Source organism: Paenibacillus barcinonensis (assembly GCF_003217495.1).
Taxonomy (GTDB): Bacteria; Bacillota; Bacilli; order Paenibacillales; family Paenibacillaceae; genus Paenibacillus; species Paenibacillus barcinonensis.
In genome coordinates, this window is record NZ_QJSW01000003.1 from 57,672 (window position 1) to 288,357 (window position 230,686).

The following is a 230,686-nucleotide window of genomic DNA, read 5'->3' on the forward strand; positions in this document are numbered from 1 at the left end:
TCGCTTCGGTAGTAATCATGCTGGCACTGGTCTATGTGTTCGGCATTCTGCTTAACTCCCACAGTGCAGCGATCAGCCAGAACTGGGTGAACGCCAAGGGTACATGGGGACTTCCCTTCTTCGCTTTTATCATGGTGTTCCTGGGCAATTATGCGGCGATCTTCCTGAGTGCAGGTGATTATTCCCGCGAGCTCAGAAGTGGCATCAGTGACAAAAAACGCAGCATGCTCTACTTCTTGCCTATCGTTATCGCGTACGGCTTTGTTCTGACCATTGGAGCGATGATGGCTGCGGCAACGGGATTATCCAATCCTGTCAAAGCTTTCGCTGTTATTGTAGACAATCCGTACATCACCGTGTTCGTATCCGCCTTCATCGTCATTGGCGCAGTTGCCGTCAATATGGTGGCTAACATCGTGCCACCCGCCTATGTCATCTCACTGGTTACCAAGCTGAAATACAAAGCAGCGGTCATCATCACTGGACTGCTCGCACTCTGTTCCTTCCCATGGGTACTCGTACAAGATTCCTCGGCTCAAGGCCTGAACACATTCATTCTGATCTACTCCGCCTTCCTCGGCCCGATTGTCGCGATCATGCTGGTCGAATACTACATTTTGCGCAAACAAAAGGTAGATACAGCGGAGTTGTACATGGATAACGGTATCTTCAAAGGGTATAACCCCAGCGCTCTGTTAGCCATGGTGATTGGAGCCGGCTCCGCCTTCCTGCTCGTAGATATTGGCTGGATCATCGGATTTATGACGGCAGGCATCGCCTATCTGCTGCTAAGCAAGTTTGCTTTTAAAGGCTCATCCTTCAAAAAAGGAACCATCTACGAGTAAACAGACCTGTATCAGCACAGCAAGACATACAATTCATCAACGATGGAAGAAGGAGAGAGGTATATGGAACGTTATGATCTCATCATACGCGGCGGCAGTGTGGTACTGCCGGAAGGTGTGACAAAGGTAGATATTGGGGTGAGGGATGGCAAAATTGCGGCGATAGCTACCGTACTGGAGGGTGAAACCGAACAGGAATGGGATGCTACAGAGCATCATGTGCTTCCGGGCATGATTGATGTACACGTGCATTTCAGCGAACCCGGACGCGAACATTGGGAAGGCTTCACAACCGGATCGGCAATGATGGCCGCTGGCGGATGTACCACCTTTTTTGATATGCCGCTCAACGGAATTCCCTCTACGGTCACAGAGGAAGCCTTACTGGACAAAGCACGCATTGGCAATGAAAAATCATTCGTCGATTTCGGTCTTTGGGGCGGACTCGTGCCCGGTAACGAAGACGATCTTCAGCCACTCGCAGCATCCGGCGTTATCGGATTCAAGGCTTTCCTGTCGACCACAGGCAACAAGGAGTTCGAAGCGGTAGATGATATGACATTGCTGACGGGCATGAAAAGGATTGCGGCACTTGGCAAAATCCTGGCCCTACATTCAGAAAGCGCGGCGATCACGAACTGGCTGAAAGCTGAAAAAGAAGCGGCTGGACTCGTCAGCGCCGACGACTATCTGGAGACACGGCCCATCCTCGCAGAGGTTGAAGCCGTTGAGCGTGCACTCTACTATTCCGAAATTACAGGCTGTGCCCTGCATTTTGTACACATCAGCTCCGCAGCAGCGGTGGCAAGGATCGAAGCTGCCAAGGCACGCGGCATGAACGTGACGGTTGAAACTTGCTCGCATTACCTGCTGTTCAACCATGACAGTCTGCGCGAAAAAGGCACCATCGCCAAATGTGCACCCCCATTGCGGGAAGCAGATGAACAGCAAGGGCTGATCTCACTCCTGCTCGAAGGCCAATTCGATATGCTGTCTTCAGACCATTCCCCTTGCCCGTATGAGATGAAAGATCCCAAAGATTATAATCTTTTTCAAGCATGGGGCGGCATAAGCGGCGGACAGTTCACATTGCTCTCCGCTCTCGAACTCGCACTCACATACAACGTTCCACTCGAAAAGGTTGCTGCCTGGACAGCTTCGAATCCGGCAGAACGCTTTGGTCTTGCAGACCGTAAAGGCAAGATTGCTATTGGCATGGATGCAGACCTTGCCATCGTACAACTGCATCAGCCCTTTACCGTGACGGAAGAGAACTATTATGCCAAGCATAAGCAGAGCCTCTATATGGGTCATACCTTCCCATCTAGCGTGGCAGGCACGATTGTCCGCGGACATGTCGTTGTTCAGGAGGGGAACGTACTCACTGCTGCTCCTGAAGGAAGCTGGCAGAAGCCGTAAGATTGCATGCAGCATACCAAAAGAAGCATGTCCGAGAATACCTCTCTCGAACATGCTTCTTGTTTTATCTTTTATTTTCAACTTTAGCCGCGGTTTTCAATCCACTGCTCCGTTGCTCCAAGCACCTTTTCACTCCGTGCAATAGCCTCTGCCACCTGACCTGAAGCCGTGCCACCGTAAACATTACGTGCATTGACTACAGCTTCCGGTTGCAGCACAGCATAGATGCGATCATCAAACAGCGGTGAGAACTGCTTGAATTCATCGATCGTCAGATCGAGCAAATATTTGCCGTTCTGGATGCAATACAATACCGTTTTTCCAATAACCTCATGTGCCTGACGGAAAGGTAGACCTTCGCCTACGAGGAAGTCCGCGATATCCGTTGCGTTGGAGAAGTCCTGATTCACCGCTTGACGCATGCGGTCCTTGTTCACTTTCATCGTAGCGATCATTGGAGCGAACAGTTGCAATGCGCCTTCCAACGTTGCTACCGTATCAAACATGCCTTCTTTATCTTCCTGCATATCTTTGTTGTAAGCCAGCGGAAGAGATTTCAGCACGGTCAGCAATCCAATCAGATTGCCGTATACCCGTCCTGTTTTACCACGAACAAGCTCAGGCACATCCGGATTTTTCTTCTGCGGCATAATGCTGCTGCCTGTGCAGAACGCATCATCAAGTTCAACAAAACCAAACTCTGTACTGCTCCACAGCACCAGCTCTTCACTCAAACGGGATAAGTGAGTCATGATCAGCGAAGCGGCTGCCAGAAACTCCACGATGAAGTCACGGTCACTTACCGCATCCAGACTGTTCTCGTACACACCGTCAAAGCCAAGCTGCTCTGCCACAAAGTGACGATCAATCGGGAACGTTGTACCCGCAAGCGCACCTGCACCCAGCGGCAGCACGTTAATGCGTTTGTAGCTGTCCATCAGACGCTCAGCGTCACGTTGGAACATGGATACATAGGCCATCAAGTGATGTGCAAACAAAATCGGCTGTGCCCGTTGCAAATGGGTATATCCAGGCACAATCGTATCCAGATTGTCCTTGGCTTGTCCGATCAGCGCTTCCTGCAATGCATGCAGCATACCAACAAAACCAACGACACGCTCACGCAGATATAAGTGCATATCCGTTGCGACCTGATCGTTCCGGCTACGACCCGTATGCAGTTTCCCGCCGACAGGACCAATCGTTTCAATCAGGTTTTTCTCGATGTTCATGTGAATATCTTCATCCGATACCGAAAACTCGACTTCACCTGCACGGATTTTATGCAAAACAGTGATCAGGCCCTCCTTGATCGTTTCCACATCTTCCGCTGGCAAAATACCGCATTTACCCAGCATGGTCACATGGGCAAGACTGCCCTGAATGTCTTCCTCTGCCAACGCTTTGTCAAAGTTAATTGATGCCGTGTATTCCTCGACCAGATGATTGGTTTGCTTTGTGAAACGTCCTCCCCACAGCTTGCTCACAGTGAGTATCCCCTTTCGTTCATGGACAAAGCCGCCCCTGCCCGAATGTGCAAGAACGGCCCGCCTTGTCAGTAATTATGATATAGCGTGACACACACGCCGTTAATTATTTTTTATTTTGCTCCACACCGGAATGTACTTTCAAGCGAAGTGCGTTCAGACGGATAAAGCCTGTTGCATCACCTTGATCATACGCCTCCGATGGATCAGCCTCCATAGTTGCAATGTCCGGGTTGTACAGGCTGACAGGACTTTTCACACCTGCGCCGATCACATTGCCTTTGTACAGCTTCACACGAACCGTACCCGTTACGTTTTTCTGACTTTCGGTTACCAAGGCTTGCAGCGCCAGACGTTCCGGTGCGAACCAGAAGCCGTTATATACGAGTGTGCTGTAACGTGTGATCAAGCTGTCGCGCAGATTCATCACTTCACGATCCATCGTGATGGATTCCATTTTGCGATGTGCTGTGAACAGGATCGTTCCACCTGGTGTTTCGTATACGCCGCGGCTCTTCATGCCGACAAAACGGTTCTCCACCATATCTACACGACCGATGCCGTGTTTGCCACCCAGTTCATTCAGCTGCTCCATCACTTGCAGCGGGCTCAAACGTTCACCGTTCAGAGCAACACAGTTGCCTTGTTCAAACTCCAGCTCGAGATATTCAGGTTGATCCGGTGCATCCTCAGGTGCACTACTCAGCAGGAACATGTCTTTGTTCTCATCCGCGCTCGGATCGAACCAAGGATCTTCCAGCACACCGCTCTCATAGCTGATATGCAGCAGGTTGCGGTCTGTAGAGTAAGGCTTCGCCGCAGACGCGGTAACCGGGATGCCAAGCTTTTCAGCATAAGCAATCATCTCGGCACGTCCAGGGAACTGATTGCGGAACTCTTCCAGACGCCAAGGCGCAATCACTTGAATGTCTGGTGTAAGCGCAGCTGCGTTCAATTCAAAACGAACCTGGTCATTCCCTTTCCCCGTAGCACCGTGAGCAATAGCTGTTGCGCCTTCTGCACGAGCGATATCCACCATACGTTTAGCAATCAGCGGACGCGCGATACTTGTACCGAGCAGGTATTGGCCTTCGTAGAGGGCACCTGCCTGGAACATCGGGTAGATGAAATCCTTTGCGAATTCGTCGCGCAGATCGTCGATATATACTTTGGAAGCGCCCGTAGCGAGTGCTTTTTCCTCCAGGCCATCCAGTTCATCCTTCTGACCGATATCCGCTGTAAAAGCGATGATCTCTGCATCGTAGGTTTCTTTCAGCCATTTCAAAATTACGGATGTGTCCAGCCCGCCGGAGTAGGCGAGTACAATTTTTTCCTTAGCCATGTGATATGGTCCTCCCCAAGATCAATTACGATAATTCAAACCATTTTATTAATTTTTATCTATCATCGCCAAATTGGCGTGTAAAATCAACCCAATTATCGCAAACTGCGATTATTCGCTCATCAATGCAGCCATCAGTGCCTTCTGTGCATGCAGGCGGTTCTCGGCTTGATCAAAGATCAAGGAGTTCGGGCCATCAATCACACCTGCGCTCACTTCTTCGCCGCGGTGTGCCGGCAGGCAGTGCAGGAACATGTAGTCCGGCTTGGCACCCTTCATCAATTCCTCATCAACCTGATAAGCAGCAAATGCCTGCTCCCGAATCTTCTGCTCTTCTTCAAAGCCCATGCTCGCCCATACATCGGTATATACGATATCGGCATCCTTCACGGCATCCTGCGCACTGTATGTGACAAGCACTTCCGATCCGCTCTCCTGTGCGATTGCACGCGCCTGCTCAACCACAGCGCTATCGGGCTCATACCCTTTCGGTGTAGCTACTGCAACATGCATGCCCATTTTCGCTGCACCCAGCATCAAGGAGTGTGCCATGTTGTTGCCATCACCGACGTAGGCCATTTTCAGACCCTCCAGCTTGCCTTTATGCTCCAGCACCGTTTGGAAATCTGCCAGCACTTGGCATGGATGCGCCGCATCACTCAAGCCGTTAATGACAGGAACATCTGCGTGCTCCGCCAGCTCAATCACATTATGATGTCCAAATGTACGGATCATAATGCCGTCAAGGTAACGGGACAGCACTTTCGCTGTATCATGTGTCGTTTCACCACGTCCCAGCTGAATGTCGTTTTTGCTCAAGAACAGTGCGTGTCCGCCCAACTGGAACATCCCAACTTCAAAGGACACACGGGTACGTGTAGATGATTTTTCAAAAATAAGTCCAATCGTTTTGCCTTTCAGCGGTTGAAACGGAACGCCGCTTTTTTGCTTGCCCTTGATCTCAATGGCAAGATCAAGCAGGTAACGAATTTCCTCAGCCGTATAGTCCGTGAATTCAATGAAATCCCGGCCTCTCAAGTCAATCTTCTGAACCTTTTCCGTTTGCTGTACTGCCATCTCTTGTATTCCTCCTCATTTCCGGTTCCCTGCACCCGCACGGGCAGAAGTTTCGTTTCCATTCTTACCACCATGACTTCCGCTGCCTGATCGCCACGCGGCTACAGGGATTCTTTCACTTTAATCTGCGCCGGGGGCCATAATGGCCCCGGTTCAGTCATTCATTTTTAATAAAATCAGGCTTTCGCCGCAACATGCTCTTCGATCAATGCCGCCACCAGTGATACCGCTTCGTTAATCTCTTCTTTACTTACATAGAGGTTAGGAAGCAAACGAATCACATTCGGACCTGCGGAAACAAACAAAATGCCGCGTTTCTGTCCTGCCAGCACAATATCTCCGATTGGCTCGACGCACTCAATACCTACCAGCAGCCCCATACCACGCACTTCTTTCACAAACGAGTTACCCGCCAGACGATTGCGTAAAGACGTCATCAGATAGTCTCCCATCTCGGCTGCACGCTCTGGCAGACGATCTTCCAGCATCGTCTCAATCGTGGCAATAACGACAGAGGAAGCCAGTGGTGTACCGCCAAAGGTCGTTGCATGACTGCCTGGTGTAAATGCATCCCGCAGGAATCCTTTACCCAGCATAGCGCCAACAGGGAATCCACTACCAATGCCCTTGGCTACAGTGAACACATCCGGTTCAACACCGTAATGCTCGTGAGCAAACAGCTTGCCTGTACGCCCCATGCCTGTTTGCACTTCGTCCACGATCATCAGCAAGCCATGCTCATCACACAATTGGCGCACATGCTTCACAAATTCCGGCTCTACCGGATACACACCGCCCTCGGCCTGAACCATCTCCAGCATAATCGCCGCAGTCTTCGGTCCAATCGCCGCTTCGAGCGCAGCAATATCATGCAAAGGCACGGTAACAAATCCGGCTGGAAGCGGCAAAAATCCTTCTTTTACCTTATCCTGTCCAGTCGCAGTCAACGTTGCCAGTGTCCGTCCGTGGAAGGATTGGGCAAAGGTAATGACCTCATACCGATCCAAGCCCTTTACCTTCTGTTGATAACGACGAGCCACCTTGATCGCTGCTTCGTTCGCTTCAGCACCGCTGTTGCAGAAAAAGACGGCGTCCGCACAGGTGTTGGCAGTTAGCAAAGCTGCTGCCTTTTCCTGACCCGGAATCTGGAACAGGTTGGATACATGCCACAGCTCATCAATCTGAGCTTTCAGCTTCGCGCCTACTTTCTCTGGTGCATGACCCAGGCTCGTTACAGCGAGTCCACACATGAAGTCGAGATAGCGGTTCCCCTGATCATCCCATAACCAGCTGCCTTTACCTTTGACCAAGCTGATCGGATACCGTGCATACGTTTGAAAAAGTGAGCTTTCCGTCTGTGCCGCTGCACCTGTTGCTGCCGCTCCTGCGACGGCTGTGCCAGAACCTGGCTGTTCGTTGCCTTTTGCCATGACCAAATCACTCCTTGTCGATGAGTACACGTATAAGGTGAGTCAAAAACATAACACGGACCACTCCGGTTGCAGAAGCATCTTCAAGCTCTTATCGCACCAACCACTCCGATGACAGAATAACCTTCCAATCGCTGTTATCCCCAGATTTTTTGATTCCCTTTTGTTTGAGGGGAAAATCCGGTGATAAGCGTATGCTTCCGATGTAGCTTTCTTGCAGAAAGCTTTCAGGCGACCGCTTCGCTTTTCCAGGTTTATTTCTGTCCTCTTCGTTGTGTTCTATCGCTTTCAGAGCTTTACTCAACTCTTCGTTAATTGTGTTATGAACCAGACTCACAAAAGTCGTGTACAAATTCTTTTTTATATAATTAAAAACCTAAAATCTGAATTTCGTGTTTTGTCCTACTGCATTCGAATAATTCGGGTACCGATCGTCTCTCCGCCAAGCACTCGGCTCAGAATCTGCGGCTCGCTGCCGTCCACGATGATTACCTCGCGCACATCGCCATGGATGCAAGCAATGGCTGCGCGTACCTTCGGGATCATGCCCCCGTAGATTTCGCCTGTCTGGATCATATCCTCGATCTCCTGTACGGATACAGATGGCAGCACCTTTTTCTCGCCGCCAACGGTCTTCATAATGCCTGGTACGTCCGTTACGACGATCATTCGGCTTACGCCAAGATGTGAAGCTACAGCCCCTGCCGCAGTATCTGCGTTAATGTTGTAGCGCTGACCGTTGGCGTCTACACCTACAGGTGCGATAACAGGCATGTAACCCATATTTACAATACCTTGAATAATCTCTGCTTTGACACTGGTCACATCGCCTACCCAGCCGATCTCAGCGTGGTTTGTTACTGGCTTCGCCTGAATCAGACCACCGTCTACCCCGGACACGCCCAAAGCCTGACCGCCCACACGCTGAATCAGACGTACGATCTGTTTGTTAATGCTGCCTGCCAGCACCATCTCTACGACATCCAGCACAGGCTCGGTCGTCTTGCGCAAACCGTTAACAAATTCCGTTTCGATCCCCAGCTTCGCCAGATTATCAGAGATGGCGGGTCCACCACCGTGAACGATCACCGGGCCATTTCCTTGAGACTGCAGGTCACGAAGATCTGCAAAAAAGGATTCAGGCAGTGCAGCCAGTGTGCTGCCTCCACATTTCATAACAAACATCTGCTTCTCCGTACCCGTCTCCGCTGCAATACCGCCATTCGGCAATGTAGAATTCAAGAGGCAAGGCTCCTTTCGTCGAACGATGATATAAGGCTTAACACTTAAAACAATTCATTGTAGACGACATGGGCCGTTCCAGATTCGGATCGTTCCTTCGATCGCCGTTGCCTCCAGTTTTTTTAGGATTCCCTTCTCCAAAGGGAAAACCCGGAGACAAATGCGAACGCTCCGCTTCTACAGAATCCGATTCCGCCTCTTCCACTACAGTCGTCTATTGTTATTTTTTAAAGTTCAATTCTTATAGATCATTTTTTACATCTATGATGGTACGCAGCTTTCCAAAGATCAAGCTGCAAAAAGATCAAAAGATTCTGGTCTATGTGATTTCATTTGAAGGAAGTTTCAAATCATAGTAAATGGAACTAAAAAAGCTGAATTGAAAGCAGATTAATTGAGTAACTTTAAATGAATCACTTCGTCCCATTGAGACGACCTTAATAGAACCACAGCAAAAGATTCATATCATTAGAATAAATCATGGATGAAGATCAAATATACAAATCAATGGCCCAAGCGTCTATTTACGTGCGGTATGCCGCGTTAATGCGTACATAGTCGTACGTCAGGTCGCATCCCCAAGCAACTGCGTGTCCTTGACCGTGATGCAGGTCCACTACAATGCGCACCGTATCGGTCTGCAAGTAGGCCAGCGCCGCTTCTTCGTCAAATACTACCGGACGTGACTGTGCAAGCACAGAGATATCTCCCAGACGAATATCCACGGTGTCCGGGTTCACCGGCTGGCCTGCACGGCCCACAGCGGCAATAATCCGGCCCCAGTTGGCGTCAGCACCAAACATCGCTGATTTCACGAGGCTTGAGCCGATGACCGTCTTGGCAATCGCTTGAGCAGACTCATCGCTAACCGCACCCGTCACTTCCACTTCAACCAGCTTGGTTGCCCCTTCACCGTCCCGCGCAATGGCTTTAGCAAGCACTTGGCACACATATGTGAAGCCGGCAGCAAATGCATCCCAATCCGGGTGCTCCATGGTCAATTCTTCATTGCCTGCATAACCGCTGGACATCGCTACCAGCATGTCATTGGTGCTCGTATCTCCGTCTACGGTAATCATGTTGAATGTATGGTTGGTCGCCTGGCGCAGCAGGCGCTGCAACGCTTCTGCGCCGATGACCGCGTCTGAGGTCATAAACGCCAGCATGGTGGCCATATTCGGATGAATCATCCCCGAGCCTTTGGCCGCTCCTGCAATCGTTACCGTCTTGCCGCCGACAACGACGGAGACGCAAGCTTCCTTTTTCACCAAATCCGTAGTCAGAATCGCCTGTGAAAATTGTTCAGCCTCGTTCGCTTCCTTGCCCATCTGCTCCGGCAGCGCCTTGATGCCTGAATGCACCGCATCCATCTTCAGCAACTCACCAATGACACCTGTGGAAGCCACAGCTACATCCTCTTCTGCTACACCCAGCTCACGAGCCGCTGCCGCACGCATCGCATAAGCATCGTCCTCACCCTGCTTGCCTGTGCACGCATTCGCGTTGCCGCTGTTCACAACCACGGCCTGCAACCGCCCGTTGCTCAAGCTTTCCCGCGTGACTTTGAGCGGTGCTGCTTGAAACACATTGGTTGTGTATACCGCCGCAGCTGTCGCAGGAATATCACAGCGGATAGCTCCAATGTCATTGCGTGACGTTTTTTTCAATCCACAGTGCAATCCACCCACCGTAAATCCGGCTGGTGTTACAATTGTTCCATTCTCAACGATGGTAAAAGCCTGTTGCTCCACGTTTGTTCCCATATCATATCCCCCGTATGCGTTCAGCCACATGCTGATCAACCGCCTGCTTCAACTGAAACCGTCCGACCTCTACCCATTACTGTATGACCGCCAGATGAGACACCGCTTCTTCGCACTTCCCCCTGCGGTGTTCATCAGTCACATGTTGTTAAGGGTACACTGGTGTCATGTTCAGCCCGAGGTTTTCCTCCCATCCCATCATCAGGTTCATATTTTGAATCGCTTGCCCGGATGCACCCTTCACCAGGTTGTCGATGACCGAAATAATGGTCAAGCGCCCTGTACGCGGGTCCACCGAAAATCCGATATCACAATAGTTAGATCCATATACCTCTTTGGTTGAAGGCCAGATGCCCGGTTCACGCACACGGACGAAAGGTCTGTTTTCATAATATTTACGGTATAAATCAACAATCTCCCGGTCGCTGTGCTCCCCTGTTAGCTTCGCATACATCGTGCTCATGATCCCGCGGGTCATCGGCACAAGATGTGTTGTGAATGTTACGGTTACCGGGCTTCCGGTAATGTTGCCAAGAATCTGCTCGATCTCAGGGATGTGCTGATGTTTATTCAGTTTGTACGCTTTGAAATTCTCATTCATCTCGGCATAATGACTGGTCAGGCTCGTTCCACGCCCTGCACCGGATACACCTGATTTAGCGTCAATGATGATCGTCGATGGATCAATCCAGCCTGCCTCCACCGCAGGAATCAGACCCAGCAGCGTTGCTGTCGGATAACAGCCCGGGTTGGATATAAAATCCTTGCCCTTCACTTCATCCCCATACACCTCAGCCATACCGTATACTGCCCGTTCCAGCAAATCAGCCGATGGCGCAGGATGTTTGTACCAATGCTCGTAGACCGATCCATCCTTCAAGCGGAAATCACCGGACAGGTCGATAACCTTCAGCCCGGCTTCCAGCAAGCTTGGTACGAGCTTCGCGCTTACGCCGGATGGGGTCGCGGTGAACACCAGATCTGCACGGGTTGCAATCTCCGCCGGATCAACGCCGTCCAGCGGCCTGCGAATCACTTCCGTTAAATGTGGAAATCCATCTGCGATGGACTCCCCACTGCTGGATGAAGAGATTACCGATGTAATTTCAACCTGCGGGTGATTCTGGAAAAAACGAATCAGCTCCACCCCGCCGTAGCCGGTGGAACCGACGATTGCCACTCTTAATTTGTTATTCACTCTCGCTCCCCCAATCCTCATGTATGCGCTACTTGTGCCATGCTCATGCTTCACACAGCATTTCCGTCGCTTCTATGCATATTTGTGTATTATTATACGACTCTAGTTATATAAATACAACACTCTATCATCAATTTAACACGGATTTCCAAGAAATCCGAACGATATCTTTTTTACTGTAGGGACGAACCTGATTTCTTCTGTTAAAATACATAATAGCAGGAAACATTACATAGGAGTCTTGTTCAAATGCACACCTTGTTATGCAAGGTTATATGGTATGGAACAGACCCTGAGAAGTCATTAATAGACACGGAGGACTAAAGTGCATATTGAATCCATCTTACTTGTTATACTCCTCGGCCTGAATATTATTTTTGCAGCAGCTGTTATATTCTTCGAGCGCAAAGATGCCAGTTCATCTTGGGCGTGGCTGCTTGTATTGAACTTCATCCCGGTACTGGGCTTCATCCTATATCTGCTAACGGGACAGAATCTGACGAGATACCGGCTTTTTCAATGGAAAGAACGCAAGAAGCTGGGTCTGGAGGAACGCATAGCGTCCCAACTGGAGCAATTGCAGGATAACCGGACGCCGTTCCATAACAAGGCCACCGAGAGCAGCCAGGACATGATCTACATGAACCTCAAGCAAAACGGTGCATTGCTCACCGAAGATAATGAGGTGGAGATTCTGACCGACGGTCACCTCAAATTCCAACGGCTTCTGGATGATATTGAGGCAGCACAGGACCATGTGCATGTGCAGTATTACATCTACCGCGGGGATAGCCTTGGCAAACGCATTCGGGATGCTCTGATCCGCAAGGCACGCGAAGGCGTGAAGGTACGTCTGCTCTATGACGCACTGGGTTCACGGCGGGTCACGAGTCGCTTCTTTAAAGAGCTGCGCGAAGCGGGCGGGCTGGTGGAGGTCTTTTTCCCATCCAAATTCAGTCTGATCAACCTGCGGATGAACTACCGCAACCACCGCAAAATTGTCATCATTGATGGTAATCTCGGGTATACAGGCGGGTTCAACGTCGGCGATGAGTATCTCGGCCTGAATTCGAAATTTGGCTACTGGCGCGACACCCATCTTCGGATACGAGGCAATGCGGTGCATGCGCTGCAAACCCGTTTCCTGCTGGACTGGAACGAAGCCTCCAAGCAGCATGACACACCTTATATCCCTGCCCATTTTCCTCAAATAGAAGGCTCAGGCAAGACCGCGATGCAGATTGTTTCCAGTGGACCGGACGCCGAAACGGAGCATATCAAAAACAGTTATCTGAAAATGATCAATAATGCCAAACATTCGATTATTATTCAAACGCCATATTTCATTCCGGATGCCAGCGTCTTTGAAGCGCTTCGCCTTGCATGTTTATCCGGCATTGATGTACGTATTATGATTCCGAACAAACCGGATCACGCCTTCGTATATTGGGCCACGCTGTCTTACATTGGAGAGCTGTTAAAAGTAGGGGCCAAAGCGTTCATCTATGATAATGGTTTTATCCACGCCAAAATACTGATCATCGACAGTCTGGTCGCTTCCGTCGGAACCGCCAATATAGACTATCGCAGCTTCCGCTTAAACTTCGAGGTTAATGCCTTCGTGTATGATGAAACGATCGCTACCGCGCTTGTGCAAACCTTCGAGCATGATCTGAAAGTATCCCGTGAGTTCACGCCTGAGGAGTATCAGAAGCGTAGTCTGCTCATTCGTTTTAAAGAGGCTGTATCGCGTCTGTTGTCACCTCTTCTGTAAACGTGACAGAGGGATTTGCTCCCCAACATATGAAGAGAAATCAAAAAGCAGATTCCCCCGCCCCGTTATCCGGGGAAAGAGGATCTGCTTTTTTTGTTGTATCATGTTCTACATCCGCTCAGATTTCAAATATGCTCACCGCGCTTGAATCCTTCCCCAAGCACTTCTTGTGCATGGCTGATAATGACAAAAGCGTCCGGGTCTACGGATCGGATCAACGCTTTCAGTCGTGGTACTTCACTTTGCCCAACGACCACCATCAGCACAGTTCGCTGATCATCCGTATATCCACCCTTCGCCTCCAGCTTGGTCAGACCGCGATCCAGATCAGCCAGAATAACCTTTGTAATTGCTTCAGTCTGGTTCGAGATAATGTACGCCACCTTGGAATACCCCAGCCCCATCTCGATCGTATCAATCACTTTACCAGTAACATACAACCCGATCAACGCGTACAATGACTGCTCTAGCGACAGTACAAACGCTGCCATAATAATGACGGTCGCATCCATGATTACGACGCATACGGAGTAACTGAGTCCACTGTACTTCTGCACGATTCGTGCCAGAATGCTCATGCCTCCCGTTGAACCTCTCCCCCGGTACACAATGCCGATGCCCAGCCCCACGCCGATGCCCCCGTATAATGAAGCAAGCAGCGGATTAGTGGTTGGTATCGCCCAGTGACTCGTCAGATACACAAAAAGTGGAAGGACGATGCTTCCGAGGATTGAACGAACTCCGTACTGCTTGCCGATAAGTAGAAAACCCGCAATGAGTAGCGGTATATTAATGGCCCATTGGGTATACGCCGGTTCCCATCCGAACCACTCATGCCCCAGAATGGATAACCCGGATACTCCACCGGAAGCGATCTGATTGGGAAGCAAAAATAAATTGAAGGCCACCGCAATCAAAAACGAGCCTACAATAATGAACAAGGTATCCATGACGTTCCGCCACGGCCCGTTCAGGGGAATGGAGGTAGCTAACCTCTTTTTACGTTGAGGGTATGATTGTTGTTGCTCTTGCATGATGTCGTGCTCTCCTTTTATATAATTGATCAAAAAAAAGCTCCTGTATACACCAGCATGCGCATGAGCACACGGGTCCATACAGGAACTTTGATTAATCGGCTTCTACTTTAATTTGGCTACGCAAATAACCGTCGATGAATGCATCGAGGTCGCCGTCCATAACTGCTCCAGTATTTCCTGTCTCTACGCTTGTACGGTGATCCTTTACCATACTATAGGGATGGAATACATAGGAGCGAATCTGGCTTCCCCATGAAATATCCGACTGATCCCCTCGGATTTCATCCAGTTGTTTTTGCTGCTCTTCAATTTTGCGCTCATACAATTTCGAACGGAGCATCGTCATCGCACGCTCGCGGTTTTTGATCTGTGAACGTTCGTTCTGACAGGTGACAACCACTCCCGTCGGGATATGTGTAATCCGTACGGCTGAGTCCGTGGTATTAATGTGTTGTCCACCTGCACCGCTCGCGCGATAGGTATCAATCTTGAGGTCCTCGGTGCGAATATCAATCTCGATGGTATCATCAATCTCCGGCACCACATCACAGGATACGAAGGAGGTATGTCTGCGACCTGATGAGTCAAAAGGAGAAATCCGTACCAGACGGTGAACTCCCTTCTCTGCCTTCAGATAACCATAGGCGTTATATCCCTTGATGGACAAGGTCACGCTTTTGATGCCTGCCTCGTCGCCTGGAAGGTAATCCAGCACCTCAACCTTGAAGCCGCGTTTCTCGGACCAACGCGTGTACATCCGCAGCAGCATCTGTCCCCAGTCCTGCGACTCGGTACCGCCTGCGCCCGGATGAAGCTCCAGAATCGCATTCATTTTGTCATATGGCTGATTCAGAAGGAGCTGCAGCTCGAACTCTTCTACCTTGCTTACAATGGCGGCCACGCTGTTGCCAATCTCGGCAGCCAGCTCCTCATCGCCTTCTTCATCTGCCAGTTCAGCCATCATCAACGCATCATCATAATCCTGTTGCAGCTTAATGTAATGGTCTACCGATCCTTTTACCGCATTCATCTCGGCGATGAGAGCTTGCGCCTTCTCATTGTCATCCCAAAAATCGGGAGCGGACATTTTCTCTTCGAAGTTCTCAATCATCTCTTGCTTGAGATCTAAGTCAAAGAGACCCCCTAAGGTTTGTTAATTTCTTGCCTATTTCACGCAGGTCCTGCTTCACGCTTGGATCAATCATGTGCAATTCCTCTTTTCATTAAGATAAGCTCCCCGCATGCCGGGAGCTTCAATAATCAGGATTAAACTTCAGATGCATTATACCGCAAGCCTTGCACATACTGTTGCCAGCAGGCGCGTCAGACTTCACTCAGCGTCATATGACTATTCATATGCACCAGTTATCGGATATGCATCCTCCACTTTATCCTATTGAACCCCCGGCTGCAAGGAGCCGTATAAGTCAAACGATATACATTGGACTAGATGATCTTACTTGTTGTACCTCGATGAAAAAAATGAGACAAGATACTACTCTTGACCGTGGCAATGCTTGAACTTTTTGCCGCTGCCGCAAGGGCAAGGGTCATTACGACCAATCTGGTCGGATACTCTCACTGGACGTTTCTCCGCAGGTTCACCGCTTGTCGAGATCTGGCTCTCGTCCACAACCGCTTGACGCTCCTGGTTGCTTTCGATCTGTGCTTTCATCACGTACGTTGCCACTTCCTCCTGAATGGAAGAGATCATCTCGTGGAACATCTCGAACCCTTCGAACTGGTACTCACGAAGCGGGTCTGTACCGCCGTATGCACGAAGGTGGATACCTTGACGCAATTGATCCATTGCATCAATGTGGTCCATCCACTTGCTGTCTACTGCGCGAAGCACGACCACCTTCTCGAACTCACGAACCATTTCTTCACCAATACGCTCTTCGCGAGCATTGTATTTGTTCTGTACTTTCTCGAACAGATACTCGATGATTTCTTCGGCTTCTTTACCCCACAGCTCATCTTTGGTAATGGAGCCATCATCCAAAAGCTTGCTGTTCATATAATCCGCAACTTCCTGCAGCTCCCAGTTCTCAGGAATTTCGTCACTGCAATGTGCTCCAACGATGCGTTCAATGGATGGCTTGATCATATCCATAACGATCTGTTTAATATTTTCGGACTCCAGCACCTCACGACGCTGTTTGTAGATAATCTCACGCTGCTGGTTCATAACATCGTCATATTGAAGGACTACTTTACGTACGTCAAAGTTGTTGCCCTCAACACGCTTCTGTGCTGATTCTACAGCACGCGTGATCATACGGCTTTCGATTGGCTGATCTTCTTCAAAACCAAGACGCTCCATCATGTTCAGCACGTTGTCTGCACCAAAGCGTTTCATCAATTCATCGCCCAAAGACAGATAGAACTGTGTAGAGCCCGGGTCACCTTGACGTCCCGCACGACCGCGGAGCTGGTTGTCGATCCGGCGTGATTCGTGACGCTCTGTACCAATGATATGAAGGCCGCCAACTTCAGCAACACCTTCACCCAAAATAATATCTGTACCCCGTCCAGCCATGTTCGTTGCAATAGTTACTGCACCCGCTTGACCTGCACCGGAGATAATTTCAGCTTCTTCTGCATGAAACTTCGCGTTCAAGACCTGGTGTCTGATACCGCGACGCTTCAGCATGTCTGACAGACGCTCCGAGTTCTCGATGGATACTGTACCCACCAGCACCGGCTGGTTTTTGCTGTGACGCTCCACGATTTCTTCTACAACCGCTTTGAACTTGCCATCAATGCTTTTATACACCACATCCGCCATATCATTCCGTTTGTTCGGACGGTTGGTCGGGATCTGCAGCACTTCAAGGCCGTAGATTTTCTTGAACTCTTCTTCCTCTGTCTTCGCTGTACCTGTCATACCCGCAAGCTTGCGGTACATCCGGAAGTAGTTCTGGAACGTAATCGTTGCCAGCGTCATGCTCTCGTTCTGAACCTCGATGCCCTCTTTCGCTTCAATCGCCTGGTGCAAGCCATCGCTGTAACGACGACCAGCCATCAGACGTCCTGTGAACTCATCGACGATCATGACTTCTTCATCCGTAACAACATAATCCACGTCACGGCGCATAATCACATTTGCTTTCAAACCCTGCACAATGTGGTGGTTCAGCGTCACGTTCGCATGATCATACAAGTTCTCGATGCCAAAGGCCTTCTCCGCTTTCGCTACGCCACCCTCTGTCAGCGCTACGGATTTCACCTTGATATCGACTGTAAAGTCCTCTTCCGGCACCAGACGCTTCACGAAACGATCCGCTGCATAATACAGGTCGGTCGATTTCTGAGCTTGTCCGGAAATAATCAGTGGTGTACGTGCCTCATCGACAAGAATGGAGTCCACTTCGTCAATGATACAGAAGAACAATGGACGCTGTACCATTTGCTCTTTGTACAGAACCATATTGTCACGCAGGTAGTCAAAACCGAATTCGTTGTTCGTACCGTACGTAATATCACAGGCATATGCATGCTGCTTCAGCGCATGATCCATGCCGCTCAGGTTAACCCCAACCGTCATGCCGAGGAATTCATAGATTTGCCCCATCTCCTGGCTATCCCTTTGAGCCAAATAGTCATTAACTGTGACTACGTGTACACCTTTGGACATCAATGCATTCAAATATACTGGCAGTGTTCCTACCAGCGTTTTACCTTCACCCGTCTTCATCTCGGAAATACGGCCTTCATGCAGTGCAATCCCGCCTAGCATCTGTACATCATAGTGACGTTTGCCAAGCACGCGGCGTGACGCCTCACGTACGGTTGCAAATGCTTCAGGAAGCAGCTCATCCGTGGTTTCTCCCTTTTCAATACGGGCACGGAACTCCTCCGTTTTTCCTTTCAACTGCTCATCAGACAAAGCCTGAAATTGCGGTTCCAGTTTATTGATTACATCGACCGTCTTCATTAGACGTTTCACATCACGCTCGTTCATGTCTCCGAAGATCTTTTTGACAAGTCCTAACATGGTATACCCCTTTCGTGCAAAACAGAATAGACCCCCTGCTGCCGCCATGCGGCACCATCCATGGATTATTCATCCATTGTCCCCGGGGGTGACAAACAAGATAAAAATATAGATGAATCAACCCCAGGCTTGCATCGTTTCTCACGAAGCTGATTCGGTACTCACTTGAGCCTGGTTCTATTATATAATTGCCAACGCTCAAGCTTATTGAATCATGTTCATGGTGCTGTGCCTGTCATTGATTATGATTAGCGATCATTCGTTGACAATTCTTCATCAGGACAATGATTCTCTTTGCATAAATTGTAACAGTTTGTAAGGGTCGCCGCAACACGCCACATCGGACTTCTTCGAACTTTGCTCCCCCGATCAAGAGAGTTTAAGTGCAAAAAATCATAGTCGTTAGCAGAAGTGCTAAGATGACTCATTTATTTCCCGAGATAGCTCAAGGCTCAAGCGACGATTAATGGGAAATATGGAAGTTAACGGAAGATATTTCAAGCTGTCCATCTTCTACTCTATTAGACGCGGCAGCCCCCCTAATAGTTTCATCATTTTATTTCCAAACGATGTCCATTCTATTAAAGCTGCTACGCACAAAAGAGCCCCATCCCTTAAAGGATGGAAGCTCTTGTTAGGTTCATTTTCAGGAAGCATAGCTCCTGCTTATATTCAATACAGGGTTGTTGCTGTTCGATTAAAGCGATGTCCTCAGCCTGACTTAACCTTGCTCAATCAAGCCGTACTTGCCATCGTTCCGTTTGTAAACCACGCTTACTTCCTCATTCTCGATGTTGGAGAATACGAAAAAGTTATGACCTACCATGTTCATTTGCAGGATCGCTTCTTCCACGTCCATCGGTTTCAGCATAAAGCGTTTCGTACGTACAACTTCCAGATCATCATCCGCATCCGTGTCGAGCTCGGCTGTTGCTACTGTGCCTGACGGATCTTCCACGAAGAGTGTCTTCAGGCTGCCTTCCTGACGGAATTTACGGTTAATTTTCGTTTTATGTTTGCGAATCTGACGTTCCAGCTTGTCCACAACGGCATCAATGGATGCATACATATCATCGCTTCCATCCTCCGCACGGAGCACAAAGCCCTTCAAAGGAATCGTCACCTCAACTCTATGCAAGCCTCTTGTCGTGCTCAGTGTCACAGCACCATCAGAGGTAAGGGGTGCATCGAAATACTTCTCGAGTCTACTCAACTTTTTGTCGACATAATCTTTCAAAGCCTCAGTAACCTCGATTTGTTGACCTCGAATACTCAAATTCATAGGGCACTCCTCCTTTATCTTTGCACCTTCATTATACCACGAATGTAAGCGTCATGTAAAAACTCCCGGTGACCGAATAATGACATCTCCTCCAGCCACCTCAGGCAATGTCTGTTTAACGCCATATTTCGTGATATTTCGCCATTTTCGGCCAAAATCTTTTATTGTCCCCAGGCTGCATATCCGGCGCTTGATGATGTATTTAACCGTTTTGGAGGTAGTCTAATCGGTTATGTAAAATGAGCTCTCTAGCGTGGTAGTAACAGCCGCAGAAATTCATTCCTTAGCGTAGACATTGGATCACCTTCGAGTGTGCATTTGAAAGAAATTCGTGACGCTCTACCAAGAGCTAAACTAAACAAAAAAAGACCCCGGATCACCGGAGTCTGATGCTAGCGATAATTCAATTTGGTAACCATCTAACCATATATGTAGGTCGGATTATCCGGATGATTATAATTTGATTACGTTAGCGGCTTGAGGTCCACGAGCGCCTTCGACGATGTCGAATTCTACGGATTGACCTTCTTCCAAAGTTTTGAAGCCTTCGGATTGAATTGCGGAGAAGTGTACGAATACGTCGCCGCCATCTTCAGTCTCAATGAAACCGTAACCTTTTTCTGCGTTGAACCATTTTACTTTACCTTGCATGCACTAACATTCCCTTCGTCATCAAATGAAGTGAAGCCCTGGCCAAGACCCTAGCCCACAATTCAGATGATATCACCTAATCTTATCCATTGTCAATTGGTAAAGAAAATGTTTTATTGGTATTTTTTGTAGATTAATTGAGAATTTTGAGGAATAGGCGATTAATTTGTAGAAGAATATGTATAAATCTTATTTTGCAGTAATGATAGAATATAACCCCTCTATGTCAGCCTGGACTATTTCATCAAGGCAAACACAGCGGGGTTATAACTTCGCCCTTATTTTCTTTTGTCCATCAAAAAGCTGTCAGGAGTGTAGCCTGCTTCATATGCATTTCGCTGCACCTTCGCCTGTCCACGCTTGTGTAACCAATCTTGGGCTTCCAGGCGAAGTGTGTTCATCCGTGCAAGAATCTCGGAATCTTGCTCTACCAAACGCTGAATAACTTCCTTCTCTCGCTCACTGGCCTGAGTATCAGAAAAGTGCTGTAATAATTGATCCACGACCACCTGTCGCTCCTCGATAAAAGCTTCAAGCTGTTCAAAATCCAGATTATACAGACTAGACAAAGTATTTTTAGTCAAATTTCCCAATTGGTTAATACATGTTGCTCTATCCATGAGCATTAGCAGATTACTCTCCTTGACTAGCTACAATTTTGGAAGCCTGTATCCAAGTCTCACGCAATTCTGACAAATAACCCACCGCTTCTTCAGCCTTCGATTCATCTCGCTGAATGTTCGCTTCAATGAGCAAATAATTAGTATACTCATACAAGGAAAATAAATTTTTAGAAACATCATAAGACTGATCCAATGTGCTCATCAATTCACTTATGATGGTCTGGGCCTTGCCCAGATTCAAATTAGTTTTCTCAATATCTTGCTGCTGTATTCCAGCAATAGCCGTCTTGATAAAACGAATAGCCCCGTCATACAACATAATAACTAACTGTGCCGGATTCGAAGTCTGGACAGAGGATTGACGATATTTATCATATGGAGAAGTGATCAAAAGTCTCACCCTTTATTCTATAAAATTAATTTCCTAATTTGGCTAGTAAGCTGGCTGACTGTGACTGCATCTGTGACATCGCTTTTTCCATAGCAGCAAACTGCTTATAGTAGCGATCTTCGGTGCTTGCAATATTACGTTGCATTAAAGCAATACGGCTGTTGTATTGTTTTAATTGTCTCCCCATCGGATTTTCTTCACTGAAAGTGCTTGTGACATCCGTTGTAAACCGGTTTGTACCTGAACGATCAGATATTCTTTGAATGGCAACAGAAGCTTTATCTGCCAGTTTATCGAAAATCCCGTCATTGGGTGCACTATCAGCGCCTTGAAAAAGGTCAATAACCGCCTGAGGATTCGAGCTTAGTGCAGTTTTTAATTTGGCCTCATCCTTAATAACCAGTTTTCCGTTCTCTGAGTAAAGACCAGTCGTTATTCCAATAGAATTAAGAGGGCCTAATTTTTCTGAGATTATAGATCTCATGTCAGAGAGCAAAGATTTGATGATGTCATTGTTCTTCAGCAACCCGCTTTTGGCTTTGTCGGTCCAGGTTAGAATTTCCGACTCTTTCATTTCCTTTTTCTGTTCGTCCGTAAGTGGCTTGAAGTCAGCATATTTGGTTTCACGGATTGTGCTATTTAAGGATTTAATTAGATTATTATAGTCATCTATGAACCCTTTAATGGATTCTAATGCCTTATCCGGATCTGTTTGATTCTTTATGATGACTGGGTTGTCCACATCAGTCTCTTCCTGAAGCGTCAGTTGTACACCATTAATTGTAAATGTGTTTGTTCTAATGTTCTCCAAACTTTGACCATTCACCTTAACTTTCGCGTCCAAACCATCTTTTACTTGCTTCAGGGCATTTGCATCCTCTTTGAAAGGAACCGCACCTTTGAAAAGTGAAAGGAACTCATAGGAATTCCCACCCATCTTGATCTCATTACCTGAATTAGCGGTAATTGTTAATTTACCTTTATCATCAAATGCAGCCACAACTCCAGCTTGGGTACTACTATTGATTTTACTAACAACACTGGATATCGTTTCTGTTTCATTAAAAACAAAGCTCGCTCCATTAATCATGAAGCTATAGCCTTTCATGGGTGCATCAGGCTCAGGATCTTTCCCATCTTTTAATTTCTGAAGATCGGCGAGTGTCTGATTACCTGTAACATTCTCCCCAGCACCATTCGTTTCGATCACTGTCTTTTTGGAAAAGAGCGCGATCAAGGAGTTCTTGCCTGATGGCGTCTCTACCTTGATATCTCCAGCAGCTCCACCTGAACGCGATGCTAGTGACAATTTACCTGTCGCCTCATCATAACTCGCAAAAACATCTGCTTGTGAATTTGAATTAACAGTCGATATGAACGAAGAAATCGTTGTTCTTCCGTTAAAGAGTGAATTACCATCCTTGTCCTTAAAGCTCACTCCGTTAATCGTGATGTCAAAACCCTTTTTCAAGTAAGCTTCAAGATCCGATTCATTCATTGCTGACAGCTCAACCCCATCAAGATTAGCAAGAAATGTGTTTCTGCTTATCCCTTGACCTAAACCGCTCGTTTCAAGCGTTTTTGCACTTGCCAACTTTTCCACTGAAACTTTCATTTCTGCGGTAGTTGCACTAGCACTTGCCACTGCTTTCACAGCTGTCGTATTACCTGAAACGACAGAATTATTGGCGTTCAGTGCAGAGGAGTTACCGTATTTCGTAGTGAGCTTATTAATACGGAAATCATACAATTTACTGCTTAAATCACGATAACTCTCCCGCTGCCATTGCAAAACCTGTTTGTCCTGGTTCAATCGATCCAGTCTGAGATTTTTGGTGGCCATCATGCTCTTGACCATACTATCAATGTCCATGCCTGAAAAGCCATTTACACGTGTAACCATTCTGCACCTCCAGATCTATATTATATCTTCTCATCAACTAAAATCCCGGCAAGCTCCATCATCTTAGCAACTAAATCTAGCGTTTTCTCTGGAGGAATTTCCCGGATCAGTTCACCCGTATCTTTATTAAGTACTTTGACCATAATTTCATGTGTTTTTTCGTGAATACTAATATCCAATGTTGTCTGCGGGCCCTGGAGCGATTTTACGGCGTTTTCAATAGTCCTGATTAACTGCTCTTGACCAACGGACAAGGGAGTCCCCTGCTTCTCCAATTGGCTTAAGCTCAAGCCTTGATTCATGCCTGAATTCAAGTCTGCTCGTTGTGCTTCAGTTCCTGAAGATAAATCTCCCTGTTGACTAACTGATGATGACGTTTTAGCGGATAATGAGAACTGTACATTCATCTTCACCACTACCTCCGGCTGCATATTTACTTTTTATATCGGTTTTTCTCAACGTTCTGATTAGAGCAATATGAAAAATATGTATAAAAAGACCTCGGATTGTCCAAGGTCTTAACATTTTAGTTTTAATTTTTAATCATGATCGACATATAAGCCATGGATTTAAAATTATTGCTTTCGAGTAGGTCAAGTACGTTATTCAAATAATTCGAGTTATGCTCAACGGTCTTAGCAAAAGATTGTACAAGTTTCACTACAAGCTCTGTAGTTAAACCTTTATGAAAACCTGACATTCCGATCAAATGTAATTTAATCATAGAGAAGTGTACTACCATCATCACATAATCGTCGAATACTTGACTTCTGCCAAATGGGAACAGATTTTTGAACACATAATTTACAAGGTAATTTTCGAGAATGTACTCATGTTCCTTCATAAAAGGTGCAAAAAATTCCTCACTCGCAGCTGTATAACGTTCAGCAATTTCTTCCTCCGAAGTGTCCTCTGTGTACATAATCCCGTTCAGGGTTTCTATAACACATTCCATGTATCTGCCATTTTTTATTCCATGTCCAAAACGGTAGTCCATAAGTTCTTTAGATAGCTTCAGTTGCACAATGTTGTTAACCGGTATATCCATTAACGAATTTTTGGTATCAGGGTCTTCCAGCATACTTGAATATAAGGTAATCGTATCCTCTATTGCATCATAATTCTCTTCATTAACTTGAGACTGAATTTTCTGATAGAACAAACCTAGAACGATCAGTCTCTCAGCTAATGTATACGTGCGATTTTGTAAAACCTGAATCGTAAATATTCTTAAATTCCAGAAATATGGAATTAATTTGTTTTTCCCGTTTGGATTATCCGTAATGATTTGCTTATTAACCCACACCTTATTGTCCAGTGCTTCTTCAACTTCATTGAATTGGATTCCCTCCGGCTTCAGTAATGTAAGTCGCGCTGCCTCAGGACAGGATAAGGTTGTTGATTTCTCAAGCACTCCATCAATACTATTGATGCTTCTTGGATAACTGCTGCATACGTTAGACAAATAGTCTTCTCCTAAACCAAGCTGAATTTTGCATAAGTTTTCTTCAGAAAGAAAACCACATCTCCCCTGTTCGTCCATATTGATTTTGGCGTACCGATGAACAGTCGGCTCTGAACGATGTCTGGATACATTTTTATCAAATAAAGGCTTCAATTCAATATTACGAGATTTAGCATACTTTTTATAAGTCTGCTGATCAATATCCACTCTCCAGCCAATGCAACATGAATCTTCACAAGCAGATCCGATACAAGCAAAATCCTGCATATATTCCGGCACCAGAATCGTTCTATTTTTAACGGTCATGTAGTCTCTCCTTATACACCTTTTGTAAATAAAAATAGATACCCTCACATGGAAGATATCTATTTTAACTTGCAAATCATTAAATTTCCGAAGGAATCGGATAACCAATTCCTCCAGAAAGAGATTAAACTTAACGAAGCAATTGCAGAACGCCTTGTGGCTGTTGGTTCGCTTGAGCCAACATCGCTTGAGCTGCTTGTGCCAAGATATTGTTTTTCGTTTGGGACATCATTTCTTTCGCCATGTCTACGTCACGGATACGGGATTCCGCTGCAGTCAGGTTCTCGGAAGAAGTTCCCAAGTTGTTGATTGTGTGCTCCAGACGGTTCTGAACAGCACCCAGTTTGGAACGCTCACTGGAAACAGAAGCAATCGCTTTGTCTACAACAGTAATCGCGTTAGCAGCATTGGTTGAGCTTGTCAAGTCAAGTGCTTTTTCTGCGTTAGTGTTGTTCGTTCCATCTGTAACGTTGTTCGCTGAAGAGAAGCCTGCGCCTGATCCAACGATACCCAGTGCAGCAGCACGCATATCATTTACACCCAAAGTCAGGGATTGATGCTCATTCGCACCGATTTGGAAAGATGCAGATTTATCAGCGAATACATCACCTACTGTATCCGTAACGGATTTGTCAGCCATTTTAAGGTCGAAGGTACCTGTTAACGGGCCTGTAGCACCAGCATCGATAGCCATTGTAAACGATACGCCGTTAGCATTGTAGTTGAGAGTATTCCCTTTCACCAGGGAGAAGTCTGTGCTTGTCAAAACAGATGTGCCATCTGCTTTCAAGAAGCTAACTTTAGCTTTAGAATTTGTGTCATCCCACTCAATTTTAACTTTTGACGCGTCAGCCAACAATTGGTTGCTATTCCCATCAACTACAAGATTCGAAAGCGTTGAAGCCACACCCGTAGTATTGGTGAAACCTTGCATGCCGGAATCAGTACTGATTGCTCCACCACTTACCAAAGTAGTTCCGTCTGCAGTTGCCGTTACTCCAGCTGCTTTATCCAAGTCAATATTAACAGCATCGCCAGCTTTCCATGCAGTGGCCTGCTCTTGAGTGAAGGAGAAGGATACACCGTGGTTGTTATAGCTGTATGTTTTAGTTGTAGCATCATATGCAACATCATCTGCATTAACTGCGATCGTTTTGTCAGAAGCGTCTGTAGCTCCTGTAATATCTACAGTAAATTTACCATCTGTACCTTTAGTAATGGTAAGTTCTTGATTGAGAACGTTTTGTTTGAGGTTAGCCCAGGCAAATCCGTTATCTGCAGTACCTGTGAATTTCACATCAAATTTAGCTTGTGGGGATCCAGTCCATGATACAGGGTTGTCACCTACAACTACTGTTTGGCCTTTAGCCAAGCTTACAGTTGTAGTTGTGCTAGTTCCTGGAGTAACCAAAGATTTCTCAGACAAATCACCGTTCAACAATTTCTTAGTATTGAACTCAGTAGTGTTACCGATACGGTTGATCTCGGAAGTCAGTTGGTTCATTTCTTTTTGAAGCTCGGAACGGTCTTGAGTTGTGTTTGTATCGTTGGAAGATTGAACTGCCAGCTCACGCATACGTTGCAGGATGGAGTGAGTTTCGTTCAAAGCACCCTCAGCTGTTTGGATCAAAGAGATACCATCTTGAGCGTTACGAGTAGCTTGGTCCAAACCACGGATTTGTCCGCGCATTTTTTCGGAAATTGCCAAACCAGCAGCATCGTCACCAGCACGGTTGATGCGAAGACCGGAAGACAATTTTTCGATGTTTTTGTTAGTGTTAGCAGTGTTAGTGCTCAGTTGGCGGTGAGTGTTCAACGCCGCAATATTGTGGTTGATAATCATTGAGTGTTTCCTCCCTGAAATAAGTTAGTTCCACATCCTTGTGGTAAACGCCGCGACATTAAGGTCGGCCGCCCTGCCGAAGCAGCGTCTAAATTATATATCGACAGGAGGTCTGCAACTGTTTATAGCAAACTGGAATATTTTTAATCTTTTTTCGGTACAGAATTACGAAGCCGTTCCATAAATGCTTCCACATTGGCGGCAAGCGGTGCAGCAGAATCCCGGTTAGCTTCTTGAATAGATGCGTAGATTTCCTGACGATAGATATCAATATGTTTAGGTGCAGTAATGCCGATTCGCACGGTATCTCCCTCTACTGCCAATACTGTAATCTCAATCTGATCCTGGATGATGATGGACTCGCCTTTTTTCCGTGAAAGTACTAACATCTCATACACCACCCTTTGCAGATTCCAACTGTTCTTCTGGCCAGATCAGACAACGTGTTTTATAACCCGATTGATGAAGCACCACTTGTTTCCCCGTTCTTTTCTCTGGGTTCAATACTACAGGTGCCAGTAAATTCATGGTTGATTGGCTGACTTGCTCCTGAATGGTGACCATAGAATACACTTGTACTTGATCTGTAATCTCTAACTCCTCCCGATCTGCTTCCGGCAGTTCAAAGCTGTAATCCGGTGCAAACAAGAAGGGATTAACCAGTAAAAAAGAAAGCTCAGGCTCTTGAAACGATTGCAAGTAAACAAAAGGGGTATCTTCCCAAGGGATCAATGCAAATTGATGCTCATCCTCAAATCCTGGAAGTCCCTTAGGAAAGTGGAATATATCCTCTTCCTGAACTTCAATCTCTCCCCACATGCTTGTCTGAATCATATTCATATTAACAAAGCCTCCCACACGAAGATTTTACGTAAAAAAAGAGCTGTAGATGTCTGCTTTAAGACTGTCTACAGCTCTACTTATATATTAGTCTACATTCCTATATCAATAGCAGGCGGTGTATACTGAATCGATGCATACTGCTTCACATAAATGTCCAGCTTACCCCTTTGATACTCGATCTCAGGCCGATTAATGGTGACATTCATTTCAGAAACAGCTGGTGTATACTCCAGTTCCGGAGCACGAACATTGAAACGTATATCTACGTTATCTATGGATGCCGGCCCTCTCATCTCGGGAAAAGAGGTTCCCTGCCAATCTTCCCCAATAATATTAGCGATGGTATTGCCCGACTTGTGAATCTCGGCCAGTTGATTGCCCTGCTGCACACGGTTCGCAATATTTTGCAAAAAAATCTGCTGCATGCCCGAGTATATTCGAGCATTCATATCAATCATATTTCCGCCGTTGTATGCTGCAAACGCTCTGGATTGATCTACATTCAGCTCTGGAGCATGGCTTTGAACCTTCAACTGGGCAGGTCGTGTATGAAGCTGCACATCAGCCTTGGGCTGACGTAATGAAAACTGACCGGGGTCAGCGTCAATACTAAGTATAGAAGGTGTAGTTCTAATCTGAACAACAGGAAGAGTATTCATACTGCTCCCCCTTTTATCTCAAGAAGTCCACTAGAGAAGGTGATATAATCTTGGAACCCGCTGACAGGGAAGCATTATATATGTTTTCCTGAATTTTGGATTTCATGATGAGCTCAGCATAGTCTGCATCCTCAACCTTGGCCTGAAGATCTGTCAAATTCACACCCAAATCATCCAGACGCCCCATCATGAGATCAATACGATTCGTTTTAGCCCCAATTTCAGAACGGATCGCAAGCATCTTGTCCATTCTGCTATCAATGGTGCCTAATTGTTTGGAAAGCTCTTTTTGATCACCGTCTTTTAATGCATCAATAATGTTATTTAAAACCACGAACAGATTATCCTCTTCCGTTTCGCTGCCAAACACCTCGTTACCCGTTACATTGATCGGCAGCTGCACACTTTCACCCACAATGAAATTAATCTTTCCTGTATCCGTGAGCACCGAAGCCGCATCCGTGGTATCTGAAGCTCCGTCCGCATCTTTGGTGAACTGATATGGTTTAATATCATATGTTTCACCATTGAAAATGTATTTACCGTTAAGCTTGCTGTTCGCTACGTCAATAAGCTGCTCCTTTAACTGCATTACTTCTTCCTTGACGCTATCAAGAGCGGACTGAGGGTTCGTACCAGTAGAGGCTTGAACCGTCAGCTCACGCAGTCGCTGTACGATACTACCAGCCTGGTCCATAACGGTATCATTGAAATCCAGCCACGATGTCGCACTATCCACATTCTTCTGATACTGTTCATTGGAAGATAACTCAGCACGATACCGAAGAGAATAGGTAATGCCTACAGGATCATCTGAAGGTTTGTTAATTTTACGGCCTGTTGCCATCTGTGTCTGGGTATTATTCATCTGTTGTGCGTTGCGATTCAAGTTCAGCAGCAGCTGCGAGCTTAGCATATTATTTGTTATCCTCATTGCCTGAAGTCCCCCCTTCCGTTTCCTTATCTGCCTACTGTACCCGTAGAGTTAATCAGCTTATCGAGCAGTTCATCATATGTCGTCATAAAACGGGCAGAAGCACTGTACGCGTGTTGAAATTTAATCATATTAGCCATTTCCTCATCCAAGGACACCCCGCTTACAGATTGACGCCGAGTCTCAACCTGTTGAGTAAGGAATTCCGTATTGGCTGTCTGGCGAGCAGCCTCCTGTGACTGGACACCAAGTTGTCCAACAATGGCACTGAACTGGGCACCAATTGTTGCATTTCGCAGACCATCAGCTGTCTTCATAGGCGTGTCTTTGAGGTTGGCGATAAGAATAGCTAACGTGTTATTCCCCTTTACCAGACTCTCCGTACCAGAGGTATCTGTCGTCGTACGTATAGAGGTAGCAATTTTATTCGGATCTGCCTGAATCTCGGCATTTAATGAAATATTGCCAGATGTAATAGTCGTTCCCCCACCCGCTGCAGTAAAGAACGGAACACCTGGGGCAGTACCGCCACTTAAACTGTATCCAAGTTGATGCAGGCCATTGAGACCTTTAACTGTAACCTTTAGGTCAGAAGTTAGCGTCCGCGATGTTCCCGTGTAGGTAACGCCCTCCAACACTGTGTTATCTGGCAAAACGGACCCTGCTGGAATGGTAAGCGAAATTTCACCGTTTGCAAGAGTATCTGCAAGGGTATCCATTTGCTTTTGGTAATCTGACACTAAAGAGTCTCTTGATTTAATCATGCCATGAACTTCACCATTAGTAAGTGTACCTGCGGTAAAAGCATTATTTAGGAATGCAGCATCCACGGTCTCTGCTGGACCTGCACCCGCAACAAGTATCTCCCCACCCATCTGAATCTCGTAACCTTGCGGAGAATCCAGCACGCTAATATTTATTATTTTGGATAATTTGTCAGCCATCAAATCACGTTGGTCGCGCAAGTCATTGGCGTTATCTCCAAGGGATTCAACCTTTACAATTGCACTGTTTAGATTGGCAATGTTACCGAGGTAACCTTGAATCTCATTTGCCTTCACATCAATGTTATTATTCAAGTCTTTATTCAGATTATCCAGCTGACGACTGATCTGGTTCATCGCGTCGGTGAGTGCAAGCGTTGTTTCTTTAACGATCCTGCGTGCTGTTACGTCCTCAGGATTTTTGCTCAGATCAGACCAGGACTTATAAAAGTTATCCATAACGGTCCGAAAACCAGTATCAGACGGCTCGTTCACAATCGCTTCAAGCTTCTCTAGTGTGTCCCGCTGAATGGACCAGCTTCCGAAGTTGGTATTTTCATTGCGATACTGGTCATCCAGAAATTTCTCACGTACACGTGTAATGGAGTCGAATTCTACCCCCGTACCGAGTTGTCCCGGTGTTGTACTGTGCAAGAATGCAAACGGCTCCATAGGAATAGATGCCTGCATGTTTACCTTTTGTCTGGAGTACCCTTCTGTATTCGCATTAGCTACATTGTGGCCTGTTGTGCTAAGAGCGGTCGTCTGCGTAAACAAACTTCGTTTAGCCGTTTCAATAGAATGAAATGTAGATGTCACCTGGTTTCCCCCTAATTTAATCAGGCACGAGTGTCGAACAGACCGATTCGCCCTGGATTGCCGTGCTTATCAGCAGGATGCTGATAAGTTGCATCCTGTTCTGGCCTCGAAGCAAAAATGTCCATTGATAAATCAATAAACATGAGCGATTGCTCAATCAGCTTTTGATTTAATTGATTAATTTCTTTCAGCTCCTGTAATGTTCCCGCCAGCCTTTTCTGAACTTCAAACAATCGCTGCTTGTCAGCCGGATCAAAGATCAGCTTGGAAATCTCGGTAATATTCAGGTTCAGCATAGACTTGATGCCACGCTCCTGAAGCAGTTCATGGACAGCATGTTGTCGTTCCGTCTCAAGTGGCTCCTGCTGCTTCATAAACTTGGATTCCTTATTCATGATAGCAATAAGCTGGTCTACATCATTTTTAACGATGACCTCTCGTTTGACCTGACTGAGCGCCAGCATATCACGGTGACTTTGCTCCATCTGCTGCAAAACTGCAAGTAATCTGTCCAGTGCTGCCATTACATAATCACCTATTCCTTATCAAAAGACTTGAAATACGGCAGCAGCTTGTCGGCAAGCTTACTGCTGTCTACCTGATACGTTCCTGAACCAACCTGCTCCTTCAGCTCCTGAAGCCGCTGCAATCGTCCCGCATCCTGCGTACGTCCTTGTTCTTCAAGCATCTTCATCGCCTCCGGAGAAATGGATACTTCGTCCTTGCGGCGGCTTTTCTTGGTTTCAGCCTGCGGATTGGATTCAACATTCCTCTGATATGAATTGATGGCTCCAATTCGACTTGGTTCATTGATTTTCATTCGAAGTGCACTTCCTTTCAGTTAAAATGTGACGATTTACGTTTTTCTTTCTTTATCTTTATGTGTTTAAAACGAGTAGGATAATAAAAAAAACCGATAATCTTTAATAAGTTTATCGGTACGTTCCAAAACATTTGTTATAGCATTATTCGGATTTAAGACCACGTTCCTATTAGTCCCGTAGTTTGTCGACAGCATTGTAGGTTCGTCCGCCTACTTGGTTGTTCTCCTTCTGACCTACTTCACGAGCAGCACTAGCCAGATCTTTCGTTAATCGTGTACGACAGGAATCACACATATGACCTTCACGAATCAACATTCCGCATACTTCACAAGGATACATCATATTTGGCGCGTTTTCGATGGAAATACGTCCCTCTCGAATAAACTTGGTGATCGTTTTGATCGAGACTTCCGTCGCATCCGATAATTCCTGTATATTAGCGCCTTTATTCTCGCGCAGATAGTCTACACAAGTCTGATACTCCACTTCCATTTCCTTAATACAGTTTGAGCATACATCTCGAAAATTAAGTGCATATAATCTGCCACAGCGAGGACAATTTCCTAAATTCATCGCCAAAACTCCCCTCTCAATCTCGCTTTCCCGACTAGCTAATACCTATAGATTACCTTATTTTCTCATATGAAGTCCATATATTATTTACAAATATTAAATGTGGTGCATTGCGTATATACGCAAGATATTCTATAGCTAAACTCTGCTATGGAACATAAATATTTACCTTGAGAAAAATATTATTCGCGTTTAACTGTATTTTAGAGAAAAACGGAGTGAACAGAAAAAATCTAACAAGGCAAAGTGAACACTACAAATCATGATCTTGCTAATGTAAGCGTGTAAATACGCAAAGGAATACCAACATGACCTGCAGCCGCTAAAATGACCTGCCCGCAAGCATCCAAGGTACTGCCGGTTGTATAGATGTCGTCAATTAGAAGTAACTGTACTGGCATCGGGCTTTGAGAACCCGCATGGCCTTTAGCATGATAAATATCTTTCAAGAGGTTAAGCCCGTCAGGATGAATAGAGAAAGCATGTTTCATCGTCTCGAATCGCTCGGCGCGAGACTTGAAGCTTTGTTTCCCGGTGTTGATCTGGCGCTGCAACAGATCAACACCGGGTATCCGAGCGGCTGCGGCAAGCCCTGCTGCCAGCCGCTCCGCCTGATTGAAGCCGCGCTCGGCCAGGCGCTCCTCGCTCACGGGAACATAGGTGAGCGCGTCAGGTCGCCAGAGCGGCTTTGGGGTTTCTTTTCCACATATACGGGTCAGCTCTTCACTCATCGCTTGAAAGGCTTGAAGCAGAAGTGCCGTGAGCAGCGGGGCGTAGCGCTCGTGTCCTCTGAATTTGTACATGCTAATCCATTCTCGCATCAGGTCATTGTACTGGACGGCACTGCGATTGCAGACGAAGGAGCGGTGCTGCATATGCGGACGCACACAGTCCGGGCACCCCACTCCCCGACCACAACGCTGGCAGCGAATCTGCCGAACCCATGGAATCTGCTGCACACAGCGTGTACATATTCCCGGATAACGTGCGGACAAGACCGCTCGCGTGCCACAGGTCAGGCAGGAGGAGCCGGGCGGGCCGAGCAGATGGTGAAGATGTCTGGTTAGATGCTGCGCACGCTCGAAGAAATGGGAGATGTAGTTCAGCATGAAGCAGGGCTCCTTTCTATACAATGTAACATCCTAAATATGTAATGACTGTGGTAGTACGATGATTCATTACAGCTTGAGGAAGAGGCTGCTCATTTTAATGAAAAGATTCATGTTGGCGAAAACACGATTTATTTTGTATGAACGATGATCCTGTAGAGAGCCTTCTCAAGTACAGCGGAGAGTACGATGAGTCATGATTCATTATGTTGAGGCAGGTGGGTGCAGGTAGCCTTTGCGGCGGGCGATGGCATTCATTTTACGAATCTGGGATACCGCTCTGACTTGGGAACGAGTCCGGCGCGAAGCGGCAAATATGACACGACCTGCCGGATCATCCAGCGAACGCCCGGCCCGCCCAGCCATCTGCACTAATGAAGCTTCATCAAAGAGTCCGTTGTCTGCATCCAAAATAAACACATCGCTGCGCGGGATCGTCACTCCCCGCTCCAGAATGGTAGTGGTCACAAGCAGTCGAATGGAGCGTTCGCGAAACGAAATGACCTTGGAGGCTCGCTCCTCGTCCTGCGATGAAGTGCCTTCAATCGGGATATTTGGAAAGGTTCGGCGCAGCAGCTGTACAAAGGCTTCGATCTGCGCGATCCGTGTTACAAAAACAAACACCTGTGCATCGCGCTCTAGCGAAGAGCGAATGCTGCGCACCATGGGAGCGGGCAGCTGTTTACGCTTGATGCACTGGGCTACGGTTACCATGCGCAGCAGCTTGGGTACGGGCAACGGATGCCGATGGAAACGGACAGGTACTTTGGCATGCGCGAGCTTGCCTAGAGCGGCTTCTCGTTGGAGCCGGGCTGGCGGTGTAGCCGATAAATATACGAAATGTCCATCCGGCTTGCAGGAAGAAGCGGCAGCGTGAGCCAGCATGGGATCGTTATGATACGGAAAGGCATCCAGCTCGTCGATGATAACCAGATCGAAGCCGCGATAAAAGCGCATGAGCTGGTGAGTGGTCGCCAGGGTGAGCTGCGCGTCTTTCCAGCGCTCTGTGCTTCTGCCATAGAGCGTAGCAAGCGAGGTGTACGGGAAGGCTTTCGCCAGACGCGGAGCCAGCTCCAGTACAACATCTCTGCGAGGTGTAGCGACCAGCGCTTTTCCCCCGTGATCCAGTGTGCGCTGGAGCAACGGGAATATCATCTCGGTCTTGCCGGCCCCGGTCACGGCCCAGAGCAAGAACCGCCCCGGCCCATCCCCTGCGGGGGGCCGGGCCAAAAACGCAAGCGCCGCGGCTGCTGCTGCGCTCTGCGCTGCGCTTAGCCCCCACCGGGCGAGTCCGCCGCCGGTGGGGGCCAGGGCCGTGCCCCGCGGTGCTTCGCCGCGTGCGGGCACGGCCCCTTGCGCTGCACTGCGTAGCAGCAGCGCACAGGCACGGCTGCGCCCCATTGCGAGGCATGCCTCGCAGTAGGCGCACGCCGCCAGGCCGCAGGCAGCGCAGGGCACGCGCTGCCTGGCTTCGCTGCCACAGCGGTGGCAGCGGGGCGCGCTTCGCGCGCGGCCAAGCCACGCGAGCCGGCGGCGCGTGGCAGGCCCTTGGAGGGCGGCTGTCAGCTGCAGCCGCCCATGCAAGCGCGCGAGCTGCGCAGCCGCGCGCCAGCCCCCAGGCGGCATGGCGGGCTCCGCCGCCAGCAGCGCCTCGGCCTCGGCCGCCAGCAATTGGCGGCCGCTCATGCGCTCAGCCAGCAGAGCTGCGCACTGCTCGAGCTGAGCCCAATGCTCGGCGGGATAGGCCTTGGGCATGCCGCCCACGGTAACTGCCTGTGCTGGAGCACTTCTTCCTGAAGCTCCAGCAACAGGTCTCCTTTCACCAGGTTCCCTTTCACCAGCACTCCATCTGCTTGCTCCACCATCACTCAATCTGAGCAATTCACTCCCTTCCTCTCCCCAATCTCGCGCTCCCATGGCCACAGCTTCTCTCGCCTTCATCTCACCTGAGCCCAGCCCATACGTATACAGTCTGGCATTCAAGTAACCTTGCCACGCTGTCACATCCCATTGATTCATCCCGCGCACAGGCACAAATTGCTCTACAAGCCACGCGGCCTGACTTAATGGAAGCTGCAAGCTTAGCACCAGCCACTGATGAACCTGCCGACCATTCACCCCCTCCAGCCACCACACCACATCCACCTGAATATCAAGAGATATAATCATGCTCCACTGCTCATCTGTGCGGCACACATACAACGCCACCTTCATTGCGCAACTCCTCCCTCGTTCTATCTGAAGATGCATCCAGAAATGCAAAAAAGCACATACCACCGGCGGCTTCGCCGGAGCATGTGCTTCATGTCCCTGTCGTTTCACAAATATGATTATACCCTAAGTAAAGGTGATGCCCATTCACTTCAAAAGTGAATAAGGCGACCTCACTTCCCAACTCCAAAACTTATGAAACTAAAATTATCTTAAATTCAATTATATGGATATCTCACACAGCAGTCAATGCAACCCATGCATCCAGTATGTTATCCCACCGCTTGGAATTTTCCTTTGAAATTAGCGCAACTTTTTCCAGTTTTCTCAGTCTATACTTTTAAGTTAAGACTTCTGACTTCAAAATGCTTCTTCTAACCTAATCCAAAGCAAAAAAATCCAGTCTTTAACCATAGATTGCAATAAAACCCATATTCATTTTAAAGGCAGACTTGGCTACAATTACAAAAAAAAGACTACAGCATAGCGCTGTAATCTTTATGCATATGAATTGCATATCAACATCTGCATCATATCATTGTCATGCTTGCCTGAATTCGGCTTCATCACTGGATTTGCGCAGATCAATGAGACGATAACCGCCATGCGCCTGCTTGCTGCGTTCAAGCTCTGCTGGCACAGTCGGCAGATAAGACAGCTCCAGACCCTGCTTTTGCACCATCTTCTCAATAATCGTCATCGTCTCTGCATCCTGATGATCAGCGACCACTGTTAATGTGAAGCTCTTTCCACGATATAATAATTCCCGGCAAAGTGCTCGAATAATGCCCTCAATCCGTCCTGCCTGATTGGAAGGAATAAGCAGAATCTGCTCGAAGCCTTCGGACTCCGGGCGGGAAATATGGCGCTGGTGCATAACATGAACGGCCATTGCCGCCAGGAAGTATATAAGCAGAATCATAGTCAAATGAGCAACCATGGCAACTGCACCTCCTCGGAAGGTCATGCTCACCCATGGCGAACATCCCTGTATACAGCAGTATATGCTGCGTATTCCGAAGGGTTACAACGAATGCCTGGTCAGCGCTCAGACTTGAACCGATGTTCAGCATACCCAGTCACTTTGTTCATTTGCAGTGATAAAGTCCATCAACCCGCAAACCAATCCAGCTGCTGGAAAGGGTGCGAGTGGATACAGGTTAACGAACAGAGTCCTAGAGCGTAACCCAGCCATATTTAATGGAGTTGATAACTGCCTGTGTACGGTCGTCCACTTCCATTTTCTGCAGAATGCTGCTGACATGGTTTTTGACCGTTTTTTCACTGATAAACAGGAATTCGCCAATCATCTTGTTGCTCTTACCTTCAGCCATCAGACGCAGCACTTCGGCCTCACGGCGTGTAAGTGGATTGTTGTCACCCGCCACAAATTTAACGCCAGCTTCCTTCGCTGTTCCTTCACTCATTGCACCCGTTTCATTCAGATACGTCATGCGGCGAAGCTGCATAATCAGTTTGCCTGTTACTTTAGGGTGGATAAATGCATGTCCTTCATGCACGGAACGAATCGCATTGATCAGCGACTCTGCCTCCATGTCCTTCAGCAAGTACCCGTTCGCCCCTTTACGGAGGGTCTCGAATACATAGCTTTCATCATCATGGATGGACAGAATAATAACCTTCACATCCGGGAACAGCTCTCGAAGCTTCTCGGTAGCCTCTACCCCGTTCTCTACAGGCATGTTGATATCCATCAGAACGATATCCGGTTTTTCCTGATTACAGAATTCGAGCACCTGAATGCCATCCCCACATTCACCGATGACCTCAATGTCGTCCTCCATATTTAAAATGCGTTTCAAGCCCTCACGGAACAGCTGATGATCATCAGCCAAAAGAACTTTAATCGTTGTCTTTCCAGTATCACGGTTTTCCATCCTGCTACTCCTTTCCCTTATCCACGTTAGTCGGGATATGAATGACTATTTTGGTTCCCTGGTTCTCTGCAGATTCAATCTCTATTCTTCCTTCTAACAGTTCAACCCGTTCTCTCATCCCGATCAGACCGAAGTGGTTGTGGTCCTTGCTTTTCTTCGCAAGAAGCTCCGGTTTGAACCCAAGCCCATTGTCCTGTACGACAATTTTGACGAGCTGAGCCTGGTATGTAATTTCTACGACAACATACGTGGGATAAGCATGCTTGGCAGCATTAGACAGACCTTCCTGCACAAGGCGGTAGATCGCTGCCTCCATTGCAGAAGAGAGACGATGCTCCTTGCCTCTTGTTTCAAAAAGCGACCGGATTTTTGTTTTTACTTCAAAATCCTGCACATACTTCCGAAGCGTCGGGATCAATCCCAGATCATCCAGTGCCATAGGACGCAGATTGAAAATAACTTTTCTCATTTCTTCAAGACTTGAACGAACCTGGCCTTTCAAATCTACTATTTCGGCCTGGACCATCTTAAAATCCTGCTTAATGAGCATTCTTTCTACAATTTCCGTCCTAAGCACTAGATTGGCAAGCATCTGCGCAGGCCCGTCATGAATTTCGCGAGCAATACGCTTCCGCTCCTCCTCCTGGGCCAGAATAATTTTCAAACCTATCATTTGTCGATTCTTGGCAGATTCGATGATACGGGTCACTTGACCTAACTCGCCTGACAAGTATTCTAGCACAACGCCCATCTGCGAACCAATCGTTTCGGCACGCTCCACAGAAGCCTCCACATTTTTGGCACGCTTCTGCAGATCATCCCTGCGGGCCTTTAGATACATTTCCTTCTCACGATAAATCATCAGATCCAGCTGCAACTGTGTCGCTTTCTCATATGCCTGCTTGATATCATGCTCCGAATAACGGACGAAGTCGCGGCTTACCTCCGTCAGCCGGATACGGGAACGGCGGTAATTCAGCTCCAATTGATCTACTTTCTCGATCGTTTCCGCCGTCTCCTTCAGCACCGTCTTCAACTCCTCGTTGAGCGTCTTCAGCTCTTCACGAGTGGAGTCCAAGATTTCAAACATTTGATATTTGCTGTTTTCCATGACTTGTATGGCGTTTTTTATGACGCGGTCTATGGCATCGGCTTGTAAATCCACGTTTGTTCGACTCCATTTCTATCGTTTCCGGTATATATCATACCATATCACGATGAGATGGTAACGGTCTTCGTGTTCTGTTCCCATTTTACAGTCAGCCCAAGCTGCTCCGAAACGAGTCTGAGAGGGACTAAAGTCCTACCCCCACTTACATAAGGTGCAACCGTTGCGCTCTGTCTTTTGCCATTCAGAACAAATTCCTTCTGACCTACCACCAGATCGATCACCTTGCTGCCGCGAATCACGGTAATTCGCTGATTTTTGCTGTCCCAGCTCGCCTGTCCGCCGAAGGCATCCAGTACGTGTTTGATGGGCACATATGTTGTTCCATTTTTAATGACGGGTGCTGCATCAATCGCTTTTGTCGTACCGTTCACCTTCATCGACTTCTGTCCAAGCACGAGAGAAGCTGTTCCCGTAGGCAATCCAGCCTCGCTTGACTTGGATGGCATCGTGAAGGCGATATTGTCAAATGCCACCGTTCCTGTCATCGCACGCTCATCCTGACCCTCTTCCACGTTAACGACGTATACACGCTTCAGCTTCGCCGGATAAGCGATGTTCAGGCCGTTCAGGTCCACATTCAGCTTTTTCCATCCATTCCAATCAATCGCTCTGGCCAGATCGGCATATACCGTCTTGCCCTTGGCATCCGTAAACTCGGCCCGCAGCCAGTTCAGACTCTTGTCACCCATAACATCCATAGACATGGAGGTTGCAGAAGCAGAAACATCACGACCTGCTGAACCATTCAGCTGGGCGTAAGCATACATTTTCCCCGTTCCACCGGTCATGTCGTAGCTGAGCTGCAGCACCTTGGAGCCAGCCTTTTCATCCGTTCCTGCAACGAGTGTAGCTGAACCTGTTACCCCTGCCGCATTCGTTGTAAAATTAATCGGATAATTCACATTTTCAAAATTTTCCCAGATCGTTTCGCTATCTGCCGCCGAGAGCACAACGACCGTGCTGAACCCGTCATAACGACCGATGGCATAACCAACCTGTGCCCCGTCATTCACTGACGATATCGTCAACTGATCTCCTGCCACCTTGCCTTTAAAGCCTACGAATTCCCAAGTCAGAGAGTCTGCCGGTACAGCTACACTTTGCCCACTCTTCGTTGTCGCGGTCACTGGAATCGAAACTGTTGTGCCCGCCTTGAGCGAACCAAGACCTGATCCTGCCGTCAGAGAAGCAAGCTCACTGCCTCCCAGCACCGTAACCTTGAGTGAAGAGGAAACGCCACTGCTTGTTGCCGTCAACGTAGCTGTGCCCGGCTTCACACCTTTGACCGTCCCGTTGCTTACACTTACGATACTGTTATTGCTTGATTTCCAGGTCAACGGAATATTGCCTGTGGCAATCGGGTTGTAATACGTGTCATACCCTTTCGCAGTATACTTGCCTTCCTGCCCCGCAAGCAATGTCTGACTGCCACTTACCGCAAAGCCCTTCAGCTTGCCTTCCGGTGCTGTTGAGAATACACCGAGTGTGTTCACCACTTGGCGCTGCTCTGTACCGTACTCGGTATTAAACGTCAGACTGGCCGACTGTTCCCCGAGCGGGCGTGTCACCATCGTGGTCGAACCGCCGCCATCCAGATTCATGCCTTTCCACACCCCGATGCTTGTCATAAACGACTGGAGCTCGGTCAGTGACATGCCGCTGCTGTTGCTGTTTTTCTCCGCTGCAATGATGTACACATAACGTCCGTCCTGAGAATAACCTACCGCTGTTCTCGCACGAACCCCGCCAATACCGGATGCAACAATATCCCGCGAGAATGGTGTCGCCTGGCCGCCGTTGACAAGAATCGTATGACCACCGATCATCATCTCCAGACTGCTTGGATCAACAGACTGTCCTGTCGTTTTGGCGACCAGCTTATAGTCTGCATTCAGTGTCTGACCAACAGACAGATGACTCATAACCCAGGTTGCCGCAGTTCCATGTGCCCGTAGAATGTAGCCATCCTGCGGTACAGTCATATTTAATGCTTTTTTATCCGAAATCTGTGTAACGACACCGTTCTGCACAAGCACCTCCGTCGGCGTGGTGGATGGATCGTTCGGACGTTTGGTTGACGTCCAGGCAGGTGTATAGATATACATGGAGTTGGCATGACTGTATGGACCTGAACCCGTCTCAACCGTATAGTCCTCCTTATTTATCCCACGCAGAGCGAAGGTTGAACCATCCTGTGCCTGAATTGTGCCATCAAATGAATATTCGTCGATCATCGGCTTGCCATCTTTGGTTACGGTGAGGGCATACATGCCCTTCAGCTCCGAAGGCGTGGACACCAATACCCCGTCAGAGACTTGTCCGCCAATCGGTGCGAGCTCCCCGGATACGTTGAAATAATCCCCGTTCACCGCAGCTACTGCACCGTTCTCCTTGGCCATACCGCCCGTGCTTTGTTTGCTATTTAATTTGTTGCCCTTACCTGTCATTACGTCCAGCTTCACGTACGGATTCTGCAAATCCACCTGTACGACATCTGCAAGTACATTTACCTTCGAGCCTGAACGTGTCGTTGTATAACTGTATTTCATCAGCTTCGCACCCGAAGTCAGAATCTCTTCACTCAGCTTGCTAGTATTTGTGGATGCCGCCGCTGCTACAGACTGCCAGGATGTACCCGACCACATCTGTCCACCTGCACTCATCACTGGTGCAATCCAGATGACTCCCGCCAATGTTACGATGGCCCACTTCTTTACTCTGCTATGCTTTACGTCTTCCAGCTGTTTCCCATGTTTCCCCAGCATGTTCGAAACGTCTCTCCCATCTTGTATATCAATCTTAGATATCACATCTATGCTGCCAGGCAGCAATCCATAGAGCGACCCCTAGTATACTCTTCTATTAATAGACTGTTTTTTGTGGAAAAAGTTACGCCGAAAGCCAACAATCAGGCATAAATTGGCTATTGTTTAATGCATAAGACTCCTATTCTCTGTGTAATCTGCAATCTCCGAGAAAAAGACGCTTCAAGAAATATGCATTCTCGAAGCGCCTCCATATGATAACTAAAGTATAAAGCTATATAACTGACTCTATTGCCTCACAGGTAACCGAGTTTATCCAGAACTCTTTTCAGCATAACCGCTGCCTGTGCCCGAGTTGCATTGCCTTGAGGTACAAACGTATTCGTTGTCATGCCTTGAATAATGCCCGCTTGAACCGCTTTGGCAACAGAATCTTTGGATTGAACTTTTTTGTTATCCTTGAACTTGGACAAGGTCGTAGCCGCAGAGGATTGCAGTGATACGGTTTGACCACCGTAGTTCATAGCACGCACCATCATGATCGCCATCTGTTCGCGGGTAATTGCACTTTCCGGCTTGAATGTACCATCTGTGTTCCCCGTAACGATTCCGGCCTCTGCTGCTGCACCGATATAAGCACTCGTCAGATCTCCACCACGGATATCCCGGAAACGCCGAGCTGCGTTCTGATCGCCCTTCAAGCCTAGTCCCTTAGCAATCAATTCGGCAAATTCTGCTCGAGTGATCTTCTGGTCAGGGCCATAGAAAGAACCATTGGAGGTTCCGATAATCCATTTAGAGGACAGCTCTTTGATAACTGCACCTGCCCAGTGATTCGTTGTATCCTGATAACTTACGGGATGAATGACTGGCACCACTGTCTGATTTCCGTTTAAGTACCCTTTAATAACTACCCCATTAGCAGCTGCTACAAAAGTATGGGGAACGTTAGCCAAAAGTAATGTAACCGGATCAATATATGTCAGACCCGAGGTAAGAATATCTGTTTTAGCAGACAACTGGATAGAAAGCTGACTCTTGATATCTTGCTCAACCCGCTGATTGTTATTAGCATTGAATGCCGACAGGTACACATTTGTATTGTTTCCCAGCTTCTGTGCTCCGGCAGCAATCAACATTCCATCCAAGGTTCCTGATAAAGATACAGGTACAGTCTCTATTTGCACATACAAATATGACGATCCGAGATTAGTCGCCGTACCCAAAGCCTGAATCATGGAGGATACATCCAGATTAGTCATAGGAACGGTCCACAATCGATCCCCGTATTTAATCCCGATTGAACCCGTTCGATGGCTTGATAAAATCTGAGTCAGTGCACTAAGTGGAAATCCAACATAGGCTGATGACTCGTCTCCGTCCACTTCAAAGACAACAGGCGGAGTCGTCTTTCCTGCAGCTTTTGCGTATTCGAACGCCTGTAACAGCTTTGTTGAATCGACATTAAACTGCCTTGTGGACAGATTATTTCGACTCATCGTTAATGCATTTGAAGCAGTGTCACTGCTCATAACAAGCAGCGCTTGACCATAACGGGATGAATCTTGCTCTGTTAGCCAGGAAGGACGGCTATTATTGGGATTGCTCGTGTTTGAACTGCTGCTTTGCTGTAAAGCGAGCGGTCCAAAAGCTTCAATTGTATTATTCAGCCCATCACGCAAGGGTACCGCTCCTGGGGCGTAACTGACTGAACCTGTTTGTCCTGAAGTTGCCGCGCTGGACAGGTTCAAGGTCACAATTGAACCCGCTATTGAAACGTTAAGCACATTGATGGTTGTCCCACCGAGTTGTACATTAAATTGAGAGGGGCTTATAGCCGATTGGGCCTGAAGCACATCACGAAAATTGATGAAAACTTTATCCCCCTGAAGAGTAGCTGACAAAATTTTACCATTCCCGAAGGTATAGGTCACAGGAGCAAGATTTACATAGCCTGCCGGGTTACCATTCAAATCGGTTAAACGCAGCGTACCGGGCACATACGAGAAGGTCACATTCTGTGTACTTGCCACACTGCTGGCGAGAGTCAAAGTGATCAGATCATCTTCTATCTCGAAGTCGTTTACAAAAACGGCTTTCCCGTCCACCAGGACAGAGTACTGGCTTTTAAGAGGTTTATTGGTCCGGCTAAGTGGCTCATTATATCGTATCCACATCTTGTTCCCACTAATTTCGGCATTCTTGAATTCAGGAGGCTTGGTGTCAATACTGTTACGTACATAGAAATCAGTAAACCCTGCCAAGGCTTGACCGCGGCTGTCTTTTACAGGCCATGCACCAGGAGCATAAGACACGCGTACCACTTGGCCATTATCAACAGAACGACTTAAATTCAGCGTAACCAGTGAACTGTTACTCGTTGACATGCTGTTAATGGCTATAGATACTCCATCTGCTGTTACACTAAATTGTTTTACTGCATCGCTCGAACTGATGTACACTGTCTCGGGATAATAAAGACTTATTGTACTGTAGTAAGCCGTTCCTTCCCGAGGTTTGGACATAATGGAATCCAGACTATTCTCGACATCTCTTGATCCGAATGAAGCCGCAGCGTTCAAGGACAAATCCTGTATTTTACGAGTACCTGTACCAGCGGTATACGCTACACGTACTACCTGTCCTACGGCAACTCCTGTATCAATAACGACATATACACTGTCTCCAGATATATAAGCTGTGCTTACATTACGGTTCTCTCCATTCACAGTTACAGTGAAGCTTGATGCGAACAAATCATAACTGGAGAGTAATTCATCATACGTGAGACGAATAATTGTATTGCTGTACATTTTGGCTGTTTTAAGCACAGGCGGTGTCGTATCAACGGTTAATGTTCTGAACGACCACGATGAGCCTCCGTTTAAACCCATGAATGGATTGCCGGTCTGATCTCGGAAAACATTTGCAGGGATATCCACAGTATATACGGTGTTGCTGGTCAAGCTTGCTTGCGGAATAATGCGTAATTGCCGAGCATTGGACGTACTGATTAAGGTAGTAGAAGGCACGATACTGCCATTAGCATTTTTGACTACCGCAGACCCTGCGATGTTACGATCAAGATCTTTATTAAAGGTAAGTAAGAATTCACCAGAAAGGGATACTCCTGTTGTCCCATTGGCAGGAGATACACTCGACACTGTCAGAGCCGTAGGATCAGATATCACATTGAATCCCCAGTTCCCTCTTTGAATAGCTGCCGTATCATTGTCGAGATCATCACGCAAAAATCCCTCAGGAACTGCCACGTACACCGTACTGTTATTAGCCCAATTGTTAACGGGATCGATGGTTACGGTAGTTCTGCTTGCATTAAAGCTAATCCGAGAGGAAGAGGCATCAATCTCTTCAGTAAGTGTGCTTCCACGATAAATTTGGAGTTTACCTGCCCCTGTTTTCATTGCCCGGTCATATGTAAGCTGAATATTGGAAGATGCCGATACGTTCGTAGCAGCATTGACAGGATTCTGTGCTGTTACTTGTGCCGTTCCTATTCCAGCTGTTCGAAAAGTCCACTCTTTATTTAGGCCTTCTACCGGCTGACCATCATCGCTTACAAAAGATTGTCCACCCACAGTCACATAAAATGATCCGCCAGGAAGTGTAAGAGGAAATTGAATTTGCACACGTTTTCCCAAACCGGCATCCGTGATTTCATTATCTGGAATGACTGTCACAGCCGGGTCTGTCACCTTAATCTGGGTTACTACTGAGTCATCCTGAACTCGAAGCACCCTAATCAATTCTGTACTTGTCGAAATTTTTCTCACGGGTTTAATGAAGTCTATCGTTAGGGGCTTTGTTCCATCTGCCTGTTGTGCATTAACAACAGGTGATGTTACATTAATGCCCTTCCCTACCAGATCATCTGCGGCATAAGCGGTATTACCGCTTGTCCAGCCGAATGGCAAGCTCTGTGTTACTAACATGACGACCAATAGTGCGATCCATCCCTTACGGGCCCATTTGTTCACAAACACCCATCCTTTCCCCTCAGTCCTTATTCCTTATGTCTGATATTCAGACCTCTATATGTATGTCGGTCAGATTGGGAATTTATTTTAACAAATTGGAAATTACAGGGTTTTTATTTTTGGGAAATCAACAACAAAAAACCTCTGATTCCAGAAGGAACCAAAGGTTTTATATCACCACTACTTTACCCTATCTCGTATTACAGGCCTGCTTGTGATTTCAGCAATTCTGCTTTGTCCACTTGTTCCCAAGGTACATCGAGATCTGTACGGCCAAAGTGACCGTAAGCAGCCGTTTGTCTGTAGATTGGACGACGCAGATCCAGCATACGAATGATGCCAGCCGGACGAAGGTCGAAGTTGTTGCGTACCAGCTCCACCAGCTTCTCTTCGCTGACTTTGCCTGTTCCATAAGTATCTACGTTGATGGATACCGGATTCGCTACGCCAATCGCATAAGCAAGCTGGATTTCCACTTTGTCTGCCAGACCCGCAGCAACGAGGTTCTTCGCTACATAACGAGCCGCATAAGCCGCAGAACGATCTACCTTAGTCGGATCCTTACCCGAGAACGCACCGCCGCCATGACGTGCATAACCACCATATGTATCTACGATGATTTTCCGTCCAGTGAGGCCTGCATCCCCTTGAGGTCCACCAATCACGAAACGCCCGGTCGGGTTAATGAAATATTTGGTTTGCTCATCCAGCAGCTCAGCTGGCACAACAGGCAGAATGACGTGCTCTTTGATGTCCTTCTGAATCTGCTCCAAGGTTGTCTCTTCCGCATGCTGCGTGGACACTACGATTGTATCGACACGAACCGGCTTGTCACCGTCGTATTCAATCGTCACTTGTGTTTTACCATCTGGACGCAGGTAATCCAGTGTTCCGTTCTTGCGCACTTCCGCCAGACGACGAGCGATACGGTGAGACAAAGCGATTGGCAGCGGCATAAGCTCAGGTGTCTCGTTGGTTGCAAAACCAAACATCAGACCTTGGTCACCTGCACCAATGTTCTCTGTTTCACGAGCCATTTGCTCTGGATCACGATGCTCCAGGGCGGCATTGACACCTTGTGCAATATCAGCGGACTGCTCGTTCAATGATGTCAGTACCGCACATGTATTATAATCAAAACCGTATTTGGCACGCGTGTACCCGATTTCCTTCACCGTATTCCGCACGATGGCAGGAATGTCCACATACTCAGAGGCAGAGCTGATCTCGCCAATAACAAGCACGAGGCCTGTTGCCACCGATACCTCGCATGCTACGCGAGCGTTTGGATCATTCGCAAGAAATGCGTCCAATACAGCGTCCGAGATCTGATCGCAGATTTTATCCGGATGTCCTTCAGTTACAGACTCCGATGTAAATAGATGTCGGCCTTTAATAGACATGAAGTTTCAACCTCCCATAACCATAGTATGGCGATTGCCCGAACAAAACATAACGGCGATTCGTTCACTATACTCCCGAAGGCGCTTTACAGTATAATAAGGATACTGATCCGCATTCACGAAGACAAGGATTTTTCAGGTAATTGCCTCAACAAAAAATCAACCTTTCCCTAGTGGAAAAGGTTGCATACCTCAACTGCCATCTTATCGTATTTGTCAAGTGGTGTCAATTGAGGACATGTAACGTATGAGTGCTACAGATGCTGCTGTTCTGCCTGACGAATCAGGCGTTTCGTAATCTCTCCACCGATCGAACCATTCTCCCTGGAAGTGAGATGTCCCCACCCTTTGTACTGCCCGTAGGAATGATCACTTATCTCGCCAAGCTCCCCGCCAAACTCCGTATCTGCACCTGCCAGACTACCGCGTCCGCCATAGCCCACATTCAGACCAAACTCCGCCGCAATTTCATACTTCATCTGATCGAGCATTTGACGACTTTCCGGTACAACCTTCTTATTACTTCTAGCCATCGTTCCTGCACCTCCAGCTGTGATTTGTCTACATATATAGAGTGAACAAGAACATATCCGGCTAGCCGTATTAATGTTTGTTAGAACTGGGTAATCTGAGCAATCCCGTACCATGATGATGAATAAAACCGGATCTTGCTACACAACCTATTTCAACGTATATCCACCGCGTACCATCACCGTCAGGCTGTATTTGTTACCGTCCAGCACCGTAATGCCCCGTCCATCCTTTGGAAAAGAAAGCAGGTGATTGGTCGGCGCTGCCTGACCATTCGTCAGGTCCACCCCGTCCGTCAGATCGGCTACGCCATTTATACCCTCACTGACGATCACAGCTTTACCGCTGCGTACAATGAACTCCGCGCCTGATTTACCGAGCAGCTGCTGACCCGGCTTCACGGTTACAATTTCAATGGAATCTGTTGCACCCGATACCAGCGGAGGAAGCCCCGGATCGGTGCTGGAGCCGCCCGTGCTTCCTGTTCCTGCTGATCCACTATTGCCCGTAGAGGTGCCCGGTTTCGTTCCGGCGTTACCCCCAAGTGCCTTCTGAATCTGCTGATCGACGTAACTCTTCGTCACGACCGGATCATCTGCCGTCCCCGGCTGGCTTGTACCTGCGCCAGTGGCTGTATCGTTATATACCGCCCCAATCCATACACCTGCACCAATTGCCAGTGCGGCCAGAGATACTTTCATATAAGACTTCATCTGTAATATGTTCCTCCTCTGGTAATCTATTAACTTTAACTATAGAGAAAAAAGAGCGGTGGGACAAGCAAAACCTCGCTCCCCTGCAATGGGGAAGCGAGGTGTGCTGTGTTTATTTTATGAATCAATGCAAGACATATGCAGCCTTGAAGAGAGTATGACCCTGTCTTACATACTCGGCTCTTCCTTAGGAAGCTTCGTCAGGTCATATCCATAGACTTGCTCTGCCAGACGTAGACGCTGCCCTTGGAACTGATCATCTACGCTCAAGCGATACGAACCGCCACGTAGCTTCTCAAAGAAGCTGTCCTCAACACTCCATGTCAACGTTTGGTTCTTGCCTACCTTGACGTCTGTACCCAAAGTCAATTCTTTCTCATACGATTTACCAGCCTGATCCGTCAAGGTGAGGATCAGCTTATGCTCGTTCTCGCCCATCTCAATCTCTTCGCTGCGCGACAGACTGTAGTTCATCTCAATCTGTACAGATGTGCTACCCGCCAGATAAGCACGTACGCTGTTCGCTGTCAGGCTATATGGATAGAGATCAATGTTGCTAAGATTACCTTGTACATTAATGGATACTGGCGGTACCTCAAAGGCCATCGCATTCACATAAGCCGTTGCATCACCTTCACCAGTGACAAACTTACCATCCGCTACCCCTTCACCCACAACCAGCTTCAGGTCAGAGAACGTAACGGATTTCGGCAGCTTCGCCCAGAACGTCACAATGGACTTCTGTCCAGGTCCAGGCAGACGCTCGGATTGCTTCGCCGTAGCACGATAATACTGCCCATCTGCCGTTTTATAATAAGCAACCAGCTTGCCAAGGCCACTCTGACGCAGAGATTTATTGGTCATCTCAAACTCCGTGTACACGATATCCGATGAAGCCCCTGGATAGCGAATGGTGCGACGTGCACCCATCTCTGTCTCTTTATCTCCTGTACCAGATGTGTACGTTTTGCCTTTGGAGATGAAGGACACCGGCTGGATCAGGCCCGAGGTACTCAGGGTAATCCATTCATTTGTTTCCTCTTCACTGACCTTTTCGTTCAGGCTGAGCTCCAAACGGGACATCCGCAGGTCGGAAGGAATCTTCGTTAACAGATATGCTTCCGTTGTCATACCAGCACCCAGAAGTTTTCCCGTTTGCGTGTAGATTAACTTTTTATCTCCGTCAATTCTTGCCGAGTCAATCGTAAACATCGCCTCAAGCTCAGGTAGCTGCACCGTTTTGCTTGACGCATTTCGAATGGTGACTTTGGCCGCAATGATGTCCGTATCAAGCCAAGGTAAACGCTGCAGGCTGCCAATGGACACACCAAACGTACCTTTGTTGTTTTTGATAACCGTTTCTGTAGTCAGTCCATCTCCACCCGATACCGCCTCAGGCATCGTGTATACACCTACAGGATAAGAGAATACCAATCCGTTCGCCGGCGTTGCCGTTGTCGAATCTGTGCTGTCGGCCTTGTCCTTAGGGCTCATGAGGTACAGCTTCATCTTGCTGGTATCTCCATCACCTTGGAACGTGCCACTTAGCTTCACCGTTTTGATGTCGCCCGGGTTAAGCTTCAGGTTGTCCAGAGCTTTCGTATCAATCGGATTAATTGTTCCATCCTCTGTACGTACCTCGAAGGAATACGTTGGCACCTTGATTGCTTTCTTGCCTTCATTTTTGAACACCATCTGCATCGTTAACGTATATTCCCCATCCTCGATACGAGCTCGGGATGAGCTTAACAAAGTGGACAACGGCTGTCCATCAATGGATATAATGTTCGGCTGGTTCGCCGCTACGTTCACATTGCTTTTACTCGCTTCAGGCAGCTGCATAGCCGCTACAGGAAGTACACTTTTCTCTTCCCCCTGCTCTTCAACCAGCAGCAGCTCGGACTTCTGCAGCTTCACCGAGGTCGGTAGAGAAGCCATGAGACCTAGAGACTTGTTCGCTTGCGCTTGGATACTCACCGGTGAACTATCCTTGTCCGGGGTCAATGGATAGTTCGCCCCACCTGGCGTGCGCAGAATCCATTTGATATTCGGATTCTCCAACAATTTATAGCTAATATTGTTTAAATTCACACCAATTTTCACATACTGATTCTTATCTTCACCTGGGAATACTTTGATGCCCGAGACCTTAACCTTCACGGCAGAATCACTCAACCGCACGGTCTTGGGTTTACCCACAGGTGTAGTAATGCTATAGGAGGCTGGCACGTTAAACTTGCCCAGCGTACGTTCATAGTTGGCTTGACTGAAATCCCATTTTACAATCAGGAAGTTCAGGTCACTCAGCTTCACTTCACGACCCACTTTCATCACATAAGTAAGATCAACCGTTGAACCAGGCGAGATCGACTTCTTCTCCTGATCCTTCGCAATCAGCTTAGGTGAGAACAGGGTGCCACCATTCGTTTTGACTTTGCTCCAATAATCAATCATCATCAATGGTTTACTATCATTGTTCTGATACGTCAGCGTATAGGTCACGACATTACCATCGTCCTGAGCCAGGATGTTCACATCCGTCAATCTTACGGTACTGCGTGCAGTCACCTTCACAGGCGATAAATTGCCTAGTGTATGTACAACCGGTTTCGGGGCTGTTGTTTTCTTCGTTGCATTACTATTGCTACTGGCAGCCGATGACTTTGTTGTTGCTGTATTGGCAGCCATCGCCATACCCGTCGTTGAACTGATCAACATCGCACTCGCGAGCAAGCTCACGACCATTTTCTTCTGATCCACTTCCAAACCTCCCATAAGTTGCTTGTTGCTATACAGTATAAACGTTTGGGGAGTGGAGAAAGTTACGATGTTGTCGTAAAAAGAAAAAAGCAAGCTAGGACATCCTAGCTTGCTTCAAAACTAATTATTAGTTTTTAATTACTGCTACAGTACCAGCATCAGCAGGAACAGTTACAGTAAACGTTTGAGTTTCTGTAGCTGTACCTTTAGTGATAGTTGCAGTAATAACAACTGATGCATCTAGATTTCCAGTTGCTGGTCTTGTTGCAGTGTAAGTATTACCACTTACATCAGTTCCAGACCAAGCAATTGCAGTTCCGTTAGTACCTGTTGTTGGAAGAGTGATTGTTGCAGCAGCAGTAGGGTTATTCACTGACAAGCTAAGAGCTGCTTTAGCAGCTGCTACATCAGCAGTGTTTGTAGTAGGACCAGCATTTACAGGTCCACTTTCTCCGTTGAATGCAGCAACAGAGTTAGGTTTTGTAGCTTTATCAGTGATGATGTTATTGTCAAGAACAGATACTAGGTATCTTGTTGCTTGGTTGCGATCAGCTGCATCAAGCAAATTGATAACATATGCATCTTCAGTTGCGTTAAGAGTAACTGTGAATTCTGATCCAGCTTTCAGTGGGTGTCTGTCGCTGTCACGGACTACTGTGAAAGCACCTGCAGCAAGATCATTATTCAAAGCTTGAACTTTCTCAGAGAATTTAACAGTAATTGTTCCATTAGTAACCTCGAGTTTATCACCAGCAGGAACTACTACAACTGGTTTTACAGAGTCTTTGATTGCTACAGATGGAAGGTCACCAGATCCAGGGTTACCTGCATTAGTAATCAAGCTCGCATAGTTAACTTTCAATGTTACGTTACTTGCATCTGTGTTAATATCAGAAGCAAATTTCACAGTAACAGTTGATTTTCCATCAACTTCAACACTTGATACCGCTGGTGCATTAGTTGCAGTAGAAGTGTTTTCGAAAGCAGCAATGGAAGTATAGTTATTAATACCTGCGTTGAACTTAACTTTAACAGTTCTTCTGTCAACCAGTTCAGCTTCATTAGCAACAAGAGCAGTTGAAGTATCCGTCAATGTAATAATGTTAGTTGCTGGAGATCCAGGTGTTGTAAAGTCATTCAGCACAGTACCATTAGCGCTTTTCAGTGCCAACAATGTCAAGTTAGAAATTGCTGTTTCACCTTGAGCAGCTGTTGTTCCAAATACAACTGTTTTTCCATTCAGACTTTCTGCAAATTTAATAGATACTGCAGAAGCATCTTGAATAGGAGTGATTTCAGCGATCGCAGGAGTCAAAGCTTGATTGTTTCCATCTACAGTAACCAGGTAGTTGGAATAGTTAGTCAAACTTGCAACATCCATTGCCTTATCGAATTTAACTACTACACGTTTTTCTTTACTGTTAACTGTTTCTGACTCTTTTACAGGAGCAGCTTTATCAACAAGGTTTACTTTGCTAGTGTAGTCAACCATTGTGTTTTGCAACTTAGTGTCGTCTTTAACATTTTGAATTGTCAGTGTGTTATCGCCAACAGAAAGTTTTGTGTACAATTTCACACGAACAACTTTTTTGTCAGTACCGTCAAGTTTAGCCTCTTGAACAGAGATAGTTTTGCCATCTTTGTCTTTTACAGTGTAGTTAGCGCTGTTTTGTGCACTAGACTCAAGGACTGTTTTAGAGAAAGTGATTTTAATTGTTTGAGCATCGTCAGTAGTTACAGAAGCAACTTCAGGACGTACTTGGTCAATTACAGGAGTCACAACAACAGATGTGTTAGCTGCGATTTGGTTGCCGGAGTAGTCTTTCACACCTTCAACGAAGATCGATACAGAACCTGTTGGAAGGGATTTGTTAACCCCGAAAGTGAACTGCCATTTGTTATCAGCCAATTGTTTTTTGCTTTCAGCAGTGATTTTGCTGTCACCGGATTTCCAGTAAACTTTAGCAGCATCAATTGTGTCAACATCTACATCTTCAGAGAAAGTAACTGTTACACTTTCCAGAGTTGCAGTTGCTTCAGTGATTGTAGGAGCAGTAGTATCTTCTACCACTTTGATATCGTGAGTGGAAGCCAAAGATACAAAGTCAGCGTAGTCTTTAACGCCGCTTACTGTAAGTTTGTGATCGCCAACAGCCAATGCAGTTGTGCTGTATGGAGTCAATACAACTGTTTTGAAGTTGTTGCTTACAGTTACTTTACCGAAGTATTCTTTGCCATCCAAAGTGAAGTTAGTTTGGCTTACACCTTTAACTGGCTCGCTGAATACTACTTTCACAGATTTAGTTCCCAGAGATTGTACAGAAGTAACTTCTGGAAGAACGTTATCTACTGCTGTGAATTCAACATTAGTTGCGCTAACTGTAGCTGTTCCAGCTTTAACGTTGGAAACAGATACCGCGTCAGTACGATTGTTAGTCAACACGCTGTCTTTCAAGAGCAATGTTGCAGAAGTTTGATCATCGGAAAGTGTTACACTGTCGATCACTTTACCCGATTTCAGAGTGTAGTTAGTTACGTTCTCTGCAGAATCTTTATCAACTTTACCATCAAATTTAACGACTACTTCTTTGAGGTTAGTTGCAGTTGCGCTTTGTACTTTAGTAGCTGTAGTTACTACATAAGTAACTTTCTCAGTGAAAGCTTTGTCTTTGTAAGTGAATTTCACTTCAGTTTCTTTGTTAGCTTCAAGAGCTTTATCCAAAGTCACTTTTACAGTTTGGCCGTCGCTGATTGTGAAAGTAACAACTTTACCAGCTTCGCTCACTTCGTATTTAGTTACTTTCAAGCTTTGAGCTTGATCGATGGAGTAAGCTGCACCAACCAGCAATTCGCGGGAAGCGTTAGCGCTGAAGTTAGCTTTAGCGTCTACCAGACCAGCGTTGATTGCTGCTTGAACGTAACCTTTAGCCCATGCTGGAGCACTGTTGTCAGTTTCAGCTGGAACTTCCAGGTCAAGAGCACGAGTCAGGATTGTAGCCATTTCTGCTACAGTTACTTTGCCATTGAAGTCAAAGATTCCTTTCTCTTTGTTTTTACCTTCCATGATACCTGCAGCAGTTACTGCTTCGATGTAAGGTACAGCCCAGTTTTTAGCTGTGTAGTTTTTGTCTTTGTAAGACAGTTGGCCAGTGATTTCTTTCAGGCCGAGCAATTTAGTGATAACTTTAGCGAACTCAGCGCGAGTCATCTCTTTGTTCAGACCAGCTGTACCATCTGGATAACCAGTGAAGATACCTTTTGCTTTCAATGCATCAAATTGTTGTTGCGGTGTTACTGCTGTATCACCGAATGCTACAGAAGCAAACATTGAGAATGCCATTGCTGTAGACAATGCTACGGATAAAATTTTCTTCATAACCTTTTTTTCTCCTCCTTGGGTGTTCATAACATTGGAATTTTCTTTAATAGGGTCGCTCGTGTTCCTCATTCTATTGTCGCACCCCCTTTCCAGAGTCATGAGCAAGTTAATATAAATGATGTCTGTGAGCATATCACAGAAACTTGTTACCTAGAATAATAATGAAATCACACGTAAATAGAGTAGTTTCCTAATCCTACCTTACGTATTATACAATGGGTCCCTCGTGCCGTAAAGCAATTTTTTCTAATAAATAGACAAGATTCTTCACGAGGTCAATCTTGGCAAGTTCCCCAATGTTTTTGACTCTACATCTTAAACGCAGTAGATTTCAAAAAGTTGCGCATTCCGCAAAAAAAGTTTTGAACTTCTTTATGTATTGGTGCAGTGCGGGTTTGTATCATGTTCAAAACCAGTCGTACCGCCACTTTCTTGAACCTCCACCTAAAAGCAACAGGAGTAGGAATTGTGTGGAACGTTTATTTATACCCGCTATTTTCTTCAGTGAAGCGACAAATTTCACAATTTTCCAAATAAAAAAAGAGAGCCTCATTGGCCCTCCTTCTGTTATAACATTCTCTAGATTATCGAATTTTCATCGCAAGCTCAATAATCTGCGCACGCATATTTGGATCACTGTTCAATCTCAGATACATATCATCAATCGCCAGTCTGTTCTCCCGATACGTCTTCTCATGCTTCATGGTTGTATGAGACCATTCAATCAGATCATTTTCTGCCAGAACCAGATTATTATAGGCATCATGGAAGCCAGTCGTCTGAACAAGCCCTTCCATAACCTCCTGAGTGATCTCCTGTGTCTTACGTGTATCTTCCAGTTTCTTCTCCAGAATGACTGCTTGCTTCTCGAACTGTGTCTTTGCCTTCATGTAGCCCAGCTGGGACTTCGAATAAATCGGTTTCATAAGCTAACTTCACCCTCTAGATCATTGTGTATTTGTTGCTATTGTATCTTAATCTCTAGCAAATTACAAAAATAGTTATTGGTAAAAATCCGTTTTCTTCTATTATAAAAGGGATCTGGACCAAATTATAAAACAGGCATAAAAGACCCCTCCCTCTAGTCCAAGGGACAGGTCTTTTATGACGTTCACACAGCTTAACTTAAATTTTTAGGGAATAACTTGGTACTCTTCTTGAGCAGTTCTACAGCAATTTTAGCTGCTTCTGCCCGGGTCATATTGCCTTTAGGATTGAATTGGAACTGCTGTTTGGTTGAGCCCGGTACGGTAACTGGACTGCCTTCCATAATCTTCGCTTTCGTAACGGCAAGCACCGCAGGACGTGCGTAATACTCGATTGATCCTGAATCAAGGAACGATTTTCCGAGTGTTGCTGCAAGCTTGCTGTCGTTCGTAGCTAATTTGGAGTTCATAGCACGAGCAATCATCACAGATGCTTGTTCTCTGGTAATTGGCATTTCAGGTTGGAAATAACCATCACTCAGCCCTTGTACAATACCTGCACGTGCCGCAGTCTCGATCGCCTCATAGGTCCAGCGGTCTGACTTCGTGTTGGTAGAGACGTCCTGGAAGGTTTGCTGATTAGCATAATTCAAAGGTATATCCAGCCCTTTAACAAGCAAAGTCGCAAATTCACCACGAGTGGTCTGGTCATCAGCACCAAATGAACTTGCTCTGAGCGGATTCATAATACCTTTGGAATACAGAGCATTGAGCAGATTACGTGCCCATGGATGATTTGTAATATCTGGATAACTTCTGCTTAGCTTCATGACTTTGTAGTAACCAAACTCATCAAACGGAACTGTGATAGTATGGCTTTTCGTATCCACGATCCCGCCAATAGGTACCCACTTACCTACATTTGTTTTATCCGAGTATCTGAATACCGTGATGGTTGAACCCACATCGTCAACGATGGAAGGATCATACGTGATAGTCAGACTTCCCCGTAGGGAAGGCGTCAGCACTCGCTCTGCTGCATACTGAGTGAAATTCCCTTCCAAGCTATACGGAGACAATCCGTTAGTCCCAGCACTATAACCACTTTCACCCTTATCCCCCAATTCACCGATACCACCATGAATCCAGTAAATTTCGGAGATCGGTGTGAAGTTGTTTGTGTTCAGTGTAGAACTGAACAAGCCCGAGAGCTCAGGGGATACTGTAATAAAGCTCTGTGCGTTTTCACTACCTTCATCTGGGGAACCAATCCAGTTACCATAATCATTTTTGCGCTCTACGATCCCTTTATCCGGATCAGCTATACCGAAAAGTATTTTGTTATCTGGATAGAACTTCGTCATATTTCTTACTGTTGTAGATTGAAGAACCGTTCCTTTTGGCATGGATAGCTGCACTTTCTTGTTAAACACAGTATACTTATTTGCTACTTTCGGGGCCATATACTGTGTATCGGTTGTGATCGTAGATGTATAAAAAACATTCACAGTATCATTGATTGTTCCACCTGGACGAGTGATCTGAATTTTGATCGCGTTATTTTTATCAGGTTTGAGACCAACGTAATCCAATACAAAACGACTGTTCGAATCCGTTCGTTTTACCGCAGGCTGCTTATCAATTACAACTTGAGTGGCGCCTTCAGCTTCAATATCAAACCTTACAAAGTTTTTATTAACCACAATTTTGTCTCCAACCGTTGGCTGCGGAGCAAGGATACGATAGGAAGAAGGCTCGCGTACAATTTCAAGTCTTTGCGTTGTTCTTGCACCCGTTCTGTTGATCAGCTCGAGCGTATATACGTGTGTTCCCGGAGCATCGAACTTCTGATTCTGGATTCGAATGAAAAATTGATTTTCATTACCTACAAAATCATACGTCGGCAGGCCATCATTACCCGGCTTGTTCGTTTCTAGCACTCGATCTGTTGCTTGGGTATGGGTGAAAACCAGCTTGGAGCCGAAGTATACGTTGGCAATTTGTGCACCGCCGCCATTTACAACCAGATCATAAGACTCTTCGCTTGTTACATACTTGTCTTCTTTGAATGCAAATTCAGGTGTTACTGCAAAAATCTTTTTCAGTTCATCTTGGGTATAGCTGGTTAGGGCTTTATCGACAAAAGGTTGTCTTGAATCCTTAGGAACCAAAGTAGGCATAAACGTCTTGATTGTTGACTGATTTGTGTCAATTACGTTAATTCTTAGTGTCGTAGTTATCGTTGTTAGCTGTTTATTCGCATCCTCATCAACAGCACGAATGACGATGGTATTCTCACCGTAAACGATAGGACCTTCTTTTAATACTTTCAATTTAATTGAAAAATCTCCAGTGTCATTAGGGAATCCAGTTGTAACTTCTACATAGTCAGTGTCCTTTTTAAGAACCTTACCGTTGACTACAAGCTCTGGCGTAAAGTTGGTTCCCAGTGTCTTGAAACCAATAAATTTACCTGTAACCACCATCGTTTGCTCTTTACTCTTGGAATCAAAGCTATAGGTTTGTCCGTCTTGTAAATTTTCTACATAGATGGAGCTCACAGATGAATACGATATTTTAGCTACTTTTGGCAAATCGGTTGGTTTACCATAATAAAATCTGACTTGCTGTTCTCCGCTCACAAACCCGGTAATTTTGTAGATTTGCTGATTGGCTGTTAACGCCATATTACTTGTAGTTGGAACTGCATCGATTTTTAATTTGGTTACTCCCGTAGGCAGATATTCACCAATAAGAGTCGCACTGTTAATTGGCTTACTTGATTCTACCAAGATAAAAAAGGTGTCGCTTTTCACTCGGGAACCATCAAGCTTCGTTTTGGATTCTACCGGTCCAGAAGCATAGTCAGGAAGATAGTACATGTTCAGAATATCTTGAGATCCTGGGGAATAGATGTATCCACCCACAAAACCTGTACTGAAGTTACCGTAGGTTAAGTTAACCTTCACCTCTTGATTTTTCTTCACATCGGTTCCACCATCAACCATTTCCATATTAAACGCTGTATCCACTTCAAAATCCACCAGACGATACTCCAGACTGAGTCCATCTGCTCCAGCAATTGTAATTGAGTCCGTTACTCGAAATACAATCGGCGTGGTTTGATTCAGATTACTGTTGGATATCACGATCGAGCCATTGGTTGGGCTAAAATCAGAATTACTTGCCGAATATGGCAGTAGAACCTGACCTTTTATTTTCCCTTGAGTCTGTCCTGTTTCAGTAAAATTGGGATTAGCTTCATTCAGAATAGATTGTGTTTCTGTACCAACGGTGACATCAAGCTTTGTAAAAGGCTGATTTTTGTCAAAATAATAAACGGAGCGCTCCGTCTCTATTGAATTAGATGCGCTTGAGATTTTAAATTTAAGTGTATTCATTCCTGCTGTCAGCTTCAGCTGAGGCAAGAAAAACGAGCCATCCTGAAGCATAGAGGAGTCGAAAGAATCGCCCCCATTTACGGTAACTGTAACTTGAGTTGCATTCTGTACCTTACCTTGAATGGAAACTCTCTCCGTATTAACGACCGTTTCAGAACCAGCGTTCAGATCATATGTTGCATTTCCAGTACCACCGGAAACAACTGTCGATATTTTAAAATTCTCAATATACGGAGCCTGGTCATATAGAATATAAAATGTATCCGAGCGTTCTACAGAACCCTGCACACCTAAAAAGGTAATTTTATTAAAACCCGGAAACAATGTAAGATTATTTGCGTTAAATTTGTTATTACCACTGCTGTCCGCTGTCACTGCAGTAGTGATTGACTTGGTTGCATCAGGTACCCATTTGCTTACCCCGCCATCCATAGTCGAATTTAACTGCTCCACTTTTACTTTCATTGTATCTTTGGATACAAAGGAGTAGGAGCCTGAAATACTAATCGTTGATGTCGTTGTTGTATAGGCATTACTTCTTGAAAGGAATGCTTTCCCCGTCACTTTATCGATCAAAGATAAAACGGAAGTTTCTCTCAGTGCCTTAATATCGGGTGTGAAATAAGTTGAATAGGCATTAGATCCCGTCGTGTCACCGTCCGCAGCCGAAGCAACGGCCCCACCGAATAGACCCTGTGGGAACAATGAGAGCACCATGGTGACCAACATGATCCAGACCAACGGCCGTTTCTTTTGTTGCATTACGTATCATCTCTCCTCTTTTTAAGTCAGTTACCGTTATTTATCGGCAAAAAGGTTCCAATTATTTAGTAAAAATCTCAAAAAAAACAAAAAAGCCCTATCCACATGGGATAAGACTTGGGGCTGAAATGATATTCAACAATAGCAGTAATCCTTATAAATCTATTTAAGATTTGGAACGAGTCTGCGGGTTCAGCTTGACACGCATACGCATCAGGAAGTTGATGACCGGTTTTCTCGTTTTGCTCACAAGACCAATGACCTCTGCACCCACTTGCAGGAAAAACATCATGATACAGATGACAACGAAGGTCACCCAGTTGGCTTCAAACATTGCTGCAGAGGACTGGATTATGGCCAGTACACCGAAGAAAGCAGCAATACCGTAAATAATCAACACCGTCTGACGGTGGCTGAATCCAAGCTCACGCAGGCAGTGATGCAAATGACCTTTGTCCGGTGAGAAGATCGGCTTCCGCTGTACCGCACGGCGAATAATCGCAAAGAGTGTATCCGACAGCGGCACGCCGATAATGATCAGCGGTGTAATGAAGGACACCACGGCAATCTGTTTGAAGCCGAGCATGGACAGCATAGCCAAGGAGAAACCAAGGAATAACGAGCCCGTATCCCCCATGAATATTTTCGCCGGATGGAAGTTAAAGAACAGGAAGCCGATAATGCTGCCCAGCAGCACCAGACACATCAGCGCAATCATCGTATTGCCCATCAGGAAAGACATCACTGCGATCGTACCAATGGCAATACCGGACACGCCAGCAGCCAGACCATCCAGTCCGTCAATCAGGTTAATGGCGTTGGTTACCCCAACAATCCAGAGGATTGTCAGCGGGATGGACACCCACGTTTCAAGTGAGGAATACGCATCCTGAAACGGAATGTTCACGAAGTCTACGCGAATGTTAAAACCGAAAACGACAACCGAAGCGGCCACAATCTGACCGAGCAGCTTCACTTTGGCAGACAATTCAAAACGGTCATCGAGTGCACCAATCAGTACAATAATGGTACCCCCAATCAGAAATGCACTGACAAAGCTCATATCCCTGGTGGTAAACCAGGAGGATACAAATGGAAGCAACGCTGCAACCGTAATGATAAAAGCCAGATAAATCCCGAGACCGCCCAGACGCGGCATAATCCGGGTATGCACCTTACGTGCGTTTGGCGTATCCATAGCGCCAATGCGGACTGCGAACTTTTTAACAAGCGGTGTCAGAGCTAATGCAAGTCCCATTGACACAAGAAATCCAATGATAAAGATCGCTACCATTTGAACATTCGACCCCCAATTATAATACCGTACAAAAATTATAAATCCCCTGTTCTCTTTTTCTTTCTATATATAAAAAAATGTTGTTTGTCACTGTTGATGAAAATCCGATATTGCACTTTTAACGGAGAGGGCAGAAATAACCTGTAGAAGCGCAGCGTTCGCATTTATCACCGAATTTCATCCTTGAGCAAGGATAAACAGAAATTTGGGCATAAGGGCGATCAGAAGGTTATTCTGACATCGGAGTGGTTATGTGCAACAAATCCGGTTTTGATGGAGTGGCACACGTGTGCCGGAATGAATTATACGCTGATCACCTGTGAAAAGCTATCTTCAATTTCTAGCAAAAACACGCATTTATCTCGTAATTACCTGTTTTTAACGGGCTTTTGTCACGTTTTCTTTGTCCCGCATCACTTTGATAACGAATTTCGGGAGCGCAAGCATACGTCCAGCACGGCTAGGCTCACGAAGCAAACGATAAAACCATTCCAGTCTCAGCTTCTGGAACAGCTTGGGTGCGCGTTTCATCTTGCCAGAGATGATATCAAAGCTGCCGCCAACCCCCATGGTAACGGGAACCTGCAGTTCATGCTTGTATTTGTGAATCCAGGGTTCTTGTGTATCAGCACCCCGAGCGACAAACAACAGATCCGGTGCCGCCTCTCGAATAGAAGCGACAACCTGCTCATCCTCAGAAGCACCAAAGAAACCGTCGCGATAACCCACAATACGAATAGCCGGATACTGCTGTTGTAACCGATCTGCGGTAGCTTGAATCACTTCAGGTGTGGAGCCAAGCAAGTACACGCCCCACCGATAGTTTTCTCCAACTCGAAGCAATTCATGTAACAGATCAAATCCTGGAACGCGCTCTGCTACTGGATCACCACAATAATTGGCTGCCCATACAACGCCGGTTCCGTCGGGAACAATCATATCGGCATCCTGCATGACCTGCATCATCGCCGGTTTCTCCAGTGCAGCCATAACCATAATCGGATTAGCTGTAATGATCTGATGCGGCTGTCTGGACAGCACGGCTTGTTCAAGCGCATCGACCGTTTCTGTCATCGTTAACTTGGAAAAAGGAATACCATAGATCGAAACGGTAGGAATAGATCCCGTTTGACTCATTGTTATCTCATCCTTTGCGGCCTAAATAGGTAATTATTTGCTTCGCAGGCTCTCTGGCCTCCTGCTTCAACGCCGTAATGCGCTCCTCATGCTGCTTCAGCCACTGTGAACGCTGATCCAGCAATCCAGCTACCTGCTCGGCAAGCTTGTCGCCATCCAATGAGCCGGTATCGCCCGCAGGTTCACTTTCCAGTCGAAGCAGGAATTGATCAATTTTGGGATCATACGAAATACCAACTGGTGGAACGTACTGGGAGGCTGCATAGATCAAACTGTGCAATCTCATACCGATCATCAGATCACATCGGCTTACTTCCTCCAGCATCAATTGAGGATCGGTGAGGTCCTCTGTGATACTGATCTCACTGCCTTTACGGGTTATATCACCGAGCATTTCCATAATAAAACGAGAGGCCTGTACATCGTCAGGAAGATGAAATGGCATGAAGCGCAGATGCACCGCCTTCTTCGCAGCCAGCTTCTTCAATCCGGCAGCAATAGCCGTCAGCTCCTTGCGATCCGCTTCCCAGAATCGAACAGACACGCCGATGACTGGAAGCTTGACATGCTTCACCTCGGAAGATCCTGAAGAAATAGCGTCCTGCTCCAACGTAGCATCAACGGCAGTAGCTACATCAGAAGCATCGTGGGTAGTTACAGTGCTGGTAGCACCAGCATCCTCAGCAGCAACATTGCGGTTTGCATCAGCAGCAGTACCTGTGGCAACAGCAGAAGGCACAGTGCCTTCGCTCAATACCGCTGTCTTCTCCGGCAACGGCAGTCCCATCACCGGATCAGGTACAACGTGAATCTGATTCCACTTCAGTCCCAGTCTGCGCAAATAATCCGCAGATTGCTCGTCCCGAACCGATACATACGTACAGGACTTGAATACCGATTTGATCATCGGGTTAAATATTTTACGATTCACCGGGCCAATGCCCTGAGCGTAGATAAATGTAGGCTTTTTCAACCACTGAGCCAGCTTGATCACACCCAGATAATAAGGGATGGACTTCAATCCCGTTGCATCCTGCAGCAGACTGCCGCCGCCGCTGATGAGTCCATCACTCTCCTTGAGCGCTTCACGAACCTCCTTCAGCTTCATCCTGTGCACAGCGCGAACGCCATACATGGAGCTTGTCCATGCGGGATCAATTGAGAGCACAATCGGTTCAATGGTCACATTGGAGCGCTGACTCTCTTCCTCCAATGCGGTCAGGATAGACTTCAGCACAGCCTCGTCTCCGCTATTGCGAAATCCGTAGTATCCTGAAATGACTAACTTTTTAGAAGTGGGGACCATTTTTTCCAACATCCTTCCGCAACTTGCCACACACCCACAGCGATGATACCAATGATCAAGCCAAGTCCGAGTCCCATCACACCACGAATCAGTGACAGAACAGCCGGTGTATGAATATGCGCAAATGTATCGACCATGGACAGCTGACCCATCGTAGCGATAATCAGCGCAAAGATGACTTTACGGTATTTCAAAGCGGCGAACACGCCAACGATAAACAGCGGGTGTCCCAGCACAAATTCTTTGAATCTCGGCCGCACTCCAAAGGTATCCTCCAGCGTTGTACGTAAGAACATCTCAAACGGCGTAACCGAGCCGGAGTTGCCTGTACGGCTCAAATAATAAAATCCAACAACAGCAGCAACCAAAGCTAGTCCAACCATCAGAACGTTAATTGGCATACGCAGCATATCCTTGATTTGTTTCACAGAGATAGAACCGGAGCCACGGTAGAACACAATGTAGAGCGCTACAAGCCCGATCGGGGCAAAATGCAGCAGGCTCACACCACGGAACTGGTTAATCACCAGACTGTACGTGATGTTATTCAACAACGCAATCACAAAAGGTACAGCTACAAATGAAAGAATTGAAGTTCTTACATACAACACAATAGTCTGTTTCAAACGGCGACCCGCAGGGGCATCCGGGTAACGAAGCTGCTGCGCATTAACGGTGCGAACTGCCAGCACCATCGCAATGGTTGGTGCGGATATAGCGGCCAGCAAGGCAATGGCCTGCTCTAACAGCATTGGCTTCAGCAGGAAGAGACCTGCGCTGCCCACCAATCCAAGCAGGAATGCAGCAATCGTGATTACAGGTACAAAATAAGAAATCATAAGTGATATCAAGGCGATTGCTCCAATGAGCGCAATCAGCTTCGCATAACGCTGAATGGACGAATCCTTCACCGTAAATGCTTCCGCTTGCCCAAGCTCAAAGCCGTGTTTGCCCATACGTTCAATCGCATGTCCCGGCTCACCGAGACTGTGGATCAGATTGTCAATCGGGTCCGTAATCGCCGCTTTGGACGTATTCCGGCTTGGCGAAGCGTTCATATAAATCATACGAATGTTACGGTCCTTCGTTGCCAGAACGAAACGGTCAGCAATCGTATCCACCGTCAGATTCGCATCTGCATCACTTAACGAGTACAGACGGGTTACGTTGTAATCAATTTTGTAAGCCAGCGTCTGGAATCCAGCCTGCGGCTTCTTGAGATTTTCAATGGCAGCCAGACCGATGTGATGTTTGTTCAGCAACTGAGCAAACTGTTCCAGGCTTTTCATCTCTGCATTATCATTGTACCCTTTGACTGCATCCCCATCAAACAGGATACGTGTCACACCATTCTCCTCGAAGAAGGTCAGCAAACGCTCCATTGATTGCTGGTTGTAAGGTACTGTGTCAGAGATACGAGGTAAAATATGAAATCCTTTATCACGCAGCATTTTCACTGCAACCGGATCGGGCTGCATGGGTTGCATGTTGGCATTCTCTGGTGGTGTCTGCAATATTAAGCCGCTGCGACCTTCATATTCCCAAGGTTCAACAGGAATCTGACGCTCAGCGAACGTTTGTTCAATGATAGGGGTGTAGGTCTTTGCGTTCTCTTCCGACGTGAACAACACGTATGTATAGTTCGCATTGGAAGGGATAATGCTTTTCGTCATATTCGCAATGTCTTGACCGGAGTACACCATTAAGCGACGTGTTTTCTTGAGCTCATCCAGCGTGCTCTCAAATACCGCCATTGTTGTCACGCCAGCCTCTTTCAGCCGCGCTGTTTGTTGATCAATAAAATCCTGGGGATGAGCCTGGTAAGCGGAAATATCCAGCAGTCCCCGATAGTTGAAGACCAGCTCCACTTTATTGGCCGAAGATTCTGTCTGCACCCGATCACGGATGACAGGAATGGAAGCTACCAAACCGATAATAACGATAAGCCACAACCACTTCCGGGAAGCATTATTCCATAAAAGCCATTTTTGACGCACTACATGTACCTCCTCAGTTGTTGGAACCGTAAACTTGTTCTTGCCCGCCCCCGAAGGGGGTTAGTCTCAGCATGTGTTAACATGCTCTCTTATATGCCAGCACACTTGCACTTTTATTTCAAAGAAAAGCCCCTCCGCCAACCAACCTTACGGTGCGGAGAGGCCTTCTCATCTTGTTATTGCAATACGCTTGATTTTATTGTGCGTCTACACGAGACATCACGGCTGATGCCAAACGCTCTACGCGACCCTCTGCATCGCTCAGGCTCTCGCCACGGACAGCAAAGTAGACTTTGATCTTGGGTTCTGTACCAGAAGGACGCAGGCAGAACCATGAACCGTCTGCCAAAATAAATTTCAGCACGTTCTCCTTCGGCAGCCCGTCCAGACCCAGGGAATAATCCAGCACATCCTGCACGGCGATGCCGGCAACCTCCTGTGGCGGATTACTGCGCCAGTCGGTCATTTTCGCCTGAATCTGCGCTACGCCGTCTTTGCCCTTGAGTGTGCGGGACTCCAGCTTCTCCAGGAAGTAGCCGAACTGGCTGTACAGCTCCTGCAGCACATCATAGAGTGTTTTGCCTTGGCTCTTGTAATAAGCAGCCGCTTCAGCAATCAGCATCGAGGCAAGCACTGCATCCTTATCACGGGCATAATTGCCGGAAAGGTAGCCATAACTCTCTTCATATCCGAAGAGGAAGGTATGACTTCCGGTTGCTTCGAACTGGTTCATTTTTTCACCAATATATTTGAAGCCAGTCAGGGTGTTCATCACTTCTGCACCGTAATGCTGAGCAATCACTGCACCCATCTCACTTGTTACGATCGTTTTGATTACAGCACCGTTACTAGGCAGCGTACCTGTCTCCTGAAGACGGCTCAGCAGATAATGTACCATAATGGCACCAGATTGGTTGCCGGACAAGACGAAATATTTGCCATCCTTGTCTTTCACAACCGCGCCCATGCGGTCCGCATCCGGGTCTGTACCAATCAGAATGTCTGCTCCAACGGATTCACCCAGCTTCATCGCCAGCGTGAACGCCTCGCGCTCTTCCGGGTTCGGAGATTTTACTGTGGAGAATTCGGCATCCGGCTGCTCCTGCTCGGCAACGATATACAGCTGCTCGAATCCGATCTGCTCCAGTACGCGGCGAACCGGAAGGTTGCCTGTGCCGTGCAGCGGGGTATATACGATTTTGAAGTCACGACCGATGCCGGATTGAATCAGCTCACGGCTCAGACTGCGGCTTGCTACGGTGTCTACAAAAGCTTGATCTTCTGCTTCACCAAGCCAGATCAACAGACCTTGTGCTTCGGCTTCTTCACGCGTCAGCTTTTTCACATCAGCCAGAGAAGGCACCTCTTGAATATATTGAATAACCTTCTCTGCCTCATGCGGAACCAGCTGACCGCCTTCGTGGTTGTACACTTTGTATCCATTATACTCCGGCGGGTTATGGCTCGCCGTTACAACGATTCCCCCGGTGGCATGCAGATGGCGCACACTGAAGGATAGCTGCGGTGTCGAGCGCAGGGATGGATACAGCTTGGCTACGATGCCATTAGCCGCCAGTACAAGCGCCGCATCCAGCGAGAATTCAGGTGAGAAGTGACGGGAATCGTGAGCGATGACCACCGAAGGCTTGCCTTCCTTGTCCCCATGCTGCTCCAGCAAATATCGGGCAAAGCCTTGTGTTGCACGGCCGACCGTATATTTGTTCATCCGGTTGCTGCCGGCACCAATCACACCACGCAATCCACCTGTACCAAACTCCAGATTTCTGTAGAAACGCTCCTCCAGCTCTTTGGGTTGATCCTTCAGATCACGAAGCTCCTGCTTCGTTGCTTCATCAATAGAAGCATCCTCCAACCATTGCTGCAACGTCTCGGCTGCTGCTGCGCTTAACTGTTCCATATCCAATAAGCCCCTTCCGTCTATATAAAATTCTGTGACCAGCGTAGCTGCGCTGCATAGTCATAAGTTGAACTAAAGAAATTCACACGTACACTCGGACGACAAAGCAACCTGTATAGTCGCCGTTTATGTGAAAATACATTGCACAGCCTATAGGTATCCTCTATGCCTATGTAATCAGCTAGGGTCTGACAGTGCAAACATAATCTCGCCTTCAGCAACGACCTTGTCGTTGATGCGAGCTGTTGCTTGTCCTTTGCCAATAGAGCCCTTCAGACGTGTGATCTCCACCTCGAGGATCAATGTATCTCCAGGCACAACTTGTCCCCGGAAACGGAAGTTATCCAGTCCCGCCAAAAAGCCGATTTTGCCTTTGTTTGCTTCGAGATTAAGCATCGCTGCTGCACCAACCTGAGCCAAAGCTTCCGTAATCAGTACACCTGGCATTACCGGGTATTCCGGGAAATGACCTACGAAGAACGGTTCATTAATCGTTACATTTTTCAAACCAACAGCACGCTTGCCATCCTCCATCTCCAGAATGCGATCCACCAGCAGGAACGGTGGGCGATGCGGGATAATGGACTGAATTTGTTTGATATCTAGCACAATATAATCTCCTCTCGGGGTGTTTATACGAGGGCTCTCCATCATAAAGTTTTCAGGTACTCACTGAGGTCGTTCCGGTAACAGATCGTTCGATGATCGCCATTGTCCCTGAATTTTCCTGATCCCATCTTCAATGGGTAAAATTCCGGGACAAACGCGAACGCTTCGCTTCGTTTGAACGTTTCGTTTCCCTTCACTTACTGTAGTGCGTAAACCATTAACCTAGCATGATCAAGTCGAGCCTCATATAAATGGTTTTCATTTGCATTTGCATTTTCGTTTTCATTGTATGAAATGCGGTTTAAGGGTTAACACTAGTTATATCCTTCATGACTGCAGTAGTGAAGGTTGAGATAAGGGGTCTCTCTTCGCGATGACAGCAAGTCTATCGCAGGGGAGGCCTCTTCTGACGTTACACATCCTCCATCACTAAGCCGTTCTCAACACCAATCATTATACTGTTTTCAACACCAAAAAGAAAACTCCTGCCTGTGCAGGAGTTTTCGCTGAACTCGTTATCTTATGGAGCAAATACCAGATCATAGACATGCTTCCATGTACTCCATTGCCATATGGAACCGATATCCTGTTTGCCCAGCACCACATATCCAGCGACCATTCCGCCAGCGAGGGCAAGAACAAGCAGAATCGGAATAAGGAACCATCTCGCGATGCGCCACCAGCTCTTCTTTTTCTTCTTGACTTCCTTCTGTTCCGGCTTGCTGTTCTGCTGCTGTGTTTCTGTCATCCCATTCACCTTTATGCTCTCATATTATTGGCAAGACCCGCCATGGAATCACTGGACGTCAGCGCCCGTGCCGCTAGTTGATATGTCCGCTGTCCTTGCATGAGCAGTGCCATCTCCTGTGTCATATCTACATTGGACTGCTCAAGGAAACCTGTGCGAATCGACGCCTGAGGCTCACGTGTTGCCGCATTAGCCCCAAACACATCGTTCTCGGTTAATCCTGCGTCCAATCCAAACAGATTATCTGACAGCTGTACTAGCCCATCAGGACGCTCTACATCCACCATTTGCAGTTGTCCAGCAATGACAGCATTCGCTGCATTAGGCTGGCGCACCAGAAAATTGCCTTTCTCATCAAAAGCAACTGTGCTATTTCTGGAAGCCGTAATCGGCTGTCCTTGACGATTGAGTGCAAAATAACCTTGGTCATTCACGAGCACCATCTGGTCCTGGGCGTTAGGACGCATATCCGGCACAAAATGAAACGCACCCTGACGTGTCCACATCTTCTGACCGTTAGCCTCTACAGCAAACAGCGCATCACCTTCAATAGCCAGGTCTGTCGGATTCCCTGTCTCCTTCATGCTCCCCTGGGACATATCTCTGGTGAGATTGACCAGCCGGGCACCAAAGCCCAAGTTATATCCCATTGGCGTCGAGCGTCCATCCTGCTTGTACTTGTCATCCTGCTGCTGCACACGAGTCAGCACATCCTCAAAGCTTGCCTGCTTGCTCTTATAGCCTGCCGTATTCACATTAGCAATATTATCGGAAATGACATCCAGCCGCTGCTGAATCGCGGTCATGGACACCTTGGCACTAATCATGGAATTGTTCATGCGATAGTCTAACCTCCCCTGTGTGCTTCGCAAAGGGCATACAGCCCATCGCTATACAGTTATATCAATCTGCTGCCAAGCGTTTATACACGGCCAACTTCATTAACGGCTTTATCCAAACTACGGTCGTAGAACTGAACAACCTTCTGGTTCGCTTCATAGGCACGGAACGCAGCGTTCATGTCCACAGTCGCCTGAGAAGCATCCACATTGGAGCCTTCCAGATATCCCTGATGAATCTGCACATTATCGGTAGCAGCCATCGCACGTGCAGTTGCACCCGCATCCTCATTCAGGCTAAAGTTACCGTCTCCCTGACGCACCAGCTGGTTCGGCTGGTCAATAATGTTGATGCCGAGCGTAACCCCTGTTGGTACACCCGTATCAGCATTCACAAGGCGGCCCTGCTCATCCACTTTAAATTTCTCTACAGCGCCTGTCAATACAATGGGTTGACCGTTGCTATCCAGCACTTGAGCGCCAGTGGAACTAAGCAATTGACCTGTTCCGTTCACATCCAGATGACCATCACGTGTATAACGTGTGTCGCCGTTCGCATCTCGAACTGTAAAATACGCCTGGGGCTGATAGATTACGGTTCCGTCTGCCCGTACAAATTTGCCGGAAGCATCAAACTGCACAGGCTGTCTTGTCTGCGGATCATTTACACTCAGATTCGAGGAGATTGCAAAATCACTTTTGCGCTTCGTTTCCATGAGAGCACCCTGAACATTCATCGACAAGCTTTCTTCAGCAAATACACCCGAGTTCAGCTTGCCCAGCCGCTTAGTAGGCAGGTTGGCACCCCCGCCGGTTAACGTAATGAGCATTTCCGGGAAAGCACGGTTTACACTGTTCACCTGTTTATATCCCGTTGTGTTCATATTGACGATATTTTGTGTCGCTGTGTCATGGCGGCGCTGCTCTGTAATCATCCCCGAAGCAGCAGTGTACAGACCTCTTAACATGAATGAACCCCTCTCCTCAAACGGTTGTCCTGCAACGCAGACCGCTGTTTGTCCGTTCTGTTCACCCGAAGGTAAACCTGTTGCTATATATATCGGCAGACTAGAACTTTTTCTTAACGACCTGATCCAAATTATTCAGCATAATGCCTGTGCCTTTAACCACACAGTGCATGGGGTCCTCTGCAACCCATACCGGTACATGCAATTCATTCGATAACAGCTCGTCCAGTCCGTTCAGCAATGCGCCTCCACCCGTCAGAACAACCCCACGGTCAATGATATCCGCAGACAGCTCAGGCGGTGTGCGCTCCAGTACCGATTTGGCGGCAGCGATAATAGATTGCACGGAATCCCATAGCGCTTCCTGTATTTCATTTGCCGACACAGTTACGGTCACAGGCAGACCTGTTACCATATCCCGACCGCGAATGTCCATCTCGGCCTTGTGTGCAGCCGCATTCACGGTACCAATCGCGATTTTGATATCCTCTGCTGTGCGTTCCCCGATCATGAGCTTGTATTTTGCTTTGATAAACTTGGTAATGGCTTCGTCGAACTTGTCCCCTGCAACTTTAATAGAAGAGGCGGTGACTACGTCGCCCATAGACAGGACTGCAACGTCAGTCGTTCCGCCGCCGATATCCACGACCATATTACCACTCGGCTGAAAAATATCCATGCCCGCACCGATGGCTGCCGCTTTCGGCTCTTCTTCCAGAAATACTTCTTTGGCACCGCTGCGCTCGGCCGCTTCACGGATGGCCTTCTGTTCTACGGAAGTAATATTCGTAGGTGCACAGATCAAAATGCGCGGGTGGCTGTACCAGCTTCTTGCCCCTACACGATTAATGAAATGTCTCAGCATCGCTTCCGTAATCTCAAAGTCCGCAATAACGCCGTCGCGCAGCGGTCTGATGGCAACAATGTTACCCGGCGTACGCCCTACCATACGACGCGCCTCTTCCCCGACAGCAAGGACCCGCTTCGTATCGCTTTCAATGGTCACGACAGAAGGTTCATTGAGAACAACTCCGCTTCCTTTCACGTGAATAAGCACGTTCGCCGTGCCAAGATCAATACCGATATCCTTGCTAAACATAAAAGAGCCCCCAAAGTGATATTATTTGGTCAGCGTATCCTGTGAAAAAGAGTGTCTTATCACGTCACCGCTCGTTCGACAAAGTGCAACATATATATGTAAAAATCGGGCTGATAAGATGTCATAATTCGATCCTGTACCAGCTTTTAACATATCATACTTCAGGGGAGGGATTCAATCCATGCTGTGAGCTTTTTGGCCTAGTTCTTGAAGAATATGCTTATGATTTAGCGGAAGCCAGCACCTCACGTTTTTTACCACTCGTTTTTTTGTACTTGATTTTGGTCGCCTCACCGCCCCGCAAATGACGGATCGACTTGTGGTACTCGAGAATGTGTTTGACCTGGTCAGCAAGATCAGGGTTAATTTCCGGTAACCGCTCCGTCAGATCCTTATGCACAGTACTCTTTGATACGCCGAACTCTTTGGCAATGGTACGGACCGTATTTCTCGTCTCAACAATGCATCGACCAATTTTGATGGTCCGTTCCTTGATGTAATCGTGCACGCTCCCGCCTCCCTACTGTGTGGATAGTTTGGTACATTATATGAGGAGCATGCCTATATATTCGCGGTTTAAAGGTGTGACAAGCTTCGAAGGTCCCATTATTTTCTGAAAAACATAAAAAAAGCAGAGGTTATACACCCCTGCTCATACGGTTGCTGCGGTAAAAATCATTTATTTTTCCGGAAGATATCCTTGCGGGTTCACAGGCTGACCATCTTCATACACTTCAAAGTGAAGGTGGTTCCCCAGGTTTTTGCCAAGCTCACTCACACCAGCAGATGCAATCGCATCCCCTTGCTTCACTTCATCATCCTGTTTTACTTTGACGTCCGCAAGGCTCTGATATACCGTCTTCAGGTTATCGCCGTGAGTAATTTCCACCACTTGACCTGTGAGCGGGTTCTGCTCAACACGTGTAACTTTGCCGCTGAGTGCTGCTTTGACTTCAAATGTCTTGTTATCCCCACGAGCCAGATCCACGCCTGTGTTTGGAATAAATGTATCATTGTACTGCACCATTGCCGCCTCATGTTCCTCGCTGGAAGCTTCGTTATCGTAGAAAGGCTTCACAACTGAAATTTCAGAAGGGGATGATACGGGCCATACGAAATTTTCCGACTTTGCAACCACTTCCACACTTTCCTCGCCACCTGTTGTCGTTCCCCCGTTAATCGCTGCGCCTGTTTCTACTGATTCTTTAGCAGAGTCCGGGTTGAGCGCCTTGTCGCCTGTTCCCTGATAGACCCACACTAGAGTTAGTATAATGCCTGCTGCTGCGATGTAAACTGCCGGGAAAACCCAACGTTTGGACATTGCTTTTCTCCATGAAGAGGGCTGTGCTGCCGGTACTCCTTGCGTTGTTTTAGGAGTTTCTTCCTGGACTGTTTTTTTGTTGTTTTGTTCATTCATCTTGATCACCTCAGTAACAAGTGTTACCGGGTACAACTCTTTTATACACGCGCGACTCTAAAAATTTTCATGCCGCTTTCAAAGAGTGCTATATATGTTATGCTCTCACTTTACACATAATATAGCCGAATCTCGAAATAACCGAATCTCGAACGTTACGGAATGGGAGGGAGGTAGAGAAACATCATACTTACTCCCCCTGCTTTGAGGCTAGCATCTTGGATGCCTGTCCAAAAGAGATTCCTGTGTAATAGTGCTTCAGTATTTCAGTAGCGGTGTGTCCCTCTTGTGCCATGCCATTCGCACCCCACTGACTCATCCCCACCCCATGACCGTATCCATACGTCGTGATCTGTACCTCGTCACCCTCTACCTGCCAGCTGAACTGGCTGGATCTCAAGCCGAGCAGCTTGCGGACCTCCGGGCCGCTGAACGTTTCACCTGCGATCTGCATCTCTTTAATTCGATGACCCTGCGTAGTAGAGACTACCTTCATCCATGAACCACTCTGCTGTACACTTGCTGGAATACTATCCAGATTCAATTTTTGCAAAATTTCACTGCGCTTCATCGTAACCGTTTCTTTGAAGCCTGGTGCCAGCTGTTTATCCCACGGACTATCCACACTTTTCAAATACGGCACCACGCTGCCCCACACGTCCTCTGCATTCTCTGTATAACCATTGCTGGTGGAAAAGAAAGAGGCAGTAATCGCCCGGCCATCATAGGTCATAACAGCATCGCGGCTTTCGCGAACCGCCCGCTGCAGCTTCTCCCACTCCTTCACTTTGCCCAGCCTGGTCCACTCTGCCTTCACTTGATCTGGTGGAATGAATACCTGATGACTTATCGTATCCGTAACATCTGCCGCACCAGAGGGCACGCCACTTGTATCGTTCGCAGCCAGCCTTCTTACGATAAAGGTGCGGGCCGCAATGGCTTGAGCCTTTAGTGCTTCCAGCTTGAATTCTGCTGGCATCTCCGCTGCAACAACCCCGGTCACATAGTCCTCCAGTGGCAGTTTCATCGTTGTATTTGCAGCTGACAAGTATACACGCACATTCGGTTCGGTATAGGCTGCAGACACGGCTGGCGCAGGAACCTGAGTACGTCCGCCTGCGGAGCTTACACCCGATGAAGAGGGCACAGAGTTAACCTGTCCGCCCGTTCGTGGCCAGACCAGAATGACGGGGATTGCTAACGCCAGCACGAGCAGTACAGATACTGCTGCTGCAGGCTGCCAGCGTCCGGGGTTACGTCCCCAGCGCTTGCGACCAAAAGCGCGCATACGGCGCTTTTTCACCTTCTGGAACGCATCAAATTCAATGACAGGCGTGTGCACCTGCTGTTCAGCACGCTGCTTCATTCCTGTCGCAGGAGTATGCCCCGTTGAGAGAGGTACGCCCCCGGAACGATTCGTCTTCACCATCTGGACCGTTGAGCTTCTTTCCTTCACTGGAGCGCAAGATATAGCTAAAGGTGGAACGGGCTTGTCTTTCTCCACATTCAAAGCAGGGCTCTCCTCCAAATCCTGCATCCCCGATCGCGGGACAACAGGTATCTTCACCTGTACACGAGCTTCTTTCATCTAAGCTAACCCTCCGTTATGCATCACCGGATTGTGCCCGGTTTTTCTTTTGTCTAATCCATAGTTTAAGGTATGAGTTTGCTTGATCTGATAGAACCAGGTTTGAGAGAAACGAGAGCTTTGTGGAAGGATTCAACTAACCTTGCCCATAATATACCAACACCCTCTAATCACTACTGTAGCGCCTTTCCCACAGCACCTCCTCACCGAAAGACACTTCGCAAATACCCTCTCAGTTTGTTCAGAATCCGTACAGAATTGTCAGTTATACTATATAAGTTAGGACCAGCTATTAATAGAATCAGGTCCTTAGCGGACGAGCTTTTCTTATATTACATCGGAAAATAAAAGCACAAAAAAGCTAAGCACAGAGGCTTAGCTTATAACGATTCCAGTATTCATCTTCACACGTATCCGCAATCCACATTGCTGTGGCCATACGAGTAATACTTGTTAGCCTGATGATCGTTTGCAGACCAGACCCTTAACTATCGTTAACAGATCAGGTAAACAGACTGTTTACACCCAAGTCGGCTGTACTTTGAACATTGTTGCTTCTTCAACCTTCTCGCTAGGTGCTTTGGATGCATCCAGCTTAGGCTCTTCCACTGAAATGCGGTAAATATCTGCACCCAAACCATTCAGCTTCTCTGCCAGATGTACGTAACCACGGTCGATGTGATGCACACCGCCAACCTCGGTCGTACCTTCAGCTACCAAGCCAGCAATGATCAGAGCAGCTCCTGCACGCAAGTCTGTAGCTGTCACCTTGGCACCCTTCAGCTTGGCATTGCCCGTAATGATGGACGAACGTCCCTCAACTTTGATCTCCGCATTCATCAACTGGAACTCGTCAACGTGCATGAAGCGGTTCTCAAACACCGTCTCCGTTACTACGCTGGTTCCCTCGGATGCGAGCAGCAAAGCCATCATCTGCGATTGCATATCTGTCGGGAAACCTGGGTATGGTAATGTTTTGACGTCTACCGCCTTGAGAGGACGGTCCGCAATAACACGTACACCGTTCTCGTCCGGCTGTACCGTTACACCCATCTCTTCCAGCTTGGCAATAACAGAACCCAGATGATCGGAGATTGCACCTTCAACATAAACGTCTCCACCGGAAATTGCAGCTGCGGCCATATATGTGCCTGCTTCAATGCGATCCGGGATGACCGTATGTTTGACACCAGACAGCTTTTCCACACCTTCAATGCGGATCACACCTGTGCCTGCGCCGCGAACTTTCGCTCCCATTCCGTTAAGGAAGTTAGCCAGATCAACGATCTCAGGTTCCTTGGCAGCATTCTCCAGCACTGTTACACCTTCAGCCAAAGTTGCAGCCATCATAATATTTTGAGTGGCACCTACGGAAGCCACATCCAGATAAATTTTTGCACCGCGCAGCCGCCCTTGGCTACGTGCTTCGATATAACCCTGGCCCAAGCTGATCTCGGCTCCCATGGCTTCAAACCCTTTGAGGTGCTGATCAATCGGTCTTGTACCGATCGCACATCCTCCAGGCAATGAGATTCTTGTTTGACCCAAACGCGTCAACAAAGGCCCCATGACCAGAAAAGACGCCCGCATCTTACTAACCCATTCATACGGGGCTTCACAAGAAGTCAGATTCTCCGCATTCACAGTAATCACTTCGTCCCGGTATGTAACTCCCGCTCCCAGCGATTCCAACACTTTGTTAATCGTCATCACATCGTCTAGAGGAGGTGCGTCAATAATAACGCTTTGTCCTTCTTCCCCTAAGAGAGAGGCAGCGATGATCGGAAGAACAGAATTTTTAGCGCCGCTAACTTTGACACTTCCGGTCAATCTTTTGCCACCGCGGACGATAAATTTGCTCATCATGGTTCCCTCCGCGCTTTTATTCCCTTTTCCTCATTCCGGAATACGTAAGCCCCACTGTGTTAGAAAGGACTGTTGCTGTGTGTGGAATTTCGACATATTCTGGCATGGTTGCTCAGATGTCTGTTCAGAAAAGAATTGGTTTGTATAATTCATGATCAATGATACCTTGCATAGTGCTCTGTTCATGCTGCTCCATAGCTTGTAAAACATCATACAGCCCTGCAAAGCATCAAAACAGACCAAATGGGATGATTTTTAGCCGGTTGTTACCGGGTATCCCCTTTATAACTTGCATAATTAAAGAAAAATTGTGAATTCCCTAACTTCCATCATAACATTGTTGAATTAAACGATACAAGCATTTTTACATAAAACATTGAAAATCCATCCAAATAATTGTTCACATTTCTTTCTTATTTTCTGGATCGCCAACTCATACTCTAATTGTTAACACAATTAATCGATGTTATTCGACATTGAGCCGCTTGAAGAACCTAACAGATGATTAACCAACCATCTCAACATTAAAACAAATTTTTGAGCATTTGTGTCCATGACAAGTAGTCAATGACAAAGCCAGCCACGGCATGCCCCAAAATAATGGCGAGCAGCAAATGCAGTAGTCTTCCCTGAGCACCTCTTGGTTGTCTGATGACCAAATCCAATTTCAGATTCTGCAACGCCCACCAGGAAATCGCTATACATAAAAGAGAGACTAACATTGAGATCAAGCTGTTCGTGCTCAAAGTCTGGTTCACCTGGTTCGCCAGATCATTAACCATACCTTCTTACCTCCACCTCGATTGTTGCAGCGATTCAGCATATCATATGCCCAACACCCATAACATGTTAGTAGATGGAGTGTTCGGAGCACGAATGCCGTTTCAGCTGTCAGTTTTACTCCTGGATTGCAGGATCATCTGCTGACTCTAAGGAATATAGGCTGTTTCACTATCTTTTGTCAATTACATTGATTTCCACTTCAAAAATATTTTAATTTTAATTGATGAGGATTGGGTAACTAAACCGACATAAAAGAACGTTATATCCATTTCGATTCTGTCATTTCCTCGGAAATAATTCAACTTATTCTCGTAAAAATGGTTCTATTAGCGGCATATGCCTATACTCCTTTAGTCCTACATGTTATTCATCCCAAAAGAGAACGGTGAATGCTGCGAAATGAAACTTTTCATACTATATAAAGAGACACACCTCTAACCTTCATATTCAGGAATCGCTACAAAAAGTAAAAGAACCCGGCAGACTGTGTCGCCGGGCTCCATAAATCACATTATTTGCCGTATACATTGATCCGGTTAACCGCTTTTTGCAAAGCAATCTCTGCACGGCGGTGATCAAAGTGGTCCTGATTGCTTTGGCTGGCAAGCCGGCGTTCTGCCCGCTCTTTAGCCGCACGCGCACGATCCACATCAATGCTTTCCGGGAATTCGGCACTCTCTGCAAGTACAACAACCTTATCTTTGCGGACTTCGATAAAGCCGCCGCCGATGGCAACCTGCTTGTTATCTTTTCCGTTTTTGATAATGATCGGTGCAATTTTCAATGGGGTTACCATCGGAATATGTCCTGGCAAAATACCAAGTTCCCCGTCAACCCCGGTAGCGATAATGCTATCCACCTGCTGTGAATAGACAAGACGCTCAGGCGTTACAATCTCCAACAAAAAGGTGCTCAATTCCATCCCTCCTGAAACTATCCGAAGGATAGCTCGCTTCATAAGGACAATCCTGGACTCAGATTATACCAGTGTTTTTGCTTTCTCCACTGCCTCTTCAATGGTGCCCACGAAGAGGAATGCTGCTTCCGGCAGATCGTCATGCTTGCCTTCGAGAATCTCTTTAAAGCTGCGCACCGTTTCTTTAACCGGAACGTATTTACCCGGAATACCGTTAAATGCTTCAGCAACGTGGAAAGGCTGGGACAAGAAACGTTGAATTTTACGCGCACGATAAACGAGCGCTCTATCTTCTTCACTGAGCTCGTCCATACCCAAGATCGCGATGATATCTTGAAGCTCGTTATAACGAGCCAAGATACGTTTAACGCCTTGAGCAACGTTGTAGTGTTCCTCACCTACAACTTCAGGAGCAAGGATACGGGAGCTGGATGCGAGTGGATCTACCGCTGGGTAGATACCCATCTCGGAGATTTTACGCTCCAGGTTCGTTGTTGCATCCAAGTGAGCAAATGTCGTTGCAGGAGCCGGGTCAGTATAGTCATCCGCAGGTACGTAGATCGCCTGAATGGATGTAACCGATCCTTTTTTGGTAGAAGTGATACGCTCTTGCAATTGACCCATCTCTGTAGCCAGCGTAGGCTGGTAACCTACCGCAGAAGGCATACGTCCAAGCAAGGCGGATACTTCTGAACCCGCTTGAGTGAAACGGAAGATGTTATCAATAAAGAGCAACACGTCACGGCCTTCTTCATCACGGAAATATTCCGCCATAGTCAGACCCGTGAGGGCTACACGAAGACGTGCGCCTGGTGGCTCATTCATTTGTCCGAAGACCATTGCTGTTTTGTTGATAACGCCGGAATCACTCATCTCGTGATACAAGTCGTTACCTTCACGTGTACGCTCACCAACACCGGCAAATACGGAGATACCGCCGTGCTCTTGCGCAATGTTGTTGATCAGTTCTTGAATGGTTACCGTTTTACCTACACCGGCACCACCGAACAGACCAATTTTCCCCCCCTTGGCATAAGGAGCCAGCAAGTCGATAACCTTGATCCCTGTTTCAAGCATTTCTGCTTGAGTGGTCAATTCATCGAATGAAGGAGCAGAGCGGTGAATCGGGTTTTTCACTTCGGTTTTCACTTCACCATTCGTATCAATCGCTTCACCCAGCACGTTAAATACACGGCCCAGTGTAGCTTCACCTACAGGTACAGAGATCGGAGCACCTGTATCCACTGCTTCCAGACCACGTACGAGACCGTCCGTGGAAGACATCGCGATACAGCGAACACGATTGTCACCCAGATGTTTGGAAGCTTCAAGCGTAAGGTCGATTGAAACGCCGCTCTCATTCTGCGTTTTAATCGTAATGGCATTGAGGATTTCCGGCAGACCGCCGCGATCAAACTCGACGTCAACAACCGGACCCATGATGCTCACAACGCGTCCTTTGTTCATCTTAACGTTCCCCTCCTACAAGCCTGCTACTTTTTGCATGAAATGAGTTATCTCATTATGTGCATTGCAAGCTTTCATATATAAACACGTACATTCATAACCGTTCATAGCCAGTTTTCACCGCGTAAAACGTCCGTTCCGTTAACCTTGTGCATTAGCTCCCGCTACGATCTCCGTAATCTCCTGCGTGATCGCCGCTTGACGTGCTCGGTTATACGTCAATGACAGATCATTAATAAGCTTGGACGCATTTTTGGTCGCATTGCCCATGGCTGTCATTTTCGCACCGAGTTCACTCGCCTTGCCATCCAGAAGAGCTCCGTAGATCAGGGTTTCTGCATAACGAGGCAACAGTACCTCAAGCACGGCTTCAGGAGACGGCTCATACTCGTAGCTGGCAGTCAAACCTTCAGAAGCAGATACCTCTGGTGTTTCCATTGGAAGAAGACGCTCCACCGTAGGAATCTGAGTCAACGCATTCACAAAGCGGTTATAGCAAATGAATACTTCATCAAACTCAGCAAGCTCATAACCGTGTACAGCTTCGTGTGCAATGGACTTGATATCTGCAAATTCAGGTGAATCGGATAGGTCAGTTGTGTTGGACACCATATCCATCTCACGTCTTCTGAAGTAGTCACGACCTTTACGGCCAATGACGTACAGAGCGTAATCATTTTTGGAGTTATGCTTTTCCTTCAGTGTCTGATTCACCAAACGCAGGATGTTCGCATTGTATCCACCCGCCAGACCACGATCCGATGTAATTACAAGATAAGCTGTCTTCTTAACGGGACGGCTTTCCAGCATCGGATGTTTAATGCCCTTTGTGCTTGTAGCAATGCTCGCTACAACCTCTTTCAGTTTTTCTGAATAAGGTCGTGCTGCTTCAGCCTTTTCCTGTGCTTTACGCAGCTTGGCTGCCGCAACCATTTCCATTGCTTTGGTGATCTGCTTTGTACTTTGCACACTTTTAATTTGCCGCTTGATTTCGCGCATGCCTTTTGCCATGATTTCACCACCTTAAAGTTTTGACAACGTCAAAACTACTTCGTAAGCATATACCGAACTTTGGCAAAGCCAAAGTTACTTCGTAAGCTTCTGTAGACTTCAATTGAAATCGCACATGCAGACATGCGGAATCGTATGCCAACTCCGCAGCCGCATTGATCTATTAATGTGAGGCAGCGAAACTTTTTCTGAACTGCTCAATCGCAGCTTTCAATGCGGTTTCGTTGTCCCCAGTCAAGTCTTTGTTATCCACGATGGATTGAAGAATTTCCGGTTTGGAACTTACCATGAACGCGAGGAATTCACGCTCAAAACGAGTTACATCACCTGTTGGAATCTCATCCAAGTATCCTTTAACTGCAGTGTACAAGCTGACAACCTGTTGTTCTACAGGCAACGGCTGGTTAACACCTTGTTTCAGGATTTCCATCATGCGGGCACCACGATTCAGGCGAGCCTGAGTGGATTTATCCAGGTCAGAACCAAATTGGGAGAACGCCTGCAACTCACGATATTGAGCGAGGTCCAAACGCAGGGAACCTGCAACCTTTTTCATCGCTTTGATCTGTGCAGAACCGCCGACACGAGATACCGAGATACCTACGTTAATCGCTGGACGTTGTCCGGCGTTAAAGAGATCGGACTCCAAGAAGATTTGACCATCTGTGATAGAGATTACGTTTGTTGGAATGTATGCAGATACGTCCGAAGCCTGTGTTTCAATGAATGGCAGAGCGGTTAAAGAACCACCACCAAGTTCATCGTTCAGCTTCGCAGCGCGCTCCAGCAAACGGGAGTGCAGATAGAATACGTCACCCGGATATGCCTCACGGCCCGGAGGACGGCGAAGCAGCAAGGACAATTCACGATATGCTGCCGCTTGTTTAGTCAAGTCATCATATACTACGAGCACGTGCTCGCCTTTGTACATGAAGTACTCACCCATGGAGCAACCGGAGTATGGTGCAATGTAAAGCAGCGGTGACGGATCGGAAGCCGATGCCGTTACGACGATCGTATATTCCATCGCCCCTCTGCGACGCAGCGTTTCTACGACTTGTGCTACGGTAGATTGCTTCTGACCGATGGCTACGTAGATACATTTCATTCCACTGCCTTTTTGGTTCAGGATCGCATCAATTGCGATGGAGGTTTTACCTGTTTGACGGTCACCGATGATCAACTCACGTTGACCACGACCGATTGGAACCATTGCATCAATCGCTTTGATCCCTGTTTGCATCGGCTCATGAACCGATTTACGATCCATAACGCCAGGTGCTTTACCTTCAACCGGACGGAATTCCGTTGTAGCGAGTGGCCCTTTGCCATCCACTGGAATACCGAGCGGGTTCACAACGCGACCAATCAATGCTTCGCCAACTGGCACTTGCATGATTTGACCTGTACGTTTCACTTGGTCGCCTTCACGGATATCCGAGTAAGGTCCCAGGATAACGACACCGACATTGCTCTCTTCAACGTTCATGGCAAGACCCATTACACCGCTTGGGAACTCAACCAACTCGTTGGACATGACATTCTCGAGTCCGTATACACGGGCAATCCCGTCACCAACCTCGATAACTGTACCAACTTCGACTACATCAATATCGGTCTTGTATTGTTCGATCTGGCTCTTAATTAATGTACTGATTTCTTCTGGCTTGATACTCAAGTGTCCTCACCCCAATCTACTGTACTCGTCTGTTAAAAGACTGCTCAAGACGCTCCAGCTTGCCAGCCAAGCTGCCGTCATAGATCGTATCGCCAATGGCGACTTTCAATCCGCCCAGCAGAGCAGGATCGACAATGTTCTCGATACGAATCTTTTTATTCACACGGCTGCCGAATTCACGCGCCACCGCTTCTTTTTCTTCTTCGTTCAATGCATATGTCGAGTATACGTGAGCATCGGCAATTCCCAGGGAATCTCCTTCAATCTTCACATAATCACTCAACAACTCTTCCAGCAACTCCACACGGCCACGCTCAATGAGGAGCTGAACCGTGCGCAGAACAGGCTCCGACACTTTGCCGTCAAGACTTGTATGAATCACTGTTCGTTTGGCTTCATCCGAGATATTAGGAGATACGATAAATTTGATAATATCGGCATCACCGGTCAATCCACGAACAACGGCATGAAGTTCCTGTTCAACTTCAAGCACTCGCTGTTGCTCAAGCGCAACCTCAAACAGTGCTTTGGCGTAACGTTTGGCAACAATCGTATCGCGGCTCATTGTCTGCCCCCTACCTCATTGAGGTATTGGTTCACAAGCTCTTCCTGTGCAGGACCGTTCTCAACTTCTTTTTTGATCAGTTTCGAAGCGATCTGTACCGAAGCAGAACCAAGCTCACTGCGCAACGCTGCAACTGCCTTGTTCTTCTCGCTTTGAATCTCTCTAACCGCATCGTCTTTCAAGCGATTCGCCTCAGATTTAGCATCCGCCAAAATCGTTTCAGCTTGTTTGTTACCTGTTTGTTTGGACAGCTCAATGATATCATGGGCTTCCTTACGCGCCTGCTCAAGAGCCTGCTTCTGCTCCTCAACATACGCCATAGCCTGTTCACGAGTTTGCGCAGCCTCATTCATCTGCGTCATTACGAGTTCACGACGTTTCTCCATAATAGAGAAAAGCGGGCCAAATGCATAACGGCTAAGCAGCCAGTATAAAATGACAAAAGCGATAATCGCCAGAACTGTATTTTCCCATACGAAATTCAATCTGTTCACTCCTTCCTGGAGATATCCTCAGGCTGCACTTCCGAGTATAACGGACGCTACCTAAAAAGAAGGCGCGGAGGGCTGTGGCCTTCCCCGCCAAACCTGCAATAATATTAAGCCGCGCCGTAGAACATGAACGCGAGTACCACACCGATGATCGGCAATACCTCGATCAAACCTACCCCGATAAACATTGTTGTTTGAAGAGTGGATTTCGCTTCTGGTTGACGAGCGATCCCTTCTACTGTTTTGCTGATTACCAAACCGTTACCAATACCTGCACCAAGTGCGCCCAATCCTGCAACAATTGCTGCTGCCAATAATGCCATTGCTCCCATTTGTATATCCTCCTTAGAATAATCGTAAAATTTTATAGTTCAGTCCTGCAGAGCTAGTCCGTCTGGACTTGAATCTTAATGTTCCTCGTGTGACTCAACCGTTTGTGAAATGTATACCATCATCAATACGGTAAATACAAAGGCCTGAATCGCACCGATAAAGATACTGAACCCTTGCCAAGCTGTCAGCAATGGAATCGCCGCAATGGCACCAATCCATTTGAACGCCGTCAACTTCATGATCGTGGAGATCAACACTTCACCTGCGAAGATGTTTGCAAACAAACGCATACCGTGTGTAAGCAATTTGGATGCCGTCTCGACGATATTAATCGGGAAGAACAACCAATGTGGCTGGAAGTAGTGTTTAAGATACGCTTTGGTATTCTTGAACAATCCCAGTCCGTGAGCAATCAAAAAGGCAATGATTGCAAGTCCCATTGTGACAGATAGATCTGCCGTTGGAGATTTCCACCATGCGATTTCAATGTGAGGGTGAGCTTCCGGGTTCTTCTCGTGTGCTTTGTTGAAAGCTTCAACTACAGTAACGAGCGGCTGCCCAGCTATCTTAGCTTGATCGGCTTCTGTAATGCCAGTAACGACACCAAAAGGAAGCCCCAGCATGTTACCAACAAAAATGAACATAATCATCGTGGTTGCTAGAGTAAGGAAGTGCTGACCCTTCTTCATGTCCATCGTACTTGAGATCAGGTTGCGTACAAATTCGATAGCCCATTCCAAAAAGTTCTGCAGCTTACCCGGGTTCTCCACGGACAAGTTTCTTGTTGCCAGCTTACAGATCACAAAGACAATTAAACTAGTCACCACCAGCATAAGTAATACTGATAAATCCAGTCTGAATCCACCCAAATCAATTATGGGAGCTTCATGCATATTTTTCTCACCCCTTTCTCGCGCGCGATACAGTGTCAGATCTTAAATTTCTGTGTTACGGGATAAAATAATCCCTATAAAAAGGAGGGAAAATTGCGCAAGAAACAGTCCGCCTACAACCGCATATGTATTGAGGTACTGCGGAAATTGCATCGCCAGAAAAACACCGAGCACTGCGAGCGCTGCTCTTGTCAAAAAACCCAGATTTACCCTTTTCAAATTACCTCCGACCGCATCATCTGCCATAATTCTCACCTTACGTCCCAGATACGAGGCATTAATCCAGCTAATTACAGCACCTAATGCAACGCCAACCCCGATGGTCTGTATAGCGGGAAACAACGCAGCAATCAGAAAACAGATCATGAGGATGGTCAAAATACTCACGGACATCCATCTGCGATATCTGGCTAGTTCACTCATCACTTTCCCCCATGAATTTTTTAGCAATAAAGTAAATGCTTACCCCACCTGCTGCGAGAAAAAAGAGAACGCTTACGGCGATCCATATTCCGCTTCCGCCAATGGTCTTGTCCAACCACGAGCCAGCGTAATATCCGGCAACAGCGAGCAAAGCAATCTCGATTCCAAAAGCTGTAACGAGTCCCATTGCTTTCCATACCTTATCATCATGGTTACGGGATGAATTTGGTTTGTTCGAATCGGCCATTTTTCACGCCACCCTTGCAATCCCAGTTAATTTTACTGAATGATGAGAGCCTTTGTCAATTGATTGATTTTAGCGTTTTAAAGGGGGAAACGACGGGGGTATGAGCATTCAAAGCCCATAAACCCGCGTAAACCGTACAGTTTAACTGTATGCTATCCCCTCCATAAATCAAACAGAAAATGTGAATTATTTTTTGAACGTTCTGTGAAATGATTCTGGACGCTCACTATTTACGCCGAAATGGTGCAAAATCGCATTGACAATTCTTTCCGATGCATGTCCATCACCGTATGGGTTGGCAGCCTGGCTCATGCTTGCATACAACGTTTCGTCTGTAAGCAGAGCTTTGGTCCGTTCATAAACACGCTCCTCGTCCGTCCCTACCAATTCCAGCGTGCCGGCTTCAATGCCTTCAGGGCGCTCTGTTGTATCACGCAATACAAGAACAGGCACACCAAACGAAGGCGCTTCTTCCTGCAGACCGCCCGAATCGGTCAGGATCAAGTGAGTGTGCGGGTAAAAGTTATGCAAATCCACTACGTCTAGTGGATCAATTAACTGTATACGGGGATGATTCCCCAAAATCGCGTGAGCCGGCTCCTTCACAGCAGGACTAGGATGCACCGGGTACACGATGGCAATATCCTCGAATTCGTCAGCAATACGTTTGACGGCTTGGAAAATGTTGCGGTGAGGCTCGCCTTGAGATTCACGGCGATGAGCAGTCATCAACACAAGGCGTTTGCCTTGTGCCCAATCTAGTACCGGGTGCTTGTAATCCTCCCGTACTGTATATTGAAACACATCTGTTACGGTGTTGCCTGTGACGTAGGTACTAGACTCCGGTTTATTTTCCTTGGCAAGGTTGGAGGCAGACCAGTCCGTTGGTGCAAAATGCAAATCAGCCAGAACCCCCGTCAGTTGGCGGTTCATCTCCTCGGGATACGGTGACAGCTTGTTCCACGTCCGCAGTCCGGCTTCCACATGTCCTACCTGTATCTGTTGCAGGAACGCTGCATAGCTGGCTACAAATGTCGTAAGTGTATCTCCGTGTACGAGTACAATATCCGGCTTCGCTTCACGCAGAACCGGCTCCAGGCCGCCAAGAACGCGAATGGTAATCTCGTTCAGAGTTTGACGATCCTTCATAACATCCAGATCATAATCGGGATGAATGTCGAAAACTTCAAGAACCTGATCCAGCATCTGACGATGCTGCGCAGTTACGCAAACAATCGACTCGATCGACTCGGGATGCTTCTGCAATTCGAGAATCAGCGGAGCCATCTTGATGGCTTCCGGGCGCACCCCGAAAATGGTCATGACTTTAATTTTTTTGGACATTCAAGCAAGGCCCCTTTTCTCATTAGCATGTAATATGCTTATTTCGTTCCGTACAAACGGTCTCCTGCATCGCCCAATCCTGGCACGATATATCCATGGTCATCCAAACGGTCATCCAGAGCTGCCACATAGATATCTACATCCGGGTGAGCATCCTGTACCGCCTTCACACCTTCCGGTGCTGCTACGAGATTCATCATCTTGATCTGGGTGCAGCCGCGTTTTTTGAGCACATCAATAGCTGCAATTGCCGATCCGCCTGTAGCAAGCATCGGGTCAATCACAATCAGCTGACGCTCGGTCACGTCTGTAGGCAGCTTGGTGTAATACTCAACCGGCTGCAGAGTTTCCGGGTCACGGAACAAACCAACATGTCCTACTTTTGCCGCTGGCAGAAGCTTCACAACGCCATCCAGCATACCCAGTCCTGCACGCAGAATAGGCACCAGTCCAAGCATACGGCCAGAGATGACTTTACCTTGTGTTGCCGCTACAGGTGTCTGCACGTCAATGGATTCCAGCTCCACGTCTCTTGTAATCTCGTACGCCATCAGTGTAGCAACTTCATCAACCAGTTCACGAAAATCTTTCGTATTCGTACGCATGTCGCGTATAAACGTCAGTTTGTGTTGAATCAGGGGGTGATCACATATTACTAATTTTCCCATTACATTGTCCCTCCGGTAAGTTCTTCATGTGTTAAGCATTTCCAAATATACCTTGCCGTCATTCACAGGCCCGATAAATCCTGTATATTATATCATCACCCACACCGAATTACACCATCAAAGGGCACCTAATCATTACAGAATAGCAAATCCTACAAAAACAGGACCGGAAAATGATCCATCCGGTCCTGTTTGCTCGTGCGGTTGTGTCACTTGAGAGGTTGAAATGCATGTGAACACTATGGATGCTCCGCAAACCGAATGACCTTCCGATCGCTGTTATCCCCGGAATTCTCTGATCCACTAATTAAATGGTGAAATTCCGGTGATAAAGGCGAGCGCTTCGCTTCTTCAGGTTCTTTCGATTTGCTCCGTCTGCGTGTTGACATATTAAACATCTCAAATACAAACAGCACGAGCAATGTTTTTTAGTAATACTAGTATTTAAGGTCAGTGTACAGCGGGTATTGGTCAGTCAGAGCGGTTACTTCTGCGCGTGCCTGATCAAGCGTTGCTGTGTCTTTTGGATTTTTGAGCGTTTTGGCAATGATTTTACCGATGGATACCATCGCCTTCTCATCCATACCGCGGGATGTTGCCGCAGGTGTACCGATACGGATACCGCTGGTGATGAACGGACTTGTCGGGTCAAACGGAATCGCATTTTTGTTCACGGTAATGCCGATGGAATCAAGCACATGCTCAGCTTCCTTACCAGTGATGTTCACGCTGCGTGTATCAATCAGCATCAAGTGGTTATCTGTACCGCCGGATACGATGTTCAATCCTTCAGCGATCAATGTTTCAGCCAGCACTTGTGCGTTTTTCACAACGTTCTGTGCATAGGTTTTGAAGGAAGGCTGCAGCGCTTCTCCGAATGCTACGGCTTTCGAAGCGATCACGTGCATCAACGGTCCACCTTGGGAACCAGGGAATACCGCTTTGTCAATCGCGGCTGCCCAGGATTTGCGGCACAAAATCATACCGCCACGTGGTCCGCGCAGCGTTTTGTGTGTTGTTGTTGTTACAAAGTGTGCATGCGGCACCGGGTTAGGATGCAATCCAGCTGCAACCAGTCCTGCGATATGCGCCATATCTACCATGAACAGTGCGCCAACATCATTGGCGATGGAAGCCAGCTTTTCAAAATCAATGGTACGTGGATATGCACTTGCACCCGCTACGATCAGACGAGGGCGGTGCTTGAAGGCTGCTTTGCGAACTTCATCATAATCAATGAGGAATGTATCTTCCTGTACGCCGTAAGCAACGAAGTTGTACAGCAAACCGGAAGCATTAACCGGACTACCATGCGTCAAGTGGCCGCCATGTGCCAGGTTCATACCCAGTACAGTATCGCCAGGCTTCAATGCCGCCAAATATACAGCCATGTTTGCTTGTGCACCGGAGTGTGGCTGCACGTTCGCATGCTCTGCACCAAACAGCTCTTTCGCACGATCACGCGCGATATCTTCAACAACATCCACATGCTCGCAGCCGCCATAGTAGCGTTTGCCCGGATATCCTTCAGCATATTTGTTTGTCAGAACGGAGCCCATTGCTTCAATTACCGCTTCACTTACGATGTTCTCGGATGCAATCAGCTCGATGTTGTTCTGTTGACGCTTCAATTCAAGATTCATCGCTTCCAATACTGCAGGGTCATTCTTGCGCAATTGTTCCATGTTTAAATTCCTCCTAAATTATAATGAAGTTATAAAGCGAAGTCATGTTTACACGTAAACGGAGAGTGCAACACCAATCTGGAGAAGCGTAGCGTTCACGTTTATCACCGGGGATTTCCCCTTTATAAAAGGGATTCAAAGAAATCTGGGGATAACAGTGATTGTAAGATGGTGATGCAATCGAAGTCTGGAGTGTAACCGAATAATTTCGCTTTATACGTTAGTCACAAAAGGTTGAGTCGGGCTGCTCTTCCATTCGGTATACTGCACGCTCTCCGCCAACCAGCTTCGGACGTGTAAGTGCTGTTGTAACACGCGCCTCACCGATGTATCGAAGCGTTGTACGGTAAGGCACGGCAACATGCCGTAGATGCATGCCAATCATCGTTTCCCCGATATCCAGTCCCGCATGAGCCTGAATATGTTCAGCAAGGCACGGTTCAGACAGTGAACGATAGGCCGTAGAAGCCATGGACCCTCCAGCCTTAGGCACAGGCACAGCGCCGACCTCCGTCAGTCCAAGCCGATTTAGCAAAGCACGCTCCATAACCAGTGCCCGGTTCAGGTGCTCGCAGCACTGGAATACGGTGTCGAAACCAAACTCCTTCTGCACTTCGCGAATGCCTGCAAGCAGTTGCTGCGCGACATCCACTGCACCGCTTGTGCCAATCCGCTTGCCCGCTACCTCACTCGTGCTTGTGCCAATCACGACAATGTGACCTGAGCCAAGCTTCCCGGCAAGTGCCAGTTCACGCAGGACCGATGCGGTTTGTTGCTGCAATACGGGTTGTTCTGAATCCAATTCAATCGTCATCCCATCGCCTCCCGATAAAATCATGCCCGCGGCCTTGCGGTCGTTGACGCCATTGTTGCATGGCATTTCAGGTACTATTATAGCGAAAAATCAGATGAAAGACGAAAAAAAGAGCAGTCTGCGGGTAACGCAGAATTGCTCTTTTGCCCAGGCGACCGGCCGTTTGTTTCGGTGCTCCATTGTGGTTGTGCCCACTTCGTCGCCAGTTACACCGAATCCCTGTTTTCCCCTTCATCATAAATCAACGCCACTCTAAAATCAACGATTAAATTTACATTGCATGTTCTGTTTCTCTATCTTGTCTCTGTCTGCCTGATTTATTCAAGCTTATCCAGCAGCCTTGATAACGCTGTACGAATCTCCGCCGCCGTAATATTGTAATCGTCCCGACTGCCGCCAAACGGGTCCGAGATGTCAAAGCTCGGGATACGCTGCCGGATCTCGATTGCACGCTCCCGCTCGGATGCCAGAATCTCCTGACCCAATGCTCGCTTCATCTCCAATGTAGCAAACAGGCTGTCCAATTCCTCCAGATCATGAAGCACCTGCTGGTCATTCTCCACATACTCTTTCAGCGTGTAGGTTTTCTGAATAGAGTCTGGAAACACCTGCATGACATGCTGCTTATGGCTCCGGGTTAATGTCAGCACAAGGTCTGCCCACTTAATCAGCTCTGCACTGAGCTGAGTAGATTGTGACGGCCCCTCTGCCTGGTGGTCTTTCAATACCGCCTCGGCATGACGAGAGATCGGCATGCCTGTGGATGCGGCCACACCTGCGGAACGAACATTCACCTGAATGCCTCGCTCGGCCGCAAGTTTACGTAAAAGCCCTTCTGCCATGGGGCTGCGGCACGTGTTTCCTGTACATACGAACAAAATATGTTTCATTGTGATAGCCTCCCCATATGATCCAGATGTGATATGCCTATCTTATCGTTCAAGCGTTTTATTTTTAAAATATAAACAAAAGTCCAAAGGCAAGCAAGATTGCCCCGCCTACAGCCTCACCATAATCGCCCAGATTCTGACTTACCCGGCGTCCCAGCAGCAGACCCATAATCGACATCAGGCCACCGCAGAAGCCAAAGGCCAGAATGGTCAGGACGAGATCACTGCTGAACATGCCTAGCGAGACACCGACGGAGAAGGAATCGACGCTAACACTGAGCGAAAATAAAATAATGCCCAGCATGGAGCGATGATCCACCAGCTTGGTCTCTCCTTCTCGAAACGCATTCAGAATCATGTGACCGCCCAGCAGCACCAGCAGTCCTCCTGCCGCATAGTTCGTAATATCACCCAGCAAGGAGCTGACATACTTGCCCATGTACATGCCAGCGAGTGGCATAATGACATGAAACAGCGCCGTGACGGTGCTGATCTTCAGCACATCCCGCAGCCGTATGCCCTTCATGCCAATTCCGATGCCCAGCGAGAACGCATCCAGTCCAAGCGCAACCGCCATAATCAGAATGGTCACCAACTGCCCCACATGAGCAGAAACATCCCACATTCTCATTCCCCCAAGTCGCGTAAAGGTTCTTGTACACGATATGCGGACAAGGGCCTAAACATGACCTTGGCAGAGAAAACTGAAGCGATGGAGTGCATTGCAGCATTCACAGTGAGATGAAATATACATGTTATTTGCTTAATGCAGAAGTAAAGACCTAGGACATGAAAAGGCAAGACATCTGTGCCCGCGAAAAAAAGTAACCCGACGTTCCTGAGCCTGTGGGCAGGAACGCTTGGGCAGAGGCGGCTCAATCAACCTGAATGAGTTGATTGCCCGCCGCCTTGAGCAGCCGATTCATGACGGCTGCTCCCAGTCCCTCACGTGAGCAGGCCTCCGCCACAATGTATGTGGCGCCCTGCTCATCGCAGCTGCGCAGCGCGGCGTACAGCCTGCGCGCAGCCTCCTGCAGCTCGCTGGCACTGCCCAGCGAGAACACGGCATCGGCGCGGTACTGCTCCGCGTGCTCGGCGAATGCCAGCACCGCGGTGCGCTCTCCGCGCTGCGCCGCCTCTGCGAGGGCGGCGCGGGTCCAGGCCGCCACCGCTGCGGGCGGCCCCTCTACCACGCACAGCGCCCCTGCGGGTGCGTAGTGCGTGTACTTCATGCCCGGCGAGCGTGGCGCCGGGCTGGTGCTGTCGCCAGCGGACCCCTCGGCGTGAAGCGCCGGGTCCGTGGCGACACGGGCGGCCACGGCGGACAGCTGTTCCGCCGTGATGCCGCCAGGGCGCAGGATGGTGACGGTACCGTCGTCACCGGCCTGCACCACCGTGGACTCGACGCCCACCCCGGTGGGGCCGCCGTCCACGATGCCGCCGATGCGGCCATCCAGATCCTCCCGCACATGTGCGGCGAGGGTCGGGCTGGGCCGCCCGGAACGGTTGGCGCTTGGCGCGGCCACAGGGCACGCCGCCGCTGCGATGAGTGGCAGAGCCACGGGGTGGTCCGGCATGCGCACCGCCACCGTGTCCAAGCCGGCGGTCACCCTTGGGGATACCGCCCCCGGCCTAACCGGCAGCACCAGCGTTAGCGGACCCGGCCAGAAGGCCGCCATCAGCGCTTCCGCTGTCTCGTTCACTTCGGTGACCAGTTCATGCAGCTGGTCACGGTGTGCGATATGCACGATCAGCGGATTGTCGGACGGCCGTCCTTTGGCGGCAAATACCGCCTCGACCGCTTCCGTGCTGCGCGCATCTGCGCCGAGACCGTAGACCGTCTCGGTCGGGAAGGCCACCGTCTTGCCTTGACGAAGGCAGGCCGCGGCTGCCTGCAAGTCCGCGAGTGCCGTCTCCCGAGCGGCGCTACCCTTTTTTACACCCGAAACCAGGGATTGCTCTTGCTCTTGTCCTTGTCCTGCACCTTCTCCTGCGTCTGCCTCGCTCTGCACATGCAACAGCGCGCTGACATCCCAATAGGCTGTACGTTGTTCACCCTCATTCGGGATGGCCGCCGCTTGGCTGCCCTTGTCCACGAACGAAGGACATTGTAATGCATTATTGTCATGCTTTCGGTTCATCTATATCATCATCCCTAAACGTCAAGTAGGTTCATTATCAGTACATATCATTATATCATATCTCCGGCAGTTCAGGTTTGGCCTGGTCATGATGTGTCTCTCCCCGGCAGAGATGAATCGAAAAAAGAAGCCCCTGCACACTGCAGCAAAGCTTCTCCCTTTTACAAACGAACACCCTACCTCTGTTCTCACAATTTAGTATATAAAACTCCTTGTTAGGAGAATAAACCTGTCACCCAATCCCACAATTTTACGGCCATATCCCACAGGAAAAATCTCGCTTCTGGCGTCTCCCCCTGCACAGTTGCCTTCACCTCTACCGAATCCGCCGCGGCCGCTGAGACTGTAGTTGGCTTCGCCAGCGCATCTCCTGTGCTTGCATCAATAAAGCACAGCGGTGGAAACAGTACACACCACCAGTTCTGTCCCTTGCCTTCGCCCAGCGTAATCCGCACTGCTTCATAGTCACCCGCAGGGTACACCGTCCCCCCATAAAGCTTCGTTGGAAAAGGAACCGTTCCCAGCTCCACCTGATAATCATAGGTCAGGCCGCGTGAATGTAACTCTTCCCCCACCCGATTCTCGATCTCGGACAGATGCTCACGGATCACATGACGTGCCTGCTCCAGGCTTTGCGGGTCCTCCAGCTCTCCAACCCATTCTCCCATCTGCGCAACAACAGCATCCCGAATCTCACGTTTCACAAGCTGATCTCCTGCTGCATCCGAGTTAGCCAGAATCCGCAAACGGATCGACTGCTCTGGAATCGCCGCGGCGGCCACAGCCGCATCTGTTTTCTGACCTTCCCACATCATAATGATCATCATTAGACAAACAATAATAAGTCCCATTTGCTTCACAATTGGTCTGCTCATCCCGTTCTCCCCCTTGGCTCGGCATTCCGTCACACTGCAACTCTCTCATGTCTATCAGTATGCCCGGTAGAGAAGGAAGTAAACCTGCTACACGCACAAATCTATTACAATTTCATAGACTCTAGACTGCGATGCGCTGCACCTCAACACGTAATTCACGAGACAACAAGGAGGCTGATACAAGTCGTTTACCGACCTGCCAGCCTCCTTACGATCCAATCCAAGCTATGTGTGACACAACCAAAAGACGTTTATGCTTCGATTAGGATACATCATGACTCTTCTGTTTGCCCCATGTTACGAGACTCCATATTCGCTGCAGCAGCGAGGGCCCTTGCTCTTCCGACAACAGTTCATCCTCGTCCTCGTCCCCATACAGCTTAATACTCATGACCAGTCCGATGCAGGCCATATTAATCAGCAAAGATGTCCCCCCATAACTGATAAAGGGCAGGGTAATGCCGGTCAGCGGCATCAGGCCAAGGAATGCTCCCACATTCTCAAACACCTGATAGAGCAGCATGCCGATAATGCCCACAATGATAATGGGCCCCGCACGCTCCTTGCAAGCTAGCGCAATTAGCACCATCCGATGGATGAGAATAAAGTACAGCAGTATCAGCAACGATGCACCAACAAAACCGAATTCCTCTGCAATCACCACAAAGATGGAATCCGAATAGGTATACGGCACACGCCCGCTTTGAACAGAGGTGCCCTCCAGAAAGCCTTTGCCCGTAATCCCGCCTGATCCGATTGCAAGTCCTGCATTTTTCGTATGCCACATCGCTTTGGCTGTTGCCTTTTCGGGAACAAGCCACGGATCAATCCGCTCGGCCCAGTGCTCTCTTTTTATTTTTTCCAGATAGGTAAATAATTCCTCGTGGTAGAACGTATACGATTTGATAAAACCGATCAGAAACACGCCCACAATCGTCACCCCGATGATCGCATGCTTCAGCTTGATATTTCCGATCCACAGCACAGCCACCAGGATAACTACATATCCGAGCGCATTCCCCAAATCATTCTGCGCCATAACGAGTGCAAACGGAATAAACGTCCAGCACCCGATCGGCACAACATCTCTCCAAAATCCCAATTGCCCGCGCTTTCGCTTCACAATGAGGTGAGCAAGAAACAGAATCAGAATCATTTTGAACAATTCGGCAGGCTGAAACGATATGCTCTCGCTAATCTTCAGCCAGCCATTTGCATTATTGACCTTGCTCCCCAGCACATTTGCCAGAATGAGAAAAAGGATGCCAATACCGTACAGAAGAAACGCATATTTCACGTATATCTTATAATTGACTAGTCCAATGCCGATGACCGCGATAAATCCGGCGATATAGAAATAGATTGTTTTCATATGATGATTATCCAGCTTGGGATCGAAACGTGTTCCGCTGTATATTGCCAATACACTCATAATCATCAGTAACAACAGTACAAAAAGAATGACACCATCCAGCTTTTTTACCGTTTTCCACATGATGCTTGAATATCCCCCTAATCTCACATATCCTTTTTCCAATAAAGCTCATTATTACCATTGTAACGAATTGAAAGCATGAATGGAAATCCGGGTGGATAGCGAGAGAGTTGGATTACACAAAAAAAACCTTGGAGACTCTCTTTCCAGCAAAGGTCGGAAGGAGCAATCCCAAGGTTTCTATAAATGATCGTATTTCCTATTCCTATTCCGTCTGCTCTTGCTGAGCCGATTTGCGTTTGAACAGCTTCATCACCAGTTCCGTGATGCTTGGCTGCTCTGCCGATCCCAGAATATCCTCGTTCTCCTCCGTGTGCACCTTGATACTCATTGCAATGCCCATACTGATCATATTAATCATGATCGAGGTTCCGCCTGAACTGATAAACGGTAGCGTAATCCCCGTCAGCGGCATCAGACCGATGAATGGACCGATGTTAACAAAGATCTGATACAGCAGCATCGCAATGACCCCGACAATAAGATAAGGTCCCGCGCGATCCTTACACTCCAGTGCAATCAGAACCATCCTGTGAATCAGAATGAAGTACAGCAACAGCAGCACCGAGGCGCCGATAAAACCAAACTCTTCTCCAATCTGTACAAAGATCGAGTCAGCATAAGCGAGCGGTACACGGTTGGATTGGATCGTTGTGCCCTCCATGTAGCCTTTACCTGTAATACCGCCGGAGCCAATCGCAAGCTTGGCATTATAGGTCTGCCACAATACGTCTCTCGACGTCTGATCAGGCACCAGCCATGGGTCAAAACGATCCGCCCAGTGCGAGCGACCAATGTCCTTCAGGAATTTGACAATATCATCATGATAATGAATATACGCCTGTATCCCGCCAACCAGAGCCACCACAGCAATAACAAAGCCGATAAAGGCATGCATAAACTTGATGTTGCCAATCCACAGCAGCCCGATAAGAATAACAATATAACTCAAGGCGTTACCGAGGTCATTTTGAAGCAGCACCAGCAGCAAAGGCGGCAGAACGCATAAGGAGACGGGAATCACATCACGTCCAAAATATAGCGGCCGATTTTTCTTCTGCGCCAGCAAGGCGGATAAAAAAACGATAAGGCACAGCTTGAATAGCTCGGCAGGCTGCAAGCTTACACCCATGATGGATAACCAGCCTTTAGCGCCATAATATTCTTTACCAAAAAACATGACAAAGATCAGCAGCAGCAAGCCCACGCCGTAAATATACAAATAGTTTTTCAAAATGAAATTGTAGTTAATCATGGAAAGCGTGAAAAATACGATGAAGCCTAAAATATAATAAAGAACCGCACTCTCTGTAAGTCCTCCCAGCTTGGGACGGCCAAACGTCGTGCTATGAATGGACAAAATACTGATCACCATCAGGACCACAAGTATAAAAACGATGGAGTAGTCAATCTTTTTGAATTTGTGCAGCATGTAATTATGTTCCCCCAAGCATTCAGAAATCTTCGGCATACCCCATTGTAGAGGATTTCACGGCAAAAAGAAAACTTACGTCGCCTTACATTTTTGTCACCTGTTCCGAAGGTCGAATGCCAAGGACATGCCGCTCAATTCCGGCAAGGTCGGGAACGATGATAATTTCCGGCCACTCCCCCGCCGATTCCAGCAGCGCCGCCACATCCCGAGCCTGGCCCATGCCCAGCTCAAAACCGATGACCTGCGGCGGTGCAGGCAGCAGCTTCAGCTGCTCCAGCATGATGCGGTACGGGGCCAGCCCGTCCGGACCGCCATCCAGAGCGAGGCGCGGCTCATGATCGCGCACCTCCTGCTGCAGCCCGGCGATATCGCCCGCCGGGATGTAGGGCGGGTTGGACACCAGGATGTCCAACCGCTCCCCGGCGAACGGGGCCAGCAGATCGCCTTCACGGAAGTCGATCTGTACCCCGTTCGCGGCCGCGTTGCGCGCGGCCACCTGCAGGGCATCCGCCGAGAGGTCCCCGGCGGCCACCTGCCACTGCGGGCGAAGCGAAGCCATCGTTACCGCGATGGCGCCGCTGCCCGTGCCAATATCGACGGCGCGCACAGCACCGCCGTCAAACACACGGTCGGCTTCGCGCAGCACAGCCTCGACCAGCAGCTCGGTCTCCGGCCGCGGAATCAGCACGGCCGGTGTGACCTCGAACGGCAGCCCGTAAAATTCCTGGCTGCCGATAATGTACTGCGCCGGCTCACCCGCAGCCTTGCGCGTTACAGCGTCTTCCCAGCGGCTGCGCTGCTCGCCGGGGAACGGCTCCGGCTGCATCATGTAGTACCGGGCGCCATAGACGCCCAGTACATGCTCCAGCAGCAGCCGGGCATTGTTCTGCGGCTCGTACACGCCGCACTTCTCCAAAAAAGAGGAAGCCTCGACAAAGGCTTCCCGGCAGCTCTGCTCCGGCGTCATCACAAACTGTACGCGCGTCACAGATTATTCTCCTCTTTCCATCATTTCCGTCTGCTGTGCAATCGTCAGTGCAGACAGAATCTCTTCAATCTCCCCGTTCATTACCTGATCCAGCTTGTGCATCGTCAAACCAATGCGGTGGTCGGTAACACGGCTTTGCGGGAAGTTGTACGTACGAATCCGCTCACTGCGATCCCCTGTGCCCACTTTGCTTTTTCGCTCTACCGAGATTTTCGCTTCTTCTTCCATACGTTTCATATCAAAGATACGTGTACGCAACACTTGCAGCGCTTTTTCCTTGTTGGAGTTCTGCGATTTCCCATCCTGACATGTCGCTACGATACCTGTTGGCACGTGAGTTACCCGCACCGCCGATTTCGTTGTATTAACCGATTGTCCGCCTGCTCCGCTGGAGCAGAACGTATCTACACGAATGTCCTTATCATGAATCTCGATATCAAAATCTTCCGCTTCCGGCATCACTGCAACCGTTGAAGTTGACGTGTGAATCCGTCCGCCGGATTCTGTCGTCGGAATACGCTGCACACGGTGTGCACCGCTCTCGTATTTCATTTTGCTGTACGCGCCGCGGCCGTTGATCATGAACACAACCTCTTTGAAGCCGCCGAGGTCGTTCGTATTCACGTCCATCAGTTCGACTTTCCAGCCTTGTGCATCCGCATAACGTGTGTACATGCGGTACAAATCAGCCGCAAACAATGCCGCCTCATCCCCGCCAGCTGCACCGCGAATCTCCACAATGACGTTTTTGTCGTCATTCGGGTCCTTCGGCAGCATAAGCACACGAATCAGTTCATCCAGCTCTTTCTGGCGAGTGGACAGTTCGTCAATCTCCATTTTGACCATCTCGCGCATTTCGTCATCCAGCTTCTCATTTTGCATTTCCTTCGCCGCTTCCAGATCCTCGCTCACCTGTTTGTACTCATTGTACGCATCATAAGTCGGCTGAAGATCGGATTGCTCCTTGGAATACTCACGCAGCTTTTTGTTATCACTCGCTACATCCGGGTCACACAACAGCTCGCTCAGCTTGTCATAACGATCGGCTAACGCCTGCAATTTATCCAACATGTATAGTCACCTCACGTTTTATTTTGTCCATGCACATGTGCATTTCAATATCGGTTGCACGTGTACCACTTGTGTACATTCTTTGGGTATTACATAATCTATAGTTCAAAATCCCACAATCCACAGGGCTCTGATCGAATCCTCTGACCGCAGCATGACATTCCAGTTTCGTGTAATATGATCGACGTATAACCTCGCTACAACGTCATCAAATCCTTTACTTTTAAAGTGATATAAATAAATCGTCTACCTCCCGGAGCTCCCCATCCCATCTTAATGATTAGAACGAACAGTTTACCATGGGTATACGACTCTTAATTATAGCATATTCTTATGCTCCTGAACAGCAAGAGTTCACAAAGCAAACATTAAATTTTCACGCATACAAGCACAGGATCACATCGAGCCCATCGGGACGTATTCTCCATGCTTGCCAGCTCCTGTGAAGGTACTTCTTTCTTTTATTATAGCCATCACGGGTAAACAATCCAGTGGAAACGCAATCATAGGAGCATAAATCTACACCGATGCTGCTGAATAAAATCCCAAACAAAAACAGCACCATTCTCTGTACAAGAGAGCAGTGCTGTTCTTTATTTCAACCTATTTTAACCCAGTAAATAACAAGCTGGACTTTAGATTAAACGTTAAAACGGAAGTGCATGACGTCGCCGTCATTCACCACGTACTCTTTACCTTCCAGACGCAGCTGGCCACGCTCTTTGGCACCGTTCATGGAACCCGCTGCAAGCAGATCGTCGTAGGAAACGACCTCTGCACGGATGAAGCCGCGCTCGAAGTCCGTATGAATGACACCCGCTGCGCCAGGCGCTTTGGTGCCTTTACGGATGGTCCATGCACGAACCTCTTGCACACCCGCTGTAAAGTACGTGTACAGGCCGAGCAGCTTGTAAGCCGCTTTGATGAGCAGGTTCAGACCGGATTCCTGAATACCCAGCTCTTCGAGGAACATTTGTTTATCCTCGCCTTCCAGCTCGGAGATTTCTTCCTCCACCTTCGCACTGATTGGCACCACTTCTGCATTTTCGGCAGCAGCGAATTCTCTAACTTTTTGCACATATGCATTGTTCGCTACATCACCGATTTCGTCCTCAGCCACGTTGGCAGCATACAGAACCGGCTTCAGCGTAAGCAAGTGCAGATCACGTACGATCAGACGCTCTTCATCGGACAGCTCCATGCTGCGTGCAGGCATATCTTCATAAAGCACCGCTTTGACCTTCTCCAATACTTCCACTTCCTGAGCAGCCGTTTTGTTGCCGCCCTTCATGTTTTTCTTGGAGCGTTCAATTTTCTTCTCCACACTCTCGATATCCGCCAGAATCAGCTCCAGGTTAATCGTCTGGATGTCGCTGATCGGATCAATTTTGCCATCTACGTGTGTAATGTTCTCGTCTACGAAGCAACGTACTACGTGTACAATCGCATCCACCTCACGGATGTGGGCAAGGAACTTGTTCCCCAGACCTTCACCCTTGGATGCCCCGCGCACCAGACCTGCGATATCTACGAATTCAAATGCAGTAGGAACCGTTTTTTTCGGTTCAACCAGTTCGGTCAATTTGTCCAAACGCTCGTCCGGTACTTCAACGATCCCCACGTTCGGGTCAATCGTACAAAACGGATAGTTCGCGGACTCGGCACCTGCTTGTGTAATTGCATTAAACAATGTAGATTTGCCAACGTTCGGCAGACCTACGATACCAGCTTTCAAAGCCATGTATATGACAACTCCTCATTCATTACTTGTTCGGTATGGATAATCCTAACCATTATATATGACAAACCCCGAGGCATCAAGGAACTTCGCTGATTCATCACCATATCCATCGCCAGCCATCCATTCTGCAATTCTCTAATTTCCACATCTATATGTGCCTGCTGATTGGTCATATGTTTCATGTCACTCACTCGACCTGGGTGAATGATCCGTTTGCATTACAGGATTATCCCTGGTCTTTGTCTTTGTTCTTAATCTCCTTGTACATCGTCAAGTCTGTCACTTCATAGCCCATTTTGCGATACAGACTGCTTGCCCGCTCATTATGTCCAAACACATGCAGGCCAATGCGGTCCACGTCAAGACTCTGTGCGGTCTTTTCAAGCACCTCCATCGTCTCTGTGCCATATCCTTTGCCACGATGTGCTTCTTCTACAACGATATCCAACAGAAATGCTTCTTTTCCGCGGCGGTTTTCCGTAACATTAAACCAGATATATCCGACAATGCCATCCACTGAATGCACCAGATTGTACACATAAGCCCCTGGCGTGTCTAACCCCTCTGGCAAGTAACGCTTATACGATTCCTCTGCCCGCTCTAGCGCCTCCTCCGGCGCCCATGTACCCGCTTCTATCTTTTCTTCTGCAAAATCTGCGATTGAACGACTGCGAAAGCTCGCAAATTGCTCCGCGTTCATTGGCAACAATTCCATGCTGTATTCCTCCTCATCTGGATGTGATCGCTCAGCTGTGATTTATGTATATTTTTACATCCAATTGATCTTAGTCTATTATACCTCATTGTACTGTACGCTGATGGTGTAAGTTAGGCATTTCTCTTTTTTCCATGTCTACTTATGTTAAAATATAAGGGCGAGCGACCGGCCAAAGCTTCTCGCCCATAGGTCGATGGGTTATTCCATCGGCTTTACCCTTTTCACAGCATTGTACCGATTAATCAGCTCGTCCAGCACCATGGACTGATGAATTACCTGAGGGTGCAGAAGGTCGCCATACTCCGTTTTTAATTGATGGAGTCTCTCCCTCGCTTCCTCAATTCGCAGTTTGAGTTCGTCACGATCCATAACACCCCTCCCTGCTGTACCATTTTAGAACATCCTGCTAATTAGCAGAAATTCAAATAAACCCCAACAGTGTGTAACAAAAAAAACACCCCTTACCCGAAAAGGCTCTGATCAATCTATCACGCTTGTCTGTTCAAAGAGCATTTCGAAAGCTGAGGATGTATTCGGGCGAAAACTGTTTTTCGTCAGGTACAATATCATTGTGTCTATTATTACATATTGACAATGCCTGTGTTTCTTTTCAATTTTTACGATTTAACATTTGCGCTATACAATCTTTGAATCTTCTCGATAAGCTGTTCTGCGCTTGGCTTAGCGCCCCGTCCGGTTGCATAGTGCTGCAAATCATCAAATAGCCCCAAGCAATCCAGAAGACCATCCTTATTCATATTTTCAATTGCAAATTCCATGCCTTTGCGAATATACCCTACACCTCTGTCATAATCATTATTCTTCAAATAGTATGTACCTAGTCCTGCCAGCAGCATACCGTATTGGTCATTCGTATACTGTTTGTTCATTTTTCCAAATCGGCTGCTTTGCTCCTCGTACACCCGATAGGACTGATACTCATCAAGAACAGAATCAATATTGATATTATGCCGATTCGCTGCGGTTACAATCCCGCATAGTGCAGGGAACACTTCTTTTTTTCGATCAGAGATATACTTTAAATAGTCTTTAGTGCATCGAATTGGTAAGGTTCGTCAAGCCGTTGAACAAAGAGCTCGAATTGTATGGCTAATGTCAGATTGTTGCTCTGATCATTAGAAAGCCCGATAGAAAACAAGCGGTACTGGCTTAAAGCCAGACGCTCCGAATGCTGTAATTTCTCACTCTCAGCAACACTGCGGTATAAAGGTATGCACGCCTCCTGCTTCCCCTCGCTATATAACTGTTCAGCCAGCTCAAACAGCATGGGAACATACGAGAGATGATCAACCACATATCTGACCGCAGTCTCCATATAAGAGACATGACCCAATTCCGCGCAACGATATAAAAAGGGCCTTAGTCTTCGCCAATCCAGATTGAAATCGACTAAATATTCGTGTATGTATAGTTCATATAAGTGGCCTTCAGGTAAGCCCATCCAGCAGTAATCCGATCCAACTGGTTCAAGCCTATCGGACGAAGTCCTTTCAAGGTGCCGCTTAGTGTCCCGGAATTAACACCTGAAATCTCTGAAAAACGATGAATGGTCATCCGATTATTTTTCAAATATCGTTCTAAATGGTCACAAATTGTGGCTTTTGAATTCAAAGGGACACCGCCTTCCCATGAAATTAAGCTCGATCAATGAAATCATACAATATTTATGTAATTATCATCATTTTTTACTTGTGGATTGTCTACTATATCAGTGGATACAATAACGTGGGAAAACACCCAAACACATCGGATTAGATCATAGATGAGTCTAGGTGTTTTTAGTTTTCCACCTTATTTTGTGATCATTGCATTCCACAATATGAATTTTCACGCACTCCATACAGAGTGCGACCAACCATGTATAACTGTTCTGATATGTACTTGTTTATTTCAATCCACGCACTCCATACAGAGTGCGACTTTCCCGGTGTAAGGCCAATTGAATGAGAGAGGTAGATTTCAATCCACGCACTCCATACAGAGTGCGACTATCCAACCCAATCAAAGCATCAATAGCTTTAAATTTCAATCCACGCACTCCATACAGAGTGCGACATCATATCCAGAAGGGATGTGAACAGACCATGAGGATTTCAATCCACGCACTCCATACAGAGTGCGACCACCAGCACCAACTGCAATCCGATCCAGACAGCAAATTTCAATCCACGCACTCCATACAGAGTGCGACTCCTTCACAGGGGCCGTGGTACACGTATTTGCAAATTTCAATCCACGCACTCCATACAGAGTGCGACTGGGTTATTTGCAAGTTGTTTACGATAAAACGATTCATTTCAATCCACGCACTCCATACAGAGTGCGACTTATTATATTGAAGCATTGCGTCCGCAACTTGTATTTCAATCCACGCACTCCATACAGAGTGCGACGGCCTTTGAGATCGTAGCGATCTGCACTGATAGTAAATTTCAATCCACGCACTCCATACAGAGTGCGACTTCATGTTTAACCTCTAAATAAATCACATAACAGGTATTTCAATCCACGCACTCCATACAGAGTGCGACCGTTTCCCATTGACGGCAGCCTTGACCAGACATCTATTTCAATCCACGCACTCCATACAGAGTGCGACGTATATCTGGGACATCACAGCTGAGTATCTTCAGAATTTCAATCCACGCACTCCATACAGAGTGCGACGTGATCCCATGTTCAGAAACTTTGTAGCAAGTCAGATTTCAATCCACGCACTCCATACAGAGTGCGACTGCAAGTCCGTGTATGAAGTGATCTTTGGATCAGGATTTCAATCCACGCACTCCATACAGAGTGCGACAGCGAAAAACAGCGTTATAACGTTGAATTAGTATAACTAATTACGTAATTCCAATTTTATATACGATGAATTCAACAATTACAACAGAAAATAGATATAAACAAACGAAATTCGTTGCCAAAAGGGAATTCCCCATGCAATTTCAGGTGCGAATCTCCCAGGGAAATCATGTGAGCTTGGGGTTCGCACCACATCATCCCTCTTACACACTTCAGCACATGTACGTAGACTCCTCATCAATCGCTAACGATCTCCAGTGACGCTATTTAGCCTATTTCGGGCATTCTGAGATTGTAACGATCCCCAGGAACCTTATTTGCTTGAAAAGCTGGGATTTACGCCAAATTTCAGAGGTTTTCACCCGAATAACGCTTCTGGTGATCGTTAGATTTGGAAACACTGTGCAAAGGGCGAAATAAGGTTTTGTGAGATCGTTAGCGTGCTCAATGACCTGCTTCCCACTCCCTCAACATTATCGCCGCTCCACCAGACGTTCTGTCTGCTTCACATCTGCAATGCTGCCTGCACCGATGCCAAACATAACCGTGCGTAGCTCGAACTCGACCTGCTCCAGCCGCTCGGATAACGCTTCGTCGGAGGTAACGGCCGATTCGAGCAGCGAGCGGCCAAAGCCTGCGAGGTCAGCACCCAGCGCGAGCGCTTTGGCGGCATCCACGCCCGTGTACAGTCCACCGCTGCCGATCAGCGCCCCGTCTGGATTCAGTGCGCGCACGTCCTGAATGCACTCTGCTGTCGGAATGCCCCAGTCGGCAAAGGCTTCCGCCGCTGCCCGGCGTACCGGGTTGTTATTGCGATACTTCTCTACCTGTACCCAGCTTGTACCGCCTGCGCCAGCCACATCAATGAACGATATCCCCGCTTCGTACAGCCGCTGCGCCGTCATGCCATCAATGCCAAAACCAACTTCCTTTACGCCGACAGGCACCTCCAGTTCAAGACACAAGCTCTCGATCCGCTGGTACAGACCGCTGAAGTTTGTATTGCCCTCCGGCTGGAATACCTCCTGCAGCGTGTTCAGATGCAGGACAAGCAGATCCGCGCCAGCGATATCCACGGCACGCTGGAAATCAGCTGTGCTGAAGCCATAGTTCAGCTGAACCGCGCCCAGGTTCGCGATCACCGGGATGTCCGGTGCCCAGCGTCGGACATCAAATGTGCTCGCGAGCTCGGGCTGCTCTACTGCAGCCCGGATCGAGCCTACCCCGAGCGCCCAGCCTCTGGCGTTCGCTACCCGCGCCAGGCGCTCATTGATGGCGCCTGTCGTTTGACTTCCACCCGTCATCGAACTGATGAGCAGGGGTGTGCGCATTTTTTTGCCAAGGAACGCAGTGTCCAGACACACCTCTTCAAAATCCAGCTCAGGCAGCGGATGATGCCGGAATGCATACTTTTCCAGCCCGCTCGTTATGCCTTCTCCTGCCACATTCTGCTCCAGACAGAGGCGTACGTGCTCCAGCTTCCGTTCTCCCGTTGCTACTTCGGGCAGCAGCCGTTTGCCGGCTCGCTCTTGTTCATTCATGATGAGACCTCCTATGTGAGAATGATGGACATGGGCAGGAATGAAAGCATTTCATTCATGTATCCGGTTTCGCGCTTCCTGCTCTCTGCCTCCTTACCTGCTCCGTATCTCTCGTTTCTATGTAAACAACTCTATCCAGTATACCGTTCCTGTTCACTCAATGAAAGAATGCTCCACGACCCCATGAGTTAATAATAATAATCTATTGGAATACCGGAGCATCCTTTTCTCCTTACTTTACTCTACCTGCCCATCTCCGCTACGAGCTGTTCACCCACAAGCTGACCAGACAATGTAACAATCGGGGTTCCGCCGCCAGGGTGGGTTGTGCCGCCCACGTACCAGAGTCCCTGAACATCGCTGCTCTGATTGCCTGGACGCATGAAGGTCTGCTTCATCGAATTGGACGAAATGCCATAGATCGAGCCTTGATGAGCTAATGTATCCTGTGCGATCTGCTGCGGAGTATATCGAATTAACACATCTGACTGTTTCAGTCCACCAATGCCGCGTGCTTCCAGCTGTTCCAGCACAAAGTCGCCGTAGCACGCCTGCTGCTGCTCCCAGTTCCATGCGTTCGAGAGATACGGAGCGTTAACCAGAATGAACAGATTGCTGGCTCCGACAGGGGCCATGCCGGATTCAGAATATCCAGAGTAACAGAGGTATATCGTTGGATCGGCCGGCATCATGCGATCACCAAAAATATGCTCGAACTCAGGCTCGTACTGCTCCGGGAAAAAGACGGTATGATGCAGCAGCTGGCCGTACTGTCTGCGCACTCCAGCCAGGGTGACGAAACCAGAGATGGACGGTTCATATTTTGCGATTCGGTCATCACTCATGCGTTTCCGATGCTCCTGTGCCAGCAGCAGGCGATTTACACTGAGCACATCGCCGTTAGCCACAACCCGATCAGCCTCCATCAAGCCCCGATCGGTATCCACGCCGACCACCTTGCCATGGCGAACCACGATCTGGTGCACTTCTACCCCCGTCAGAATGTGTACACCCTTCTCTCGCGCAAGTCGGGTCATGCCCTCAATAAGCTGATACGTTCCGCCTTTTACCCCGTAGATGCCCACTTCCGCTTCTACATGACCCATCATCGCGAAGATGGAGGGGCACAAATAAGGTGAAGACCCTACATACGTGGCGTATCGCCCGAACATAGCAAGGGTATGGGGGTGGCTGAAATACCTGCGCAGCAGTGCATCCAGCTTGACGGCGGGGCGCACCCGGAGCAGACTGCGCAGCATTTGCAGATTGTATTTGTCGGACGGCTTCAACAACAGCTTGCCCAGAAAATGGCGATTCGCCTCCGCATACAATGACGCAGATTCATCCATAAACGCATCATAACGCATGGCATCCTGCTGGCTGTATGCAGCAATCTGCTCCTTCATCCAGCCACGATTTTTCGATAGATCCACCGTCGTACCATCTGCAAACACATTCCGTGTTCGCGGCTCCAGCTCATACAGCTGCACGTAATCCTCCATCTGCACGCCAGCCTGATCAAACACCGAGCGAAATGCATCCGGCATCGTAATCGTGCTTGGCCCCCGGTCAAAATGATATCCATCCTGCACGACCTGCTGCAGCTTGCCACCCACATGACTCTGCCGCTCCAGAATGGTTACACGCAGGCCAGCAGAAGCAAGGCGGATCGCACAAGACAGCCCCCCGAAGCCCGACCCAATAATAATAACGTCCTGTTTTGTTCTCGGGCTTGATGCTTCCGTCAGATGTACATGATGCAGGTTTGTTTCTTCTCTCCGTGGTAATGCTGCTTTTACTGTTGCTTTTCCTGTTGCTTTTCCTGTTGCTGTTCCTGTTGCTGTTCCTGTTGCTGTTCCTTTACCGTCCACATTCCCTTGTTCCATGCGCATCAGCTATACCGCCTTCCTTTCCACACGTACCCTTTACCAGATCGGCCCGCTTGCCAGGAGGCCATACCGATGGCAATCACACAAGCCATGCTGATCGGCTGCAGCAACGAAAGCCACCACGGCTGACCACCGACGTGATCAGATACTCGTTTTACAGCTATGCCAAGCAGCGTTCCCGTGAATCCATACAGAATGGACGTTGCATTGCCCGTAAGCAGCCCGACAACCAGCCCCAAAGGCGGCACAATATACATAACAGAGTACATCAGCATTGTTCCAAGCAGCAGCACATCTCTCCGTCCCATGCCTTCGTACATGTTTTTCTTATACCCGTTCCATACCTCTTCACCATTCTGATACATACGTGTGCTTGTCACATCATGTACATCCGCAAGCATCACGGGATGACCGGCACGCTTGACCGCTTTGGCAAGACTCATATCATCCACCAGATGCCCTTGAATTGCAGCATGACCGCCGGATGCTTCATAACTTGTGCGATGAATAAGTAAAAAAGCCCCCGTAGCGGCAACAAACATCGGATTGGCTGACCTGCGTATCATGAAAATAGGTAAATGACTGATGATCGTAAACATCATCATCGGCACGACCAGCTTTTCCATCCAGGTTTTGACCACCTGATAGGGAAACCCCGTAACCAGTCCACCGCCCTGCGCACTCCCGGCAGCCACAGTCTGCCGAATCGCATCCGGCATCACGCGAACATCGGCATCGACAAACATAAACCATTCCCCTCGCGCCTCCTGAACCAGACGATGACAGGCATGTGATTTGCCCATCCACCCTGCCGGAAGATCGGTGCCGTACAGCAACCGCACGCGCGGATCACGGTCAGCAATTGCCTGAACCAGTGCAGCCGTCTCATCCTCGGAGCGGTCGTCCAGCACCAATACTTCCATGCGAAATCCCTTCGTATGACTGGCAAGCACACTTTCTAGACATTCTTCAATATGTAAGCGTTCATTCCTTGCAGGAATCAGAACTGAAACAAGCGTATCGGGCGGTGTTATGCTGCTCTTTCGGAAAGAGTATATTTTCGGCAGACAGGCGGCATTCCATAGGGCAAATAACATCTGCACAAGCAGCCCGCCCATCAGACACATCCACAGAATTTCAGCTGCACTCAGATCTTGATTCATGCTATCGGTTCACCCGCTTTCGTGCCTCATCATATTTTTCACTGGTAGAGCGCATGCCGCGAATCAAGGGATACGCATCTGGCAGACTTCCTTGCCCAAGTCCGATCAGAGCCGACCTGTGATCATCCAGCTGCTGCTCCAGCACATGCCCCAGCCGCTCTGCAATCTCTTCACTCTTCCATGCTTTCCAATCCTCAGCTACAGGCGAGCCTGCCTGCATAGAGATTTCCGGCAGATCATGCTGAACCATGCCGTGACATAATGTGACCGGTACGGCAACGGCCTGCGGGAAACGCCGAAGCACCAGCCCAATGCCTGGACGAAACCGAATCGGACGGGCCTCCTGATGCAGAATTTCACCTTGCGGGAAAATCCAGACCCTTTTGCCAGCAGCGAGCAGTTCTCCTGTGTATTGCAGTGAGGTTCGAACACCAGAAGCACTTTCCTTATTGATCGAGTACGCCCCCAGTTTGCGAAAAAAAGCATACTGCCGAAGCTGCCGCTCCTCCATCATCACATAATGATCACCGCGTGAGGTTTGCTTCGCCGCATGATACAGCAGCAGTCCATCCCACCACGAGCTGTGGTTCATGAAATAAACAACAGGCTGATTCGGAGCCATGGGCATCAGATTGCCATAGCTATCAGCCACCTGCGGATCGAGCGAGCCAGACAGTGTGAACGAACGAAACCGTCTGCGCAGCAGATAATAATGATTGTACAGGGAGAATACCTGGTCAAACGCTTTGGATTTTACGGCGCGGATCATACAACCAGCTCCCCTCGGCAAGCAGCACACCTGCAATCGCGATAATAAAGCTGCCGGTAATGCCTTCCTTCAGCGCCAGCAGGCCGAACAGAAGAATAAACAGCTGGTACAGCCATTTGGCACGCAGGAGCGAACGACGATCCTTAGGCATCACAGGCAAAAAGAGCGATAAAAATGCACCCATGATGAACCAGCTAACATAATTCGTCCATGGAACACCATAGAACCCGCCTGGAGCCTGCCATTCCCAGAATCCCCTTGCATGAGCAACCGGGTCAAGCACCAGATCAAGCACAATTGCCCAAAATCCCGTTTTGAGTGCACGCACCAGCTTGCCGCCCCAGGTCGACCCACCCCCGCTGATCAGCGCTGAATTGCCAACGACCGCAATCCATGCAAACCCGAGCGTCACCGGAACACTGAACAGATGAATGCCAAAGAAGCTGGAGTACGCGTACTCGCCAAAAGGCCAATGGGTATGTACACCGATCCACTCCACCCCCATGCCGCCCAGCCAGATAATGAAGGAAGCGATCCAGAGGTCGGGGCGCAGCCATTTGACTGACTGGTCGGACAAAGCAGATCGGTTGGATGGCTGATATATAAGATCAAGCACGTAAAGTGCATAAAATACAAGGAATAGACCGTTTGAAAAGGATAACACCTCGGGAACACCAATCGTCAGCATGAGGATCGCTCCGATGGCATACCACACCCAGTATACCCACTGGACCATCAGGATACCGCCATTCGGGAGGCTTGAAATGCCAGCATTGGGTAACGCTTCACAATCGCACCTAACATCTCCAGTTTCAATTCATCGCTGACATAGGCACGTTTCGTATATACATCATAGTCGTTACGCTCCACAGCATGCAGAATCGTTGAATAAAACGCCGCCGCAAGCTCAATCGAAAATGCACTTTCTGCCGGATACGTGTCCAGACGATCCATGCCGATACGGAACCAATTCAGCGCCGCAGCCTTCATGTCCTGGATAATGGCAACAAATCGTTCATCCACAACACCGTTCACCCAATCCTGCTCGGAGTACCCGTGTTTCTCCATGATCTCCAGAGGGACATAACGGCGCAGTCTTGCCCGGTCCTCTCCCACGTCACGAATAATGTTGACGATCTGCATGCCTTTCCCGAGTGCAATCCCGTTTATCGCCACTTCTGCACCGTTATCATCACGCAGCACAGGCAGCAGCATCTCTCCTACCGTACCCGCCACCAGATAACAGTAATGCTCCAGCTCCTCCATCGTGTGGTAATGTGTCTTTCTCAAGTCACTTAACTGACCTTCCATCTGACGGAAAAAAGGGCCTTTGTCCAGATGCGGGAAGCTGCTGAACAGCCATCTCAGTGCAGGCCAGATAAAATGTCCTTCTGCTTCTTCCAGACGCTCAAACAGATCCTGAATTTCATGTATCGTATAGGTGGATTGCTCGGGTTCATCCACACTGTCGTCAATCATGCGGCAAAAGGCATAGATAACATATACCGCCTCGCGGCGCGGACTTGGCAGCCCTTTGAAGGCCTGATAAAAAGACGATGAGCCCTTCTGCATCAACTCTTCACATCTGCTCAAAATTGCTTCATTCATGTTCCCATCTCCTTCATGAGTTGATTCACAGCCATTCGCGCACCTTGCATCACAATCGGCACGCCGCCACCTGGATGCACCGATGCTCCGGCAGCGTATAATCCCTTAATCTTGGGAAACGGCTTGGGCTGCGGTCGATATACGCCGGACTGAAACAGGACAGGTGCTATGCCGAAGCTCCCACCGCCATACAGACCGTCACGCGCTGCGTCGGCAGGCGTCCGTAGCTTTTTCCATCGCAACGCCGCACGTAAACCAGGGAATCCCCGCTGCTCCGCTTCCTCCAGTACACGTTCTGCCAATGCTTCGCTCTCCTCTTCCCAGTTCACGCCTTCAGCGTCCGGCACAGGGATGAGAAAATACAATACACTCTGCCCCGAAGGTGCAGCTGTGTCATCGACCGCAGCCGGGTTGAATACGTAAAACGAAGGCCTCGCCGGAATGCGGCGCTTCTGGAATACTTCCTTGAGGCTTCCATCCAGACTCGGAGGCAGGAAGAACTGGTGTGTCACGGCATCATCCCATCTTTTGTCTACCCCGGCATAGATCAGTACACAGCCGGAAGAGGGGCGATACGGCTTCCGTCTGACCGTTACCTCAGGTGTCTGCTTCAATAAACCGTTCAAGTGGGGGAAATCGCCATTATAGACTACAGCATCCACATTTTCTGCGCCTTCTGCTGTTTCTATACCTGTACACACCCCATTGCGAATCGTCAGCCCGGTAACTTCCGTCTGCAGCTTGATCTTGCCGCCGCGGGCAAGCAGCTCCTGCTCCAGAATTTCGGGCAAAGCCGCGTAACCGCCTCGAACCATCCAGATGCCATATTCATGCTCCGCATAAGGAAGCAGGGAGTAAATACCAGGAGTGCCAAAGGGTGATCCGCCAATATACAGGCTTTGCAGCGAATACGCATCGAGCAATTCTTCATGTTCAAAATAATCCCCTACCGCCTTGCGCACACTTTTGTGTGCTCGCAATCTGCCCATGAGGGCCATGAGCGAGGGCGTGAAGAAATCCCTTTTACGCGGAAACATCTGCTCCAGAAATGCTGCACGACCTGCGGGAAACAGGGTGTCCATATCCTTCATAAATCGTGTGAATCCACGGCCCTCGCCGGGGAACAGTCGTTCAATCTCTGCCGTCTGCTCGTGGCGATCTGTCATCTTGGTCATGACACGTCCGCTGTCATAGTGCACCCGATATAACGGGTCACATCGCAGAAGCTCAACCTTGGAGCGCTCCACGCCCGCCTCTTCGAGAATGCCCAGCAGCATCTCCGGCAGCAGAACAATGGTTGGTCCCTGGTCAATTCGATAATCGCCTTCCTGTTCAAAAGCAATTCGTCCACCCACGCGGGAACCCCGCTCATACACCGTAACATCCCATCCCTGACGATTCAGCAGCAGTGCGGAGGTAAGGCCGCCAATCCCTGCGCCTATAACCGCAGCCCGCTTCATGAGTGCCCTCCGGCTTCTGCCGCACGCACATAGGATGAGGGCTTGGTCCGTCTGCGGGCATCCTCTTCCTGAATGAGTCTGACACTGATGCGTGCCGATTCAAAGATCGTTGGCAAACCACTACCCGGATGGGTTCCCCCGCCTACCAACCAGACTCGCTCCAATTCCTCGAATTGATTATGCGGCCTGAGGTACATCATCTGACCCAGATTGTGCGCCATATTGAAGGTCGCCCCGCGGTATACATCCAGCTCGTTTTGCCAATCCAGCGGTGTAAACAGCATGCATTCTTCAATGCGCCCACGGATATCAGCCAGCTCTGGAATAGCTTCCAGCCGCTTGATCATCGCCTCCTGCACACTCGCCCGTTCCGCTTCCCAATTGATGTCTCCGGTAAGATTTGGTGTCGGCATCAGCACATAAAGTGCAGATTTTCCTGCCGGTGCGAGTGTCGGATCAAGCCTCGATGGGTTATGAACATATAGAGACGGGTCGGCAGACAGCATTTTGTGCTTCGTAATCTCGTCTACATTGACCCGGTAATCCTCTGGAAAATAAATCGAGTGATGTGGCAGATCAATCTCGCCATCTACACCCATATAGAGCATTGCTGTAGAGCAGGAATATTTTTTGCGTTTCATTTTCTCAGGTGTGTACTTCTTCAGTACGCCAGGTTCGAACAAATGGTTCACAGCATGGGCAAAATCTGCATTGAGCACGACATGGTCAGCCTCAATCCGTTCCCCATTCTCCAGCAGCACACCTTCTGCACGTCCATTGCGAACAATGACCTGCTTCACAGGGGTACCGGTGTGGATACGTCCGCCATATTCTTCAACGACATCGGCCATCGCCTGAAAAATACGATTCAAACCACCGATCGGATGAAACAGACCATAATGATGCTCGATAAACGACAGCATCGTAAACGTGCCCGGACAATCCCATGCGGACATGCCCAGATATTTGGACTGGAATGTAAAAGCCCAGCGCAGGCGTTCATCCGTAAAATAACGGGATAAAATGCCGTAAACCGTGTTATTAATATCAAGCTTGGGCAGTGCCGTGATTGCATCCTTGCGTAAATAGTCAGTCAGCTTGCCAAACGGACGCTGGAGCAATGGCATGACTTTGGCTAGCTTCACTTCCTCATCCTGCATGTAACGAAGGTAGTTCTCTTCATTACCAGGGAACAGCTCCTTGATCTGCGCTGCTGTCTCTTCCCGATTGCGTGAAGGGGTGAATACCTTGTCTCCAAAGTTCAACGCGTACAGCGGGGTCAGTTCTTTCATATCCACATAATCCGACAGCTTGCGCCCGACCATATCAAACATCTCTTCAATTAACTGAGGCATCATCAAAAAAGTAGCCCCGCGGTCGAACTTGTATTCACCTAGCTCCAGGCGGGCAGAACGTCCACCAATGGTTGGCTGTTTCTCATATACATCGACCTCATATCCCTGACCGGACAGTAACATGGCTGCTGCAAGTCCGCCCGGACCTGCGCCAATGATGGCTGCACGTTTACGTTGTTGATTCGGTATCATGCCACTCACCTTTCTATGTGGGAACCTCTCTAGTTCTCAAGCCCCTAACCTATTATTAAACCGCGGAGAAACACTTTAATCGGATAAACTCAAAAACATTATACAAATGTAGTACAAATATTATACGACAAGTAAAACATAAAATGACCCACGGGTCAAATTAATTGTTTTTTTCGCAAAATCCACAAAAAAAACATCCCTTGATCATTAGATCAAAGGATGTCCGCTATACATGAATCTATTCCGTTCGTCTTTGTTTTATGTAGAAAAAAACGTCCCTGTCCACGCACTACCCCTTACCCGCCGGTCGATGTGAAATACTCACGTTCAATCCATGACTGCCACTCTGCCGAATCAGTGGGCATAATCCATTCCGGGTGGCGGGCGTGCTCCGCTCGTTCAAACCCTTTACCGCCCAGCACAAATCGAACATGCGGAAATTCATCTCGAATTCGGTCAATCAGCCGATCACAGGTGTCTACAAATACAGGGTTGGTAATGGACAGACAGACCAGCTTGATCTTCTGCTCCTTAATAATCGGGAGTAAACCCTCTTCGGGTGTGTTGGCACCGAGATACAGGACTTCAGCCCCGTTTTTGCGCATGAACAACGAAAAGAGCAGTAAACCGACCTGATGATGCTCCCCTTCCGGACAAAGGGCCAGAACTTTGGGCAGATGCGGATAGATCGGGAACAGATGGAAAAACTGATAAAACCGCTGGGAAATCAGTTGAGTCATGAAGTGCTCCTGCGCTATCGTTGCCCGTCCCTCCTCCCATGCGTCTCCAACCCGAATCAGGATTGGAACGAGCACATGATAGAACATGCTGTCATATCCGTACATCGTGAATCCGAAATCAATCAAACCGTTGGCGCGCTCGCCCTGAAAATGATAGAGAGACTCGTAAATCTGATCGGTCATCTGTGCATAAGCATCTTCCGCAACAGGTACTGGAGGTAACATGGGCATAGGAATCTCCGCTTTGGATCTGCTTTCTTTTTGTTCCTTTAACATGCGTACTGCCTCGGAGATGCTGGTCTGATGCTGATCAATCTGCTCCTTCAGCCAACGCAAATCAGCAACATGGTCTTCCGTGTACATGCGGTAACCCGACTCTGTCCGCTCAGGGGTGACTGCATTATACCGATTTTCCCAAGCCCGAAGCGTGACCGCCTGAATGCCAAGCATGGCAGCGACTTGTTTGATGGAATACACATGATTACCTACTTTCTCTCCGTAAACGTTCTACAAAAATAATACATTCATTATACACAACGGTCATACACCTGTCGATTAACGTGCCTCAATTCATCCTGCTGTGCTTCTGGCGAGCATTCGTCACTTCTCTTGCGTCAACATCGTCAGCCCTGTGGTAATATACGTCATCCAGCAAGCACAGAAGGGAGGCATCCACCATTGGTTTCATCACGCCGCCGCATCTCGAATCAGCAAGCTTCACAACGCAGATTCCCTTACATACGAACAGCAATTGTGCTGCTTATCCTCTGGCTTATTGCCGTGATGATCTATCAGACCACCAAGCCGTTGCCGCCAGGTATTTCATACGCAAGTCAGGAGTACCGGGTACAGAACGTGCAGTTCCTGCACGATCTCACCTATCCTTCCTCCGACGGACAGATGGAACATGAGCAGCAGATTTTCCAGCGCATGCTCCAGATCGTGAAGGATGCCGAACAGTTTGTCATCGTAGATATGTTTCTGTTCAACAACTATCAGCATAAGGGGCAGCAATTCCCACCAGTCAGTCAACAATTCACCAATGCACTGCTTGCCCAAAAAACACAGCATCCCGACATGGACATCTGGTTCATTACCGATGAAGTCAATACAAACTATAACTCAGCCCCTAATCCGCTGCTGGAGCAGATGAAACAGGCAGGTATTCATGTAGTGATCACCAATGTGGATCCTTTGCGTGATTCTACACCGGTGTATTCAGCGGTCTGGCGTACCTTCTTCCAATGGTTTGGGCAGTCCGGGAACGGGAAGGGCTGGATTCCGAATCTGATGGCGACAGATGGCCCCGATGTTACGCTACGCTCCTATCTGAAATTGCTGAATGTAAAGGCCAATCACCGCAAAGTCGTTGCCAGCGAGAAAACAGCCATTGTCTCCTCAGGCAACATTCATGATGCCAGCGCTTATCATTCCAACATCGGCTTCGAGGTGAATGGCCCGATTATCGGAGACATCCTTCAAGCGGAGCAAGCCGTTGTTGATCTGTCTGGCGGGGGGCAACTTCCTGTATATGACGCTTCTGCGCAGACCTCTTCCTCTTCAGAGGGTACACAGGATAGTGAAGGACCGATTCGCCTGCGATATGTGACCGAAGGTAAAGTAAATGACACGCTGCTCTATGAGATTAGCCAGACCGGGAAAGGCGATACGTTATGGATGGGCATGTTCTACCTTGCTTCGCCTAGAGTACTGGAGGCATTGCTGGATGCCTCGAACCGAGGAGCGGACATCCGGCTTGTGCTTGACCCGAATGAAAATGCCTTTGGACAGGAAAAGATCGGCATTCCCAATCGCCCTGTTGCCGCCGAATTACATGATAAATCGAATGGCAGCATCCAGATTCGCTGGTATAACACCACCAAGGAGCAATACCACACCAAAATGATCTATGTCGCCAAAGCGGCCGGAAACCATATCGTGCTTGGCGGATCAACCAACCTCACCCCCCGGAATCTGAATGACTATAATCTGGAAAATAACATTTGGATCTCCGCGCCGTCAGACAATGCGTTCACGATAGACGTTGCGAATTATTTCAAGCGTATATGGGCGAACGAGGACGCAACCTTTACGTTAAATCTGGAGGAATTTCAGCAGAACACCACTTTTTTGAAGGGTATCCTTTATAAGCTTCAGCTCATTTTAGGCTTTACTACATTTTGATCTGTGCATTGGTACTTGTTGAATGAAAAATTATCTACCTATATACATCTTCAAACCCATCACCTGAATACATCCATCTGCATTCTCCATTTGCGGCGGGTGTATTTTCTATTGACACAGGATGTAATGTGTGAAAAGATATTACCTAACGACCGTTAGGAAGGTGAATACAATGACTGCTCAATCCATTCGGGATGCAGCCCTTTTTCATTTTGCCAGAGACGGCTATGAAGGAGCTTCATTAAGAGCGATAGCTGATGAGGTTGGAATCAAGAAACCGTCGATATATGCGCATTTCAGCGGCAAAGAGGACTTGTTTATGCATACGCTGGATCACGCTTTTCAGGAGGTACGAAGGCATATTCTGGAGTTCTTCCGTGAGCATGCTCACTTGCCAATGGAGCAGCGCCTGCGGAAGCTGCCGGATTGGTTCGAGCAGGAGTATCAGGATCACGCCTCTGCTCGTCTGATGCTACGCAACTGTTATTATCCACCACCCGACCTATATACGCCTGTGATGGATCTGGTATATCCGTTTCTCGACGGCATGGAGCGTGCATTATCTCGTCTGCTGCAACGAGCGATTCGCCAAGGAGAGCACCCGTCTGTTCCCGCAGAGCAGGTAGCCATTGCTTATATGACATTTCTCGATGGCATTACCGTTGAGATTATTTATGGAAGCTCCCGCCGATACAAGCGACGGCTGAATGCTGCGTGGCCTGTCTTTTGGCATGGCGTACGCAGCTTGAATGAACAGGCACGATCTATTGTGCCGGAAGGAGATTTGACATCATGAACCGCAACTGGTTGTACGTTTTTATCGGAGGAATCATCGAGATCGTCTGGGTCAGCGGGCTGAAGCACGCTTCAAGTACATGGGAATGGGTATTGACGGCAATTGCCATTGTCATCAGCTTTGCATTAATCATTGCCGCCTCCAAGAGACTGCCTGTTGGTACGGTCTATGCCGTGTTTACGGGGATTGGTACCGCCGGTACCGTGTTGACAGAGATGCTGTTGTTCGGTGAACCGTTCCGTCTCGCTAAAGTATTGCTTATTGGACTGCTGCTCTGCGGCGTCATCGGATTAAAGCTGGTGACAGACCAGCAGGAAAGCAAGGAACCACATGTTAAAGGAGGTGCAGCATAATGGCTTGGCTTGCCATTGCTGGTGCAGGAATCTGTGAAATTTTTGGCGTCATCGGTATTAACGGGGCTTCTTCTCGTAAGGGGTGGCCGTACATCGTACTGATGCTCGTATCATTTGTATTCAGCTTCTCGCTGTTATCTTACGCCATGACTGCTATTCCAATGGGCACGGCCTACGCGGTATGGACCGGAATCGGTACGGTAGGAAGCACGGTGACGGGCATGCTGCTGTTCGGTGAACGAAGAGAAGCAAAGCGGCTGCTGTTCATCGCCATGATTTTGGTGGCGGCTGTCGGGTTGAAGCTGATTACGTAACTGAATCTATGAATATAACATTCCATCTTTTCATCACACCAGAAATTATGATATTGCAGATCATCCCTTTAAACATATAGAACAATAAGACAACAATAACCTTCTGTATAATCTCCAAAGCCTAAAAGTACAAGATACAGCTCATTCAAAGTCTGTAGAATGTACTTTTTTTCTGGCATTTTCATGCCCGCTTTACGAGCGAGAGATTATGAATATTAATTCTCACTCCCCACATCTGTCTCGACCTTTCCCCATATCACACAGAAATTTGTAATCTGATATTCACATCGTTTATACTTATCTTGACCAAGAAGTCAATTCAAGAACTCAAGAGTTCCGAATGAGGTGAATGTATCCTTAATGAACCCAATTCATGAGATGAATGAGAAGAGAAAGCTGATCATCACCACAGCGCTCAAGCTGTTTTCTGCCAAGGGCAGCGCCGCCACCTCCATGCAGGAAATTGCCGAGTTGTGCGGGATGTCCAAAGGCAGCTTGTATCTGATGTTCAAATCCAAGGAGGAGCTGGAGGCCAGCACGCTAGAGTATTGCATGTACGTTCTGATGGATGAGATGTCTCAAATCGAGCACGAGACCAGTCTGACCTCCCGAGAGCGGATTCATAAACAAATCGAGGCGTTGCTGGCACATGTCGCTGAGTTGAAGGAATTTTTGCGTGTGCAGATGCGCAGCATGATGCTGGACGATGAGCAGCAGCGCAAAGAGAAGTGTACTCCGCATCAAAGAGATATCCAGATTCGTACACTGCATTGGTTCAGGAGCAAGCTGGAGGGCTTGTACGGCCCCGAGATTGAGCCTTATACCATTGATCTCATCATGCTGACGCATGGCCTTTTCCTGTCTTATGTGAAAATCTGGTTTACCGAGATGCCTTCACTGACAGCGAACAAAATGGCAGCCAATCTCCTGCAAATGATGGATTACGCAGCCCAAGGCTATCTTCAGCATCATCCAGTACCGTTAATTCCGCTTGAGCAGTGGCCAGCCTGGGTCGCAGAAGCTCAGGAGGACTCCGCTATACTGCGCCATCCCGTCCATATTTTGAAGCAAATGCAGGACATCGCATCGCAGGAGCTTCAACCGGGACAATCAAGGAATGATGTCCTTGAGACTATTGCCATACTAAGACAAGAGATTATGGAGTTTTCCCCAAGACGAGCTATCGTTCTAGGTATGATGCGCAATCTGGAAGGGATCATTCCGCTTGAGCCTATGCACTCCGAGCTTCAGCACATTATGGACACCATGTATAACCGGTTTATCCAGGCTGACTCGTCAAACACATAAACAGGAGACACAGAGAGGAGAAGAAACCAACGTATGAAAGGGATTATTAACTTTTCACTGAACAACAAGTTTGCGATCTGGATTCTGACCATCATTATCTCGTTCGCAGGTCTGTACAGCGGCGTTACGATGAAACAGGAGACTATCCCGAACATCAATGTACCGTTTCTGAATGTTACAGCCATTGATCCAGGTGCAGCCCCTGAGGGTATTGTAGAAAATGTCACCAAGCCGCTCGAACAGAAGCTGCGCAACGTCGAAGGTGTGAAAACAGTCACCTCCACCTCGATGGAGAATGCAGCGTCCATTACGCTTGAATTTGATTATGGGACCGATCTGACCAACGCAACCGCAACGGTTCGCGAAGCACTGAACGAGGTGCAATTGCCGGACAGCGTGCAGAAACCGACCATCACGAAATTCAGCATTAACTCGTTCCCGGTTGTATCGCTGAGCCTGTCCGACAAAGACGGCGGTGATCTGGAAGAACTGACACGCCTCGTAGAATCCGATATCAAACCTGCACTCGAAGATATTGACGGTGTAGCTCAGGTTCAGGTATCAGGTCAATACGTCAAAGAAGTGCAATTGAAGTTTGATCAGGCCAAAATGGCTGAACTCGGACTAAGCGAAGATACGGTGAACGGGATCGTTAAAGGTTCGTCGATTCGCGTGCCTCTTGGCCTCTTCGAACTGGATAAATCCCAGAAGGCTGTCGTTGTTGACGGCAATATCATCGGCCTTGATGATCTGAAAAACCTGGCTATTCCGGTTGTTCCAAGCGGGGCAGGAGCTTCCGCAGCCCAAGGTGCTGGAGCCGGGCAAGGCGCTGGAGCCGGGCAACGCACTGCCGCTCCGCAAGCTTATGAAGGAATCGGAGCTAAGGCAGGTCAAGCAATCGATCCATCAGCTCAAGCCGGCCAAGCAGGCGGCGGAAGCGCTGCGGCGGCTAATCCTTCCGGTGCGGCTGGTGCCGCCAGCCCAGCCGGTATCCCGACGATTAAGCTGAGCGACATTGCCAAGATTGAGGTCATCGGTCAAGCCGAGTCCATCTCACGTACAAACGGCAAGGAATCCATCGGGATTTCGGTGGTAAAATCCAATGATGCGAATACCGTGGATGTCGTTAAAGCAGTGAAAAGCAAAGCCGAAGAACTGCAAAAGCAGTTTAAAAACGCCGAGCTGACGATCCTGCTGGATCAGGGCAAGCCGATTCAGGATTCCGTAAATACGATGCTGGGCAAAGCGGCCTTCGGTGCTTTGTTCGCAGTCCTGATTATTTTGCTCTTCCTGCGTAACATTCGTTCAACCATTATCTCCATTATTTCGATTCCGCTCTCCTTGCTCATGGCATTGACAGCACTCAATCTGATGGACATTACATTAAATATGATGACCCTGGGTGCGATGACTGTTGCGATTGGGCGGGTTGTCGACGACTCGATTGTAGTTATCGAGAACATCTATCGCAGGATGACTCTCAAAAACGAGAAACTTAAAGGCCGTGAACTGGTACGTGAAGCCACTCGTGAGATGTTTATCCCGATCCTCTCCTCCACTATTGTGACGATTGCGGTATTCTTGCCGTTAGCACTCGTTAGCGGAATGGTCGGAGAGCTGTTTACACCGTTTGCCTTAACGATGGTATTCGCCCTGCTCGCATCTCTGCTGGTTGCCATTACCATCGTTCCAATGCTGGCGCACAGCCTGTTCCGCAAAGGCATCAAGGGTAATCAAAATCATGAAGAGAAACCAGGCAAGCTCGCTGAAGGTTATAAACGCCTGCTTAACTGGACACTCTCACATAAATTGATTACGGTCAGCATTGCTGTTGTGCTGTTAGTCGGCAGTCTGTTCCTGTATCCATTCATCGGTGCAAGCTTCCTGCCGGAGCAGAAGGATAAATTCGTAACGATCACGTATAGCCCGGAAACAGGCTCGCTTCGTGAGGATGTTGAGAAGGAAGCGCTCGTTGCCGAGAAATGGCTGCTGAAACAGCCAGGTCTGGAGAAAATGCAATACTCCATCGGCGGCAGCAGCCCTCTCGCGAGCATGGGCGGAGGCGGAGGAAACTCTGCGCTGTTCTATATTCAATACAAAAAAGACACCAAAGACTTCACCGATGTAAAAAAACAGCTGGTTGAAGGTCTGCAAAAGGAAGTTACCAAGGGTACATGGAATGAGCTCAACATGTCCGGCGGATTAGGCGGCAGCAGTCTGAGCCTGTCGATCTACGGCGACAGTGTGGAGCAGTTGAAACCGGTAGCCGAGAAAATTCTGAAGCTGGTTCAGGCAGACAAGGAATCTTTTGAAAAAGCAGATACCACGATCTCCAACACGTACGGTCAATACACGCTGGTTGCCGATCAGGAGAAGCTGAGCAAGCTTGGTCTTACAGCAGGTCAACTTGCCATGACATTAAGTCCGGTGCGCGAACGTCCAGTGCTCACTGAAGTAGACATGGATAACAAAACGTATAAAGTCTACGTCGAAACCGACAACAAAACGTTCAGCAGCATTAAGGATATTGAGAACCAGACAGTTACATCACCTTTGGGCATCCAGGTTCCGATCAAGGATGTAGCCAAAGTCGAAGAAGGTACTTCACCGAACTCCATCATGCGCATTGATGGTAAAGTGGTTGTGCAGGTCAAAGCCAACATTCTTGCATCCGATGTAGCCAAAGCCTCGCAGAATCTGCAAGCAAGCATCGACAAGCTTGACCTGCCAGATGGCGTTGAAGTGAAGTTTGGCGGTACGACAGAGCAGATTAACGATACATTCAAGCAGCTTGGTCTGGCGATGCTGGCAGCCATTGCGATTGTATACTTTGTGCTTGTCGTGACATTTGGCGGTGGACTTGCACCATTCGCGATTCTGTTCTCGCTTCCGTTTACAGTAATTGGTATCATGGTTGGTCTGTTCGTCTCCGGTGGAACGCTCGACGTATCCGCAATGATGGGGGCACTGATGCTGATTGGTATCGTGGTTACCAACGCCATCGTGTTGATCGACCGTGTTATTCACAAAGAAAAAGAAGGACTCTCTACGCGTGAAGCATTGCTGGAAGCAGGAGCTACACGTCTGCGTCCGATCCTGATGACGGCGCTCGCAACCATCGGTGCCCTGCTGCCACTTGTTACAGGTCTCGAAGAGAGCGCGGGCATTATTTCAAAAGGACTCGGCATCACCGTTATCGGCGGGCTGATCAGTTCCACACTGCTCACCCTTGTCATTGTGCCGATTGTGTATGAGTTCCTGATGAAATTCAAAAAGAAAAAAATTGTAGATTAAAGGATGATTGTAAGCCTCTAATCACAGCACAGCAAAGCTTCAAACGTGTTGAAAAGCAAGCCCTTGACAGGCAATGGAATTATGGCTGATTCCGTTGCCCGATCAAGGGCTTTTTTTGATATCCGTGTAAGAATAACTTTCATATATCAACTTCATTTAAGTGTTATCACAAAAATATGAATGGTTTTTGTTATTCAAACCAAAGAACGTAAGCTTTAAGCTCATCCGGTGCAAAAGCACGTATACTTATCCTTACAACAGCCTGAATCAAGCATATGATTGCATGGCATCAAACGGATGATCATTGGCGGAGGGCGGTGAAAAGGTGGAGGAACCTACGCTTCATATCCAAATCAGAGATATGCTGAAACGTCCTGTGTTTCGCAAGGCCGAATATGTGGCCAGTGATTGTGCTCTGGAGCGTTATGTACGCTGGGTACATATTATGGAGGTACCGGAGATCGGAGACTTGCTCAGTGGAGGAGAATTGATTCTTACAACAGGCATTGGCTGGTCCGAAGGCAATCAGCGCGGCTTGTCCTTTCTGCATCAATTGATTGCCTGCGGCGCCGCAGGCTTATGTATTGAACTGGGAGAGCACACCCGCCCTCAGCTGGAAGGATTAAAGCAGATCGCTGCGGAGGCTGATTTTCCGCTCATCTGGTTCCATGATCAAGTTCGTTATATTGATATTACACAGGATCTTCATTTCGCCCTGATCCGCAGTCATCAACGTAGGGTCGCTGAGCTCGACCAACTTACCACCTCCTTTCATCAGCTATTATTGAATGGAGATGGGGTACAGCCATTATTACGGCTCCTGTCTCGAAATACGGGATATGCCGTGGCATTATATCCGCTGGAAGGGGAGGCAGCCGCAGTACCTTATGTTCCCTCAGAGCAGTTGGAGATACGAAGACAGCAATGGTTCAAACAACGTGTTTATACGGAAAACAATATTCAGCATAATGGAGAAAGCGTAGCGAGAACGATTACAGTACAATCCGGGGTCAGCGACACCCTGCATCCGCATAATAAAATGAGTGTCATCAGCATGCCTGTTCAGGCATTAGAGTATACCTTCGCTGATCTGGTCCTTTTCCCTCCTCAACCCAAAGACATGGACCTTAAGCACCCTGTACAGACCCATACATCTGAAGCTTATGTTATTCAAGCTCTGGAGCGCTGTGCAGCAGCCATAGCTCAAGACTGGATGCGTATGAAATATATGGAGGAAAAGCGGCGTTACAAGGAGGATATGTGGGTCATCGACTGGTTAAACGGAATCCACTCCACCAAGGACATTCAGGAATATCTTGCGGCTGCCGATCCACGATTCTGCAAAGGCCAGGCTGTCGTTATTCTATTTGATAGTCATCCGGCACACAACGACAGTCTCAGACTGCAAAAGATTTTGATTCAGCGTAATATTGTAGCCCGCTCCATATTTGCCCGAGAAGGCTTCGCTCTCTACAGCACCGTACTTAACCTTCAAATTATCCTGATTGTCATTGATCCGCAGTCAGCAACACTACGCAAGCATAAATTGTGGCACTGCATACAGCAATTAAGACAGCATGAGCAGGAGCAAACTCATCAACTCTTCTCCAGTCTCTTGGGCATCGGTCAGAGTTGTTCCGATTTATCTCGTCTGCGGGAGAGTCTGGAATCAGCCAAGGAGACCTTGCGAATTCAGAAGGATATCGGTGCAATGCAGCAGCCCTTCTACAGCAATCTTCACTGCTATCGGATTATCTCAAGTATGAAGCACAGTGGCAATTTAAATGATTTTATTACCGAATATTTAGGGCCTCTTATCCGATACGACTCAGAAAAGGGCGGTCAACTGCTCCTTACACTGAAGCAATACCTGACCCTTTGCTGCTCCAAACAAGAGACTGCCAGTGCACTGTTTATCGTCAGACAGACGTTATACCACCGTCTGGACAAAATTGAAGCCCTTTTGGGAACAGACTATCTCCTGCCGGAGAAGCGCGTTGCCATGGAGCTTGCCCTTTACGCTTACGAATATATGCACGGACCTCTTTTGTGAGAAACCCCGGCTTGTCGCCAGAAAGGGGCGTGTGACAGAGCCTGCTGCAAGACAGGCTCACGTAGCGAGCAGTACATGTCCTGAACTACGCTCCCCGTTGCGCCCGAAGCTGACGAATCAATATATGACTAAACCACTTGCGGCCTGAGGCTGTACCCACATACTGCTCCACATGTTCCCCCCGAAGGTCAGGGTGCTCCCATGTAACATGAGCACCCTCCAGATGTTCCCGAACCGAATAGATCCGATACCCCTGTGCGACCAATCGCTCAATTGTATGCTTTTCTTCCTCAAACGCTTCGCGCTCCGACATCAGCTTCTCCCCCCATTCAACGCTGCCATAGCAGAACGTTTCTTTCTTGACGGGAGCGGTTCCCCCGCATCATATTTGCTGCGCTTCACATACTGCCCTGCCCCGGATGCCCCGACAAACTGCCGGTTCCGTATCACATACTCTCCCCGGCACAGCACGGTTACCGGGCAGCCCTGCACCTGCAAGCCTTCAAACGCGTTATAATCCACGTTCATATGATGGGTTTCTGCCGAAATGACTCTTGCTATAGATGGATCAAAAATGACGATATCCGCATCCGTGCCTACCGCCAGCGTTCCTTTTTGCGGAAATAATCCAAACAATTTGCTTGCCTTGGTCGAGCACAGATCCACCCACTGATTCAGCGTAATTCGACCTTTGGCTACTCCCTCCGAGTATAGAATACTGAGCCGATCCTCGATGATAGGCCCTCCGTTGGGAATTTTGCTGAAATCCTGCCTGCCGAGGTCCTTCTGCCCTGTAAAATTAAACGAGCAGTGGTCCGAGCCGATCGTTTGCAGCTGCCCACTTTTCAAAGCATTCCACAGCGCCTCCTGATGCCCCTTCTCCCTTAATGGAGGAGACCAGACATACTTCGCCCCCTCAAAATCGGGCTGCTCCATGATGGATTGCTCCAGCATCAAATACTGTGGACACGTCTCTCCCCAGATTTGATAACCGAGCTCACGCATTCGTGCAATCTGCTCAACCGCCTCCGCACAGGTGACGTGCACCACGTACAGTTGCGAATCCGCCAGTGCAGCCAGGCGGGCGGCACGCCCGGTCGCTTCTCCCTCCAGCATGGAGGGACGCGTCAGCGCATGGTAAATCGGGGCGGTTCGCCCTTCAGCGAGTGCCTGCTTCACAAGCAGGTCAATGACATCTCCATTCTCGGCATGCACCATAACCAGTGCTCCATACTCTTTCGCTTTTTGCAGTGTCTGAAAGAGAATTCCGTCATCTGCCTGGAACTGGTTTTTGTACGCCATAAATACCTTGAAGGACGACACACCCTCCTCTTCAATGATCTGCGGGAGTTCCGCCAGCACCCGATCATTCATCTCACCAATCATCAGGTGGAACCCGTAGTCGATGACCGCCTTGCCTCCAGCCTTGTTATGCCATTCCTGCAGGGATTCGGTTAAGGAACGGCCCTTCTGGGTCAGACAAAAATCAATAATGGTTGTCGTTCCCCCAAACGCAGCCGCTTGTGTTCCTGTTGCAAAATCATCCGCTGTGACTGTTCCGCCAAATGGCATATCAAGATGCGTATGCGGATCAATACCGCCAGGTATGACGTAACAGCCCGATGCATCAATGACTTCTGTCTGGTCATCCGGCGTTAAGCCTATGCCAATCTGTGCAATTTTTCCCGCTACAATTAAAAGGTCTGCCTCAAACGTATCCGCTGCCGTTACTAATGTTCCATTACGAATCAGTGCACGCATACTCATGAAATCGCCTCCTTGGTGGATTGATTACGGACAGACTGTAGCACTGCAATCGCCGATTGACGTTCATTCCATGTAACGGGTGCCTGATCCGATGCCAGTTCAACCATCTCGATTGCCCCGTCCACCGGACAGACAATGGAGCACAGATTACAGCCCACACAGTCCTCTTCCACCACCTCCAGATAAGCACCTGACGGGTCGGTTAACATGTCAATACACTGATGTGATGTGTCCTCACAAGCAATATGGCACTTATTACAGTTGATACAGATATCACGATTGATGCGGGCAACCACCTTGTAGTTCAGATCGAGATTGCCCCAATCCGAATATTTGGGCACGGTCTGCCCTACCAGTTCTGCAACACTGCGAAGTCCCTTTGCATCCAGATAATCGTTCAGGCCGTCGATCATATCCTCCACAATGCGGAAGCCATGATGCATGGCCGCCGTACATACCTGTACCCCTGTTGCACCCATTAGCAAAAATTCTGCGGTATCCCGCCAGTCGGATATGCCGCCAATGCCGGATATCGGTACTCCAACCTCGAGATGACGGGCACACTCTGCTACCATATTCAGTGCAATTGGCTTCACTGCGGGTCCGCAGTAACCGCCATGCGCACCCTTGCCACCTACATGCGGCACGGTGTTCCATGAATCCAGATCAACACCTGCAAGGGAGTTGATCGTGTTAATAAGGGAGATTGCATCTGCACCACCACGCACAGCCGCCCTGGCTGTTGCCGTAATATCGGTAATATTCGGCGTAAGCTTTACGATGACCGGTGTGGTAGCTACTTCTTTGACCCACATCGTTTGCAGCTCGACAAGATCAGGCTGCTGACCTGAGGCAGCCCCCATACCTCGCTCAGCCATACCATGTGGGCAGCCGAAGTTCAGCTCCAGGCCGTCAACCCCGACAGCCTCCACCTTTTTGACAATCTCATGCCACTTCTCTCTCCTCGGTTCGACCATCAGAGACGCCACGACGGCGCGGTCCGGGAAACGTTTCTTCGTCTCGGCAATCTCACGCAGATTCACTTCCAGCGGACGGTCAGAGATCAGCTCAATGTTGTTAAAGCCCGCAACACGCTGCCCGCCAAAGTGAACTGCCGCAAAGCGAGAGGAGGTGTTGATAATAGGCTCGCCAAGTGTCTTCCATACTGCACCGCCCCAGCCCGCCTCGAACGCACGCTGAACCTGATACCCGGTATTAGTCGGTGGTGCAGAGGCAAGCCAGAATGGATTAGGCGACTGAATCCCCGCCAGATTTATTGATAAGTCCGCCATATCAATCCCTCCTTGGATAAGAGCTTAGTGAGTTGGGTTATTTTAGGTGAATTAAGTGAGTTAAGTGAGTGAGTTAGGTAGTTTTGTTGCTTCTTGTGATTGAAATAGACACCGTGGGTCTAGAGGATGCATTACGTTTGCTATTACACACCATTCCAAAGCAACGCTGCTACAACATCACATGCTCTTGCACCTGTACATTCACCTTGACCTGAACAAGTCCACATACAACGATCTATACTTGCGTTGGCGTGTGCCAGCACACGTACTACGCACTCTCCACCGTGCGACCCGGCAGTGACTTCATTATTGCAGCAGCGGCCAGCTTACCCTGTTGTGCAGCCGAAACCACCATAGCCTCTCCTTGGCCCTGACCAAAAATAACATCCCCTGCCGCATACACTTGGGGATGCGAGGTTCGGTACGTATGCGCCTCAACCTCCACAACCCCTCCATGGTGCTTCAGTTCGAATGCTTCGATCAGTGGCAACAACCGATTCTGTCCAATGGCCCGAATGACGGTGTCACATTCAACGATGAAGGTTGAGCCCTCCACAGCCACAGGCATTGCACGTCCACCACCAGGCGGTGTTACAAGCTCCATTCTCACACATTCAACGGCACGAACCCGACCGTTTTCGTCACCCAGAATACGCTGTGGCATCGTAAACCAACGAAACTCCACACCCTCCTGCTTGGCAAACGTATACTCAAACGCATAGGCCGTCATCTGCTGCACTCCCCGCCGATATAACATCTGCACCCGCTCTGCCCCCAGTCGTACAGAACAGGTCGCTGCATCCACCGCCGTATTGCCTGCTCCAATCACAGCCACGTTCAAGCCATGGAGCGCTGGCGGGACACCCTGCTTGGTCGATTCCACAAGCTCAATCGCGTCATACACACCTTCCAGCGTCTCCCCTTCAATCCCCAGCATCGGCACCGCACCCATGCCACAAGCGAGAAGTACAGCCTCGTGCCGTTCCAGAAGCTCTGGCGCCGCCATGTCGATACCAATGCGAACACCATATCGAATCTGCACCCCCAGCGCTTCCACCTGTTCCACTTCCCACAGCGGGATCTGCTCCGGTAAACGGAAGGATACGATGCCATAGGTATTCAGCCCGCCGCCCTTTGCTTTGGCTTCATAGATGGTCACCTCATAACCAGCTCTTCCCAGTTCACGCGCTGCCGAGAGCCCCGCAGGTCCTGCACCGACAACAGCAACACTTCTACCGTTCGCAGGAGCTGCATTGAAAAGAGGCTCATGGCTCTCCCTTGCCCAATCCGTGGCATAACGCTGCAAGTCGCCAATGCGAATCGGCTTCGACGATTCGTTTAAGACACAAGCTCCTTCACACAGCTCCTCCGTGGGACAAACACGGGCACAGCTCGCCCCTATCGGATTGGCATCCATGATCGTGCGAGCCGATCCTTTGAGATGCCCGGTTGCAATTTTTTTAATAAAAGAAGGAATGTTAATATCGGTGGGGCACGCCTTAATACATGGAGCATCGTAACAATATAAACAGCGGTTGGATTCCTCCATTGCTTCCTTGCCAGTCATTGCCGGCTTCATCTCAATAAATCGAGACTCCCATCCGTAATCGGACCCTGATGCTCCAGAACGCTTCATCAATGTACACACCTCCTGCAGATTAACGACGATCCAACGATCCACTGTACACGACCGACACACGCCAAGCTTATACCCCCTACTGCAACATCCTCCTATCCGATAACACCATTGCTTCCAGCTTGACTACTCACACCCGGATTCACTTTCAGGCAGCTGCACTACAAGCTCAACAAATGCTCATACGTCTCAGGTCTGCGATCCCGGTAAAACTGCCACACATTACGCACCTCACGAATCAGCTCCGTATCCATCTCGCCAATCACCACTTCGTCCTGATCCCTGCTGCCTATAGCGACCATCCGTCCCCTCGGGTCCACCAGATACGACTGCCCATAAAATTCACCCATATTCCATGGCCCTTCCACGCCTACACGATTAATTGCCGCTACGTAATAACCATTGGCTACCGCATGGGCCGGTTGTTCCAGCTTCCATAAATACTCCGAGGTGCCTGCGACTGTGGCGGATGGATTAAATACAATTTCGGCCCCTGCCAACCCGAGCAGACGTGCCCCTTCCGGAAAATGACGATCATAACAGATATACACCCCTACTTTGGCGTAGGCCGTATGGAATACCGGATAACCGAGATTACCGGGTTTGAAATAATACTTTTCCCAGAAGCCGTTTGTACCCTCTCCTGCCTCCACATGTGGAATGTGATGCTTGCGGTATTTGCCCAGATACGTGCCGTCCGCATCAATGACTGCCGCCGTATTATAATAGGAAGCAATTCCCTCCACCTCATACACAGGCAAAATAAGCACTACAGCAAGCTCCCTCGCCAGCTCCTGAAACCGTCTGGTCGTCGGACCTTCCGGCACCTGCTCGGCAGATGCGTACCATTTGGATGTTTGTTCCGTGCAAAAGTAGGGTCCATAAAAAACTTCTTGCAAGCCGATGATCTGTGCCCCTTGCATGGCTGCCTCACGTACAAGCCTGATGTGTTTCTGAATCGCCGCCTCCTTATGCACTTCAACAGGGGCTGCCCCCTCAACGTCATGGGAAGCTTGAATCAAACCGATACGGATTACACTCATAACGTCATCACACCTCCTCTGGTTATACAAACGAAGCTCTGTCATCTCGATAGCCGATTCTAGTCTGGATACCGATTCGAACTCATACCGCTGATGCACATGCTGCGAATCGTCCGATAGAGCACCTCCGTGCCCAGCGCAATATCCTCGGGGGACGAAAATTCACTTGGATGATGACTGATGCCATCCTTGCTTCGGACGAAAATCATGCCATAATCACACACATAAGACAGTGCCAATGCATCATGGAACGGGCCGCTCATCAGCTCTGGCAGGGGTAGATCAATCTCGTCTGCGGCAGAGCGAATGACAGACATGATCGACGCCGCACAATATCGAGGTTCGCTGTTGGTATCCTCGGTGACGGTATAAGTCAGACCATAACGAGAGCTGATCTCGTCCAGCAAAGTCATTAGCTGCCCTTGCAGCCGATTGCGACGCTTCATATCCATATCCCGTAAATCCAACGTAAAGCTTACTTCCTCAGGGATAATATTCCTCGAATCTGGGAACACCCTCAAACTTCCTACCGTACCAACCGTAGGCGCCTCCGGTTCCTCACGCACCATATCATCAAAAGCAGCGATTACTTTAGCACTGCCTGCAAGGGCATCATGACGCATCACCATCGGAACTGAACCCGCATGCCCGGCCATACCCTTCATCGTTACCGTGAGCCAGAGCGGCCCGGAGATCCCCGTCACAAGACCCACAGGAGCATTCATAGCTTCCAGCACAGGTCCCTGCTCAATATGCAGCTCCAGATAATGCCCGATAGAGCCAGGCGAATATACAGAAATATCAAAATCAGCTGGCGAACAGCCGCAGGCTTCCAGCGCCTCACGACGAGTAACCCCGCTCTTGTCCTGACGTTCGAGCTCCCCTTCCTCCAACTGATTTGTAATGCCGCGTGAACCAAACAATCCCTTGTTGAACCGTGACCCCTCCTCATCGCAAAAGGCAATGACTTCAATGGGCATTAACGGTTGTATACCTTGCTCAATCAAAGATTGCACGGCCTCCAGTGCACCTAATACACCAATAGCTCCATCATAACGTCCACCATACGGCTGCGAGTCGATATGTGAACCGATCATCAGGATCGGCAAGTCAGAATGCCTTCCCTCCAGACGACCAATTAAATTGCCAAAAGCATCAATTCGAGTCGAAAGACCTGCCCCTTCCATCCAGGCTTTGACCTGCTTCACGCCCTCCATGTCCTCCGGCGTAAGAGCAAGCCTGCATACACCCGTATCTGCAATCCGGCCAATCTGCGCAAGCTCCTCAATATGCTGCATCAGCCTCAGCTGATTAATAAACGGGTCGGTTGTTGTCTGCATCCTGCTTCCCTCCTTGCATCACCTTGTGCGCTTCATATTGCCATCCTCATCTCACTTGATGCGGTCTAATTCTGATAATCATGCAGACTGCCAAGGGCATTATATAAGCTGGTTGCGATGAGATCGAGTTCCTCCTCTGTGGTCACAAACGGTGGCGACAGTGTCAAAATATTAGCGAAGCCTGGCACCGTATCTCCATTCTTGCCAACCAATATGCCAGCCTGTTTACAATGAGCCAGCACCTTCATGACGCTCTCGGCTTTCGCTGGCGAACCGTCCGGCTCAATCATCTCGATACCGCAGGCGAATCCGAAGAGACGGATATCCCCCACGGACGGAAGTTGAAGCAGTGGCTCAAGCTTCTCGCCCAGTATGCGGCCCAGCACCGCTGCCCGGCTAACCAGCTGCTCCTGTTCCAGAATTTCAAGGTTTGCCAGCGCCACTCGGCAAGATACCGGGTTACCGCCAAACGTGTTTACATGCCGAAAGTGACTGTCATCGCCCGATTCCCGGAACAAGTCGTATAAGTCCGCTCTTACTGCTGTAGCGGAGAGCGGTGCATAAGCACTCGTCATGCCCTTGGCCATCGTAACGATATCTGGCTGCACCCCATAATTCTGATGGCCGAATCTCTGCCCCGAACGTCCAAAGCCGCAGATCACCTCATCCACAATGAACAGCACGCCATACCTCTGGCAGATATCCTGCACGATACGCATGTAATCCGGGGGTGGAACAATCATGCCACCGCCAGTAATAACCGGCTCCATAATAACGGCGGCTACCGTCTCCGGCCCTTCCCAGCGGATCACCTCTTCATAGATGGCTGCACATTCCAGTCCGCAGCTATCCTTGCTTTTGCCAAACGGACATCGGTAGCAGTATGGCGGAGGAACATGGGAAAAGCCTACGCCCAGCGGCTCGTATTTGATCTTGCGGGCAGCCTGCCCTGTCGCGCCAAGCGCTCCCATGGAATTCCCGTGATACGCCCGGTGACGGGAGATGAATTTGTGGCGAGTAGGCTGACCATTCTGATGGTGAAACTGACGGGCTATTTTGAAAGCTACCTCATTCGCATCCGAGCCGGAGTTCGAGAAGAAAATCCGATACGGCCCTTCGAGCCAGTCATTCAGCTTCTCTGCCAGCAAAATTGCAGGTTCATGACTCTGTGTCATCGGAATATAAGCGAGAGTTTTCATCTGTTCATAAGCGCTTTTGGCAATTTCCTCACGTCCATGCCCCACATTGACACACCATAGTCCCGACATTGCATCGAGATAACGTGCCCCCTCCTGATCGGTAATCCAGCTCCCCTCTCCGCTAACAGCAATCATTGGATGATCGTTATGCGGCGAGATGTGGTGCCACACGTACTTGCGATCCTTCTCCAGCCACTCCTCTCTCGTACCGCTCACGGGCTGGGACTGCTGATTTACAGAACTCATCGCTTTACTCCTCTCTGATCTGGCACAAGTATGCAGCGGCGTTTAATCGTACCAGCCATTTTTGATGTGCTTACTTCACAGCTTCTTCATACACACTCTTCTCCAATGCCTCATTCAGATTGGCTGCCTTTTTGATCAATCCATATTTCAGAGCGATATCCGCTGTTCGTGCAAATGACTCCTGCACAAAGCTCCCCACCTGCTTCTCGGTAAAGCCCTCCGGGCGAATCAGCTTTGCAATCTCTGCCAGCATCGTCACCTGGTGTTCACGGGTTGTGCTTCCCTCTGTCACATGACTCATGACGATGTCTACAGTCTCATCCTGATGATCAATGGCATAATTCCAGCCTTTCAGGATCGCACGGGTCACTTTGACCGCCATCTCATGATTGCTGTCCACCCAGTCCTTCTTGGCAATCAACGTATCCTCCAGCATACCAACTCCGGCGTCCTCAATATTGAAGACATCCAGATCAGATTCCTTCATACCGCTTTCGAGCACCACATGATATTCGTTATAGATCGTGGCCGTTGCCACATCCACCTGATCATTGAAAAACTGATCCATTGTAAAGCCCTGTTTGACAAGATTGATATCTTTTTTCGGATCAAGCCCATTCTTCTCCATAAAGGCAAGCACCTGAAATTGCTGACTACCGAACCAAGTGCTCACCTTCTTGCCTTTCATCTGCGCCGGGCTTGTAATCCCCGTGGACTTCTTCGCGATCAGCCGGTAACTGCTCTTCTGTGAGATCTGGGCAAGTGAAACGAGAGGCAGACCGTTATCACGGCTGACCAGCAGACTATCCACTCCTGTAATGCCCACATCGGCTGCTCCGTTGACCACCTGCTGCTCAATGACAACATCGGGCCCCCCTGGAATAATCTCCGCATCAATGCCTTCCTCTGCAAAGAAGCCCTTTTCCTTCGCGGCATAGATTCCGGCAAACTGCGCCTGAGGCACCCATTTGAGCTGAATTTTCACTTTGGTTAATGACGGATTAGCTGCCTCGCTCTCACCCGAGCTTGCAGCAGCGGGCTGCGATGGCTCGGATGAAGCCGAGCATGCCGAGAGCATCAAAATACAGAAGAGCAGCATCCATAAACCTGGCTTCAACGTTGTGTTCATATACAGAACGACCCCCTGCTTATATATGGATTTTGACGGCGCTACTGCGAAAGATGAAGTAAATGTCCTGTGATAGTACAGGCATCCTATACACTCTGTTCTCTTCCTGTTTCTATCGCTGCTCAACCAACTGTACGCGTTTGATTCCAGGGCAGCAGCTTTTTCTCCGTGAACACAACCAACTCATAGAGTACGATGCCGAGCAATGCTGCGATGACGATACAAGCCCAGGCCAGGGGCATGTTAGCCAGTCGAATCTGATCCGAAAGCAAATAACCCAATCCCTGTGAAGCGATAAAAAACTCGCCGACAATAGCCCCGATAATACTGGTTGACATGTTAATTTTCAGTCCCGCGAAAAGAGAGGGCAGTGCATGTGGCAGTCTGAGCTTCCAAAGGAATTGCTTCTGGCTCGCCGCCAGGCTATGCAGCAGTTCATCATATTGCGGCTGGATCGAGGTGAGTCCTTTGAACAGGCTGACCGCCATCGCAGCCATGGTAATGACCGATACAACGGCGATCCGGGACCAGATCCCGTCTCCGAACCAGTTGTTCATGATCGGGGCCAAAGCCACAATCGGAATAGCATTGAGCGCAGACAATACAGTGACAGCTGCCTTGCCGCTGTTCGGGAAAAATGAAGCTCCTGTGGCGGCCAGCGCTCCTAGCAGCGAGCCGATAAGAAAACCGCCCAGCATCTCGGTTCCGCTGTAGATGGCGTAGCGAAGAAGCATCTCTGCATTGTCGCGGATGGACAAGACAATCGCAGAGGGGACAGGAAGCTGATAAGCTTCCAGTGACAACAGGACGTGAAAGAAGTTCAACTGCCACAAGGTCAAACATGCGGCTCCTGCCAGCCAGGGCAGCAACGTACGGAAGAGGGCGCTTAGCTTGATGCCATCTCCTTCCGTATCCTTCCGGGAACCGTCGATCGGAATAACCGCATTTGCAGCTTGAACCGACTTTATTCTCGCGGGAGGCATCATACCCGCTGCGGCTTCAGCAGCTACTCCGGCGCCGGATGCTGTTCCCTCCTCACCTTTTCGTGGAAGTACAGAGCCTTCACTCATGCTGACCCGCCTCCTGTTGACCTGAATTCAGGCTGCCATGGTGTAAGCCAGCGTTCAATCAGGCTGATAAAAAGATAAGAGATCATGCCAATCCCCATGCTAAGCATGATGGTAGCCCAGAACATACCAACTTGTGCATGACCATAGTACAGTGAACTGACCATCAGTACGCCGAGGCCATCCGGCGCGCCCATCAACTCCACTACGATCGAGGAGGTCACTGCGAGCGGTGCTGCAATTTTCAAGCCGGAGAACAGCCCTGGCAGCGCCGACGGGATCAAACATTTGGTGTAATGTGCAGTCCGTGAGGCACCACTCGCCCGCATGAGCTCCAGATGTTCACGGGAGGCACCCTTTAAACCTTTTAACGTATGGATAATGATCGGGAAAAAGGTAACGTAAGCCGCCATCAGAATACGCGCCCAGGCAGCATTATGGATAATGCCATACACGATCGGCGCCAGTCCGATGACGGGGACCATCTGCGAAGATACAACATAAGGGGACAGGGTGCGCTCTAACCAGCCAGCGGCACTCATGAGCAGGGCCAGCAGCAGACCCAGCAGCGCCCCTCCGGCGAAGCCAAGAGCCGCATTCCCGAAGGTTACTGCGCCCTGTTCCGCCAGCGTGCCTGAATAACGGATGGATGCATCCATGACTTGATGAAGATACGGCAAGCGGGCAGCAGCCTGCTGAGGAGACATGAATAAATGTAATGCCCAGGCTATGCCTTCCCAAAGGATCAAAAGAGACATAATCCAGATCAGCACCCAGACACGATAGCCTGGTTTACCCAAACGCAGGAACATTGGATGCATCACGCTCCTCATGAAAACAGTTGCGAATCGTGGTTATCATCTGATAAAAGGCTTCCGTCTCTCTCAACTCGCTCTGTCGTTCGGCAGGCAGGTGCACATTATGAATGGAATGCACTTGGCCCGGATGGGCGGAGAGAACAATGATGCGATCGGATAAAAAGATCGCTTCGGGGATGCTATGGGTAACGAAGAGGAAGGTCTTGCCGGTAGAGCGTTTGATCTGCAGCAGCTCCAGCTGCAGCTTTTCCTTGGTGAACTCATCAAGGGCAGAGAAGGGTTCATCCATCAACAGAAGCGGCGGATCAAGGGCAAGCGCACGTGCAATGGACACGCGCTGCTGCATTCCTCCACTAAGCTGCCATGGGTAATGATCCGCGAACCGGGTCAGCCCGACCAGCTCCAGCAGTTCATCGCTAATGCGGCGGCACTCCTTCCGCGGGGTGCCCAGCAGTTCCAGGGGCAGTTCTACATTACGGCGAATGGTACGCCAATCGAAGAGGGCCGGTGTTTGAAAAACGATACCGAACTGCCTTTGCATTCGGGCTCGCCTCGGCTCTTGTTCTGCAACCCGAACACTGCCCGTTGTCGGCTGAAGCAGATCGGCCACTAAACGCAGCAGCGTTGATTTGCCGCAGCCTGAAGGCCCCAATAAAGAGACAAATTCGTTGGAGGCCACATGGAACGTCACACTGGATAGAGCGGTCACTTGCTGACTACCGCTGCCGAATACGACAGAGACATGATCCACATCAATAAGCTTGTTTGCGGAGGGAATGACAGCCTGATGGATCGGTGCTGGAGATTGAGAGGTCATAGGCATTCTCCTTTGCGGTATGAGAAGTATAGATATCATGAGCAGGTGGCAGATTAACCTACACGAAAGTAACAGGCTTTAGCTTGTTAGATACTACTATATCGTGTTGGGTGAAAAATACATTATACAAACTGTTTGGAAAATAGGCTGATCCATGTGACATACTGTAAAACGAAAGTGGTAGCGAGCAATTTTTCTATACATATACTGTAATGTGATGTAACAGATAACTTCCATATATCAAGCATCCCCCCGTACATCCTCCTCTGTAATCTGCGTATATTCATTTGTATTAATTGATCAAATATTCGGAAAATTTGACATACCCTCTCGTAATCACATGTGATTTCATGTATAACGTTGGATATAGACAGAGAATAGATCGCAGGCAAGCATCAGTACTACTTTAATACCAAGTCTCAAATCAGCTTGAAATCATTGAAAACAAAGCTGTTCAAAAGCTTTCAAATCCAGATATCGGGGTGGTCATGATGTTTGATTGGCTGGGATGGAAAAAAGGATTGCCGCTGTGGTGGTCTTATCGGTTGAATGCACACCGTACACATGATGTGGAGCAGATTTTTGAAGGGATTGCCGAAACCAGAAGACAGGTAATGATGGATTGGGCGAATGATCAGTGGAACCATCTGGAACGCTTGCTGCATCAGATCGAGTCGATCAGTCCCCGAGACGTGAAGCCTGGAACGCCACAGGCAGAGAAGCTGAGAACGTTGTTTAAGGCAAGCTATGCCCGATCACAGGATAGCACTGAATTGTTTATGCTGGACGAGCAGCATCAAGTCATATTTTCTACATATCAGAAACATATCGGACAACGTTACACTACACATGAAAACACCTCTTTTGAACGTGGATTAAACTATGTATTAACAGGTACACCCGGCCAAAAATGCTTGTATGGCCCTTATGCTGACCCGCTTACGCTGGAGATTGGGGCACGCTCATCTACGTTCCATGATGCCATTACCCTGATGTTTATTGCGCCTATCGTGCATCAAGGTAAATATGTGGGCGCTTTATGCAGCCGTATTCCCGGTGATGTGCTCGGTGATCTCATCCAGCGTGAATCGGGACATATCTATCCAGACTCGGGTGACAACTATGTGTTTATGGCCGAATCCGTACTAAGGCCTGAGTTGCAACCAGGAACTGCGTTGTCACGAAGCCGCTTCGAGGATCGAACGTTTACCCATGGAGAGAATCTAAAGGACGGCGTAACAACTGACTGGGGCATCGTCTCAGTGCAGGCGCATACAGAGCTTGAACTGATGTTCACTGATCCCTCCACAGGACAATTACATCCCGGTGTATCGAAAACGATTCAGAATGGCTCCAATCTGTTTGTAGCCTATCCCGGTTATTCGGATTATCGCCACATTGCCGTCATAGGTAAAGGCATTACCTTTCAGCTCCCTCACTGCCCGGATCGCTGGGGTATGATGTGCGAGGGAGATCTGGAGGAAGTGTATCGCATACGCAGTATCGGATGGCGCCAATCGAAACAACAAGGCATCTATATTCTGCTCTCGGCCATACTTGCAGCTGCCTTAATTTTTGCTCTGACAGGCAGTGGATGGAGTGCCGCTGCAATCGCCATCTTTAATGTTGTCTTTGGATCTTTAGGTGCGATGCAGCTGCATCGCAAACAATACAACCGCGTGCACGCAGACCTGCGGCGCCTAAGTCAATTCATTCGCATCAATGCGGAAGGCAAGGGGGATCTGACCCAGCGTCTGGATACGAATTCTTTTGCCCAGGACGAATCTGGCGAGCTGGCCAAATGGATTAATAACATGATTGATTCGCTTGAAAGCATCATGCTCAAAGTCCAGCGGGCTACAGAGGATGTCATGGATAATCAGCATCTCATGCGCGCTTCCACAGAGACAACGCAGGTGACTACAGACCGTGTCAATCTCAAGCTCGGTTCCATGATTCAAGCCATCCGTACCCAATTGCAGGATCTGGATCAAGCGAAGCAAGCCGCAGACCATATGCGTTTGACGCTGCAGCAGCTGGAGATGTCGGCGAACGAACAGATCGGCGTAGCCAGACAGGAGGTGGATCGCATCGGTGACAAAATGGTGCAAATCTCCGGCGCAGTATCCGATACAAACCAGACAATTCTGTCCTTCCTCGGCACCATGAAGGAGATCTATCGCGCTTTGGCGGTCATTGATGAAATATCTGCTCAGACGAATCTGCTTGCACTCAATGCAACAATTGAGGCCGCACGCGTCGGAGAGCATGGCCGCGGCTTCTCTGTCGTCGCTGAAGAGATTCGTAAGCTTGCTGACGTATCCCGCTCCTCTACGGAGGATATTCATCACATTCTGGATCGGATCTCGGTAGCGGCTAGCGCAGCTTCCAAGCAAATTACCGAGGGGGATCAAGTGCTTGCGGAAGGCACCAGTCTCGTTCAGGCAGCCTCCGAGCTTCTACAGAAAGCGACAGCTGAAGAAGCAGAACGTACACAAGTGGTGGATCAGGTCGTCTTTCTGATGGAGAATATTGCTGCGATCAGTCACCAGAATCGGGCTACCTCCGCCGAGGTTGAAGCCGAGATGATGGCTTTGATTCGGGATATGATGAAAGTGCAGCAGTCCTCCCACGATGTGGAGGCGATCACCCTCTTCCTGCAGCAAGTTGTGGGACAGTTCCAGCTGAACCAAACTGCCTGAATTGCTATCAGCGGACGTCATCATTGACGTGGATTGGAGAAATAGCTAAAATTTGATGCAACTGTTGCTTTCGTAATTGTCGTATCATTTATTATAGAAGATATCCAATCTGAACCGTTGAAAGGGTGGTCTGCATGGAACTGCTTCAGGATTCATTTGGCCGAATACATGACTACATCCGTATTTCCGTTACGGACCGCTGCAATCTGCGTTGCGTTTACTGCATGCCCGCGGAAGGCATGGAGTTTGCTCCACATGATGAAATTATGAGTTATGAAGAGATTGCGGAAGTGCTTAAAGTGCTCGCCCCCATGGGCATGCGCAAGGTTCGGCTTACTGGCGGGGAGCCGCTGGTACGGAAAGACCTGCACAAACTGGTGGGCATGATCTCTGCAATCGACGGCATTGAAGACATCGCTCTTACCACCAATGCGCTGCTGCTGGACAAACAGGCACAAGCGTTGAAGGATGCTGGCTTGAACCGTATCAATATCAGTCTCGACTCGCTGCATGCCGACCGCTTCTCCATGATTACACGTGGTGGAGATGTGAACAGGGTGCTGAAAGGGATTGAAGCGGCCACGGCTGTCGGACTTGCGCCGATCAAGCTGAATGTGGTGCTTATGAAGGGCATTAATGATGACGAGATCAAGGATTTCATCGCCATGACGATGGATCAGCCGTTGCATGTGCGATTTATTGAATACATGCCGATTGGGCAAGCTTCCGATTCCTGGCGCAAATCGTATCTGCCGCTGGAGGCCGTAACCGATGTGTGTGCAGAAGCCGGCTGGACGGTGGAGAACACCGAGGGTCCTGCCGGGAACGGCCCATCTCGAAACATGAAAATCAAGGGCTCCCAAGGTACGTTTGGCCTGATCCACCCGGTAAGTGATCATTTCTGTGACAATTGCAACCGGCTGCGCCTTACTGCAGATGGACATATCAAAGCCTGCCTGTATTGGTCAGACGAGTATAACGTTCGCCGTTATGTGAATGACCCGGACGCAATGGCCGCTCTGTTTCTGAAAGCACTCGGGACCAAACCGAAGAATCATGAAATGGCACTGGCACTGGAGAAAAAAATGCAGTCACATACCCCGACCGTACGGCGCATGTCGCAAATCGGTGGATGACAGGGAGAATTGTACGCGGTATTGGAACGGAAAAAATATTATCTGGCGTTACGGTGAGTTAGCAGACGAGAATATCATGTTCCCGTCTGTTTTTTTATACTGTTGTTTTAAAATGTATTAAAAATCAAATACAGTTCGCTTTTCACGGCTTCAAAAGTTGCAAAAATATTATAGACATATGCTCTTACGAGGTCTAAAATTTGCCTGTACATCTGACGATGTATAGTATACCCACATATGATATCTATCTAAACTATAGGAGCTGACCTTATTGAACATAGTAGAAGCACTCGTTGCAGCAAGTCCTTATTTTAAAATCATGTTAAAGGAACACGACATCATGATTGCCGTAACCGATACCGAGAAAATCTGGTATTACTCTCCCAGCAACAGTCTTGATCTTGGCCTCAAAGCTGGAGATCCCATCTCCCCTGAAGATCCTACACTACGTCGTGCACTAATGAAGGGTGAGACTTCAGCTAATCGCATTGACGCCAGTCTATATGGAACGGCCATCATTACGGCTGCAACTCCGCTTTACGACGATGAAAGAAACATTGCAGGGGTGCTTGCTATAGGTTTTTCACTTCACAACGAAGAAAAGCTGGAATACTTCACTAAGCTAATTACGGACATCAGCGGCAGACTGACAGATAGGGTACAGACTGTAGCTGCGCAGGCAGAGCAATTAACCGCATCCTCCACACAAATTCTCGACAATACCCGTCTGGCTGTGAAAAACTCTGGTGAGGTTAACAAAGTCGCCGTATTTATTCGCGAGATCTCAGAACAAACCAATCTGCTCGGTCTCAACGCAGCGATTGAAGCTGCAAGAGCTGGTGAGGCAGGTGCAGGATTCGGTGTCGTTGCATCCGAGGTACGTAAGCTTTCTACCGGAACCAAAGAAGCCACAGTTAACATTGAACGCTCTCTCAAGGATGTGCAGACTTCCATTCAGCAGATGGAGCAGGAGATTACATCCATTGCCCAGTCCAGCAATCAGCAGGCTGAAGTGGTGACCGAATTCAGTGAAATCATTGATAATCTGAACAGCGTGAGCCGCGATCTCAAATTGTTCATCGAATCCATGCTGCTGAGAGTAGAATAAAATAATACGTCAAACTTCCCGTGAATAGATCCGGGGAGTCTTTTTTAGTTACGAAGCATTCCCCCTCTCCCTCCACCCCGTCGGTCCGTCTATGAAGCAAAGAGCTTCCAGCACATCATCACCGCGATTCCAACCATAATCAGTGCGGATAAACGACTCAGTGCATGCCGAACCCGTCCAGTGTGATCCTTGCTTCGAACCAGCCTGCCCGCTCCTGCCAGTCCCAGAAACCACACCCAGGATACAACTGCTGTAGTTAGCGCAAAACTGACACGCTCCACCCCTCTATACTGAAGTGAACTGGTGCCAATCACTGCTACTGTATCCAGCAACGCATGAGGGTTGAGCAGGGAAACCGAAGCAGCAAATGTAATTTGACGTAATGCAGACATGGCCTTCGGGGCCTCCTCCTTGGAAGCAGATGACCTCCACAGTCCCCAAGCCATAAAGAGTAAAAACAGACTGCCTGCCCCGTATAAAGCATTGGTCAGCAGGGGCCATTGTACTAAAATGAGGGACAAGCCCCCCACAGCTGCTCCAATCAGCACTGTATCACTAATGCTTGCTGTAACGACAGCTGGCATTGCATGCAGGTATTTCTTTTGACTCAACCCCTGATTAAAAATAAATACATTCTGGACACCCAGCGGCAGAATCAGGCCAAAGGCCAGCACCACGGCATGAATCATGACTCCCATTCTTCCTCATCCCCCTTATCTGTGTCTTCAGAGTAAATGAGGCTTAAGCGCGTGTAACCAGCCACTTGGATGGTAAAGTACCCAACCAAATGATATAGTGAACGATACATAAGATATCGGAGGTGAAGCTTCCTGATGGGACGCAACCCTATTGATCAATCTTCCGGCATCCGTTGGAAGCCAAATCCCGCCCTTGATCTGCCTATGTATCGTCAGATTGAAGCCTATATTCGTCAGAAGATCACCACAGGTGAATGGTCTGCCGGTTACCGCCTCCCCTCTCAGCGAGCACTGGCAGCAGCGATGGGAGTGAATCGAAGCACACTGGTGACCGCTCTGGACAACCTTGCTGCGTCAGGTATGATTGAAGGCCGCCACGGAGGCGGAACCTATGTCACCGGTTCGAGCTGGCACAGCCTGGCTCATGCATCACTGCCCAATTGGAGCGAAGCTGCACAGGAGGGCTCGTATTATCCGAATCTGCCCGAGATTCAGCAGATCAATCAGGCCGAATTCCGCCCAGGCATTATTCGGCTGGGTACAGGCGAGCTTGCACCTGAGCTGATGCCCAATGCAGCGTTCAACGACATCCTTCAGACCTTGTCCTGCCGTACTCGGACCCTTAATTATATTGAACCTCAGGGCAGTCTGGAGCTTCGCAAGGCCCTGTCCCTGCACTTGCAAACCAGTGGCATTCAGGCTTCCCCAGATTCCATCCTGATTGTATCCGGCTCCCTGCAGGCACTGCATCTGATCTCGGTGGGGCTCCTGCCGCGTGGTTCGGCTGTGCTGCTGGAGAAGCCCTCGTATCTCTATTCCATTCATGCCTTTCAATCCGCCGGTTTGAAACTGAACGGTATTCCCCTGGATGAAGAGGGACTTGATCTCGGGCATCTGGATCGTGCCATCCAGATCGCGAAAAGGGTAAGCAGTGAGAACGGCGACGAATCTTTGCCACTGTTGTACACGATCCCGAGCTTCCATAACCCTACAGGTGGTGTAATGAGCAGAGAACGCCGGGAACAATTGCTGTCGCTCGCCCGTAGCTCCGGCATCTCCATTCTGGAGGATGCTGCTTATCAAGAGCTGTGGCTGGAACAGCCTCCCCCGCCCTCACTCAAAGCACACGACCTGGAGGGCCGGGTGCTGCATATGGGCACGCTCTCCAAAGCAGTCAGCCCGGGTCTTCGTCTTGGCTGGCTTGTTGGTCCTGTGCCCGTCATTCGGCGGCTTGCCGATATCAAGATGCAGACGGATTACGGCACCAGTTCACTTGCCCAGGAGGCAGCTGCAGCATGGTTTGCTGACGGTCATCACGCAAGCCACATGACATGGCTTCGACCTGAACTACGGAAACGCAAAGCGTTCATGCTCGCCTTATTGCAGCAGCACTTCCATGATATTGCCGAATGGACATCACCGGAAGGCGGCTTCTACATCTGGCTGCGTTTCTCCGTTGAACCGTTGTCCATGCGCCGCTTATTCCATGCCTGTCTGGATGAAGATGTGCTGATTCACCCCGGTTACCTGTATGATCGGCTGGATACAAAGCATATCCGACTCTCTTACGCCTATGCTTCCTTCGATGAGATGGAACGCGGATTAATCTGCCTTGCGCACGCGGCTCGTAAACTGCTGTGAACTTCAATACTAATTCGTCTATAATATGTCTTCTTCGTGTAAATAGTTAAGTTGACACATTCCCACCCTTAATGGTAGCGTTTACATTAGTTTCAGTTCAGATCTATCTATGTACGGCTTCATATGCTAACGCCATCATCGTCTCCTTATTAGGAAGTCCACGTTAAACTGATTATAATGAAGTGCATTAGTGCCGATGGCACAAGGCGAGTATTTTTCAACCTTTTACGAGGTGAATGTCATGGATATCCGTTCACAGCGTCGAGAGATGCCGCACCATAGACTGGCACACTGGCACCTTGACACATTAGCTCCCAATCATTGATTGCAAGATCAGCTTGTATAGTGAGCGAAGCCAAGAGGCTGCTTACGGGTGGACGATGCCTGATGAGACACTCGAGAACAATCATGAACGAGTGTCTCTCCACGCTGAGGACAAGCCACCTGAATCCTGCAAACGAAGACGTATATGATGCCATTGCTCCAGGGTGTTCATATTGCTCAGTTGCAGAGCAGACTGCTGAACACCGGCTTGCTGCAGTTCATCGGTTCCAACATACTGGCAGCCGATCTCTTCCAGCCAGCGGGTAACACGCAGTTGGTCATGAATCACATGCTGCTCCAGTTCAGGGAGTATCCTTCTGTGATATGCCCCGGCAAGCGGATGAATACGGCCCTCTACACGCGGAATAATAGCATTGCTGGCTGGATATTGGGCTGCAAGCCTCTTCATACCGTTGAAAAAAGAGGTTTGCAGGAGCGGCATATCACAGGCACTGACCAGATTCCACGCTGTTTTGGAAGCAGTTAACGCGGCATGAAGTCCCGCAAGAGGACCTTTCCCAGAATAATGATCCTGTACAAATTCCAAACCCTCATGGTCCATGGCACTATCCGCGGCTCGGTACATGGCTTCGTTGGGACCGGATGCCACGACGATGCGGGAAACAGCTGGTCTGATCACCTCTACAATATGTGTCAGCACAGTGGAACCGTTCAGCTCTAGCAGTGCTTTATGGCTACCCATTCGGCTGGATTGACCTCCTGCCAATATCATGCCTGTCCACTGTTCCTTTTCATGAATCATAGTTAACGGGAACACCTCTTTCCTGCAGGACTAAGGACTATGACTCTGACAATGCGTCAAGCTATGAATAGCATATGAGTCATACCCGACATTTAAGTTATCGCTTTGATCATCATTTTCCATTACAAGCCACACATGAATCTGTTACACCTGCACATAGGCCGAGTTGAGCTTCGTTTCGGTGAATCATCCGATAATGTCTATATTCTATAACGTTGAATCCCCTTTCAACAAATGATACATTGAACAATATGATTCGATTCGGAAAGGAATGGCTCAATTGGACAGATCTGCACCCGTGAGAGGCGCGTCCTCACTGGCCTCACTTAAACTATATAATTTTTTCATCTATGGAGCCATTTCGATCTTCGCCGGATTCCTTCAACTGTATCTTCAAGAGATTGGCATGACCAAGCTGGAGATTGGCAGCCTGATGGCGATTGGTCCCTTTGTCTCTCTGTTTGCCAACCCGTTCTGGGGCTTCTGGAGTGATAAATCACGTAATATTCGAATCGTGCTGATGATTATGATGGCAGGCACCTTTGTGCTCGCACAAGGGGTATTTTATGCGCCTACATATACGTGGATCTACGTGGCTATGATCTTGTTTTATTTTTTTCAAAGTCCATTGTTCGCTCAGACCAACAGTCTGATTCTTGGTTATATTGACGGCACGGGACAGAAATTCGGTACCTTCCGGCTCTGGGGCTCACTAGGCTGGGCACTGACCGCAGTCGCTGCCGGACCGGTGATTGATCGTTATGGCGTAGGCAGTGTTTCTATTATTTTTGCTTGCATGATTACTATTGCGTTTATGTTCTCGGTATTTCTGCCAAGGCAGCCTATCGCCTCTGATACACCGATTGTTACGTTAAGACGGTTTGGTAAGGTGATGTTTAATCCGTATTTTATGACCTTTATCGGTCTTGGTGTACTCGTCTCGGTACCTAATGCCATGAACAGCACCTTTATGTCGCTTTATATTGTAGAGATGGGCGGCGACAAGCAGATGGTCGGCTGGGCAATCTTCACATCCTCCATCCTGGAAGTAGGTGTGTTCCTGCTAATGGATCGACTGCTGAAACGCAAAATGAGCATGCTGCTAGGCTCTCTTATTCTGATCAGCCTGTTATTTGCACTGCGCTGGCAGCTTATGGCCCTGGCCTCAAGTCCGATGGAGGTTGTTTTTATTCAGCTCATGCACTCGGTCACCTTTGGCGGTTATTTCTATGTGGGCACACAGCTGACCATGCTATTTATTCCACGGCCCTATCGCTCCTCCGGGCAGGCGGTGTACACGATGGCTTGGGGTGGACTTTCCGGCGTTATTGCGGGCTTCTTCGGTGGCTGGCTGTTCCAGAGCTTCGGGGCTGAGGTGATGTATAGCATTGGTGTATTCTTCTCACTCATCGGCGCATTTGGCTTTGGCCTCATGTGGCTGTGGAACCGTCATAATGGATATCAACCTACGGTGCTGACGGAAATGGGCAATATGGATGAGGACAGATGATGGTTATGGAGATGGGTATGGAGATGGGTATGTTAATAGGAATAGGAATGGGAGTGGCTTAGGAGTAGGGATAGGCGGGCATTGGTAGCGGGGGAGCAGGAATTTCGCCAGTTCCGGTGCAACGAATCTCGACCAGTTCCCATTCTACGGCTAACGATCACCAGAAACCTTATTGGGGCCATTTCCAGACGTTTCACATTCTAACGATCCCCAGGAAGCTTATTTACCCTCAAACCGAGGAAAAATGCATACAAACACCACATTTGCAGGAAATAAGGTCTGTACGGATCGTTAGAATTCAGAAGGACCGAAAAACGGGCAAATAGCGTTTCCTGTGATCGTTAGATTTTTTAACTATAGGCTGAGGGTGGCAGGTTAGTCGTGAGCAAGGGTACGTGGGGTCGAGATAGCTACAGAGTCATCGTAGTGGCTGGTGCATTGGCTGGTGGTGGTAAGTGAGCCAGAGTCTCAAGGGGTGAATGGGGAGGTCTGGGAGGGATGCTTGGAACGTTGGTGTTTACTTACTATTGCTACGGCGGTCGACGCGGTAGGATTTCAGTAAATACGTTGGTTAATCTAAAAAAGTTACTCTAAAAGCTACCTTGACACAACAAAAAGGGCGTCCCGTCATGAACATGACCAGGAACGCCCTTTCTTCATACTTGCGTAGCATGTTTATGCAATGCCCATCCTGCCCGTCTTAGCTCTAACACATGTGGATCGGCCGACCCACGTCATGCAGCGAAGAACTGCACCGCGCACAGAAGCCTGAGAAACAGTGCAAAAAGACTACGCCGAGGTACATGAACATTACCGTAAGGTGCATCGTTCATGTCCTCAATCAGTCAACGATTACCGTTCACTTGTACCACGTTTTAAGCAAGCCCCACACTCTCTGCCTTATGCCTTTGGCAATTGGAATGAGCTTTTCAGCGATACGACGCGGTTAAATACCGGGCGTCCTGGCTCAGAGTGTTTCGGATCCACACTGAAGTAACCGTGACGGAAAAACTGGAACTTGTCCTGTGGTTTCGCTTCTTTCATCTCCTGCTCCACGAAGCCATGAACGATCTCCAGCGAGTTCGGGTTCAGCTGATCCAGGAACGTTTTCTCCGGCTGCTCGACAGTCTCTGCTCCAGCGCCAGTCACATCTGCCTCCATCTCAGCCCCTGCCACGGCGGCTTCCACTTCTACCTCAGCCTCCGGTGCGTCTGCCGAAATCAGCGGCTCGTACAAACGGAATTCAGCGGGTACAGCTTGAGTTGCTTCTACCCAGTGAATCGTGCCTTTCACTTTACGTCCCGTAAAGCCGCTGCCACTCTTCGTTTCGACATCATAGGTGCAATGAATCTCAACGACATTACCGTCTGCATCCTTGATCACATCATTACATTTAATGAAGTAGGCATGCTTCAGGCGAACTTCGTTGCCAGGGAACAAACGGAAGTATTTGTTCGGCGGATTCTCCATAAAGTCGTCTTGCTCGATATAAATCTCGCGGGAGAACGGAATTTGGCGGTTGCCCATCTCTGGATTTTCCACATTATTCTCAGCTTCCAGCCACTCGACTTGTCCCTCTGGATAGTTGGTGATCACTACTTTGAGCGGGTGCAGCACAGCCATCGTACGTGGAGCCTTCAGCTTCAGATCCTCACGAACAAAGTGCTCCAGCGTTTGCAGATCAATTACACCATAGTTTTTGGAGATGCCTGTTTCGTATACAAAATCACGAATGGCTTCCGGTGTGTACCCCCGGCGGCGCAGACCCGAGATCGTCGGCATACGTGGATCATCCCAGCCATCGACATGACCTTCGTCCACAAGCAGCTTCAGCTTGCGTTTGCTCGTGACCATCTGGGACAAGTTCAGGCGGCCAAACTCGTATTGACGCGGCTGACTTTCCATCTCACACTCTGCAATAACCCAATCATAGAATGGGCGTTGATCCTCAAACTCCAGGGAACAGAGGGAGTGAGTTACACCTTCAATCGCATCTTCGAGCGGGTGTGCAAAAGCGTACATCGGATAGATGCACCATTTGTCGCCCGTGTTATGGTGGTGTGCATGAGAGATACGGTAAATGACCGGATCACGCAGGTTGATGTTAGGCGAAGCCATATCAATCTTGGCACGCAGCACTCTCTCTCCGTTCTGGAACTCGCCTGCACGCATGCGTGTGAACAGGTCGAGATTCTCCTCCACGGAACGCTCGCGGAACGGGCTGTTTTTGCCCGGCTCGGTTAGCGTTCCACGCATTTGACGGATTTCGTCGGCGCTTTGATCGTCGACGTAGGCTTTACCTTTTTCAATAAGCAAAACCGCACGGTTGTACATCTCATCGAAATAATCCGAGGCAAAACGTTTCTCGTTCCACTCGTATCCGAGCCATTTCACGTCTTCCTGGATGGAATTCACGTACTCTACGTCTTCCTTCACCGGGTTCGTATCATCAAAGCGCAGATTCGTCTTGCCGCCAAACTCGCCGCCCAGCGTAAAGTTGATCCAGATCGCCTTCGCATGACCAATATGCAGATAACCGTTCGGTTCAGGAGGAAAACGGGTAATAACTTCCTGGACTTTGCCCGACCGGAGGTCTTCGGTAATGATATTTTTAATAAAGTTAGGTGGGGTTGTGAAGCGATTGTCCACAGGTATCAAACCTTTCATGAATGGATTGGAGCTTGCCAACATTACAAGCAATTCCGGGTAAAATTCCTTATGTACGAAGCCATTTACTGAAAACATCTGCTTTCATGGAAAGTTTCGTACGCGTTTCATTTAAATATACCTTTAACGGGGAAGGAGTTCAATAAATAACCGCACCAAAATCAGGATCAGACGCACACGCCGCCCGCTTCAAGTTAGGCCTAATACCATTTTGACGAGTTCGCACGAATCATGTAGCATGTTAGTAAAACTAATTTTAAGGGAGGGTTTCCCAAATGAACGCGCTAAAACTGACCAAAGAACAGCAGGCGGAAGCCATTCGTACGATCCAGTCGTATTTTGAAGAAGAACGCGGTGAAGAGTTGGGCGCTCTGGCGGCATCGGGTGTGCTCGATCTGTTTATGACACAGCTTGCTCCCTACATATATAATCAGGCACTCAGTGACGCACGCACCACGGTTAACCAGCGCATGGCCTCCATGGAAGAGGATCTGTTCGCATTGGAGCGCAAACTCCCCCGCCCTCCCCGCTAATCTACCTATTATATAAAGAAAGAAGGTTGCAATCATGTTTACCTATTCATTGGATGAATATACGGAGCTTCGCCCACTTTTGATGGAGCACACCAAACCGCTGTTTGAACTGACGGATCGTTCCCGGGATCAACTCAGACATTGGCTGCCGTGGGTGGATCAGGTGACCGAGATTGAACATACATCGAAATTCATTACAGGCGCGTTAAAGCAAGCGGCCGAGAATGGCGGCTTCACTGCAGGCATCTGGTTAAAAGGCGATCTTGCAGGCATTATCGGTTTTCACGAGATTAACTGGGCGAGCCGCTCGGTAAGCATCGGGTATTGGCTTGGTAAAGGTTTTGAAGGACAAGGCCTGATGACCAGCGCCTGCCGTGTCCTGGTGGATTACGCGCTCGTAACACTGGACCTGAACCGGGTCGAGATTCGCTGCGCGACCAACAACAAACGCAGCCGCGCCATCCCGGAACGACTGGGCTTTGTGCTTGAAGGGGTCATTCGTCAGGCAGAGAAGCTGCCCAAGGAATATGTGAACCATGCGGTGTACGGCATGCTGCAGCATGAATGGGAACTTTTGCGATAAACCAAGCCTTACATAATGGACAGCCACAGCAGGATATGCGAGCCGAACTCATGATATCAAAATAAATGATGACTCTCCCTGCTTCCACATAGCCCCTCGCCTGTGACAGTGACATTCACCCTGCCACAGATGAGGGGTTATTGTGGTTATGAATCCATATTTTACTTCAACCTAAGGTTGTCTTAATCTAAATTTCATGCTTCGCACCTAAGATAGCGTTGTGGTGCTGTAACCACACACTAAACCAAGGAAGAAGGATGATCACGGATGAAGAGAAGCACAACATCAAAGGCAATAAAAGTCACCAGCGCTTTAGCTCTCACGATTGCACTTAGCGGCGCCTTGCTGGCCACCGCGGCGGTTCATGCAGACCCTGCGGCGAAAGCATCCGATGCACTCCAGAACAAACGCACTGCCCCGATTGGTTCCCATATATTAATACCGCCCGGCGAAGCTGAAATAGGGCTTGGACCTGGGTTCGGTCCTCACGCCAAAGGAGTTCTGTCCGTGCTTGGCATCACAAAGGATGAGTTAAAAGAAGCCATCCAAGCAGATCACTCCCTTGCCGAGATCGCAGCCACAAAGAATGTGGAGGTACAGACGCTTATAGATCAACTTGTTGCTACGGAGAAAAAGGAACTGCAGCAGCAGCTCTCGGACTCCAAAATCACGCAAGCTCAATATAATGAGCGGCTTGCAGCTCTAACGGAGCGTGTAACCAAGCTTGTAAAAGAAAAGCCATCGGAAATACGCGCTCATAGACCTGAACCTGGTCTTCTGCCTGAACTTGGCTTACCTGGCGGGGTTGGACTTGGACCCGAACTAGACCGAAACGTGGACAAGCTTGCGTCTTTGCTGGGCGTGACAGCCAATGAATTAACCTCATCCCTGAAAAATGGTAAATCCCTCGCAGAGATTGCGACCGCCCAGAATGTAAAGGTACAGACGGTCATTCAGCAGCTTGTGAACGATAGAAAGACCGACCTGCAGCAAGAGCTGAAGGACGGCAAAATCACACAGGCTCAGTATGATGAGCGGGTAGCTGACCTAACCGGGCGGATTACAGATCTGGTGAACGGCACTCGGCCATCGGTTGGACCAGAGCATCGCCATGGCTCACGCTTGAAAGATAAATCCGGCTCCTCAGCTATCTCTTCACCAAAGGGCGATGTAGAAGACAAGACAACTTCTGAGGCTGATCAAAGTCCTGCGTAATCTGATCGGGTCTACTCTGTTATCAAACTTAATCTAATCTATCTGATCAAGCTCCATGTAACTTAATCCCCATGCCCATGCCAAGTCCCTCCTTTTCGCGCTGATTACAGCGGTACAAGGAGGGACTTTATTGCGGTTCCGACAGAAACGTTACAGAAAAACGCTACTGCTCGCATCCATAGTTAACCGTACGTGAATCCATGAAGAGTTTCTTAAAGCGCACGCACCATACCGCCATCCACAACCAGCGAAGCCCCCGTAATATACGTATTGGCCCCGGATAACAGGAAGACGACCGCTTTGGCAAATTCCTCCGGCTCACCGTAACGTGCAAGCGGAATCTCTTTGCGGAATTGCTCCGCAATTTCGTCTTCACTGACCCCGTTCTGCTCTGCGCGCGCCGTATCCAGCTCACGAATGCGATCTGTCGCGATGCGCCCAGGAGCTACGGTATTGATCAGAATGCCATACGGTGCAAGCTCCTGAGAAAGTGTTTTGGCAAGGCCAAACACACCCGTACGGAACGTATTCGATAAAATCAGACCGGGAATCGGCTGCTTGACCGAAGTGGAGGCAATGTTGACGATATGCCCTCCGTTTGTTTTCATGTGCGGAAGCACCCCCCGAATCAGCCGGACATAACTAAGCATGTTCAGTTCAAACGCACGCTCCCAGTCCTCGTCCGTCAGCGATTCAAATGAGCCGGAAGGCGGGCCGCCTGAATTGTTCACGAGAATGTCAATCTGTCCAAACTGCTCTGCTGTTGTCTGAATCAATGCTGCAATGTCCTCCTTGCGGGTGACATCGGTTGCGACGTATTCCACACGTCCACCGCCACCAAGCGCCAGCAGCTCTTCCTTCACTGCCGCGAGCTTGTCCTCGCTCCGGCTAGCCAGCATCACATCGGCACCTTCCAATGCCAGCTGTGACGCAACCGCTTTGCCCAGGCCGCGACTGGAGGCCAGCACCAGTGCTTTTTTACCGCGAAGTCCCATATCCATCGTTGTTCCTCCTTAGTTAACTTCTAAATTACCCACACAATCGTCTATGTCTCCAGAAAATAAGCCATCAAAATATCGTCTACATCCCTGCCGCCGATCCGAAATTCGGATACAAGCCTGCCCTCGGTTATAAATCCACATTGCTCATAGAAGGCCACCGCTCCAGGGTTGCTGGACAACACGCGCAGCCTGAGCTTCTGAATGCCCTGCTCCATCGCATACTGCTTCATAGCTCTCATTAGAGCTGTCGCCACGCCGGAGCGGCGATATTCGGGGTGAACTGCAATATGAATCTCATATACGTGGCGGTTCACAGGCATGCCTGTCGGAGGATGAAAGCCTACATATCCGCATACCCGATCCTCCTGCACCGCAATCAATTGACTGCCCGGCGGGCAATATTGCAAATACTGTTGTCTGGATCGCCATTGCATCGGAGCAGGCGAGTTGCACGCATCCCAGACCAGCATATCCAGCTCCATCAGCTGGTTTGCATCCTTCATCTCGGAAGCGCGAATCTTGTACGTATGACTGGTAAGCATGCCAATTCAACCTTTCGTATACCTTCATTCTGTATATATTGTAGCATAGCCGCTGTGTGGACTTAAATTCCGCTTCCATATGAACAAACCGTGAAAAACACTTCACCTTGCCGTAGCGTCATCGTTTATACTGATTCCATTACAATCACTGAACATATCGTCTCATAAGATAGGAAGGTGTAACGGATTGAATATCAAAGAAGCCGCATCCCGGTTGAGAATATCGGCAAGAGCCATTCGTTTTTATGAGGAAAAAGAATTGATTCGTCCTGCCAAGCAGCACGGCAATGGATACCGCATATATTCGGAACATGATATCTGGCGCTTGCAGACGATTGCTGCGCTGCGCGAGATTGGCATGTCCTTACAGGATATTCATCATGCCCTTGCCGAGATTGATCAGGGCAATCAGCAAGGGCTGGAGGAATACCTGGAGCTGCAACAAGCGGTAATGTACGCCCAGTGGGTCGAGTTGAAACGGATGATGGATACTACCCAGCGTATGATCGAGCTGAACCGTCAGGACGGGCCACTGGATGTCAGTCATCTGCATGATCTGGCAGGTAGTGCACGCCGCCTGCGGGAAGCACGGCAGAACTGGCATGATCGCTGGAATTATGATCAGCAGGCAGCAATTCACGATCTGCGTGTTCAATCGGATTGGACCACAGCCGACAAACCGTTCAGCCTGTACCATAATTATGATGAAGCCTTAGAGCAGACCGTGCAGTGGATCTCTCCTGTACATGGGGAAGCTGGCTTGGACATCGGGACTGGAACAGGCAATCTGGCCGGCAGATTGCTGAATCAGGGTGCCGTCATGACCGGGAGCGATCAGTCACGGGAAATGCTGCGAACATGCCGCAGAAAATATCCGCAGATGCATGTGAAGCTTGGTAATTTTCTGGCGCTTCCTTTCGCCGATCAGTCCTTTGACTTTGTCGTATCCAGCTTTGCCTTTCATCATCTGGGCCCGGATCAGCAGCGGCTGGCATTGGAGGAAATCCAGCGGGTGCTCAAGGCTACCAGCACGGGAAGGATTTGCCTTACCGACCTGATGTTTACCGACGCTACGCACCGCGACACTCACCGAAGGCATGCTGTCGCATCTGGAGATGCAGAACGGCAGCAGGCTATGCGTGAGCGCCATTTTCCATTGCTGGATGAACTGTGTGGCTCGCTGAACAACCTGGGCTACGAGACCAGACACATGCGGCATAATGAGCTTCTTCACACGGTGCTGGCGGTTCCAATGGGATAGACATTCTTCAGCAACCTCTGGTATGACTCGTGTTCAATACAAAAGGGCCAACCCTTGAAGAAGGTTGGCCCGGATTGCCGGAAAACAGCAAATGGCTAGCTTACATATAGATATCTACAACCGTGCGCTCCGCCGCGCCGCGTGCCTGCTTGAACACTTCCAGCGGGATGCGAACCCCGCCTTGACGATAACGGTTCGCTGTACGCTCACCTTCGACGTCTTTGCCATTCACCGCTACACGGCTGACAGCACCTTCGCTCAGGTGGTAGATGAATGTCACCGGCTCGCCTGCATATTCGAATTCAAACTGCATGCCATCCAGCTCAGCTGGCAATACCGGGTCAATCACCAGATTACCGCCCTCCTGACGAATCCCCAGTGCATTCGAGATCAGCTGGTTCATGTAGATTCCAGGGCCGCTGGAGTAGATTCTCCATCCGCCTTTCACCTGAACTGTACCTTTACGGAGCTGGTCAAAATGCTCTTGCGCCTCATAACGTGTATTGAACTTGCCGTCCGAGCTGCTGAAATACGCATTCGCTTGACGAATCTCTGCGTTAGGCACAACCTCACCGATGCCCACCGGGTTGATCATTGCCAGACCATTCCACACCTGATCCGTCTTGCCAAGCTTCGCCATCGCTTCCACGTAACGAATATGGGCGTGCACGTACTGCAAACCGATCTCACGACCGAAGTTCGATGCTTGCTCTGCACGCTTGAAGTGTGTGCTCACGCCACCTGCATACTGTGCAGGACGGTTCATCAGACGTACGCCATCCGGGCAGAGGAACTGCTCACGAATGAGTGCGTAATGCGCTTCTGCCTGCTCTGCATTCAGCAGCTCACCGATCATGCTGCGTGTCATTGGCAACAAGCGGTATTGAATGCCTGTCTCCGTGTCCGTTGGATGCAGCATCAGCTTCGCTTGGTCCGCCTCTTCCATATATACGAAGCCTGGAATCACATCTGTACCCAGCATGTAGCGGTTAAAGTCCTCACGAATGCCCTCTGCCAGTGCTGCAAGCTCCTGTGCAAAAGCTTCATCTTTAGCTTTCAATGCCTGTGACAATACGTTCACGGACTGATACGTCAAGGCGACCGTCCAGCTGCTCACCATATATTGCTTGAGCTGTGCATTGGCTGGCTGGAGTGTATCATCCCAGTCTCCGTCTCCGTAGGAGGACAGGAACGTATCGTGCAGGAAATGTGCACGGATGTATTCGATCTCTTTTTTCGCGTGCTCCAGTACCGTTGCTGTCTCTTCTGTGAATCCAAAGCTGTGTTTAACTGTATAAGGCACTTTCTCTTCCAGAATCGCATAGTCGCGAGTAGCCGTCAGGTAGTCTGCCAGCACTTTCAGCGGCCATACGATGATATCCCCATGGCTCTCTTCCTGTTGAATGGCAAAATATTTATCGAACATGAACCATTGCGGCCAGTTGCCATCATCCTCATATTGGTGCGTATAGACCATTTTGATAATATCGCGGACCTGCTCATATTTCTGCGTTGCCATGAAATACTCCACCGGACCTTGGCACACATCACGTGTACCCCATGCTGCGCCGCCGTATTGCTCCAGACCGTGAGGTACAGAGTAATGCACCAGCATATTGTGTGTGTACCACCAGGCAAGCGCGTTGACCTTGAACAGATCCTCCGCATCCTGACTCTCACCACGGGACAAACGGAACCCGTTCATGACACCTGCAAAGAACTCACGATACGCCTGCACTTCTTCTTCAAAAGAAAGACTCCGGGCCGCTGCGTCAGCACCTTCAGCCGCCTGATTCTCCAGCACACCCTGAACCTTCAGCGTCCATTCCGCACTCTCTTCCAGGCTCAGTGTGACGAGCGAAGCAGATCCGCTACGAACACCGCTGGCAAGCAACGTTTCATCTCCGGCTTGAGCAACAGCACCCTCCACCGTCATGCGGTACTCCAGCTCTGGATACGTGCCAGCACTCATCGCTTGCGGATCAGCTTTGAAGATCAGCGTGCCGTCATCCTGCGTCATGTGCAGCGGATATTCGTATTCATTCACGTTCATCGTGATCTGGTTGGTCACCAGATAACGATAGGCCTTTCCACTTGCAGAGCGCACGTTCATGCGCACTTCAGTAGCATGTGTTGTTGTGTAGTTTGTCACGATGAGCGTATCGGACTCCATTTTGTATATCCAGCGGGCATAGTTAAAACCAATCTCGAACAGAGATGGCATCGTCAGCAGACGATATCGTCCATCCACTTCCACGTAGATGCGCTGTCCGGCCGTCTTCGGTACGTTCAGGGCATTGCGGGCATTACTGATCATTTTATTTAAATTGGTATTGCCAATAACAAGCTGTGCGTTGAACATCCCATACATATACGATGTCGTCGTAATAACATGCGCTCCCAGCTTTACGTTACCGCCACTCATCAGAATGTGTCCATGCGGGCGCTCTACCAGCAGCTCTTTGGCTTTTAGTACGATATGCTCGTAAGAACCCGTGAAGAAGGACAACAGTTGATCCCCGCTGCGTTCTTCCTGATGGCGCTCAGGGAATAACTCGTTAATCTCGTCCTGTGTCAGATCAAGGGCTGCCAGTGGCTCACCCAAGAAGGAAGAGAGCTTCACCTGCTCCAGCACTTCGCCCGTTTCCGCGTTCAGAGCCTGTACTTCATTCCATGCCGCCGCAACTTCATCTCCAAACTCCAGTGCCGTAATGCCCGTTGCATGGTTAGGCTTCGCCAGTCCGTAGAATACAACCTGTGCTTCACCGTTCAGCTCCACAAGCTCGGATTGCAGCGCCGTATACGCAAACTCATACTGGTACGTCTCATTCGCGAGCGAAGGATAGCTCAAGCTCTCCGGCTGATTCGTTTCTTTGTAAGACAGTCCGAAGAACTGGAATCCGTCCGTGGAATAACCAACCGCTTTGGTCAGGGAACCTTGCTGCATGTATGGGAACACGCCACCCTGCGGCTGGTTTTGACGTGAGCATACCACGTAACCTTTGGCCTCATCCTCAAACACCGTATGGTCAATATATTGCGACATATATGCTTCATTGCTGCGTACTGCACCCTGATCAGCCAGGCCTACATCTTGTCCGTACACCACATCAACACGCTGCTGTTGCCCTGTAATCTTCACATCCCAGAACCAGATTCCTTGAGAGGCCAGCGTAAATACAACCTGATAGTTGATCGCTTCTGCTGCATGTTTCGGTTGAACACTGCCTTTCCAGATCAGCTGACGATCCCCGTGAGATTGGCTTGTTGACACCCGGCTGTTGGAGTGTACGCCGAGCAGTGGATAAGAAGTAATCTGCCCACTCTCCTCATGTACACGCAGATACAGATTATTCAAAGACCCGTCAATCGGATTGCCAAGCAGCTGATTTAGCATCGTTGTGCCGGAAGTCGCTTGGTACAAGTCCCCACTGTTTAAAAAAGTAAACGTTACTTCTCCGGCAGTCAGCCGAATCGTTTCATTCATGATTGTTGCCATCTTTCTATCACTCCTTAAATTAGTTTACCGCCCAATATCGAAACGTTTCGATATTATTGAAAAAGAATAGGGCTCCCTTGAACCGGTCTTTACAGCCCCGTCCTAACGATAACCCTCATTCTGTAACTCATCACGTTCACTTCTTGATCGCGCTTAACCCGTTATGTATCCACAAAGGACTCTGAGGCCAAAGCGCCTCCCACCAAGTGAACGCTATTTTGCTTGCCCGGCTTATAAAGGACGAACCGATTCACGTTCCACAAGATCAATCGTTAACGTATAGGATGGATTCACACGTTCTCCATTCAGCATCTGGAACAACAGATGCCCGGCCAGCGAACCCGCTTCATGCTTCGGCTGACGAATCGTGGTCAGCTGTGGACGAACATACTCGGACAGCTGGATATCATCGAAGCCGATCACCGAAATATCCTGGGGTACTGAAATGCCACTGTCTGCAAAAGCCTTTAACCCGCCGATCGCCATCTCGTCATTCCCGTAAAATACCGCAGACGGAAGCTCGCCCTGCATGATCATCGTTTTGGTAGCGCTGAAGCCGCCCTCGCGAACGAAGTTGCCGTTCAGCCGCCACTTGGACTTTTCCTCCAGCCCCGCTTCCCGCATTGCCCTGAGATAACCTTGATAACGCAGCGCATTATCGTAAGAGTTGGCTGGCCCGCTAATATAAGCGATGCTCTCATGACCGCCTCTGATCAGGCGACGAGTGGCAAGATATCCTCCCTGCTCACCATCCACCAGCACGCTCACCAGATGGTCACCGGACAGCTGACGATCCATAACGATGATCGGGAAGCGTGTTCCGGCAGATTCCATCAGAATGTCATCGTGAATGTTATGAGCGAGCACAATGGCACCATCCACTCTTTTTTCGCGCAAGAAACGTACCGCTGTTGAATCCCGTCCACCCATGGAGCTGCATGCAATCAGATCGTATCCGTTTGTCAGCGCTACATCCTGTACACTGCGGATCAGCTCCGAGTAATACGGCCCGGACAGGTCCGTGAGGATGAGCGCGATCGTATTTGTCCGACTCCGCTTCAGGTCCATGGCAAAGCCATTTTTACGGTAATTCAGTTCCCGTGCTGCCTCTAACACCTTCGCTTTGGTCTTCGCACTTACCTTGCTGTCCCCATTCAGTGCGTAAGAGGCAGTCGAGAGTGCTACACCCGCCAGCTTAGCCACATCCTTGATCGTTGCCATTCCTCGTTCGCCCCTTCTTGCTTGACTCGTCTGCTTCTCATTATATCTACATCAGGCAGCATGTTTGGAATAAAGCCAATACCATGCAGTCCTGTTCACTGCCTTAGTCATTCCCTTATCCCGCTTAATCGAAACGTTTCGAGGTGTTTCCAAAAAAATAATTCAAGCTTGCCCTGCCCGTCCCCCTGCGTGTAAACAGGAGAAGCGGTAGTCGCAATAAGCTTAATCATTAACATGTTCTGCTACGCTTCTAAACGAGAACACAGTCTATATGCTATACAAGATAGATTGAAACGTTTCGACATCCTCATTATAGTCGCTGGTGATAGCGATTTCAACCATTTTATCTTATTTTCGCAGAAATAAACGTGATATTCAATACGTTCGCATATTACTTTCTGAATAGCATATACACACTACCGCCAAGATACAAGCATTTCATCCACTATGTATAAGCGTATACAGGTACCGCTTCATTGAAATAAGCCCGTCCAAACAAACCTCTGGATGGACGTAGCCACTAATACAGCAGCCTGCTTCTACACAGCGTCCGTACCATACTCCCGAATTTCGCGGTTGCGATTCAATGCGGCGTGCAGCACAAAGGCAAGCAGTGCAATGACCGCCATGGCTGTCGCGAGCCAAGCCACTGCAATCAGCCCCTGTTGATCATACATCACGCCCATCATGTATGGCCCGATAACCCGGCCAATGGAGCCGATCCCGCCCGACACTCCGATATAAAAAGGGGCCGCTCTTCCGGCATGCTCCGAGATAAAAGCTGGCGTTGCCGGCGAGATCAGCATCTCACCGAAGGTAGCCAGTACCATGGCGAGCACCATGCCCGGATAGTTGTACATGGCAATCATGACGACGTATGCCAAGCCATAAAATACAGCACTGGCCGTCATTTGTGCGTTAGAGGTACGAGCCATGGTGCGTTTCACCCAACTGGTCAATGGCTGACCTACAAAGATTAACACACCATTAAGTGTCCAGAGCAGGCCGTACATTCGTTTTTCCATACCTTCTGCAATGATATAAGGCGACACCCCTGTATTCCAGATGGAGTTGCCAAACAATAGAAACAGCACACCCAGACTCATAAACAGATACAGTCGGGTATTGCTCAGCAGTGCCCAGATGCCTGGACCCGCAGGTAGCGTTGTCAACCGTTTCGTCAAATGCACTTCGCCCTGCTCCGGCTCAATCCGGGATAGATAAAACCAGAAAAATACGGCAAAGCCTGCCGAGGTAACGCCGTTCAGTACAAAGCTCAGGTGATATGAAAAGTCCGCAAGGAACCCGCTAAGCGCCGTTCCAATCGCTACACCGATGTTGTTCGCAACATAAATAATGTTAAACAGCTCACCGCGCCGCTCTGCAAACCGAAAGCCAATAAATGCTTGAATCGCTGGCATTGATAAGGAGCTGAACAGCCCGATCCAGCCCATCGCACAGATAAAGATAACCCAGTACGCACTGATCCAGGGCAGGGCAAACAATCCCGCAGCATTTAATACCAGTGATCCTATAATCAACTTTTTCACACCTACACGATGGTACAATGAACCACCCAGCAGTTGCCCCACAATGCCTCCCAAGGATTGGATCAAAATGACAAAGCCTGCGTTTGCCATCGTTCGTCCGAGCTCGTCAAAGACATACATCGTGGTCAGCGGCCACATCAGGGCACTGCCTGTCGCATTCACCAGACTTGCGAGCAAAAACACCTTCACTTCTTGTGGATAGTTATCCAGCCATCTCATCATTTTCGTTCAAACTCCTTATGTCCACTAGCTGCTTGCCTGTGTCCGCACAAAAGGCTCCCGCTTATGTGGCAAGACCAGCCACAGCGGGAGCCTGTAAGTTACAACATATAATATGAATCTATATTACATCAAACAAATCAGCCTGCAAGCACACTCATTGCCGCTTCACTTCAACAGTGGCCGAGAAGAAGGTGGCCCCATTGCCCATATCCGATAACCGATTGGATGTCAGTGAGTTCGAGCGCTGCTTCTTACCCTCGCCGTCCCACCACAAACCTTGGCTGATGACCGTACCCGGAAGCATCGCATCCGTCACTTTGGCCGTTAATTCGATGCGTCCTCGTTCGTTCCATACGACAACAGAATCGCCATCCTGCACCTCACGGCGCGCTGCATCCTCTGGATGCATCTGCAATAATGGCCTCTTCTCCATCCGCTGATGTTTCGCTGAATTACCAAAGCTGGAGTTCAGAAAATTATGGTTTGGTGGTGAGATAAACATCAGTGGATACGCATCAGCGGGTCCCGCCGGATTCTCGCCATCATAGCCTTCAACCAGGTTACAGTAGGTTGGCAGCGCTGGCAGTCCCTTTTGTTCCATCTGCTCTGAATATAATTCAATTTTGCCGGATGGTGTTGGCAGGTGCTCCAGGAAGGAGGCGTGTGTCGACATATCAAGCTTCACAAAACGCTGCTGCTTCAAACGCTCCAACGTAACCCCGTTCATATACGGGTTCCCCGTATCCTGCAATGCATTCTCAATCATCTGCTCCGGCGTTTCGCCAAAAATGTCCGTGTCATATCCCATGGCTTGTCCGAGCAGCGAGAACAGCTCTACATTGCTTTTGCCCTCTCCGATTGGAGCAATGACCGGCTCCTGCAGCTGCACATACTGATGCCAGTATGAGGTGTACAGATCGGTCGCTTCAAAGGATGAGGTCGCTGGCAGCACAATATCGGCATATTTCGCCGTATCGGTCATGAACAGATCATGAACGACGGTAAACAAATCCTCTCGTGCAAAACCTCGCTCCACCCGCTCGGTATCCGGTGCAACCACCAGCGGATTGCTGCAATACACCATAAGTGCCCGGATTGGCTGCTCTGCCTCCAGCAGTGCTTCCCCAATCCGATTCATGTTCACCACTCGCGGCTCGCTATGCTTCCGCAAGTCCGGGCGCTCCAGCGCATCGCTATTCGTGCTCGCATAGCTGTTGGTGCGCACTGCACCGCCGCCACGCTTCAGCCACTGCCCTGTTATTGCGGGCAGGCAGGCAATGCTGCGCACGTTCATGCCGCCATTATCGTGGTGCTGCAGGCCATTGCCAATATGGATATATGCGGCCTGAGCACCGCCATACAGCTCAGCAAGCTCCACGATGGTTTCCACGGGTACTCCTGTTATACGTGACACACGCTCCGGGGTGTAACTGCGCACATGCTCGCGCAGCGCTTCGTGTCCCACGGTGTATTTTTGCATAAACGCTTCATCCGTCAGTCCGCGCTCAAACAACACATGCATCAAGCCCAAGGCCAGCGCGCTGTCTGTACCCGGATAGAGTGGAATAAACCAGTCCGCCCATTGCGCTGTCCGGTTGCGATGTACGTCGATGACCACAATTCTGGCTCCGTTCTTGCGTGCCTTCTCTGCAAGTACAACCTGATGCATGTTCGTACTGACGATATTCCCGCCCCAGACGACAATCAGATCGGCATGCTCCGTATCCTCAGGCAGCGTGCCACGATTGGCGCCCATCGTATATTTCCAGCCAGTATTGCCGGCAGCATTACAGATCGTCTGCTCCAGCACACTTGCACCCAGCGCATTGAAAAAACGCCGATCCATGCCATCCACCCCGAGTATGCCCATATTGCCGTAGAAGCTGTAGGGTAGAATGCTCTCAGGGCCATAGGTTGCAGACAGGTCCTTGAACCTTGTTGTAATTTCCTGAATGGCCTCGTGCCAGCTGATCCGCTCGAACTTGCCTTCGCCTTTGGCGCCGATACGTTTCATCGGATATTGAAGACGCTCGGGATGATATACCCGCTCCGTCATATTTCGAACTTTATTACAGATTGCACCCTTTGTGATCGGATGGTCCGGGTTCCCGGTGACCTTTACAATTTTACCGTTCTCTTTATGTAACAGCAGACCACATGTGTCTGGACAATCGAGCGGGCATACCGCTGGAAACACACCATTCTCCTGATCGATCATCTTCTGGCTCCCCTCTTTCAACAGCTATCCCTATATCATATCCCCTTCGCAACCAGAGCGTAAAGAGAACAGGAGCAATTCGCCAAATCTTCATGATTTCAGAGCCTTTCCTGCTCTTATGTGAACTCCAAAAAAAGTTTTTACCCGTATGATTCATTCTCAAAATCCGGGGGTAAATTAAAAACAAGGCATTAGGCTAGTGTTTCCCCACTTCCTCCTCATGCCATATCATGGACCACTCCCGAAATTCGCCATGGACAGGTTTCGTTCCCCCGAACCTTGTCATGGCGAATTTATTTTGCGTTTATTTTTCGATACAAAAAAAGATGACCCCTTCTCATGGTGAACGAACAGGACCAATGGTCATGCTGTCTGTGAGAAGAATCATCTTTGTTATACCTGCAAGTCCGTTTACCTACCTGGATGTTTGCTTGCCTGCTTTATTCTTTTCTGCCCTGCCCGTTCGTCAAGCTTGCTTGCTCCAAATACCTCTTGCATCAGGTTCCGCTGTGCTGACCGCAGCCGGAGCTGCCATCTCTGGTTTCACTGCCGGCTCTGACTTGCGGAGATATACCATCCAGTACGCAGCCGCTACGAACAATGCTCCGCCTGTCAGATTACCCAGCCACACCGGGATGAAATTCATAACATATTGCCCCCAGGTGTAATGACCCTCGAAGATTGCTGCCGGGATCAGGAACATATTGGCTACAACGTGCTGAAAGCCAATAGCAACAAAGGCCATCGTCGGAAACCAGATACCCAGAATTTTACCGCTCATCGTATCCGCAGCATAGGACAGCCATACAGCCAACGCCACCAGCCAGTTACAGCCAATACCTGATATAAAAGCCTGGAAGAAGCTATCGTGCAGCTTGTGCCCTGCCATATCTACCACCTTGGTAAGATACACGCCGTCTGCCGTAAGGCCCAGCACATGACCAAAGAAAAATGCAACAAACAGTGCACCGAGCAGATTGCCAAGTGTCACCAGCAGCAGGTTCTTCAGCATGCTTCCGGGTGTAATCTTACGAGTAATGGCCGCAAGCGGCACAGCCATCATGTTACCCGTCAGCAGCTCTCCGCCACCGATCAACACCAGAATCAGACCCACCGGGAACACAGATGCTCCGATAAATGTGGCAATGCTGCCCCATTCCGCTGGCGCAGATGCGATAACACGAATATCCAGCAGAAATCCGAGCGCAATGAATGCCCCTGCCAGGAAACCAAGAATTAGCACCGAGGACACCGGATTCTGTGCTTTTTTCATCCCGGTCTGTGCCGTATATTGTGCAACCTCAAGAGGTGTTTTGGCTGCCATATGTCATCTCTCCTTTATTTTCTATCCGTCTCAAAATGCAATTTTCTATCTATGTATTTATTGTATATCGGCTGCACATAAAACTTTGTGCAAATAATCACAATATTTCATCGTTCATGACTCAGGAACAAAGAAAAGGCTGACGATGTAGTCGCCAGCCCTGCTTCTTATTACTCAATCCATATCACTCGGTTAACAGATTTAGGTGGTCCGCTACCGTACGTTCTACTTCATTGGCTTTATTCGCTTGATTGTACCGGCTTGTTACCTTGCTGCCCTAAACCAGCGCTGGTGCTTTAACCTCTACCGGTGGCAAAGCCTGCAAACCTGCGGTATTCAGGAAGTTCCATGGTTTGTTGTAGTGCGGCTGGAAGAAGAAGTCGATAAACGCCAGCTCATCCACCGTCATGTTGTTCTGAATGCAAACCGAGATCGTATTGATCGACTGTGTCAGGTCTACCTGAGACATAATCTGAGCGCCGACGATACGACGAGTCGCTTGCTCATAGACTACTTTGAGCAGCAGCTTCTCTGCCGTTGGCATAAACTCTGGGCGGTAACTGTCCTCCAGCACTACCGATTCCACAATCAAGCCTTCATCGGCAGCAGATGCCTCGGTCATGCCTGTTCCTGCAATGTTTTGCTCATATATTTTAATGCCGGATGTGCCTTGTGTTCCCATATATGGTGTCGTTGGACGAACCAGATTACGTGCGACAAGTGTGCCCATCCGAACCGCATTGGTTGCCAGTGGGATGTAGGAAGCTTTGCCTGTCGGATTGTAATGAATTGCACAGCTGTCTCCTGCGGCGAATACGTCCTTCTGGCTAGTCTGCATATATTTGTCCACAATAATTGCTCCGTTCGGCAGCATATCTACCTGACCTTTGAGCAGCTCCGTGTTTGGACGGAATCCGATGCAGAGGATGACAAGATCCGTCTCGAATTCCCCCTTGGAAGTGATGACTTTGGTGACTTTACCATTCTCACCAGTAAACTTCTGCACCGTTTGACCCAAAGCAAGTTTGATGCCTTTTTCAGTCAAGGTGTGCTCGATCGCATCCGTAAATTCCGGGTCCAAATATTTGTTTAGAATACGATCTACACTGTCGATCAGTGTTACTTCCTTGCCGTTCATCTGAAACGCTTCAACCAGCTCAACACCAATATATCCTGCACCCACCACGGTTACCCGTTTCGCGTCCTTTGCTTTTTCGATGATCGTGTTGGAATGATTGTAGTTTTTGCAGAGCAGGATATTATCCATATCAATGCCTTCCAGCTTCGGAACGACAGGCCATGAACCTGTAGTCACAATCAGTTTATCAAAAGCATCCTCTAATTCTTCCCCGGTTTGCAGATTTTTAGCCCGCAACGTGTGTGCTTCTGCATCAACTGCCGTAACCTCATGCAGCATTTTCGTCACAACACCGAGGTCGGCCAATTGGTTTGGCGAAGAATAGAAGAGGCCATCCGGGTCTTTGACCACTCCACCAACGTAGAGCGCAATGCCACAAGACAGGAAAGAAATGTTGTCATTGCGCTCATATACGGTAATGGTTGCATCCGGGTAAAGCTTGGCGGTATTAACGATGGCTGCTGTTCCTGCGTGTGTACATCCGATCACGGCGATTTTCATGAGTAGTTCCTCCTTGGAGTATATAAAATAATGAAAGATTCAACGTCATTGTCATTACTGCTTAATAAATTGTGAAAGATTTCACTACCAAGTCGATGGTTTATGTGATTTATTTCACTTTGTACGCTTATTATAATGTGATCTTTTTCACATTGCAAGAGATTTCGTCAAAATATTTTTGCAGCTCATTCAAAAACTATGCTTTACGCCCTCGATCCCCTTTTTCTAGTAAGCTCATTTTCCCCGAATTACATTTCACTTATGCCCTCCAATATGTTCAATTTATCGCCCATTCCCCGGCCTGTTGCAAAAAAATAAAATCATTTTTAGTTACAGGGTTGATTTCTCAATTGGTAAGCGCTTACAATATATTAAATCCTTATACTGGATTTTGTATTATATCTTTTCCATATAAGTTTGATTATTATTAACTAATTGTTCAGGAGGCGTTCATATGAAGAGACGTGTATTGCCCGTTCCATTACGAATCGTTCCCGTCGCCCTTACCTTTGCCATGATTACCACCGGATTTACTGCTCCATTCGCGGCTGCATCCGAGGCTGCTGCCTCTAATTCCACTTCTGCTTCTGGCTCTGCATCGACTCCAGGTAACACTTATACGCAACCCGTAACGATCAAAACCGAGGTATTACCCAGCACGAAGCCCATGTCCTCCAGTGTCGACGTATCCACATTGCTCCAGAAATTTAGAGATTTCAGCCATTTTGCTACAGGTGAACTTGCCAAGGATACAGCCTTTGCCCTGAATATTGTATCCTGGCAGATGCCTCACGGCGGCTTCTATAAGGATATGGAGAAACAGTATGCGGCACCTTGGGATGGTGTTACTGCACGCTCAGGCTGGAAGGACCCGAATGGTGTAGAGCTTGGAACGTTTGATAACGATGCGACCACATCCGAAATTCGTTTCCTGACCGATATGTATGTCAAAACAGGCAATCCCGTTTTTAAGGAAAGTGTCCGTAAAGCCATAGATTTTATTCTGGTCTCGCAGTACCCTTCAGGCGGTTGGCCACAGGTCTACCCTAAACGCAGTAACTACTCCGATGCAGTCACTTACAATGACAATGCGATGGTACAGACAATGATTCTGCTGGATGATATCACCCAGCGCAAGCACGGGTTCGATAACGATATTCTGACTAGTGCAGAACGCAACAAGCTGAAGACCGCGCTGGATCATGGTATTGCCTACACGCTCAAAGCTCAAATTATCAATAACGGCATTCCCACCGTCTGGTGTGCGCAGCATGATCCTGTAACCTACGAGCCGCTACCCGGCAGAGCCTATGAGCTAGCCTCCAAGTCGGGATCAGAATCGGTGGCGATTACAGCCTTTCTCATGTCCCTGCCCCAGACACCCGAGATTGAGCGAGCTGCCAAAGGCGCTTTGAAATGGTTTGATACGGTTCGTGAAAATGGTACCAAATACAACCGGCAGGGACCTGTTTACTTCGAGCCAAATGCCAGCAGTGTCATCTGGTACCGATTCTATAACGTAGATGAAGATGTTCCTTTTTACGCAGACCGGGACGGCAAAAAATATATGAACATTCTCGACATCAGCGAGGAGCGCAGACACGGCTACTCCTGGGCAGGCAGTTATGCTCGCAACCTCCTGAAGCTGGCCTCTGACCAGGGATATTACAAACTGAGCCAGCCACTCCCCAAATAATTACGGCCCTATGCTCCATCCTGCATAATCATCAGCAAGCATTTCATTAAAAAACAGAAAAAGCCTGTCCTTCTCATTGCAGGAGGACAGGCTTCTTATGATGTGTAACCTCACATGTCACACGTTACAGCGTTGGTATTATGCCAGCAGCTGCTCAATAGCAGCACTCATGGACTCTGGCGATTCCTTAGGTTCGATGCGACCAACAACTTCACCCTCGCGGTTCACAAGGAACTTGGTGAAATTCCATTGGATATCACTCGTTTCACCCGCACCAGGCTGCTGCTCCTTCAAATATTGAAACAACGGATGGGCAGCTTCTCCATTCACGTCTACTTTGGCAAAGACCGGGAAATTCACTCCATAATTGATCTGGCAAAAGGATTCCGCTTCCTCGCTTGTACCCGGCTCCTGTCCACCAAACTGGTTGCAAGGGAAACCAAGCACCACCAGACCTTGATCGCGATAACGGTCATAGAGCTTCTGCAAATCACCGTATTGTGGGGTCAAGCCACATTTACTGGCTGTGTTCGCAATCACGAGCACCTTGCCTTGATACATATCCAGCGAAACTTCCTGATTCGCGGTGGTTACTGCTTTGTATGAATATACGGACATTGCTGATTCCTCCTATGACATGATTGGATTTTGTACCTTGAAAAGCGCTGAACTATAACCAACCCTAGGGTCAATAAGCCTGTAAAGATACAGCCCGCACCTGTCTTTCATTATAGCCCTGTTCCGATGTATACATCAAATTTACCGGGAAGCCAGAATCGCCTCGTACCGTGTCTGCCGCTCCGCTTTGCTGAGCTTGGGACAGGTGTAGCAATAATCCTGACCGCCATACACCTTGTAATGCAGACAACAGGTTGATTTCATTAGTGTCTTTTCCCCAGGCTGATACGGGCTATCCATCTCGACCGGCTTGAATTTCAGCAGGTTCTTGCGTATCCCCAGAATGTCTGGCGGCATCGTAATTACATGCTCATATCCCTGAACAATGGCTTCACGCTCATGATCCGTAATGTCCATCTGGATAGCCTGCATTTTGAACCATCTTAGAATGGATGCAAGCTGCGCCCACATCTGCCCGGTATTTGCCCCGCCAGCCAGTGCCACTCCTTCTATTAAAGGTCTGAGCTGCTCTCCATAATACGCGGTGAGCATAGCCTGCCTGGCCGCAGAAGCTGCTTCCCTGGAATCATGTGCACTCTCATTCGGAGGTGCAGGATGAGCTTGCTCGGTACGATCCATGAGTTGAAAAAGAAATCCGGGGTATCCGTCCTTCACCACCAGATACAGCCGGATATTGTCCAGAGAAAGGTCTAATACCTTATCACACATCGCGTTCATATAATGAATGCCCAACAGCAATCCGCGAACGCAATGCATGAAGTACACTGCTGCGGTCTGCAAGCTGTCCGCACGTAAATACTCGTTATAGGCTGTCAGCATGTGTCTCGCCTGCTCCGATTCCCGCAACGACGCAAGTGGAGCCTCGTAAACGACATCTTGAGCATCACTCATCGTAAAGCGTGCATATTGCTCTAGCCAGATGTAGTTGATATCGCCCATAATGGCTCTGAAACCTCCCGTGAATGCGAACGAGCCGCGTGCAAACAACGCACAGCGGCTTCATTCTTATAGTAGAGGACACACAAACAAGGTCCATTCAATTCATTAACTGCCTGTTGCCTGAACACGATGCTGCTCTGCACGACCTGCATGCACCATAGCACTGTTGATCACCTTTTCAGGAGTTACAGGTTTCTGACGTTCACCAGCAAGCGCATATGGCAAGCAGAGTGGTACATTCGAACGCGGGTCCATAACGATGTCTGCTTCAATATTAAACACTTCACGCAGTACATCCGAAGTCATCACTTCAACAGGAGAGCCTTGTGCAACAGCTGCACCTTTCTTGATGCCAATCATATGCTGTGCATAGCGGGATGCATGGTTCAAATCATGGACAACCATGACAATAGTACGATTAGCGGTTGCATTCAGATGCTCCAGCAATTGCAATACTTCCAGTTGGTGGGCCATGTCGAGGAACGTCGTCGGCTCGTCCAGGAACAGAATATCTGTTTCCTGTGCAAGAGCCATAGCGATCCATGCACGCTGACGCTGTCCACCCGACAGCTGATCAATCGGACGATCATGGAATTCAGTCATGCCCGTCACTTCGATCGCCCATTCAATCATGCGTTTGTCCTCCGCACGCATGGAACCGAATCCTTTTTGATAAGGGAAACGACCATAAGAAACAAGCTCGGTAACGGTCAGACCTTCTGGTGCTGTAGGATTCTGAGGCAGAATCGCAAGCTGCTTGGCAACCTCACGTGTGGATTGCTTATGAATGGACTTGCCATCGAGTAACACGCTGCCTGCCTTCGGAGACATAATACGTGCCATCGTCTTCAGAATGGTTGATTTCCCCGAGCCATTGGCTCCAACAAGTGCGGTAATTTTACCTTGGGGAATCTGGATGTTCAGATTCTCAACGATCAGTCTTTCCTCATAAGCGATATCCAGCTTGGACGTCTCCAGACGAAACATGCGATCATCCCTCTCTCATTAATCCCGGTTATGTATTCCGGCTATAGTCACGACAACGAAATAGTCAATATATATTGATGTGATATGCTGCATTTTCCGACGCTTCAATCATTTCCATCTCTATATAAATTGAAAAAAGATTTACACAATCCACTCCGATGACAGAACAACCTTCCAATCGCTGTTATCCCCAAGTTTTTTTCGATCCTTTTTCCAAAAGGGGAAAATGCGGTGATAAGCGTATGCTTCCGATGTAGCTTTCTTGCAGAAAGCTTTCAGGCGACCGCTTCGCTTTTTCAGGTTTTTTCTGTCCTCTCCGTTCGAGTGTAAATAAAAGTTCAACTTATACACGAAAACGATAAATTAACTATACTAAAGATACTGATAATCATTATCACTTGTCAACAGAAAATACTCAATCTTTTGATAAAACAAGGCTTTTTCTGTCCGAATATGGTGTTCGGCAAGGTGACATGCCACTTATTATATGAGAGTATTTCTCAATGATTCCGTGGTTTTTTCCCTTCGTACAGCTTTCACTCATTTGAATCCGTCATTTTATGTCTATATTGTGAACGAGCTGGATCATGCTGATGGATTTCCCGCACGCTTGGTTTCCATAAAAAAGATGACCCTGAAACCAACGTTTCAGGATCACCTCTATGTCCGAGTTCAGCTCGGCTCCTGCATCAGGTCGATAACGATCTCCGAGCCCTCTGCTCCCTGTTGAATGCTCACGACATGCTCCGGCAGTATATTTTTCGGCAGTGCCAGCTGCATGCCATAACGATACAACCGATCTGCTTCTGCCGCAGTCAGTGGCTTGGAGCTGCCTCTGTTGCCTGCAGCATTCTTGCCCCCAGATGGAACCTGATCACCGGATTTCCCCTGCTTGCCTGCTTCTGCATCAGCGCTTCCTTCGCCCTTCCCCTGATCCGTCCCCGTTTTACCAGATGCAGAGGATTCGGTCTGTTGCTTTGAAGCATCGCTTGACTGCTGCGCTCCATCGGTTTCACCTGTCACCGAATCATCAGTACCTGAACCGCTACTGGCATCTGCTGCACCCGCAGCACCTTCTCTCGTGCCTGACTTGGATTCACTGCTGTTGCCTGCTGAGCTGTCCGGGGAAGAAGCAGGAGCAGTCGTTGTATTCGACTTGCCCTCCGTGTTCAAGCTTCGCCACTGCTCCGTAACATCAAGCTCCTTCATGCTTTGATCATCCATAAGCAGCTGCAATTTGCCTTTTTCAAAAGGAATCCCACCTGTCTCGCTGCGAAAACGAATGACTAATTCAGCCTGTGATGCCTTGCCCTCCTGTTTATTGGAAGGAACAATGTACGCTATATAATCTGGTAGCTGCTCCTCAGGATGAGCCGGCACCACAGGTTCCTGCTCAGCAGGGGGCTGCGCCTGAGGCTCAGCCTTGTTGCTCATCAAGGCATACGTTCCACCTGCAATGCCTACAATCAGGATGAGCAGAAGCAGTCCTAGCCAGCGCTTTTTCTTCCGTCCAGTCAGCATGCGCATGAGCGGAGAGGAAAGCTCTGCTTTTGCCCGATCATAGATTGGCTTCATGGCTTTTCCTGCCTTGGCATAATACGGCCTGAACGCTGACTTGGAACGGAACGCTTCCCGGTCATGGGATTTGAAGTAATTGATGATTGCATCTGCATACCCTTTATGTGCATTGGAAGCCCGGACAAACATCCGCTGCGAACCTGACCATTCGAAGAAAGCATACAGCACTTCGGCTTGACCTGTATGACTACGTACAAATTGAATCAGACCTGAATAATCCAGCCGATTGCTGCCGCTCCCCCCGCGGTAGAACGCCAGCGCCAATGCCTCATACGCTGCTGGTCCCGCATGGCTTTGAAGCTCTGCCGCGAGCCAGCGACGTGTCCAGCGTTGAAGCTCATCACGCTCGGCGAGAGAGAGGGATTCGATGGCTTCTTCGGCATTGTCATCCCCGCTGAGCCAGGCTCTGGCGACCAGCATCATATTGGTTCTTGCCGACACGTCAGCACCTTGACGTGCAGCCCAATCTCGCACCTCATCTCCATGCTGCAGAATATCAATCTGAAGCAACTGGTCCCGATTCACGCGTTCCAGATCTAGGTCCTGAATCATATAGAGGTTAATTACATAAGCCAGCTTGTCCGCCAGCTTGGTTAACGCCTCCTGATATACGGCCTGTTGTCTTCCAGAAGAGACTTCCATTGACCTGTCCGAAGAATGAGCAGCTTGCTGTCCTGTACCGGACGTCACCTCCGATTGCCCGATATATCCTGTAATCTCCGGCTCCAGCGCACCCTTCCCGGTAATGCGGTCCAGTACACTGACCCGCTGAAGGGCTTTATTCGCAGATTCAACCGGATCCGGCGCGGAGCAGAGTCTTTCTCGCAGCTCTGCACAGGAACGCTCAAGCAACAAGGCCGATTGCAATAGGGACGGATGCGCTGTAACCCAACGCTGAACCAGCTCAATGATGCCAGCGGCGGTCTCCGTTTGCTTGAGCTGATGATCCAGATACGGTTCGAACAGCAGCTTGGTTAAAGAAGCATTGTTCAGAACCTTTCCAAAGAAGGCTCGGTGCAGCTGTACATCACGATCCAGAATCGCATACAGCTCCTGTACCGCACGCATCCGTTTCTGCGCACGTGCATTGTTTGCCGCGTAGATAAAATAATCTACAATCCGGGTCTTCACCACCGGTGCAGCAACCCGGAAATACTCCCCAAAGCGGGAAGCAACCGCTTCCTCGGGGACATTTTCCCGCCGTACACTGTCCAGCTCCCGGCTGAGCAAGGTCAGAAACAGCTCGTTCAGACGTGCGCGCTGCTGCTGCGCACCTTCCGGCTTCAGATACGTGAGCAAGCCGCTTAGAACCTCACTTTTGTTATTCAAGTACAGATCTTCCACACCTTGTTCCAGACTGTAGAATACCGACAGCTCCCCGTAAGCTTCAATGGACAGATCTCGTCCGGGCTCCATGCCTGCGAGCATCTCATCAGCGAATTCATAATATGCGGCCGCCCTTGCCTGATCCTGCACTAGAAACCAAGCGAATTCGGCATATGGCAGCTTCGCGACTGAAGCGTCCGCATGCGTGACACGTCCAGAGACGAGATCAAAGGTGAAATCCTTCTCTGTGTTCCGATCCTTGGGCCGCAGTGTACCACGCTCCACAAACTGAACATGAATGCCCTTCTTGGCCTGCGGCTCCTTGGCAAAGGTCATAAAGCCCAGCTGCCTGCGGAACGCATAGGGCAAAGCTCTATACAGCAGACGAAGCAGCGCCTTGGCCCCTGCCGTCACTTCCTCTGCGGCTACATCAAGCGCGATGTATACCTTGCGGCGTGCAGCGACAGACTGCATCACCGCGTAAAGCATGCGCTTGAACAACGTCTCATCAATCTTCAAGGCGCCAAGAATCTGGTTTGGTGTTGCGCTCAGCCCGAATTTCCCTTCGCTACCCCCCGTCGGCATCGCATCTTCTGCTGTTACAGGCAGCTTGCTTAGCGCTGGCAGCTCTGTTCCCTGCTCGATATCATATGAGGTGGCAAACAGGGTATCCAGCCAATCCACACGCTTCATCTGTTCCTCCATGCTTGCGGGAGATAAAACATAGTTATGAGCGAAGAAGGCGCTGCGCAGCCCGGTAAAATCCGTAGCCTGGTACACATTTTGCCCCAGAATCGTCTCGCCGCTCTCCAGATGAAGCAGGTGCATGGAAGCCGGAAACTTGCTCTCGTCCTTCTCCCCCCGACCTGTCAGCTCCGCAGGAGCATCATAGACGCAGTAGGGATGAAGCACTTTTTTGATAAACGCAGGGTCCAGTCCCGGCGAAGCCGCTACTGTATCGAACCCCTCTGTTGTACGGAACACCCCGCGCCGCTCTCTTGTGTACATCTGTTGTTCAATGGGCGGAGTCATGGAAGAACGCATCATCCCACTCTCCCCTCAATGTATTTCAGCTTGTATAGGAGCCATAGAAAAGGCTCGTCCACGCGGATCGGGCTGACCACACCCTGAATTTTCATATCCACCGGATTGCTACCGAGTGCAGATACGGCGAAATAAGCGGTGTCCTTGAAATACACATCCATCGTGCCCTTGAATGGGCGGTCCACCTTCTCGATAAAACGGCGAATCTCCCCGTCAATATTTTCGAACTCGGTCAGGTCAAACCACTCGCGGTGCACCATGTTGCGGAACACATTGCTGTTCGATTTGATGTAATCCCCTTCCTCATCCTTGAGGGAATGCAGCATGTCACTTTTGGTGAGCACAACAGCGGTTGGAATGTTTGTTTTGGCCTTGTCCTGATAAGCGATAAAGTCACCGAAAAGGGTCAGCACCACATCGCGGGGCTCATCATATTTGGGCGTCCATTCTCCCGGCTCGTTGCCGAGATTAATACGAATTTTGTCCCGAATGGACCGAATCTGAAGCGGGTCCACCATAAACAGAATGCCTGCCGAGTTTTTGATATGCTGTCCATGCAGGCCCAGATAATCCTGCTCTACCATACCTTCTCCCGCCACGTCAAAAAAAACCAGCGTCAGCGGCGCTTTATCCTCGTCCTTGAACACAAACTGGAAAATAAACGGCTCCTGCAGCTTCTCCTTCTGTGTGGAATCCAGCAGGTCGCCCCGCTCAAACAGCGGCTCTTCGTAATCGGCGCGGAAACGGCGGCTGATCTCGGCATTCAGCGGCATACACGCAGCATCAAAATGATCTGCTGTATAGTGCTGGAGCGTATGAATTAATGATGTCATATACACCGATTTGCCGACCTGTGATGCACCGATAATGGAAATGATGTTGCTAGGGGCCTTGCCTGCCGTTACAGGCAGCTCATTATGACAATGCGGGCACAACCGGCGGCGTGTTAACACACCGTAACGATCGTTAAGTCCCATCACGATGTTATCCGAATAGATCCGATGCTCCTCAGGCACGTCAAAAGGCGACAGTACAGCTTCCATATCAAACACCGTATCCAGCCCAAAACGCTCCCGGTATCGGTTAAGCTTGGCATCTTCCCCAAGGGCGTAGTCCTCGTCATCATCCCGATGATGTGCCGCACGGAACACCACCTCTTCGGGTGAGAACTTGCTGAAGCAGTAAGGACATACGATGTCGTAGAACAACGGGCGCTCCTCCGGCTGCTGTCTCTTCAAAAACCGGCTAAAAAAACTCATAGCCACTCCCCTCCCCATATCTGTGTAATACGATCGTCAAGTCCATTCAATCGGATATCAGCCTATAGGCAGCTCCGTATTTAGGGCCGTCCGTGAAGAATAACCTTACATAGTCGTCCTTGGCAACTTCAACGGAAGGCATCTCGTTTCTCCCTGGCGCAAAATCACTTACAAACGGATATACCGTACCATCCTCTCTGCTCAGCGGGACCCCTCCCTGCTTGCGAACATAACAGAGCGCTTCCTTCGGCACAGGTACTTCGGCTGTTACGGTAATGAATACTGTCTTGCGTTTCTGAAAAAAACCGCTCTTATAACGAATGGCAAAGCGGATATCCGCCTTGCCTGCACTTGCAATCCCTTGATTCTCCTCATCCTGCTGACGAATCAGCACAGGTCCGTGCTCCTGCATCAGGCACGCATACACGGTATACTGAATTGCGCCAAAGCCGGTGATTCGATCCGTATACCCGTTGTTGGCCTTATATTCCTCTCTCGTATACAGCTTCAGCTTGCCTTGTGTGTGTGTGGATAATGCGTGATCGCCGCTATGAGACCCTTCACTGATGGGATCTTCGCTCTCTCGTTCATCGTTGATACGGTTGAGCTCCACCCGTTCTATATATACCGCCTCAAGTTGTTCCGGCCAGAGCCAGCGAAGCGTGCAGCGTCCTTCGTCCACCGCAAGCGTCAGCTTTCGAATCCGGGGAGCGGAAGGATCAGCATCTGCATTCATAAACCGCATGTTCCAATGACCTCCCCGATGTTAAAATCCTTTGCTGCGTGTGTCTCTTGCACGCTGACCGAACCCTTCTACAGCAGATGTGCCGCTTCCGGCATCCCGGCGTCCCCGGCTTTTGCGTGGTGTATTCTCTCTAATCGGAACAATCCAGGAGAACAGGGTAAGCACCCCTGACAGAATCAGCATTGCCCCCAAACGTACAAAGGCGTCCCCCACGTTGGAGCCGTCCAGCCCCCACTCCAGCAAAAGTCCGGCTAGCAGTCCCGATACCGCACCGCCCACACCAAAGCTGAGTGCAAGATGACGGTTATCAAACACAAGCCCTAACGACACACCTAGAGCCACACCGATCAACAGTAGGGCGGCAACACGGAAGATCGCCAGATATACGCTGTGTTCCATTGCACCGGTACGTTCGGTCACCAGCGTACGCTCATCAATCGTATCGTAGATCTGCTGGAATGCGACATTCAGGCCGCCTGCATCCGGCACATCGTAATACATGCCACCTGTCTGCTGCGCGATGCTTTTGAGCAGGTCCGTACCCGAAGGATCTACGAGACTTAACCCAACGGTATGAATGGCAACCTGCTCCTGCACATACTGCGGCAAAATATGGGATAAATCAGCATCACTGAATCCGTCAGATAACAGAATAACGACCGTTCCCCGTTTCGGGTCCTGTTTCCCCTTGATCAATTCCATGCCTTCTGTGAGCACCGTGTCAAAATTGGTTCCGCCCGATGTAGTTACAATACTGTCGATCTTGCTGTTCACTTCATTTTTGGCGGCTTCGCTATCAATTGCAATAAATGGCTGCAGCAATTGTGGCTGATCATGGAACGTAATGACCGCTACCTGTTTGTCGCTTTCCATCTGATTGATTAAACTCTTCGCCGCTGCAAACCGTCCGTTATTCGGGTCTGTGTCGGTCATGCTGCCAGAGTTGTCGATCATCAGAATAATATCCTTGACCTGCTTCGCCCCGCCCGGATTGATCTGATACAGCAGCTGCAGGCCCAGTCCGGCAACCAGCAGCAGCGCGAGCGTTGCAGGTACAAGCAGCTTCCAGGACAAGCCCAGATACCTGAGCTTCCACGAAGCGCCGTTCAGACGCGGCGAGATCATCTCTGCCAGCAGGCAGAACAGTCCCACACTAAGCGCCACTACGCCAAAATATAATCCCATCAGCAGCAGGCGCGGCATCTCACCGAGCCACTGACGCAGCATAATTTCTCCTGCCGCAAAACCTACTGCTCCGCCGATGAGGCTGAACAGGACCAGGAGAAGATTGATTTTTCGCTGCATGTCTGCATGCATCCTTTCTTGGAACCTGCCAGAAGCAGGTTAACTTGGTTAACTCTTATCGAAGCGGAGACAATTTCTCCAGAAGCTCAGCAGGGTGAAGCTCATAGCCATTTTCGGTATACGAGTCGTAATACACCTTGCCGTTGCGGTAGACCATCAGATCCTCAAGGTGGAACCCGCCCATCAGATTCAGCTTCTCTACACCGCTGCTGCGCTCCTCATATACAACACCCAGCTTGTAGATTCGTGAGGTTTCCTCGGCATGTGCCGCGTAATCCATGAATGCACTGTGATGATCGCCAAAGAAATATTTCTCTTCATACCGGTGCTCCTGCGTATAATCGAACACTCTGATGCGAACCACAGCCTGCTCCTCCAATGTGCGGTACAATCTGCGGAACAGATCATCCCGGGTCAGTACGTCCCGATCCCGGTACGTAATCGTCACATTGGCTCGCTGCAGCAGCTCCTCCTCAAATGGCAGCCGCAGCGGCTCCGCAGAGAGCAGCAGTGCACGGCAAACGTGCATAAGACGCTGCAGCAGGCGGTCACTGCCGATGGCGGCAAGCTGGTTCATATCTCCCATGTATCTTTCCTCAAACCACACATCCTGTCCCCGTCTGGACTCCAGGTCGGCAATCAGTTCTTCCGTCACTTTACCGTAATACTCCATTACATTCTGGCCAATATATTCATCGGCCGCAGCAATACTCTCTTCCGCTGCGAAGCGAAGTGTACGCTCCAACGCTTCAAGCGAAACCGTAACCTCGCGGCTGAAGCGATGCAGCTCCTCCATCTCCGAATCGTAGCTGCGAAGCAGCTGCAGCTCATGCTCCAGCTGTAGCAAGTCCACCTTAGGTACGTATACACGTTCCAATAGACAATCAATCAGATTGCGTACGCTCTGTTTATCACGGAAGAGCGCTCGCTTGATCGGTTGATCCTCTACCCGCTCCTGCTGCCGCTGCTCCAGTAGCACACGTGCCGATTCGAGCTGCATTGACTTGTCCCGAATCAAAGCCAATAACGCCTCGCGCACACTGCCTGGCTCACCGCTGCTCCATGCAGCCCATTGAAAATAACCCGCTTCAGGGCGCTCCATATGAGACTGCTCAGCCTGACGACGCAGCGACCCGCCGGTGCTACGCTCGCGAACCCGTTCCTGCACCGGACGAATGACGTTATCACGGAAATAGGCCTCCGCTCCCTCTCCGAACAGCGCTCGCTCCGCTTCCCGCAAGGAGAGCGGCTTGAGCTCTGCAAAGCTGCGATTATGCGTCATAATCCCGCTCATGCCGCTAACCAGATCATCCCCTGGCAGCAGACCTTCCACTTTCCGTTCTACTGAAGCCGCATCCAGCCCGAAAAAGGCCAGCTTCTCCTTCATGCTCCAGTCCGGCTCCTGCTGCATTCGGACGAGCAGATAGCGGTACAGATGATATAACACGGTGAGTGCAATCGGTTTGTTCGGCCGTCTAATCTCGGCAAAGCCTGCGCTCGCATATCCGTGCTGATCGGAGGTGGTGCGAATATTATTTTTAAACGATGTATTATTATAGGTATTGGCACCTGTGCTGCCGATCGCTGCCCGAGCTTCATGCCCCTCATCCTGCTTGCGATTCTTCAGCAGACAGATGCGGCAGATGATCTCGGCATTTTCGGTCCAGCCGCCGGGAACACCTGTGCCGCGTTCGTTTTTGTCAGACAGCACATACACAAGATCATACAGAGGCGCCGCTGGATGTGTAACCGGAATCGAAATCCCGTCCTCCGTCACCAGCAGGCTGCCGCTGAACGTATAATCCAGCGACTGCATGTAATCCAGCTCACGCAGGAAGGCAAGTCCTGCTGCGCTCGCATATCCGAAGGAATCCACCTGCTCCATCTCGCTAACCAGCACGTGCAGATCGGTCAGCACCGATTTGAAGGACTGCGCCAGAATCGTTTCGGTCAGCTTGGTGATCTCCGGCAGCAGTACATTCAGCGGATCATCTGCCCGGGTGATGACCGTCACATAGATCCGGTCGAAGGATGAATACAGACGTCCGTATTCAGCAATACGATTGCTTACCCGCCGCATCGTGCGATTCAGTCCAAAGAGTGCCTCCGCTGACTCATGAAAGCTGCGGTGTACGTCCTTGCGCAGCGTCTTGGAAGGTCGCTGTGCCTGATAGGACGAAAGCGGCAGGTGATGATATGTCACCTGATGATCATCCGTTGCAGTAGAACGTCCACCCGCTATTTCTTCATATGAATCCTGCATATCCTGAAATGACGGTGCTCGCCCCGCTTGGCGAGACTGCTCCCCTTCGCCTTTTCCCTGCTCTGTGCCGATGTGCACATAAACTACGCCATCCTCGTTATCCCACTTCAAGCGGTTAATCTGCCTCACGGCAGACACCGCAGGTGCGACCAGATCACCGATAAACAGGAACAGGGCGGGGTAATGGATGCTGCTTCGTCCATCCCCCAGACTGCCCTGGCGTTCCTGCTCAGCGGCATATCGGACCGCATACTGCTGAAGCTCTCTCTTCAAGCTCGTCACTATGTGAGTGCCAGCATCTATCTTATACGCGGAAGACCTGTGATTCACTGCTCCCGTATTGGATTGATCATTCATACGATCAGCCACCTTATTTCAGCCTTCTGCGAATATCATTCAGCTTCGACGACATCGTTCTGTAGAACTGGTAGATGTCTTCTCCGTTCGCGAGTTCTACCCGCTCATACTCCAGACGATCACGTGATTCCATATACAGCGCAGCCAGATCATCCAGCTTGCTCAGGAGCGGTGTAATATCCTCGGAAGCAGTCAGCTCGTTATCCCGGCGGGAGGCTTTGCGCTGCAGCGTGCTGCGATCCTTCTCGGACAACGCACGGAAGCTGCCAAACACTTCATATTCCGCATAGTTGCGGCTTTTCATCAGGTTAGCAAACGGCTCCCATGCGTCCTCCTCCGCATCACGGTCATAGACGTAGAGCGCACCCTTTTTAACAATCGTATCTGTATACAAGGCTTCGATGAAGCGGTCATACCACTGCTCTTCGTCCTGGTATTGAGCCAGAATGCCTTCAAGCTCGGCCACTTTGGCAGTGATCGCGTTCATCTTCGCCAGCTCCTCACGTACCCGCAAGATGAGCTGCGGAGAGCGTACCAGGTTTTCTTTGGCCATATCCTCATTAATGCTTCCGAAAATATCCTTCATATTCACACGCGGCAAGCCTTCGGATTGCAGGCGTTTCAGTTCAATGACGGCCCGTTTCACTTCACCAAGGTTCGGCGTGGTGGATGTGAGACGCATGTCGTAGGCGGCCAGCTTGGCAGACAGGTCAAACGGCTCTGTCGTTACAATTGCATACCGGTTGCTCGTATTTTCATCCACGGATTTGGCGATGACGATGTGATATCCGAGCGCCTGCTCAAATTCACTGCGAACCCTTGCGTTATACTGCTTCACGCGAGCATTCTCGTACACATCTCCCCAGGATTTTTCCGGGATCGGAGACGGCAGATACGTCCAGTTGTTTTTCTCCGTCTGCACCAGATGGCGCCCAATACCCTCTTTGTCCAAAATGGTACGTTCATAGCTCTCCTCATAAACCTTGAGCGGTGTATATACAAAGAGCGGCACCCCGTTGCGGGTGTTCAGCCAGAAAATCCGGTTTCGCACTTCGCTTTCCTTTACAGTAAAGTGGGATTTACCCACTGCGTTATTCTGGTAGTTGCGGATACCTTTCAGTATGCCCGGTGCCTGTGCCGGCACAGATACGAATCCCCACGAAGGGAAGTGCAGACTGCCCGTGCTGTTGCTCAGATTAAACACCGGCACAGCCTCATCATCCAGCTTGCCTGCGATGAAGCGCTCCACAAATTTTTCGACAGATTCATCTTTCCCGTATTTGATCACCAGGAAGTCCTCCATCGAGCGAGTAATGAGGTCACCAAACTTCTCACTCAGGAAATCAGAGATCGAGCTGACGATATCAATCTCGTTTTCCTTCACCCACTGGCTAGAATTCTCCAGCAGCTCACGCGAGAAGTCGCGAATCAGATCATCCGTATCCCGCTTATCCAGCAGCCCGTCAACCAAATTCACGATATCCGGCACACTTACCACGTTCCAGTAATATGTCTTGTTGCCTTTATGATCTGTCTGCTCTTCGCCGCGTGTTAACAGATCACCGTTCTTGGCAAAGATAGAGCTGAGTGCATTCAGCGTCTCGGTAAATACGTTATAAATGCGGCTGTTCTCCTGATTCAGCAGTTCATACAGGTCTTCATAGAATTCAATCATCTGATCGTTGCGTTCCACATCGGCATGCAGCCAGTATTCATGAATTTTCGCTTCGATATAAGCATTCTTTTTCTTCTCTTTGGAGACAAAAGCACTCTTCGCATCGCCGAGCTTCTCTTCGGATTGCTCCTGAGCCGCTTCAATATCGCGTGGAATGCGGAAGGCATTCTCGCGCAGCGCTTCAATATATGACTGAATCATCTTCAGTACACAGAATCCTTTTTCGGTATAAATCAAACGAGAGACATAGAACGGCCCCTGTTCAGGATGCAAAAACATACGTCGAATCTGCTCTGTAAACTGACCCGCAATCTCGCCAGGCAGCTGTTTCTTCGCCTTGATATATTCCTCACGGGCACGAGCCAGAAAGTTCTGCTCCAGCTCTGTATCCATGTTCACAACCTGGGATTTCACCACGTTGCCATAGGACAGACGTTCACTGTTCTGGTAACCCGGCAGCGGCTCAGGTACGCGGGATTCGAAGGCTTTGACCACACTTTCAAGATCAATACCGAGCTTGCGGGCAAACTTCTCCGTATCCTCCTGATTCGGCGCTTTGGAGAACATGGTGCTCATTTTGTCGAACATCCGGTAGGCCAGATACGTTGTCATCTCTTCAATCGGCAGCACGGCGGAGGATGCACCGATAATGTTGTAATCATAGTTGGCCGGGTACACCTTGTTCATCTGCGCGATGTTCGTGCGAATGTTGCTGATATAGTCATGAATCGCAAATTCCTCGCCAGACTGCTTCTCTTCGCTGGAGATAAAGTTGGTAATATTCTCGGCGGTAACGTTCATGCAGTAGTCGTAGGCATTCTCCAGCAGCTTGCCCTCTGTATTCGTTGCCGAGATCAGGTGACACAGGTTAAATGGCGGCAGCGGTGAGTTTACGGTTAAAATATTGCCGTACTTCTGTGTAAACCGCTCACTGCGGCTGTCCACGTTCATCCAGTAATCCAGCTCCTTGAGCGCCGCATATCCGTTCTTGCGAATGTACTCGCGTGTGTGCTCGCTCAGGCTTTTGTTGGACAGGTTCACGTCTGGTGTAAACAGATAACCGAGTGTATTAACGCGGTCAATGCCGGCGGAGCCATGATCCCGCTCAATGATACCGCGCACGATATAGGAAATATCGAGGAAGCAGCCACTGCCTGTACCACCGGATAGACCAGTAAGCAGGAATACCATCAGTTTTTTGTTCGTGCCAACAGATAAGGTCTTGATTTTTTTGTCAATTGCCTGCACCACTTGATTGATCTTCGTGAACAGCAGCAGACGTCCTGCCTGACGTACTCCTGCGGCACCGTTCATGCCATCCGTAATGCTCAGTTCAGGGGACAGCCAGTCCGTAATATAAGGCTCCAGCACACTGCGATTCTGCAAAAGCCCGCCAATCTCGGCATTGGACAGCAATACAAATTCATTGATCGGATCAAGGCCGATGCCTCTATATTTCTTCGCGCGATCCTGTTCGTTCGTCTCAAACGCCAGAAATTCAACGTTATCCGGCTTCTCCATCTTTTTCTTGGACACCGGGTCCTGTGGCAGCTTGAAACGGCGATTAATCTGGTATTTCAGACGCAGCAGCGCGTCAATGCCCGTTCCCCCCAAACCGATAATCAGAATCGGGTTATCAATCGTATCCACTCTGATTTTCTCACTGACAATACCTCCGCCCAGTGATACATCCAGCTGTTGAATATGTTCTCTAACAATCGGTTTCATTCCATATCCTCCCTTATTTAAACCAGTTGGGCTACAAACTCATTACACTTGCCACTCCGATGACAGAGTAACCTTCCGATCGCTGTTATCCCCAGATTTTTTAATCCCCTTTTCTGAAGGAAAAAATCCAAGGAATAGCGTATGCTTCCGTAGCAGCTTTCTTTCAGAAAGCTTTCAGGAGAACGCTCCGCTTCTTCAGGTTTTCTCTGTCCTCTCGACGTTCACGTGTGAACAATTAGCCCAACTTATACTGGTATTCCTTTAAAGCAAATCATCCATTTAAACCAAATAATTTATTTACACCAAATAACTTATTTAAACCAATATACCGAACAATCAATTTACACCAAATACTCGATCAAAATCGTTTTATCCGCCTGTTGCAGCGGGATGCTCAGTCGATCACCGTTCTTCAGTTCAACCCCTGAGCTTGCATCCACCGCACGACCGGATTTCTCCAGCGTACCTCCTGCGGTATTACGAATAATTAATCTGTCCCCATTGCCTGGTGTGAAAATATATTTCTCGGTTTCCTTCAGTTCAGGATCAAGCTGCAGCAATTGATGCAGGTGGAACTTGCCCCGGAAGGATGCCAGCTTTTTATATTGAGGATAGGACTTGTCCCCCGTGTTCTCATCCCGAATCTCGACGATGATCTGACCGACAAAGCCGCGGTTTTTGCGTTTCAGCCAGCCCATCAGGAACCAGCCTCCTACCGCCACCACGATCAACGCAATGACGCCGAGAATAACAGGCATCCAAGGGAACGGCTTGTCATTGGCAGCCGCTGGCGTTGTCGGTTGTGCCTGACCTCCGCCTGCTCCCCCTGCGTTAACGAGGATCGGTGCGCTTTCGCGGTAGAAGCTGTCCTCCTCCGCACGAATAATCAATTCATAGTTGTGATTGTCCGGCACTTCAAAGGTGCCAGTGAAGCCTGAGCCGGTGTTCTTGAGCGGCTGCTGCTCGGTCTTGCCTGTGTCCTTGTCCTGGACAACAAGTGTGGCTTTCATATCCGCATACAGGTCTTTATCCTGTAGCGGCTGACCGCCATTTTCGAGCTTTGCAGCCAGATCAATCTTGTCCCCTTTCGTATAGGACTTGGTCTTAATCGGGTCCGCAACGAGCTGAAGATCGTAGTTAAACAGCAGGTTGATATCAATGCTGTCTTTCGGAGCCCCTTTTACCCGAAGCTTCCAGTCGCCCTCCTGAGGTTTCAGCAGCTTCACAAGGGAATAGCTTTTGGACGTGGACAGCTTGGCTTCTTTGGAATTCAGATTGATGCTCTTGCCGGAAGGGTCCGTTAACTGCACCTGTACCGGCTTCGAGGACATGATGGAAATATTCGCTTCCAGCACGCTGTCGTTCGGTACGTTCACGGTAACTTCCTGATAACTGCCGTTTCCGGTTACAGAAGGCAGCTTCACAACATTCAGCTTGGCGTGATCGGCAAAGATTTCACTTAAAATTTGCGGCAGATCATCTGGTGTATCGGTAATAAATGACTTTCCGCCCGTTTGCTTAGCAAGGTCAGCAAGTGCGTTTTTGTTCAGCTTGCCGTCCGCGTTTAGCCCGATGGTATAAACTGGAATGCCTTTCGCTTGTGCATCCTTGACGGCTTTGGCCAGATCGGCATCGGACTGGGCCTGTGTGCGTCCTTTACTTTTGTTAAAATCGTTGTTGCCATCCGCCAGCAACACAATCATCGGCGAGTGAGACGGATCAGCGCCATGGTTCAAAATGTTCATGGCCTCCGCAACCCCTACCGAAATATCGGTGTATGGCCCCCGGCCGAGCTGGTCGATGAAGTCCTTCAGATTGCTTTTGTCGGCATCCGATTGAATCTCCAGCATCGCCTTCTCCCGCTCCACCTGATCGGTGTAAGCAACGATCCCTACTTTATCGCCAACGGCTGGCAGCATATCTATAAACATTTTCATCGCTTCGTTGCTGATCTTGTCGCGATCACTTGTATTCATTGAGTTGCTGACATCGGCAACGAGCACCGCGTCAATTCCGTTTGTCTGCGTCTGAGCTGCTTCCGCTTGGGGAAGCAGGGATGAAGGCAGCAGCAGGGTTAGTAATACCAGCAGAACCAGGGTTCCGCTAAGCCAGCGTATTTTGCGTGTGCGCAGCATGAGATGTACTCCTTCACGTTTGAGATTAAAATGGGAATAGTTTATTATAGGCGTCAAGCCTTAAAGAAATCTTAACAGTCTGCTAATAAAATCTGAAAAGCACCCCTATTCTGAGTTACAATTTTGTAATGTTTGACAAAAATCGACGAATCTAGGTCTTTTGCTGGAACGATTTTACCAACTATGGAAATATGATATAGTTATTGCCGCCAAACTGCAACATAAAGCGCTTGATTCTCAAGCCTTGGAAAGGGACGGATTATGGTTACATACGTATGCCTCGCCATATTGTTTCTTTTTGTCGTTATCAAGGGGATCTCATTCCAGCTGCATCGCCGAAAGCCGGTTTCCCGTGAAGATACGGACCGAACCCTGTACAACATCCTGAATGGCGGGCGTGATGGAGCATGAGCACAAAAAAAGTAGTATCCATACGACCCTTTAACCGAACGACATATGCCTTCGAAAAGTTGCACGTATGCAAGCGCTGCGGACAGTATACTTGCCTTTGGGAAGATCACTGCACCTCCTGCGGGCGCAGAACGCTTGTTACTTTGCGAGAGAAGGCAACTTCCCGGGTAAAACGACGCATGGTGCGTGATGTTTTGCTGGTTATGCTGCTTGGCGCTGTTGCCACTTATTTCGGTGAAACGCTGGACCAGTCCATGCTCGCTGCTACGGTGACGCTATTGCTGCTCGGTGGCCTGATTTTCATGCAGCAACGTGCCTTCCCGATCGAGAAGCTGCGTGAGATGAAACGTATGCTGCAGCTGGACGAAGAGGGCGTACGGCAGGGCATCAACCGCAACTGGGCACTAGTTGCCGAAGCCCGCAAAGCGGACGAGGTGCTCGCCTACGAGATGCTGCGCGAGATTGGCTCGCTGGTCAACAATGACCGGATTCGGCTACAGCAGGTGGCGCTGCTGCAATCCTTTGTTCTGCGCAGCGACATGGATCTACAGCTCAGGACACTCCTGCTCCAAAGCTTCGAGCGACTGCTTGCCGAATATATCGGTGAAGTTGCACGGCTGAAGCCGGAGCTGATTCGTGAAGACGTGATTCGTTATATCGCGACGTATGAGGTTCATATTTTACAGCTACATAACGGTATTCAGATCTTGACGGCCGTTGCCGCCGCTGCCGTGCGCAAAAGCAAATATATCGAGTTATTTCCCAGCCTGATTACCCGCTATGCCCGCTTTATGCCTAAAGATCGGTTCATGCGGCTCTATCATACCATCGAGCGTTATCCAGCCAAAGCGCGTGGAGGTCTCGCCGAGTCCGTAGGCCGAGTGTATAACGAGAAGTACCGGGATCACTATGCAGATGCTCATGGGTAACGATACAACAGATAGCAGCTAGCAGTTAAAGTTTATCGTTGCCTCAAAGGCCCAACAGAAAGAACTGCGCATTGGCATATCCCAAGTGCGGATGCAGGTTCAGGTTCATGTGAATGGGAATATGGATGTTCACTTACACACCTGTGGACGCAGAGACCGGGATAATCTCGGGTTCGGGTTCGGAGATGTGAGTGTGACCGCCTATGATGCTACAGCTTGATACGTGAAACAATGCCAATTGGCTCCCTAAATATAGACGAACTGTACGTTGTGCTCCCCTGCATCCTTGCCAGACAACAGCAAGATATCATGCCATCCTTAATCATATAAGTTTTAAGCAGAAAACACCCCGTCCTTAGGTCTAGGATGAGGTGTTTTGTCATTTCGTTTCACACTGCGCCACTGCGCCAATTCTAACGATCACAGAAAACCTTACTTACATCAAATCAGCGCTCCGAAATTTCTAACGATCCTCAGGAGCCTTATTTCTCAAAAACACACTCAATATCCGCTTCATTTACGAAATATCCGTCAAATAACGTCTCTCAGGATCGTTAAAATTCCTTAACCCTTAAAAAAGCCTAAATAAGGTTTGTGGTGATCGTTAGCGCTCGGGATGGGAATAAAGCTGTAGCTCCATGATGATATGTAGGTGTGTGCGCCGATGGCGCGATGAATTCATGGTGTCGGATGTGCGGTGTTCGGTGCAAGGCGATGGATTATGCTGCTGGATGTGCGGTGTTCGGTGCAAGGCGATGGATTATGCTGCTGGATGTGCGGTGTTCGGTGTGGGGGACATGGATTATGCTGCTGGATATGCGGTGTTCGGTGCGGGGACATGGATTATGCTGCTGGATGTGCGGTGTTCGGTGTGGGGGCCATGGATCATGTTACTGGATGTGCGGTGTTCGGTGTGGGGGACATGGATTATGCTGCTGGATGTGCGGTCTTCGGTGCGGGGCCGTGGATCATGCTGCTGGATGTGCGGTCTTCGGTGCGGGGCCGTGGATCATGTTACTGGATGTGCGGTGTTCGGTGGGGGGACATGGATTATGCTGCTGGATGTGCGGTGTTCGGTGCGGGGCCGTGGATCATGTTGCTGGATATGCAGTGTTCGGTGTGGGGGACATGAATTATGCTGCTGGATGTGCGGGGCCGTGGATTCTTGATGAGTAATGTAACCCATGTTGCGCAGTAGCTGTGGGATGAAAAGTGAATCGGAGCGATATTTACTTGTGTAGATAAGTACGTATGTGTTTATGTAAAAAAGGGTCGCGACGGCTTTGCCTGCGACCCTTGATTCGAGCGTTCGGTAACTATCGTACACGAACACTCTCGGTATGTGCCATGCGGCATCCGCTGATGCGGCGGCATGGCTAAGCTTGCTGGCGCAATGGGCGGCTACTGCCGCTGCTTGCGCCCAAGAAGTTACCGCCCGCGACGAGAATCGCGGCGGTCGCCCCTGCCCGGACCGCGTCCCGCGGAGTCCGGGCGGCCAGAGCCAGCGCCGCCACGCCCTGCGGTGCGCTTGTCTGCGCTGCGGCCAGCCCAGCCGCCGCTGCTACGCTCTTCGCCGCGGCTTGCACCACCGCGGCCACCTTGGCCCGTGCCGCGACTGCTGTCGCTGCTGCGCGCCGAACCGCGGCTCGTGCTGCGCTCATCGCCGCTACGGCCGCCACTGCGCCCACCGCTGCGGCCTCCTGCGCCGCCGCGGGAACCACGACCGCCACCGTCTCGGCGGTCGTTCCGGCCTGAGCCGCGACGAGCACTGCCTGTCCCGGCTGAGCGACCACCGCGCTCCTCATCGCCCTCGCTATGAATGGAGCGGCGCGTAGCTCCCGTAGAAGCAACTGGACCCTCACTTGTCCACTGGATGCGGTTCAGCTTCTGATTCGTGCCCTCCTCTATACGAGCAAGCTCAGGTCTGTCATGCTGAGTGGCAAAGGTCACCGCAAGACCTGTTCCTCCTGCACGGCCCGTACGGCCGATTCGGTGAATATAACTTTCCGCGTCATGCGGCATGTCATAGTTAAATACGTGGGTAACCCCCTCCACGTCTAGTCCCCGCGCTGCTACATCCGTTGCTACAAGCACCTGAAGCTTCGCATCACGGAACGCCTTCATGACATTTTCTCGCTTCGCCTGCGACAAGTCACCATGAAGCTCATCGCTGTCATAGCCTGCTGCACGCAGATCCTCATTCAGCTTCGAAGCCCGGCGTTTCGTCCGGCAGAAAATAATCGCCAGATACGGGCGATACGTGTCAATCATGCCACGAAGTGCATCAAACTTGCCGCGGTCTGTACATTCCAGCACCTGCTGGCGAATCTGATGGATCGGAATCACTGACTTGGAGGAAACCTTCACGTCCTCCGGGTCTTTCATATAGTTTTTCGCCAGCACGCGAATGCCCTTAGGCATCGTTGCCGAGAACAGCATCGTCTGACGTTTGTGTGGCAATTCACGAAGAATCGTCTCCACATCGTCCAGAAAGCCCATGTGAAGCATCTGATCCGCTTCGTCCAGCACCAGTTTTTTAACATTATCCAGCTTCAACGTACCACGGCGCAGGTGATCCAGAAGACGGCCCGGTGTTCCTACAACGATCTGAGTTCCGTTTTGCAGCTTGCGCAGCTGCTTCTCCACATCCTGTCCACCATATACGGCAAGCACGTGAATCTTGTCATCGTTCGCAGTCAGCTTCTTCGCTTCTTCCGTAATCTGCAGAGCCAGCTCACGCGTTGGAGCAATAATCAGCGCCTGCGGAGAGCGGTCGGATACGTTAATTTTCTGAATGATCGGCAGCAAAAAAGCCAGTGTTTTCCCTGTGCCCGTCTGTGCCTCGGCAATGATATCACGTCCACCCAGCAGTACCGGAATCGAACGTTCCTGTACCGGAGTCGGCACGGCAATGCCCTGATGCTTCAATACCTCGCACCATTCGGGGCGAATGCCTAGTTGTTCAAAATTTGTCAATCGTTACACCTCTGTATGTTCATTTAGATAAGTCCATTTCATAGATAACCTCAGTGACCTGAGACATGATGCGCACAAGGCATCTCCGTATTTATTTGAATTCATCTATTCCCGCGGCTAATTTCCGAGTATAAGCCTGCACTTGTTCTCCTATACCGGGTACTGCAGACGCTATTCACATCTGTATCTGTTTCGGAAGGTACACTCACGTTCCAGCCAAGACTTGTCATAAAGCTGCTGAAGTACATCTTCTACCGCCTTGTCGCCCCCCTGCCACGTCACTTTCCCCTGACATGCCCCGGCATGCCTGCGGATACGTCCTGACTTGGAACAAAAATTTAGCAAAATCTGCTTTCTTCAGCGTTTTCAGACACACCTTAGTTTCCCTGAATTCAACGCTGCTTATGAAATGAATTTTTAAAAAGCAATCCACCGTTGCTCTTCTTCTCCATAACCTGTAGTTTACACGTTCGTCCAGCAAAACAAAAGCGAAACCGCACCACCACACCAATTTGTAGCAAAAGGGCTCACCAAATCCCGGTATTTTGACAACACAGTTCAACCCGGCAGTGTACTCTAATCGTGTCACGGGCCAGCAGCGGAAGCAAAGGCTGTTCTGCAAAAACACTTTTTTTTTGTTCTCTGGCATAACTTCACCCGATGAAATCGCGTTGACTTTTATATCCGAAACACCAAGCACCCGTTTCCTTCTACATCGGCATACAGATCAGGCTGCTTCATCATCTCAACCCGTTGTCTAAACCGAGTTAGGTTATTACTAGAATGGAGGAGGAACAACGTTATGCAGAAGAACAGTTTACGCAAGTGGGTTATGTGGGTACTTCTCGGCACAGCCTTGCTGATCATTCTCAGTTTACTATCCATCCTGAACAACGTTGGCTACAGCAATGTAAAACAAATCATTCGTTTGCAGACAAGTGGTCCTTCCATCCTACGCATCGAGCATCCTACGGAAGGTATGGAGCGTTACCTCACCAAAGATCAGGATAATCCTCAAGAGAGGTTGAAGTCACGTATGACGCGCGAAGGCTGGATATATGAGCAGCAGGAAGGCAACGGTTATTTTTTCACCAAAGGCAATCAGCAAGCTATTGTGACCCTGCGTAAATGGAATCATTTTTACGTTATCTACAGTATAAAGGCGGGTATCGTGAACCTGGAGGGTTAGATTAGATAAAAGGAGTGAACAGGAGGGGGGATGCCGTCAAAAAAGGAAAAGCACCTGCTCTCGCTCACCCCAATCAGGCTCCATATTGTTAGTGTTCATAGTCACAAAAAAAGGCTCCCCTATCAGGTCCAAACCCTGAAAAGAGGAGCCGATAAAACAGCATACGACGTGTTACATCCTGCCAAACGTATGTTTACTTCACCTAATTCTCTACACTTACCCAGTTTACAAGCTTGTCACTTGATCACCTGTTCCCTCTGTTACTTGCTTGGTTAGTCGATCCGTTGAACCCTTCGCTGCTTCGTTACGTGCTCACTTGGTCAGCTTGTTTGGTTTTCGACCTGAACATATCACCCATCTATGACTGCGCCGTACCTGAGACAGCAAAGCCGCTACGCTCCAGCAGACGGGAGCTTTCTTCGTTCAAGCCACGCAGATGTACCGTTTTGCCCAGCTTGGCGTATTTGAATTTCACTTTGCCAATCGCTACAACCGCCGTGTTATCCCAGATATGTGAGCCACCAAAATCAATCGTGATGTCCTGCGGATCAGCCTCTGCGTTAAATTCATCCACGAAATGGGATGAGGAGCCAAAGAAGAATGGTCCTTGCACACGATACACCTTCTGGCCCTGCTCTTCCCCGGCCTGTACGCGAATCTTGGTCTGCTTCCAGCCAAAATGCAGTACACTGAGCACCACGCCCACCAGCACCCCAAGGGAAAGATCATGCGTGTACACCACAATCGCTACAGTAACCACCATGACGATCGCTTCCGCACGAGGTACACGAGCAATATTTTTAACAGAGCTCCAATCGAATGTACCGATACACACCATAAACATGACGCCAACCAACGCCCCCATCGGCACTTGCTTCACGACTCCACTCAGGAGCAGCAGCAATATGGCAAGAAACGCACCTGCGGTGAAGGTTGATAAACGACCACGTCCACCCGACTTCACATTAATGACAGACTGACCGATCATCGCACAGCCGCCCATGCCGCCAAACAGCCCGTTCACAAAATTCGCAATGCCTTGACCGCGTACCTCACGGTTTTTGCTGCTCTTGGTCTCCGTCATCTCATCTACAATAGTTGCGGTTAGCAACGACTCCAGCAAACCAACCAGCGCCATCGTAAACGAATAAGGCAGCAGGATCATCAGTGTGTCCCATGTCCACGCTATATTCGGCAGATGGAACATCGGCAGTGTGCTTGTCAGATTGCCCATCTGACCTACCGTTTTCACATCCAGATGAAAAACAACCGTAATAATCGTCATAATGATAATGGCGATGAGCGGAGCCGGAACCGCTTTGAAAAAGCGCGGCAAAATATAGATAATCGCCAGCGTGCCCGCCACCATCGCATACATGATCCAGTTGGCTCCCGTAAAGTGAGTCAGCTGCGCCATAAAGATCAGAATCGCCAGTGCATTCACAAACCCGGTCAAGACCGAATGAGGCACAAACGTAATGAATCGCCCTACTTTAAATATGCCTAAAATAAACTGAATGACACCCGTCAGAATGGTAGCCGCAAAAAGATACTCCACCCCATAGTCCTTGACAAGTCCTACCATCAATACCGCCATAGCTCCTGTTGCTGCCGAGATCATGCCCGGTCTGCCGCCCGCAATCGAAATGACGATCGCAATCGTAATCGAAGCGTATAACCCAACCATCGGATCTACACCTGCAATGATGGAGAACGCAATCGCTTCTGGAATCAGCGCCAGTGCTACCGTGATGCCTGCGAGCACGTCTCCGCGGATATTGCCAAACCACTGTTGTTTTAAACTATTCATATGTTGTTGCTTTGCCTCCTAATATATTCCGCGTATTTGCATGAGCAATCCAGCTGATGAATAACGGAAGCCGCACACACCTGATCAATCACACCACAGAGCCCCAGCTAGTCAGCCAGCATGAACAGCACAAAATCACGGACGATTCGCCGTAATCCGCTCGCTCTGCAGCATGATGCACACTTCTACATAACGTAAACGTTCTGTAAAAGCTACCATGCCATTACCGTTCCAGGTTGTACGTACTGCATTTCCGTTATACTGCTCAGTTGTCCTCCTGCATACAACACCATTCAATGATAGTTGGAGCTTGTTCCTCAAATGATGCTCTGTGGTTTTCCTCTTTCAGAAAAACCGGGTCCGTTAATCTACTGACCTATTATTATAGTCATATCCCGTCTGATGTACGAATGCGATTATATACATAAACGAGCCCTCATCTCCGATTATCTCTGCTTTACAATCATTATCTCTTTATTTCGTTATATATCTACACATATGACTAATCTTGTTCCTATGGCGTGTATATGAGGTCAATTGTGGTCCCTCCAGCAGCAAAAACACAAAAAACCGCAAAGAACCTCTCCATGAGATGGTCCTTGCGGTATGCTGCTGTATACATATGCTCGCTTGTATGCTACAGATATGTGCGAATTTCGGCCTGTTTACGAAACCCGGCCTTGCTCTTACCCGATCATTGCCCAGACTACACCCGGCTAGAACCTGCCCGATTTGAATATCGAATACAGCAGAAATGCCACCATCAGAATCGCTACGAGAAATCCAAGCTCAATGACCGGAATATCCCACAGCATCGTGGACTGGTGACTGATGGAAGAGCCAATAATGAGTCCCACCATGATGATACAGAAGGCCAGCAGCACGATGCTGAATGATAAGCGATTGCTGATCTGATCCAGCCTGCGCATGAGCGACTCCAGCTCGGGTACACTGATCTCCAGTCTGAGCTTGCCCTTGCTAATAATGGAGGAGAGCTGGCGTAGCTGCCCTGGCAGACCCATCACACTTTCAGCCATGTCTGCCGCACTGCGAAACAACCGATTTTTGATGCGTCCCGCGCTAAAACGGTCCTTGATCAGCTTCCGTCCGAACGGCTCTGCCATGTCCACAATGCTCAGGGTAGGGTCGAGATGCTCGACCACACCTTCCACCGTCAGCAAAGACTTGCCCATCAGCAAAATGTCAGCTGGCATGACTACCCGGTGTTTTTGTGCAACACCAAACAAATCATTCAACGCCTGTCCCACACTGATTTTGGAAAAGGACATGTCATAATACTTGGAGCGCAGCTTATCCAAGTCAGCATGCAATCCGCGTATATCCATATCATCCGGCATCATGCCAAGCTTCTCAATCGCCCGGATCATGCTATCGGTATCTTTACGCATCAGCCCGATAACAAGCGATGCAAGATGCTGTCGCATCTCCTCGCTCAGGCTGCCCACCATGCCGAAGTCAATAAAAGCCAGACTTCCGTCCTTGAGCACCATCAGATTGCCTGGATGCGGGTCGGCATGAAAGAAACCATGTATAAAGATCTGATTGAGCAGTGCATCGACCAGTCGCTGTGCAATGTTGTTCAGATCATGGCCTCGCTGGATCAACTGCTTTTGATCATTCAGCTTGATGCCTTCAATATACTCCATGGTCATCACACGGGAGGATGTTTGATCCCAATATATCACCGGAATTTTCACCTTGTTATCCTGCTGATATTGCTGGGCGATCTTTTCCGTGTTACGCCCTTCGACGGTGTAATCCAGCTCCGCCAATAGCGCCTTGGCATACTCTTCAACCATCTGAGGAATCTGATACTGCTTCACCCAATCCCAGCGCTTCTCCGCCATCGCGGTCAGTTCCCTTAAAATGTCCAGATCACGCTGTATAATTCGCGATATACCGGGGCGCTGAATTTTGATGGCTACCGCCTCGCCGCTTCGAAGCTTGCCCAGATGCACCTGACCAATGCTGGCCGCTGCCACCGGGGTATCCTCGAACCGGGAAAAGATCTCCTCCAGCGGTGTATCCAATTCCTGTTCCAAAATACCCCGTGCCGTCTCTGAAGAGAACGGCGGGACCTGATCCTGCAATTTTACCAATTCATGAATAACAGACTCCGGCAACAGATCTGCCCTCGTACTCGCAAGCTGTCCCAGCTTGACAAACGCCGGCCCCAGCTCCTGCAGCACCAGCCGGATGCGTTCACTCAGCGTTTTGGTCGGCTGCGCTTCACGCGACATCCATCGTCTTGGCAGTGCCAGCAGCTGGAATAGTCCAAGCTCCTCGACCATATAACCGAAGCCATGACGCACCAGCGCCATGGCAATTTCCCGGTATCTGCCGACATGTTTGATCCGCACAGCCATCTATTCGATCTCGTTCCCTTTGAGAGGAGGTGAGTCTTCAGAAGCAGCTTGAGTTTCGTCAGCCTGAGGCTGCGGAGCCTGACTTTGACCGAGTTCAGCAAGTTGTTTTTCAAGTACAGCCACACGCTGCTCCAGATGGTTCACATCATTTTCAGAAGCGACGCCTGCTTCCTGAAGCACACGCTTGACCTGCTCTTGTATGACACGTTTCAGTTGACCCTGCTCCTCTTCGCCACGCTCCAACAAACGCTCAACCAATGCTTTGGATTCTCCAGGGGCAAGCTTGCCGCGTTCCACCAAATCATCCACGGTTTTCTCAATTTTTTCTTTGCTGACTAACGTGAGACCGAGACCTAACGAGAAAGCCTTCTTGAACAAATCGCTCATCTTACTCATCCTCCTCTTTGTTGTCTCTATATTATACCTTTTAAACCCCGGCATGCAAAAAGGAGTGTAGGATCAAACATACCGTGCAGCCCACTTGCCCGCCTGAAGGATCAATTGACGGTAAGTTTCGTGGGCAAAGGATGGCACATGATGCCCAGGCATCAAATATACGATTCGGCCAAGTCCATATTTATGAGCCCAGGCTGCCGGCTTTGGCCCCTCCTTGGACTGGTATTCCAGCAAAATTTTCGTCTCGGCAAAAGACCCGAATTCGAACTCATACGGCTCTTCTTCCATAGTAAAATTGGATATGCCGTCCGTTACCGGATGACTCTCCGCTGTCACCGTAAATTCCAGCGGTGCGTAAGGCGGGTGATGCAGAAATTTGGCACCAATCATCTGCTTTAATTCATAACGATTCTGAAGCGAAATTCCGTTATGTAAAATAACCAGTCCGCCTCCGTTGCTCACATAGGATAACAGTCCTGCTGTCTGCTGCGGAGAGACTTTCCCTCTCCAATCATCCATATAAGAAATGCATACATCAAACCCGGAAATATTTTCGAGCAGGAGCATGTTGCGGTTCTCACTGCACTGAACGGTAATTGTATCCTGAAAAATCCGGCTTATCTCCGCATCCACCCCTTGTAGCGGATGCCAGTCTGGATGAGTGTAATCTCCAATTAATAATGCCTTTTTGCGATGATCCATCATCATCATCTCCTTTCATGTCGTCCGGCTTGTCTGAACTCATCTTCATCAGCACAATCGGTATTTTATCCGTAACCTCCATATAAAACGAATACTACCAGGGAAGCTTCTCTCCCCTGTAATCCACATACGCAGGCTGTTCTCCCTTGAATTGTTCATGCCGGTCGATCAGTGCTGCAATATGCTGTGCTGACTCATCAGGTGTCAGATCAGCGGAGGCATCCAGTTCGCCCCGCATATAACTCTGTACCCAGCCTGGATGCACCAGCATCACTTGTCCACCCTCTTGCTTCAGTCCATTGTGTATCAAACGTGCCTGCATATTCAAAGCCGCCTTGGACATGCAATAGGCAAACCAGCCGTCCCGGCTGCACTGCTCAATGCTGCCCGCCTCGGAGGAAATATCCACAATCAGCTTGGTCTGTCCTTGAAGAAGGAGGGGGAATAGCGCGTGAGTGACACGCAAAGAACCCAAGGTATTCACGTTGAATACCTCTGCCATCTCCGCTATGTTCATCTGTCCATGGATATGATCAGTAATACTTCCTAGTATAGCCGCATTATTGATCAGCATATCCAGATGATCCGTATCCAGCTTCACCGTTTCTGTGAACAGTGCCACAGACAGATCGTCCGCAATATCCAGATCAATGACACGCAGACGTTCAGCATAAACGGCTTCAAGCTGGCGAATGCCATCGGATTCGTCCACACCCAGCCCTGCCGCATAAACGGAATATCCCCGTTCCAGCATCTGTTTTGTCAGCGCCAGTCCGAGTCCGCGAGCGGCTCCGGTCACACATATTTTTTTCACAATGTCCCCTCCTTCACCAGATGCTCCGTCCCTAACACATTCCACATGCTAAACCAAAAACCTCTAATCCCACAAGCAGCAAACTAACTTCACGACCAAAGTCTCAGGAATAAAGCGCAGGATGCATACGATATATGTCCCTTGTCGAAACACAAGCGAAACTGGAGAATTGGGGCAGACTTAGACCCTTACCAAAGCATTACGAATACAGGATAGGTGATGACCAATAAGCTGGATTTTCTTTTTGCCGCGCAGGCTGAAAAAGAAGAGACATGAATGAGAAGACGGATTAATGAAATTCCCCATCAGGTGACTACAGTGTCCGCTGTTGTCGATATGCGTTGCAATGATGCACCCATCGCTGTGCCGCTGCCGGATACGAACCAAGATGAATATGTGTGTAACCGGCCACAACACTGCCTGATGCGTAACCTTCCTGTTTCAAGCCACGCAGCCCCTTTGTCTCATACGCGTAAGGAATCTCCCCCTCTTCACGGTACGTCATCGTAGAATAATGAAATTCGTGCCCTCGAAGCACTTCCCCCTGTTTCAGCAAAAAAGAATCCTGAACTGCACTCGCCTCCCGGTATCCCAGCGCGGCTCGCTTCTTCTGCATCTGCACCTGTGCAGGAATAATACCTGCCATGGTATAGGTTACGCCTTCACGGTCTGTGAGCGTTTCGCCAAGCACCATGTAGCCGCCGCACTCCGCAAACAGCGGCATCCCTGTACGGACTGCTTCGCGTAGCCCGTTCAGAAAATTTTCGTTTCCGGCAATGACCGCCGCAAACTCCTCGGGAAAACCACCGCCAAGATATACACTATCTGCCTCTGCCGGTATGCCCTCGCCCGCCAGCGGACTGAAATACTGCAGCCTTGCCCCTGCCGCTTCCAGCAGTTCCAGATTATCAGGGTAATAGAAGTTAAACGCTGCGTCCCGCGCTACGGCAATGACAGGCTGGCAGGTGTCAGTGAAGTTATGCTTTTGTTGAGGTGTTGCTTGCGAAGGCTGCTCTGTATCGTTTTCAATTGCAGTCCTATGCGTCTGTAACTGGAGCGGTGGAGCACTTGCTGCCAGCTCCAGCAGCAGATCCAGATCCGTGCCCTCCAGCAGCACATCGGCCGCCCGCTGAAACAAGGGCTCCAGTTCACCGCGTTCAATGGCAGGCACCAGTCCGAGATGCCGCTCTGGTATGCTCATGTCCTCATCCCGCTTCAGCCAGCCAACGACCGGAATACCGCACATTTGCTCAATGGCTTTTTTCACAATCGTATAATGTCCTGCGCTTCCGCATCGGTTCACAATGACTCCCGCAATATGCAGCTCAGGCTCCAGCTGTTGAAAGCCTAGCACAATAGCCGCTGCACTTCGCGCCATACTTCGCACATCGACGACCAGAATCACAGGGGTTTGCGTGACCATAGCAATCTCCGCTGTAGAGCCTGTGTTGCTGAGCGGGTCCTTGCCATCGTAAAGTCCCATTACCCCTTCAATAATAGAAATATCATGTCCCGCAGATGCTCGTGCAAACGTCTCCCTCACATAGTCTGGCGAGGTCATCCATGCGTCCAGATTGCGTGAAGCTCTGCCCGTCACAGCGGTATGATAGGTTGGGTCAATATAATCCGGGCCGCATTTGAAGCCCTGCACACGGAGTCCACGCTGGGCGAGAGCTTTCATCAGGCCCAACGTAACGGTGGTTTTCCCGGCACCACTGCCCGTACCTGCGATAATCAGCCGGGGTGCAGCCTGGTGATCAAACGCTGTTGTCCCTGCTTCATTCGTTAATATAGTTGTCTTGTTGCTTTTGGTGTTCATCGTGAATCCCGCCTTTGTTCTGAATATAACAAATAGACCATCCCATATTGACTGCAGCGACTTGGGACGGTCATTTTCATAATATTGTGACGTCATCAATGCATGACTCCACAAAGATATAACTGTGTACACCTTCCGCTAACGATCCCAGATAACGTTATTTGCCTTGAAACGAGCAACTCTGGATTCTAACGATCCCCACAGACGTTATTTAACCTTTTGGCGAAGCAAATGGAAGCAATTCAGGTTTTTTTTCCAAAATAGCGTTCCTCAGGATCGTTAGAATTTGAAGGTGTTCTTTTTTCACGAAATAAGGTCTCTGGTGATCGTTAGCGCTGAAACAATAAAAGTTTGGTCGCACTTGGTTGTACTTGGTTGTACTTGGTTGTACTTGGTCGCATCGCATATATGATTCAAGCCTGTGGATCACACAAATCTGGCTTAATCAAATGCAACACGGGCTACAGAAATGGTCAGGTTGCCGCTCTTTTTCTTTTCGAGCAGCCAGTGGTCAGCCCCCGAGGAGAGCAGCGCAGCAGGTTCACTCACGCCATAGGCTCCAGTGTATTTGAACACCGTATCCGATGGATTCGGCAGATCGACTGTATTCAGCTCCGCAGGTGTATAGGTTACGAGCTCCCAGCCGTACTTGGCACACAGAGCCAGCAGGCCTTCTTCGTCTTTTTTCAGATCAATTGTGGCAATGTTGCGCACACTCTTCACGGACAGGGACAGCTCTGCCAGCGTCGCCAAAACCTCCTGCTCCAGCTCCTCCATCGCAGTACCGCGATTGCAGCCCATGCCGAGCACGAGACTTTTCGGCCGATACAGCACACCGTTCGTAAGAAAACGCTCCTCTTCGGCAGCCGTAAGCAGACGGTCACTGACCACCAGCGCCGCATTAAACACAAACGACGCTGTAGCCTCCTCCATGCTGCGGAACACACGAATATGGTCTGGAACAGGCTTGTTATACCTCCACCAGTTGCGTTCGCCTGTCTCCTGAATAAGCGCGACCGGCTCCTCGTTGACCACGGCTGCACTCACCGGGGTTGCTTTGTCGAAGCTGTCCACAATCCAGCCCAGCTCACGCCCAAACATATCTACAGGAATCGTGCCCTGCACGTCCGAAGCTGTCGTAATCACCGCTCGGGCTCCCAGCACTTCCGCCACTTGACGAGTCAGCTCATTGGCACCGCCGAGGTGACCGGATAACACGCTAATGACGTTCTCGCCGCGGTCATCAATGACCAGGACGGCAGGGTCTACTTTTTTGTCCACCAGCAGTGGGGCGATCATACGTACAACCGCACCCAGGGAGATGAACAGAATGATACCGTTATAGCGTTTGAACAAATCCGGCAGGATCAGCTTCACCGAGCCCTCGAACAACGTGTAGCCCAGCTGCTCCTCATCCCCGCGCGCGAATTTGCTCATATAATAAACGTCCGTACCCTGAAACTGTCCTTCCAGGTTACGAACCATCTCTACACCATGCTTCGTTATGGCTACAGCAGCAAACGGATTACTCACCAGACCTCACTCCTTTGCGATACCCGTGAGTGAAGGACTTATCATAGAGCTTCGAGCGATGTGCATCCCGGTTCACCAGATCAGGATCAAGGGCCCAGCCCGCCAAAATCATCGCATGCATCGTAATGCCTGCGGCACGCAGATCAGCCGCGAGGTTAGCCAGCGTAGTGCGCACAATTTTCTGATCCGGCCATGTTGCGCGCTGCACTACCGCGACAGGTGTATCTTCACTCCAGCCTGCGGCGAGAAATTCCACCACCACTTTTTTCGCCAGCGTTGCACTCAGGAAAAGCGCCACCGTACAGTGGTGAGACGCCAGATCGCGCAGCTTCTCCCGTTCAGGCACAGGTGTACGTCCTTCCGCACGCGTCAGAATAACGGTCTGCGTAAGTTCCGGCACAGTCAGTTCCGCTCCCAGCGCCGCCGCCGAAGCAAACACCGAGCTTACACCCGGAATGATCTCGTACTGCACGCCCTGCTGCTTCAATAATACCATTTGCTCCAAAATAGCTCCGTACATTGCCGGATCACCCGTATGTACACGAGCCACACTACGTCCTGCCCGAACTGCGGTGCACATGAGCTCGACCTGCTGCTCCAGATCCATGCCGGAGCTTTGCAGCACCTCGGCTTCGGGCTTGGCTGTCGCAATCAGTTCATCATTCACGAGCGAATCCGTGTACAGAACGAGATCGGCATTTTTCAAAATATTCGAGCCCTTTACCGTAATCAGCTCGGGGTCTCCCGGACCTGCACCTACAATGTAAACTTTCGGCTCTAATGTTTTCATTTGCTCACCACCATCAGGCTCAAATATTCCAGCTCCTGCCCTTTCAATTCACGGGCGTCACGCCAGACCAGTTCATAAGGTGACGTAACTTTGGTAACTACCGAGGCTTTGCCGCCGAGTCCCATCTCGTCCAGCAGCTCGAGCATCAGGTCGAGTACCTTTGCCACTTTGATAAACACAATCGTATCGTGATGCTCAATCGCCTGCCGCATCGCCTCTTTATCCGCCGTAGCCGGAATAATGCCGACCTGCTCATCCCCATCTGCAAGATGCATATCGAGCGCTGCTGCTGCACCCAGAACTGAGGAAATGCCCGGAATCGAGCTGATCGGCACTTCGGGATGCAGCTCACGCATCAGACGTGCAAGGTGGATAAACGTGCTGTACAGGTTCGGATCGCCTTCCGTCACAAAAGCGACATCCTTGCCTTGCTTCAGCGCTTCCCAGCACGCTTCCACGGTTTTGCCCCACTCCCGTTCCAGCACAACCGGGTCTTTGGTCATCGGAAAAATCAAGCCGAGCATCTCTTTCTCATCCGGGTTCACGTACAACTCCACGATCTCATGCGCGTAGGATTTGCCGCCTTTGCGCTTCTTCGGGTACGCAACCACCGGACATTCACGAATCATCCGGTATGCTTTGACGGTAATCAGTTCCGGGTCTCCCGGCCCGACACCAACGCCATACAGCGTACCAATCGTTTGGTGCGCCGACGACACATCTGCAAGTGGCTCTGATGAATCGCTTCTGCGCGCTGTGTTTCCTGTTGTGTGCTCTGTTGTTGTGCTAATGCTGCTCTCCCCCTTCTTCATTCCTTGCTCCAAAGCTACTCTGCTCCGTTCGCAATTTCCGCTTCGTCTGCTGCAATATACTGGCCTGTAATGACATAGATCGGATTCAGTCCGTCAAAACGGGTCATGTTCAGGATCGGCTTGCTCCGCGCCGTCTGTAGCAGGGTTACACTGGCGTCCATGCCCGCATCGCGCATCGCCTTCATGCTGTCATGCAGCGTTTCGATGGTCGCTGCATTCACCACGAGGCGTCCCTCGGGGCGCAGCCGGGACGCACACAGGGCGATCAGCTGCGCGAGCTCGCCGCCGCTGCCGCCAATGAACACCGCATCCGGATCGGGCAGTTCGTCCAGCCCCGCTGGTGCTTTGGCATGAAGGACGGTGAAATCGGTCCGGAATTTGACACGGTTGGCCTCGATGTTCACGAGGTCACCCTCGTTCTTTTCGATGGCAAAGACCTGGCCCCGCGGCGCCAGCCGCGTGCACTCCACCGCCACCGAACCGGAACCTGCGCCGATATCCCACACGACGCTGTCCTCGCCCAGTTTCAGCTCGGACAAGCTGAACGCGCGGACCTCGCGCTTGGTGATGAGGCCTTTTTCGGGTTTGCGCTGATGGAATTCCTCATCTGCAAACCCGAAGCCTTTGCGCGGCGCCGGCGCATCCTTGCGGCGCAGCAAAATGACGACGTTCAGCGGGCTGCACTCAGCTGCTGCCAGCTCGTCCAGGGTGTAGTGGCGGGCACGCTCGTCTGCCGCGCCCAGGTTCTCTGCAACGTAGGCATCATACTCGGTCATGCCGAACTGTTGCAGATACGCCCCGATCGCAGCGGGGCTGTTGTGCTCGTCCGTGAGCAGCGCCACTTTGGCTTTGCCATTGATGCGCTGGGCGAGCCCTTTGAGCGGGCGACCGTGCACACTTTCGAGCACGGCGTCGTGCCAGCTCTCGCCAAGCTTGGCAAAGGCCAGCTGCAGCGAGCTGAGATTAGGCCGGATGTCCAATTGATCCGGGCCAAGCTTACGTGCGAAATACCCGGCAATGCCGTAGAACAGCGGGTCTCCCGAGGCCAGCACAACAATGTTGTGCGAGTCCTGTAACGCTTTTATTTTCGCAACGAGGTCGTTCAAGCTGCTCTTAATCACCAGCTTCTCTCCCGCAAACGCCGGGAAAAATTGCAGCAGACGCTCCCCGCCGACCAGCACATCAGCCTCCTGAATCAGACTCAGGCTATCTGCCGTAAGTCCGGCTGTGCCCTCTTCGCCTACGCCAATGATGCGGATGTTACGATTCTTTGCTCCAGTTGTTGTCATCGAGTTCACTGATTTCCGCCCTCCCCAGTTCCATTCCTTTCATGGTGACCAGCACCACTTCCACCGTTACGCCACCGCCCGCATGTTCCAGACAGTGCTGGCAGGCATACAGGCATAACTTTTCAAAATAAGGCAAATATCCCGCTTCGGTCATCATATCCGCCACCTGAGTCGCCGTGTTGGCTTCCTCGATCGCTTGCGCCAGTTCATCCCCGGCCCCTGTCTCGCGAGCCACGGACGCAAGAAATCCAAAATCCACCGGCGCACTCTTGGAGTGCACCATCATGACTCCCTGAGCCACTTTGGCAAATTTGCCCGGCATCCCGACCAGACTGATGCGTTTCATCCCCAGCCGTTTCCCGTGTTTGATCGCAAAGCCGACAAAATCGCCCATCTGAATAAACGCTTCCTCCGGCAGTTCCGGCATCATTTTCATGGCATATTTCTCACTGCTGCCGCCGGTGGTCAGCACAATGTGCTCACAGCCCGAAGCCTGCGCAACGGAGATGGCCTGTACCACACTGGCTTTGTACGCCGAAGTCGAGAACGGAACCACCACGCCCCGTGTGCCCAAAATGGAGATGCCACCAAGAATGCCGAGTCTTGCATTGAGCGTTTTCTTGGCAATCTCTTCGCCGTCCGGCACGCTGATGACCACCCGCACACCTCTGGCTGTGCCATGCTCGGTCAGCACTTGGGTCACCGCTTCGGTAATCATGCGGCGCGGCACGGGATTAATCGCCGCTTCGCCTACGGGCACGGGCAGTCCGGGCTTGGTGACACGGCCCACACCGATGCCGCCATCCAGCTCCACACCCGGCTCGTCCCGCCAAGAGACATGTGCGATGATCTTCGCCAGATGGGTGGCGTCCGGGTCATCCCCGGCGTCTTTGATCGTGGCGCAGGTTGCTGTCCCGTCCGTCATCAGCCCCTGCTCGATCAGCTCGAACGAGTGGTCAAAGCCGGCGGGCAAGGAAACCACGGCCTCAGCAGGGATATGACCCGTTAACAGGAGCTGTGTCGCTCCTTTGGCAACGGCAGTCGCACACGCACCAGTCGTAAAGCCGGAGCGCATTGGTTTATCCGATTCTTGCGCTTCTCCGCTCTTCATGCGTTTCTTTTCCATGGCCTTGAACCTCCCGTCCTTCTATATGCTCGCTTGTTGATTGGACTTGTGTTAACTGTACGGTACGAGTATGCGCTAACGATCACAGATAACGTTATTTGCACTCATTTGCCATCGTTGGAATTCTAACGATCTCAGGAGACGTTAGAATTTCAGAAGGCTGATTTTTCTCCAAATAAGCTTCCTGGTGATCGGTACAAGTTCCCAGTCTAGCTCAAACTCACCGACGGCTCGCGCGCTAACAATCGTACAATAACCATTGTGAAACGTTAGAAGTTGCTAAACGTTAATAGGCCCGGCTAACCTTCACAAAATCCACCCTGCTACTCCCGCCGATCTATGCCTTCACTGCCATTAACGAGATCGCGTTCAGTGCTGCCACAACGATCGTACTGCCGCCTTTGCGTCCGATGTTGGTGATAAACGGAATGTCCAGCTTGCGCAGCTCGTCCTTGGACTCGGCAGCGGATACAAAACCTACCGGCATACCGATAATTAGCCCCGGCTTGGCCTGACCTTCTTTGACGAGACGAATCAGCTCCAGCAATGCAGTGGGTGCGTTACCAATGGCGTAGATGCCGCCTTCATACATTTGGGTTGCTTTGCGAGTCGAGATGATGGCACGCGTTGTGTTGAGGCGTTTGGCCTCCTCCATCACGTCCGGGTCGGAAATATGTACATGCACATCGCCACCAAAACCACGAATGCGATCCTTGCTTACCCCCGCCTGAATCATCTGCACATCGGCAATGACCGTTTGACCTGCACGCAGCGCTGCAATTCCTGCTTGAATGGCATCCGGGTGAAACACCATACTGCGTCCCAGTTCAAAATCCGCCGAAGCGTGAATGACCCGCTGTACAACTGGGTACTGCTCATCCGTGAACGGATGCTCCCCCAGCTCCTCGGTAATCATTTCAAAGCTTTTCCCTTCAATCTCCTGCGGCTGTACCGTCAGCGGTTTGAACTCTGTTTTGAAATCCATGTAGTCACGCCACTCCTTTTAATTGTATTTAAGACGAATTCATCTTCGAATTATTCCGGTGTCTCCACTACATACTCCGTCACATGGGGACCGTTTGTCTGTTTTCTCTCATGCTCCGCTTACCCGCTTTGATTCGCACCTTCAGTGATACCAGGCCCGGTCTAGCCTGTTGTCATGGGCACCTTCGCCTGATTCAGTGCTGACCGTTCGAAGCTGAGCTATTTAAATTAGGCATATCAGGGAAAAGACGTCTACCCCAACCATCCTTTCAGCTCGTCCAGTACACCGTCAAAATGATCAAACACCGTGCCAAATTCCGACTCTGGACGTGAAATCAGCACCACATGAATGCCAAGCTCCAGCGCAGACTGGATTTTCTCGTCCACCGCTCCGGTCTTACCGCTTTCCTTGGTGACCATCACGGTCGTTGCATAATGCTTGTAAAGGGCCTCGTTCATTTCTCGGGAAAAAGGGCCCTGCATCGCAATAATATTGCGCTGCTCCACGCCCAGCTCACCGCATTTCTCCATATTGTCGAGACGGGGGAGCATGCGTGCAACAAGACGTATATCCGGATCACCGAGCAGATGCTTGGTGAAGATTTGTAAGGTTTTGCTGCCTGTCGTCAGCATGACAGAGCCCTTGAGCTCCTTCGCCTTGAGCGCTGCTTCATCGTAAGATGACACTACATGCAGCAGTGCATGGTCATCGTATGCAAGCCCGGTGCGTTCATAACGAATGTAAGGGATGCCCGCCTGCTTCGCGGCTTCCATGGCATTCGCATGGGCTTCTTCGGCAAAAGGATGGCTTGCATCCACAAGGACAGGGCAGTTTTTTTCACGAATCAGCTCGATCATTGCCTCCACGGTCAAACGACCTGTACGAACAGCGAGACCGGCTTCTGTCAGACTTTGGGCTGCACTTTCGGTTACAACTGAGGTCAGCACGTTATGGCCTTGCTGCTGCATTTGGATCGCAAGTTCGCGTGCATCACTGGTGCCACATAGCATAAAAATCATGAGCGCTTCACCTGCTCTGATGCTGATGCCACCTGTGCCTGAGCGGAGGATGGATCGAGTTGTGTCTTTGGTGCTGCCTGTTCTGCTCCCTGCTGCCTGCTATTCCGGCTTTCTTCATGCTGCTGATGAGCATGGTGCAGTTCTTCGTCATGGTCATGATGAAAATCAGCTGTCCGCTGAACAGCAGCCTGTGTAGCATGATCGTGATCGTGACTATGGCTATGATCATGCTGGTGCTCATGACTATGGTCATGGTGATCATCGTGATGGTGATGATGCTCGTGATCGTCGTGGTGGTGGTCATGATCGTGGTGATGGTCATGGTCGTGCCCGTGGTCGTGGTCATGATCGTGGTCATGGTCGTGATCGTGGTCATGGTCGTGATCGTGGTCATGATCGTGATGGTGGTGATGGTGCTTGGCTGCTTCAAGCCGGAATTGGCAGTTGTCACAGTTCGCTGTCACACGTCCGTACAGTCCCTCATGCGCACGCTCCAGCACCAGCTCAACCAGCTTCGGATGGAAACCGAAATATCCTCCAATTTCAACCTGAATGTCTGGATGCGCGGCGGCAAATTCTGCCGTCATCTCATCAATGCGTTTAATCAGCACTCCAGTAAAGAGGAAGTACGGCATGACGATAATTTTTTTCGCACCAAGCAGGAGACAACGCTCCAATCCATCCGGGAAGGAAGGCTGAGTCACCCCGATAAAGCTGCTTTCCGCCCATCTATACGGCAGCTTCTCCCACAGCATGCGGGTCATTTTGAAAAAGTCACTGTTGGCATCCGGGTCACTGCTTCCCCGCCCCAGCACTAGCACCGCAGTTTCCTCATCCGTCACAGTTACACTCGCAGGAGGGGCAGCTACTGCTGTCGCAGCTCCGCCTTCGCCTTGGGACGCAACACGTACAGGCTGCGCCTCTTGTAGACGGGTTTGCATGATCTGCACGACTTTTTCATGAACACCGATCGGACGGCCATATATAAACTGTACTTGCGGATAACGTGCTTTGGCACGGTCAATCGCATTCGGAATATCAATCTTGGCATGACCGGCTGCAAACAAAATAATCGGTACCAGCACGACACGTGTCGCTCCTCGGTCCACACAAGCGGTCACACCGTCAGCAATGCTCGGTCTCGTCAATTCCAGAAAACAGGTCTCCACCAGTGTATTCTCTGGCGCCTGTTCAGCAACCTCACGTGCAAACTCCTTTAACTCGCGGTTCCCCTCAGGATCACGGCTCCCGTGTCCTACTAACAAAATTGCATCCATCTTCTTTACTTCCTCCTCTGCCCGATCCGCAGATCAGATTTCTCATATCCGATTTCAATTCCATGTATTCGTAAGGCTCTCCACCAGGTTTCGGGGGAAAACATCTATTGGATTATATATTGATTTATATATTGGGTTATCTACTAAGTCCTATATCAGTTTTCACATATCAGGCTGCATATGAGGCGTTCTATTGTCATCTATCCTGCAAGATGGCTAACCACCCTTGTCACGTGGCAGATTAGCTCATGCCGGGAGCTTGCACGCATTGCGAAAGATATGCCCGCTTGTTGACGCCCTCCCTACGTTCATGCCCACTGCACTCATTACGACGGATTGACAGCAATAGGCTAACGATCCCAGTCGACCTATGTTAAGAAAGCAGACAATACGCTGCGGATTTGTCCGTAAATTTCATCGCAAAACGAGCAGGAGAACGATAGCCTAGTGCCCCATGCATTCACAGCTACACGCTAACGATCCCAGATGACGTTATTTGCACCCATTTACGCTTGCTGGAATTCTAACGATCACAGGAGACGTTATGTCACCAAAATGATGCCTTTTCGAGCAATTTCGAGTCACTTCTAATGAAATAGCGTTCCTACGGATCGTTACATTTTCAAACATACCTTTTTCCGCGATATAAGGCTTCTGGTGATCGTTAGCGCTGTTATGGGCCTTAATTCATTCAATGGAGAGAAGTGGCGGGGCTACAAGCAGCCCGAATCATCTGTCACAACTATCATCTATGATTGGCACCTGTCCTCTGGTACCTGGTACCTGTCATCTGGCACCTATGATCTAGCACCTGTGACCTGTCACCTATCATCGTTCGCTTAGTTAGCGTATCAGCCACAACATCAGTCATCGCATCAGTCACCATAACAGTTACTGTGTCAGTCACCACATACCGGGTTAACTTCCACGGTGACTGGTGCATCCACATGACGGAAGCCCTGAATAACGCCCACACGTTTGAAAAACTTGTGGAAACGCTCATTCGGATGGCCCTTTTCTTTGTACTCCGCCACGATGCGCTCAACAATACCGCCGATCTCGTCCCCTGGAATCCCCTCTGCTACAGGCTGGGCCGGATGCGCGTTGCGTCCGAATTTTTTGCCGCCAAGGAACAGATCGTATGCTCCTTTGCGATATACGATACCGATGTCTTCCAGCACCGCACCATAACAAGCCATACCGCAGCCGTTCAGCGCCACACTTGTTTCCTTGGGAGCAGATAATCCGCCAATAACGTCCTGCAAATGATTAGCCATCGGTACGGCATCGTCCTTCTCCAGATTACAGAAGTCACAGGCCTTGACCTTAATGACATCACCGATGGGCACCACGATAAAATTGGCAGCGCGCAGCTGCTCCACCAGCGTGTCCGGTTCAAATGTCGGCACCCGCAGAATAATCTGATGCTCGGGTGTATACTCCAGCTCGCCGTCCTCGCTTGCGCACTGCGCCAGCAGGGCCATCTGGGCGGCGGTGAATTTTTTGTTGCCCACGCCGGGCGATACGCCGATCTCAAAGAGCGGCGCCTTGCGCCCCGGCACGGGCAAAGCTGCGGTGCCAACCGCCGCAGCCTCGCCAGCGCCTTGCGCGCCTGCGGCAGCCGGGCCTGACGCAGCTGCGTCCAGCCAGCGGCTTGCCGCTTCGCCCGCGAGCGCGCCGCCTGCCGCGAGCCGCGTCAGCGCCTCGGCGGCGAGCTCGGCTGCGCCGGCGCGGGGCGCCACTGCGGCTGCGCGCGGGGCGGCCTCTGCCGCCGCGGACGCGGGCCGCGACGGGGCAAGCACGGCGGTGCCAGCACCGCCCGCCGGGCTTGCCCCAGGCGTAGCGGCCGCCCATGCGCCTGCGGGCGGCCCTTGCGGAGCCGTGCCCGCTCCGGCGCTGGCGCCGCGCAGGGCTGGCTCCGCCGATGGCGCGGCCTGCGCATTGCGGGCCGCGCTATCGCCCGCTGCCTCGCCGGAGGCGGCAGCGCGGGCTTCCTGTGCGCCGAGCGACCATGGCTCGGCTTCGGTACGCAGCCGCTCATGTGGTCTGAGCGGCTGTTCCGCGGAGTTCAGCGTATATTTCCGCTGATATCCGCGCGGAGTGACCATGATGCCTTCGTACATCATGGTGGAGGAATTGCCGATAATCACGGTTGTCAACATGCCGATATCATGATTCAGCATATCCTCCAGCGTGGTCATGACTACGTCCTGACGCTCGCGGTATGCGCTTTTGACCAAGCCAACGGGGGTCTGAGGATCACGATAGCGCAGCAGCATCTCCTGCGTTTCCACAATCTGGCGTGTACGTCGGCCGCTGCGCGGATTGTACAGAGCAATGACAAAATCGGCCGCTACCGCTGCCTCCACCCGGCGAATAATTGTCTCCCATGGCGTCAGATGGTCGCTGAGGCTGATCGTGCAGGCATCATGCATCACGGGCGCACCAAGCAAGGAAGCACAGGATTGAATAGCAGATACGCCAGGAATAACCTCGACAGCCACCCCTGTATCCGGCTTCCAGCCTTGCTCGATCAGCACCTCGTATACAAGTCCGGCCATGCCGTATACCCCGGCATCCCCACTGGAGATTACGGCCACGATGTGGCCTGCCTCCGCCTGACGGACCGCCTCCTGCGCACGGCTTACTTCCTCGGTCATGCCTGTACGCACAATGGCTTGTCCGTTCAGCAAAGGCCGGATCAGATCCACATATGTGTTATATCCGATGATGACCTCGCTCTCCTGCAATGCATCCAGTGCACGCTTCGTTATATGCTCCATCGCACCCGGCCCGAACCCGATGATAAGCAGCTTGCCTTGCTTTTGCATACCTCTTCCTCCCTCATTCCACTTGTCCTGCGGTTCATGTCCCCAGCCTGTCTATCTGAACATACATAGGCCAACCCCTTCAATGTCCAGCCACCCGATATTTTGCAATATGCGCTGAACGCTGAACTACATCTTCTTCGGATAGAGCACGGCTTCAATAGATCCCCTGTATTCAATGTCACTTGTTATTTCCAATAGCCCGACCAGGTCCATCATTTTACGATGATAAAAACAAAAAAATCCCATCCTGATCACGGATGAGATACGCATGTACGTACAATCAGGAAACCCGGCCTATGGCTCCCTCTAAAGGAAAACATACAGCCATGAAGGCCTCTGCAGGGGCCTCTTGGTGCAAACCGATGTTTGCCCATTTCCTGAATTATCGTACACCACTCCTTTCCGCGAAGGGTTTGGTGACACACGCAAGGTAGGTCTCCTGGCTCTGGATCATCAGCTGTCTTTCCTGTCTTCCCCGTTTAATGCGAGTGACTTTATCGAAAAGCGCTTCACCATTACAGTGGCGGGACCGCTCGGGACTTGCACCCGATTCCCTGTTACCTCTTGCTTCATGCAAGAGCACCTTGCTGCTTTCATATTGTCTTCATCATAACATCGGTCAGGAAATAATGTCCATGCTTCCGGGAATTGTCCTAAACGCGATTTTCAGATAAAAACAAAAAAAGGTTTTGGTCCATCTAACGGACCAAAACCTGATTTAACCATGCATTTATTGTCTGCTCATTTCCTGCATTCGTTAAGAGCCAAACACTCCAAATCTTTTATGCCGGCAAGACGCTATTATTTACCCCGGACACCGACCGGATTTGCGGCGAAGTAACGTCCCAGCTCAACGATCAGCGCCCCCATCTTCTCTTCCTCTGGAACAACGATGGCCTCGATGCCCTCCTCACGCATTGCATTTGCAGTCACTTTACCTACCGAAGCCGGGATTACCCCTTCCTTGAAGGCAGTCAGCATCTGCTGCAATTTACCTTGAGTGGCTGCATAGGCAGTCAAAAAGCGAACCTGCGGACCGCTGGTAAAGGCTACTGCATGCAGCTCATGCCGAATGATCTCATCCAGCAGCTGCTCAAGCTCTGCTGCTTCCGGTGGTACATGACGATAAGGCAGCACCTGCCGCACGATAGCACCCTGCTCCTCCAGCCAGGCCACCAGCTTCGGAGCGGTTTCACCGTGAAGCTGCAGCATCACCCTTTTACCAGCAAGCTCATGTGGCCCAAATTCACGGATCAACCCGTCTGTACTGCCATCATCATCCCGCACCAATGGTGTTAACTTCAGCTTCTTGAGAGCATTGACCGTTTTATACCCTCTTGCTGCAATACAGGATGCAGCCATGACGTCCCGTAGCTGCGTAGCAATATCCATATCCTCCGCCATATTAAATAAAGCATCCAGCCCCATGCCTGTCGTAAAAATGGCCCAATCCGGCGGATCAGAGATCCAGGAAACCAATCCGTCTCTAATATTGCGATCATCCAGAAATACCGTTCCCTGTGCAGGCCGCACGAGTGGAATTCCGCCCATCTTCTCTACCAATATAGACATTTCTTTGGACTTTCGCGGTCCGGTTAATGCGACACGTACCCCTTCCAAATGCTGTGCCATGTGAGCTCCCCCTGTTCGTTCAGCCGAATGTTCATCAGTCTGACTACAGTATACAGGCTGCTTCTGTGAAGGGAAACCATGATAGCTCTCTTTTTGCCCTCAGAGCTATAACGATTTTTTATGGTTTATATCAGGAAGGCTGTAAATTCCCACCACCAAGTGTGTCCTTGCGCTTCTGATCTCCAGACCTTTCATGCGACTGATCCGCATCCGTTGCTTCCTGTTCATGCTCCTGTCCCTGCTGCTTGTTCCTGGACTTACGCTCCCCGGACCCGGTTTGCGCGGTCTGCTGTGCTTCCTTCTTGCGCGGACGAAGAAACAGGAAGAATATAATCGGGAAGATCACCTCGAATACAATGGCAATCCAGGTCCACTCCCGCGTAAAGCGATTCAGCTGTATTGCGTTGCGGAAAAACCAGAACGCACAGACAAAGCCCATTAACGCAATCGGCCCGGTTAACACCTTGCCTGACACTTTGGGAATCATTCGTTTCAGTCCCCAACATACAAAGTACAGGTCAAATGCGATCTTTGTTATAACGCAAGGCAAGGTTGCCGCAGCGAGCGCCAGGTCAAAACGATCCAGGAAATCACTGATCTGCAGCTGCCTTGCCAGCTCGTAAGATGGGTACACGAGTCTGGAAGCAATCGGAACCCCGATGGACGTAATTGTCTCAACTATAATTAGCATCAGCAGCCCCCCTGTGAGCAGGGTACCGGAGAAAATTGATTTTGTTTTAAAGTCCTTGCCTCTGACCACAAAGGACACAACAATCATCTCTCCGTAAAAAGAGAATACATACCAGCTCCCCCTTGCCACCCCCGTGTAATTAATATCGAAATAGGGCTTCAGGTTATCCAGATTGATCTGCTGAATCAGCATAAACGGCACAATGATGGAGTTTAATAGAAACAAAACCACATATAGCTCCGACATGCCAATCAAAGAGCCCAGACCTCCACGCACAATAAAGATAGCCATCACAATCAGAGACAGCACAATAATGGATATCGGTGTCGTTTCCAGCAATGTGATGCTTACATAATCACCGGTCAACCGAATATCTCTGGCAAATACAAAGAAAAAAAACACAATGTACATGAGCCCCGCAACCCTTCCCAAGAAAGGGAATCGCGTCACCAGCGATTCAAACAGGTCCTTGTCTGGAAATCGCCGCTGTACACGACCGAGCATCCACATCGACGCGAACATAATCAGAATAACGGGTACGTAACAGAGATAAGCGTGCTGTTCTGCATAGAAAATGGCTTGTGTATGAGGCTGAATTAGCGTGCCTGTAATACTCAGCAGCATAATAATTAGCACCATTTGCCGGTGAGTTACTTTCTGAATCATTCTGCCTCCTCCTTTCTGTCAGGGTAACGGAAGCAATCGCTGAATGACATGACTCATCCATACCGTTATAAAAACCGTTTTGTTCAATGTCGTAACATAAAACCAGATGCCTGTTGCGATGCCGATAATGCCATACGACAGCCAGCGATTAATGGGGGCTGCCTGCTTCAAATGGCGAAAGTCCATGACAAGCACAACCACTACCATGGCCAGGTACGTATATAACAAGGGTTTAATCATGTACGATATCCTCCTCTACGACCCCGATCGGTTTATTGACAATTCCAACATTTTCAATAATCACATGTGGGTCCACTTCCACCTCGACCTCAGGGTAAAGGACATCCCAACGACCCTTGATTTTATCCCATTCTTTGGGTAAATGCTGGTGAATAGAACGGCCCAGACCGAGAATGTCCGCGCGGAATTTTTTTTGCACCAGCCGCACGCCTTCTTCGATATCCTCTTTGATCTTCTGGTGAGTGGCTTCAATTAAGTTCAGAATCTCCTTCTCGCGCCGATCGCCATAATCCGATTCGTTGTCCACAATGACACCTTTCGCGTACAATCGAATGGTCACGCTCACCTTGCCATTAACGATTTTAGGATGAAGAGATGAGTTGTTCTCATTTAATTTAATGAACAGATCACCTTCTCCACGCGGAGCCTTAATCAGAACTTCAGGTTCATTGGCCTCACCCATAGCAAGGATCAGTGCATCGGCAGGGGCCTTGTCCATCATGCCCACAAGCTTATCCTTTTTGAAAATAGCCAGACCGTCCAGCTTGATATTGGTTTTGGAGTCCTTCCAATCCTTCGGTACACTGTCCGAAACGGATGCGATGGGCAAGAAGGGGTCCACTCCATCGCTTAGAATCGAGTCGATAAACGTTTTGAGCGAACGTGGATTGCGCATGTTGAGAAAACACAATTCCCGCACCATCTCGGAGGGAAACTTTTCAATCGGCGCATCCGTATCAATGACCTTGTAGGCTTCTCCACGTGTCACCACTGGCAATGCAGACAACCGGTTAAGCGGGTATCTTGTAAACAAATCCAGCATGGGAGCAACGCCTTCACGCGCCAGCTCTTCACCAATCAGGATTGTCCGGCGATGGGCATAATAAATTTTGCGCGAGAGTGATTTCTGGCCTTCCAGCGATGTGCCGCGCAGCGTATCCGCTGTGTTAGACAGGATAAACCACGGCTTGTCACCACTGGTTCCACCGCCACCACCCTCACTGCCGGATGCCCCGGACTGTCCAGGTAGAGCAATTTGCAGACTGGAGCGATAATCATCACCCTCCTTATCCACAGCTATACCAATAACAAAGGCAATGTCATTGATCTCTTCACGATCCCAGCAGCCAGCCAGCAAGGAGCTGCATAGGAGGATGGCAGCGACAGCCCGGTATTTCATTAACAAACGCATGGGATTACCACCCTTCCTCCGCTTCCGGTGAACCATTGATATCTCTCGTCATCCGCTGTCGATCCCGGTGTACCGTTGAAGGACGATTGATCATTTTCCACCAAGGCACGCGAACCAGAATGTCTTTGGTATCTTTTTTGCTGTATGGGCTAAGACCAGACAGGTACGGCACGCCGAATGATGTCATCTGTGTGAGATGCACCGAGATTAACACGAGACCGATAACGATACCGTACAGCCCCAGCATACCTGCCAAAAGCATAAGCGGGAACCGCAGCAACCGCACCGTGATGGCAAAGTTAAAGCGTGGAATCGTGAACGAGGCAATCCCCGTCATGGACACGATAATAACCATGGGTGCTGATACAATCCCTGCCTGCACAGCCGCTTGCCCAATCACAAGCGCACCGAGAATGCTGACGGCTTGACCAACCGTCTTGGGCAACCTGACCCCGGCCTCCCGCAAGGCTTCAAAGGACAGCTCCATGATGAGCGCTTCGATGAGCGCCGGGAAAGGAATTGCTTCCCGTGCACCCGCAATGCTGAGGATTAGCGTGGTGGGCAGCATGTCCTGATGAAACGTGGTGATGGCGATGTACAATGCAGGCAGGAACAGCGCAATTGCAACAAACAAAAAGCGAATCCAGCGAATGAGATTACTAATAAAGAAGCGTTCATAGTAGTCCTCACTGGCCTGCAGCATCTGCCATATCGTCACAGGGGCAATCAATGCAAACGGGGTACCATCCACCATAATGGTGAACCGCCCCTCCAGCAGGTTTCCGGCAACTGTATCCGGTCGCTCCGAGTAATGCATCTGTGGAAACGGGGAATACGGATGATCTTCAATAAGCTCCTCAATATAACCGCTCTCCAGAATGCCGTCGATTTCGATCTTCTCCAGACGTTTCTTGGCATCCTGAATCAGTTTGGGATCAGCGACACCCTCCAGATAGACCAGCACCACATCTGTTTTCGTATCGGAACCCAGCGTCATGCTGACCATTTTAAGTGCAGGAGTTTTCAGCTTGAAGCGCAGCAAAGCCGTGTTCATACGCAGTGTCTCCGTGAACCCTTCCCGCGGTCCGCGAATAACAGATTCCGTTTGTGGCTCCTCTACGCCCCTTCTAACGCCTCCTTTAACATTAAAAAGCCACGCTTCGCTCTCTCCGTCCATCACCAGCAGTGCGGATGAAGCCAGCACACCTTCTGTTGCAGCATCCCATGTTTTGACACGTTTCACCTGGGTTAACTCAATGCGTGTATCATCAAGGGGCACATCCGGCTCGTCCGTTCGTTGCTGCACAAGTCCCCGAATCAGCGGACGGAGCATATGCTCCTGAATATCCGACGAATTAACGATACCTTCTACATAGACAAGGAGGCCACGGATTTCAGGCGATATCATGACATTACGGAATACCACATCCGAGCAATCCGAGAAAATCTCTTTTAATGCCTGAATCTGATTAGAATGGACCGCATGAATAGGCTGCTTTAGAATAGGCGGAGACGGCAGTCCCAGTGGTACATATTGACCATGATTAGAGGCTGATGCAGAAGCTTTGGATTTGTTGCTGCCTGATGATTTATCTGCCATATGCCGTCCCTCCATTCTTGTTTTTATACAAGGTAGCTTGTGCCAGAAGGTAAGGAATTATGTGGTCCTTTTTCACAAAAAAATAAGCCTTCCCTAAGGAAGACCTATTGAACATACATGCAAAGCACGCATTTATTGGCATACGGATGTTGAGTGTGTCTTGAAACCTACTGAAGTGTATCCTTTACCGCTTTTCAGACACGCCCTAGTCCGCAAAATAATCATCTGGCATATATTCAATTTCCGACTTGGCGTAAATCGTAAGGGTATGCCGATCTTGATCATACGTGACACGATCGCCATCAACATAGTACCAGTGCTTCGTCAGAGGACGATCTTTGCGCTGTACAAAGCGAAATACGTTTAATTCCTGCTTCAGTTCAATAATCTTGGCAATCGTCTGCTCATTCAGCCCCGTTACGGTGAACACGTAACCTGAGCCTTCCTTCTGAAAGCGATAGGACAGCGCTGCATCTGTTTTACTGTTCGCCAGCCCGCGTCCGGTTACTCCGTGCTTCACCATAAACCATTCCTGCTGTGCCATATGTGTAATTCCTCCTTTGATTCTGGAAATGAGAATTAGTGGTTCTGCTTGTTACGGCAGATCAATTAACATATAAAAAGTGTCCTCATGCCCTTCCAGCCTCATCGAAGGAGTTTGCTCCACTCTAGCTGTATCTCCGGTGTGCAACACATGTTCATTTTGCAGACCAAGCTTACCCTCAATGGAGAAAATGTACATCCGTCGGCCGGCAGGCTGCTCGAAATCAAGCGTCGCACCTTTAGCCAGCCGTCCAAGATAAATCGTCATATCCTGATGCACCGTGGCAGTCCGCGGCCCACCCTCGGAGGATGCAACAGGTATAAGGACACCTTCCAGAGCCGTTGTATCAAAGGAGGTGGTTTCGTAGGATGGCTGCAGCCCCTTGGTATGCGGCATAAACCACAGCTGGAGCAGTCTGACCTCTTCCGTATCGGAGGCATTATGCTCAGTATGAATGACACCACTTCCTGCCGACATGCGCTGAATACTACCAAAGCCCGTTACAGCAACGTTACCAAGGCTGTCTTCATGTCTCAGCTTGCCGTTCAGTATTATGGAGACAATCTCCATATCACTGTGGGGATGTGCACCAAAACCGCGACCTGGAGCAATAACATCATCATTGGCAACCCGCATCGGACCAAAGGCGGTATTGTCCTGCTCGTAATATTCACCAAAGGAAAAGCTGTGACTCCCGCGCAACCACCCACGGTCAAAGCTGGAACGTGCTTCAGATGGAATGATCTTGATCATATTGTGCAACCTCCTCATATCTATTGTAATGCCTGTTTGATTTGTTCTTGTCTGTTCTTATTTTTCCTTAGTAGCATACTTATTCTCATTATATCAGACATCAAGGGCATTCGTCCAAGCTTCAGATACAATTGTAAAAATGAAAAAAAGCCCTTGATCCAGCCATTCGATCAGGCAAACCTCGTTGGCTGATTGAATGAAGAGATCAGGGGCTGAATAGAGCTCGCGAACATAGCAACCGGCACGCGAAGAGCCTTGACGTTTGAGTTATTGCTTATCCAGCATTTACACAGATCAGGCGCTCACGTTCTGTCGTGCATTCCCCTGTCTGTTAAACAGATAATCCAGTGCCAAGAAACGACTGCCGGTCAGAAGCAGCGTCAATGATCCAGCCATCAGCATATAATCCAGCTCTGTCCCATTCAGGAACGGCTGACCCGCCTTGGCTGTGAATACTGCTCCTACCATTACAGCGATGAATAAAGCTGCAAATACACGGGTACCCAAACCGAGAATAACAGCCGCACCACCAGCAAGCTCAATAATAGCAACGACAGAAGCCATAAAACCCGGAATGCCTATGCTTTCAAAAAAACCGACAGTACCGCTTATTCCACCCTCGAATTTGCTCCAGCCGTGCAGTACAAAGATCAAACCAATCATAATTCGCAAGAAAAACAGGCCCATTTCAACACTTTTGTTATTCATCATTCATCTCCCCATTTCAATCAAATTTAGTTCATGATAATTCTTGATTCGAACGTGCCTATCCAATCGACCAGACAAAAAGAATGGACAGCAATAGAAATACCGTTGCCGAGATGAGAATTGCATAACGCGGCAAACGCAGCTTAACGTCCCGTTCAGGGTCCAGCAGCCTTGAGATGCGCACGTTCACCGACGTATCGGCAAAAGAAGACTGGATAATCTGTGGTCTGCTCTCTCCCGTTGATGGTGAACATGCACGCAGCAGCTTCAGAAGTGCACTGCCAATACCCACCGCATTTCCTGTACGTTCAATGGCTTCGTTGTCTGCCAGAATCTCTCGCACAATGCGATATTGCTGTGACGTATGCTTGAGCACAGGGATATAGGGCATCATGGCAGCAAAGACGGAAAGCAATGTTGTTTTGAGTGGATCACGATGCCACAGATGATGAACCTCGTGATAAACGACTGCCTTTTCTTCTTCCGTATCCAGCATCTGCAGTAATCCTGTAGAGAGCACAATACAAGGTCTCCACATCCCGATCGTAAAAGCAACCGGTGAGGACTGCTCCACCACAAGGAACCTCGGCCTTCTCAGATGCTCATATCTTGCATTGAGCCTTGCCGACAAGCTGCGATTCTCCATTGAACGCAGCTTGTTCACCGCCGCTCTTGTTTGAATCATGCGAACAGACAGCAGCCAGCTTGTCCCGGCAAACGTCAGCAGTACCAGCACCAGCAGTAAATGCCCTACCGACATCCAGCCCATGCGGCTCATCCAGTGATTGCACAGCCACAGCAGGTTAAGCCGGATATCCCAACCAAATAATTTGTACATTGCATACATAAACATCTGAACCAGCACCAACACCGGAATACCCAACCCAACGGTGAACAACATCCTGGAGCGAGTCTTCCACATATTACTCGTTTTCCTTTTTCCACTGTTTAATCTTCATTTCGAGTCGTTCAATCAATCCTTCGTCAGCTTCATCGAGCGCGTCCAGCATATGATTTAATGCCAGCGTCCCGAATTCATCCACCAGCTCCTGGGACAATTCCTTGGATTGATCGTTCATAAACGCCTCCCTGCTCTGTACCGGCTGGTACAATGATGTGCGGCCCTTCTGTGTTTTGCCAAGCAATCCCTTATCCACCAAACGATTCATTACGGTCATGACGGTATTAAAATTGACGTCTTTGTCTTGTTCCAGTGCAGTCTGTACTTCGCGAATGCTGCTTCCGGGACGAGCCCACAGAATGTCCATAATCCGGGCCTCCAGCGGACCAAAGAAACGGTTCAGCCCACGCTCACCCACTTTGAAATTGTGTATTCTCATATTCTGACACCCCTCACACTACCCATTGTAGTGTCCATGGATCAGAAGTCAACCTCTATGTCAGCTATTTTATGTAAATGATTTGTAAAATTGTTTTTCATTTGAGTGTAAAAAGACTGCCAAAAACCGGGCCATTCCGCAATCATGCGATACGGCCCGGTATATATGACAGACCTTGATGTGTTGTTCCACCTGTTCTACATCACAGATATCAGTAAAGCGATGCCTCCCGCAAGTGTTACTTCGGCATATGCCCGGAAATATCTACACCCAGACCATGCGCCAGTCGTCCACCCAGTTGTCCATCGGCACGGAAAAAGTGGCACAAAGCTCTCATCTGAATATCTACAGGCACCGCTTTGAGATCATTCGTCAGATTATCCAGCAAATGCTGCTGCTCCACAGGTGTGAATGAGCGGAACAGTTCACCAGCCTGCGTGTAATCATCGGTTTTCTCGATCTTTTCTCTTGTTACATTTCCATGTAAAGGAACTTGGCTATCCCGGTACGTCGGGTCCTCCTGCGGGCTGCTGCCAGAGCTGTTAGGCTCATAGTTCACTGGCGACGGGTCCTGATTGACATTCATCAAGCCGTCACGCTGATGATTGCGCACAGGCGCATACGGGCAGTTCACCGGAATCTGAAGATAGTTAGGTCCAAGACGGTGGCGCTGTGTATCTGGATAGGAGAACAGGCGTCCTTGTAACAACTTATCCTCAGAAGGCTCAATACCCGGCACAACTGCACTTGGAGAGAATGCTGCCTGCTCCACTTCAGCAAAGAAGTTCTGAGGATTGCGATTCAAGGTCATCGTGCCTACCGTTTGGAACGGCAGAATATCCTCCGGCCATGTTTTGGTCGGGTCCAGCGGGTCAAACGAGAAATCATGCATCTGTTCCGGCTTCAGCAACTGCACCTGAAGTTTCCACTGCGGATAATCCCCGTTTTTGATATGGTCATAGAGATCCCGTGTCGCATGATTGAAGTCCTGTCCCTGTACTTCCGAAGCCTCCTGACGGGAGAAGGCACGAACGCCCTGGACGGATTCCCATTTGTATTTCACATAATGCACTTCACCCTGCCCATTGATCCATTTAAAAGCATGCACTCCGAAGCCGTCCATCTCGCGGTAACTCGCCGGAGTTCCCAAATCAGAGAATAGCCAGGTCATCATATGCGTGGATTCCGGCGTCAGCGTCATGAAATCCCAGTAACGTGCCGGGTCCTGAATGTTAGTATCTGGAGCCGGCTTCAAAGAGTGCACCATATCCGGGAATTTGATGGCATCCCGAATGAAAAATACCGGCAAATGGTTGCCGACAATATCGTAGTTGCCTTCACGTGTATAAAATTTAACGGCGAATCCGCGCGGGTCGCGTGCCGTCTCGGGAGAGCCTGTGCCATGAATCACCGTCGAGAACCGTACAAGCACATCTGTTTCAGTACCCGGCTCTTGCAGGAAGTCAGCAGTTGTATATGCCTTCATGCTCTGCTCCAGCTTGAACACCCCATGTGCACCGGCCCCTCTCGCATGTACAACACGCTCAGGAATACGTTCACGGTCAAAGTGTGCAATCTTTTCAATCAGGTGGTAATCCTCTAGCAAGGTTGGCCCTCTTCTTCCCGCTGTTCGTGAATTCTGGTTATCTCCTACGGGTGCTCCCTGATTGGTTGTCAAACGCTCTGTCATCCAGTCGTCCTCCTCTGAATTGGGTATTTGTTCTGCTGTATCTATCTACTAATTCCAATCATATTCGTCAGCTGCTTAAATATACATTTAGACTTGATCTAACTGTTAAATTGATTCTAACATGTCCAATACTCATACTGCATGAGGTTCGCATGAGGTTAAGATGAGATTGTTAAACGTAAGATGAATGAAGCATGAAGGGCCTGAACAGACATCCTGTCCACCCGTGATAACCATTCAAAAATAAAATAAAGCGCAGACCGTTTATTAAACGATCTACGCTTTATTTAAACATTTTCGCACGGGAAAGGGCCCCGTACGCTGTATCTTTTTCCTCATGAATGTGTAGCTGTTTAATCCGCGAGACGGTAACCCACACCTCGTACCGTAACGATGTACTGCGGCGAAGACGCATTATCACCCAACTTTTTGCGCAAGCTCTTGATATGAACATCGACTACATTGCTTCCACCCGTAAAATCAGTTTCCCAAATGTCGCTGAGCATCTCTTCACGAGAGATGACTGCGCCTTTGGCATCAATCAGCTTGAGCAGCAGATCATATTCAGTCTTGGTCAGGTGAATCCGCATATCGTCACGCTGTACACTCATCCGTTCGCGATCCAGCAACAGGTCCTTAAAGCCAATGCGTTGTCCCTCTTCAGGCAAAAATGCACGCTTGGGCATAACAGGGCTGCTGCCAATCATTCGCTGAACCCGGTAAAGTGCTTCCTGCGGGCGAGCCGGCCACACAAGCAACTCCTCCTGCAACATGGGGCCGCTTGCACTGCCAATCATCTTCTCACCAACCAGATAGAGACAAGGTGTCGTGTTCTCGGCCTCACGATTCAAACGGCTGCTGATTCCCGTAAATGCGTCAATGGTTCCGGCCACAGACAGATCATAGATTAGCAGATCAAATACTAACCGTTCATGCAAATCCGGTTCCCAGCGATGAAACACAAGCACGTCAAAGCAGCTGTCGGTCAAGGCTTTCACCAGCTCATGCACTTGACCAGGCATTGGACTAATCAGAATAACCCGCCGGGTTATTGGACAGTTATCCACTAACGGTGCAGGTTCAGCCTCAGCCAGAGAAGGCTTGACCCGAAGTGGCAACCGTCGGCCCGACCATTTCACCTTTACTTGATCCGTTTGTTTCTGCATTCCGCGCAGACACCTCCAAATACAACATGTGCATGATCAATTGCATAACCGGTCTCTGCCGCTACCTGCTGCATCCATTGTGGAGGAACCTCTGTCATCACCTCGTCCACTTTACCGCATACTTCACACATAATATGCTGATGATCATCCATTCGGGCGTCATATCGACTTGCTGTTTCGCCAAGTTTAAGCTCTCTAATCAGCTCTTTATCTGTTAAATAACGAAGCGAGTTATAGACCGTACCATAAGCCAGATTATATCCTTGCTCAACCAGCCGATTCATCACATCGGCAGCTGTTGGATGGTCTTCTGATTTACGCACGACATCATATACGGCTTGCCGCTGTATCGTCAAATTTAATGTTTTCACAACCCATACCCCTTTATATTGTTCTCAGAATATATATTGAATTAGAACATTTAAACAATTCTATCGTTCGTTTGCTCATCTATACAAAATGCTTATTTATTTTGATTTAGATTAAGTATAAATCTTAATGTATATCGAGTCAATATTGTACCGTTTATATTTACTTTTGGAATTTTATAGCGCCTGAGAACCAAACCCTTCAAACATTTGGGATTATATGGTTCGCTAGAGCATTGATTTTCAGATAAAATAGAGTGATGTGCGTAAAAGGGGGGAATGCTGGTTGTTAAGCACTTTTTTTGTGAATATCTGTGTGATAATTACCTTTATGTACTTGTCAGGAATTATCGCTAAATTCTACAGCATTCGATTGCCTTTTCCCTCGCTGCGTGTTCAGATGATCGGCGGCTTGTTATTTGGTTTATACGGTACTGTGCTTATGAACTATTCCTTTCATATAAATGACAGCACAATTGTAGATCTGCGGCATCTGGCCATTGTGACTGCAGCAGTATATCTTGGCGGACTTGCTTCAGTGATTTCTGGTTTTATTATCGCGATTCTTCGCATCCTGATGTTTGGCATAACCTCATCTGCTATTGATGCCGCATTCATCATGATCCTGCTTGGACTATCGGGTGTATACTTTGCCTATGCCTCATGGTCCAGACTAAGCAAAATTATCACCATGAACCTGCTTGGTATGTCAATGATCTTTGTTGTGCTGCTAATGAATACAGACAGCATGAGCACCTTGATGAGAGTCTATCCAATACAGATGACCATTGCCTTCATCGGCGGTATTTTCATCTATTTCATTGCCGAATTTATTAACAGATCCAATGAGATGTTATTTGTGCTGGAAAGACGGGCATCTACGGATCATCTGACAGATCTGAGCAATCGGCGGCAATTTGAACAATCCCTTCGGGCTGAGCTCCAGCATGCAAGACATTATCATCAGAAGCTGTCTCTGCTGGCAATTGATATTGACCGTTTCAAAAAAATAAATGATACGTACGGTCACTCTGCTGGCGATGCTGTACTCAAGCAACTGGGACAGCTGCTTGTTGAGCATGCACGCTCTACCGATCTCGTCTCTCGCCATGGCGGCGAAGAATTTGCAATTCTGCTACTCGATTGCGGATATCATCAATCCATAACTATTGCAGAATCTGTGCGAAAAGCTGTCGCCAGATCTCTGTTCACCCTGCCTGACGGTCAAACCGTAAAGCTGACCGTCTCGATTGGGGTTGCGGTCTACCCTGATCATTGTGACGATCACGAAGACAACGATCTTTATGACCAGGCTGACCGTGCTTTGTATGAAGCCAAAAATACGGGGCGCAACAGAGTATGCTCTTTGCCGCCCTATAATACCATCGTTGCCGAAGATGACTGGTAGTAGAATTTGAACGGTTGCCACAGCAAAAGGGATGCCATCTGCCTTAATCATGGGCAGTTGGACATCCCTTTTCTATATCCTTCCTTACACTCTCGCGTAAATAGATGCTGCTTCTTAATTAAGCCAGAATCTGTTCAATCTTCTCCATCACAGAGACCTCCAGCTTCACTCCCGAAGCTGCCGCATTCTCCTGAACCTGCTCGGGGCGACTGGCCCCGACCAGCGCACTTGAAACATTGTTTTGGCGAAGAATCCATGCCAAGGCGAGCTGACCTACCTTCAGATTCAGCTGATCCGCTACTTCAATCAATTGACGCACCTTGCCGATTCGTTCTGCGCTGATCTTGCCCTCATCCCAGCCAAGCTTCGCGGCACGGCTGTTCTCCGGAATATCGGATACAGATGTATATTTCCCTGTCAGCAACCCTTGTGCGAGCGGAGAGTATACAACTTGTCCTATGCCTTTACGTTCACCTAAAGGGATAATCTCATGCTCAATGTAACGGTCAAACATGTTGTATACCGGCTGGTTCACCACAATGCGGTCAAGCAGCAAACGGTCTGCTGTTCCTAGTGCAGCTTCCATCTGGGCAGCAGTCCACTGACTAACGCCAACATACAGCACTTTACCGTGCCGCACCAGATCATCCAGTGCACGGAGAGTCTCCTCAATCGGTGTATCGGCATGATAGCGGTGGCAATAATAGATATCCACATATTCTGTACTCAGACGCTTCAAGCTGGCCTCACACTGCTCCATAATATGTTTGCGGGACAATCCGTGATCGTTAGGCCCATCGCCCATTTTATTAAAAACCTTGGTTGCGAGCACATAAGAGCTGCGTGAGTACGCTTTCAACGTTTGACCCAGCAGTACCTCAGCGGCTCCCCGCTCATAAGCATTGGCTGTATCAAAAAAGTTAATGCCCTCATCAAATGCTGTTTCAATTGATTTCACCGCATTCTCCCGTTCAACATACCCTCCGTACGTCAACCAGCTACCCAAGCTGATCTCGCTGACTTTCAGTCCGCTTCCACCCAATCTACGATATTCCATCGCATGCATGCCCTCCTCTTCATAAGATGATGAAGTTCCACATCCTATTGTAACCTACCTCGAGTGATGCGAGAACGTTTACATGGATAAAAGTAACCGAGTCCGCAACAAAGAAGCACATCCGAATCGAATGTGCAGCTTTGCCTTCGGCTCTGTAAACCGACAGGGATATTGGCCGAGCGGATTATCGGAGACTCATGTTATGGCAAAATAATACTGAGTGCATTCAGCAGCTCGGTCTGCCTTACCGGTTTCGTCAATACGGCTTCGAAAGCCTGCGTTTGATGCAAATCCATATGCATCCCATAAGGCACAAGCATGATGACAGGTAGAGCTTTCACTTGCTGCTTCAAGTCCATAACGAAATCGGCCGTAACTCCTTCACGCAGCCCCAGATCCACTACGGCCACGTCCGGCTTGAAGCCTTCTTTGATCCAATGGTAAGCAACGGCAGAATCAGAAGTCATGTGCACCTCCATCTCCCATTTACGCATCAAGGAGGATACGCCCTGTAAAATATCAGGGTCCTTGGCGAGCAGTACCTTTTTCCCTCTTAATCGTTGCTGTACACTGGTGACTTGTGGCAAATCCCAATATCGGCGTAAGGGAAGGGAAATCTGAAATTCTGTCATCGTCCCATCAAGCGCACTCACCTGAATGCGACCATGCATCAAAATAGCCAGATTCTGACTAACCGCCAGCCCCAGATTACTCCCAATGAGCTTCTCGGTGTTGATTGCCTCCGATTTAGCAGTAGACGTACGCAACCGGTTATCGGATAACATCTGTCCTGTATATCGAACTCGAAGCACGAGAACATCTGTATCCCCTTGTGCTCCTTCATTGAGATCGGCTGTCACAAGCACAGCACCCTCCCGGGTGGAGTCCATTGCGTATTGCATGACATGACCGAGCAGCTGACCCAGCTTGATCTCATCCCCAATAAAAACCTGGGATACATTCAGATTCAGGTTTAACCCGAGTTCGATCTGTTTGCTGGCTGCTGTACTTGCATAAAGATAGACGGTGTTCTCAATCATGCTGACCAGATCGAAGGGGTCATCATGAATTACCGTTTTGCCTGCATCGTTAATGTTAAAGTTCATCATGTTATTAAGCAGCGAGAGCAGAATATTTCCGCTCGTTTCAATCATGTTGACATATTCGGCTTGCTCCTCCGACATATCGGGGGTGCGCATCAGATCGGTTAATCCCAAAATCCCGTTCAGCGGATTACGAATTTCATGACTCATCAGCTTGAGCATCTGTGTCTTGGTCATCGCTTCGGATTCAGCACGTTCTTTCTCCGCCTGCAGCTTCTCCTGCAGCTGTTCCGAATCACTCAGCCTCTGCTCCTGAACCTGAAGCGCACTCTCCAGATCAACCACATATCCCAAAAACACAGCCATGGCCTCCAGCGTTCTCATATCCGTTTCGCTAATGACGTAGCCTGGCTCATCCATTATACATATCGTGCCGAAGGCTTCGCCTGATCTTCGTATAATCGGCACACCTACAAAGAATCGGTTCCCCAATCCAGTCGTAACATCCATTGAACGTGTGACAGAATGCTCACAGGTATCCTGAATCGTAACCACACTGCCGTTACCCTTCAATACCAGACTGCAATAGGATTCCGTAAAGGGAAGTGCTGTACCTTTGGCAATTAATTGTTCCTTTCGGTTGAAGGCTTCCAGAATGACATTGGTCACTCCGTCATTCGTGGCTACGAAGATGGTATTCACTCGTAATATGCCACTTAATACATCCACAATATGGGCTGCTGCTTCTTCGATGTTTTTATAGAAGCCCTGGTATCTGCCTTCTACCGTCCCCATGGTCCACCCCACTTTGTTTGTCTTGGCTGCTATATTTAAATTCACGAATCAGACTGCTACATCACATGCAGGGCTCTAACGGAAATCCGAACGATTGTCACAAACTATACTTATATGTTTAACACCGTAGAAGTATAAGAGAATCATACTGAAATCTATATTCTATTTTTCATTAAATCGCGTGTCCCTAACATTTCATTGGAGCTTGTGCTCATAGATTTCTTTAGAGCTTATGTTCATAACATTTTCATTAAAACGGCTCGGTCTGAGTACTACAATCTATGATCTCTGACGTGGAAGTTTATACTTGCAGGATAAGTAGAAATTATACGCCTCTGTTTGAATTTTGGGAACCTTTAAACCCGCATCAGTTCACGGAAAACGCCCTGTCTCCTCATCAAGGGTGTGATGATAATCACACACAAGAATCCACATATAGTTTATAAATGGATAATATCAATCTACATCTAGTATATTACTCCAAAATTTCATCGTATATAGCCCCAGTATTTATGAGAGCACAACCTATTATAAAAATCCATTTAGGAGGCACGTTACATGACTATGCTTGAGTATGCCGCGCCACCGGCACCCGATCTATTATCCGACCTGGGAAGACGTATTATTGGTGCAGAAGACGCCGATACGCTGAGAGAGAATGCCAATCTGAACGGAGATTCCTTCAGCGGCAAAATGAGCAGGCTTGGTTCGGAGACGGCGAAATGGCATGCGATGCGTCATGTGCTGCCCCAGGCGCTTGCAGCAGCTGTTGAACAAGGCGATCTGTATGTGCATGATCTGGATCAGTACGCCCTCGGTACAACCAACTGTATCTTTATTCCGTTTGACCGGCTGCTGGCTTCGGGCTTCAATACAGGCAATGGCTCCGTACGCACACCCCAGACGATTATGTCGGCCATGGCACTGGTTGCAATCATCTTCCAATCTCAGCAGAACAGCCAGTATGGCGGTGTGTCTGCCAATAAGATTGACTGGGATCTCGCTCCTTATGTGAAGCGTTCATTCATCAAGCATTTTCGCAAAGGGCAACGGCTCTTTCATGAACCTGCTGTCATTACAGATGAGCAGCTTCACCTGGACAGTGCAGTAGCTAAGCAGCAATGTCCACGAGCCTTCGCTTTTGCCTATGAAGAGACCGAGGTGGAGACTGGACAGGCCGCTGAATCTCTTATACATAATCTGAACACGATGAGCAGCCGGGCAGGGGGCCAGATTCCTTTTACCTCGCTCAACTACGGAATATGCACTTCGGCAGAAGGCCGGCTCGTATCCCGTTCTCTGCTGGAGGCCACGATCCGGGGACTGGGTCACGGGGAAACCCCTGTGTTTCCGCAGCATATTTTCCAGTGCAAGCAAGGCGTTAACCAGGCTCAGGGTGATCCGAACTATGATCTGTTCCGCTTGGCGGTAACCTGTTCCTCCCGGCGCATGTATCCGAACTTTGTCAATGTGGATGCCTCGTTTAACCTGCCTTATTACCGCCCGGAGGACCCGGATACGATCATAGCGACAATGGGCTGCCGTACACGCACACTTGCGGACCGGTTCGGACGGAATCGTCAGAGCGGCAAAGGGAACCTCTCGTTTAACACGGTTAACCTGGTCAAGTTGGGCATTCGTTACGGCATCTGCCGGGGTAACCGGGCTGTCGCCGATCGGGAAGCCTTCTATGCGGCACTGGAAAAGGTCATGCATACTGCGGTAGACGGCTTATTGCACCGATATGCCATTCAGACAAGACAACCTGCCAAATCATCCGACTTCATGATGCGCGAGGGCGTATGGGAAGGGGGCGAGCAGCTCGCCCCCAATGAACCTGTTGCGAGCCTGTTGAAGCACGGAACATTATCGCTTGGTTTTATCGGACTGGCCGAGTGCATGACGGCGATGTATGGAAGACATCATGGACAAGATATGCATGTGCATCGCGAAGCGCTGAACATCATTCGTGCGATGAGAGAATTCTGCGATAACATGAGTGAGCGTCATAACCTCAACATCACATTGTTTGCTACTCCCGCAGAAGGCTTGTCCGGCAAGTTCACCAAGCTGGACCGGGCGGAGTATGGCCCGATTTCTGGCGTAAATGACCGTGAGTATTATACCAACTCGTTCCATATTCCGGTCTATCATAACCTTCCGGCCTACCGCAAGATCGAGCTGGAAGCTCCGTTCCATACCTTGTGCAACGCTGGGGCGATCTCTTATGTAGAGCTTGATGGCAACGTACGGGCCAACACGGCCGCTTTTATGCGCATCGTGCAGTATGCACTCGCACAGGATATCGGGTATTTCTCGATCAATCATCCGATTGATCGTTGCCCTGAGTGCGGATATGAGGGGGTTATCGGGGATATCTGTCCGGGATGCGCGGTTCATGAAAATGACGTACACTTCCAGCGTCTGCGCCGTGTAACCGGCTATCTGACCGGTGACTATAAGGTACGCTTCAATGCTGCTAAGCAG

The 230,686-nt window shown here is 49.3% G+C and carries 184 protein-coding genes, 1 CRISPR repeat array and 2 riboswitches (2 of these 187 only partly in view); of the genes, 27 read left to right on the top strand and 157 right to left on the bottom strand.

The genetic code is table 11. The features are described from left to right. Positions 1–845: the 3' portion of an NCS1 family transporter gene (locus tag DFQ00_RS06115; RefSeq protein ID WP_110895520.1), read on the top strand. It extends 550 nt beyond the left edge of the window; only the last 845 of its 1,395 coding nucleotides appear in the window; its start codon lies beyond the left edge, outside the window; it ends in the stop codon at positions 843–845. Positions 846–908: 63 nt separating this feature from the next. Further along, the gene (locus tag DFQ00_RS06120; RefSeq protein ID WP_110895521.1) at positions 909–2,264 is read left to right on the top strand and encodes an allantoinase; all 1,356 of its coding nucleotides are present in this window, start codon (positions 909–911) and stop codon (positions 2,262–2,264) included. An 83-nt stretch (positions 2,265–2,347) separates the two neighbouring features. Here the strand turns inward: DFQ00_RS06120 and argH are convergent, their stop codons facing one another. The 7 genes from argH to argC all read right to left on the bottom strand — a co-directional run bounded on the left by argH (position 2,348) and on the right by argC (position 11,803). Further along, the gene (gene argH / locus DFQ00_RS06125; RefSeq protein ID WP_110895522.1) at positions 2,348–3,751 is read right to left on the bottom strand and encodes an argininosuccinate lyase; all 1,404 of its coding nucleotides are present in this window, start codon (positions 3,749–3,751) and stop codon (positions 2,348–2,350) included. A gap of 106 nt (positions 3,752–3,857) precedes the next feature. Next, positions 3,858–5,093 carry an argininosuccinate synthase gene (locus DFQ00_RS06130; RefSeq protein ID WP_110895523.1) on the bottom strand — a complete coding sequence of 412 codons (1,236 nt, stop codon included), beginning with the start codon at positions 5,091–5,093 and terminating at the stop codon, positions 3,858–3,860. Positions 5,094–5,204: 111 nt separating this feature from the next. Continuing rightward, positions 5,205–6,170: an ornithine carbamoyltransferase gene (gene argF / locus DFQ00_RS06135; protein WP_110895524.1), complete on the bottom strand. Its 966-nt coding sequence runs from the start codon at positions 6,168–6,170 to the stop codon at positions 5,205–5,207. A gap of 176 nt (positions 6,171–6,346) precedes the next feature. Continuing rightward, positions 6,347–7,600, bottom strand: a complete 1,254-nt coding sequence (locus DFQ00_RS06140) for an aspartate aminotransferase family protein (RefSeq protein WP_110895525.1) — start codon at positions 7,598–7,600, stop codon at positions 6,347–6,349. A gap of 402 nt (positions 7,601–8,002) precedes the next feature. Next, on the bottom strand, positions 8,003–8,785 hold the full coding sequence (gene argB / locus DFQ00_RS06145; RefSeq protein ID WP_110895873.1) for an acetylglutamate kinase: 783 nt from the start codon (positions 8,783–8,785) through the stop codon (positions 8,003–8,005). Between the two features lie 581 nt (positions 8,786–9,366). Then, positions 9,367–10,605, bottom strand: a complete 1,239-nt coding sequence (argJ, locus tag DFQ00_RS06150; RefSeq protein WP_146236132.1) for a bifunctional glutamate N-acetyltransferase/amino-acid acetyltransferase ArgJ — start codon at positions 10,603–10,605, stop codon at positions 9,367–9,369. Between the two features lie 148 nt (positions 10,606–10,753). Continuing rightward, positions 10,754–11,803: an N-acetyl-gamma-glutamyl-phosphate reductase gene (argC, locus tag DFQ00_RS06155; RefSeq protein WP_110895527.1), complete on the bottom strand. Its 1,050-nt coding sequence runs from the start codon at positions 11,801–11,803 to the stop codon at positions 10,754–10,756. A gap of 325 nt (positions 11,804–12,128) precedes the next feature. On the opposite strand from argC, the gene cls reads away from it, so the two are divergent. Then, entirely contained in the window at positions 12,129–13,577 is a 1,449-nt protein-coding gene (gene cls, locus DFQ00_RS06160; RefSeq protein ID WP_110895529.1) for a cardiolipin synthase, read from the top strand. 125 nt (positions 13,578–13,702) lie between these two features. Here cls and DFQ00_RS06165 read toward each other — a convergent pair whose 3' ends face one another. From DFQ00_RS06165 to DFQ00_RS29430, 20 genes are all read right to left on the bottom strand, one after another. Then, positions 13,703–14,611 (bottom strand): YitT family protein, encoded by a 909-nt coding sequence (locus tag DFQ00_RS06165; protein WP_110895531.1) that lies wholly within the window; start codon positions 14,609–14,611, stop codon positions 13,703–13,705. Between the two features lie 94 nt (positions 14,612–14,705). Beyond that, positions 14,706–15,819 (bottom strand): peptide chain release factor 2 gene (prfB, locus tag DFQ00_RS06170; protein ID WP_110895532.1). Its coding sequence is split into 2 segments (ribosomal slippage): positions 14,706–15,746 and positions 15,748–15,819, totalling 1,113 coding nucleotides; the frame shifts between segments, so codons are not numbered across the junction. Positions 15,820–16,109: 290 nt separating this feature from the next. After that, positions 16,110–18,614, bottom strand: coding sequence for a preprotein translocase subunit SecA (gene secA / locus DFQ00_RS06175; protein ID WP_110895875.1), 2,505 nt, complete (start codon positions 18,612–18,614; stop codon positions 16,110–16,112). A 721-nt stretch (positions 18,615–19,335) separates the two neighbouring features. Continuing rightward, positions 19,336–19,896 (bottom strand): ribosome hibernation-promoting factor, HPF/YfiA family, encoded by a 561-nt coding sequence (gene hpf / locus DFQ00_RS06180; RefSeq protein ID WP_110895534.1) that lies wholly within the window; start codon positions 19,894–19,896, stop codon positions 19,336–19,338. A gap of 453 nt (positions 19,897–20,349) precedes the next feature. Next, positions 20,350–20,547, bottom strand: coding sequence for a cold shock domain-containing protein (locus DFQ00_RS06185; RefSeq protein WP_024631599.1), 198 nt, complete (start codon positions 20,545–20,547; stop codon positions 20,350–20,352). A 278-nt stretch (positions 20,548–20,825) separates the two neighbouring features. After that, complete coding sequence (locus DFQ00_RS06190) at positions 20,826–21,173, bottom strand: flagellar protein FliT (RefSeq protein WP_110895536.1); 348 nt, start codon at positions 21,171–21,173, stop codon at positions 20,826–20,828. Between the two features lie 7 nt (positions 21,174–21,180). Then, complete coding sequence (gene fliS / locus DFQ00_RS06195; protein ID WP_110895538.1) at positions 21,181–21,561, bottom strand: flagellar export chaperone FliS; 381 nt, start codon at positions 21,559–21,561, stop codon at positions 21,181–21,183. Between the two features lie 25 nt (positions 21,562–21,586). Then, positions 21,587–23,464 (bottom strand): flagellar filament capping protein FliD, encoded by a 1,878-nt coding sequence (fliD, locus tag DFQ00_RS06200; RefSeq protein WP_110895540.1) that lies wholly within the window; start codon positions 23,462–23,464, stop codon positions 21,587–21,589. Between the two features lie 20 nt (positions 23,465–23,484). Further along, positions 23,485–23,871 carry a flagellar protein FlaG gene (locus DFQ00_RS06205; protein ID WP_110895542.1) on the bottom strand — a complete coding sequence of 129 codons (387 nt, stop codon included), beginning with the start codon at positions 23,869–23,871 and terminating at the stop codon, positions 23,485–23,487. A 125-nt stretch (positions 23,872–23,996) separates the two neighbouring features. Beyond that, positions 23,997–25,235, bottom strand: coding sequence for a flagellin lysine-N-methylase (gene fliB / locus DFQ00_RS06210; RefSeq protein ID WP_110895544.1), 1,239 nt, complete (start codon positions 25,233–25,235; stop codon positions 23,997–23,999). 130 nt (positions 25,236–25,365) lie between these two features. Beyond that, positions 25,366–27,078: a flagellin N-terminal helical domain-containing protein gene (locus DFQ00_RS30090; protein WP_110895546.1), complete on the bottom strand. Its 1,713-nt coding sequence runs from the start codon at positions 27,076–27,078 to the stop codon at positions 25,366–25,368. Between the two features lie 143 nt (positions 27,079–27,221). Continuing rightward, positions 27,222–27,467 (bottom strand): carbon storage regulator CsrA, encoded by a 246-nt coding sequence (gene csrA / locus DFQ00_RS06220; RefSeq protein WP_110895549.1) that lies wholly within the window; start codon positions 27,465–27,467, stop codon positions 27,222–27,224. Between the two features lies 1 nt (position 27,468). Then, positions 27,469–27,918, bottom strand: a complete 450-nt coding sequence (gene fliW, locus DFQ00_RS06225; RefSeq protein ID WP_110895550.1) for a flagellar assembly protein FliW — start codon at positions 27,916–27,918, stop codon at positions 27,469–27,471. A 92-nt stretch (positions 27,919–28,010) separates the two neighbouring features. Then, entirely contained in the window at positions 28,011–28,580 is a 570-nt protein-coding gene (locus tag DFQ00_RS06230) for a DUF6470 family protein (protein WP_110895552.1), read from the bottom strand. Between the two features lie 13 nt (positions 28,581–28,593). Beyond that, the gene (flgL, locus tag DFQ00_RS06235; RefSeq protein ID WP_110895553.1) at positions 28,594–29,514 is read right to left on the bottom strand and encodes a flagellar hook-associated protein FlgL; all 921 of its coding nucleotides are present in this window, start codon (positions 29,512–29,514) and stop codon (positions 28,594–28,596) included. A gap of 26 nt (positions 29,515–29,540) precedes the next feature. Continuing rightward, positions 29,541–31,097, bottom strand: a complete 1,557-nt coding sequence (gene flgK / locus DFQ00_RS06240) for a flagellar hook-associated protein FlgK (protein ID WP_110895556.1) — start codon at positions 31,095–31,097, stop codon at positions 29,541–29,543. Positions 31,098–31,117: 20 nt separating this feature from the next. Next, the gene (locus tag DFQ00_RS06245; protein ID WP_110895558.1) at positions 31,118–31,621 is read right to left on the bottom strand and encodes a flagellar protein FlgN; all 504 of its coding nucleotides are present in this window, start codon (positions 31,619–31,621) and stop codon (positions 31,118–31,120) included. 11 nt (positions 31,622–31,632) lie between these two features. Next, positions 31,633–31,917 carry a flagellar biosynthesis anti-sigma factor FlgM gene (flgM, locus tag DFQ00_RS06250; RefSeq protein ID WP_110895560.1) on the bottom strand — a complete coding sequence of 95 codons (285 nt, stop codon included), beginning with the start codon at positions 31,915–31,917 and terminating at the stop codon, positions 31,633–31,635. A 172-nt stretch (positions 31,918–32,089) separates the two neighbouring features. Next, complete coding sequence (locus tag DFQ00_RS06255) at positions 32,090–32,494, bottom strand: TIGR03826 family flagellar region protein (RefSeq protein WP_110895561.1); 405 nt, start codon at positions 32,492–32,494, stop codon at positions 32,090–32,092. Positions 32,495–32,754: 260 nt separating this feature from the next. After that, positions 32,755–32,985, bottom strand: coding sequence for a hypothetical protein (locus tag DFQ00_RS29430; protein WP_208643753.1), 231 nt, complete (start codon positions 32,983–32,985; stop codon positions 32,755–32,757). Here DFQ00_RS29430 and DFQ00_RS29435 point away from each other — a divergent pair. After that, positions 32,977–33,561, top strand: a complete 585-nt coding sequence (locus DFQ00_RS29435; protein ID WP_208643754.1) for a hypothetical protein — start codon at positions 32,977–32,979, stop codon at positions 33,559–33,561. The two genes, DFQ00_RS29430 and DFQ00_RS29435, sit on opposite strands and share 9 nt — an antisense overlap. A gap of 246 nt (positions 33,562–33,807) precedes the next feature. Here DFQ00_RS29435 and DFQ00_RS06270 read toward each other — a convergent pair whose 3' ends face one another. From DFQ00_RS06270 to DFQ00_RS06595, 65 genes are all read right to left on the bottom strand, one after another. Further along, complete coding sequence (locus tag DFQ00_RS06270) at positions 33,808–35,817, bottom strand: helicase-related protein (RefSeq protein ID WP_110895567.1); 2,010 nt, start codon at positions 35,815–35,817, stop codon at positions 33,808–33,810. Positions 35,818–36,355: 538 nt separating this feature from the next. After that, positions 36,356–36,754, bottom strand: a complete 399-nt coding sequence (locus DFQ00_RS06275) for a hypothetical protein (RefSeq protein WP_110895569.1) — start codon at positions 36,752–36,754, stop codon at positions 36,356–36,358. A gap of 235 nt (positions 36,755–36,989) precedes the next feature. Next, a complete protein-coding gene (locus tag DFQ00_RS06280) occupies positions 36,990–37,712 on the bottom strand; it encodes a response regulator transcription factor (RefSeq protein WP_110895571.1) in 723 nt (240 codons plus the stop codon). A 4-nt stretch (positions 37,713–37,716) separates the two neighbouring features. Then, entirely contained in the window at positions 37,717–38,877 is a 1,161-nt protein-coding gene (locus DFQ00_RS06285; RefSeq protein WP_110895573.1) for a sensor histidine kinase, read from the bottom strand. Between the two features lie 47 nt (positions 38,878–38,924). After that, on the bottom strand, positions 38,925–41,648 hold the full coding sequence (locus tag DFQ00_RS06290; RefSeq protein ID WP_110895575.1) for a stalk domain-containing protein: 2,724 nt from the start codon (positions 41,646–41,648) through the stop codon (positions 38,925–38,927). Positions 41,649–41,944: 296 nt separating this feature from the next. Next, positions 41,945–45,646 carry a SwmB domain-containing protein gene (locus tag DFQ00_RS06295; RefSeq protein WP_146236120.1) on the bottom strand — a complete coding sequence of 1,234 codons (3,702 nt, stop codon included), beginning with the start codon at positions 45,644–45,646 and terminating at the stop codon, positions 41,945–41,947. A gap of 200 nt (positions 45,647–45,846) precedes the next feature. After that, positions 45,847–47,049 (bottom strand): methionine adenosyltransferase, encoded by a 1,203-nt coding sequence (gene metK / locus DFQ00_RS06300; protein WP_110895579.1) that lies wholly within the window; start codon positions 47,047–47,049, stop codon positions 45,847–45,849. 254 nt (positions 47,050–47,303) lie between these two features. Then, the gene (locus tag DFQ00_RS06305) at positions 47,304–47,582 is read right to left on the bottom strand and encodes an alpha/beta-type small acid-soluble spore protein (protein ID WP_110895581.1); all 279 of its coding nucleotides are present in this window, start codon (positions 47,580–47,582) and stop codon (positions 47,304–47,306) included. 147 nt (positions 47,583–47,729) lie between these two features. After that, positions 47,730–48,293, bottom strand: a complete 564-nt coding sequence (locus DFQ00_RS06310) for a hypothetical protein (RefSeq protein ID WP_110895583.1) — start codon at positions 48,291–48,293, stop codon at positions 47,730–47,732. A gap of 168 nt (positions 48,294–48,461) precedes the next feature. Then, positions 48,462–51,053: a hypothetical protein gene (locus DFQ00_RS06315; RefSeq protein ID WP_110895585.1), complete on the bottom strand. Its 2,592-nt coding sequence runs from the start codon at positions 51,051–51,053 to the stop codon at positions 48,462–48,464. A 127-nt stretch (positions 51,054–51,180) separates the two neighbouring features. Further along, positions 51,181–54,429 carry an immunoglobulin-like domain-containing protein gene (locus tag DFQ00_RS30095; protein ID WP_167433621.1) on the bottom strand — a complete coding sequence of 1,083 codons (3,249 nt, stop codon included), beginning with the start codon at positions 54,427–54,429 and terminating at the stop codon, positions 51,181–51,183. 587 nt (positions 54,430–55,016) lie between these two features. Further along, on the bottom strand, positions 55,017–55,358 hold the full coding sequence (locus DFQ00_RS06325; protein ID WP_110895589.1) for a hypothetical protein: 342 nt from the start codon (positions 55,356–55,358) through the stop codon (positions 55,017–55,019). 194 nt (positions 55,359–55,552) lie between these two features. Next, positions 55,553–59,521 (bottom strand): S-layer homology domain-containing protein, encoded by a 3,969-nt coding sequence (locus DFQ00_RS06330; RefSeq protein WP_110895591.1) that lies wholly within the window; start codon positions 59,519–59,521, stop codon positions 55,553–55,555. Between the two features lie 166 nt (positions 59,522–59,687). Further along, the gene (locus DFQ00_RS06335; protein ID WP_110895593.1) at positions 59,688–60,815 is read right to left on the bottom strand and encodes a glycosyltransferase family 4 protein; all 1,128 of its coding nucleotides are present in this window, start codon (positions 60,813–60,815) and stop codon (positions 59,688–59,690) included. 381 nt (positions 60,816–61,196) lie between these two features. Continuing rightward, entirely contained in the window at positions 61,197–61,955 is a 759-nt protein-coding gene (locus tag DFQ00_RS06340; protein WP_174812174.1) for a WecB/TagA/CpsF family glycosyltransferase, read from the bottom strand. A gap of 7 nt (positions 61,956–61,962) precedes the next feature. After that, positions 61,963–63,261 carry a polysaccharide pyruvyl transferase CsaB gene (gene csaB / locus DFQ00_RS06345; RefSeq protein ID WP_110895597.1) on the bottom strand — a complete coding sequence of 433 codons (1,299 nt, stop codon included), beginning with the start codon at positions 63,259–63,261 and terminating at the stop codon, positions 61,963–61,965. Next, positions 63,237–65,258: a DUF5693 family protein gene (locus DFQ00_RS06350; RefSeq protein WP_110895598.1), complete on the bottom strand. Its 2,022-nt coding sequence runs from the start codon at positions 65,256–65,258 to the stop codon at positions 63,237–63,239. Before DFQ00_RS06350 ends, csaB begins: the two co-directional genes overlap by 25 nt. 196 nt (positions 65,259–65,454) lie before the next feature. Continuing rightward, positions 65,455–67,176 (bottom strand): phospho-sugar mutase, encoded by a 1,722-nt coding sequence (locus tag DFQ00_RS06355; RefSeq protein ID WP_110895600.1) that lies wholly within the window; start codon positions 67,174–67,176, stop codon positions 65,455–65,457. Positions 67,177–67,353: 177 nt separating this feature from the next. Then, positions 67,354–67,785, bottom strand: coding sequence for a 3-hydroxyacyl-ACP dehydratase FabZ (gene fabZ / locus DFQ00_RS06360; RefSeq protein WP_110895602.1), 432 nt, complete (start codon positions 67,783–67,785; stop codon positions 67,354–67,356). 520 nt (positions 67,786–68,305) lie between these two features. Then, positions 68,306–68,533, bottom strand: a complete 228-nt coding sequence (locus tag DFQ00_RS06365) for a DNA-directed RNA polymerase subunit beta (RefSeq protein ID WP_110895876.1) — start codon at positions 68,531–68,533, stop codon at positions 68,306–68,308. 11 nt (positions 68,534–68,544) lie between these two features. Then, positions 68,545–69,372, bottom strand: a complete 828-nt coding sequence (locus tag DFQ00_RS06370; RefSeq protein WP_110895604.1) for a flagellar hook-basal body protein — start codon at positions 69,370–69,372, stop codon at positions 68,545–68,547. Positions 69,373–69,455: 83 nt separating this feature from the next. Further along, positions 69,456–70,340 (bottom strand): flagellar hook-basal body protein, encoded by an 885-nt coding sequence (locus tag DFQ00_RS06375; RefSeq protein WP_110895606.1) that lies wholly within the window; start codon positions 70,338–70,340, stop codon positions 69,456–69,458. A gap of 100 nt (positions 70,341–70,440) precedes the next feature. Next, the gene (gene mreB, locus DFQ00_RS06380) at positions 70,441–71,439 is read right to left on the bottom strand and encodes a rod shape-determining protein (protein ID WP_110895608.1); all 999 of its coding nucleotides are present in this window, start codon (positions 71,437–71,439) and stop codon (positions 70,441–70,443) included. A 220-nt stretch (positions 71,440–71,659) separates the two neighbouring features. Further along, entirely contained in the window at positions 71,660–71,947 is a 288-nt protein-coding gene (spoIIID, locus tag DFQ00_RS06385; RefSeq protein WP_024632710.1) for a sporulation transcriptional regulator SpoIIID, read from the bottom strand. Positions 71,948–72,118: 171 nt separating this feature from the next. Further along, positions 72,119–72,856 carry a stage II sporulation protein SpoIIQ gene (spoIIQ, locus tag DFQ00_RS06390; RefSeq protein WP_110895610.1) on the bottom strand — a complete coding sequence of 246 codons (738 nt, stop codon included), beginning with the start codon at positions 72,854–72,856 and terminating at the stop codon, positions 72,119–72,121. Positions 72,857–73,046: 190 nt separating this feature from the next. Then, positions 73,047–74,444: a stage II sporulation protein D gene (spoIID, locus tag DFQ00_RS06395; RefSeq protein WP_110895612.1), complete on the bottom strand. Its 1,398-nt coding sequence runs from the start codon at positions 74,442–74,444 to the stop codon at positions 73,047–73,049. 519 nt (positions 74,445–74,963) lie between these two features. Further along, positions 74,964–76,307 carry a UDP-N-acetylglucosamine 1-carboxyvinyltransferase gene (murA, locus tag DFQ00_RS06400; protein ID WP_146236133.1) on the bottom strand — a complete coding sequence of 448 codons (1,344 nt, stop codon included), beginning with the start codon at positions 76,305–76,307 and terminating at the stop codon, positions 74,964–74,966. A gap of 527 nt (positions 76,308–76,834) precedes the next feature. Continuing rightward, a complete protein-coding gene (locus tag DFQ00_RS06405; protein ID WP_110895615.1) occupies positions 76,835–77,092 on the bottom strand; it encodes a DUF1146 family protein in 258 nt (85 codons plus the stop codon). Between the two features lie 512 nt (positions 77,093–77,604). Then, complete coding sequence (locus tag DFQ00_RS06410; protein ID WP_110895617.1) at positions 77,605–78,009, bottom strand: F0F1 ATP synthase subunit epsilon; 405 nt, start codon at positions 78,007–78,009, stop codon at positions 77,605–77,607. Positions 78,010–78,072: 63 nt separating this feature from the next. Beyond that, positions 78,073–79,476, bottom strand: coding sequence for a F0F1 ATP synthase subunit beta (gene atpD / locus DFQ00_RS06415; RefSeq protein WP_110895619.1), 1,404 nt, complete (start codon positions 79,474–79,476; stop codon positions 78,073–78,075). A 141-nt stretch (positions 79,477–79,617) separates the two neighbouring features. Further along, entirely contained in the window at positions 79,618–80,487 is an 870-nt protein-coding gene (gene atpG, locus DFQ00_RS06420) for an ATP synthase F1 subunit gamma (RefSeq protein WP_110895621.1), read from the bottom strand. A 163-nt stretch (positions 80,488–80,650) separates the two neighbouring features. Next, a complete protein-coding gene (gene atpA, locus DFQ00_RS06425; protein WP_110895623.1) occupies positions 80,651–82,165 on the bottom strand; it encodes a F0F1 ATP synthase subunit alpha in 1,515 nt (504 codons plus the stop codon). Positions 82,166–82,181: 16 nt separating this feature from the next. Further along, a complete protein-coding gene (locus DFQ00_RS06430; protein ID WP_110895625.1) occupies positions 82,182–82,730 on the bottom strand; it encodes a F0F1 ATP synthase subunit delta in 549 nt (182 codons plus the stop codon). Next, positions 82,727–83,215, bottom strand: a complete 489-nt coding sequence (gene atpF / locus DFQ00_RS06435) for a F0F1 ATP synthase subunit B (RefSeq protein WP_110895627.1) — start codon at positions 83,213–83,215, stop codon at positions 82,727–82,729. The genes DFQ00_RS06430 and atpF overlap by 4 nt, the downstream gene beginning before the upstream one ends. A 113-nt stretch (positions 83,216–83,328) precedes the next feature. Continuing rightward, the gene (gene atpE / locus DFQ00_RS06440; protein ID WP_110895629.1) at positions 83,329–83,553 is read right to left on the bottom strand and encodes a F0F1 ATP synthase subunit C; all 225 of its coding nucleotides are present in this window, start codon (positions 83,551–83,553) and stop codon (positions 83,329–83,331) included. Between the two features lie 75 nt (positions 83,554–83,628). Beyond that, positions 83,629–84,447 (bottom strand): F0F1 ATP synthase subunit A, encoded by an 819-nt coding sequence (atpB, locus tag DFQ00_RS06445; protein ID WP_110895630.1) that lies wholly within the window; start codon positions 84,445–84,447, stop codon positions 83,629–83,631. Between the two features lie 42 nt (positions 84,448–84,489). Next, positions 84,490–84,870 (bottom strand): ATP synthase subunit I, encoded by a 381-nt coding sequence (locus tag DFQ00_RS06450; protein ID WP_110895632.1) that lies wholly within the window; start codon positions 84,868–84,870, stop codon positions 84,490–84,492. After that, positions 84,863–85,117, bottom strand: coding sequence for an AtpZ/AtpI family protein (locus tag DFQ00_RS06455; RefSeq protein ID WP_110895634.1), 255 nt, complete (start codon positions 85,115–85,117; stop codon positions 84,863–84,865). The genes DFQ00_RS06450 and DFQ00_RS06455 overlap by 8 nt, the downstream gene beginning before the upstream one ends. A 186-nt stretch (positions 85,118–85,303) precedes the next feature. Beyond that, positions 85,304–86,461 carry a non-hydrolyzing UDP-N-acetylglucosamine 2-epimerase gene (wecB, locus tag DFQ00_RS06460; protein WP_110895636.1) on the bottom strand — a complete coding sequence of 386 codons (1,158 nt, stop codon included), beginning with the start codon at positions 86,459–86,461 and terminating at the stop codon, positions 85,304–85,306. A gap of 38 nt (positions 86,462–86,499) precedes the next feature. Further along, positions 86,500–87,129, bottom strand: a complete 630-nt coding sequence (upp, locus tag DFQ00_RS06465) for a uracil phosphoribosyltransferase (protein ID WP_090922856.1) — start codon at positions 87,127–87,129, stop codon at positions 86,500–86,502. 437 nt (positions 87,130–87,566) lie between these two features. Further along, on the bottom strand, positions 87,567–88,814 hold the full coding sequence (locus tag DFQ00_RS06470) for a serine hydroxymethyltransferase (protein WP_110895638.1): 1,248 nt from the start codon (positions 88,812–88,814) through the stop codon (positions 87,567–87,569). 220 nt (positions 88,815–89,034) lie between these two features. Then, positions 89,035–89,628 (bottom strand): TIGR01440 family protein, encoded by a 594-nt coding sequence (locus DFQ00_RS06475; protein ID WP_110895640.1) that lies wholly within the window; start codon positions 89,626–89,628, stop codon positions 89,035–89,037. A gap of 138 nt (positions 89,629–89,766) precedes the next feature. Then, a riboswitch (ZMP/ZTP riboswitch) is annotated at positions 89,767–89,848 on the bottom strand. Positions 89,849–89,945: 97 nt separating this feature from the next. Next, positions 89,946–90,518 (bottom strand): low molecular weight protein arginine phosphatase, encoded by a 573-nt coding sequence (locus tag DFQ00_RS06480; RefSeq protein ID WP_110895642.1) that lies wholly within the window; start codon positions 90,516–90,518, stop codon positions 89,946–89,948. A gap of 64 nt (positions 90,519–90,582) precedes the next feature. Next, positions 90,583–91,143, bottom strand: coding sequence for a manganese efflux pump MntP (locus DFQ00_RS06485; RefSeq protein WP_110895643.1), 561 nt, complete (start codon positions 91,141–91,143; stop codon positions 90,583–90,585). Between the two features lie 250 nt (positions 91,144–91,393). After that, positions 91,394–92,659: an L-threonylcarbamoyladenylate synthase gene (locus DFQ00_RS06490; RefSeq protein ID WP_244213708.1), complete on the bottom strand. Its 1,266-nt coding sequence runs from the start codon at positions 92,657–92,659 to the stop codon at positions 91,394–91,396. Positions 92,660–92,874: 215 nt separating this feature from the next. Then, a complete protein-coding gene (gene spoIIR, locus DFQ00_RS06495) occupies positions 92,875–93,534 on the bottom strand; it encodes a stage II sporulation protein R (RefSeq protein ID WP_110895645.1) in 660 nt (219 codons plus the stop codon). Between the two features lie 262 nt (positions 93,535–93,796). After that, the gene (locus tag DFQ00_RS06500) at positions 93,797–95,029 is read right to left on the bottom strand and encodes an FtsW/RodA/SpoVE family cell cycle protein (RefSeq protein ID WP_110895647.1); all 1,233 of its coding nucleotides are present in this window, start codon (positions 95,027–95,029) and stop codon (positions 93,797–93,799) included. 205 nt (positions 95,030–95,234) lie between these two features. Next, a complete protein-coding gene (locus DFQ00_RS06505; protein ID WP_110895649.1) occupies positions 95,235–96,461 on the bottom strand; it encodes an FtsW/RodA/SpoVE family cell cycle protein in 1,227 nt (408 codons plus the stop codon). Positions 96,462–96,546: 85 nt separating this feature from the next. Further along, positions 96,547–97,431 (bottom strand): peptide chain release factor N(5)-glutamine methyltransferase, encoded by an 885-nt coding sequence (gene prmC / locus DFQ00_RS06510; protein WP_110895878.1) that lies wholly within the window; start codon positions 97,429–97,431, stop codon positions 96,547–96,549. Between the two features lie 24 nt (positions 97,432–97,455). Beyond that, positions 97,456–98,523, bottom strand: a complete 1,068-nt coding sequence (gene prfA / locus DFQ00_RS06515) for a peptide chain release factor 1 (protein ID WP_110895651.1) — start codon at positions 98,521–98,523, stop codon at positions 97,456–97,458. Positions 98,524–99,163: 640 nt separating this feature from the next. Next, positions 99,164–100,264, bottom strand: coding sequence for a redox-regulated ATPase YchF (gene ychF / locus DFQ00_RS06520; protein ID WP_110895653.1), 1,101 nt, complete (start codon positions 100,262–100,264; stop codon positions 99,164–99,166). A 226-nt stretch (positions 100,265–100,490) separates the two neighbouring features. Beyond that, positions 100,491–100,979, bottom strand: a complete 489-nt coding sequence (locus DFQ00_RS06530; protein WP_110895657.1) for a GNAT family N-acetyltransferase — start codon at positions 100,977–100,979, stop codon at positions 100,491–100,493. A gap of 201 nt (positions 100,980–101,180) precedes the next feature. Then, the gene (locus DFQ00_RS06535) at positions 101,181–101,351 is read right to left on the bottom strand and encodes an aspartyl-phosphate phosphatase Spo0E family protein (RefSeq protein ID WP_110895658.1); all 171 of its coding nucleotides are present in this window, start codon (positions 101,349–101,351) and stop codon (positions 101,181–101,183) included. Positions 101,352–101,599: 248 nt separating this feature from the next. Continuing rightward, positions 101,600–101,995: a hypothetical protein gene (locus DFQ00_RS06540; RefSeq protein ID WP_110895660.1), complete on the bottom strand. Its 396-nt coding sequence runs from the start codon at positions 101,993–101,995 to the stop codon at positions 101,600–101,602. A gap of 26 nt (positions 101,996–102,021) precedes the next feature. Then, the gene (locus DFQ00_RS06545; protein ID WP_146236122.1) at positions 102,022–102,336 is read right to left on the bottom strand and encodes a hypothetical protein; all 315 of its coding nucleotides are present in this window, start codon (positions 102,334–102,336) and stop codon (positions 102,022–102,024) included. 56 nt (positions 102,337–102,392) lie between these two features. Then, the gene (locus DFQ00_RS29440; protein WP_208643755.1) at positions 102,393–102,557 is read right to left on the bottom strand and encodes a hypothetical protein; all 165 of its coding nucleotides are present in this window, start codon (positions 102,555–102,557) and stop codon (positions 102,393–102,395) included. A 265-nt stretch (positions 102,558–102,822) separates the two neighbouring features. Continuing rightward, a CRISPR array of direct repeats spans positions 102,823–103,806; the repeat unit is 33 nt; unit sequence ATTTCAATCCACGCACTCCATACAGAGTGCGAC. A 472-nt stretch (positions 103,807–104,278) separates the two neighbouring features. Next, positions 104,279–105,346 carry a type 2 isopentenyl-diphosphate Delta-isomerase gene (gene fni / locus DFQ00_RS06550; protein WP_110895665.1) on the bottom strand — a complete coding sequence of 356 codons (1,068 nt, stop codon included), beginning with the start codon at positions 105,344–105,346 and terminating at the stop codon, positions 104,279–104,281. A gap of 242 nt (positions 105,347–105,588) precedes the next feature. Further along, on the bottom strand, positions 105,589–107,232 hold the full coding sequence (locus DFQ00_RS06555; protein WP_174812317.1) for a phytoene desaturase family protein: 1,644 nt from the start codon (positions 107,230–107,232) through the stop codon (positions 105,589–105,591). 5 nt (positions 107,233–107,237) lie between these two features. Then, complete coding sequence (locus tag DFQ00_RS06565) at positions 107,238–108,398, bottom strand: glycosyltransferase family 2 protein (protein WP_244213709.1); 1,161 nt, start codon at positions 108,396–108,398, stop codon at positions 107,238–107,240. A gap of 1 nt (position 108,399) precedes the next feature. After that, positions 108,400–109,167 carry a lysophospholipid acyltransferase family protein gene (locus DFQ00_RS06570; RefSeq protein WP_110895667.1) on the bottom strand — a complete coding sequence of 256 codons (768 nt, stop codon included), beginning with the start codon at positions 109,165–109,167 and terminating at the stop codon, positions 108,400–108,402. Next, the gene (locus tag DFQ00_RS06575; RefSeq protein ID WP_110895669.1) at positions 109,136–109,903 is read right to left on the bottom strand and encodes a carotenoid biosynthesis protein; all 768 of its coding nucleotides are present in this window, start codon (positions 109,901–109,903) and stop codon (positions 109,136–109,138) included. The genes DFQ00_RS06570 and DFQ00_RS06575 overlap by 32 nt, the downstream gene beginning before the upstream one ends. Continuing rightward, positions 109,903–110,775 carry a phytoene/squalene synthase family protein gene (locus DFQ00_RS06580; RefSeq protein ID WP_110895671.1) on the bottom strand — a complete coding sequence of 291 codons (873 nt, stop codon included), beginning with the start codon at positions 110,773–110,775 and terminating at the stop codon, positions 109,903–109,905. Before DFQ00_RS06580 ends, DFQ00_RS06575 begins: the two co-directional genes overlap by 1 nt. Continuing rightward, entirely contained in the window at positions 110,772–112,235 is a 1,464-nt protein-coding gene (locus DFQ00_RS06585; RefSeq protein ID WP_110895673.1) for a phytoene desaturase family protein, read from the bottom strand. Before DFQ00_RS06585 ends, DFQ00_RS06580 begins: the two co-directional genes overlap by 4 nt. Beyond that, entirely contained in the window at positions 112,232–113,782 is a 1,551-nt protein-coding gene (locus DFQ00_RS06590; protein WP_110895675.1) for a phytoene desaturase family protein, read from the bottom strand. The genes DFQ00_RS06585 and DFQ00_RS06590 overlap by 4 nt, the downstream gene beginning before the upstream one ends. A 296-nt stretch (positions 113,783–114,078) precedes the next feature. Continuing rightward, positions 114,079–114,999, bottom strand: a complete 921-nt coding sequence (locus DFQ00_RS06595) for a MerR family transcriptional regulator (RefSeq protein ID WP_110895677.1) — start codon at positions 114,997–114,999, stop codon at positions 114,079–114,081. A gap of 201 nt (positions 115,000–115,200) precedes the next feature. On the opposite strand from DFQ00_RS06595, the gene DFQ00_RS06600 reads away from it, so the two are divergent. From DFQ00_RS06600 to DFQ00_RS06630, 7 genes are all read left to right on the top strand, one after another. Further along, positions 115,201–116,706 carry a phospholipase D family protein gene (locus DFQ00_RS06600; RefSeq protein ID WP_110895679.1) on the top strand — a complete coding sequence of 502 codons (1,506 nt, stop codon included), beginning with the start codon at positions 115,201–115,203 and terminating at the stop codon, positions 116,704–116,706. Positions 116,707–116,836: 130 nt separating this feature from the next. Further along, on the top strand, positions 116,837–117,502 hold the full coding sequence (locus DFQ00_RS06605; RefSeq protein WP_244213710.1) for a TetR/AcrR family transcriptional regulator: 666 nt from the start codon (positions 116,837–116,839) through the stop codon (positions 117,500–117,502). Beyond that, positions 117,499–117,855: a DMT family transporter gene (locus DFQ00_RS06610; RefSeq protein WP_110895683.1), complete on the top strand. Its 357-nt coding sequence runs from the start codon at positions 117,499–117,501 to the stop codon at positions 117,853–117,855. The genes DFQ00_RS06605 and DFQ00_RS06610 overlap by 4 nt, the downstream gene beginning before the upstream one ends. Next, the gene (locus tag DFQ00_RS06615) at positions 117,855–118,169 is read left to right on the top strand and encodes a DMT family transporter (protein WP_110895684.1); all 315 of its coding nucleotides are present in this window, start codon (positions 117,855–117,857) and stop codon (positions 118,167–118,169) included. Before DFQ00_RS06610 ends, DFQ00_RS06615 begins: the two co-directional genes overlap by 1 nt. A 360-nt stretch (positions 118,170–118,529) precedes the next feature. Continuing rightward, positions 118,530–119,477 (top strand): TetR/AcrR family transcriptional regulator, encoded by a 948-nt coding sequence (locus DFQ00_RS06620; RefSeq protein WP_110895686.1) that lies wholly within the window; start codon positions 118,530–118,532, stop codon positions 119,475–119,477. A 33-nt stretch (positions 119,478–119,510) separates the two neighbouring features. Continuing rightward, positions 119,511–122,771, top strand: a complete 3,261-nt coding sequence (locus DFQ00_RS06625) for an efflux RND transporter permease subunit (protein WP_110895687.1) — start codon at positions 119,511–119,513, stop codon at positions 122,769–122,771. A gap of 325 nt (positions 122,772–123,096) precedes the next feature. Then, positions 123,097–124,824, top strand: coding sequence for a PucR family transcriptional regulator (locus DFQ00_RS06630; RefSeq protein WP_110895688.1), 1,728 nt, complete (start codon positions 123,097–123,099; stop codon positions 124,822–124,824). Positions 124,825–124,909: 85 nt separating this feature from the next. Here the strand turns inward: DFQ00_RS06630 and DFQ00_RS06635 are convergent, their stop codons facing one another. The 11 genes from DFQ00_RS06635 to DFQ00_RS06685 all read right to left on the bottom strand — a co-directional run bounded on the left by DFQ00_RS06635 (position 124,910) and on the right by DFQ00_RS06685 (position 137,178). After that, on the bottom strand, positions 124,910–125,137 hold the full coding sequence (locus DFQ00_RS06635; RefSeq protein ID WP_110895689.1) for a hypothetical protein: 228 nt from the start codon (positions 125,135–125,137) through the stop codon (positions 124,910–124,912). Beyond that, the gene (gene hydA, locus DFQ00_RS06640; RefSeq protein WP_110895881.1) at positions 125,137–126,585 is read right to left on the bottom strand and encodes a dihydropyrimidinase; all 1,449 of its coding nucleotides are present in this window, start codon (positions 126,583–126,585) and stop codon (positions 125,137–125,139) included. The genes DFQ00_RS06635 and hydA overlap by 1 nt, the downstream gene beginning before the upstream one ends. 2 nt (positions 126,586–126,587) lie before the next feature. Beyond that, positions 126,588–127,883: an NAD-dependent dihydropyrimidine dehydrogenase subunit PreA gene (gene preA, locus DFQ00_RS06645; protein ID WP_110895690.1), complete on the bottom strand. Its 1,296-nt coding sequence runs from the start codon at positions 127,881–127,883 to the stop codon at positions 126,588–126,590. Between the two features lie 268 nt (positions 127,884–128,151). Beyond that, positions 128,152–129,519, bottom strand: a complete 1,368-nt coding sequence (locus DFQ00_RS06650; protein ID WP_110895691.1) for an NAD(P)-dependent oxidoreductase — start codon at positions 129,517–129,519, stop codon at positions 128,152–128,154. A gap of 161 nt (positions 129,520–129,680) precedes the next feature. After that, positions 129,681–130,562 carry a nitrilase-related carbon-nitrogen hydrolase gene (locus DFQ00_RS06655; RefSeq protein ID WP_110895692.1) on the bottom strand — a complete coding sequence of 294 codons (882 nt, stop codon included), beginning with the start codon at positions 130,560–130,562 and terminating at the stop codon, positions 129,681–129,683. A 59-nt stretch (positions 130,563–130,621) separates the two neighbouring features. Next, positions 130,622–131,902, bottom strand: coding sequence for a M20 family metallo-hydrolase (locus DFQ00_RS06660; RefSeq protein WP_110895693.1), 1,281 nt, complete (start codon positions 131,900–131,902; stop codon positions 130,622–130,624). Positions 131,903–131,967: 65 nt separating this feature from the next. After that, the gene (locus DFQ00_RS06665; RefSeq protein ID WP_110895694.1) at positions 131,968–133,347 is read right to left on the bottom strand and encodes an aspartate aminotransferase family protein; all 1,380 of its coding nucleotides are present in this window, start codon (positions 133,345–133,347) and stop codon (positions 131,968–131,970) included. Positions 133,348–133,417: 70 nt separating this feature from the next. After that, entirely contained in the window at positions 133,418–134,476 is a 1,059-nt protein-coding gene (locus DFQ00_RS06670) for an ABC transporter substrate-binding protein (protein ID WP_110895695.1), read from the bottom strand. Positions 134,477–134,598: 122 nt separating this feature from the next. Further along, on the bottom strand, positions 134,599–135,546 hold the full coding sequence (locus tag DFQ00_RS06675) for an ABC transporter permease (protein ID WP_244213711.1): 948 nt from the start codon (positions 135,544–135,546) through the stop codon (positions 134,599–134,601). Then, positions 135,543–136,364 (bottom strand): ABC transporter permease, encoded by an 822-nt coding sequence (locus DFQ00_RS06680; RefSeq protein WP_244213712.1) that lies wholly within the window; start codon positions 136,362–136,364, stop codon positions 135,543–135,545. The genes DFQ00_RS06675 and DFQ00_RS06680 overlap by 4 nt, the downstream gene beginning before the upstream one ends. Further along, positions 136,336–137,178 (bottom strand): ABC transporter ATP-binding protein, encoded by an 843-nt coding sequence (locus DFQ00_RS06685; RefSeq protein ID WP_110895697.1) that lies wholly within the window; start codon positions 137,176–137,178, stop codon positions 136,336–136,338. The genes DFQ00_RS06680 and DFQ00_RS06685 overlap by 29 nt, the downstream gene beginning before the upstream one ends. Positions 137,179–137,666: 488 nt before the next feature. Between DFQ00_RS06685 and DFQ00_RS06690 the strand changes: the two genes are divergently transcribed. From DFQ00_RS06690 to DFQ00_RS06700, 3 genes are all read left to right on the top strand, one after another. Then, a complete protein-coding gene (locus DFQ00_RS06690; RefSeq protein ID WP_341866250.1) occupies positions 137,667–139,880 on the top strand; it encodes a methyl-accepting chemotaxis protein in 2,214 nt (737 codons plus the stop codon). A gap of 134 nt (positions 139,881–140,014) precedes the next feature. After that, positions 140,015–141,016, top strand: a complete 1,002-nt coding sequence (moaA, locus tag DFQ00_RS06695) for a GTP 3',8-cyclase MoaA (RefSeq protein ID WP_110895699.1) — start codon at positions 140,015–140,017, stop codon at positions 141,014–141,016. Between the two features lie 271 nt (positions 141,017–141,287). After that, the gene (locus DFQ00_RS06700; protein WP_110895700.1) at positions 141,288–142,124 is read left to right on the top strand and encodes a methyl-accepting chemotaxis protein; all 837 of its coding nucleotides are present in this window, start codon (positions 141,288–141,290) and stop codon (positions 142,122–142,124) included. An 89-nt stretch (positions 142,125–142,213) separates the two neighbouring features. Here the strand turns inward: DFQ00_RS06700 and DFQ00_RS06705 are convergent, their stop codons facing one another. Next, on the bottom strand, positions 142,214–142,822 hold the full coding sequence (locus DFQ00_RS06705) for a LysE/ArgO family amino acid transporter (protein ID WP_110895701.1): 609 nt from the start codon (positions 142,820–142,822) through the stop codon (positions 142,214–142,216). Between the two features lie 135 nt (positions 142,823–142,957). Between DFQ00_RS06705 and DFQ00_RS06710 the strand changes: the two genes are divergently transcribed. After that, positions 142,958–144,463, top strand: a complete 1,506-nt coding sequence (locus DFQ00_RS06710; RefSeq protein ID WP_110895702.1) for an aminotransferase-like domain-containing protein — start codon at positions 142,958–142,960, stop codon at positions 144,461–144,463. 406 nt (positions 144,464–144,869) lie between these two features. Here DFQ00_RS06710 and mobA read toward each other — a convergent pair whose 3' ends face one another. Beyond that, positions 144,870–145,550 carry a molybdenum cofactor guanylyltransferase gene (mobA, locus tag DFQ00_RS06715; RefSeq protein WP_110895703.1) on the bottom strand — a complete coding sequence of 227 codons (681 nt, stop codon included), beginning with the start codon at positions 145,548–145,550 and terminating at the stop codon, positions 144,870–144,872. A 271-nt stretch (positions 145,551–145,821) separates the two neighbouring features. Here mobA and DFQ00_RS06720 point away from each other — a divergent pair, with 271 nt between their 5' ends. Beyond that, entirely contained in the window at positions 145,822–147,060 is a 1,239-nt protein-coding gene (locus DFQ00_RS06720; protein ID WP_110895704.1) for an MFS transporter, read from the top strand. Between the two features lie 900 nt (positions 147,061–147,960). Here the strand turns inward: DFQ00_RS06720 and DFQ00_RS06725 are convergent. Then, positions 147,961–149,727 carry a glutamine--tRNA ligase/YqeY domain fusion protein gene (locus DFQ00_RS06725; protein ID WP_110895883.1) on the bottom strand — a complete coding sequence of 589 codons (1,767 nt, stop codon included), beginning with the start codon at positions 149,725–149,727 and terminating at the stop codon, positions 147,961–147,963. Positions 149,728–150,002: 275 nt separating this feature from the next. Here DFQ00_RS06725 and DFQ00_RS06730 point away from each other — a divergent pair, with 275 nt between their 5' ends. The 3 genes from DFQ00_RS06730 (at position 150,003) to DFQ00_RS06740 (ending at position 152,058) form a co-directional block, all read left to right on the top strand. Continuing rightward, positions 150,003–150,260, top strand: coding sequence for a DUF2164 domain-containing protein (locus tag DFQ00_RS06730; protein WP_110895705.1), 258 nt, complete (start codon positions 150,003–150,005; stop codon positions 150,258–150,260). 34 nt (positions 150,261–150,294) lie between these two features. Further along, positions 150,295–150,843 (top strand): GNAT family N-acetyltransferase, encoded by a 549-nt coding sequence (locus tag DFQ00_RS06735; RefSeq protein ID WP_110895706.1) that lies wholly within the window; start codon positions 150,295–150,297, stop codon positions 150,841–150,843. 267 nt (positions 150,844–151,110) lie between these two features. After that, a complete protein-coding gene (locus DFQ00_RS06740; RefSeq protein ID WP_110895707.1) occupies positions 151,111–152,058 on the top strand; it encodes a hypothetical protein in 948 nt (315 codons plus the stop codon). Positions 152,059–152,270: 212 nt separating this feature from the next. On the opposite strand, the gene DFQ00_RS06745 is transcribed toward DFQ00_RS06740, so the two are convergent. Further along, positions 152,271–153,059: an SDR family oxidoreductase gene (locus DFQ00_RS06745; protein ID WP_110895708.1), complete on the bottom strand. Its 789-nt coding sequence runs from the start codon at positions 153,057–153,059 to the stop codon at positions 152,271–152,273. 44 nt (positions 153,060–153,103) lie between these two features. Beyond that, positions 153,104–153,601, bottom strand: coding sequence for a GNAT family N-acetyltransferase (locus tag DFQ00_RS06750; protein ID WP_110895709.1), 498 nt, complete (start codon positions 153,599–153,601; stop codon positions 153,104–153,106). A 187-nt stretch (positions 153,602–153,788) separates the two neighbouring features. Here DFQ00_RS06750 and DFQ00_RS06755 point away from each other — a divergent pair, with 187 nt between their 5' ends. Beyond that, positions 153,789–154,862 (top strand): methyltransferase domain-containing protein, encoded by a 1,074-nt coding sequence (locus DFQ00_RS06755; RefSeq protein WP_110895710.1) that lies wholly within the window; start codon positions 153,789–153,791, stop codon positions 154,860–154,862. A gap of 100 nt (positions 154,863–154,962) precedes the next feature. Here the strand turns inward: DFQ00_RS06755 and DFQ00_RS06760 are convergent, their stop codons facing one another. From DFQ00_RS06760 to DFQ00_RS06785, 6 genes are all read right to left on the bottom strand, one after another. Continuing rightward, a complete protein-coding gene (locus tag DFQ00_RS06760; protein WP_110895711.1) occupies positions 154,963–158,361 on the bottom strand; it encodes a GH36-type glycosyl hydrolase domain-containing protein in 3,399 nt (1,132 codons plus the stop codon). 231 nt (positions 158,362–158,592) lie between these two features. Continuing rightward, positions 158,593–159,582, bottom strand: a complete 990-nt coding sequence (locus DFQ00_RS06765; RefSeq protein ID WP_110895712.1) for a LacI family DNA-binding transcriptional regulator — start codon at positions 159,580–159,582, stop codon at positions 158,593–158,595. 539 nt (positions 159,583–160,121) lie between these two features. Further along, entirely contained in the window at positions 160,122–161,351 is a 1,230-nt protein-coding gene (locus DFQ00_RS06770) for an MFS transporter (protein WP_110895884.1), read from the bottom strand. 157 nt (positions 161,352–161,508) lie between these two features. Beyond that, positions 161,509–163,572 (bottom strand): molybdopterin-containing oxidoreductase family protein, encoded by a 2,064-nt coding sequence (locus DFQ00_RS06775; RefSeq protein WP_244213713.1) that lies wholly within the window; start codon positions 163,570–163,572, stop codon positions 161,509–161,511. Between the two features lie 466 nt (positions 163,573–164,038). After that, positions 164,039–164,896 carry a formate/nitrite transporter family protein gene (locus DFQ00_RS06780; RefSeq protein WP_110895714.1) on the bottom strand — a complete coding sequence of 286 codons (858 nt, stop codon included), beginning with the start codon at positions 164,894–164,896 and terminating at the stop codon, positions 164,039–164,041. A gap of 277 nt (positions 164,897–165,173) precedes the next feature. Continuing rightward, positions 165,174–166,535, bottom strand: a complete 1,362-nt coding sequence (locus DFQ00_RS06785; protein ID WP_110895715.1) for an FAD-dependent oxidoreductase — start codon at positions 166,533–166,535, stop codon at positions 165,174–165,176. A gap of 454 nt (positions 166,536–166,989) precedes the next feature. Between DFQ00_RS06785 and pelA the strand changes: the two genes are divergently transcribed. Then, positions 166,990–168,231, top strand: a complete 1,242-nt coding sequence (pelA, locus tag DFQ00_RS06790) for a pectate lyase (protein WP_110895716.1) — start codon at positions 166,990–166,992, stop codon at positions 168,229–168,231. Between the two features lie 138 nt (positions 168,232–168,369). Here the strand turns inward: pelA and DFQ00_RS06795 are convergent, their stop codons facing one another. The 10 genes from DFQ00_RS06795 to DFQ00_RS06840 form a co-directional block, all read right to left on the bottom strand. Then, a complete protein-coding gene (locus tag DFQ00_RS06795) occupies positions 168,370–168,849 on the bottom strand; it encodes a glutathione peroxidase (RefSeq protein ID WP_110895717.1) in 480 nt (159 codons plus the stop codon). Positions 168,850–168,990: 141 nt separating this feature from the next. After that, on the bottom strand, positions 168,991–169,809 hold the full coding sequence (locus DFQ00_RS06800) for a ferric iron reductase (protein WP_110895885.1): 819 nt from the start codon (positions 169,807–169,809) through the stop codon (positions 168,991–168,993). Between the two features lie 105 nt (positions 169,810–169,914). Further along, positions 169,915–170,796 (bottom strand): ABC transporter ATP-binding protein, encoded by an 882-nt coding sequence (locus DFQ00_RS06805; RefSeq protein ID WP_110895718.1) that lies wholly within the window; start codon positions 170,794–170,796, stop codon positions 169,915–169,917. A 672-nt stretch (positions 170,797–171,468) separates the two neighbouring features. Further along, complete coding sequence (locus DFQ00_RS06810; RefSeq protein ID WP_208643756.1) at positions 171,469–174,744, bottom strand: GAP1-N2 domain-containing protein; 3,276 nt, start codon at positions 174,742–174,744, stop codon at positions 171,469–171,471. After that, positions 174,744–176,003, bottom strand: a complete 1,260-nt coding sequence (locus tag DFQ00_RS06815; protein WP_110895720.1) for a TRAFAC clade GTPase domain-containing protein — start codon at positions 176,001–176,003, stop codon at positions 174,744–174,746. Before DFQ00_RS06815 ends, DFQ00_RS06810 begins: the two co-directional genes overlap by 1 nt. Positions 176,004–176,049: 46 nt before the next feature. Next, positions 176,050–176,748: a beta-mannanase gene (locus DFQ00_RS06820; protein WP_110895721.1), complete on the bottom strand. Its 699-nt coding sequence runs from the start codon at positions 176,746–176,748 to the stop codon at positions 176,050–176,052. A 21-nt stretch (positions 176,749–176,769) separates the two neighbouring features. After that, on the bottom strand, positions 176,770–178,053 hold the full coding sequence (locus DFQ00_RS06825; RefSeq protein WP_110895722.1) for a vWA domain-containing protein: 1,284 nt from the start codon (positions 178,051–178,053) through the stop codon (positions 176,770–176,772). Positions 178,054–178,108: 55 nt separating this feature from the next. Continuing rightward, positions 178,109–180,673, bottom strand: coding sequence for a transcription initiation factor TFIID (locus tag DFQ00_RS06830; protein ID WP_244213714.1), 2,565 nt, complete (start codon positions 180,671–180,673; stop codon positions 178,109–178,111). 13 nt (positions 180,674–180,686) lie between these two features. Further along, a complete protein-coding gene (locus DFQ00_RS06835) occupies positions 180,687–184,076 on the bottom strand; it encodes a tubulin-like doman-containing protein (RefSeq protein WP_110895723.1) in 3,390 nt (1,129 codons plus the stop codon). 341 nt (positions 184,077–184,417) lie between these two features. After that, entirely contained in the window at positions 184,418–186,211 is a 1,794-nt protein-coding gene (locus tag DFQ00_RS06840) for a vWA domain-containing protein (protein ID WP_110895724.1), read from the bottom strand. Between the two features lie 261 nt (positions 186,212–186,472). Here DFQ00_RS06840 and DFQ00_RS29080 point away from each other — a divergent pair, with 261 nt between their 5' ends. From DFQ00_RS29080 to DFQ00_RS29445, 3 genes are all read left to right on the top strand, one after another. Beyond that, complete coding sequence (locus DFQ00_RS29080; RefSeq protein WP_167433622.1) at positions 186,473–186,622, top strand: hypothetical protein; 150 nt, start codon at positions 186,473–186,475, stop codon at positions 186,620–186,622. Positions 186,623–186,801: 179 nt separating this feature from the next. Continuing rightward, positions 186,802–187,551 (top strand): hypothetical protein, encoded by a 750-nt coding sequence (locus DFQ00_RS06845; RefSeq protein WP_110895725.1) that lies wholly within the window; start codon positions 186,802–186,804, stop codon positions 187,549–187,551. 656 nt (positions 187,552–188,207) lie between these two features. Continuing rightward, positions 188,208–188,720: a hypothetical protein gene (locus DFQ00_RS29445; protein ID WP_208643757.1), complete on the top strand. Its 513-nt coding sequence runs from the start codon at positions 188,208–188,210 to the stop codon at positions 188,718–188,720. Positions 188,721–188,979: 259 nt separating this feature from the next. Here DFQ00_RS29445 and DFQ00_RS06855 read toward each other — a convergent pair whose 3' ends face one another. Beyond that, positions 188,980–190,527, bottom strand: a complete 1,548-nt coding sequence (locus tag DFQ00_RS06855) for a DEAD/DEAH box helicase (RefSeq protein ID WP_110895727.1) — start codon at positions 190,525–190,527, stop codon at positions 188,980–188,982. 226 nt (positions 190,528–190,753) lie between these two features. After that, a complete protein-coding gene (locus tag DFQ00_RS06860) occupies positions 190,754–191,227 on the bottom strand; it encodes a hypothetical protein (protein ID WP_110895728.1) in 474 nt (157 codons plus the stop codon). 102 nt (positions 191,228–191,329) lie between these two features. On the opposite strand from DFQ00_RS06860, the gene DFQ00_RS06865 reads away from it, so the two are divergent. Then, positions 191,330–191,716, top strand: a complete 387-nt coding sequence (locus DFQ00_RS06865; protein ID WP_110895729.1) for a hypothetical protein — start codon at positions 191,330–191,332, stop codon at positions 191,714–191,716. A 358-nt stretch (positions 191,717–192,074) separates the two neighbouring features. Here the strand turns inward: DFQ00_RS06865 and DFQ00_RS06870 are convergent, their stop codons facing one another. From DFQ00_RS06870 to DFQ00_RS07005, 29 genes are all read right to left on the bottom strand, one after another. After that, positions 192,075–193,526 carry a SulP family inorganic anion transporter gene (locus DFQ00_RS06870; RefSeq protein ID WP_110895730.1) on the bottom strand — a complete coding sequence of 484 codons (1,452 nt, stop codon included), beginning with the start codon at positions 193,524–193,526 and terminating at the stop codon, positions 192,075–192,077. Between the two features lie 135 nt (positions 193,527–193,661). Next, complete coding sequence (locus DFQ00_RS29450; RefSeq protein ID WP_208643758.1) at positions 193,662–193,823, bottom strand: hypothetical protein; 162 nt, start codon at positions 193,821–193,823, stop codon at positions 193,662–193,664. Positions 193,824–194,242: 419 nt separating this feature from the next. After that, positions 194,243–195,913: an ABC1 kinase family protein gene (locus DFQ00_RS06875; protein WP_110895731.1), complete on the bottom strand. Its 1,671-nt coding sequence runs from the start codon at positions 195,911–195,913 to the stop codon at positions 194,243–194,245. Next, positions 195,914–196,300, bottom strand: a complete 387-nt coding sequence (locus DFQ00_RS06880; RefSeq protein WP_110895732.1) for a phasin family protein — start codon at positions 196,298–196,300, stop codon at positions 195,914–195,916. It lies immediately after the preceding gene. Positions 196,301–196,372: 72 nt separating this feature from the next. After that, positions 196,373–197,011, bottom strand: a complete 639-nt coding sequence (locus DFQ00_RS06885; RefSeq protein WP_110895733.1) for a ThuA domain-containing protein — start codon at positions 197,009–197,011, stop codon at positions 196,373–196,375. A gap of 94 nt (positions 197,012–197,105) precedes the next feature. Continuing rightward, the gene (locus DFQ00_RS06890; RefSeq protein WP_244213715.1) at positions 197,106–197,825 is read right to left on the bottom strand and encodes an SDR family oxidoreductase; all 720 of its coding nucleotides are present in this window, start codon (positions 197,823–197,825) and stop codon (positions 197,106–197,108) included. 313 nt (positions 197,826–198,138) lie between these two features. After that, positions 198,139–199,740 carry a cobyrinic acid a,c-diamide synthase CobB gene (locus DFQ00_RS06895; RefSeq protein ID WP_244213716.1) on the bottom strand — a complete coding sequence of 534 codons (1,602 nt, stop codon included), beginning with the start codon at positions 199,738–199,740 and terminating at the stop codon, positions 198,139–198,141. 345 nt (positions 199,741–200,085) lie between these two features. After that, positions 200,086–201,177 (bottom strand): cobalt-precorrin 5A hydrolase, encoded by a 1,092-nt coding sequence (locus tag DFQ00_RS06900; protein ID WP_110895734.1) that lies wholly within the window; start codon positions 201,175–201,177, stop codon positions 200,086–200,088. Next, the gene (gene cobM, locus DFQ00_RS06905; RefSeq protein WP_110895735.1) at positions 201,170–201,967 is read right to left on the bottom strand and encodes a precorrin-4 C(11)-methyltransferase; all 798 of its coding nucleotides are present in this window, start codon (positions 201,965–201,967) and stop codon (positions 201,170–201,172) included. Before cobM ends, DFQ00_RS06900 begins: the two co-directional genes overlap by 8 nt. Further along, entirely contained in the window at positions 201,964–202,791 is an 828-nt protein-coding gene (cobI, locus tag DFQ00_RS06910; protein WP_425271007.1) for a precorrin-2 C(20)-methyltransferase, read from the bottom strand. Before cobI ends, cobM begins: the two co-directional genes overlap by 4 nt. 2 nt (positions 202,792–202,793) lie before the next feature. Next, positions 202,794–204,068, bottom strand: coding sequence for a precorrin-6y C5,15-methyltransferase (decarboxylating) subunit CbiE (cbiE, locus tag DFQ00_RS06915; RefSeq protein WP_110895890.1), 1,275 nt, complete (start codon positions 204,066–204,068; stop codon positions 202,794–202,796). Continuing rightward, complete coding sequence (locus DFQ00_RS06920; protein ID WP_110895736.1) at positions 204,040–205,194, bottom strand: cobalt-precorrin-5B (C(1))-methyltransferase; 1,155 nt, start codon at positions 205,192–205,194, stop codon at positions 204,040–204,042. The genes cbiE and DFQ00_RS06920 overlap by 29 nt, the downstream gene beginning before the upstream one ends. Positions 205,195–205,531: 337 nt before the next feature. Continuing rightward, on the bottom strand, positions 205,532–206,179 hold the full coding sequence (locus DFQ00_RS06925) for a precorrin-8X methylmutase (RefSeq protein WP_110895737.1): 648 nt from the start codon (positions 206,177–206,179) through the stop codon (positions 205,532–205,534). A 251-nt stretch (positions 206,180–206,430) separates the two neighbouring features. After that, positions 206,431–207,198 (bottom strand): precorrin-6A reductase, encoded by a 768-nt coding sequence (gene cobK, locus DFQ00_RS06930; protein ID WP_110895738.1) that lies wholly within the window; start codon positions 207,196–207,198, stop codon positions 206,431–206,433. Continuing rightward, entirely contained in the window at positions 207,195–208,475 is a 1,281-nt protein-coding gene (locus DFQ00_RS06935) for a sirohydrochlorin chelatase (protein WP_110895739.1), read from the bottom strand. Before DFQ00_RS06935 ends, cobK begins: the two co-directional genes overlap by 4 nt. An 899-nt stretch (positions 208,476–209,374) precedes the next feature. Continuing rightward, a complete protein-coding gene (gene cobJ / locus DFQ00_RS06940; protein ID WP_110895740.1) occupies positions 209,375–211,306 on the bottom strand; it encodes a precorrin-3B C(17)-methyltransferase in 1,932 nt (643 codons plus the stop codon). Between the two features lie 412 nt (positions 211,307–211,718). After that, positions 211,719–211,908, bottom strand: a riboswitch (cobalamin riboswitch). 199 nt (positions 211,909–212,107) lie between these two features. Further along, positions 212,108–212,938, bottom strand: a complete 831-nt coding sequence (locus DFQ00_RS06945) for a uroporphyrinogen-III synthase (protein ID WP_110895741.1) — start codon at positions 212,936–212,938, stop codon at positions 212,108–212,110. 130 nt (positions 212,939–213,068) lie between these two features. Continuing rightward, positions 213,069–214,295, bottom strand: coding sequence for a GerAB/ArcD/ProY family transporter (locus DFQ00_RS06950; RefSeq protein ID WP_110895742.1), 1,227 nt, complete (start codon positions 214,293–214,295; stop codon positions 213,069–213,071). An 18-nt stretch (positions 214,296–214,313) separates the two neighbouring features. After that, positions 214,314–214,535, bottom strand: a complete 222-nt coding sequence (locus DFQ00_RS06955; RefSeq protein WP_110895743.1) for a hypothetical protein — start codon at positions 214,533–214,535, stop codon at positions 214,314–214,316. Then, on the bottom strand, positions 214,528–215,727 hold the full coding sequence (locus DFQ00_RS06960; RefSeq protein ID WP_167433624.1) for a Ger(x)C family spore germination protein: 1,200 nt from the start codon (positions 215,725–215,727) through the stop codon (positions 214,528–214,530). Before DFQ00_RS06960 ends, DFQ00_RS06955 begins: the two co-directional genes overlap by 8 nt. Positions 215,728–215,731: 4 nt before the next feature. Next, a complete protein-coding gene (locus tag DFQ00_RS06965; RefSeq protein ID WP_110895745.1) occupies positions 215,732–217,327 on the bottom strand; it encodes a spore germination protein in 1,596 nt (531 codons plus the stop codon). Between the two features lie 205 nt (positions 217,328–217,532). Then, the gene (locus tag DFQ00_RS06970) at positions 217,533–217,871 is read right to left on the bottom strand and encodes a hypothetical protein (protein ID WP_110895746.1); all 339 of its coding nucleotides are present in this window, start codon (positions 217,869–217,871) and stop codon (positions 217,533–217,535) included. Positions 217,872–217,922: 51 nt separating this feature from the next. Further along, a complete protein-coding gene (locus DFQ00_RS06975; RefSeq protein WP_110895747.1) occupies positions 217,923–218,624 on the bottom strand; it encodes a pirin family protein in 702 nt (233 codons plus the stop codon). A gap of 294 nt (positions 218,625–218,918) precedes the next feature. Continuing rightward, complete coding sequence (locus DFQ00_RS06980) at positions 218,919–219,332, bottom strand: DoxX family protein (RefSeq protein ID WP_110895748.1); 414 nt, start codon at positions 219,330–219,332, stop codon at positions 218,919–218,921. A 58-nt stretch (positions 219,333–219,390) separates the two neighbouring features. After that, positions 219,391–220,170: a M56 family metallopeptidase gene (locus DFQ00_RS06985; RefSeq protein WP_208643759.1), complete on the bottom strand. Its 780-nt coding sequence runs from the start codon at positions 220,168–220,170 to the stop codon at positions 219,391–219,393. An 85-nt stretch (positions 220,171–220,255) separates the two neighbouring features. Then, a complete protein-coding gene (locus tag DFQ00_RS06990; protein ID WP_110895750.1) occupies positions 220,256–220,672 on the bottom strand; it encodes a BlaI/MecI/CopY family transcriptional regulator in 417 nt (138 codons plus the stop codon). 238 nt (positions 220,673–220,910) lie between these two features. Then, complete coding sequence (locus tag DFQ00_RS06995) at positions 220,911–222,362, bottom strand: catalase (RefSeq protein WP_110895751.1); 1,452 nt, start codon at positions 222,360–222,362, stop codon at positions 220,911–220,913. A gap of 353 nt (positions 222,363–222,715) precedes the next feature. Further along, positions 222,716–223,528 (bottom strand): winged helix-turn-helix transcriptional regulator, encoded by an 813-nt coding sequence (locus tag DFQ00_RS07000; protein WP_110895752.1) that lies wholly within the window; start codon positions 223,526–223,528, stop codon positions 222,716–222,718. Then, positions 223,504–223,899 (bottom strand): Fur family transcriptional regulator, encoded by a 396-nt coding sequence (locus tag DFQ00_RS07005; RefSeq protein ID WP_110895753.1) that lies wholly within the window; start codon positions 223,897–223,899, stop codon positions 223,504–223,506. The genes DFQ00_RS07000 and DFQ00_RS07005 overlap by 25 nt, the downstream gene beginning before the upstream one ends. 313 nt (positions 223,900–224,212) lie before the next feature. Here DFQ00_RS07005 and DFQ00_RS07010 point away from each other — a divergent pair, with 313 nt between their 5' ends. Next, positions 224,213–225,304: a GGDEF domain-containing protein gene (locus DFQ00_RS07010; RefSeq protein WP_244213717.1), complete on the top strand. Its 1,092-nt coding sequence runs from the start codon at positions 224,213–224,215 to the stop codon at positions 225,302–225,304. Positions 225,305–225,422: 118 nt separating this feature from the next. Here the strand turns inward: DFQ00_RS07010 and DFQ00_RS07015 are convergent, their stop codons facing one another. Together DFQ00_RS07015 and DFQ00_RS07020 are read right to left on the bottom strand one after the other, a co-directional pair. Next, positions 225,423–226,361, bottom strand: coding sequence for an aldo/keto reductase family protein (locus DFQ00_RS07015; RefSeq protein ID WP_110895755.1), 939 nt, complete (start codon positions 226,359–226,361; stop codon positions 225,423–225,425). Positions 226,362–226,561: 200 nt separating this feature from the next. Further along, positions 226,562–228,244, bottom strand: coding sequence for a hybrid sensor histidine kinase/response regulator (locus DFQ00_RS07020; protein WP_146236125.1), 1,683 nt, complete (start codon positions 228,242–228,244; stop codon positions 226,562–226,564). Positions 228,245–228,757: 513 nt separating this feature from the next. Between DFQ00_RS07020 and DFQ00_RS07025 the strand changes: the two genes are divergently transcribed. Beyond that, positions 228,758–230,686 carry the 5' portion of an anaerobic ribonucleoside triphosphate reductase gene (locus tag DFQ00_RS07025; RefSeq protein ID WP_110895757.1) on the top strand. It continues 33 nt past the right edge of the window, so 1,929 of the gene's 1,962 nt are visible here — the first part of the coding sequence; the start codon lies at positions 228,758–228,760; its stop codon lies beyond the right edge, outside the window.

What these genes read in the sequence shown, in the direction of transcription:
- DFQ00_RS06120 (WP_110895521.1), top strand. Translation starts at nt 909, where the DNA reads ATGGAACGTTATGATCTCATCATACGCGGCGGCAGTGTGGTACTGCCG.
- DFQ00_RS06130 (WP_110895523.1), bottom strand. Translation starts at nt 5,093, where the DNA reads ATGGCTAAGGAAAAAATTGTACTCGCCTACTCCGGCGGGCTGGACACA.
- argF (WP_110895524.1), bottom strand. Translation starts at nt 6,170, where the DNA reads ATGGCAGTACAGCAAACGGAAAAGGTTCAGAAGATTGACTTGAGAGGC.
- DFQ00_RS06140 (WP_110895525.1), bottom strand. Translation starts at nt 7,600, where the DNA reads ATGGCAAAAGGCAACGAACAGCCAGGTTCTGGCACAGCCGTCGCAGGA.
- argB (WP_110895873.1), bottom strand. Translation starts at nt 8,785, where the DNA reads ATGTTTGTTATGAAATGTGGAGGCAGCACACTGGCTGCACTGCCTGAA.
- argJ (WP_146236132.1), bottom strand. Translation starts at nt 10,605, where the DNA reads ATGGGAACAAACGTGGAGCAACAGGCTTTTACCATCGTTGAGAATGGA.
- DFQ00_RS06165 (WP_110895531.1), bottom strand. Translation starts at nt 14,611, where the DNA reads ATGCAAGAGCAACAACAATCATACCCTCAACGTAAAAAGAGGTTAGCT.
- secA (WP_110895875.1), bottom strand. Translation starts at nt 18,614, where the DNA reads ATGTTAGGACTTGTCAAAAAGATCTTCGGAGACATGAACGAGCGTGAT.
- hpf (WP_110895534.1), bottom strand. Translation starts at nt 19,896, where the DNA reads ATGAATTTGAGTATTCGAGGTCAACAAATCGAGGTTACTGAGGCTTTG.
- DFQ00_RS06185 (WP_024631599.1), bottom strand. Translation starts at nt 20,547, where the DNA reads ATGCAAGGTAAAGTAAAATGGTTCAACGCAGAAAAAGGTTACGGTTTC.
- DFQ00_RS06190 (WP_110895536.1), bottom strand. Translation starts at nt 21,173, where the DNA reads ATGCTCATGGATAGAGCAACATGTATTAACCAATTGGGAAATTTGACT.
- fliD (WP_110895540.1), bottom strand. Translation starts at nt 23,464, where the DNA reads ATGGTTACACGTGTAAATGGCTTTTCAGGCATGGACATTGATAGTATG.
- DFQ00_RS06205 (WP_110895542.1), bottom strand. Translation starts at nt 23,871, where the DNA reads ATGAATGTACAGTTCTCATTATCCGCTAAAACGTCATCATCAGTTAGT.
- fliB (WP_110895544.1), bottom strand. Translation starts at nt 25,235, where the DNA reads ATGACCGTTAAAAATAGAACGATTCTGGTGCCGGAATATATGCAGGAT.
- DFQ00_RS30090 (WP_110895546.1), bottom strand. Translation starts at nt 27,078, where the DNA reads ATGATTATCAACCACAATATTGCGGCGTTGAACACTCACCGCCAACTG.
- csrA (WP_110895549.1), bottom strand. Translation starts at nt 27,467, where the DNA reads ATGTTAGTACTTTCACGGAAAAAAGGCGAGTCCATCATCATCCAGGAT.
- fliW (WP_110895550.1), bottom strand. Translation starts at nt 27,918, where the DNA reads ATGAATATGATTCAGACAAGCATGTGGGGAGAGATTGAAGTTCAGGAA.
- DFQ00_RS06230 (WP_110895552.1), bottom strand. Translation starts at nt 28,580, where the DNA reads ATGAATACTCTTCCTGTTGTTCAGATTAGAACTACACCTTCTATACTT.
- flgL (WP_110895553.1), bottom strand. Translation starts at nt 29,514, where the DNA reads ATGAGGATAACAAATAATATGCTAAGCTCGCAGCTGCTGCTGAACTTG.
- DFQ00_RS06245 (WP_110895558.1), bottom strand. Translation starts at nt 31,621, where the DNA reads ATGGCAGCACTGGACAGATTACTTGCAGTTTTGCAGCAGATGGAGCAA.
- flgM (WP_110895560.1), bottom strand. Translation starts at nt 31,917, where the DNA reads ATGAAAATCAATGAACCAAGTCGAATTGGAGCCATCAATTCATATCAG.
- DFQ00_RS06255 (WP_110895561.1), bottom strand. Translation starts at nt 32,494, where the DNA reads ATGAATTTAGGAAATTGTCCTCGCTGTGGCAGATTATATGCACTTAAT.
- DFQ00_RS29435 (WP_208643754.1), top strand. Translation starts at nt 32,977, where the DNA reads ATGTTTCATCGTCTCGAATCGCTCGGCGCGAGACTTGAAGCTTTGTTT.
- DFQ00_RS29430 (WP_208643753.1), bottom strand. Translation starts at nt 32,985, where the DNA reads ATGAAACATGCTTTCTCTATTCATCCTGACGGGCTTAACCTCTTGAAA.
- DFQ00_RS06270 (WP_110895567.1), bottom strand. Translation starts at nt 35,817, where the DNA reads ATGAAGGTGGCGTTGTATGTGTGCCGCACAGATGAGCAGTGGAGCATG.
- DFQ00_RS06275 (WP_110895569.1), bottom strand. Translation starts at nt 36,754, where the DNA reads ATGGTTGCTCATTTGACTATGATTCTGCTTATATACTTCCTGGCGGCA.
- DFQ00_RS06280 (WP_110895571.1), bottom strand. Translation starts at nt 37,712, where the DNA reads ATGGAAAACCGTGATACTGGAAAGACAACGATTAAAGTTCTTTTGGCT.
- DFQ00_RS06290 (WP_110895575.1), bottom strand. Translation starts at nt 41,648, where the DNA reads ATGCTGGGGAAACATGGGAAACAGCTGGAAGACGTAAAGCATAGCAGA.
- metK (WP_110895579.1), bottom strand. Translation starts at nt 47,049, where the DNA reads ATGTCTATTAAAGGCCGACATCTATTTACATCGGAGTCTGTAACTGAA.
- DFQ00_RS06305 (WP_110895581.1), bottom strand. Translation starts at nt 47,582, where the DNA reads ATGGCTAGAAGTAATAAGAAGGTTGTACCGGAAAGTCGTCAAATGCTC.
- DFQ00_RS06310 (WP_110895583.1), bottom strand. Translation starts at nt 48,293, where the DNA reads ATGAAGTCTTATATGAAAGTATCTCTGGCCGCACTGGCAATTGGTGCA.
- DFQ00_RS30095 (WP_167433621.1), bottom strand. Translation starts at nt 54,429, where the DNA reads ATGAAGAAAATTTTATCCGTAGCATTGTCTACAGCAATGGCATTCTCA.
- DFQ00_RS06325 (WP_110895589.1), bottom strand. Translation starts at nt 55,358, where the DNA reads ATGAAACCGATTTATTCGAAGTCCCAGCTGGGCTACATGAAGGCAAAG.
- DFQ00_RS06330 (WP_110895591.1), bottom strand. Translation starts at nt 59,521, where the DNA reads ATGCAACAAAAGAAACGGCCGTTGGTCTGGATCATGTTGGTCACCATG.
- DFQ00_RS06335 (WP_110895593.1), bottom strand. Translation starts at nt 60,815, where the DNA reads ATGGTAGCGATCTTTATCATTGGATTTCTTGTGTCAATGGGACTTGCA.
- DFQ00_RS06340 (WP_174812174.1), bottom strand. Translation starts at nt 61,955, where the DNA reads ATGAGTCAAACGGGATCTATTCCTACCGTTTCGATCTATGGTATTCCT.
- csaB (WP_110895597.1), bottom strand. Translation starts at nt 63,261, where the DNA reads ATGGTCCCCACTTCTAAAAAGTTAGTCATTTCAGGATACTACGGATTT.
- DFQ00_RS06355 (WP_110895600.1), bottom strand. Translation starts at nt 67,176, where the DNA reads ATGGAACAGTTAAGCGCAGCAGCAGCCGAGACGTTGCAGCAATGGTTG.
- DFQ00_RS06365 (WP_110895876.1), bottom strand. Translation starts at nt 68,533, where the DNA reads ATGACAGAAACACAGCAGCAGAACAGCAAGCCGGAACAGAAGGAAGTC.
- DFQ00_RS06370 (WP_110895604.1), bottom strand. Translation starts at nt 69,372, where the DNA reads ATGAACAATTCCATGATTAGTGCCAAGGTGTCCATGACCGCGATTCAG.
- DFQ00_RS06375 (WP_110895606.1), bottom strand. Translation starts at nt 70,340, where the DNA reads ATGTTAAGAGGTCTGTACACTGCTGCTTCGGGGATGATTACAGAGCAG.
- mreB (WP_110895608.1), bottom strand. Translation starts at nt 71,439, where the DNA reads ATGTTTAGCAAGGATATCGGTATTGATCTTGGCACGGCGAACGTGCTT.
- spoIIQ (WP_110895610.1), bottom strand. Translation starts at nt 72,856, where the DNA reads ATGAATGAACAAAACAACAAAAAAACAGTCCAGGAAGAAACTCCTAAA.
- spoIID (WP_110895612.1), bottom strand. Translation starts at nt 74,444, where the DNA reads ATGAAAGAAGCTCGTGTACAGGTGAAGATACCTGTTGTCCCGCGATCG.
- murA (WP_146236133.1), bottom strand. Translation starts at nt 76,307, where the DNA reads ATGAGCAAATTTATCGTCCGCGGTGGCAAAAGATTGACCGGAAGTGTC.
- DFQ00_RS06405 (WP_110895615.1), bottom strand. Translation starts at nt 77,092, where the DNA reads ATGGTTAATGATCTGGCGAACCAGGTGAACCAGACTTTGAGCACGAAC.
- atpD (WP_110895619.1), bottom strand. Translation starts at nt 79,476, where the DNA reads ATGAACAAAGGACGCGTTGTGAGCATCATGGGTCCGGTTGTTGACGTC.
- atpG (WP_110895621.1), bottom strand. Translation starts at nt 80,487, where the DNA reads ATGGCAAAAGGCATGCGCGAAATCAAGCGGCAAATTAAAAGTGTGCAA.
- DFQ00_RS06430 (WP_110895625.1), bottom strand. Translation starts at nt 82,730, where the DNA reads ATGAGCCGCGATACGATTGTTGCCAAACGTTACGCCAAAGCACTGTTT.
- atpE (WP_110895629.1), bottom strand. Translation starts at nt 83,553, where the DNA reads ATGGGAGCAATGGCATTATTGGCAGCAGCAATTGTTGCAGGATTGGGC.
- atpB (WP_110895630.1), bottom strand. Translation starts at nt 84,447, where the DNA reads ATGCATGAAGCTCCCATAATTGATTTGGGTGGATTCAGACTGGATTTA.
- DFQ00_RS06450 (WP_110895632.1), bottom strand. Translation starts at nt 84,870, where the DNA reads ATGAGTGAACTAGCCAGATATCGCAGATGGATGTCCGTGAGTATTTTG.
- DFQ00_RS06455 (WP_110895634.1), bottom strand. Translation starts at nt 85,117, where the DNA reads ATGGCCGATTCGAACAAACCAAATTCATCCCGTAACCATGATGATAAG.
- wecB (WP_110895636.1), bottom strand. Translation starts at nt 86,461, where the DNA reads ATGTCCAAAAAAATTAAAGTCATGACCATTTTCGGGGTGCGCCCGGAA.
- upp (WP_090922856.1), bottom strand. Translation starts at nt 87,129, where the DNA reads ATGGGAAAATTAGTAATATGTGATCACCCCCTGATTCAACACAAACTG.
- DFQ00_RS06470 (WP_110895638.1), bottom strand. Translation starts at nt 88,814, where the DNA reads ATGGAACAATTGCGCAAGAATGACCCTGCAGTATTGGAAGCGATGAAT.
- DFQ00_RS06475 (WP_110895640.1), bottom strand. Translation starts at nt 89,628, where the DNA reads ATGACGATTGAATTGGATTCAGAACAACCCGTATTGCAGCAACAAACC.
- DFQ00_RS06480 (WP_110895642.1), bottom strand. Translation starts at nt 90,518, where the DNA reads ATGAAACATATTTTGTTCGTATGTACAGGAAACACGTGCCGCAGCCCC.
- DFQ00_RS06485 (WP_110895643.1), bottom strand. Translation starts at nt 91,143, where the DNA reads ATGTGGGATGTTTCTGCTCATGTGGGGCAGTTGGTGACCATTCTGATT.
- DFQ00_RS06490 (WP_244213708.1), bottom strand. Translation starts at nt 92,659, where the DNA reads ATGAACCGAAAGCATGACAATAATGCATTACAATGTCCTTCGTTCGTG.
- spoIIR (WP_110895645.1), bottom strand. Translation starts at nt 93,534, where the DNA reads ATGAGCAGACCAATTGTGAAGCAAATGGGACTTATTATTGTTTGTCTA.
- DFQ00_RS06500 (WP_110895647.1), bottom strand. Translation starts at nt 95,029, where the DNA reads ATGTGGAAAACGGTAAAAAAGCTGGATGGTGTCATTCTTTTTGTACTG.
- DFQ00_RS06505 (WP_110895649.1), bottom strand. Translation starts at nt 96,461, where the DNA reads ATGCTGCACAAATTCAAAAAGATTGACTACTCCATCGTTTTTATACTT.
- prmC (WP_110895878.1), bottom strand. Translation starts at nt 97,431, where the DNA reads ATGACGCCGGAGCAGAGCTGCCGGGAAGCCTTTGTCGAGGCTTCCTCT.
- prfA (WP_110895651.1), bottom strand. Translation starts at nt 98,523, where the DNA reads ATGTTGGATAAATTGCAGGCGTTAGCCGATCGTTATGACAAGCTGAGC.
- ychF (WP_110895653.1), bottom strand. Translation starts at nt 100,264, where the DNA reads ATGGCTTTGAAAGCTGGTATCGTAGGTCTGCCGAACGTTGGCAAATCT.
- DFQ00_RS06530 (WP_110895657.1), bottom strand. Translation starts at nt 100,979, where the DNA reads ATGGAATTGTTGCCAATGAACGCGGAGCAATTTGCGAGCTTTCGCAGT.
- DFQ00_RS06535 (WP_110895658.1), bottom strand. Translation starts at nt 101,351, where the DNA reads ATGGATCGTGACGAACTCAAACTGCGAATTGAGGAAGCGAGGGAGAGA.
- DFQ00_RS29440 (WP_208643755.1), bottom strand. Translation starts at nt 102,557, where the DNA reads ATGACCATTCATCGTTTTTCAGAGATTTCAGGTGTTAATTCCGGGACA.
- fni (WP_110895665.1), bottom strand. Translation starts at nt 105,346, where the DNA reads ATGAATGAACAAGAGCGAGCCGGCAAACGGCTGCTGCCCGAAGTAGCA.
- DFQ00_RS06555 (WP_174812317.1), bottom strand. Translation starts at nt 107,232, where the DNA reads ATGGAACAAGGGAATGTGGACGGTAAAGGAACAGCAACAGGAACAGCA.
- DFQ00_RS06565 (WP_244213709.1), bottom strand. Translation starts at nt 108,398, where the DNA reads ATGAATCAAGATCTGAGTGCAGCTGAAATTCTGTGGATGTGTCTGATG.
- DFQ00_RS06570 (WP_110895667.1), bottom strand. Translation starts at nt 109,167, where the DNA reads ATGATCCGCGCCGTAAAATCCAAAGCGTTTGACCAGGTATTCTCCCTG.
- DFQ00_RS06575 (WP_110895669.1), bottom strand. Translation starts at nt 109,903, where the DNA reads ATGGTCCAGTGGGTATACTGGGTGTGGTATGCCATCGGAGCGATCCTC.
- DFQ00_RS06580 (WP_110895671.1), bottom strand. Translation starts at nt 110,775, where the DNA reads ATGAATGAAGCAATTTTGAGCAGATGTGAAGAGTTGATGCAGAAGGGC.
- DFQ00_RS06585 (WP_110895673.1), bottom strand. Translation starts at nt 112,235, where the DNA reads ATGAAGCGGGCTGCGGTTATAGGCGCAGGGATTGGCGGCCTTACCTCC.
- DFQ00_RS06590 (WP_110895675.1), bottom strand. Translation starts at nt 113,782, where the DNA reads ATGATACCGAATCAACAACGTAAACGTGCAGCCATCATTGGCGCAGGT.
- DFQ00_RS06610 (WP_110895683.1), top strand. Translation starts at nt 117,499, where the DNA reads ATGAACCGCAACTGGTTGTACGTTTTTATCGGAGGAATCATCGAGATC.
- DFQ00_RS06615 (WP_110895684.1), top strand. Translation starts at nt 117,855, where the DNA reads ATGGCTTGGCTTGCCATTGCTGGTGCAGGAATCTGTGAAATTTTTGGC.
- DFQ00_RS06620 (WP_110895686.1), top strand. Translation starts at nt 118,530, where the DNA reads ATGAACCCAATTCATGAGATGAATGAGAAGAGAAAGCTGATCATCACC.
- DFQ00_RS06625 (WP_110895687.1), top strand. Translation starts at nt 119,511, where the DNA reads ATGAAAGGGATTATTAACTTTTCACTGAACAACAAGTTTGCGATCTGG.
- DFQ00_RS06635 (WP_110895689.1), bottom strand. Translation starts at nt 125,137, where the DNA reads ATGTCGGAGCGCGAAGCGTTTGAGGAAGAAAAGCATACAATTGAGCGA.
- hydA (WP_110895881.1), bottom strand. Translation starts at nt 126,585, where the DNA reads ATGCGTGCACTGATTCGTAATGGAACATTAGTAACGGCAGCGGATACG.
- preA (WP_110895690.1), bottom strand. Translation starts at nt 127,883, where the DNA reads ATGGCGGACTTATCAATAAATCTGGCGGGGATTCAGTCGCCTAATCCA.
- DFQ00_RS06650 (WP_110895691.1), bottom strand. Translation starts at nt 129,519, where the DNA reads ATGAAGCGTTCTGGAGCATCAGGGTCCGATTACGGATGGGAGTCTCGA.
- DFQ00_RS06655 (WP_110895692.1), bottom strand. Translation starts at nt 130,562, where the DNA reads ATGAGTGTAATCCGTATCGGTTTGATTCAAGCTTCCCATGACGTTGAG.
- DFQ00_RS06660 (WP_110895693.1), bottom strand. Translation starts at nt 131,902, where the DNA reads ATGCAGACAACAACCGACCCGTTTATTAATCAGCTGAGGCTGATGCAG.
- DFQ00_RS06665 (WP_110895694.1), bottom strand. Translation starts at nt 133,347, where the DNA reads ATGAGTTCTGTAAATCAGCAGTCCCAGCCCGTGAGCGGTACGAGAGAG.
- DFQ00_RS06670 (WP_110895695.1), bottom strand. Translation starts at nt 134,476, where the DNA reads ATGAACACAACGTTGAAGCCAGGTTTATGGATGCTGCTCTTCTGTATT.
- DFQ00_RS06675 (WP_244213711.1), bottom strand. Translation starts at nt 135,546, where the DNA reads ATGAGTGAAGGCTCTGTACTTCCACGAAAAGGTGAGGAGGGAACAGCA.
- DFQ00_RS06680 (WP_244213712.1), bottom strand. Translation starts at nt 136,364, where the DNA reads ATGCATCCAATGTTCCTGCGTTTGGGTAAACCAGGCTATCGTGTCTGG.
- DFQ00_RS06685 (WP_110895697.1), bottom strand. Translation starts at nt 137,178, where the DNA reads ATGACCTCTCAATCTCCAGCACCGATCCATCAGGCTGTCATTCCCTCC.
- DFQ00_RS06690 (WP_341866250.1), top strand. Translation starts at nt 137,667, where the DNA reads ATGATGTTTGATTGGCTGGGATGGAAAAAAGGATTGCCGCTGTGGTGG.
- moaA (WP_110895699.1), top strand. Translation starts at nt 140,015, where the DNA reads ATGGAACTGCTTCAGGATTCATTTGGCCGAATACATGACTACATCCGT.
- DFQ00_RS06705 (WP_110895701.1), bottom strand. Translation starts at nt 142,822, where the DNA reads ATGGGAGTCATGATTCATGCCGTGGTGCTGGCCTTTGGCCTGATTCTG.
- DFQ00_RS06710 (WP_110895702.1), top strand. Translation starts at nt 142,958, where the DNA reads ATGGGACGCAACCCTATTGATCAATCTTCCGGCATCCGTTGGAAGCCA.
- mobA (WP_110895703.1), bottom strand. Translation starts at nt 145,550, where the DNA reads ATGATTCATGAAAAGGAACAGTGGACAGGCATGATATTGGCAGGAGGT.
- DFQ00_RS06720 (WP_110895704.1), top strand. Translation starts at nt 145,822, where the DNA reads ATGGCTCAATTGGACAGATCTGCACCCGTGAGAGGCGCGTCCTCACTG.
- DFQ00_RS06725 (WP_110895883.1), bottom strand. Translation starts at nt 149,727, where the DNA reads ATGAAAGGTTTGATACCTGTGGACAATCGCTTCACAACCCCACCTAAC.
- DFQ00_RS06730 (WP_110895705.1), top strand. Translation starts at nt 150,003, where the DNA reads ATGAACGCGCTAAAACTGACCAAAGAACAGCAGGCGGAAGCCATTCGT.
- DFQ00_RS06735 (WP_110895706.1), top strand. Translation starts at nt 150,295, where the DNA reads ATGTTTACCTATTCATTGGATGAATATACGGAGCTTCGCCCACTTTTG.
- DFQ00_RS06740 (WP_110895707.1), top strand. Translation starts at nt 151,111, where the DNA reads ATGAAGAGAAGCACAACATCAAAGGCAATAAAAGTCACCAGCGCTTTA.
- DFQ00_RS06745 (WP_110895708.1), bottom strand. Translation starts at nt 153,059, where the DNA reads ATGGATATGGGACTTCGCGGTAAAAAAGCACTGGTGCTGGCCTCCAGT.
- DFQ00_RS06750 (WP_110895709.1), bottom strand. Translation starts at nt 153,601, where the DNA reads ATGCTTACCAGTCATACGTACAAGATTCGCGCTTCCGAGATGAAGGAT.
- DFQ00_RS06760 (WP_110895711.1), bottom strand. Translation starts at nt 158,361, where the DNA reads ATGGCAACAATCATGAATGAAACGATTCGGCTGACTGCCGGAGAAGTA.
- DFQ00_RS06765 (WP_110895712.1), bottom strand. Translation starts at nt 159,582, where the DNA reads ATGGCAACGATCAAGGATGTGGCTAAGCTGGCGGGTGTAGCACTCTCG.
- DFQ00_RS06770 (WP_110895884.1), bottom strand. Translation starts at nt 161,351, where the DNA reads ATGAGATGGCTGGATAACTATCCACAAGAAGTGAAGGTGTTTTTGCTC.
- DFQ00_RS06775 (WP_244213713.1), bottom strand. Translation starts at nt 163,572, where the DNA reads ATGATCGATCAGGAGAATGGTGTGTTTCCAGCGGTATGCCCGCTCGAT.
- DFQ00_RS06780 (WP_110895714.1), bottom strand. Translation starts at nt 164,896, where the DNA reads ATGGCAGCCAAAACACCTCTTGAGGTTGCACAATATACGGCACAGACC.
- DFQ00_RS06785 (WP_110895715.1), bottom strand. Translation starts at nt 166,535, where the DNA reads ATGAAAATCGCCGTGATCGGATGTACACACGCAGGAACAGCAGCCATC.
- pelA (WP_110895716.1), top strand. Translation starts at nt 166,990, where the DNA reads ATGAAGAGACGTGTATTGCCCGTTCCATTACGAATCGTTCCCGTCGCC.
- DFQ00_RS06795 (WP_110895717.1), bottom strand. Translation starts at nt 168,849, where the DNA reads ATGTCCGTATATTCATACAAAGCAGTAACCACCGCGAATCAGGAAGTT.
- DFQ00_RS06800 (WP_110895885.1), bottom strand. Translation starts at nt 169,809, where the DNA reads ATGGGCGATATCAACTACATCTGGCTAGAGCAATATGCACGCTTTACG.
- DFQ00_RS06805 (WP_110895718.1), bottom strand. Translation starts at nt 170,796, where the DNA reads ATGTTTCGTCTGGAGACGTCCAAGCTGGATATCGCTTATGAGGAAAGA.
- DFQ00_RS06810 (WP_208643756.1), bottom strand. Translation starts at nt 174,744, where the DNA reads ATGCGTTCTTCCATGACTCCGCCCATTGAACAACAGATGTACACAAGA.
- DFQ00_RS06815 (WP_110895720.1), bottom strand. Translation starts at nt 176,003, where the DNA reads ATGAGTTTTTTTAGCCGGTTTTTGAAGAGACAGCAGCCGGAGGAGCGC.
- DFQ00_RS06820 (WP_110895721.1), bottom strand. Translation starts at nt 176,748, where the DNA reads ATGCGGTTTATGAATGCAGATGCTGATCCTTCCGCTCCCCGGATTCGA.
- DFQ00_RS06825 (WP_110895722.1), bottom strand. Translation starts at nt 178,053, where the DNA reads ATGCAGCGAAAAATCAATCTTCTCCTGGTCCTGTTCAGCCTCATCGGC.
- DFQ00_RS06830 (WP_244213714.1), bottom strand. Translation starts at nt 180,673, where the DNA reads ATGAATGATCAATCCAATACGGGAGCAGTGAATCACAGGTCTTCCGCG.
- DFQ00_RS06835 (WP_110895723.1), bottom strand. Translation starts at nt 184,076, where the DNA reads ATGAAACCGATTGTTAGAGAACATATTCAACAGCTGGATGTATCACTG.
- DFQ00_RS06840 (WP_110895724.1), bottom strand. Translation starts at nt 186,211, where the DNA reads ATGCTGCGCACACGCAAAATACGCTGGCTTAGCGGAACCCTGGTTCTG.
- DFQ00_RS29080 (WP_167433622.1), top strand. Translation starts at nt 186,473, where the DNA reads ATGGTTACATACGTATGCCTCGCCATATTGTTTCTTTTTGTCGTTATC.
- DFQ00_RS06845 (WP_110895725.1), top strand. Translation starts at nt 186,802, where the DNA reads ATGGTGCGTGATGTTTTGCTGGTTATGCTGCTTGGCGCTGTTGCCACT.
- DFQ00_RS06865 (WP_110895729.1), top strand. Translation starts at nt 191,330, where the DNA reads ATGCAGAAGAACAGTTTACGCAAGTGGGTTATGTGGGTACTTCTCGGC.
- DFQ00_RS06870 (WP_110895730.1), bottom strand. Translation starts at nt 193,526, where the DNA reads ATGAATAGTTTAAAACAACAGTGGTTTGGCAATATCCGCGGAGACGTG.
- DFQ00_RS06875 (WP_110895731.1), bottom strand. Translation starts at nt 195,913, where the DNA reads ATGGCTGTGCGGATCAAACATGTCGGCAGATACCGGGAAATTGCCATG.
- DFQ00_RS06880 (WP_110895732.1), bottom strand. Translation starts at nt 196,300, where the DNA reads ATGAGCGATTTGTTCAAGAAGGCTTTCTCGTTAGGTCTCGGTCTCACG.
- DFQ00_RS06885 (WP_110895733.1), bottom strand. Translation starts at nt 197,011, where the DNA reads ATGGATCATCGCAAAAAGGCATTATTAATTGGAGATTACACTCATCCA.
- DFQ00_RS06895 (WP_244213716.1), bottom strand. Translation starts at nt 199,740, where the DNA reads ATGACGTCACAATATTATGAAAATGACCGTCCCAAGTCGCTGCAGTCA.
- cobM (WP_110895735.1), bottom strand. Translation starts at nt 201,967, where the DNA reads ATGAAAACATTAGAGCCGAAAGTTTACATTGTAGGTGCAGGTCCGGGA.
- cbiE (WP_110895890.1), bottom strand. Translation starts at nt 204,068, where the DNA reads ATGACAACAACTGGAGCAAAGAATCGTAACATCCGCATCATTGGCGTA.
- DFQ00_RS06920 (WP_110895736.1), bottom strand. Translation starts at nt 205,194, where the DNA reads ATGGAAAAGAAACGCATGAAGAGCGGAGAAGCGCAAGAATCGGATAAA.
- DFQ00_RS06925 (WP_110895737.1), bottom strand. Translation starts at nt 206,179, where the DNA reads ATGGATTTCAAAACAGAGTTCAAACCGCTGACGGTACAGCCGCAGGAG.
- cobK (WP_110895738.1), bottom strand. Translation starts at nt 207,198, where the DNA reads ATGATTTTTATGCTATGTGGCACCAGTGATGCACGCGAACTTGCGATC.
- DFQ00_RS06935 (WP_110895739.1), bottom strand. Translation starts at nt 208,475, where the DNA reads ATGGATGCAATTTTGTTAGTAGGACACGGGAGCCGTGATCCTGAGGGG.
- cobJ (WP_110895740.1), bottom strand. Translation starts at nt 211,306, where the DNA reads ATGCAAAAGCAAGGCAAGCTGCTTATCATCGGGTTCGGGCCGGGTGCG.
- DFQ00_RS06945 (WP_110895741.1), bottom strand. Translation starts at nt 212,938, where the DNA reads ATGGCACAGCATTTGGAAGGGGTACGTGTCGCATTAACCGGACCGCGA.
- DFQ00_RS06950 (WP_110895742.1), bottom strand. Translation starts at nt 214,295, where the DNA reads ATGATTCAGAAAGTAACTCACCGGCAAATGGTGCTAATTATTATGCTG.
- DFQ00_RS06955 (WP_110895743.1), bottom strand. Translation starts at nt 214,535, where the DNA reads ATGATTAAACCCTTGTTATATACGTACCTGGCCATGGTAGTGGTTGTG.
- DFQ00_RS06960 (WP_167433624.1), bottom strand. Translation starts at nt 215,727, where the DNA reads ATGCGTTTGTTAATGAAATACCGGGCTGTCGCTGCCATCCTCCTATGC.
- DFQ00_RS06965 (WP_110895745.1), bottom strand. Translation starts at nt 217,327, where the DNA reads ATGGCAGATAAATCATCAGGCAGCAACAAATCCAAAGCTTCTGCATCA.
- DFQ00_RS06970 (WP_110895746.1), bottom strand. Translation starts at nt 217,871, where the DNA reads ATGGCACAGCAGGAATGGTTTATGGTGAAGCACGGAGTAACCGGACGC.
- DFQ00_RS06975 (WP_110895747.1), bottom strand. Translation starts at nt 218,624, where the DNA reads ATGATCAAGATCATTCCATCTGAAGCACGTTCCAGCTTTGACCGTGGG.
- DFQ00_RS06980 (WP_110895748.1), bottom strand. Translation starts at nt 219,332, where the DNA reads ATGAATAACAAAAGTGTTGAAATGGGCCTGTTTTTCTTGCGAATTATG.
- DFQ00_RS06985 (WP_208643759.1), bottom strand. Translation starts at nt 220,170, where the DNA reads ATGTACAAATTATTTGGTTGGGATATCCGGCTTAACCTGCTGTGGCTG.
- DFQ00_RS06990 (WP_110895750.1), bottom strand. Translation starts at nt 220,672, where the DNA reads ATGAGAATACACAATTTCAAAGTGGGTGAGCGTGGGCTGAACCGTTTC.
- DFQ00_RS06995 (WP_110895751.1), bottom strand. Translation starts at nt 222,362, where the DNA reads ATGACAGAGCGTTTGACAACCAATCAGGGAGCACCCGTAGGAGATAAC.
- DFQ00_RS07000 (WP_110895752.1), bottom strand. Translation starts at nt 223,528, where the DNA reads ATGCAGAAACAAACGGATCAAGTAAAGGTGAAATGGTCGGGCCGACGG.
- DFQ00_RS07015 (WP_110895755.1), bottom strand. Translation starts at nt 226,361, where the DNA reads ATGGAATATCGTAGATTGGGTGGAAGCGGACTGAAAGTCAGCGAGATC.